Annotated in this window: 214 protein-coding genes, 3 tRNA genes and 1 other RNA gene (2 of these 218 cut by a window edge); 114 read left to right on the top strand and 104 right to left on the bottom strand. The window is 61.2% G+C overall.

What is annotated here, in order from left to right:
- A protein-coding gene (locus ACIX9_RS26990) for a M56 family metallopeptidase (RefSeq protein WP_013581311.1) crosses the window boundary here: on the bottom strand, positions 1-717 show its 5' portion. 639 nt of this gene lie to the left of the window's left edge; 717 of the gene's 1,356 nt are visible here — the first part of the coding sequence; it begins with the start codon at positions 715-717; its stop codon lies off the left edge, out of view.
- Positions 714-1,121 (bottom strand): BlaI/MecI/CopY family transcriptional regulator, encoded by a 408-nt coding sequence (locus tag ACIX9_RS14835; protein ID WP_013581310.1) that lies wholly within the window; start codon positions 1,119-1,121, stop codon positions 714-716. The genes ACIX9_RS26990 and ACIX9_RS14835 overlap by 4 nt, the downstream gene beginning before the upstream one ends.
- Before the next feature lie 580 nt (positions 1,122-1,701).
- Here ACIX9_RS14835 and ACIX9_RS14830 point away from each other — a divergent pair.
- The 3 genes from ACIX9_RS14830 (at position 1,702) to ACIX9_RS14820 (ending at position 4,643) form a co-directional block, all read left to right on the top strand.
- Positions 1,702-2,739: a PhoH family protein gene (locus tag ACIX9_RS14830; RefSeq protein ID WP_013581309.1), complete on the top strand. Its 1,038-nt coding sequence runs from the start codon at positions 1,702-1,704 to the stop codon at positions 2,737-2,739.
- A gap of 87 nt (positions 2,740-2,826) precedes the next feature.
- Positions 2,827-3,294, top strand: a complete 468-nt coding sequence (gene ybeY, locus ACIX9_RS14825) for an rRNA maturation RNase YbeY (protein ID WP_013581308.1) — start codon at positions 2,827-2,829, stop codon at positions 3,292-3,294.
- Positions 3,291-4,643 carry a hemolysin family protein gene (locus tag ACIX9_RS14820; protein ID WP_013581307.1) on the top strand — a complete coding sequence of 451 codons (1,353 nt, stop codon included), beginning with the start codon at positions 3,291-3,293 and terminating at the stop codon, positions 4,641-4,643. Before ybeY ends, ACIX9_RS14820 begins: the two co-directional genes overlap by 4 nt.
- Here the strand turns inward: ACIX9_RS14820 and ACIX9_RS14815 are convergent.
- Positions 4,640-5,365 (bottom strand): TIGR03435 family protein, encoded by a 726-nt coding sequence (locus ACIX9_RS14815; protein ID WP_013581306.1) that lies wholly within the window; start codon positions 5,363-5,365, stop codon positions 4,640-4,642. The genes ACIX9_RS14820 and ACIX9_RS14815 overlap by 4 nt on opposite strands.
- A gap of 128 nt (positions 5,366-5,493) precedes the next feature.
- On the opposite strand from ACIX9_RS14815, the gene era reads away from it, so the two are divergent.
- The gene (gene era, locus ACIX9_RS14810) at positions 5,494-6,552 is read left to right on the top strand and encodes a GTPase Era (RefSeq protein WP_013581305.1); all 1,059 of its coding nucleotides are present in this window, start codon (positions 5,494-5,496) and stop codon (positions 6,550-6,552) included.
- Positions 6,553-6,571: 19 nt separating this feature from the next.
- Here the strand turns inward: era and ACIX9_RS14805 are convergent, their stop codons facing one another.
- Both ACIX9_RS14805 and ACIX9_RS14800 read right to left on the bottom strand, forming a co-directional pair.
- Positions 6,572-7,108, bottom strand: a complete 537-nt coding sequence (locus ACIX9_RS14805; RefSeq protein WP_013581304.1) for a hypothetical protein — start codon at positions 7,106-7,108, stop codon at positions 6,572-6,574.
- 66 nt (positions 7,109-7,174) lie between these two features.
- Positions 7,175-7,957 (bottom strand): enoyl-CoA hydratase-related protein, encoded by a 783-nt coding sequence (locus tag ACIX9_RS14800; RefSeq protein ID WP_013581303.1) that lies wholly within the window; start codon positions 7,955-7,957, stop codon positions 7,175-7,177.
- A gap of 140 nt (positions 7,958-8,097) precedes the next feature.
- On the opposite strand from ACIX9_RS14800, the gene ribH reads away from it, so the two are divergent.
- Positions 8,098-8,943 carry a 6,7-dimethyl-8-ribityllumazine synthase gene (gene ribH / locus ACIX9_RS24860; RefSeq protein ID WP_157477591.1) on the top strand — a complete coding sequence of 282 codons (846 nt, stop codon included), beginning with the start codon at positions 8,098-8,100 and terminating at the stop codon, positions 8,941-8,943.
- A complete protein-coding gene (gene nusB, locus ACIX9_RS14790; RefSeq protein ID WP_013581301.1) occupies positions 8,943-9,365 on the top strand; it encodes a transcription antitermination factor NusB in 423 nt (140 codons plus the stop codon). The genes ribH and nusB overlap by 1 nt, the downstream gene beginning before the upstream one ends.
- A gap of 153 nt (positions 9,366-9,518) precedes the next feature.
- Here nusB and ACIX9_RS14785 read toward each other — a convergent pair whose 3' ends face one another.
- Both ACIX9_RS14785 and ACIX9_RS14780 read right to left on the bottom strand, forming a co-directional pair.
- The gene (locus tag ACIX9_RS14785) at positions 9,519-11,870 is read right to left on the bottom strand and encodes a hypothetical protein (protein WP_013581300.1); all 2,352 of its coding nucleotides are present in this window, start codon (positions 11,868-11,870) and stop codon (positions 9,519-9,521) included.
- Between the two features lie 203 nt (positions 11,871-12,073).
- Complete coding sequence (locus ACIX9_RS14780) at positions 12,074-14,116, bottom strand: S9 family peptidase (RefSeq protein ID WP_013581299.1); 2,043 nt, start codon at positions 14,114-14,116, stop codon at positions 12,074-12,076.
- 250 nt (positions 14,117-14,366) lie between these two features.
- On the opposite strand from ACIX9_RS14780, the gene ACIX9_RS14775 reads away from it, so the two are divergent.
- The 37 genes from ACIX9_RS14775 to rplQ all read left to right on the top strand — a co-directional run bounded on the left by ACIX9_RS14775 (position 14,367) and on the right by rplQ (position 37,678).
- Entirely contained in the window at positions 14,367-14,534 is a 168-nt protein-coding gene (locus tag ACIX9_RS14775; RefSeq protein WP_157477589.1) for a hypothetical protein, read from the top strand.
- 131 nt (positions 14,535-14,665) lie between these two features.
- On the top strand, positions 14,666-15,052 hold the full coding sequence (gene rpsL, locus ACIX9_RS14770; RefSeq protein WP_013581297.1) for a 30S ribosomal protein S12: 387 nt from the start codon (positions 14,666-14,668) through the stop codon (positions 15,050-15,052).
- Between the two features lie 123 nt (positions 15,053-15,175).
- Positions 15,176-15,646, top strand: coding sequence for a 30S ribosomal protein S7 (gene rpsG / locus ACIX9_RS14765; protein WP_013581296.1), 471 nt, complete (start codon positions 15,176-15,178; stop codon positions 15,644-15,646).
- A 106-nt stretch (positions 15,647-15,752) separates the two neighbouring features.
- Complete coding sequence (gene fusA / locus ACIX9_RS14760; RefSeq protein ID WP_013581295.1) at positions 15,753-17,846, top strand: elongation factor G; 2,094 nt, start codon at positions 15,753-15,755, stop codon at positions 17,844-17,846.
- 37 nt (positions 17,847-17,883) lie between these two features.
- Positions 17,884-19,071, top strand: a complete 1,188-nt coding sequence (tuf, locus tag ACIX9_RS14755; RefSeq protein ID WP_013579308.1) for an elongation factor Tu — start codon at positions 17,884-17,886, stop codon at positions 19,069-19,071.
- 101 nt (positions 19,072-19,172) lie between these two features.
- Positions 19,173-19,490, top strand: a complete 318-nt coding sequence (gene rpsJ / locus ACIX9_RS14750) for a 30S ribosomal protein S10 (protein WP_013581294.1) — start codon at positions 19,173-19,175, stop codon at positions 19,488-19,490.
- Between the two features lie 66 nt (positions 19,491-19,556).
- A complete protein-coding gene (gene rplC, locus ACIX9_RS14745; protein ID WP_013581293.1) occupies positions 19,557-20,285 on the top strand; it encodes a 50S ribosomal protein L3 in 729 nt (242 codons plus the stop codon).
- Positions 20,286-20,373: 88 nt separating this feature from the next.
- Positions 20,374-21,054 carry a 50S ribosomal protein L4 gene (rplD, locus tag ACIX9_RS14740; RefSeq protein WP_013581292.1) on the top strand — a complete coding sequence of 227 codons (681 nt, stop codon included), beginning with the start codon at positions 20,374-20,376 and terminating at the stop codon, positions 21,052-21,054.
- Complete coding sequence (locus ACIX9_RS14735) at positions 21,054-21,347, top strand: 50S ribosomal protein L23 (protein WP_013581291.1); 294 nt, start codon at positions 21,054-21,056, stop codon at positions 21,345-21,347. The genes rplD and ACIX9_RS14735 overlap by 1 nt, the downstream gene beginning before the upstream one ends.
- Before the next feature lie 126 nt (positions 21,348-21,473).
- Positions 21,474-22,298, top strand: a complete 825-nt coding sequence (gene rplB, locus ACIX9_RS14730) for a 50S ribosomal protein L2 (RefSeq protein ID WP_013581290.1) — start codon at positions 21,474-21,476, stop codon at positions 22,296-22,298.
- A 120-nt stretch (positions 22,299-22,418) separates the two neighbouring features.
- Positions 22,419-22,703, top strand: coding sequence for a 30S ribosomal protein S19 (gene rpsS, locus ACIX9_RS14725; RefSeq protein ID WP_013581289.1), 285 nt, complete (start codon positions 22,419-22,421; stop codon positions 22,701-22,703).
- 77 nt (positions 22,704-22,780) lie between these two features.
- Positions 22,781-23,287: a 50S ribosomal protein L22 gene (rplV, locus tag ACIX9_RS14720; RefSeq protein WP_013581288.1), complete on the top strand. Its 507-nt coding sequence runs from the start codon at positions 22,781-22,783 to the stop codon at positions 23,285-23,287.
- Positions 23,288-23,394: 107 nt separating this feature from the next.
- Positions 23,395-24,081, top strand: coding sequence for a 30S ribosomal protein S3 (rpsC, locus tag ACIX9_RS14715; protein ID WP_013581287.1), 687 nt, complete (start codon positions 23,395-23,397; stop codon positions 24,079-24,081).
- A 45-nt stretch (positions 24,082-24,126) separates the two neighbouring features.
- Positions 24,127-24,561, top strand: coding sequence for a 50S ribosomal protein L16 (rplP, locus tag ACIX9_RS14710; RefSeq protein ID WP_013581286.1), 435 nt, complete (start codon positions 24,127-24,129; stop codon positions 24,559-24,561).
- Positions 24,562-24,599: 38 nt separating this feature from the next.
- Positions 24,600-24,872, top strand: coding sequence for a 50S ribosomal protein L29 (rpmC, locus tag ACIX9_RS14705; protein ID WP_013581285.1), 273 nt, complete (start codon positions 24,600-24,602; stop codon positions 24,870-24,872).
- 2 nt (positions 24,873-24,874) lie between these two features.
- Positions 24,875-25,228 (top strand): 30S ribosomal protein S17, encoded by a 354-nt coding sequence (gene rpsQ, locus ACIX9_RS14700; protein WP_013581284.1) that lies wholly within the window; start codon positions 24,875-24,877, stop codon positions 25,226-25,228.
- 61 nt (positions 25,229-25,289) lie between these two features.
- Positions 25,290-25,661, top strand: coding sequence for a 50S ribosomal protein L14 (gene rplN / locus ACIX9_RS14695; RefSeq protein ID WP_013581283.1), 372 nt, complete (start codon positions 25,290-25,292; stop codon positions 25,659-25,661).
- A gap of 53 nt (positions 25,662-25,714) precedes the next feature.
- On the top strand, positions 25,715-26,074 hold the full coding sequence (rplX, locus tag ACIX9_RS14690; RefSeq protein WP_013581282.1) for a 50S ribosomal protein L24: 360 nt from the start codon (positions 25,715-25,717) through the stop codon (positions 26,072-26,074).
- A gap of 183 nt (positions 26,075-26,257) precedes the next feature.
- A complete protein-coding gene (gene rplE, locus ACIX9_RS14685) occupies positions 26,258-26,806 on the top strand; it encodes a 50S ribosomal protein L5 (RefSeq protein ID WP_041597136.1) in 549 nt (182 codons plus the stop codon).
- A 103-nt stretch (positions 26,807-26,909) separates the two neighbouring features.
- Positions 26,910-27,095 carry a type Z 30S ribosomal protein S14 gene (locus tag ACIX9_RS14680; protein ID WP_013581280.1) on the top strand — a complete coding sequence of 62 codons (186 nt, stop codon included), beginning with the start codon at positions 26,910-26,912 and terminating at the stop codon, positions 27,093-27,095.
- 92 nt (positions 27,096-27,187) lie between these two features.
- Complete coding sequence (gene rpsH / locus ACIX9_RS14675) at positions 27,188-27,586, top strand: 30S ribosomal protein S8 (protein ID WP_013581279.1); 399 nt, start codon at positions 27,188-27,190, stop codon at positions 27,584-27,586.
- A 123-nt stretch (positions 27,587-27,709) separates the two neighbouring features.
- A complete protein-coding gene (gene rplF, locus ACIX9_RS14670) occupies positions 27,710-28,249 on the top strand; it encodes a 50S ribosomal protein L6 (protein ID WP_013581278.1) in 540 nt (179 codons plus the stop codon).
- Positions 28,250-28,347: 98 nt separating this feature from the next.
- On the top strand, positions 28,348-28,713 hold the full coding sequence (rplR, locus tag ACIX9_RS14665) for a 50S ribosomal protein L18 (RefSeq protein WP_013581277.1): 366 nt from the start codon (positions 28,348-28,350) through the stop codon (positions 28,711-28,713).
- A gap of 87 nt (positions 28,714-28,800) precedes the next feature.
- Positions 28,801-29,307, top strand: coding sequence for a 30S ribosomal protein S5 (gene rpsE, locus ACIX9_RS14660; protein WP_013581276.1), 507 nt, complete (start codon positions 28,801-28,803; stop codon positions 29,305-29,307).
- A gap of 33 nt (positions 29,308-29,340) precedes the next feature.
- Positions 29,341-29,523: a 50S ribosomal protein L30 gene (rpmD, locus tag ACIX9_RS14655; RefSeq protein ID WP_013581275.1), complete on the top strand. Its 183-nt coding sequence runs from the start codon at positions 29,341-29,343 to the stop codon at positions 29,521-29,523.
- Positions 29,524-29,596: 73 nt separating this feature from the next.
- The gene (gene rplO / locus ACIX9_RS14650) at positions 29,597-30,082 is read left to right on the top strand and encodes a 50S ribosomal protein L15 (RefSeq protein WP_013581274.1); all 486 of its coding nucleotides are present in this window, start codon (positions 29,597-29,599) and stop codon (positions 30,080-30,082) included.
- A gap of 121 nt (positions 30,083-30,203) precedes the next feature.
- Positions 30,204-31,616: a preprotein translocase subunit SecY gene (secY, locus tag ACIX9_RS14645; protein ID WP_013581273.1), complete on the top strand. Its 1,413-nt coding sequence runs from the start codon at positions 30,204-30,206 to the stop codon at positions 31,614-31,616.
- Positions 31,617-32,369, top strand: coding sequence for an adenylate kinase (locus ACIX9_RS14640; RefSeq protein WP_013581272.1), 753 nt, complete (start codon positions 31,617-31,619; stop codon positions 32,367-32,369).
- A 5-nt stretch (positions 32,370-32,374) separates the two neighbouring features.
- A complete protein-coding gene (gene map / locus ACIX9_RS14635; RefSeq protein ID WP_013581271.1) occupies positions 32,375-33,124 on the top strand; it encodes a type I methionyl aminopeptidase in 750 nt (249 codons plus the stop codon).
- A gap of 110 nt (positions 33,125-33,234) precedes the next feature.
- The gene (gene infA, locus ACIX9_RS14630; RefSeq protein WP_013581270.1) at positions 33,235-33,453 is read left to right on the top strand and encodes a translation initiation factor IF-1; all 219 of its coding nucleotides are present in this window, start codon (positions 33,235-33,237) and stop codon (positions 33,451-33,453) included.
- A 134-nt stretch (positions 33,454-33,587) separates the two neighbouring features.
- Entirely contained in the window at positions 33,588-33,701 is a 114-nt protein-coding gene (gene rpmJ, locus ACIX9_RS14625) for a 50S ribosomal protein L36 (protein WP_013581269.1), read from the top strand.
- Between the two features lie 134 nt (positions 33,702-33,835).
- Positions 33,836-34,216 carry a 30S ribosomal protein S13 gene (gene rpsM / locus ACIX9_RS14620; protein WP_013581268.1) on the top strand — a complete coding sequence of 127 codons (381 nt, stop codon included), beginning with the start codon at positions 33,836-33,838 and terminating at the stop codon, positions 34,214-34,216.
- The gene (gene rpsK, locus ACIX9_RS14615; RefSeq protein ID WP_013581267.1) at positions 34,217-34,645 is read left to right on the top strand and encodes a 30S ribosomal protein S11; all 429 of its coding nucleotides are present in this window, start codon (positions 34,217-34,219) and stop codon (positions 34,643-34,645) included.
- A 158-nt stretch (positions 34,646-34,803) separates the two neighbouring features.
- Positions 34,804-35,436 carry a 30S ribosomal protein S4 gene (gene rpsD / locus ACIX9_RS14610; RefSeq protein WP_013581266.1) on the top strand — a complete coding sequence of 211 codons (633 nt, stop codon included), beginning with the start codon at positions 34,804-34,806 and terminating at the stop codon, positions 35,434-35,436.
- A 148-nt stretch (positions 35,437-35,584) separates the two neighbouring features.
- Positions 35,585-36,688 (top strand): DNA-directed RNA polymerase subunit alpha, encoded by a 1,104-nt coding sequence (locus ACIX9_RS14605; RefSeq protein ID WP_013581265.1) that lies wholly within the window; start codon positions 35,585-35,587, stop codon positions 36,686-36,688.
- 66 nt (positions 36,689-36,754) lie between these two features.
- Positions 36,755-37,123 (top strand): four helix bundle protein, encoded by a 369-nt coding sequence (locus tag ACIX9_RS24855; RefSeq protein WP_013581264.1) that lies wholly within the window; start codon positions 36,755-36,757, stop codon positions 37,121-37,123.
- Between the two features lie 75 nt (positions 37,124-37,198).
- Positions 37,199-37,678: a 50S ribosomal protein L17 gene (gene rplQ, locus ACIX9_RS14600; protein WP_013581263.1), complete on the top strand. Its 480-nt coding sequence runs from the start codon at positions 37,199-37,201 to the stop codon at positions 37,676-37,678.
- A gap of 321 nt (positions 37,679-37,999) precedes the next feature.
- On the opposite strand, the gene ACIX9_RS26485 is transcribed toward rplQ, so the two are convergent.
- Genes ACIX9_RS26485 through ACIX9_RS14590 form a run of 3 tightly spaced genes read right to left on the bottom strand, consistent with a single transcriptional unit; the run spans position 38,000 to position 39,810 of the window.
- Positions 38,000-38,173, bottom strand: coding sequence for a hypothetical protein (locus tag ACIX9_RS26485; RefSeq protein ID WP_013581262.1), 174 nt, complete (start codon positions 38,171-38,173; stop codon positions 38,000-38,002).
- Positions 38,174-38,175: 2 nt separating this feature from the next.
- Positions 38,176-38,601 (bottom strand): DUF6677 family protein, encoded by a 426-nt coding sequence (locus tag ACIX9_RS14595; protein ID WP_013581261.1) that lies wholly within the window; start codon positions 38,599-38,601, stop codon positions 38,176-38,178.
- A gap of 33 nt (positions 38,602-38,634) precedes the next feature.
- On the bottom strand, positions 38,635-39,810 hold the full coding sequence (locus ACIX9_RS14590) for a M24 family metallopeptidase (protein ID WP_013581260.1): 1,176 nt from the start codon (positions 39,808-39,810) through the stop codon (positions 38,635-38,637).
- 422 nt (positions 39,811-40,232) lie between these two features.
- Between ACIX9_RS14590 and ACIX9_RS14585 the strand changes: the two genes are divergently transcribed.
- Positions 40,233-40,487, top strand: a complete 255-nt coding sequence (locus tag ACIX9_RS14585) for a hypothetical protein (protein WP_013581259.1) — start codon at positions 40,233-40,235, stop codon at positions 40,485-40,487.
- 93 nt (positions 40,488-40,580) lie between these two features.
- Here the strand turns inward: ACIX9_RS14585 and ACIX9_RS26985 are convergent, their stop codons facing one another.
- Positions 40,581-40,793: a cold shock domain-containing protein gene (locus tag ACIX9_RS26985; RefSeq protein ID WP_013581258.1), complete on the bottom strand. Its 213-nt coding sequence runs from the start codon at positions 40,791-40,793 to the stop codon at positions 40,581-40,583.
- 252 nt (positions 40,794-41,045) lie between these two features.
- Between ACIX9_RS26985 and ACIX9_RS26980 the strand changes: the two genes are divergently transcribed.
- A complete protein-coding gene (locus ACIX9_RS26980; protein WP_013581257.1) occupies positions 41,046-41,237 on the top strand; it encodes a hypothetical protein in 192 nt (63 codons plus the stop codon).
- Between the two features lie 191 nt (positions 41,238-41,428).
- On the opposite strand, the gene infB is transcribed toward ACIX9_RS26980, so the two are convergent.
- The 3 genes from infB to ACIX9_RS14560 all read right to left on the bottom strand — a co-directional run bounded on the left by infB (position 41,429) and on the right by ACIX9_RS14560 (position 47,122).
- A complete protein-coding gene (gene infB / locus ACIX9_RS14570) occupies positions 41,429-44,677 on the bottom strand; it encodes a translation initiation factor IF-2 (RefSeq protein ID WP_013581256.1) in 3,249 nt (1,082 codons plus the stop codon).
- A 138-nt stretch (positions 44,678-44,815) separates the two neighbouring features.
- On the bottom strand, positions 44,816-46,420 hold the full coding sequence (gene nusA, locus ACIX9_RS14565; RefSeq protein ID WP_013581255.1) for a transcription termination factor NusA: 1,605 nt from the start codon (positions 46,418-46,420) through the stop codon (positions 44,816-44,818).
- A gap of 78 nt (positions 46,421-46,498) precedes the next feature.
- Positions 46,499-47,122 (bottom strand): ribosome maturation factor RimP, encoded by a 624-nt coding sequence (locus ACIX9_RS14560; protein ID WP_013581254.1) that lies wholly within the window; start codon positions 47,120-47,122, stop codon positions 46,499-46,501.
- A gap of 204 nt (positions 47,123-47,326) precedes the next feature.
- Here ACIX9_RS14560 and ACIX9_RS14555 point away from each other — a divergent pair, with 204 nt between their 5' ends.
- Positions 47,327-48,502 carry an acyltransferase family protein gene (locus ACIX9_RS14555; RefSeq protein WP_013581253.1) on the top strand — a complete coding sequence of 392 codons (1,176 nt, stop codon included), beginning with the start codon at positions 47,327-47,329 and terminating at the stop codon, positions 48,500-48,502.
- 58 nt (positions 48,503-48,560) lie between these two features.
- On the opposite strand, the gene ACIX9_RS14550 is transcribed toward ACIX9_RS14555, so the two are convergent.
- On the bottom strand, positions 48,561-49,013 hold the full coding sequence (locus ACIX9_RS14550; RefSeq protein WP_013581252.1) for an ester cyclase: 453 nt from the start codon (positions 49,011-49,013) through the stop codon (positions 48,561-48,563).
- A gap of 64 nt (positions 49,014-49,077) precedes the next feature.
- Positions 49,078-49,929, bottom strand: coding sequence for an SDR family oxidoreductase (locus ACIX9_RS14545; RefSeq protein ID WP_013581251.1), 852 nt, complete (start codon positions 49,927-49,929; stop codon positions 49,078-49,080).
- Between the two features lie 99 nt (positions 49,930-50,028).
- On the opposite strand from ACIX9_RS14545, the gene ACIX9_RS14540 reads away from it, so the two are divergent.
- Complete coding sequence (locus ACIX9_RS14540; protein WP_013581250.1) at positions 50,029-50,430, top strand: winged helix-turn-helix transcriptional regulator; 402 nt, start codon at positions 50,029-50,031, stop codon at positions 50,428-50,430.
- An 11-nt stretch (positions 50,431-50,441) separates the two neighbouring features.
- On the opposite strand, the gene ACIX9_RS14535 is transcribed toward ACIX9_RS14540, so the two are convergent.
- Positions 50,442-51,074: a hypothetical protein gene (locus ACIX9_RS14535; protein ID WP_013581249.1), complete on the bottom strand. Its 633-nt coding sequence runs from the start codon at positions 51,072-51,074 to the stop codon at positions 50,442-50,444.
- Between the two features lie 267 nt (positions 51,075-51,341).
- On the opposite strand from ACIX9_RS14535, the gene ACIX9_RS14530 reads away from it, so the two are divergent.
- From ACIX9_RS14530 to ACIX9_RS24850, 3 genes are all read left to right on the top strand, one after another.
- A complete protein-coding gene (locus ACIX9_RS14530; RefSeq protein ID WP_013581248.1) occupies positions 51,342-54,440 on the top strand; it encodes a TonB-dependent receptor in 3,099 nt (1,032 codons plus the stop codon).
- A gap of 136 nt (positions 54,441-54,576) precedes the next feature.
- Positions 54,577-56,103 (top strand): IMP dehydrogenase, encoded by a 1,527-nt coding sequence (gene guaB, locus ACIX9_RS14525; RefSeq protein WP_013581247.1) that lies wholly within the window; start codon positions 54,577-54,579, stop codon positions 56,101-56,103.
- A gap of 120 nt (positions 56,104-56,223) precedes the next feature.
- Positions 56,224-56,760, top strand: coding sequence for a VanZ family protein (locus ACIX9_RS24850; protein WP_232298725.1), 537 nt, complete (start codon positions 56,224-56,226; stop codon positions 56,758-56,760).
- On the opposite strand, the gene ACIX9_RS14520 is transcribed toward ACIX9_RS24850, so the two are convergent.
- The 5 genes from ACIX9_RS14520 to ACIX9_RS27415 all read right to left on the bottom strand — a co-directional run bounded on the left by ACIX9_RS14520 (position 56,696) and on the right by ACIX9_RS27415 (position 64,209).
- Positions 56,696-57,793, bottom strand: coding sequence for a GNAT family N-acetyltransferase (locus ACIX9_RS14520; protein WP_013581245.1), 1,098 nt, complete (start codon positions 57,791-57,793; stop codon positions 56,696-56,698). The two genes, ACIX9_RS24850 and ACIX9_RS14520, sit on opposite strands and share 65 nt — an antisense overlap.
- A 104-nt stretch (positions 57,794-57,897) precedes the next feature.
- Positions 57,898-59,850 (bottom strand): ArnT family glycosyltransferase, encoded by a 1,953-nt coding sequence (locus ACIX9_RS14515; protein ID WP_013581244.1) that lies wholly within the window; start codon positions 59,848-59,850, stop codon positions 57,898-57,900.
- A 100-nt stretch (positions 59,851-59,950) separates the two neighbouring features.
- Positions 59,951-60,379 (bottom strand): 30S ribosome-binding factor RbfA, encoded by a 429-nt coding sequence (rbfA, locus tag ACIX9_RS14510; RefSeq protein WP_013581243.1) that lies wholly within the window; start codon positions 60,377-60,379, stop codon positions 59,951-59,953.
- A 22-nt stretch (positions 60,380-60,401) separates the two neighbouring features.
- Positions 60,402-60,701 (bottom strand): DUF503 domain-containing protein, encoded by a 300-nt coding sequence (locus ACIX9_RS14505; RefSeq protein WP_013581242.1) that lies wholly within the window; start codon positions 60,699-60,701, stop codon positions 60,402-60,404.
- Positions 60,702-60,777: 76 nt separating this feature from the next.
- Positions 60,778-64,209: an Ig-like domain-containing protein gene (locus tag ACIX9_RS27415; RefSeq protein ID WP_013581241.1), complete on the bottom strand. Its 3,432-nt coding sequence runs from the start codon at positions 64,207-64,209 to the stop codon at positions 60,778-60,780.
- Between the two features lie 486 nt (positions 64,210-64,695).
- On the opposite strand from ACIX9_RS27415, the gene ACIX9_RS14490 reads away from it, so the two are divergent.
- Positions 64,696-66,324 (top strand): flavin monoamine oxidase family protein, encoded by a 1,629-nt coding sequence (locus tag ACIX9_RS14490; RefSeq protein ID WP_013581240.1) that lies wholly within the window; start codon positions 64,696-64,698, stop codon positions 66,322-66,324.
- A 19-nt stretch (positions 66,325-66,343) separates the two neighbouring features.
- A complete protein-coding gene (locus ACIX9_RS14485) occupies positions 66,344-66,844 on the top strand; it encodes a RidA family protein (protein ID WP_232298724.1) in 501 nt (166 codons plus the stop codon).
- A gap of 70 nt (positions 66,845-66,914) precedes the next feature.
- Here ACIX9_RS14485 and ACIX9_RS14480 read toward each other — a convergent pair whose 3' ends face one another.
- The 9 genes from ACIX9_RS14480 to ACIX9_RS23915 form a co-directional block, all read right to left on the bottom strand.
- The gene (locus ACIX9_RS14480; protein ID WP_013581238.1) at positions 66,915-68,138 is read right to left on the bottom strand and encodes a pyridoxal phosphate-dependent aminotransferase; all 1,224 of its coding nucleotides are present in this window, start codon (positions 68,136-68,138) and stop codon (positions 66,915-66,917) included.
- Positions 68,139-68,331: 193 nt separating this feature from the next.
- Complete coding sequence (locus ACIX9_RS14475) at positions 68,332-71,793, bottom strand: outer membrane beta-barrel protein (protein WP_013581237.1); 3,462 nt, start codon at positions 71,791-71,793, stop codon at positions 68,332-68,334.
- 534 nt (positions 71,794-72,327) lie between these two features.
- Positions 72,328-73,689: a GGDEF domain-containing protein gene (locus tag ACIX9_RS23925; RefSeq protein ID WP_013581236.1), complete on the bottom strand. Its 1,362-nt coding sequence runs from the start codon at positions 73,687-73,689 to the stop codon at positions 72,328-72,330.
- Between the two features lie 123 nt (positions 73,690-73,812).
- Complete coding sequence (locus ACIX9_RS23920; RefSeq protein ID WP_013581235.1) at positions 73,813-75,729, bottom strand: S8 family peptidase; 1,917 nt, start codon at positions 75,727-75,729, stop codon at positions 73,813-73,815.
- Positions 75,730-75,942: 213 nt separating this feature from the next.
- Entirely contained in the window at positions 75,943-76,923 is a 981-nt protein-coding gene (locus tag ACIX9_RS14455) for an ATP-binding cassette domain-containing protein (protein WP_013581234.1), read from the bottom strand.
- The gene (locus tag ACIX9_RS14450) at positions 76,920-78,542 is read right to left on the bottom strand and encodes an ABC transporter substrate-binding protein (protein WP_157477583.1); all 1,623 of its coding nucleotides are present in this window, start codon (positions 78,540-78,542) and stop codon (positions 76,920-76,922) included. Before ACIX9_RS14450 ends, ACIX9_RS14455 begins: the two co-directional genes overlap by 4 nt.
- A 26-nt stretch (positions 78,543-78,568) precedes the next feature.
- Complete coding sequence (locus ACIX9_RS14445) at positions 78,569-79,357, bottom strand: ABC transporter permease subunit (protein ID WP_013581232.1); 789 nt, start codon at positions 79,355-79,357, stop codon at positions 78,569-78,571.
- The gene (locus tag ACIX9_RS14440; RefSeq protein WP_157477581.1) at positions 79,348-80,169 is read right to left on the bottom strand and encodes an ABC transporter permease subunit; all 822 of its coding nucleotides are present in this window, start codon (positions 80,167-80,169) and stop codon (positions 79,348-79,350) included. The genes ACIX9_RS14445 and ACIX9_RS14440 overlap by 10 nt, the downstream gene beginning before the upstream one ends.
- A 50-nt stretch (positions 80,170-80,219) precedes the next feature.
- The gene (locus ACIX9_RS23915; RefSeq protein WP_198152104.1) at positions 80,220-82,652 is read right to left on the bottom strand and encodes an HD domain-containing phosphohydrolase; all 2,433 of its coding nucleotides are present in this window, start codon (positions 82,650-82,652) and stop codon (positions 80,220-80,222) included.
- Between the two features lie 289 nt (positions 82,653-82,941).
- Here ACIX9_RS23915 and ACIX9_RS14430 point away from each other — a divergent pair, with 289 nt between their 5' ends.
- Positions 82,942-83,280, top strand: a complete 339-nt coding sequence (locus ACIX9_RS14430) for a PilZ domain-containing protein (protein ID WP_013581229.1) — start codon at positions 82,942-82,944, stop codon at positions 83,278-83,280.
- 86 nt (positions 83,281-83,366) lie between these two features.
- Here the strand turns inward: ACIX9_RS14430 and ACIX9_RS14425 are convergent.
- Positions 83,367-83,443: transfer RNA gene (locus ACIX9_RS14425), tRNA-Pro, on the bottom strand.
- Between the two features lie 198 nt (positions 83,444-83,641).
- On the opposite strand from ACIX9_RS14425, the gene ACIX9_RS14420 reads away from it, so the two are divergent.
- Together ACIX9_RS14420 and ACIX9_RS14415 are read left to right on the top strand one after the other, a co-directional pair.
- Entirely contained in the window at positions 83,642-84,742 is a 1,101-nt protein-coding gene (locus ACIX9_RS14420; RefSeq protein ID WP_013581228.1) for an XdhC family protein, read from the top strand.
- Positions 84,739-85,320, top strand: a complete 582-nt coding sequence (locus ACIX9_RS14415) for a nucleotidyltransferase family protein (protein WP_013581227.1) — start codon at positions 84,739-84,741, stop codon at positions 85,318-85,320. The genes ACIX9_RS14420 and ACIX9_RS14415 overlap by 4 nt, the downstream gene beginning before the upstream one ends.
- On the opposite strand, the gene ACIX9_RS25890 is transcribed toward ACIX9_RS14415, so the two are convergent.
- The 6 genes from ACIX9_RS25890 to ACIX9_RS14390 form a co-directional block, all read right to left on the bottom strand.
- The gene (locus ACIX9_RS25890; RefSeq protein WP_013581226.1) at positions 85,317-85,460 is read right to left on the bottom strand and encodes a hypothetical protein; all 144 of its coding nucleotides are present in this window, start codon (positions 85,458-85,460) and stop codon (positions 85,317-85,319) included. The genes ACIX9_RS14415 and ACIX9_RS25890 overlap by 4 nt on opposite strands.
- A 162-nt stretch (positions 85,461-85,622) precedes the next feature.
- On the bottom strand, positions 85,623-85,877 hold the full coding sequence (locus ACIX9_RS14410; protein ID WP_013581225.1) for an acyl carrier protein: 255 nt from the start codon (positions 85,875-85,877) through the stop codon (positions 85,623-85,625).
- 56 nt (positions 85,878-85,933) lie between these two features.
- Positions 85,934-86,746, bottom strand: coding sequence for a hypothetical protein (locus ACIX9_RS14405; RefSeq protein ID WP_013581224.1), 813 nt, complete (start codon positions 86,744-86,746; stop codon positions 85,934-85,936).
- A 75-nt stretch (positions 86,747-86,821) separates the two neighbouring features.
- A complete protein-coding gene (locus tag ACIX9_RS14400) occupies positions 86,822-88,030 on the bottom strand; it encodes a hypothetical protein (RefSeq protein ID WP_013581223.1) in 1,209 nt (402 codons plus the stop codon).
- 26 nt (positions 88,031-88,056) lie between these two features.
- Positions 88,057-91,689, bottom strand: coding sequence for a maltose alpha-D-glucosyltransferase (gene treS / locus ACIX9_RS26960; protein WP_013581222.1), 3,633 nt, complete (start codon positions 91,687-91,689; stop codon positions 88,057-88,059).
- Complete coding sequence (locus tag ACIX9_RS14390; protein ID WP_013581221.1) at positions 91,686-93,728, bottom strand: alpha-1,4-glucan--maltose-1-phosphate maltosyltransferase; 2,043 nt, start codon at positions 93,726-93,728, stop codon at positions 91,686-91,688. The genes treS and ACIX9_RS14390 overlap by 4 nt, the downstream gene beginning before the upstream one ends.
- Positions 93,729-93,911: 183 nt before the next feature.
- Between ACIX9_RS14390 and ACIX9_RS14385 the strand changes: the two genes are divergently transcribed.
- The 6 genes from ACIX9_RS14385 (at position 93,912) to ACIX9_RS14360 (ending at position 108,408) form a co-directional block, all read left to right on the top strand.
- A complete protein-coding gene (locus ACIX9_RS14385; protein WP_013581220.1) occupies positions 93,912-95,762 on the top strand; it encodes a glycoside hydrolase family 15 protein in 1,851 nt (616 codons plus the stop codon).
- 114 nt (positions 95,763-95,876) lie between these two features.
- Positions 95,877-98,558: a malto-oligosyltrehalose synthase gene (gene treY, locus ACIX9_RS14380; RefSeq protein WP_013581219.1), complete on the top strand. Its 2,682-nt coding sequence runs from the start codon at positions 95,877-95,879 to the stop codon at positions 98,556-98,558.
- Between the two features lie 124 nt (positions 98,559-98,682).
- On the top strand, positions 98,683-100,431 hold the full coding sequence (gene treZ / locus ACIX9_RS14375) for a malto-oligosyltrehalose trehalohydrolase (RefSeq protein WP_013581218.1): 1,749 nt from the start codon (positions 98,683-98,685) through the stop codon (positions 100,429-100,431).
- 148 nt (positions 100,432-100,579) lie between these two features.
- Positions 100,580-103,843, top strand: coding sequence for a S41 family peptidase (locus tag ACIX9_RS14370; RefSeq protein ID WP_013581217.1), 3,264 nt, complete (start codon positions 100,580-100,582; stop codon positions 103,841-103,843).
- A gap of 263 nt (positions 103,844-104,106) precedes the next feature.
- Positions 104,107-105,219 (top strand): DUF5666 domain-containing protein, encoded by a 1,113-nt coding sequence (locus tag ACIX9_RS14365; RefSeq protein ID WP_013581216.1) that lies wholly within the window; start codon positions 104,107-104,109, stop codon positions 105,217-105,219.
- Positions 105,220-105,345: 126 nt separating this feature from the next.
- Positions 105,346-108,408 (top strand): TonB-dependent receptor, encoded by a 3,063-nt coding sequence (locus ACIX9_RS14360; RefSeq protein ID WP_232298723.1) that lies wholly within the window; start codon positions 105,346-105,348, stop codon positions 108,406-108,408.
- A gap of 67 nt (positions 108,409-108,475) precedes the next feature.
- Here ACIX9_RS14360 and ACIX9_RS14355 read toward each other — a convergent pair whose 3' ends face one another.
- From ACIX9_RS14355 to allB, 8 genes are read right to left on the bottom strand one after another with little or no spacing between them, the layout of a single operon-like run.
- Complete coding sequence (locus ACIX9_RS14355) at positions 108,476-110,143, bottom strand: NAD-dependent succinate-semialdehyde dehydrogenase (RefSeq protein WP_013581214.1); 1,668 nt, start codon at positions 110,141-110,143, stop codon at positions 108,476-108,478.
- 17 nt (positions 110,144-110,160) lie between these two features.
- A complete protein-coding gene (locus tag ACIX9_RS14350; RefSeq protein WP_013581213.1) occupies positions 110,161-111,432 on the bottom strand; it encodes a M20 family metallo-hydrolase in 1,272 nt (423 codons plus the stop codon).
- Positions 111,429-112,175, bottom strand: a complete 747-nt coding sequence (allE, locus tag ACIX9_RS14345) for a (S)-ureidoglycine aminohydrolase (RefSeq protein ID WP_013581212.1) — start codon at positions 112,173-112,175, stop codon at positions 111,429-111,431. Before allE ends, ACIX9_RS14350 begins: the two co-directional genes overlap by 4 nt.
- The gene (locus ACIX9_RS14340) at positions 112,168-113,394 is read right to left on the bottom strand and encodes an allantoate amidohydrolase (protein WP_013581211.1); all 1,227 of its coding nucleotides are present in this window, start codon (positions 113,392-113,394) and stop codon (positions 112,168-112,170) included. Before ACIX9_RS14340 ends, allE begins: the two co-directional genes overlap by 8 nt.
- A complete protein-coding gene (gene pucL / locus ACIX9_RS14335) occupies positions 113,391-114,254 on the bottom strand; it encodes a factor-independent urate hydroxylase (protein WP_013581210.1) in 864 nt (287 codons plus the stop codon). The genes ACIX9_RS14340 and pucL overlap by 4 nt, the downstream gene beginning before the upstream one ends.
- Positions 114,254-114,592 carry a hydroxyisourate hydrolase gene (gene uraH, locus ACIX9_RS14330; RefSeq protein ID WP_013581209.1) on the bottom strand — a complete coding sequence of 113 codons (339 nt, stop codon included), beginning with the start codon at positions 114,590-114,592 and terminating at the stop codon, positions 114,254-114,256. The genes pucL and uraH overlap by 1 nt, the downstream gene beginning before the upstream one ends.
- Positions 114,592-115,119: a 2-oxo-4-hydroxy-4-carboxy-5-ureidoimidazoline decarboxylase gene (gene uraD, locus ACIX9_RS14325; protein ID WP_013581208.1), complete on the bottom strand. Its 528-nt coding sequence runs from the start codon at positions 115,117-115,119 to the stop codon at positions 114,592-114,594. The genes uraH and uraD overlap by 1 nt, the downstream gene beginning before the upstream one ends.
- Positions 115,113-116,465, bottom strand: a complete 1,353-nt coding sequence (gene allB, locus ACIX9_RS14320) for an allantoinase AllB (protein WP_013581207.1) — start codon at positions 116,463-116,465, stop codon at positions 115,113-115,115. The genes uraD and allB overlap by 7 nt, the downstream gene beginning before the upstream one ends.
- A gap of 12 nt (positions 116,466-116,477) precedes the next feature.
- Between allB and ACIX9_RS14315 the strand changes: the two genes are divergently transcribed.
- Entirely contained in the window at positions 116,478-116,960 is a 483-nt protein-coding gene (locus ACIX9_RS14315; RefSeq protein ID WP_013581206.1) for a nucleoside deaminase, read from the top strand.
- A complete protein-coding gene (locus tag ACIX9_RS14310) occupies positions 116,960-118,255 on the top strand; it encodes a homoserine dehydrogenase (RefSeq protein ID WP_013581205.1) in 1,296 nt (431 codons plus the stop codon). Before ACIX9_RS14315 ends, ACIX9_RS14310 begins: the two co-directional genes overlap by 1 nt.
- Before the next feature lie 13 nt (positions 118,256-118,268).
- Here ACIX9_RS14310 and ACIX9_RS14305 read toward each other — a convergent pair whose 3' ends face one another.
- From ACIX9_RS14305 to ACIX9_RS14285, 5 genes are all read right to left on the bottom strand, one after another.
- Positions 118,269-118,760 (bottom strand): hypothetical protein, encoded by a 492-nt coding sequence (locus tag ACIX9_RS14305; RefSeq protein ID WP_157477577.1) that lies wholly within the window; start codon positions 118,758-118,760, stop codon positions 118,269-118,271.
- A 121-nt stretch (positions 118,761-118,881) separates the two neighbouring features.
- On the bottom strand, positions 118,882-120,099 hold the full coding sequence (gene moeB / locus ACIX9_RS14300; protein WP_013581203.1) for a molybdopterin-synthase adenylyltransferase MoeB: 1,218 nt from the start codon (positions 120,097-120,099) through the stop codon (positions 118,882-118,884).
- A 118-nt stretch (positions 120,100-120,217) separates the two neighbouring features.
- Positions 120,218-120,511 (bottom strand): MoaD/ThiS family protein, encoded by a 294-nt coding sequence (locus tag ACIX9_RS14295; protein WP_013581202.1) that lies wholly within the window; start codon positions 120,509-120,511, stop codon positions 120,218-120,220.
- 37 nt (positions 120,512-120,548) lie between these two features.
- A complete protein-coding gene (locus ACIX9_RS14290) occupies positions 120,549-120,998 on the bottom strand; it encodes a Mov34/MPN/PAD-1 family protein (protein ID WP_013581201.1) in 450 nt (149 codons plus the stop codon).
- Between the two features lies 1 nt (position 120,999).
- On the bottom strand, positions 121,000-121,956 hold the full coding sequence (locus tag ACIX9_RS14285) for a PLP-dependent cysteine synthase family protein (RefSeq protein ID WP_013581200.1): 957 nt from the start codon (positions 121,954-121,956) through the stop codon (positions 121,000-121,002).
- 80 nt (positions 121,957-122,036) lie between these two features.
- On the opposite strand from ACIX9_RS14285, the gene ACIX9_RS14280 reads away from it, so the two are divergent.
- Entirely contained in the window at positions 122,037-122,522 is a 486-nt protein-coding gene (locus tag ACIX9_RS14280) for a hypothetical protein (RefSeq protein ID WP_013581199.1), read from the top strand.
- 126 nt (positions 122,523-122,648) lie between these two features.
- Here the strand turns inward: ACIX9_RS14280 and ACIX9_RS14275 are convergent, their stop codons facing one another.
- Positions 122,649-123,680 (bottom strand): M23 family metallopeptidase, encoded by a 1,032-nt coding sequence (locus tag ACIX9_RS14275; RefSeq protein WP_013581198.1) that lies wholly within the window; start codon positions 123,678-123,680, stop codon positions 122,649-122,651.
- A gap of 256 nt (positions 123,681-123,936) precedes the next feature.
- Here ACIX9_RS14275 and thiL point away from each other — a divergent pair, with 256 nt between their 5' ends.
- A complete protein-coding gene (gene thiL / locus ACIX9_RS14270) occupies positions 123,937-124,833 on the top strand; it encodes a thiamine-phosphate kinase (RefSeq protein WP_013581197.1) in 897 nt (298 codons plus the stop codon).
- Between the two features lie 21 nt (positions 124,834-124,854).
- Here the strand turns inward: thiL and ACIX9_RS14265 are convergent, their stop codons facing one another.
- Entirely contained in the window at positions 124,855-126,090 is a 1,236-nt protein-coding gene (locus ACIX9_RS14265; RefSeq protein ID WP_013581196.1) for a BamA/TamA family outer membrane protein, read from the bottom strand.
- 87 nt (positions 126,091-126,177) lie between these two features.
- On the opposite strand from ACIX9_RS14265, the gene ACIX9_RS14260 reads away from it, so the two are divergent.
- On the top strand, positions 126,178-127,290 hold the full coding sequence (locus ACIX9_RS14260) for a cystathionine gamma-lyase (protein ID WP_013581195.1): 1,113 nt from the start codon (positions 126,178-126,180) through the stop codon (positions 127,288-127,290).
- The gene (locus tag ACIX9_RS14255) at positions 127,287-127,877 is read left to right on the top strand and encodes a hypothetical protein (protein ID WP_013581194.1); all 591 of its coding nucleotides are present in this window, start codon (positions 127,287-127,289) and stop codon (positions 127,875-127,877) included. Before ACIX9_RS14260 ends, ACIX9_RS14255 begins: the two co-directional genes overlap by 4 nt.
- Here ACIX9_RS14255 and rsmD read toward each other — a convergent pair.
- Positions 127,820-128,431 (bottom strand): 16S rRNA (guanine(966)-N(2))-methyltransferase RsmD, encoded by a 612-nt coding sequence (rsmD, locus tag ACIX9_RS14250; RefSeq protein WP_013581193.1) that lies wholly within the window; start codon positions 128,429-128,431, stop codon positions 127,820-127,822. The two genes, ACIX9_RS14255 and rsmD, sit on opposite strands and share 58 nt — an antisense overlap.
- Positions 128,432-128,465: 34 nt before the next feature.
- Here rsmD and ACIX9_RS14245 point away from each other — a divergent pair, with 34 nt between their 5' ends.
- From ACIX9_RS14245 to ACIX9_RS14230, 4 genes are all read left to right on the top strand, one after another.
- Entirely contained in the window at positions 128,466-129,641 is a 1,176-nt protein-coding gene (locus tag ACIX9_RS14245; protein ID WP_013581192.1) for a CBS domain-containing protein, read from the top strand.
- 11 nt (positions 129,642-129,652) lie between these two features.
- Positions 129,653-130,531 carry a 16S rRNA (cytidine(1402)-2'-O)-methyltransferase gene (rsmI, locus tag ACIX9_RS14240; protein WP_013581191.1) on the top strand — a complete coding sequence of 293 codons (879 nt, stop codon included), beginning with the start codon at positions 129,653-129,655 and terminating at the stop codon, positions 130,529-130,531.
- A gap of 112 nt (positions 130,532-130,643) precedes the next feature.
- On the top strand, positions 130,644-133,022 hold the full coding sequence (locus ACIX9_RS24845; RefSeq protein ID WP_232298722.1) for a PAS domain-containing sensor histidine kinase: 2,379 nt from the start codon (positions 130,644-130,646) through the stop codon (positions 133,020-133,022).
- Between the two features lie 147 nt (positions 133,023-133,169).
- On the top strand, positions 133,170-133,433 hold the full coding sequence (locus ACIX9_RS14230; RefSeq protein ID WP_013581189.1) for a hypothetical protein: 264 nt from the start codon (positions 133,170-133,172) through the stop codon (positions 133,431-133,433).
- Positions 133,434-133,437: 4 nt separating this feature from the next.
- On the opposite strand, the gene fabG is transcribed toward ACIX9_RS14230, so the two are convergent.
- The 3 genes from fabG to ACIX9_RS14215 form a co-directional block, all read right to left on the bottom strand.
- The gene (gene fabG, locus ACIX9_RS14225) at positions 133,438-134,184 is read right to left on the bottom strand and encodes a 3-oxoacyl-[acyl-carrier-protein] reductase (protein ID WP_013581188.1); all 747 of its coding nucleotides are present in this window, start codon (positions 134,182-134,184) and stop codon (positions 133,438-133,440) included.
- Positions 134,185-134,326: 142 nt separating this feature from the next.
- On the bottom strand, positions 134,327-134,854 hold the full coding sequence (locus ACIX9_RS14220) for a DUF4142 domain-containing protein (protein ID WP_013581187.1): 528 nt from the start codon (positions 134,852-134,854) through the stop codon (positions 134,327-134,329).
- Positions 134,855-134,963: 109 nt separating this feature from the next.
- Positions 134,964-135,746, bottom strand: a complete 783-nt coding sequence (locus ACIX9_RS14215) for a YqjF family protein (protein WP_049789304.1) — start codon at positions 135,744-135,746, stop codon at positions 134,964-134,966.
- 37 nt (positions 135,747-135,783) lie between these two features.
- Here ACIX9_RS14215 and ACIX9_RS14210 point away from each other — a divergent pair, with 37 nt between their 5' ends.
- A complete protein-coding gene (locus ACIX9_RS14210; RefSeq protein ID WP_013581185.1) occupies positions 135,784-137,259 on the top strand; it encodes an FAD-dependent thymidylate synthase in 1,476 nt (491 codons plus the stop codon).
- 114 nt (positions 137,260-137,373) lie between these two features.
- Positions 137,374-138,447, top strand: a complete 1,074-nt coding sequence (gene recA, locus ACIX9_RS14205; protein WP_013581184.1) for a recombinase RecA — start codon at positions 137,374-137,376, stop codon at positions 138,445-138,447.
- 132 nt (positions 138,448-138,579) lie between these two features.
- On the opposite strand, the gene ACIX9_RS14200 is transcribed toward recA, so the two are convergent.
- From ACIX9_RS14200 to ACIX9_RS14190, 3 genes are read right to left on the bottom strand one after another with little or no spacing between them, the layout of a single operon-like run.
- The gene (locus ACIX9_RS14200; RefSeq protein WP_013581183.1) at positions 138,580-139,473 is read right to left on the bottom strand and encodes a periplasmic heavy metal sensor; all 894 of its coding nucleotides are present in this window, start codon (positions 139,471-139,473) and stop codon (positions 138,580-138,582) included.
- A 2-nt stretch (positions 139,474-139,475) separates the two neighbouring features.
- Entirely contained in the window at positions 139,476-139,979 is a 504-nt protein-coding gene (locus tag ACIX9_RS14195) for an anti-sigma factor (protein WP_013581182.1), read from the bottom strand.
- Positions 139,976-140,572 (bottom strand): RNA polymerase sigma factor, encoded by a 597-nt coding sequence (locus tag ACIX9_RS14190; protein ID WP_013581181.1) that lies wholly within the window; start codon positions 140,570-140,572, stop codon positions 139,976-139,978. Before ACIX9_RS14190 ends, ACIX9_RS14195 begins: the two co-directional genes overlap by 4 nt.
- A 110-nt stretch (positions 140,573-140,682) precedes the next feature.
- Between ACIX9_RS14190 and coaD the strand changes: the two genes are divergently transcribed.
- Positions 140,683-141,177, top strand: coding sequence for a pantetheine-phosphate adenylyltransferase (gene coaD / locus ACIX9_RS14185; protein WP_041597813.1), 495 nt, complete (start codon positions 140,683-140,685; stop codon positions 141,175-141,177).
- Positions 141,178-141,367: 190 nt separating this feature from the next.
- Here the strand turns inward: coaD and ACIX9_RS23910 are convergent, their stop codons facing one another.
- Positions 141,368-142,429, bottom strand: coding sequence for a G1 family glutamic endopeptidase (locus tag ACIX9_RS23910; protein WP_013581179.1), 1,062 nt, complete (start codon positions 142,427-142,429; stop codon positions 141,368-141,370).
- Between the two features lie 168 nt (positions 142,430-142,597).
- Here ACIX9_RS23910 and ACIX9_RS14175 point away from each other — a divergent pair, with 168 nt between their 5' ends.
- Positions 142,598-143,200 carry a class I SAM-dependent methyltransferase gene (locus ACIX9_RS14175; protein WP_013581178.1) on the top strand — a complete coding sequence of 201 codons (603 nt, stop codon included), beginning with the start codon at positions 142,598-142,600 and terminating at the stop codon, positions 143,198-143,200.
- A 167-nt stretch (positions 143,201-143,367) separates the two neighbouring features.
- Here the strand turns inward: ACIX9_RS14175 and ACIX9_RS14170 are convergent, their stop codons facing one another.
- Entirely contained in the window at positions 143,368-143,682 is a 315-nt protein-coding gene (locus ACIX9_RS14170) for a hypothetical protein (RefSeq protein ID WP_013581177.1), read from the bottom strand.
- 100 nt (positions 143,683-143,782) lie between these two features.
- Here ACIX9_RS14170 and ACIX9_RS14165 point away from each other — a divergent pair, with 100 nt between their 5' ends.
- Positions 143,783-143,971, top strand: a complete 189-nt coding sequence (locus tag ACIX9_RS14165; protein ID WP_157477574.1) for a hypothetical protein — start codon at positions 143,783-143,785, stop codon at positions 143,969-143,971.
- Between the two features lie 82 nt (positions 143,972-144,053).
- Here the strand turns inward: ACIX9_RS14165 and ACIX9_RS23905 are convergent, their stop codons facing one another.
- From ACIX9_RS23905 to ACIX9_RS25875, 3 genes are read right to left on the bottom strand one after another with little or no spacing between them, the layout of a single operon-like run.
- Complete coding sequence (locus ACIX9_RS23905) at positions 144,054-145,280, bottom strand: PP2C family protein-serine/threonine phosphatase (RefSeq protein ID WP_013581176.1); 1,227 nt, start codon at positions 145,278-145,280, stop codon at positions 144,054-144,056.
- Positions 145,281-145,320: 40 nt separating this feature from the next.
- The gene (locus ACIX9_RS14155; protein WP_013581175.1) at positions 145,321-145,779 is read right to left on the bottom strand and encodes a protein-disulfide reductase DsbD domain-containing protein; all 459 of its coding nucleotides are present in this window, start codon (positions 145,777-145,779) and stop codon (positions 145,321-145,323) included.
- 3 nt (positions 145,780-145,782) lie between these two features.
- Positions 145,783-147,642, bottom strand: a complete 1,860-nt coding sequence (locus tag ACIX9_RS25875; RefSeq protein WP_013581174.1) for a thioredoxin domain-containing protein — start codon at positions 147,640-147,642, stop codon at positions 145,783-145,785.
- Between the two features lie 138 nt (positions 147,643-147,780).
- Here ACIX9_RS25875 and ACIX9_RS14145 point away from each other — a divergent pair, with 138 nt between their 5' ends.
- The 4 genes from ACIX9_RS14145 to ACIX9_RS14130 all read left to right on the top strand — a co-directional run bounded on the left by ACIX9_RS14145 (position 147,781) and on the right by ACIX9_RS14130 (position 152,324).
- Positions 147,781-148,977, top strand: a complete 1,197-nt coding sequence (locus ACIX9_RS14145; RefSeq protein WP_013581173.1) for a pyridoxal phosphate-dependent aminotransferase — start codon at positions 147,781-147,783, stop codon at positions 148,975-148,977.
- An 82-nt stretch (positions 148,978-149,059) separates the two neighbouring features.
- Positions 149,060-150,202, top strand: coding sequence for a mannose-1-phosphate guanylyltransferase (locus ACIX9_RS14140; protein ID WP_013581172.1), 1,143 nt, complete (start codon positions 149,060-149,062; stop codon positions 150,200-150,202).
- Positions 150,203-150,215: 13 nt separating this feature from the next.
- Entirely contained in the window at positions 150,216-151,649 is a 1,434-nt protein-coding gene (locus ACIX9_RS14135) for a phosphoglucomutase/phosphomannomutase family protein (RefSeq protein WP_013581171.1), read from the top strand.
- On the top strand, positions 151,650-152,324 hold the full coding sequence (locus tag ACIX9_RS14130; protein WP_013581170.1) for an HAD-IA family hydrolase: 675 nt from the start codon (positions 151,650-151,652) through the stop codon (positions 152,322-152,324).
- Here the strand turns inward: ACIX9_RS14130 and kdsB are convergent.
- Positions 152,321-153,043: a 3-deoxy-manno-octulosonate cytidylyltransferase gene (gene kdsB / locus ACIX9_RS14125; protein ID WP_013581169.1), complete on the bottom strand. Its 723-nt coding sequence runs from the start codon at positions 153,041-153,043 to the stop codon at positions 152,321-152,323. The two genes, ACIX9_RS14130 and kdsB, sit on opposite strands and share 4 nt — an antisense overlap.
- A gap of 107 nt (positions 153,044-153,150) precedes the next feature.
- Here kdsB and ACIX9_RS14120 point away from each other — a divergent pair.
- From ACIX9_RS14120 to ACIX9_RS14110, 3 genes are all read left to right on the top strand, one after another.
- Positions 153,151-153,227, top strand: a tRNA-Met gene (locus ACIX9_RS14120).
- A 29-nt stretch (positions 153,228-153,256) separates the two neighbouring features.
- Positions 153,257-153,835: an HD domain-containing protein gene (locus ACIX9_RS14115; protein WP_013581168.1), complete on the top strand. Its 579-nt coding sequence runs from the start codon at positions 153,257-153,259 to the stop codon at positions 153,833-153,835.
- A gap of 78 nt (positions 153,836-153,913) precedes the next feature.
- The gene (locus ACIX9_RS14110; protein ID WP_013581167.1) at positions 153,914-155,173 is read left to right on the top strand and encodes a S41 family peptidase; all 1,260 of its coding nucleotides are present in this window, start codon (positions 153,914-153,916) and stop codon (positions 155,171-155,173) included.
- 30 nt (positions 155,174-155,203) lie between these two features.
- Here ACIX9_RS14110 and ribF read toward each other — a convergent pair whose 3' ends face one another.
- Both ribF and ACIX9_RS14100 read right to left on the bottom strand, forming a co-directional pair.
- The gene (gene ribF / locus ACIX9_RS14105; RefSeq protein ID WP_013581166.1) at positions 155,204-156,178 is read right to left on the bottom strand and encodes a riboflavin biosynthesis protein RibF; all 975 of its coding nucleotides are present in this window, start codon (positions 156,176-156,178) and stop codon (positions 155,204-155,206) included.
- On the bottom strand, positions 156,175-156,975 hold the full coding sequence (locus ACIX9_RS14100; RefSeq protein ID WP_013581165.1) for an MBL fold metallo-hydrolase: 801 nt from the start codon (positions 156,973-156,975) through the stop codon (positions 156,175-156,177). The genes ribF and ACIX9_RS14100 overlap by 4 nt, the downstream gene beginning before the upstream one ends.
- A gap of 729 nt (positions 156,976-157,704) precedes the next feature.
- On the opposite strand from ACIX9_RS14100, the gene ACIX9_RS14095 reads away from it, so the two are divergent.
- A complete protein-coding gene (locus tag ACIX9_RS14095; RefSeq protein WP_013581164.1) occupies positions 157,705-161,040 on the top strand; it encodes a TonB-dependent receptor in 3,336 nt (1,111 codons plus the stop codon).
- A 328-nt stretch (positions 161,041-161,368) separates the two neighbouring features.
- On the opposite strand, the gene ACIX9_RS14090 is transcribed toward ACIX9_RS14095, so the two are convergent.
- Both ACIX9_RS14090 and ygfZ read right to left on the bottom strand, forming a co-directional pair.
- Complete coding sequence (locus ACIX9_RS14090) at positions 161,369-162,037, bottom strand: DUF1844 domain-containing protein (RefSeq protein WP_013581163.1); 669 nt, start codon at positions 162,035-162,037, stop codon at positions 161,369-161,371.
- Positions 162,038-162,093: 56 nt separating this feature from the next.
- Positions 162,094-163,068 carry a CAF17-like 4Fe-4S cluster assembly/insertion protein YgfZ gene (ygfZ, locus tag ACIX9_RS14085; RefSeq protein ID WP_013581162.1) on the bottom strand — a complete coding sequence of 325 codons (975 nt, stop codon included), beginning with the start codon at positions 163,066-163,068 and terminating at the stop codon, positions 162,094-162,096.
- 133 nt (positions 163,069-163,201) lie between these two features.
- Between ygfZ and ACIX9_RS14080 the strand changes: the two genes are divergently transcribed.
- The 9 genes from ACIX9_RS14080 (at position 163,202) to ACIX9_RS14040 (ending at position 173,174) form a co-directional block, all read left to right on the top strand.
- Positions 163,202-164,836, top strand: a complete 1,635-nt coding sequence (locus ACIX9_RS14080) for a hypothetical protein (protein ID WP_157477572.1) — start codon at positions 163,202-163,204, stop codon at positions 164,834-164,836.
- Between the two features lie 78 nt (positions 164,837-164,914).
- Positions 164,915-165,775: an S-methyl-5'-thioadenosine phosphorylase gene (gene mtnP / locus ACIX9_RS14075; protein ID WP_013581160.1), complete on the top strand. Its 861-nt coding sequence runs from the start codon at positions 164,915-164,917 to the stop codon at positions 165,773-165,775.
- A 128-nt stretch (positions 165,776-165,903) separates the two neighbouring features.
- Positions 165,904-166,848, top strand: a complete 945-nt coding sequence (locus tag ACIX9_RS14070; RefSeq protein WP_013581159.1) for a PfkB family carbohydrate kinase — start codon at positions 165,904-165,906, stop codon at positions 166,846-166,848.
- Positions 166,829-168,493 carry an ArnT family glycosyltransferase gene (locus ACIX9_RS14065; RefSeq protein ID WP_013581158.1) on the top strand — a complete coding sequence of 555 codons (1,665 nt, stop codon included), beginning with the start codon at positions 166,829-166,831 and terminating at the stop codon, positions 168,491-168,493. The genes ACIX9_RS14070 and ACIX9_RS14065 overlap by 20 nt, the downstream gene beginning before the upstream one ends.
- Positions 168,494-168,527: 34 nt before the next feature.
- The gene (locus tag ACIX9_RS23900; RefSeq protein ID WP_049789301.1) at positions 168,528-169,232 is read left to right on the top strand and encodes an MgtC/SapB family protein; all 705 of its coding nucleotides are present in this window, start codon (positions 168,528-168,530) and stop codon (positions 169,230-169,232) included.
- A 30-nt stretch (positions 169,233-169,262) separates the two neighbouring features.
- On the top strand, positions 169,263-170,063 hold the full coding sequence (dapF, locus tag ACIX9_RS14055) for a diaminopimelate epimerase (RefSeq protein WP_013581156.1): 801 nt from the start codon (positions 169,263-169,265) through the stop codon (positions 170,061-170,063).
- On the top strand, positions 170,060-170,974 hold the full coding sequence (locus tag ACIX9_RS14050; RefSeq protein ID WP_013581155.1) for a S66 peptidase family protein: 915 nt from the start codon (positions 170,060-170,062) through the stop codon (positions 170,972-170,974). The genes dapF and ACIX9_RS14050 overlap by 4 nt, the downstream gene beginning before the upstream one ends.
- A gap of 30 nt (positions 170,975-171,004) precedes the next feature.
- A complete protein-coding gene (gene mpl / locus ACIX9_RS14045; RefSeq protein WP_041597807.1) occupies positions 171,005-172,432 on the top strand; it encodes a UDP-N-acetylmuramate:L-alanyl-gamma-D-glutamyl-meso-diaminopimelate ligase in 1,428 nt (475 codons plus the stop codon).
- A 43-nt stretch (positions 172,433-172,475) separates the two neighbouring features.
- Positions 172,476-173,174, top strand: a complete 699-nt coding sequence (locus ACIX9_RS14040; RefSeq protein ID WP_232298721.1) for a lysophospholipid acyltransferase family protein — start codon at positions 172,476-172,478, stop codon at positions 173,172-173,174.
- Between the two features lie 55 nt (positions 173,175-173,229).
- Here ACIX9_RS14040 and ACIX9_RS14035 read toward each other — a convergent pair whose 3' ends face one another.
- The 10 genes from ACIX9_RS14035 to ACIX9_RS13990 all read right to left on the bottom strand — a co-directional run bounded on the left by ACIX9_RS14035 (position 173,230) and on the right by ACIX9_RS13990 (position 181,642).
- A complete protein-coding gene (locus tag ACIX9_RS14035; RefSeq protein ID WP_013581152.1) occupies positions 173,230-173,976 on the bottom strand; it encodes an SPOR domain-containing protein in 747 nt (248 codons plus the stop codon).
- 63 nt (positions 173,977-174,039) lie between these two features.
- Positions 174,040-174,837 (bottom strand): slipin family protein, encoded by a 798-nt coding sequence (locus tag ACIX9_RS14030; RefSeq protein ID WP_013581151.1) that lies wholly within the window; start codon positions 174,835-174,837, stop codon positions 174,040-174,042.
- Positions 174,838-174,986: 149 nt separating this feature from the next.
- Positions 174,987-175,688, bottom strand: a complete 702-nt coding sequence (locus ACIX9_RS14025) for a porin family protein (RefSeq protein WP_013581150.1) — start codon at positions 175,686-175,688, stop codon at positions 174,987-174,989.
- Between the two features lie 42 nt (positions 175,689-175,730).
- Positions 175,731-177,050 carry an NfeD family protein gene (locus ACIX9_RS14020; RefSeq protein WP_013581149.1) on the bottom strand — a complete coding sequence of 440 codons (1,320 nt, stop codon included), beginning with the start codon at positions 177,048-177,050 and terminating at the stop codon, positions 175,731-175,733.
- Positions 177,047-178,696: a tetratricopeptide repeat protein gene (locus ACIX9_RS14015; RefSeq protein WP_013581148.1), complete on the bottom strand. Its 1,650-nt coding sequence runs from the start codon at positions 178,694-178,696 to the stop codon at positions 177,047-177,049. The genes ACIX9_RS14020 and ACIX9_RS14015 overlap by 4 nt, the downstream gene beginning before the upstream one ends.
- A 23-nt stretch (positions 178,697-178,719) precedes the next feature.
- A complete protein-coding gene (locus ACIX9_RS14010; RefSeq protein WP_013581147.1) occupies positions 178,720-180,366 on the bottom strand; it encodes an ArnT family glycosyltransferase in 1,647 nt (548 codons plus the stop codon).
- A gap of 8 nt (positions 180,367-180,374) precedes the next feature.
- The gene (locus tag ACIX9_RS14005; protein WP_013581146.1) at positions 180,375-180,737 is read right to left on the bottom strand and encodes a DUF3467 domain-containing protein; all 363 of its coding nucleotides are present in this window, start codon (positions 180,735-180,737) and stop codon (positions 180,375-180,377) included.
- A gap of 118 nt (positions 180,738-180,855) precedes the next feature.
- Positions 180,856-181,137: a hypothetical protein gene (locus ACIX9_RS14000; RefSeq protein WP_013581145.1), complete on the bottom strand. Its 282-nt coding sequence runs from the start codon at positions 181,135-181,137 to the stop codon at positions 180,856-180,858.
- 31 nt (positions 181,138-181,168) lie between these two features.
- Entirely contained in the window at positions 181,169-181,399 is a 231-nt protein-coding gene (locus tag ACIX9_RS13995; protein WP_013581144.1) for a hypothetical protein, read from the bottom strand.
- A gap of 158 nt (positions 181,400-181,557) precedes the next feature.
- Positions 181,558-181,642: transfer RNA gene (locus ACIX9_RS13990), tRNA-Leu, on the bottom strand.
- A gap of 175 nt (positions 181,643-181,817) precedes the next feature.
- Here ACIX9_RS13990 and ACIX9_RS25870 point away from each other — a divergent pair.
- Positions 181,818-181,967, top strand: a complete 150-nt coding sequence (locus ACIX9_RS25870) for a hypothetical protein (RefSeq protein ID WP_157477570.1) — start codon at positions 181,818-181,820, stop codon at positions 181,965-181,967.
- 160 nt (positions 181,968-182,127) lie between these two features.
- Here the strand turns inward: ACIX9_RS25870 and ACIX9_RS13985 are convergent, their stop codons facing one another.
- The gene (locus ACIX9_RS13985; protein WP_013581143.1) at positions 182,128-182,751 is read right to left on the bottom strand and encodes a hypothetical protein; all 624 of its coding nucleotides are present in this window, start codon (positions 182,749-182,751) and stop codon (positions 182,128-182,130) included.
- A 123-nt stretch (positions 182,752-182,874) separates the two neighbouring features.
- Positions 182,875-183,450 (bottom strand): peptide-methionine (R)-S-oxide reductase MsrB, encoded by a 576-nt coding sequence (gene msrB / locus ACIX9_RS13980; RefSeq protein ID WP_041597805.1) that lies wholly within the window; start codon positions 183,448-183,450, stop codon positions 182,875-182,877.
- Positions 183,451-183,646: 196 nt separating this feature from the next.
- Between msrB and ACIX9_RS23895 the strand changes: the two genes are divergently transcribed.
- The gene (locus tag ACIX9_RS23895) at positions 183,647-184,084 is read left to right on the top strand and encodes a TadE/TadG family type IV pilus assembly protein (RefSeq protein ID WP_013581141.1); all 438 of its coding nucleotides are present in this window, start codon (positions 183,647-183,649) and stop codon (positions 184,082-184,084) included.
- A gap of 56 nt (positions 184,085-184,140) precedes the next feature.
- Positions 184,141-184,692, top strand: coding sequence for a TadE/TadG family type IV pilus assembly protein (locus ACIX9_RS13970; RefSeq protein WP_013581140.1), 552 nt, complete (start codon positions 184,141-184,143; stop codon positions 184,690-184,692).
- A gap of 490 nt (positions 184,693-185,182) precedes the next feature.
- Here ACIX9_RS13970 and ACIX9_RS13965 read toward each other — a convergent pair whose 3' ends face one another.
- Positions 185,183-185,851, bottom strand: a complete 669-nt coding sequence (locus ACIX9_RS13965) for a Crp/Fnr family transcriptional regulator (RefSeq protein WP_013581137.1) — start codon at positions 185,849-185,851, stop codon at positions 185,183-185,185.
- 179 nt (positions 185,852-186,030) lie between these two features.
- On the opposite strand from ACIX9_RS13965, the gene ACIX9_RS13960 reads away from it, so the two are divergent.
- Positions 186,031-186,432, top strand: coding sequence for a DUF6979 family protein (locus ACIX9_RS13960; RefSeq protein ID WP_041597122.1), 402 nt, complete (start codon positions 186,031-186,033; stop codon positions 186,430-186,432).
- Between the two features lie 101 nt (positions 186,433-186,533).
- On the opposite strand, the gene ACIX9_RS13955 is transcribed toward ACIX9_RS13960, so the two are convergent.
- Positions 186,534-187,100, bottom strand: coding sequence for a DUF4136 domain-containing protein (locus ACIX9_RS13955; protein WP_013581135.1), 567 nt, complete (start codon positions 187,098-187,100; stop codon positions 186,534-186,536).
- A 92-nt stretch (positions 187,101-187,192) separates the two neighbouring features.
- A complete protein-coding gene (locus tag ACIX9_RS13950) occupies positions 187,193-188,137 on the bottom strand; it encodes an alpha/beta hydrolase (RefSeq protein ID WP_013581134.1) in 945 nt (314 codons plus the stop codon).
- Positions 188,138-188,198: 61 nt separating this feature from the next.
- Here ACIX9_RS13950 and ACIX9_RS13945 point away from each other — a divergent pair, with 61 nt between their 5' ends.
- From ACIX9_RS13945 to pyk, 4 genes are all read left to right on the top strand, one after another.
- Entirely contained in the window at positions 188,199-189,353 is a 1,155-nt protein-coding gene (locus ACIX9_RS13945; protein WP_013581133.1) for a VWA domain-containing protein, read from the top strand.
- Between the two features lie 88 nt (positions 189,354-189,441).
- A complete protein-coding gene (locus tag ACIX9_RS13940) occupies positions 189,442-189,927 on the top strand; it encodes a thioredoxin family protein (RefSeq protein WP_013581132.1) in 486 nt (161 codons plus the stop codon).
- Positions 189,928-189,947: 20 nt separating this feature from the next.
- Positions 189,948-190,865, top strand: a complete 918-nt coding sequence (locus ACIX9_RS13935; RefSeq protein ID WP_013581131.1) for a YihY/virulence factor BrkB family protein — start codon at positions 189,948-189,950, stop codon at positions 190,863-190,865.
- A 187-nt stretch (positions 190,866-191,052) separates the two neighbouring features.
- Entirely contained in the window at positions 191,053-192,501 is a 1,449-nt protein-coding gene (pyk, locus tag ACIX9_RS13930) for a pyruvate kinase (RefSeq protein ID WP_013581130.1), read from the top strand.
- 87 nt (positions 192,502-192,588) lie between these two features.
- Here pyk and ACIX9_RS13925 read toward each other — a convergent pair whose 3' ends face one another.
- Positions 192,589-193,083, bottom strand: a complete 495-nt coding sequence (locus ACIX9_RS13925) for a Uma2 family endonuclease (protein WP_013581129.1) — start codon at positions 193,081-193,083, stop codon at positions 192,589-192,591.
- Positions 193,084-193,197: 114 nt separating this feature from the next.
- Here ACIX9_RS13925 and mutL point away from each other — a divergent pair, with 114 nt between their 5' ends.
- The 4 genes from mutL (at position 193,198) to ACIX9_RS13905 (ending at position 199,017) form a co-directional block, all read left to right on the top strand.
- Positions 193,198-195,177 carry a DNA mismatch repair endonuclease MutL gene (mutL, locus tag ACIX9_RS13920; RefSeq protein WP_013581128.1) on the top strand — a complete coding sequence of 660 codons (1,980 nt, stop codon included), beginning with the start codon at positions 193,198-193,200 and terminating at the stop codon, positions 195,175-195,177.
- Between the two features lie 453 nt (positions 195,178-195,630).
- A complete protein-coding gene (locus tag ACIX9_RS23890; protein WP_013581127.1) occupies positions 195,631-197,910 on the top strand; it encodes a hypothetical protein in 2,280 nt (759 codons plus the stop codon).
- A 4-nt stretch (positions 197,911-197,914) separates the two neighbouring features.
- Complete coding sequence (cmk, locus tag ACIX9_RS13910; RefSeq protein ID WP_013581126.1) at positions 197,915-198,640, top strand: (d)CMP kinase; 726 nt, start codon at positions 197,915-197,917, stop codon at positions 198,638-198,640.
- A 176-nt stretch (positions 198,641-198,816) separates the two neighbouring features.
- On the top strand, positions 198,817-199,017 hold the full coding sequence (locus ACIX9_RS13905; protein ID WP_013581125.1) for a cold-shock protein: 201 nt from the start codon (positions 198,817-198,819) through the stop codon (positions 199,015-199,017).
- Between the two features lie 100 nt (positions 199,018-199,117).
- On the opposite strand, the gene ACIX9_RS13900 is transcribed toward ACIX9_RS13905, so the two are convergent.
- On the bottom strand, positions 199,118-200,026 hold the full coding sequence (locus ACIX9_RS13900; protein WP_013581124.1) for a hypothetical protein: 909 nt from the start codon (positions 200,024-200,026) through the stop codon (positions 199,118-199,120).
- 160 nt (positions 200,027-200,186) lie between these two features.
- Between ACIX9_RS13900 and ACIX9_RS13895 the strand changes: the two genes are divergently transcribed.
- From ACIX9_RS13895 to ACIX9_RS13880, 4 genes are all read left to right on the top strand, one after another.
- Positions 200,187-202,709, top strand: a complete 2,523-nt coding sequence (locus tag ACIX9_RS13895; protein ID WP_013581123.1) for a 2-oxoglutarate dehydrogenase E1 component — start codon at positions 200,187-200,189, stop codon at positions 202,707-202,709.
- Positions 202,710-203,347: 638 nt separating this feature from the next.
- Positions 203,348-204,970: a bifunctional ADP-dependent NAD(P)H-hydrate dehydratase/NAD(P)H-hydrate epimerase gene (locus ACIX9_RS13890; protein WP_013581122.1), complete on the top strand. Its 1,623-nt coding sequence runs from the start codon at positions 203,348-203,350 to the stop codon at positions 204,968-204,970.
- Positions 204,963-205,412, top strand: coding sequence for a tRNA (adenosine(37)-N6)-threonylcarbamoyltransferase complex ATPase subunit type 1 TsaE (gene tsaE / locus ACIX9_RS13885; RefSeq protein ID WP_013581121.1), 450 nt, complete (start codon positions 204,963-204,965; stop codon positions 205,410-205,412). Before ACIX9_RS13890 ends, tsaE begins: the two co-directional genes overlap by 8 nt.
- A 137-nt stretch (positions 205,413-205,549) precedes the next feature.
- A complete protein-coding gene (locus ACIX9_RS13880) occupies positions 205,550-205,951 on the top strand; it encodes a hypothetical protein (RefSeq protein ID WP_013581120.1) in 402 nt (133 codons plus the stop codon).
- 21 nt (positions 205,952-205,972) lie between these two features.
- Here ACIX9_RS13880 and ACIX9_RS13875 read toward each other — a convergent pair whose 3' ends face one another.
- From ACIX9_RS13875 to ACIX9_RS13850, 6 genes are all read right to left on the bottom strand, one after another.
- Positions 205,973-206,170, bottom strand: coding sequence for a Thivi_2564 family membrane protein (locus tag ACIX9_RS13875; protein WP_013581119.1), 198 nt, complete (start codon positions 206,168-206,170; stop codon positions 205,973-205,975).
- An 83-nt stretch (positions 206,171-206,253) separates the two neighbouring features.
- Positions 206,254-206,628 carry a DUF779 domain-containing protein gene (locus tag ACIX9_RS13870; protein ID WP_013581118.1) on the bottom strand — a complete coding sequence of 125 codons (375 nt, stop codon included), beginning with the start codon at positions 206,626-206,628 and terminating at the stop codon, positions 206,254-206,256.
- A 15-nt stretch (positions 206,629-206,643) separates the two neighbouring features.
- Positions 206,644-208,176 carry an acetaldehyde dehydrogenase ExaC gene (gene exaC, locus ACIX9_RS13865; RefSeq protein ID WP_013581117.1) on the bottom strand — a complete coding sequence of 511 codons (1,533 nt, stop codon included), beginning with the start codon at positions 208,174-208,176 and terminating at the stop codon, positions 206,644-206,646.
- Positions 208,177-208,263: 87 nt separating this feature from the next.
- On the bottom strand, positions 208,264-209,016 hold the full coding sequence (locus ACIX9_RS13860; RefSeq protein WP_013581116.1) for a class I SAM-dependent methyltransferase: 753 nt from the start codon (positions 209,014-209,016) through the stop codon (positions 208,264-208,266).
- Positions 209,013-209,399: a metal-sulfur cluster assembly factor gene (locus ACIX9_RS13855; protein WP_013581115.1), complete on the bottom strand. Its 387-nt coding sequence runs from the start codon at positions 209,397-209,399 to the stop codon at positions 209,013-209,015. The genes ACIX9_RS13860 and ACIX9_RS13855 overlap by 4 nt, the downstream gene beginning before the upstream one ends.
- A gap of 45 nt (positions 209,400-209,444) precedes the next feature.
- Positions 209,445-211,268: a MutS-related protein gene (locus tag ACIX9_RS13850; RefSeq protein ID WP_013581114.1), complete on the bottom strand. Its 1,824-nt coding sequence runs from the start codon at positions 211,266-211,268 to the stop codon at positions 209,445-209,447.
- A gap of 25 nt (positions 211,269-211,293) precedes the next feature.
- Here ACIX9_RS13850 and ffs point away from each other — a divergent pair.
- Together ffs and ACIX9_RS13840 are read left to right on the top strand one after the other, a co-directional pair.
- Positions 211,294-211,391: signal recognition particle sRNA small type (gene ffs, locus ACIX9_RS24835), an RNA gene on the top strand.
- A gap of 195 nt (positions 211,392-211,586) precedes the next feature.
- Positions 211,587-212,603, top strand: a complete 1,017-nt coding sequence (locus ACIX9_RS13840; protein WP_013581113.1) for a beta-ketoacyl-ACP synthase III — start codon at positions 211,587-211,589, stop codon at positions 212,601-212,603.
- 537 nt (positions 212,604-213,140) lie between these two features.
- Here the strand turns inward: ACIX9_RS13840 and ACIX9_RS13835 are convergent.
- Both ACIX9_RS13835 and ACIX9_RS13830 read right to left on the bottom strand, forming a co-directional pair.
- Complete coding sequence (locus ACIX9_RS13835; protein WP_232298719.1) at positions 213,141-213,854, bottom strand: YqaA family protein; 714 nt, start codon at positions 213,852-213,854, stop codon at positions 213,141-213,143.
- Between the two features lie 124 nt (positions 213,855-213,978).
- On the bottom strand, positions 213,979-214,818 hold the full coding sequence (locus ACIX9_RS13830; RefSeq protein ID WP_013581111.1) for a menaquinone biosynthesis protein: 840 nt from the start codon (positions 214,816-214,818) through the stop codon (positions 213,979-213,981).
- Positions 214,819-215,086: 268 nt separating this feature from the next.
- On the opposite strand from ACIX9_RS13830, the gene dprA reads away from it, so the two are divergent.
- The 3 genes from dprA to ACIX9_RS13815 all read left to right on the top strand — a co-directional run bounded on the left by dprA (position 215,087) and on the right by ACIX9_RS13815 (position 219,740).
- Positions 215,087-216,301 carry a DNA-processing protein DprA gene (dprA, locus tag ACIX9_RS13825; protein ID WP_013581110.1) on the top strand — a complete coding sequence of 405 codons (1,215 nt, stop codon included), beginning with the start codon at positions 215,087-215,089 and terminating at the stop codon, positions 216,299-216,301.
- Between the two features lie 222 nt (positions 216,302-216,523).
- Entirely contained in the window at positions 216,524-219,325 is a 2,802-nt protein-coding gene (gene topA, locus ACIX9_RS13820; protein ID WP_013581109.1) for a type I DNA topoisomerase, read from the top strand.
- A gap of 130 nt (positions 219,326-219,455) precedes the next feature.
- Positions 219,456-219,740, top strand: coding sequence for a DUF427 domain-containing protein (locus ACIX9_RS13815; protein ID WP_013581108.1), 285 nt, complete (start codon positions 219,456-219,458; stop codon positions 219,738-219,740).
- A gap of 77 nt (positions 219,741-219,817) precedes the next feature.
- Here ACIX9_RS13815 and ACIX9_RS13810 read toward each other — a convergent pair whose 3' ends face one another.
- From ACIX9_RS13810 to ACIX9_RS13770, 9 genes are all read right to left on the bottom strand, one after another.
- A complete protein-coding gene (locus tag ACIX9_RS13810) occupies positions 219,818-221,290 on the bottom strand; it encodes an ATP-binding protein (RefSeq protein ID WP_013581107.1) in 1,473 nt (490 codons plus the stop codon).
- 77 nt (positions 221,291-221,367) lie between these two features.
- Positions 221,368-222,393 carry a ketol-acid reductoisomerase gene (ilvC, locus tag ACIX9_RS13805; protein ID WP_013581106.1) on the bottom strand — a complete coding sequence of 342 codons (1,026 nt, stop codon included), beginning with the start codon at positions 222,391-222,393 and terminating at the stop codon, positions 221,368-221,370.
- Between the two features lie 107 nt (positions 222,394-222,500).
- Positions 222,501-223,142 (bottom strand): acetolactate synthase small subunit, encoded by a 642-nt coding sequence (gene ilvN, locus ACIX9_RS13800; RefSeq protein ID WP_013581105.1) that lies wholly within the window; start codon positions 223,140-223,142, stop codon positions 222,501-222,503.
- Positions 223,143-223,159: 17 nt separating this feature from the next.
- Positions 223,160-223,666 (bottom strand): hypothetical protein, encoded by a 507-nt coding sequence (locus ACIX9_RS13795; RefSeq protein WP_013581104.1) that lies wholly within the window; start codon positions 223,664-223,666, stop codon positions 223,160-223,162.
- Positions 223,657-224,244 carry a GNAT family N-acetyltransferase gene (locus tag ACIX9_RS13790; protein WP_013581103.1) on the bottom strand — a complete coding sequence of 196 codons (588 nt, stop codon included), beginning with the start codon at positions 224,242-224,244 and terminating at the stop codon, positions 223,657-223,659. The genes ACIX9_RS13795 and ACIX9_RS13790 overlap by 10 nt, the downstream gene beginning before the upstream one ends.
- Positions 224,237-226,036, bottom strand: a complete 1,800-nt coding sequence (ilvB, locus tag ACIX9_RS13785) for a biosynthetic-type acetolactate synthase large subunit (RefSeq protein ID WP_013581102.1) — start codon at positions 226,034-226,036, stop codon at positions 224,237-224,239. Before ilvB ends, ACIX9_RS13790 begins: the two co-directional genes overlap by 8 nt.
- Entirely contained in the window at positions 226,033-226,494 is a 462-nt protein-coding gene (locus ACIX9_RS23885; protein WP_049789300.1) for a hypothetical protein, read from the bottom strand. Before ACIX9_RS23885 ends, ilvB begins: the two co-directional genes overlap by 4 nt.
- On the bottom strand, positions 226,494-228,188 hold the full coding sequence (gene ilvD, locus ACIX9_RS13775) for a dihydroxy-acid dehydratase (RefSeq protein ID WP_013581101.1): 1,695 nt from the start codon (positions 228,186-228,188) through the stop codon (positions 226,494-226,496). Before ilvD ends, ACIX9_RS23885 begins: the two co-directional genes overlap by 1 nt.
- A 25-nt stretch (positions 228,189-228,213) precedes the next feature.
- Positions 228,214-228,543 carry the 3' portion of a hypothetical protein gene (locus ACIX9_RS13770; RefSeq protein WP_198152103.1) on the bottom strand. It continues 87 nt past the right edge of the window, so the window shows 330 of its 417 coding nt (coding positions 88-417); its start codon lies off the right edge, out of view; the stop codon is at positions 228,214-228,216.

Here is a 228,543-nt window from a genome sequence, read left to right as displayed (position 1 = left end):
GCGGGTGAGCCAGAGGATGGGGTGAAAGCTGATGAGGAGGGACGCGGCCTCGTACAGGAGGTTGAGGGCGAAGTCCTTGCGGTAGAGGTGGGCGCACTCGTGGGCCATCACGGCTTCAAGCTGCGGAAGGGGCAGGCTGGGGATCATGCCGGAGGGAAAGAGTACGACGGGACGGCGGAGGCCAAAGGTTACGGGGCCGAGGACGGTCAGGGATAGGGCAACGGTTGGGGCATTGGGTGTGATGAGGTTGAAATGACGGCAGCACTGCTGCCAGACTGCCTCCGCCTCCGGGGTGAGCAGGGTGGGGACGGCGGTACGGCGGAGATGGAGGACGGTGCCGGCTCTGCGGATGAGACGGATGAGGAAGAAGGCGATGGCGAGGGTGTAGAGGACGGCGATGCCGGTCAGGAGGCTGGTTGAGAGTGTGACGTTGCCGGCGGCGAGGCCCGGGCCAACGGTGACCGAGACCTGACCGGGGGCTGTGGGCCCGGCTTGGCTGAACCATGGGGCCAGGCTGGTGAGCCACTGAAACGATGCGAGGGAGAGCGCGGGCAGGAGGCTTTGGAGCAGGAGAGCGATGGCCCAGACGCGATGCTCGACCGTGGGGCCAAAGGGGCGGAGCGCAAGGGCTGCGAGCCAGGCGGCGGCGAAGAGGAACGGGAGCTGCCAGAGGGAGTTGAGGAGATAGCCGAGGAGGAAAGATTCGAAGGAGTTCATGGCTTGGCCTTCTTTGCAATGGTGGGATCGGGGTCGGCTTTGGCGTTGAAACGTTCGGTGATCTCGGTGAGGCGGTCCGCGTCAATCTGGCGATTCTTGAGGAGGCTCATGACGAGCTCTTCACTGGAGCCGTCGAACATGCGGTCGATGAGATCGCGGAGGCCCTGGCCGGAGGCTCGGGCCTGGGTGACGACGGGGTTGTAGAGGAAGGCGCGGCCTTCGCGGCGGCGTTCCAGCTTGCCTTTACGCTCCAGGATGTTGAGCATGGTCTGGACGGTGGTGTAGGCGAGGGGTGGGTCGAGCGCCTGCTGGACGGAGGCGACGTTGCTTTCGCCAAGGGTCCAGAGGGCCTGCATGATGCGGAGTTCGAGGCGGGTTAGGTTGGTTTGTGGGTCGTCCGGCATGTGAATCTCCTAAGTGATTAGGAGGTTAGGACGGGGGTGGGATATTTGTCAACCTAAAAATTTAGGAGTTGGGGTGGACGATGTTTGGGCGGGCGGGCAGCGGCTTTGAACGAGGGTGGGGTAGGTGGGGAGCTGCCCGGGGCTAAAGCCCGGATCATTTTGTGGCCTTTGACGGTGGGCTGAAGCCCACCTCTAATCCGAACGGCAACTGCAGATTCCCTTCGGGAATGACAAAGAAGGGGGCCGTGGCGACGTTCAGAGCAGTGTCGCTGGGGGGAATCAAATGGGGAAGTGTGTACGAAGGTTGAATTTCGACCTAGATATCCACTCTTGACGTGTGGGTGGCGAAGTTCTAGTCTCCAACCATTATCGGCACCCGATTGGTAACTCTCACCATCCCGGTCTCAGCCAAGGCGCACCGTTTCTGGTGTCGCCGTTTCAGCCTCTCCGTTTCATCCTCCCCACGCAATGCAAACCTCCAGGTAACAAGTCTGTCCAAGTCTCAGGGCTTTGCTGTCCTGCGGCATAAGGCAACCCAGCTTTCAACCCAGCGCCACCCTGACGGAGGTCAGAGAAACACTTGATCAAAAAAGCATTGGACATCACTCCCGGAATCGAGCCCCTTTATGGCACCCGCGATGAGAACTTGCGGTTGCTGGAGGACAGTCTTCACGTCTCGATCGATCTGCGTTCGGATGCGATCCACGTCAGCGGCGAAGAGGCGCAGGTGGGCCGCGTGGCGCAGATTTTTGCTGATTTCGACGCGCTGCGACGAGGCGGCGTGACGCTCCAGAACGGGGAGCTTCATGCGCTGCTGAAGCTGGTGGTGGCCGATCCGGCCTCGACTTTGCGTGGGCTTGTGGACTCCGGTAAGCAACGCAGCGCGGGGGTGAAGCGGATGGTGCAGCCGCGGTCGCCCAATCAGAAGAAGTATGTGGAGGCGATCGAGACCTCCGACATGACGTTTGGACTGGGGCCTGCGGGAACCGGTAAGACTTACCTGGCTGTGGCGATGGCGGTGAGTGCGCTGATGGCGAAGAAGGTTTCGCGTATTATTCTGGTCCGGCCGGCGGTTGAAGCTGGGGAGCGGCTCGGGTTTTTGCCGGGTTCGCTGCAGGAGAAGGTCGATCCGTATCTGCGGCCGCTTTATGACGCTTTGTACGACCTGCTTGATCAGGAGAAGGTGGACAAGCTGTTGGAGCGGAACGTCATTGAAGTGGCTCCGCTGGCGTTCATGCGCGGCCGTACGTTGAGCGATGCGTTCATCATCATGGACGAGGCGCAGAATACGACGCAGGAGCAGATGAAGATGTTCGTAACGCGGCTTGGGAACAACTCCAAGGCGGTGATTACGGGCGATCTGACGCAGACCGATCTGCCCAATCCGAAGAAGAGTGGACTACTGGAAGCGCTGAAGGTGCTGGACGGCGTGGAGGGCATCAAGTTCTGTCACTTTGAGGATGTGGACGTGGTTCGGCATCACCTGGTGCAGCGGATTGTGCGGGCTTACGACACGTATGGACGCGCGCAACTGCCGTTGCCGATTGGCGACGCGGGTGTGGCGGACGTGTCTGCGCTGGGCGTTGTGACTCCGTCGACCATGGCGAAGCCGCAGTAGATTGATAACGATGCGGTACGATGATGCACAGGGGCTCGAGATGGCCCCTGTGCTTTTTGTTCCAGAGTTTTGTTTTACCCCTGACCGATGATCAACATCGACCCTCCAAGTAGTTCCCTCGACGTCAGCTCTCTGAGTAAGTCCGGTCTGGCGCGTTTTTTGAACCGGGCGCGCGAAGCCGTCGGTCTGGACGGCGAGGTTGAGGTGTTGCTGACCTCCGACGTGGAGATCAAGCGGCTGAACAAGGCGTTTCGGGGCAAGAACAAGGCGACCGATGTGCTGAGCTTTCCGGCTCCTGAGGAGTTTGAAGGTGTGGCGGGGGATCTTGCTGTTTCGCTCGACACAGCGGCGAAGCAGGCGGCGGAGCATGGGCATGGGCTGCGGGATGAGGTGAGGATTCTGCTGCTGCATGGGTTGCTGCACCTGGCGGGTGAGGATCATGAGACCGACTCCGGCGAGATGGCGGCTCGAGAGGCTGAGCTGAGAAAAGAGCTTGGGCTGCCGGTGGGGTTGATTGAGCGAGTGACAGCCAAAGGCGGGAGGACTAAGCGATGAGCTTTGTTCTGCTTGCGGCGCTGCTGCTTGTTTTGGCGATGGCGGCCTATATTGACCGGGTGTATGGGGAGATGGGGAAGTTCCTGGCGCGGAACTATCAGGACAATATCGACTCGTGGGAGGAGCGGGTTGAGCCGAAGCTGAAGCTGGGGCGGGAGAGTGTGGCGCAGTCTGCGAGCGTGCTGCGGCAGCTCTCGCTGGCTGGGGTTTCGGTGATCTTCGGGATGCAGCTTCTGGCGACGTTGCTTGCTATCCCGGGGGCTGGGTGGAAACAGGTCGCCGTTACGTTGTTCGAGTTGGTGCTGGTGATCCTGATCTTCGACCGGCTGGTGCCGCAGGTTTTGTTTGCGCGGACGCGTGGGATCTGGGTGGTGAAGATCCGGTACGTGCTGCAGGCGCTGTTCTACCTGATCCTGCCGATTACGCTGCTGCTGGGACTGCTGCTTTCGATTGCGGCGCTGGCAGAGCCGGAGGATACGGAGGAGGAGGATCATCCGTCGGAGGCGATGGATGCGCTGCTCGAAGCGGGCGAGGAAGAGGGGATTCTGGAGGAGAGCGACCGCGAACTGGTGCGGTCGGTGGTGGAGTTTGGGGATAAGGTGGTGCGCGAGGTGATGACGCCTCGGCCAGAGATCTTTGCGGTGCCGGCTACGTTGACGCTGAAGGAGTTTACGGAGCTGCTGGAGCAGCATGTCTTCTCGCGTGTGCCGGTGTATCGGGAGTCTCTGGATCATGTGACGGGGATTGCGTTTGCGCACGATCTGCTGCAGATTACGGATGCGGATGCGGTGACGCGGACGATTGCGCAGATGCAGAGGCCGGCGGCGTTTGTGCCGGAGACGAAGATGGTGGCGGAGCTGCTGCGGGAGATGCAGAGCGAGAAGCAGCATATGCGGATCGTGATTGACGAGTATGGCGCGGTGGCGGGAATTGTGACGATCGAAGATCTGCTGGAGGCGATTGTGGGGAACATCGCTGACGAGCATGACGAGACCGAAGAGGACGACGCTCCGGTGCGTGAGGCGGATGGGGCGTACGCGGTTTCGGGTGGATTTGAGCTATCGCGGCTGCGGGATTTGTTTGCGGATCAGTTTACGGAGCGGGCTGAGGGGGCGGCTGCGCCGGACGATGAGGATGGGGAGGATGATCGTGACGAGCCGACGGCGGTGCGGCTGCCGGAGCATTATGAATCGACCACGATTGGCGGGCTGGTGAGCGAGATTGCGGGGCATATTCCGCTGCCGGGTGAGGTGGTGGAGGGCGACGGGCTGCGGTTGGAGGTGCTGGCGAGTACGGATCGGCGAATCGACCGGGTACGGGTTTCGTTGAGTGCGGTGGAAGCGCCTTAGTTGGGGGAAGGGGGCTGGACGTGGTCGAGAACCATGACGTCTACGGTGACTTTTTGAGGCTCGATTTTCAGGCCTAGCTCGCCTTGCAGGGTGGCGTTGATGACGGCGGCTGCGTCGGGTCGTTCACCGTTTTCTTCGGTGGGTACGTAGTGGGTGAAGTCGATCTTGAAGTCATATTTGCCGGGCAGGCCGGATTGATCGACAGTGGGTTTTTCGAGGACGCCTGCGATGAAATCGGTGAAGTCATGCATTGTGAGGGACCTTGCCGTCATGCCGTTGACGGAGTTCTGGCGGAAGGATTCTTCTTCGACGGCTACGGGGTGGAGCTTGGTGCCGTTTTTCGCGGGCAGCAGGGCGAAGCCGCGGAGCTCCTTTTTTTCCTGGTGGAAGGTGAGCTTGAAGCGGTCGGCGAGGAGGGCGCGCATCATGAGTCTGGTCTGGGCTTCGGTGGCTGGGGCGTCGGAGCGGGCCTCGATGTCGAAGTGATCGGACTCGATCCATGGGGGGCCTGAGACCTGGCTGCGCTGGACACCGTAGGCCCACTTGATGCAGGTGCTGACGGTGACGTCGCGCATGTGGAGTGCGCCGGGCGTGAGTTTGGTGGAGCCATCGCGCTCAAACTCTACGGGGATGGTGGTGGGGCGGATGGAGGCTACGGCGAAGGTCTGGGCTCGGGCTGCGAGGGGGGCGAGCAGGACGAGGGTAAGGATGATGTTGCGCATGGGGGCTTGTACGGGGATTTGCGGGATCTGGTTCCGTAAGGGCAACGGCAAGTGCGCCCTGGCGCCGGGCGGGCGGTGCTTCGCACGGTTTTGGACGCTTCGCGTGTTTTACAGCGCATAATTGTAGGATGGCTTTTCGTTCGGGATTTGTATCGATTATTGGCCGGCCCAACGCCGGTAAGTCCACCTTGCTCAACGCGCTGCTGGGGCAGAAGCTCGCGATTGTGACGCATAAACCCCAGACCACGCGGACACGCATTCATGGCGTGCTGGAAGTTCCAGCGAAGAAGAAGACGAAGGTGGGGGCGATCGAGACGGCCGGGCATCCGGCGGCGCAGATCGTGCTGGTGGATACGCCGGGGATTCATAAGCCGGATACGCAACTGGATAAACGCATGATGCAGGAGGTGCATGACGCGCTGGAGTCGCGGAATGCGGTGCTGTTTATCGTGGACGTGACGCACCGGCTGCCGGTGGCGGAGGTCCCGGGGGAGAAGCCGAAGATTACGGGGCGCATGACGCTGAGCGCGGCGGAGGATGACTTTTCACTGCAACTGGTGAAGAAGCTGGACTGCCCGGTGATCCTGCTGCTGAACAAGATCGACCAGATCTCGCCCGCGGAGATTATGCCGCTGATTGCGCATTGGTCCGGGCTGTACAAGTTTGCGGAGATCATCCCGGTTTCTGCACGGAAGAAGATCAACCTGGATCTGCTGCTGGATAAGGTGGTGGCGCATCTGCCGGAGGGGCAGAGGTACTTCCCGAAGGAGCAGTTGACGGATCAGCCGGAGCGGTTCCTGGTGGCGGAGCTGATTCGGGAGAAGATTCTGCTGCTGACGGGCGAGGAGGTTCCTTACTCGACCGCGGTGGTGATCGAGCGGTTTGAGGAGCCGAAGTCCTTGAAGAAGCTGGCGGATGGGCGGCTGCCGGTGACGAAGATTGCAGCGGCTATCTTCTGCGAGCGGACGGGGCAGAAGGCGATCCTGATCGGCAAGCAGGGGGCGATGCTGAAGGAGATTGGGTCAGCGGCGCGGAAGGATATTGAAGGGCTGCTGGGAACCCGGGTGTTTCTGGAGCTGTTTGTGAAGGTGCAGGAGGAGTGGCGGTCCAAGCCCGGGTTCATCGAGGACCTGGACTGGCGGCGGCAGATGGAAGAGCTGGCGAAGAAGCAGGCCGGCGAGGAGTAGGCCGCTTCAGGCGCGGGGGTTAGCGGAGGCTGGCTCCGCCCTCCTGCCACTCGTAGAGGACGATGCCGAGGTCGTTGATGGTCTTCATGGCGACCTCCATGTTGCGGCGGACCTCAGGTTTGGCTGCGGCGGGGATGTCGTGGGCCTCCTCTACGGCGATGACACGGCCGTAGGGCCACGCGGTCGTGGGGACGGCGTTGAGGGCGGCGGCGAGGTCCGAGGTGCGGACGTTGAGGTCCTGGCGGCGGGCTCCCACGGGACGGAGTAGGCCGCCGTTGCCGAACTGGCTGGGGTTGGCGTCCGCGATGGTGACGTGGAGGGTGACCATCTGGCCCTGGATGGTGAGGTAGGGGTTCTCCCACGAGGTGAGGGTCTTGACGGCCATGTAGCGGGTCTTGCTGGGGGGCGGGATCTCGTCGAGCTGCTGGCGGATGTCGTTGAACTGCGCGCGCTGCTCGGCGGTGGCGTTGGGGGCCGAGGAGGCGTCGGGGATGGAGCGGCAGCCGGTGAGGAGGGGAAGCAGGGCCAGGGGGAGAAGAAACGATGTGGGGCGCACAGAATATAGGATAACGGGAAAAGGGACTGGGGGGTACGTAAAAGGGCCCAGGGATTAGAAAGTGCGTTAGCGGCCGGTCCAGGTGGGGGGGCGCTTGGCCAGGAAGGCGGCGGTGCCCTCTTTTTTGTCTTCTGTGGCGCTGAGTCGGCCGAAGAGGTGTGCTTCGAGGGCCAAGGCTTTGTTTAGGGGAAGATCCGCGCCTTGGTGGACGGCTTCGAGGCAGGCTTGTACGGCTAATGGGGCCTGGGCTGCGATCTTTTTAGCCAAGGCTAAGGCGGCTGGCAGGAGGTTAGCAGGGGGGTGAATATCGTCGACCAGGCCGAGACGTAGAGCTTCCGGGGCGGGAATCATGTCGCCGGTCAGAAGCAGTTTGAGGGCGGCGCTGGGGCCGATGAGGCGGGGAAGGCGCTGGCTGCCGCCGTAGCCGGGGAGGAGGCCTAGTTTGACCTCGGGCTGGCCGATGCGGGCGGTCTCTGAGGCTAGGCGGAGGGTACATGCAAGGGCGAGTTCGCAGCCGCCGCCCAGGGCGAAGCCGTTGATGGCGGCGATGACGGGCTTGCCGCAGGTTTCGATGTGGGTGAAGACGGCCTGGCCGCGAAGGGCGAGGGTCTCGCCGGTGGTGGCGTCGGTCTGGGCGAGTTCTGAGATGTCGGCTCCCGCTGCGAAGGCTTTTTCGCCCGCGCCGGTCAGGATGATGGCTCTTATCTCTGCATTGCTGGAGAGGGTGGTGATGGCCGCGTCGAGGTCGGTGAAGAGCTGGGCGTTGAGGGCGTTTAATACCTGCGGGCGGTTCAGGGTGATGGTGGCTATGGCTTCTTCGACTTCCAGGAGGAGGGTTTCGTAGGGCATGGGTGCTCCGTTATGAGTACGTGGAGATTCTACTTTCTTACCCTAACCGCGATGAGACTGCGGTCTGAGGATGGGGCACCCGGATTTGATCGATATCCCGGACTGCCGGATCGTGATGGTTGGGGCGATACAATCTAGGGATGATCAAGGGAATGACAGTGGTGCGGGCGGTTGGCGCGTCCGAGGAGTTTGTACGGCTTTCTGAGCTGTTCGCGGCGCTTGGGTTTGAGGCAGGTAAGGGGTGGGAGGATGACGGCGGCAAGGGAGCCGCGTTTCTCGCGCCGGTTGGCAATCTGGAGCTGGTGACGGGGCGTATGCCGGGCTCGCCGGAGATGCTGATCGAGGTTTCGGAGCTCGATCATGTTCACGCGGCTGTGACGAAGTGGATGGATGGGAAGGCGGGACTATCCGGTGTTGAGGCCACGCACTGGAACTCGCGGATGTTTACGGTGCACCTGGGCACGGGTCTGACGCTGGGGTTCTGGCAGTCGGAGAATCCGCTGCATGGCGTTGTGCCGGCGGTTGAGGGGGACCTCTCTGCCGTGGGGATGAAGTTTGCGATCGTGACGACGCGGTGGAATACCGTGATCACGAATCGGCTGCTGCAGGGGTCGCTTGATTGCTTGTACCGGAGTGGTGCCAAACGCGAGGATGTCACCGTGGTGCGGGTGCCGGGGGCGTGGGAGATTCCGAATGCGGCTCGGACGCTGGCTGAATCCGGCAAGCATGATGCGATTGTGACGCTGGGCTGTCTGCTGCGCGGCGAGACGGCGCACTATGAGGCGATCTACAACGAGGTGGCTCGGGGGATTGGGCAGTCGCAGCAGGAGACCGGCGTGCCGCACGCGTTTGGCGTGCTGACGTGCGAGACGCTGGAGCAGGCGCTGGACCGGGCTGGGTTGAAGGCGGGAAATAAGGGATTCGAGGCTGCTTCGGCGGCGATTGAGATGGTCAGTATTCAGAGGAAGTTGAAGGGTGGAGCGTAGTGGGTACAAGGCGTAAGAGCAGGGAGTTGACGATGCAGATGCTGTTTCAGGGGGACCTGGGCAAGCAGACGCCGGAGCAGGTGACGAAGCTGTTCTGGAGCTCGGTGACGGATGTGGATGAGGAGACGCGTGGGTTTGCGGAGGATCTTTACCGGATTGCGACGAGCCGGGGGACGGAGATCGACGCGCTGATCGAGGAGCATAGCCAGAACTGGCGGCTGGAGCGGATGCCGGTGGTTGATCGGAACCTGCTCCGGTCTGCGATTGCGGAGATGCTGGGCTTTCCGAAGACTCCTCATGCGATTGTGATCAATGAGAGTTTGGAGGTGGCGAGGCGGTATGCGGCTCCAGAGTCGATCCACTTTTTGAATGGGGTTCTGGATGCGGTTGCCAGGGATTTGTTGAAGGCTCGGTTGGGGTGAGGGTAGTGATTAGTTCTCAGTGATCCGTTTTCAGTAAAGGCAACTGCAGGTTCCTCCGCTGCGCTGCGGAATGACATATAAAGATGCGAATGACCAGCAACAGAAAGGCCCTCCATGCGGAGGGCCTTTCTGTTGCTGATGGAGCTGTTCTGGTTAGCTGGTCGCCTTGCGTGGGCGCTGGACCAGGAGGTTGGGGGTGGCGATGCCGGATCCGGTGATGGCAGGCAGGGCGGGGTTGAGCGGGGCTACCGTGTCAGAGAAGCCGGTGGTGTTGCGGGTCAACTGGTGGACCAGATTGTCGCCCGTGGTGCCGATGTAAGCGGTCTGGTTGTCCGTGCTGATGACGCCGGCGACGGGTGCGATGGGAGCGACAGCGGTGGTCTTCTGCAGGGCGATGTTGGTGAGGGTGGAGGTTCCGGGGACGTACTGCGGAACGACCGCTCCTGTGCCGGTGTAGGTGAAGAGCGCGTAGGTGGAGTCCGTGGTGGGGATGACGCCGGTGATGGCGGTTGGGACGGCGGTGGTGAAGGCCAAGGACTTGGTGCTGTGGGTGAAGACCTGGGCTGAAGCGCCGGGTTGTGGGCAGGCAGCGGGTACGACCTGGCCGGCGGTTGTGGTCGTACTGGGGAGGGTGATGGTGAAGTCGGTCAGGCGCGGGGTTGCGGCTGAGGTTGCGCCGATCATGTGCTTGCCGTCGGTGGTGGCGGTGAGGAGATCGGTGGTGGCTGCGTCGGCGTCAGACTGGGGGTAGTAGGTGTTGGTGACGATCTGGGAGCCGACGGCTCCGGAGACGGTGCCGACGGGGCAGGCGCTGACAGCCTCTGTGGTGGCTCCGGCGAGGTACGCGCCCTGCTGGGGGATGGTGATGGCGACGTCCGAGGCGACGGGCGAGATGTTCTTTGCGGTCCAGCCGTTGAAGGTGGAGTAGACGAGGAGACGGCTGTCGTTGGTGGTGATGTAGACGGTCTGGCTGTCAGGGGTCCACTGGGCACGGGTGGCCACGCCACCGTACTCGGTGGAGATGGCTCCGGCGGAGGTGTAGAGGTAGACGAGCTTGCGGACGGGGTCCGTGATGACGGCGGTGCCGCTATCGGGCGAGACGGAGATAACCGTGCCGGAGATGGTGGTGTCTTCCTTGAGGAGCTGGTTGGTTGCGGTGCTGAAGGTCATGATCTCGTTGGGCGTGCCCATGTAGATGGTGGAGAGATCGGTGCTCAGGACCAATGAGTTAGGCGCGTAAGGGAGGCGCACAGGCGCGTTCTGGAGGGCGGCGGTGAAGTCGTACGCCTGAATGAACTGGGAGTTGGTGCTGGCGACGTAAAGGACGGTGCTGTTGCCGGTGCCGGTGGCGTTAATGCGGACAGGGTTGGAGGTAACGGCACTGCCGTTACCGAAGAGGCCAATCTGCTGGATGGGCGAGCTGTTGCAGGTGGGAGGTTGGCAGACGGCGGTGACGGAGGCTGCGCCGTTGTAAGTGGGGGTCACGATACCGCCGGCGACGGGGACGGTGATGGGCGTGGTGGATTCATACTCCAGGGCGACGTTATTGATCTTCACGCCGTTCGTGTCGGTAACGGTTGCGACGAGGTCCTGCTGGATGTTCTGGGCGACGGTGATGGGAGCGGTCGGCACCGTGGTGGAGCCGGCTGGTGTAAGGACGATGGATGCCGGGGGGCAGGTGGCGAAGAAGCCTGCGGTGGAGGAGGAGTTGGAGATGTTGGCGTTGATGATGGTGGATCCGGGGGCCTGAGCGGTGGCGAGGCCGTTGGGATCTATGGTGACGACCGCGGTGTTCTGGGCGGAGAAGGTGAGCGGGCCGACCTGGCAACTGATGTTGTTGGCCGGGTTGGTGATGTCCGTACCCTGATAGGTGCGGGCAGTGAGCTGGCCGGCGGAGCCCTGCGAGAAGCAGGCGTTGCCGGTGTAAGCGGCGACGGCGGTGGGCACGCCGGTGATGCAGGTGGCCGCGACATTGGTGTTGATGCAGTTGCTGGCGGGGTCCGTCGTGCAGTTCACGGAGGGAGCGCCGAGGACGATGCTGGTGACGACGGGGTGGACGAAGACGGGGATGGAGTTCGAGACCGCGCCCTGGGCGCTGGCGGTAATCGTGGCGATGCCGCTTCCGCCGTTGCCGGTGCAGGTGGTGAAGTCCGGGACGCCGCCGCCAGTGTTGCGGTTCCAGACGCCGGCGCAGAGACGGCCGTTGGTGGGCTCAATGTCTACGAGGTTGAGGTTGGAGGAGCCGTAGGTAAAGGCTGTGACCGAGACGGAGCTGCTCTTGCAGTCCTTGGCGGTGGCGCCGCTGACGGAGCCGATCTGGCTCTCGTTGAGCGAGATGCCGGTGAGGCGGGGCTCAAGGTCAATGGTGGTTACCTGACCGATGACCGGGCCGGAGTCATTGCCGTCACAATACGTGACGACGGTTTTCTTTGAGCAGCCGGAGACTGAGACACCGAACGGGATAGCAAAGAGAAGAAGGACGGCCAACGAAACCAAACGACGCATGAAACCTCCCCGAATCCGCCGCGGGCGCAGGATGGGCGCGTGCCGGGCGAAGACGGTCGAACAAATTGCAGGGAATTTCCCAACCCTGAGTCTAAAAGCTCGCCCGAGCATAAGCAAATGCGACCGGACGCAGAACAGGCCGTCGTATGCAGGAAGCGGTCCTGTATAGACGGCCCATGGGGCAAAACGGTGTTTACGAAGCGTTATTTAGCAGGCATATTTTCTGCAAACCAGGCTACCTCGCGAGCTTCGAGGTCGCGAATGTGGGCCGGGTCGCGGAAGCCGTGGCCTTCGTTGGGGAAGACGACAAGCTGGGTTTTGACGCCTTCGGCGCGGAGAGCGTGCCAGAACTCGAAGGACTGGGGGGCGGGGCATTCGCCGTCACGATCTCCGACGACGACGAGGGTGGGGGTGGTGACCTGCTTGATGTACTCGATGGCAGAGGATTTGGCGTAGACGGCGGGATCATCGTATACGGTGTGGCCGAAGAAGGGGACCATCCACTGGTCGATGGAGTTTTCTCCATAGTAAGACTTCCAGTCTGAGATTCCCGCGCCGGCGACCGCAGCCTTGAAGCGATGGGTCTGGGTGACACCGAACATGGTCATGAAGCCGCCGTAGCTCCAACCCATGAGGCCTTCGCGGGATTTATCGATGGAGACCTTCTTTTCAATAGCATCCATGCCGGAGGTGATGTCGCGGAGGTCTCCATAGCCGAAGTCCTTGATGTTGGCGGCGGTGAACTTCTCACCCTGGCCGAAGGAGCCGCGGGGATTAGGCGAGAAGACGAAGTATCCGAGTTGTGCCCAGACGGAGCCTCCAAACGATGCTCCGGACGAGGCGGAGGGGCCGCCGTGGACGGTGACGATGAGCGGATACTTCTTGCTGGCGTCGTAGCTGGCGGGGTAGGTGAGCCAGCCCTGGACGCGGAAGCCTTCGTTCTCCCACTCGACGGACTCAGTGTGGGCTCCGGGCTTGGCTCCATCGTTGAGGTGGGTGATTTGCTTTTCGGCGTTGAAGGGACCGGCCCAGATCTCTGGGGCCAGGTCATGACCGGCCTTGGTGAAGGCCAGGGTGCCGTTGGTGGAGACGCTGATGGCATTCTTGATGGAGCCGCCGCCGATGGAGGTCTCGCCGAGATCCTGGGTGGCGTCCTGCTTGCGGGTGGAGACGGTGTAGTCGGTGAGCAGGGTATGGCCGCTGCGGTCTTCCACGAAGCCGATGCTGTCGTTACCGGTCCAGGAGAGGAAGGTGGGGGTGCCGTCGATGTTGGGGGTGATGTCGGTGGCTTCGCCGCCCTTGGCGTCGACGACCCAGACATCTCCGCCGGTGGAGCCTTGGTCGCTCATGAGGCCGCCGATGAAGGCGATGTGCTTGCCGTCAGGGGACCAGCGGGGGACGGCGATCTGGAGGCCGTGGAGGGCGGATTTGCTGGTGTTGGGGTCGAATACGCCGCGGGGTTGGGCGGGGACGTCGTTCTGGCCCATCTTGATGGGGGCGGCATAAAGCTGGGCGACCCACCAGTTGTTCTCGCCGGGTGCGTCTGCGGCGATGTAGGTGATTTCCTTGGAGGAAGGGGAGTAGCCGAACTCATAGACGTGCAAAGTGAGCGGGGACTGGAAGGAGCCTTTGCCGGTGGCGACGTCTACGGCGTAGATGCGCTGGACTTCCACGCCGTCCTCTCCAATGACGCCGGCCCAGGGCTTCATCGCGGCGAGTGCGCCGGCGGAGCGGGAGGCGTCCTGGACGAAGAGGAAGGCGAGGGATTTGCCGTCCGGCGCCCAGGCGACCTCCTGGAAGAGGCCGTTGAGGTGGGTGAGCTGCTTGGATTCGCCGGTGGCGCGGGAGTAGAGGAAGATCTGGTCCTGGCCGGGTTTGTCCTGGCTGGTCGTGCAGGAGGAGGTGTAGGCGAGCCACTGGCTATCGGGGGACCAGACGGGGGAGTAGTTGCCGCAGGTGGTAGAGGAACCGGGGGAGACCAGCTTTTCCTTGGCGGGGTCAGGGTTGACGGCGGAGGTCAGGTGGATGGGGCTGCCTTCGCTGCGGAGGGTGTAGGCGAGGGTGGAGGCGTCGGGCGAGATGGCGACCTGTCCGGGGGCCTTGGCGCGGCCCATCTGCGAGTGGATGGTGGCGAGGCGGGGATCAGGATGCGCGAGCGGGGTCATGAGGGCGGGGGTGCCGGACTGGGCGAAGGCGGAGAGGGCCAGGGCAGGGAGTGCGCCTGCGAGGAAGCGGTAAAAAGTCATGGAATAGAAGCTACCACGGGGTGGGCCGGGAGGCTGTGGGATTTCGTATATCAGCCTTCGTGGATTTTGAAGGCGGAAAAGCTGATTTGGTCCGCGGAATTGTTGACTTTGTGCGGGGTGCTTGTTACCTTTGAAAGGTTGCAATCGCAAGCGGAAGTTTCGTCCGCGTCGGCATCGACTGATGACGGGGATTGCGATAGAGTTGTACAAGAGCTTTACCGCAGGCCTCGGCAGGATGGAGGCGGTTTGTATGCGGCCCTTCGCAATCGTGCCTGCGCCACCCTCCGCCCCAGAGTTCTGGGACCCAATGCGGATGGGCTATGCGGGCCGGAACAGCGAAACGGAGCTGGCTGCGACTCCTTACCTCTGGGTTGAAGTTGCAAGCTCGGTCACCGTCGACTGTATTTCGTCTGAATAGATGTACAGACGTACACAGCAGGGACAATCTTCGCGCGAGGCGCTTCAGCGTCCTCATTTTTTCGCGTGTGGTGCGTTTTCTGCCGCGTGCGCATAAGTTTGGATTCACCGTGTACTTCAAGGAGCTTTACCGTGCCTACGTTTCATCAGCTCGTCAAGCAGGGCCGTACCCCGACCCGCTATAAGACTGCAAGCCCCGCACTCCAGGGCTCACCACAGCGCCGCGGCGTCTGCACTCGCGTTTACACTCAGACCCCCAAGAAGCCGAACTCCGCGCTGCGTAAAGTAGCCCGTGTTCGTTTGACCAACGGCATTGAAGTCACCACGTACATCCCGGGCATCGGCCACAACCTGCAGGAGCACTCGATTGTGCTCATCCGCGGCGGTCGTGTGAAGGATCTGCCGGGTGTTCGCTACCACGTTGTGCGTGGGACGCTGGACTCGGTTGGCGTGGCCAAGCGTATGCAGAGCCGCTCCAAGTATGGCGCGAAGCGTCCGAAGGCTGCCGCCGGCAAGTAACTCAGGTTTGCGGTGCGCGGAGGAGAAACAGGTTCCTCCGCTTCGCTGCGGAATGACAAGAAGAGTTTCACTAAGTTCAGCGGCTTGAGAAATCAACGGCCCTGAAGGAAGAAGAGAAGAGCAATGCCGAGAAAAGGCTATATCGCCAAGCGTGAAGTTGCACCGGACCCGATCTACGGTTCCACGCTCGTTACCAAGTTTGTGAACTCGATGATGTGGGGCGGCAAGAAGTCGACCGCGCAGGGCATCTTCTACACCGCCATGACCAACCTGGAGCAGAAGGGTGGAGATGAGGCGCTGAAGCTGTTCAAGAAGGCGATCGAGAACTGCAAGCCGTTGCTCGAAGTCAAGAGCCGGCGTGTGGGTGGTGCGAACTACCAGGTGCCGATCGAAGTTCTTCCCGAGCGCCGCACGTCGCTCGCGATCCGTTGGCTGGTCACGTATGGCCGCGCCCGCGGTGAGAAGGGCATGGTCGACAAGTTGACCGCTGAGTTGCTCGATGCGGCCAACGGCCGTGGCGCTGCGATGAAGAAGAAGGAAGACGTTCACCGCATGGCTGAGGCGAACAAGGCTTTCGCTCACTATCGCTGGTAGTTGCAAGGAGTAGGGAGCAGGCAGTCGGGGTCAACCCCGCTGCCTGATTTCCAGGTTCAGGCTTGAAGGTTTACCGCAGCGGAAGCTGCAGAGAAGAGATACGACCGTGGCACGCACTATACCTCTGAATCGTTGCCGGAATATCGGAATCATGGCGCACATTGACGCCGGTAAAACAACGACGACCGAGCGCATTCTTTTCTATACGGGCATCACGCACCGTATCGGCGAAGTGCACGAGGGGACTGCGACGATGGACTGGATGGAGCAGGAGCAGGAGCGCGGCATTACGATCACGTCCGCCGCAACAACCTGCACCTGGAAGAACCAGCGCATCAACATCATCGACACGCCTGGCCACGTAGACTTCACGGCCGAGGTGGAGCGTTCGCTCCGCGTGCTCGACGGTGCGGTTGCCTGCTTCGACGCGGTTGCCGGTGTGCAGCCTCAGTCTGAGACCGTATGGCGTCAGGCCGACAAGTACAAGGTTCCCCGGATCTGCTTCATCAACAAGATGGACAAGGCCGGCGCGGATGCCGTGTATGCGACGTCGACGATCGTCGACCGTCTGGGTGCGCGTGCGATTCCGATCAACATTCAGATTGGCGCCGAGGCGAAGTTCCTGGGCGTGATCGACCTGGTCACGATGAAGGCGATCCTGTGGCACGACGAGACGATGGGCGCGGAGTACTCGGTTGAAGAGATTCCGGCTGCCTTGCTTGAGACCGCACAGAAGGCTCGCGCTGTCCTGATCGAGGCTGTTGCCGACTCCGACGACGAGATCATGAACCTGTATCTCGAAGGTGAAGAGCCGACCGAGGCCCAGCTCAAGACGGGTATCCGCAAGGCGACCATCGCGATGAACATCTTCCCGGTGCTCTGCGGTTCTTCATTCAAGAACAAGGGCGTGCAGACGCTGCTCGATGCGGTTGTCGACTACCTGCCGAGCCCGCTGGACATTCCTCCGATGATCGGGCACAACCCCGACAACATGGAGCAGGAGATCATCCGCAAGGCTGACGATTCCGAGCCGCTTTCGGCTCTCGGCTTCAAGATCATGACCGACCCGTTCGTCGGCCAGTTGATCTTCATCCGTATCTACTCGGGTGTGTTGAAGACCGGCGATACGACGCTGAATCCGCGTACGGGCAAGACCGAGCGTATCGGCCGCCTGCTCAAGATGCACGCGAACAAGCGCGAAGAGATCACGGAGATCATGGCCGGCGATATCTGCGCTGCAGTCGGACTCAAGAACCTGATCACCGGCGATACGATCTGTTCTGAGAAGAACCCGGTTGTGCTCGAATCGATCGACTTCCCGAAGCCGGTTATCGAGGTTGCGGTAGAGCCGAAGACCAAGGCCGATCAGGAAAAGATGGGCGTTGCCCTCGCCAAGCTGGCGCAGGAAGACCCTACCTTCAACGTTCGTACGGACGTGGATTCGGGTCAGACGATCATCGCCGGAATGGGCGAGCTTCACCTTGAGATCATCGTGGATCGCATGATGCGCGAGTACAAGGTCGAGGCCAACGTCGGCAAGCCGCAGGTGAACTACCGCGAGACGATCCGCGGCAACGCCGATGCGGAAGGCAAGTACATCCGGCAGACGGGTGGTTCGGGTAACTACGGCCACGCCAAGATCCGCCTCTCGCCGAACGAGCCGGGCAAGGGTTACGAGTTCTCGAACGACACCAAGGGCGGCACGATTCCCAAGGAGTACATCAAGCCGATCGACCAGGGTATCCAGGAAGCCATGCAGGGCGGCGTCCTGGCCGGGTACGAGATGGTGGACATCAAGGTTTCGCTCTACGACGGCAGCTACCACGACGTCGACTCGAACGAAATGGCGTTCAAGATCGCCGGTTCGATGGCCTTCAAGGAAGCCGCACGCAAGGCCAAGCCGGTTCTGCTGGAGCCTGTGATGGCAGTCGAAGTGACCGTGCCCGAAGATTACATGGGTACGATCATCGGCGACCTGAACAGCCGCCGCGGGCGTATCGAGGGCATGGAGATGGTCGGCAACACCCAGGCGATTCGCGCCAGTGTGCCGCTTTCGACGATGTTCGGTTATGCCACGCACATGCGCGGCGCAACCCAGGGACGTGCGAACTACTCGATGCAGTTCAAGCAGTACGAAGAAGCGCCACGGTCCGTCAGCGAAGAGATTATTGCCAAGGTCCAGGGTAAGGACTCGAAGTAAGCGCAACAACAAAAGATTTTGTTAAGGAGATTCTGTTATGGGCAAGGAAAAGTTTGACCGGTCTAAACCTCACGTCAACATCGGCACTGTGGGTCACATCGACCATGGCAAGACCACGCTGACGGCTGCGATCACGAAGGTTCTGTCCAAGCACAACCCGAACAACACGTTCCGTTCGTTCGACACGATCGACAACGCACCGGAAGAGCGTGAGCGCGGTATCACGATCGCGACCTCGCACGTCGAGTACGAGACGGCGAACCGTCACTACGCGCACGTCGACTGCCCGGGCCACGCCGACTACATCAAGAACATGATCACCGGAGCCGCGCAGATGGACGGCGCGATCCTGGTGGTTGCCGCGACCGACGGCCCGATGCCCCAGACCAAGGAGCACGTTCTGCTCGCGCGTCAGGTTGGCGTTCCGTACATCGTCGTGTTCCTGAACAAGTGCGATGCCGTTGAAGACGAAGAGCTCATCGAGCTGGTTGAGATGGAAGTTCGCGAGCTTCTGTCGAAGTACGACTACCCCGGCGACGACACCCCGATCATCCGTGGTTCGGCTCTGGGCGCGCTCAACGGCGAGCCTCAGTGGGAGGCGAAGATCGACGAGCTCATGGCTGCTGTCGACCAGTACATCCCCCAGCCCGAGCGTGCGATCAACCTGCCGTTCCTGATGCCTATCGAGGATATCTTCTCGATCTCGGGTCGTGGAACTGTGGTCACGGGTCGTATCGAGCGCGGTAAGGTCAAGGTTGGCGAAGCATGCGAGATCGTCGGCTTTGGCGACACGCAGGCTACGGTCTGCACCGGCGTCGAGATGTTCAAGAAGCAGCTGGACGAAGGTCTGGCCGGCGACAACGCGGGTCTCCTGCTCCGCGGCGTTGCCAAGGAAGCGGTTCAGCGCGGCATGGTTCTGGCCAAGCCGGGTTCGATCAAGCCGCACACCGAGTTCAAGGGCGAGGTTTACGTTCTGAGCAAGGAAGAAGGCGGACGTCACACTCCGTTCTTCAACGGCTACCGCCCCCAGTTCTACTTCCGTACCACGGACGTAACGGGTTCGGCCAAGCTGCCGGAGGGCACCGAGATGTGCATGCCTGGAGATAACATCCAGCTTGAGATCACGCTGCACACGCCGGTCGCCATGGAGAAGGGTCTGCGCTTCGCCATCCGTGAGGGTGGAAGGACCGTAGGCGCTGGAACGATCTCGGAGATCATCAAGTAGTTGAAGGCAGTTCAAGAATAACGAGGGCCGCCGGTTGGTCGAGAAGTTGATCTCCGGCGGACTACTCCAAACGATCTTTGTAGCGAGAAAAGAGAAACACCATGGCAGGACAGAGAATCAGAATTCGCCTGAAGGCTTATGACTACCGCGTACTTGATACGTCCACCGGTGAGATCGTCGAGACGGCAAAGCGTACCGGAGCCCAGGTTGCGGGTCCCATTCCGCTCCCCACGATGAAGAACAAGTACTGCGTTTTGCGTTCGCCCCACGTCGACAAGAAGTCGCGCGAGGCCTTCGAGATCCGCACGCACAAGCGTCTGATCGACATCCTCGAGCCCACGCAGCAGACGGTCGATGCGTTGATGAAGCTTGACCTGCCCGCAGGCGTCGACGTCGAGATCAAGACGGTTCAGAAGTAAACTAAGTTTTGTAACAAAGTTGGTCCGGCAGTGCCCAGAGGGCATGATGAGGAAAGGAAAAGCAATATGTCAGTCGTTGGAATTCTCGGTAAGAAAATCGGTATGACGCAGATCTTCGATGAGCGCGGTGATGTTCACCCGGTCACGGTTCTGAAGGCGGGTCCCTGCGTAATCACGCAGCTCAAGACCATGGCGAAGGATGGCTACGACGCGGCACAGATCGGCTATGTCGATTTCGTGAAGGCTTCGAAGGTCACCAAGGCGATGAACGGTCACTTCGCGAAGGCGAATGTTCCCCCGGTCCGCATGATCAAGGAAGTCGCGATCCAGAAGGCGTCTGCAGAGGATGCAGAGGTTAAGGCCGGCGATCGTATCCTGGTCGACATCTTTGAGAACGAGCGCTTTGTCGATGTCATCGGCACCTCGAAGGGACGCGGCTTTGCCGGCGTCATTCGTCGCCACGGCTTCGGCGGCGGACCCAAGTCACACGGTCACATGTTCCAGGTGCAGGGCTCGATCGGTGCGTCTTCGTTCCCGTCGCGTGTATTTCCTGGTCAGCGTATGCCGGGTCACATGGGCGATGCACAGATCACGGTTCGCAACCTCCGCATTCGCGCCATCGACGTTGAGGATAACCTTATCCTCGTCGAGGGTGCGGTCCCCGGAGCGCGTGATGGTTATGTGCTGATCTCGAAGGCGAAGGCTCCGCCGCGTGAGCGTCGTGGATTCGCCGGTGCGGCCACGAAGGACGCGCTGAAGGCTTCCAAGAAGGCTGCTCCTTCCAAAAAGAAGTAGTTCGTAAAGATCAACAATGGCTTGCAGCTTGAGCCGTAAACAACGTTAGGGCCCGGGGCATCGACCCCGGGCAAGAAGAGAGATCAAGATGGCAAACATCAATGTAGTGAATCTCGGTGGCGAGAAGGTCGGGGAGTTCGATCTCCTGGACGAAGTCTTCAACGCCGAGATCAACGACGCGCTGCTCTGGGAGGCTGTGAAGCACTACCGCGCAGCCATGCGCCAGGGAACGGCCGCCACCAAGGTTCGCAAGAACGTCTCCGGTTCGGGTAAGAAGCTGTGGAAGCAGAAGGGCACAGGCCGCGCCCGCGTCGGTTCTATCCGTACACCCATCTGGCGCGGCGGCGGTACGGTCCACGGACCTCAGCCCCGCTCCTACGACTACCAGTTCCCCAAGAAGAAGCTGATGGGCGCGCTGCGTTCGGCTATCTCGGCCAAGATCCAGGACGGCAAGTTCACCATCGTCGACTCGTTCGAGGTTCCCGAGGCGAAGACCAAGCTGTACCGCCAGGCGCTGACTAAGCTCGAGACGGGCAAGACGACGCTTCTGGTTGAGTCCAGCCGCAAGCTCGAGGAGAAGCTTTACCTCGGCAGCCGCAATCTGCAGGGCGTTGAGCTGGTTCTCTCGTCCGAGGTCCACCCCTACGACCTCCTTCGCTACGAGCACGCCGTGTTCTCGAAGGATGCGATCGAAGCGATCCAGGAGACCTTGAAGAAGGCTATCTCCAAGCGCCAGCACGCAGCCAATGCTGAGAAGGAGGTTGCATAATGCCTACCCTCTATACTGTTATTCGTCGGCCTCTCATCACTGAGAAGGGCATGACCGTCAAAGAGACGCAGAACACCCTGGTGTTCGAGGTTGCGCTCAAGGCTACCAAGACCGAAGTCAAGCAGGCTGTTGAGAGCTTGTTCAAGGTCAAGGTCAACGGTGTTCGCACCGCTACGGTTGAAGGCAAGGAACGCCGCCGCGGCAAGTTCGCCGGCTACCGCCCCGACTGGAAGAAGGCTTATGTCCGTCTGCAAGAGGGCGAGAAGATGCCTGAGTACCTCAACAGCATTTAGTGCAGTGACGCTGCAGTTGTTATGCAGTGGAACAGCAGTGAAGATTCAGTAAGTACGAGTTACCTAACTGGCGGGTTCCGGCTTGAGAAATAGCCGGAACCGACGAGCCAGGAGAATGGAATTACGATGCCGATTAAATCATTTCGCCCCATCACACCGACGCTGCGCTTCCAGACGAAGCTCGTCAATGATGATCTGACGACGGACAAGCCGCATAAGCCTTTGCTTGCCGTCAAGCCTCGCACCGGTGGACGTAACAACACCGGTGGGATGAAGATCCGCCACCAGGGCGGCGGTCACAAACAGAAGCTTCGCTTGATCGACTTCAAGCGTGAGAAGTTCGGTATCCCGGGCACTGTCGCGACGATCGAGTACGATCCGAACCGCAGCTCGCGCATCGCGCTGATCCACTACGCAGACGGTGAGAAGCGTTACATCATTCAGCCAGTCGGCCTCAAGGTTGGACAGAAGATCATGAGCGGTCCAGACGCCGATATTCTCGTCGGCAACGCCCTGCCCCTGCGCCTGATCCCCACCGGTACGATCGTTCACAACATCGAGCTTCGTCCTGGTAAGGGCGCGCAGATGGCCCGCTCGGCTGGCGCTCAGGTCAACCTGATCGCAAAGGAAGGCGACTACGCCCTCCTGAAGCTGCCGTCTTCTGAGACGCGCCGCGTGCTCGTCGATTGCATGGCAACCATCGGCCAGGTAGGCAATACGGATCATGAGAATGTCACGATCGGTAAGGCCGGCCGTAACCGCTGGAAGGGCATCCGTCCTGCCAACCGTGGAGTCTCGATGAACCCTGTCGATCACCCGCACGGTGGTGGTGAAGGTAAGACTTCAGGCGGACGTCACCCCGTTACCCCCTGGGGCCAGCCGACGCGTGGATACAAGACCCGCAATAACAAGCGGACGGATGTATTCATCGTCAATCGTCGCCAGAAGTAATTGGATTTTTGTTGTTAGGGAAGTAAAGCTACACCAAGTCCAACGGGCGTACTTGCGGAAGACGGCAAAAGGCGCCCAGCGGATTCGTCGTATTCAGCCTGTAACAGATGGAGTTTCAGCATGTCACGTTCTACGAAAAAGGGTCCGTTTATTGACGCGCACCTGATGAACAAGATCACGGTGATGAACCAGACGAATGACAAGAAAGTCATTCGCACCTGGAGCCGCCGTTCCACTATCTTTCCTGACTTCGTTGGCCACACGGTAGCGGTCCACAACGGCCGCAAGTTCATTCCGGTGTATGTGACCGAGAACATGGTCGGACACAAGCTGGGCGAGTTCTCCGCGACGCGTACCTTCAAGGGTCACTCCGCGAAGACCGAAAGCTCCGCCAAGCCGCGCTAACTGCGGGCTTCGAGCAGAGAATCCAGCACGTCCGCTGCACAAGTAACAGCCGTATACGAGTTTGAAGGAAGATCATCATGGCGAAGTCAGAAGTAAAGATTCAAGAGTTCCGCGCTGAGGCAAAGTTCCAGCGCACCAGTCCGCAGAAGGCGAAGCTGGTCCTTGACATGATCAAGGGTCTGCGCGTCGAGCAGGCGATCAACACCATTCACTTCAGCACCAAGCGCATGGCGCCGGTGGTCGAGAAGGTACTGCGTTCCGCGATTCAGAACGCCAGCTACGTCTCCGACGAGAAGGGTCTGGATGTCGACGTCGATAACCTTTACGTCCGTACCGCGATTGCGAATGAAGGTCCTCGCATGAAGCGCATCCGCCCTGCTCCAATGGGCCGTGCGTTCCGCTACCAGCGTCGTCTTTGTCACATCATCGTGACCGTGGCTGAGAAGGGCAAGACGATCGAGGCGAAGGCCCCGGTGGTTCCCGAGACCAAGGCTGCGGGCAAGCCGAAGAAGGCTGCGACGAAGACCGCTGCCAAGAAGGCTCCGGCCAAGAAGGCTGCTGCCAAGAAGACCGCCAAAGCGTAGTTGCGAGCCCTGTTCGATTGGACAGAACCGCATTTGACGATAAACTAGAGTGTCGCAACATTATGCCGCCGGCTCAACCGGCCGGCTGGGAAGAGTAAAGGGAAGCTATGGGACAGAAAGTCCATCCGTATGGGTTTCGCCTCGGCATCAACAAGCCGTGGAAGTCGCGTTGGTTTGTAGAGCGTGGCTATGACAAGTTGCTGGTCGAGGACGTGAAGCTTAAGGCTGAACTCCGCGAGAAGCTCAAGGCTGCCGGCGTCAGCTCGGTTGAAGTCGAGCGTCCAGGCAACAAGCTGCGTCTGATCATCCGCACCGCGCGTCCGGGCATCATCATCGGCCGTAAGGGCGCAGAGATCGATAAGCTCAAGGCCGATATTCAGAAGCGCACCTCGCGCGAGGTCTTCATCGACATCCTCGAGGTCAACAAGCCTGAGCTCGATGCTCAGCTCGTCAGCGAGAACATCGCACTGCAGCTCGAGAAGCGCGTCAGCTTCCGCCGCGCCATGCGCAAGTCGGTTGATTCGGCTCTGCGTTTCGGTTGCAAGGGCATCAAGGTCCGCGTATCGGGCCGCTTGAACGGTAACGAGATTGCCCGTTCTGAGTGGTATCTCCAGGGCCGCCTGCCGCTGCACACGCTTCGCGCCGATATCGACTACGGCTTCTCTGAAGCGCACACCACCTACGGGATCATCGGCGTGAAGACCTGGGTCTACCGCGGCGATATCTACGAGCAGCGCAAGCGCCGCGATCAGGGTGCTTCGACGACCGCAACCGCCGGGGCATTCCAGGCTTAAGCAAAGTAAAAGACAAGGGCCAAGGCCTTTGTTCAGAGGATTTATATGCTCAGTCCCAAGAAGGTTAAATACCGCAAGCAACAGCGCGGACGCATGAAGGGCAAGGCCTGGCGCGGTTCGGATATCTCGTTCGGCGACTTCGGTCTCAAGGTAATGGAGTGCGGTTACATTACGGATCGCCAGATTGAGGCGAGCCGTATTGCAATGACGCGTTTCATCAAGCGTGGCGGCAAGGTCTGGCTGCGCATCTTCCCCGATAAGCCGATCACGAAGAAGCCAGCCGAAACCCGTATGGGTAAGGGTAAGGGCGCTCCGGATCATTGGGTTTGCGTCGTCCGTCCCGGCCGTATTCTCTTCGAGATGGAAGGCGTCACGCCTGAACTCGCGAAAGAGGCCATGCGTCTCGCTGCCCACAAACTTCCCCTCAAAACCAGCTTCGTCATGCGTCACGACGTGAAGGCAACCGTAGCTGCCAAGTAGTCCCTGCAATGCCGTTCAGGCAAGAAAGTAGATTCGTCATGGAACTTGAAAAGATCCGTACTCAGAGTGAAGAAGAGCTGAAGGCGACGCAGACCACCGCGGCCGAGCAGCTCTTCCGCCTGCGTTTCCAGAAGAGCCTCGGAAACCAGGAAGGCATCAAGAAGCTCCGCGTGCTGAAGCTCGATATCGCCCGCGCCAAAACCGTTCTTCGCGAGCGTGAGATCGAAGCCGAGAAGAAGGCCAACCCGGTCGTCAAGAACGAAGCCCCGGCGAAGAGCACGCGTACAGAGCGTAAGAAAGCGAAGGCATAACCATGGCAGATATCCAGAACACCCCCGCGACCACTGCACCGGCAACGACGGAGCAGGCTGCAACGCGCCGCAACGAGAAGGTCGGCATCGTGGTTTCGACCAAGATGCAGAAGACCATCGTGGTTGAGATCGAGATGCGCAAGGCGCACCCGAAGTACAAGCGCGTCATGAAGTCCAACAAGAAGTTCTACGCGCATGATGAGCAGAACTCAGCCCGCGTGGGCGATGTGGTTCGCATCCGCGAGGCACGTCCGCTCTCCAAGCTGAAGCGCTGGTCTCTCGAAGAGATCGTTCGCCGTTCCTCCCTGTCGGAGCCGGCTGCAGCCAAGACCGACACCGCCGTGGCCGCCAAGTAAGCATTAGCCAGGTAACAGCAAGATTCGGCCGAGGATTCGGCGAACATTCAGGAGATTCATCATGTCCGTACAAATGCGTACCATGCTCGAAGTTGCCGATAACTCCGGCGCCCGTAAGCTGCAGGTCATCCTGCCGCTGGGCGGCGGACTCGGCAAGAAGGCGGGCCTGGGCGACGTCGTCACCGCAGCCGTCAAGGAAGCATCCCCAGACGGCACCGTCAAGAAGGGTAAGGTCGTCAAGGCCGTCATCGTTCGCACCCGCAAGGAGTATCGCCGCCGCGATGGCACGTACATCCGCTTCGATTCGAATGCGGCTGTTGTCGTCAACGACGGTATGGAGCCCGTGGGAACCCGCGTCTTCGGACCGGTCGCACGCGAGCTTCGCGAGAAGAAGTTCCTTAAGATCGTCTCGCTTGCCCCTGAAGTTATCTAGTCTCAACTAACGCGGATTCCGGCTCCGACAGATGGCCGAGGAAGGGAAATACCATGCCAGTTCGTATTCACGAGAAGCCGAAGTTCAAGATCAAGATCAAGCGTAACGACCAGGTTGTTGTCATTGCCGGTAAGGACAAGGGCAAAAAGGGCCGCGTTCTGCGCGTGCTTGCGGATAAGAACCGCATCCTGGTTGAGGGCGTAATGATGATGAAGAAGCACGTCAAGCCTGATCCGCAGAAGAACATCAAGGGCGGCATTGCAGAGAAGGAGGCGACGATTCACCTCTCGAACGTGATGCTCGCCGACTCCGAAGGCAAGCCCACCCGCGTTGGAACGCGCATGGAAGGCGATAAGAAGGTCCGTTTTGCCAAGACCAACGACGCCGTTCTGCCGGTCAAGAACAAGAAGTAAACGGGGAGGTTGCCGGGCTTCTCTGAGGCTCAGGCAACCTTTCGCGTGACATTTGGGTGAATAACCCGATATACTAAACGACGGTTCACCCCACGAAACGGTACACGCCGAATCGCGTCATCTGGGCAGAGTCCAGGCGGCCAGATGGCACCCCGAAACCGTGGAGAAAGAGAAGTAAACATCATGGCATCACGTTTCCGTACCAAGTATGAGACCGAGATCAAGGATTCTTTGAAGAAGGAACTCGCGATCGAGAATCCGATGGCGATTCCGAAGCTCGAGAAGATCGTCATCAACATGGGTCTCGGCGAAGCCACCCAGAACGTCAAGATCATGGACCCGCTGGTTGCTGATCTGGCTGCGATTGCCGGACAGAAGCCCGTCACCACCCGCGCCAAGAAGTCCATCGCCCAGTTCAAGCTGCGCGAAGGCATGCCGATCGGCGCAATGGTCACCCTGCGCGGCGACAAGATGTACGAGTTCCTCGATCGTCTGATCACGATCGCTCTGCCCCGCGTCCGTGACTTCCGCGGCGTCTCGTCGAAGAGCTTCGATGGCCGTGGTAACTACACGCTCGGCCTGCGCGATCAGCTCATCTTCCCTGAGATCGACTACGCGAAGGTTGACAAGATGAAGGGTATGAACGTGACCATCGTTACGACGTCGCTGGACGATAACGGTGCCCGCACCCTGCTGAAGGCTTTCGGCATGCCGTTCCGCGTAGGCGCGTAAGGTTTTCAGAGCTCAAGAGACCGCCGGCACTCCAATGCCGGCATGGCTTCTGACCTCGTTCAGAATGCCCCCAAGGCAGCAAAGAAGATAGGAATCGTAGATCATGGCAACGACCGCGAAACGCGTCAAAGATGCAAAGACACCGAAGTTCAAGTCCCGTCAGCACAATCGCTGCCAGCTCTGCGGCCGCCCCCGGGCGTTCCTCCGCAAGTTCGGCTGCTGCCGTCTGTGCTTCCGTTCGCTTGCGCTCAAGGGCGAGATCCCGGGTGTCGTAAAGTCCAGCTGGTAGTTCCGGCTGCACCAGTTTTGTAGTACCGCAGCAAACATTCCCGCTGGTTCCCGGAGAGACACTCCGGGCGAACGGGGAATGAAGGAGAATGAATGAACCTCACTGATCCAGTAGCCGACTTCCTGACCCGCATCCGTAACTCCATGCGCGCCCGTCACCAGAAGCTCGACGTCCCCGCATCCAAGCTCAAGGCCGAGATTGCCCGCATCCTCAAAGAGGAAGGCTATATCGCCAACTACAAGCCGACCGAAGAGAACGGCATGAAGGTCATCCGCGTTTACCTGAAGTACGGCGTAAACAACGAGTCTGCCATCCGCGACCTTCAGCGTATTTCGCGCCCCGGCTGCCGCGTGTATCTCGGTAAGAATGAGATCCGCCGCGTACAGGGTGGCCTTGGCATCTCGATCATGACCACCCCCAAGGGTGTCATGACCGGCCGCCAGGCGCGTCGCGAGAACGTCGGCGGCGAGATCCTCTGCGAAGTCTGGTAGTTGTGACGGGGCTGCACACGTAGCCCCGCACTTTTCTGTTTTCTGCTTATTGTTTTCTGGCTGCAGTGGAATGGCTCGGGCCTTGGCTCGGACAGGACTCGCAAGCCCCTATAAGGATTTCGCATGTCACGTATTGGTAAGAAGCCGATTGCTCTACCCGCAGGCGTGAAGTACACCGTCGACGGCAACACTGTTTTGGTCGAAGGACCCAAGGGCAAGGTCACCGCCCTGGTTCCGACCGGCATCACGCTGGTCAAGAAGGATAACGAGCTGCTCGTCGAGCGCGAGAACGATTCCCTGGCAGGTTTTCACGGACTTGCCCGCGCCCTGGTCTTCAACGCCGTCACCGGCGTGACGACGGGCTGGACGAAGGAACTGGACATCGTCGGCATCGGCTACCGTGCTGAGCTGAAGGGCAAGGATATGGTCGTGTTCACGCTCGGCTACTCCCACCCCATCGAGTTCCCGCTCCCCACCGGCATTGAAGTCACGATCGACGCCAAGCAGCTTCACCTGACCGTTTCCGGTATCGACCGGCAGAAGGTCGGCCAGATTGCCGCCGATATGCGCTCGCTCCGCAAGCCCGATCCGTACAAAAACAAGGGCGTTCGCTATACCGGCGAGAAGCTCAAGAAGAAGGTCGGAAAGACCGGCGCCAAGTAACCTTTTCGCTGCTGGCTTTCATTGGCTTGATCGCTGGCAGCCCAGATTTTTACCGAACGTCCCCAGCATTCTGCGGACGCTACTAGGAAGGAAACAAAATGATCTCACCCCGTCAGCGTAATGTAATTCGTCAGCGCGTTCACACCCGTATCCGCGCCAAGATGGCCGGCACTGCTGAGCGTCCGCGCCTCAATGTGTACCGCTCACTCAACCACATCTACACCCAGCTGATCGATGACGCGAACGGCGTCACGCTCGCCTCTGCTTCCTCCAAGGGGAAGAAGGGCGAGGAGGCCAAGTCCGGCGGCAACGTCGAGGCGGCTCGCCTGGTCGGCAAGCTCATCGCGGAGCGCGGCGTGGAGAAGGGCATCAAGAAAGTCGTATTCGATCGCGGTGGATACCTCTACCACGGCCGCATCAAGGCCCTTGCGGATGCTGCACGTGAAGCCGGTCTGGACTTCTAATCAGACCGTGTTCCGGCGTCGAGGGCAAGCTCTCGTTGCGCCGGTAAAAAGTAGTTGACTGTAACCCAGTCGAAGAGAGAGAACATCATGGCAATGCGCAAGAAGATTGACGCCAACCGTCTCAACCTCAAGGATGAGGTTGTCTCCATCAACCGTGTGACCAAGGTCGTCAAGGGCGGTAAGAACATGTCCTTCGCCGCACTGGTTGTCATCGGCGATCCCGCTGAGGGTGTGGTTGGCTACGGTTCCGGCAAGGCGAAGGAAGTTCCGCAGGCGATCCGCAAAGGCATCGAAGCTGCCAAGAAGAACCTGTTCAAGATCAACATGACGGAGACGTCCATTCCTCACCAGGTACTCGGTCACTTCGGCGCAGGTTCGGTCATGCTGAAGCCGGCTCCTGAAGGAACCGGAATCATCGCCGGCAAGACGGTTCGCGCTGTCATGACCTCGTGCGGCGTGCAGAACGTCCTCACGAAGTCGCTCGGCACCAAGAACCCGCATAACGTGGTCAAGGCGACGTTCGACGCGCTGATCCAGCTGCGCGATCGTGCTGAAGTTGCTGCGCTGCGCGGCAAGCTTGTCGAAGAGCTCTAAGTTTTAGCTGTCCAGATTTATCGGAGAAGAATTATGGCAAACGCAACCATCAAGCTCCAGTACTTCCGTTCCATGATCTGCGCACCGACCAAGCAGAAGCTCACCATCAAGGGCCTCGGCTTCACGCGGTTGAACCAGATTGTCGTTCGCGAAGATACTCCCTCGATCCACGGCATGGTGAAGAAGGTTCCTCACCTCGTCCGTATCGTCGACTAACTAATCACCAGCTTCATCCACATGCGAGTCGGTCCGTGATTGAACGGGCCGGCGTTTAGCGAGGAAATAGATCATGGCAATTCGTAATCTCTCCAATCTCCGCGCCCCCAAGAAGGCGAATGAAAACAAGAAGCGCGTCGGCCGCGGTATGGGTTCCGGCATGGGTAAGACCTCGACCCGCGGACACAAGGGTCAGGGTTCGCGTTCGGGTTCGTCCCTGATGCGCGGTTTTGAAGGCGGTCAGATGCCCCTTCACCGCCGTCTCCCCAAGCGCGGTTTCACGAACATCTTCCGCGTGGAGTACACCGTCGTTGGACTCGATCGTCTGGCTGAGCTCAACGCCGCCAACAACGAGACCGAGTTCACCCTGGACAAGATCGTTGAGTTGGGTCTGCGTCGCCGCAAGAACTCCCTCATCAAGGTCCTGAACAACGGCGAAATCTCCGCTGCAATCACCGTGCATGCGCACAAGTTCTCGAAGACCGCGAAGGAAGCGATCGAGAAGGCGGGCGGCAAGGCAGTTGTGATCGGCGAAGGCGCTGACGAAGCTGCCGCTTAGTCATTGAAGTCCAGCCGTAGACGGGCTTCGGTCCGGCTGCGGCTGTTTCTCTTTAGGTTGTAGCTGGAACGGTTTAGAATAGCTCCATCCCACGGTCTCATCAGCTAGTTCAAGGACTCCGATGTTCGAGAAAATCGCAAACATCTTCCGTATTGAAGATCTTCGTAAGCGTGTGTTGTTTACGCTCGGCCTGCTCGCGATCTACCGCCTGGGCGCACATATCCCGACCCCAGGCATCGACGCCAAGCAGCTTGCGCAGTTCTTCAATAACAACTCCGGCTCAGCGCTCGGGTTGGTCGACCTGTTCTCCGGTGGAAACCTCCGCCGGCTGACGATCTTTGCGCTCGGCATCATGCCGTACATCACGGCTTCGATCATCTTCCAATTGCTCACAGTCATCTATGAGCCGCTCGCCAAGCTCCAGAAGGAAGGCGAGATGGGCCGGCGGAAGATCACGCAGTGGACCCGATACGTCACCGTCATGCTCGGTATCGTGCAGTCCACCGCCATCGCGTTGACCCTGACCAACACCCAGACCGGTCAGTCCATGGTCACGATCTCCAAGTGGGCCTTCATCCCCATGTGCGTTCTCACCCTGACCGCCGGCACAGCCTTCATCATGTGGCTGGGTGAGCAGATCACAGAACGCGGTATCGGCAACGGGATGAGCCTGCTGATCTTCACCGGTATCGTGGTTGGTCTGCCACGCGGCATTGAGGAGCTCTACACCAAGGCCACCACCAATGCATGGGGCGCCTTCACCCCTATTGCGCTGCTGATCCTCGTAGCCCTGATGGTCGCGGTCGTCGCCTTCATCATCTACGTCGAGCGCTCAGAGCGCCGCATCCCCGTCCAGTACGCCAAGCGCATTGTCGGCCGCCGCATGACCCAGGGTGGCGCGACCCACCTGCCGCTGAAGGTCAACTCCGGCGGCGTGATGCCGGTCATCTTCGCTAGCTCAATCCTCTCTGCCCCGCTCCTCTTCGCAGGCATGAGCTTCTTCGGCTCCGCCAAGCTGCAGGACACGACGTTTTTCGGACCCATCCTCCGCGCCATCGCGCCGGGCGAGCCACTCTACGAATTGCTCTACATCGTCGCTATCATCTTTTTCGCATACTTCTATATCTCCATCGTCTTCCGCCCGGATGACATTGCAGACAATATGCGCAAGTACGGCGGCTTCATTCCTGGCATTCGCCCAGGCCGCCGCACCTCTGACTTTATCAACGACGTCCTGACGCGCATCACGCTCGTTGGTGCGGTCTACCTCATCATTATCTCGATCATCCCGACGCTGCTCATCAGTGGTATCCACTTCAACCACATCCCCCTCATCGGCGCTGCGTTCGAGCATCTTCCGGTCTGGGTAACGCATGGTCTTGGCGTGAACTTCTACTTCGGTGGAACCTCACTCCTCATCGTGGTCGGCGTGGCCATGGACACCGTTCAGCAGATTGAGTCGCAGTTGATCATGCGTCATTACGATGGCTTCTCGCCGAAGTCGGGCCGCATCCGTGGCCGCCGGAGCTGGTAAGTGGCATCTGTGAGTGAGACCGTGGATTTAGACAGCACATCGAAGGCTCAGGTTGAGGATGGTTTTCAACCTGGGCCGGTTCTTCTGCTGGGCGCACCCGGCGTTGGCAAGGGAACCCAGGCCAAGATCCTCATGGGGAAGTTCGGCATCCCTCAGATCTCCACCGGAGACATCCTTCGCGATCATCGCGCACGCCATACGCAGCTTGGCTTGGCGGCTGATGAGTTGATGAGCAAAGGACAGCTTGTCCCGGACGACCTTGTTAACCAGATGGTCGAGGTTCGCCTCGCCGGCACAGATTGCGCCACAGGCTACATTCTCGACGGCTACCCGCGAACTCTGGCCCAGGCCAACGCACTGGACTCGTTTCTCCAGTCTGACGCGGGCGAGCCTGAGAACGCCACACCCGTCGTCGCCATCAGCATCATGGTCGATCAGGAGGGCCTGCTCAAGCGAATCACTGGCCGCCGTCTCTGCGCCCAGTGCAAGCACATCTACAACATCTATTCGAATCCTCCTAAGGTTGCCGGTATCTGCGATACCGACGGGTCTGTGCTGGAGCAGCGCAAGGACGATACGGAAGAGATCTTCGAGGAGCGCATGCGGGAGTTCCACACTCTGACCGCGCCGGTGATTCCTCACTACCGCGCACAGGGCCGGTTCCTGGAGATCAATGGAGACCGATCCGTTGGAGAAGTCACGGAATCGATTGAAGAAGCGCTGCGGATGCTGCGCGCGAGAGTGACAGGCTAAAGATTATGGCAATCATGTTGAAGACTCCGCAGGAGATTGAGAAGATGCGCCGTTCCGGGCGCGTGCTGCGGCAGGTGCACGACGCAATTAAGCCCCTGGTAGTCGCGGGCGCAACGACGATGGATCTGGAGATAGCAGCCAACGCAAAGATCGACTCCTTTGGCGCCAAGGCTGCCTTCAAGGGCTATCACGGCTTTCCGGCTGCACTCTGTACGTCGCTCAACCATCAGGTGGTTCATGGCATGCCCAACAAGGATACCGTGCTGAAGGATGGAGACATCCTCTCCATCGATTGCGGCGTGATTGTTGATGGATATTACTCCGATGCTGCGGTGACTTACGCGATCGGCACGCCCAGCGCGAAGACGAAGAAGCTGCTCGAAGTCACCGAGGCCTCGTTGGAGGCGGCGATTTTGGAAGCTGTGGTCGGTGGCCGGTTGGGAGACATTTCTGCCGCCGTTCAGGAGATGTGCGAGGCGCAGGGGTTCGGTGTGGTTCGGGAGTTCGTCGGCCACGGCATCGGTAAGGCCATGCATGAAGATCCTCAGGTCCCCAACTACGGTTCCCGCGGCAAAGGCCCGCGGCTGAAGGCAGGCATGGTCCTCGCCATTGAGCCGATGATCAATGCCGGTGCTGCAGAGGTGAAGGTGTTGAAGGATGGCTGGACGGCCGTCACCGTGGACGGAAGCTACAGCGCCCACTTTGAGCACACCGTAGCGATCACCAAGGACGGCCCCCAGGTTCTAACCCGGTAAGTCCCTCGGCACTGGGATTGCGTTTGGCACAACCCGGCCATCTGGGATAGTATTGAAGATGGTGCGAAAGCGGCACCAGTTTGTCTGTTTCAGCATTTCAGGAGATTCGTTTGTCGAAGGAAGATGCAATTGAAGTAATGGCGGTTGTCGTCGAGACACTTCCCAACGCGATGTTCAAGGTGGAGCTTGAGAATAAGCACCAGGCTCTCGCTCACGTCTCTGGGCGTATGCGTAAGAACTTCATTCGTATCCTCCCCGGCGACCGCGTCGCGATTGAGCTCAGCCCTTATGACCTCAACCGTGGCCGCATTGTGTATCGCTATAAATAACTAGCGTTCGCAGCAAGGCTCAACTCCAGCCAGCCCAGACTTTTACCCGGTCATGCGGTTATCCGCGTGACATCTGTAGCGATGTAAGCTTCATGGGTTCTACCCGGAAGTTTGCGAATAAGGAAGGAAATACTATGAAGGTTCGTGCTTCCGTCAAGAAGATCTGTGACAAATGCAAGGTCATCCACCGCCGCGGTGTGGTTCGCGTTATCTGTGAGAACGCAAAGCATAAGCAGCGCCAGGGCTAAGCAGTCACTCGTATACGGGCCCGTCCGGGCTAGTTAGCTTGCATCAAGGCTTGCGTTGAACCTGGACGACTTACCCCTCAACTTATCAACTGTTCTCCGGCGAAGCTGGGAGCCGAACTTGAAAAGGAAATTCTATGGCGCGTATTGCCGGCGTTGACGTACCCAACAATAAACAGGTGCGAATTGGTCTGACCTATATCTATGGAATTGGCGATTCTCGCGCTGCGAAGATTCTTACCGCAGCCGACATCGATCCCATTGCCAAGGTTGGAACGCTTGACGAAGATCAGCTCAACGCGATCCGTCAAGTCATTGAAAAGCAGGGCATGATCGAAGGCGACCTCCGCAAGGAGATCTCGCTCAACATCAAGCGCCTGATCGAGATTCAGTCCTACCGTGGCCTTCGCCACCGCCGTTCGCTGCCGGTTCGCGGCCAGCGCACCCACACCAACGCTCGCACGCGCAAGGGCCCCCGTAAGGGCACCGTTGCCGGCAAGAAGAAAGCGACGAAATAAATGGCGAAGACACAGAATCAGCAGAAGTCCGGCAAGGCAGCTTCCGGCAAGGGTAAGAAGTTCAAGAAGCGCGAACGGAAGAACGTTCCGTACGGCCTCGTGTTCATTCAGGCGTCGTTCAACAACACGATCGTCACCATCACCGACCAGACTGGCAACACGATCAGCTGGAAGAGCTCCGGCTCGCTCGGCTTCCGCGGCTCCCGCAAGGGCACCCCGTTTGCCGCGCAGCAGGCTGCTGTGGGCGCTGCCAATGCGGCTCGCGACCACGGTCTCCGCTCGGTCGATGTGCGCGTCTCCGGTCCCGGTTCGGGCCGTGAGTCGGCCATCCGTGCGCTGGCAACGGCGGGGATCGACGTTCGTTCGATCCGCGACGTTACGCCGATGCCGCACAATGGTTGCCGTCCTCCCAAGCGCCGCCGCGTTTGATCTTCAACAGCTTCTAGCCGCTAGCTCTTAGCCTTTAGCTAACAGCCAGCGGCTAAGAGCTAAATAGCTGTATCACGGATCGCGATGAAGGGCCTGCCGGCCTGTAAAGCGATCGACAACCGAAATCTGGTTCACTCCGGATCAATCAGGAGATTCAAATGGCACGTTACACAGGACCCGTCTGCCGCATGTGCCGCCGCGACGGCGTCAAGCTCTTCCTCAAAGGTTCCAAGTGCTTTACCGAGAAATGCCCCGTTGAGAAGCGTAACTTTCCCCCGGGCCAGCACGGCCAGTCCCGCAAGGTAAAGAAGGTTGTGGGCTACGGTCTGCAGCTCCGTGAGAAGCAGAAGGCCAAGCGCATCTACTTCACGCTCGAGACCCAGTTCCGCGCCTACTATCAGAAGGCTGCGAACAAGACCGGCGTCACCGGCGACCTGCTTCTGCAGCAGCTCGAGACGCGTCTGGATAACGTCTGCTACCGTCTCGGTCTCGCGACCAGCCGCCGCCAGGCTCGCCAGGTTGTCCGTCACGGACACATCCAGGTCAACGGCCGCAAGGTCAATATCCCCTCCTTCCAATGCAAGGTTGGCGATGAGATCGCAGTCCGCGAAGGTTCGAAGACGCTCAGCTTCTTCGAGACCGCGAAGGATTTTGCCGGTGGTCTGCAGTCTGTGACCTGGCTCGACATCAACCGCGATACGCTCTCCGGCAAGGTTGTCATGCTGCCGAAGCGCGAGGATGTCCAGCTGCCGGTGAACGAGCAGCTGATCGTCGAACTTTACTCCAAGTAAGCTTTGGAGTTGCAGTTTCGGGGAGACCCGCGTCCTTTGTGGACGTGGGTCTAAACCCGTTTGGTAGTACCGACAATGTGTTGGCAACCGTAACACTCCGCCCACCGCAAAATGCATCGCGATGTGTGCCGGAAAAGGAGAAACACCCATGCTTTGGAGAGGTTTTCAGAAGCCCAAGCGTCTCGCTGTCGATAACGAAACAATCACCCCGAAGTACGGCAAGTTCAGCGCGCAGCCGTTCGAGCGCGGGTTCGGTACGACCATTGGTAATGCGCTTCGGCGTACGTTGCTCTCGTCCATCGAAGGCGCGGCTGTCACGGCCGTCCGCATCGAGGGCGTGCTGCACGAGTTCCAGTCGATCACCGGCGTCGTCGAGGATGCGACCGACATCATCCTCAACCTGAAGCAGATTCCGTTCAAGCTGGCCGGCGACGGCCCCAAGGCGCTTTATCTGCGTTCTGACGCTGCTGGCGTCATCACCTCCGGCATGATTGAGGCTGATGCCGATGTTGAGATCCTCGATCCCAACGTCTACATCTGCACCATCTCCGAAGGTGGCAAGATCGACATGGAGATGCGGTTGAAGCGCGGCCGTGGCTACATCTCTGCCGACAAGAACTTCGATGGCGATCTCGGACTTGGCTTCATCCCTGTCGACAGCGTTCACTCGCCTGTCCGCAAGGTGAACTACGTTGTCGAGGCTGCACGTCTGGGTCAGATCACCGACTATGACAAGCTCTCGATCGAGATCTGGACGAACGGTACCGTTCTTCCGGCCGATGCACTCGGTCTCTCCGCAAAGCTGCTGAAGGATCACATGACGATCTTCATCAACTTCGAGGAGGAGATGGAGGCCGGTCATGATAACGGTCACGACGGTCCTGCAATGCGTAACGAGAACCTGAACCGTTCGGTTGAGGAGCTCGAGCTTTCCGTGCGCAGCTACAACTGCCTGAAGAATGCAAACATCGCGACCATCGGCGAGCTGATCCAGAAGACCGAAGCCGAGATGTTGAAGACGAAGAACTTCGGCCGTAAGAGCCTGAATGAGATCAAGGAAATCCTTGCTCAGATGGGCCTCTCGCTTGGCATGAAGATCGACGAGAATGGCAATCCTGTCCCCGGACCGACGTCTGTTCTTCCCGCCGCCACCCTCGCCGCCAGCTATGGCAGCTTCGATGACGACGATGAAGATGAGGATGAGGACGAGGAAGATGATCTCGACTTGGTCAACGAGCCTGAGAATTTCTAAGAGCAGGGAATAGGGCTCAGGGATCAGGGAACAGCTGACCTTGAGCCCCAGACGATCGAGGTAGATGTGGCTGGTTCCTACAAAGACCTTATCGTTTGGCAGAGAGCAATACAGATGACCCTAGCGGTCTATAAGCTTTCAGCTGCTTTTCCTAAAGATGAGACCTATGGCTTAACGAGTCAAATCCGTCGAGCTTCCGTCTCAGTAGCAAGTAATATCGCAGAAGGTTATGGTCGTGGGTCTCGTGGAGAATATAGACAGTTTCTCGGCATTGCCCGCGGCTCAAATTGTGAAGTACAAACTCAACTCTTCATCGCGAGGGAGTTGGGGTATGGAACTCCAGGGCTTCAAAAAGATGCGGACGATTTATCGGATCAGGTAGGCAAGATGCTTCATGCGCTACTCGACAAGCTAAACCGACCGTCAACCAATTGAACTGATCCCTGATCCCTAATCCCTGATCCCTCCTGTAGTCCGAGATGCCAGAAGGCACTCTCGAAGGAGATCATCATGCGTCATCGTAATGGCGGCTTTAAACTCGGCCGCAATACCTCTCATCGTCGCGCCATGCTGCGCAATCTTGTTACCTCCATCATCCTGAACGACCGCGTCGAGACGACCATTACGAAGTGCAAAGCTTCGCGTCCGATCGTCGAGAAGATGATTACGCTGGGCAAAAAGGGCGATGTTCACTCGCGCCGTCAGGCTCTGGCTTACCTGATGACGGACGAGTCTGTGACCCGTCTGTTCAACGTCGTTTCGCCTCGCTATGCGACGCGTCCGGGTGGTTATCTCCGGATTGTCCGTACTTATGCTCGCAAGGGCGATGCTGCCGAGATGGCTGTGATCGAACTGCTGGGCGCTGAGACGGAACTGAACGAGAAGGCTCAGAAGCGCGAGGAAGCTCGTGCGAAGAAGCGCGAAGAGCTGCAGAAGCAGATGGAAGAGTCGGCTCCTGGTGAGCAGGGCGATCCTAACGCTGAGGTGTAAGAACAGTTTTCAGGGATCAGTTTTCAGGGATCAGTAAAGGCGAAGAGCTCCACATCTTTCGGATGTGGAGCTTTTTCTTTAAGTGTGTGGTTTGGCCGATGAGCGAAAGTGGTCAGACCAAATACCGTCTACTTTGGGGTTTGTGGGGATTTGTGGTGAGTTTTACCTTTTGTTTCGGTGTTTGTGCTTGTTTCTTCGGGTCTGGTGGGCAAGATTGCTCAGATTTGCGCGTAAAACGTCACTGAAATCACCACACACTGACCACACTTCACCACGCACTGACCACGCTGAGAGCCATGTGGGATTTGTCTCGACAAAGAGCTAGCTCTTGATGAGGTACATGACCCAGCTGGCGGCTATGGTGCCTCCGACGAAGAGCAGCATGCAGAAGGCTCCGAAGCGGAGCATCATGCGGGGCTGGGCGCGCTGGGTGATGCCGAAGACGACGGAGGTGAAGAGCGAGAAGAGCAGAACGGAGCTGAAGTGGGAGAGCATGCTTAGGAGGCCTTTCTGCCGTTGGCCAGGGAGTGGGCGTCTACGGCGGAGATGACGTTGAGCAGGCCGGCGCAGACGATGAACTTGGTGCCGTAGTCGGCGAGGGCGATCTGGACGCTGGGGTGTCCCCAGTCCAGCATTCTGGCGAGGGCGTAGAGGATGCCGTTGCCGAGCTGGCCGACGAAGCCGAGGATGTCGAGCAGGTCGCCGGTGTTGGGGCTGTAGATCTTGCCCTGGAGCGCGATGCCGAGGGCGAACATGCTCACGATGGAGACGAAGAGGAGCAGGCCGCGGATGGGCTTCTTCAGCAAGACGTGGCCGAGGCCGGGGATTAGCCAGCCGGCGATGAGGACGACGACCGTCATGGCCGAGGAGGTGGTTTCGGGGCGTGCGAGGCGGACCGGCGTTTGTATGTTCGTGGTGGTCATTCAGCCTTTGATGATAGCAGTTTCAGTGCGTTCTCAGATTCTGAGGAGTTCGGTCTGGATGCGGCCGGTGACGACGGCGCTGCCTGGGCGGGTGATCATGTTGACCTCGGAGCGGATGCCGAACTCGCCGGGGAAGTAGAGGCCGGGTTCGACGGAGAAGCAGGTGTTGGGGAGGAGGAGGCGCTCGTCGTGGGTTTCGAGGTTGTCGAGGTGGGCGCCCGAGCCGTGGATTTCTATGGCGATGTTGTGGCCGGTGCGGTGGGTGAAGAAGTCGCCGAAGCCAGCGTCCGTGATGACCTTGCGGGCGGCTGCATCGGCCTGCCAGCCGGGGATGGGGGTGCCGGCGGCGTAGGCGGCCTGGACGGCGTGGATGGCGGCGTCGCGGGCGTCGCGGACGGTGGTGAAGACGAGTTGCTCGCGCTCGGTGGGCTCGCGGTCTACGACGCCGGTCCAGGTGATGTCGTAGTAGATGGAGTCGGCCTGGTCGAGGCGGCCCCAGATGTCGATGAGGACGAAGTCGCCGCGGCGGATGGGGCGGGAGGTGGCGGGGGTGGGGTCGTAGTGGGAGTCGGCGGCGTTGGGGCCGCAGGAGCAGTTGGGGCCGAACTGCCAGGTGAGGCCGTTGTCGCGGAGGGCCTGCTGGAGGTACTCGACCATCTCGTACTCACTGGTGCCGGTGGACCGGACGCGGCGGCCCATCTCGAGCCAGGCCTCGGCGAGGAGGGCGTCGATGCGCTGCTGGGCGGCGTAGTGGGTCTCGATCTGGGCCTCGGTGAGGACGGCCTCGAAGACACTGACGAGGTCGGCGGAGGAGACGATGGTCTTGCCCATCTCGCGGAGGAGCTCGATGGTGCCGGCGTCGACCATGGAGACGTACATGATGGCGTTGCGGGGGGAGTACTGCATGGCGAGCGTGGTGGTGCCGGAGAGCATGGCGGCGAGGCGGGCTTCGAGCTCCTGCCAGGAGGAGTATTCGTTTTTCTCGCCGGGGAGGGTGTCGAGGCGGCCGGTCTCGATGCGGTGGACGAGCTTGATGGGGGTGCCGGTGGCGGGGATGAGATAGAACCAGCGGCGGGTGACGTGGCCGTCGGGGGGTAGGCCGAGGATGCGGAGGGCGAGAGGGTCGCGGTTGTGGTGGTCGTAGAAGAGCCAGCCGTCTAGTTTTGCGTCGCGTAGGGCGGACTGGATGGCTTCGAGGTCAAAGGGCATGTGTGGCTGGCTCTCTTTCGGTATGGCGTCGGCTCACCCATCATATAAGTCTGGAATGTGATTTTCCTAGAAGCGGGGTGCGTGGGCTAAGGTCGGGCGGGAGTCGGACGATGAAGAGGGTATGGATAAGATCATTCCCGTGGTTCTATTTTCTGCGCTTGCCGCTTTTGTTGTGCTCTCTGGCATGTCCCTTCTGGGCTTTTGATATGAGAGGAGGCCCGACTGGTTAGTGCGGAGGTGGTTCGGGTTTCTTCCAGCTGTCAGCTCCCAGCCGTCAGCTCTCAGCTTTGTCTTGCGGAACTCCAGCTCTTATCCCTTGTTCGTGAAGTTTTTTTTGGGGTTTGAGTTGACTGGGAATAGGCTCGTACAATCAAAGCTATGGATCGGCGGATTGCCTGTCTTGCCTGTCCAGGAGCGATTGAGTGAAGAAGGTTGAAAATCAGCGAATCGACGGCGAGACCGTGGCGCTTGACGGCAAGGCTTTCGTGAACTGCGTTCTGATCGACTGTGTTGTGGAGTACAGCGGGAGCCCCTTCATGCTGGTGGATACGGAGTTGAAGGGGTGTCGGTATGTGTTCTTTGGGGCGGCGAAGGGGACGGTTCACCTGCTGCAAAGCGTGGGGATGATGCCGTTTGAGCCAGCGGACTGGGGAGAGTTTCCTGCGGTTGTGCAGTAACGCATCTTATGGGGGTGAGACTTCTGTCTTTGAACCACAAAAAAGGGTGAGGCTGAGGCCTCACCCTTACCTTAATCTGGGAGCATCCCGTCCCTAGCGCAAGCAGATTACCTTGTCGGCCTGGGGTTTTCCGGAGTCGCCGTCGATGATGTCAAACTCAACTTCGTCGCCTTCTTTGAGGCTTTTATAGCCGTCGGTCTGTACGGCGCTGTAGTGACAGAAGACATCCGAGCCCCCGTCTCTTCCCAGGAAGCCGTAGCCTTTCGCGTTGTTGAACCACTTCACTTGTCCTTTGTACTGGGCCACGTTCTTTCTCCTCTGAATAGTACTGATGAGGAAGATATGAAAAAAGGATGTTTCAGTTCTGTACCCTGGGCGACATAGTAGGCCGAGAATTTGTATGTTTCCTGTGGGATGGAAAGAATTTGTGGCTAAAGGGGTGTTTTTGGGTGGGCGGTGGGGAAGAGGCATGTGGCGGGCTTTCAGCGTGGGCAGAGATGGTCGGTTGGGTGTCGGCGGCAGGTAAGAGGGGCCCGGGGCTAAAGCCCCCTTCAAGTGATGCCCCTTGACGGGGGCCTAAAGGCCCCCTCTAATCCGAAGGGCAAGGGCAAGGGCAAGGGCAAGGGCAAGGGCAAGGGCAAGGGCAAGGGCAAGGGCAAGGGCAAGGGCAAGGGCAAGGGCAAGGGCAAGGGCAAGGGCAAGGGCAAGGGCAAGGACGAGGGCGAGGGCGAGGGCAAGAGCAACCGCTAAGGCCGATTCGGGGGTCCCTCCACTGCGGCGGCAAGTGCGCCGCCTTCGGTCGGGATGACCTGCTTTTTTACCGCAAACGTACGAAGGCCGGGATTTCTCCCGGCCTTCGTTTGAGTGATTGCTGCTTCGAGCGAACTACGGAGATTCTCCACCTTCGCCTCGCTCGGCGCAGAATGACACCGTTCGAGGGTCTAGACGCTGGCTTCTGCGGCTTCGACTTCCTTCTCGGTGGCCTTGGCTGCGGCGAGCTCTGCGAGCTGCTTGCGTTTGGACTCGGCGGTGTTGGCTCCGAGCTCATCGGCGAGCTTCTCCGTGGTGTAGGTTTCGATGACGTCGCCTGCACGCATGTCCTTCCAGCCGGCGAGATCGATACCGCACTCGACGCCTTCACGGACTTCAGAGACATCTTCCTTGATGCGCTTGAGGGAGCTGATCTTGCCCTTCCAGACCTCCACGCCTTCGCGCATGAGACGAGCCTGCGCGTTGCGCTTGATGGTGCCGTCTGTGACACGGCAACCGGCGATCTGGCCGACCTTGGTGATCTTGAAGACCTGCAGAATCTCTGCACGGCCTGCATAATTCTCCTTGAAGACGGGATCGAGGAGGCCGTACATGGCCTTTTCGATCTCGGTGCGGAGCTCGTAGATGATGGAGTGGAGACGAATCTCGACGTTCTCACGCTCGGCAACTTCCGAGGACTTGCGATCCGGACGGACGTTGAAGCCGATGATGATGGCGTTGGATGCGGATGCGAGGAGCACGTCGGACTCGGTGATGGCACCGACTCCGGAGTGCAGGACGCGTACGCGAACCTTCTCGGTGGACATGTGGGCGAGGTCTTCTGCGATGACTTCGACCGAACCCTGCACGTCGCCCTTGACGATGATGTTGAGGTCCTTGACTCCGGCCTGCTTGATCTGCTCTGCGAGGCCTTCGAGCGAGACGCGGCTGGACTTGGCCAACTGCGCTTCGCGCTCCTTCATCTTGCGATACTGCGCGATGCCCTTGGCCTTGTCGCGATCCGCCATGACGAGGAAGGTATCGCCGGCGTCCGGCATGCCTTCCAGCCCGAGGATCTCGACTGGTGTGGAGGGGCCGGCTTCTTCGATGGCCCTGCCGCGATCGTCGAACATAGCGCGGATCTTGCCGAAGGTGTTGCCGACGATGAAGCTGTCTCCCAGGCGCAGGGTTCCGTTCTGTACGAGGATGGAGGCGACGGCACCGCGGCCGCGATCGAGCTTGGCTTCAATGACCGTACCGACTGCGGGACGATCAGGCTGGGCCTTCTGCTCGTTGGTATCGGCGACGAGGCAGATCATCTCTTCGAGGGCGTCGAGGTTGAGACGCTTCTTGGCGGAGACTTCTACGAACTCGGTATCGCCACCCTGATTGGCCGGCTGGACGCCGCGAGCGGCGAGCTGCTGGATGACCTTGGTTGCGTTGGCCTCGGGCTTATCGATCTTGTTGACGGCGACGATGATCGGCACCTTGGCGGCGCGGGCGTGATCGATGGCCTCAAGGGTCTGGGGCATGACGCCGTCGTCTGCTGCAACGACGATGACGACGATGTCCGTAACCTTCGCTCCGCGAGCACGCATGCGGGTGAAGGCCTCGTGACCCGGGGTATCGAGGAAGACGATCTCACGGCCGAAGGCGGGAGAATCGGGCTTGGTGATTTTGACCTTGTACGCGCCGATGTGCTGGGTGATGCCGCCGGCTTCGCCGCCTGCGACGTCCGTGGAACGAATGGCGTCGAGGAGGGAGGTCTTACCGTGATCGACGTGACCCATGACGGTGACGACGGGCGAGCGTGTGACCTCCACCATGCCGGTGGTGTCTTCGAGGAAGCCTTCGATGGCCTCGTTCTCAAGCTGCTCTTCGACGGAGATGACGATGGCGTCTGCGCCGAACTGGCGTGCTACGTCCTTGACCAGCTCGCCCTCAAGCGACTGGTTGACGGTGACGAAGACACCCTTCATGAGCAGGCTGGCGATGAGGTCCTTGCCGCGAACGTCAAGCTTCTCTGCGAGATCCTTGACGGAGATGCCTTCCGTGACCGTGATGGTCTTGGTGATGGGGAGGGGCTCTCGCGACATGGGCTGGCCGCCGTAACGCGGTGGCGGCTGGAAGCCCTTCATCGGGCCTTCCTTGACCTTCTCGTAACGCTGACCGCCGCGGCGCTGGCCGGGACGTGCGGGACGGAGGCCGGTGGGGGTCTCGCCAGGTCCGGGAGCTACGCCGGGCGCACCGCCGGGCCGCGGCGGGAAGCCGGGACGGGCAGGGAAGCCAGGACGTGCGCCGGGGGTGAAGCCGGGACGCGGAGGACCACCGGGGCCGCCGGCAAAGCCGGGGCGGGTGGGGTGCATGGGACGGCGTGCGCCGGGAGCGCCCATGCCACCGCCCATGGGAGGACGGGAGCCTGCGCCGCCGGGACCTGCAAAGCCTGTTCCGGGGCCGGAGCCTGGGCCGGTACGGGGACGCTCAAAGATGGGACGGCGAGCGGCTGCGCCGGGAACCGGTGGGGGCGCGGTGTAGATGGGACGCGGACCGGTCTGCGGCATGATGATGCGGCGTGCCGGGGGACCGGGAGGCGGCGGCGGAGCGACCGGCGCTTCAGGAGCCTGAGCTTCCGGAGCGGGGGTGGCTGCTTCAACGACGGGTGCGGGAGCCTCTGCGACCGGTGCCGGAGCGGCGGGCGCGGGGGTTGCTGCAACCGGAACGGCTGACTTGGGCGGTGCAGCTACGGCGGCCACGGCTACCGGCGGCTTGCCCAGAACTGCGGGAGCTACGGGAGTGCCGGAGATGGGCGGACGGGCTGCGACGACGGGGCCTGCGGGCGGGCGGCTCGCAATGGCGGGGGCTGCGACGACCGGAGGAGCGATGATGCGGGCTCCCTGGCTGGGCAGAGGCACGATGCGGCGCGGCGCGGGGGCTGCCTGCGCGACGGGCATGACCGGGGCTGCAGCGACGGGCGCTGGGGCTACGGGTGCCGGGGTCGCCACCGGTGCAGCGGCGGCTGGAGTCACGGCGACGGGCGGTGCTGCTGCAACGACCGGACGGACCGGAGGTGCGACGGCGACTGCCGGACGGACGGGCGGCGCTACGGCCACAGCGGGCGGAGCGACGGTGACGGGGCGCGGTGGCGGGGCGTTGCGGGCTGCGTCCTGAGCCTGCTTGCGCTCCAGGATGGCGCGCATGGCGTCACCGGGCTTGGAGACGCCGGAGAGGTCAAACTTGGGAGCCTGCGGCTGGGCAGGGCGGGAGGGGCTGCTGGAGCGGCCACCGTTTTTGAAGTAGGCGCGGACCTTTTCTGCCTGGTCCTCCTCAATGGAGGACGAGTGGGTCTTTCCGCTGACGCCAATGGCTTCGAGGGCGTCCAGAATAGGCCGGCTCTTTACTTCGAGTTCACGTGCAAGATCGTTGATTCTTACTTTGCTCATCCGTCCCTTTTTCGTTTCCCGCCCCAAGCGCCTTAGCTGGTCATACAAGCCTCTTTGGAGTTGGGATAGCGTGTACTGGTTATTATCTCTGAATTCTGTGAAAAAGCAGCAATTTCGTTGAAGGTACGGCCGTGGGGGTTAGCCACGGTCGTGCCCGTCCGTATCGATGCCTTCGTCTGAAACCTCCTGGCTTTCATCAACCAGGGTGTCTATGGTGTCGTTGTCGAGCTCGATGCCCTCTTCGCGGGCGTCGTTATCGGAGAAGGCATCGCTTTCGGACTCTTCGTCCTCTGCGGCTGCGATGTCTTCGGTGGAGATGTCGTCTAGCTCTACGGGAACCTCTGCGTTGGGGTCGGTTCCACGCTCGGCGGCGAGGATTTCTTCAGGGGTTTTGGACATGGAAGTGGTCTCCTCGGTGTCGGTTGGAGTTTCAATCACAGCCATCGGGACGGGACGTTCTTCGCCTTCTTCGTACTGGCCAAAGTAGTGGCGGACGGCGACGGAGATCTTTTCAATCGTCTTTTCGCCGATGCCGGGGATCTGTTCGAGCTCTTCCGCCGTCATGTCGGCGACAGCTTCCACCGTGGTGATGCCGGCTGCGATGAGCTTCTCGAGGATCTGCTCGCCGAGCTCGGTGACCTGCTCGATGGGGGTCGTGGGGCCGCCAGACATGGCCTGCATCTGCTGCTCGACCTCCTGGCGCTTCTCCTCTTCAGATTTGATGTCGATCTTCCACTGAAGAAGCTTGGCGGCGAGACGGACGTTCTGGCCCTTCTTGCCGATGGCCAAGGAGAGCTGGGTGTCGTCGACGATGACCTCGATCTGCTTCTCGGCGAGGTCGGTGATGGAGACGCGGGAGACCTTGGCGGGCTGCAGAGCCTTCTCGGCGAAGGTGGTGATCTCCTCCGAGTACTCGATGATGTCGATCTTTTCGCCGCGCAGCTCGCGGATGATGGACTGGACGCGCATGCCCTTCATGCCGACGCATGCGCCGACGGGATCGACGTCCTTATCACGGGACATGACGGCGATCTTGGTGCGCTCACCGGCCTCGCGGGCGATGGCGCGGATGCTGACGGTGCCGTCGTAGATCTCCGGAACTTCAGACTGGAAGAGGTTCTGGACGAGAGCAGGGGCGGCGCGGGAGACGATGACCTGTGGGCCCTTGGCGGCGCGGTCAACGCGGAGAAGGACGACACGGACGCGCTCGCCGACGGCAAACTGCTCCAGGCGGGACTGCTCGCGCTTGGGCATGCGGGCTTCTGCTTTGCCGAGGTCGAAGATGACGTCCATGGGCTCGAGGCGCTTGACGGTGGCGTTGAGAACCTCGCCGGCGCGGTGGTTGTACTCGTTGAAGACGGTGTCGCGCTCGGCTTCACGGACCTTCTGGAAGATGACCTGCTTGGCCATCTGGGCGGCGATGCGGCCGAGGGGCGTGGTGTCCTTATAGAAGCGGAGCTCGCCGCCGACTTCGACCTCAGGTGCGAGGGCGCGGGCGGGCTCGAGGGCGAGCTGGTTGATCTCGTCTACGATCTCTTCGGGGGTTTCTACGACGGTCTTGAAGACGTAGGCGCGAATCTCGCCGGTGTCCTTGTCCATCTCCGCGCGCATATTTTCCTGGGTTTTGTAGTACTTGCGCGTGGCGAGGGCGATGGCGTCCTCGATGGCGGAGACGACCACTGCGGGTTCGATGCCCTTTTCACGGCTCAATGCTTCGATCGACTGGTAAAGAACACTTGCCATTGCTCACTCGTCCTTTTACTGGGAACTGTTTACTGGTGCTGGGTGCGGGCGGGACGATCCGGAGATTAGATGTCTGGTCTAAATCTCGGGGATCAGGTTTGCCTTTTCGACGTTCTGGAAGGCGATTTCTACAGGCTGAGGCGCAGCCGCGGATTTCTTCGACTTGCCCTTCTGTTTGACGGCGGAAGGGTCCAGGGCGATGGTCTGGGCTTCAGGATTGAAGCCGGTGAGCCTTCCCTGGAAGTGCCGGTTGCCGTCTACAGCGGTGAAGGTCTGGAGCTTGATGAGGAAGCCGGAGAAACGGGCGAAGTCAGCCGGTTTGGCGAGCTTGCGCTCGAGGCCGGGGGAGGAGACTTCGAGGGTGTACTCGGCTCCGGGGATGGTGTCTTCCACGTCGAGTACGGTGCCGAAGTCACGGGCGAAGTCCGCGCAATCCTCATGGGTGACGCCGGAGAGGCTTTCGACCGGGACGCCGGAGGGGAGGACGGGAAGTTCGAAGCCGACTTCTACGGAATCCGAGGCTTCCTGCGCGGCTGTGAGCTGGGCTGCCAGTTTGGCGCGCGATTCTGCGTCCTTCTCAATGAAGACGCGGAGGGAGCGAAACTTTGCCCCGCCAGAGAATTCCACGTCCACGACCTCTAAGTGGTGCGAGGCGGCGACGCGTTCTGCGGTGGCCCGGATTGTGTCGATTTGGAGTGGCATGATGGTTATGCAGCTTGCAGGGCGAAAAGTGTTTAGAGCAAATAAAAAGTGGGCTTTGGCCCACTCGTCTCTTCCGCCACATCGCCGGTTCGTTCACGGCAGGTACTGCGGCAGAACGGATTCGTCTGCAGTAGCGAGTCTACTCCGTAAGTGTGCTGAGTTCAAGTAATGGCGCGGGGATGCCGTTATACTTGTCCTAATCGCATGATTATTGACCGGTTCCGGCGCAAGACAAGAGATGGTCGATGGGTGCCGGAGATCGATGGTCTGCGGTTCATTGCCATCTTTTCGGTGTTCGTCTTCCATATCATGGGCGAACTGCTGAACCGGTCCGGTCGCATTATTCCGATCGAGCCGCGCTTTGACACTCTGAGCCGGATCCTTGCGAACGGGGACCGCGGCGTGGTCATCTTCTTTGTGATCAGCGGGACGATCCTGGCGCTGCCGTATGCGCGGCAGTTTCTGCTGGGTGGGAAGCCGGTCTCGCTGCGGAAGTACTATATGCGGCGGCTGACGCGGCTGGAGCCACCCTACATCCTGGCGATGCTGCTGATCTTTGCGATGGAGACGGTGTATCAGCATGGCTCCTCGGTTCCGATGGGCGGGCACCTGCTGGCGAGCCTGCTGTACCAGCACAGCCTGATCTTTGGGCAGATGAGCCCGATCAACATGGTGACGTGGTCGCTGGAGGTGGAGATCCAGTTCTATGTGTTTGCACCGTTGCTGATGCAGCTGTTCCGGATCAAACATACGTTGAGCAGGCGGCTGGTGCTGCTGGGGGTGGTTCTCGCCATTGGACTGTGCCAGGGGCCCTTCAGCACGATCCCTCGGTTTGCGATGAGCATCCTTTACTATCTGCAATATTTTCTGGCGGGGCTGCTGGTGGCGGATATCTTTACGCTGGACCTGGAGACGATGCGGGCGTGGTGGGTGTGGGACGTGGTGGGGATCGGCGCGCTGGGGATTTTGTTCTGGGCCGGGCACGATGAGGCCAGGCCGCATGTGGTGCTGCCGGTGGTGATTGGAGCTCTTTGCGTGGCGGCGATGCGGAGCGTAGTCTTGCGGCGTTTTCTGGGCAATCACTGGATCGCGGTGCTGGGCGGGATGTGCTACTCGATCTATCTGCTGCATGACGCTTTCATCGCCGTACTGTTCAAGGTGACGCGGATGGCGATTCTTCCGGCGGCGAGCTTCCCGGTGAATCTGGCGATTCAGATGCTGGTGACCGGCGTGCCAGCGGTGGCGCTTTGCGTTGTGTTCTTTGTGCTGGTGGAGAGGCCGTGCATGGACCCGGACTGGCCCTCGAAGCTGTGGACGAAGATGACTGGACGGCCGGGTCGTGAGGCCAAGGCGCTGGATACGGCGGGGATTGCGGAATAGGAGGGCTGGCGGCACTCCTGAGGAGTAGTACTCCCAGGAGTGCCGGCATGGCCCATTTTTAGCCTCGCGACGGCGGCCAGGTTCCCAGGCGCTGAAACATTCCGAACCAGTCTTCCAGATGCCAGGTGTGGGTGATTCGTCCTTCTCGAACATGATGGAACTCGTGGAGACGGACTTCGATGGGCTGCTGCGAGGCGGCCACGCCGAAGAACTCTCCCTGATGCGTTCCTACGATGCGTGCACGTACTCCGGCCTTGCCGGATTCGCCGATGATCTCGTCGATTTCGATCCTGAGGTCCGGAAATGCCGCGAAGAAATAAGGCATCAGCTTCTTGAGCCCGTCCGGGCCCGGTTCCTGCCCCGGCGCGAGCGGGATGTCTTGCCAATCGGGCCAACATGCTTCGTCCAATAGATCCGGGTTGCGGTCATTGAACGCGCGGTAGAGCTTCTCGATTGCTTGCATTTCCACTGCAGTGAGTCCCGATGTGACGGCTGGCTGGTTTACTGACATGACGTTCTCCCTTTTGAGAGTGGCAGGGCCGGAAGCGACTGCTTTCGGCCCTGCTCCTGCTGAGTTACTTGAGGGCTTCGGCGACTGCCTGGGCGAGGGTGGTGGTGGGGCGGCCGATTAGGGTGCGGAGGTCGGTGGAGGTGGTGGCGAGCTCACCTTTGGCTGCGCCGAGGTCTGAATCGACGAGCATGGCGGCGACTGGGGCGGGGAGGCCGAAGCTGAGGTAGAGCTTTTCAAGGTCGGGGCCGGGGAGGTTGTTGTAGACGACGGGCTTGCCGGACTGCTTTGCGACCTCTGCGGCCAGTTCGGGGAGGGTATAGGGGGTGTCGCCGGCTAGCTCGTAGGTCTTGTTTTCGTGGCCTGGGGTGGTGAGGACGGCTGCTGCTGCTGCGGCGTAGTCGGCGCGTGACGCTGCTGAGAATTTGCCTTCACCGGCTGCGCCGAGGATGGCTCCGTGGGCGAGTGCGGGGGCTAGCTGCTCGGTGTGGTTTTCCAGGTACCAGCCGTTGCGGAGAAAGACGTAGGGGATGCCGGAGGCCTGGAGATACTGCTCTGTGGCGAGGTGCTCCGAGGCGAGGGTGAGGGTGGAGGTGCCGGCGCGGAGGAGGCTGGTGTAGGCGAGGAGCTTGATGCCTGCGGACCTGGCGGCGTCGATGACGGCTTTGTGCTGGGGGATGCGCTGGCCGAGCTCGTTGCCGGAGATGAGGAGGAGATTGTCTGCTCCGGCGAAGGCTGTGAGGAGGGTTGCGGGCTGGCTGTAGTCGGCCTGGCGGAGGGTGATGCCGAGAGCGGCGAGGTCCGAGGCCTTCTCCGGCGAGCGGACGGCGGCTACGATCTCCGCGGCGGGGGTGGTTTTGAGGAGGCTTTCGATTACGTGGCGGCCTAGTTTGCCGGTGGCACCTGTGACGACGATCATGTTGTATTCCTCTCGTTTGCTGCCCTCAATCAGGGCTGAGACAAGAGTAGGACACTCGCTAACTTTTTGTAAGTACGTACCTTGAGGTAAGCTACTTTCATGAATGTTCTGGATGCGATCAAACGGCCTTCCCGTGCCCAGAAGGGTTACAAGGGCGATCTGAGCAGTGCGGACTGTCCTTCACGGGGTGTGCTGGATCATGTGACTTCGCGGTGGGGGTCGCTGGTGCTGATGGTGCTGCTGGATGGGGCGCATCGGTTCAGTGAGTTGCGGCGGCGGATTGGCGGCGTGAGCGAGAAGATGCTGGCGCAATCGCTGCGAGCGCTGGAGGGCGATGGGTTCGTGCTGCGGACGGTGTACGCGACGGTGCCGCCGCAGGTGGAGTACAGCCTGACGCCGCTGGGGCTGGAGGTGGCGACGCATATCAGTGGGTTGACGTGCTGGATTGAGGACAATCTGCCGAAGGTGATGTCGGTGCGGGCGAAGCTCGAACTGCGGTGAGGCTTTAGTGATTACCGCGAAGGTGAGACTTCGATGGTCTGGCTTGTGGGCGTGGGGTTCTGGGCGGCTTTGAGACGGGCGGGACCGAGGACGGCGATGAAGACGGTTCCGGCCACGGTGAGAAGGATATAGATCACTGCGATGCAGAAGAAGGGGATCTTCGCTTTGGGCCAGACTCGGGCGGGCATCTGGTCTACGAGCTTGTCTGAAAATGTGGTGTTGAAGCGCTGGGGCATGAGGTCGGGATCGGGGTGCGCGGCCCATTTCGCGGCGATCCAGGTGCCTCGGATGTTGGCGAGCAGGAGCAGGGTGGCGAAGAGTTGGAGGATGCCTGGGGGTATGCCGGAGAAGGCGCTGGCGACGCCGTTCAGGATGTAGGCGACGGCGACGAGGATGGCGGATGGCTGGTCATGCTCCCGGACGCCGATGCCGCCGAGCGCGTAGAAGGCGAAGGTGAGCAGTGCGAGAAACCAATGCCCCTGCATGAGCATGACGAGCAGTGAGACAACGGCGACGCCGAGGCAGATCCAGAAGCCCTGCTTGCCGAGCTGGTCGGCTTCACCGCCGTGGTCGCTGGGCCAGAAGAGGCGCTGAAAGAGGTTGTCGTCTTTGATCGTGGTTTCGTCGAGGCCTAGATATCCCATGCGACGTTTTAGCACCTGGAGTGATCCATGCCTACAGAAAAATAATTCATGGGTTCTGAACTTGTGAAATTCGGCGACGGAGTTCGTGGCCCAGTTTTGGGAGGCTTTTCCTCTGGAAAATTTACACGCCTTTTTCTCAGGGGCGTGATACTGTCGTCACAAAGCAGACCTAACCCCTTTCTTTTATGACTCCTTTCGCAGTCATCGGCCCCCCTGTTTTTGTTTCCCTTTTTGTTTTTATCGAGCACTCGAATTCAGGAGCTGAATATGCTTTTGTCCGCACGGAAGTTTGCCTTTGGCGTGGTCCTGCTGTCCTGGATCGGTTTGGGATATGGGCCGCGCAGCATGATGGCCCAGGTGCAGATTACGAACGGCAGCATCCAGGGTGCGGTGACGGATGCGGCGGGGGCGATCATCCAGGGGGCGGCGGTTGAGGCCGATGAGGTGGATACGGATACCAAGCATGAGGCGGTGACGGATGGGTCGGGGCAGTTCTCGTTTCCATCGTTGAAGCCGGGGCCTTATGTGGTGAAGATCACGAAGGCGGGCTTTGCGACGGTGATCCAGGAAAACCTGGTGCTGACGGTGGGGCGGACGGTGAGCCTGAAGCTGATGCTGCCGGTGGCGAGTGGGAATGAATCGGTGACGGTGACCTCTGCGCCGCTGATCGACGTGACGACGGATTCGTCTACGACGACGCTGAACGAGGCGACGATTGCGACGACTCCGGTGCTGGGGCGGAAGTTCGAGGATCTGCTGACGCTGACGCCGGGGGTGAGCATCTCGCAGGGGCCGGATGGGGATGAGATCAATATCAATGGGCAGAGGGGGATTTTTAATAACATCTCGCTGGACGGCGGGGACTATAACAATGGGTTCTTCGGGGAGCAGTCCGGTGGGCAGCGGGCGGCGGTGGATATTACGCTGGAGGCGGTGAAGGAGTTCCAGGTAGTGGCGAGCGGCGCGAACGCTGAGTTTGGGCGTACGGGCGGCGGCGTGGTGAACGTGATTACGAAGTCGGGCACGAACAGGCTGCATGGGAGCGTGTTCGAGTATCAGAGGCTGGAGGCGCTGACCGCGGCTGCCTCCGATGGGACTCCGCTGACGAACTTCCATCGCGAGCAGGCGGGTGGGAGCATCGGCGGGGACATCATCAAGGACAAGCTGTTTTACTTTGGGGCGGTGGAGGGGATCGACGAGAATCTGCTAAGGGCGAACCTGAGTTCTTATAACGCGAGTGCGTTGGGGTCGGGGGCTTGCCCTATTACGAATCCGGTGTTTGGCTCGAATATCTCCGATGCGCAGATTGAGGCGAACGGCGACTGCCAACGGCAGGTGCTGATCAACTACTACAAGACGAACTTCAAGGAAGATGAAGGACAAGGGGTCGATCACGTCGTCCACAACGTTGCTGCGTTCGGGCGTGTGGACTACAACATCAATGCGAAGAACCTGCTGTATGGGTCTTACAACTTTGATTTTTCGAATAATCCCAACCAGACGTTCGATGTGTCGACGTATGGGACTTCTGCGAATGGGACGGAAGGGCCATCGCATGTGCAGACGTCGAACTTCAATTTGATTTCGACGTTGAGCGATCACATCTTGAATGAGGCGCATGCGACGTATGGGCATGAGACGAGGCCGAGGTCGCCGATCAATCCGAGTGCGGTGCCGGATACGGGGATTGGGTTCTTTCCTTCGTTCCGGTTTGGGCAGCCTTTCTTCCTGGGACCGGGAGCGAGTGAGACGTTCTATCACTACGACCTGAAGGACAACGTGTCGGTGGTGAAGGGCAAGCATACGGTCAAGATGGGTGGGGAGTTCCTTTATAGCCACAACGTGCAGGTGTTCGATGGGTTTGCGCTGGGGCGGTATATCTTTGGCGATGCGGTTGGGTTTCTGCACTATGCTTCGCCGGCTACGCTGGGTGTGGCGTACGGGCCCAATGTGCAGTCGTGCGGTGGCGTGGTTTATTCGACGGCGTGTACGGGTGGCAGTCCGTTGCTGCTTTACCTGCAGGATGCGGGTGTTCGTCCGGGTGTGACGGTGCAGCAGGCGGGCTATTCCAACATCAGCAACAAGGAGCCTGCGGTTTACGTGCAGGACACCTGGAAGGTGCTGCCTCGGCTGACGCTGAACTACGGGCTGCGGTGGGAGGCACAGTTCTTCCCGAAGCCGGTGATCGCTCCGAGCGCGACGGCGTATGGGCCGAACCTGACCGATCCGAAGTTTCCTTCTACTGGCTATCTGCCGAATCAGACGAAGCAGTTTCAACCTCGGTTTGGATTTGTGTATGACCTGGCGGGGAATGGGAGGACGGTGTTCAGGGGGAGCGCTGGGATCTTCAACGCTCGGCAGAATGGGCTAACACAGGTTGGGGCGATTACGACGAACGGGGTGCAGCAGCAGTCGGTGAGCGAGTTCAGCGGATATGGGAATCCGACGTATGCTGGGATTCTGCCGATCGCTCCACTGGCGAGCGGTTTTCCGTTTCAGCCGGGCGTGACGGTGTTCGACAAGAACTATCACAACCCTCGGATTGTGACGTTCAACCTGGGGTTCGAGCAGCAGGTGAAGGAAGACTATGTGGCGTTCGCGGACTTTACGGACTCCAAGGGTGTTTACCTGACGCGGTTTCTGAATCCGAATGTCGGGCCGGTCACTGTACCTGGGAATAACTCCGACACAGTGACGTATGGGGCTACGGGGCCTTTTCCGAACCTGGGTGCGATCACCGATACGGCGAGCAATGCGAAGTCTCTTTATCGTGGGCTGACGGTTGGGTTGCGGAAACGGATGAGCCACCACTACCAGTTTGAGGCGCAGTATACGTACTCGGTGGACCGGGACGACGACTCGAACGAGCGCGATCCGTTTACGTTCCGGTATGCGAATCTTTATAACCTGGGTGCGGAGTACTCGCTGGCGGACCGGGATGAGCGGCACAAGTTCAATGCGTTCGGGCTGGGGGAGCTGCCGTTCGGGTTCAAGGCGAATGTGAGGGTGCAGCAGCACTCGGCTGAGCCGGAGACGGATAATCCGAACCCGGTGACGGGGGCGAGTGGGCCGGCTTGCAGCATCAACAATTCAGCCACGCGGTTTGTGGGGACGGTGGACTGCGGTCGGAATCACCTGCGGAAGGACAATGCGTTCTTCGTGTTCGACTTTGGGGTGGCTCGGCCGATCCACTTCCACGACAGCAAGTTCGAGCTGATTCCGCGGGTTGAGGTGTTCAATACGTTCAACAATACCAACAACTTGAACCCGTTGAGCTCGCCGGCGCTGTTCGACTTCAGCGGGTTTCTGCGGGTGGGTGTGGGTGATCCCCGGCAGGCGCAGTTGTCGCTGCGATTTGCGTTCTAGAACGGCTTTTGTGGCTGAAATGGGCCGGGTTTGCGAGGGTCGGGATTTGCTCTGAAGCTGGGGGGTCTCTACAATCGAGCGAACCCGGCTGCCTTGCGGTCCCCCTGGACCCCGCGCCCTGAAAGACCTAAAAACTATGATTCTTGAATCGATTCCCGAAGCCCTTACCTTTGATGATGTTCTTCTTGTGCCTGCTTACTCGGACGTAGTTCCTACGCAGGTGAATACGCAGACGCGGCTGACCTCGCGGATCATGCTGAATACGCCGCTGATGTCGGCTGCGATGGATACGGTGACGGAGTCGCGGCTGGCGATTGCGATGGCGCAGCAGGGTGGATTGGGGATTATTCACCGTAATTTATCCATCGTGCAGCAGGCGGGCGAGGTGGATAAGGTGAAGCGGTCGGAGAGCGGGATGATCGTTGATCCGGTGACGATTTCGCCGGATGAATCGATTGCGGCGGCGCTGGACGTGATGCGGCGGTACAAGATCTCCGGCGTTCCGGTGACGAAGAACAAGAAGCTGGTGGGGATTCTGACGAATCGCGACCTGCGGTTTGTTTCTGTGACGGATGCGCCCATCGACACGGTCATGACCAAGACGAACCTGATCACGGTTCCGGTGGGCACGACGCTGGAAGAGGCGGAGCATATTCTGCATCAGCATCGGGTGGAGAAGCTGCTGGTGGTGAATGACGACTACGAGTTGAAGGGCCTGATCACGGTCAAGGACATCCAGAAGAAGCTGAAGTATCCGAACGCCTGCAAGGATGAGCAGGGGCGGCTGCGGGTTGGGGCTGCGATTGGGGCTACGGGCGACTACCTGGAGCGGGCTGCGGCGCTGGTGGAGAACCGGTGCGATGCTCTGGCGATCGACTCCGCGCATGGTCACTCTTCGCGGGTGCTGGAGAGCGTTCGCGAGGTGAAGAAGCACTTCCCGAACGTGAGTTTGCTGGCCGGGAATGTGGCGACTTACGAAGGCGCGATGGCGTTGATTGATGCCGGCGCGGATGCGATCAAGGTTGGGATTGGGCCGGGCTCGATCTGCACGACGCGCATGGTGACGGGGGCTGGAATGCCGCAGATTACGGCTATTTCAGAGGCGTTCCGGGCGGCTGGGCCGCGGGGGATTCCGATTATTGCGGACGGCGGAATCAAGTACTCGGGCGACGTGACGAAGGCGATTGCGGCGGGTGCGAGTGTGGTGATGATGGGGTCGCTGTTTGCGGGCGTGGATGAGTCGCCTGGGGAGACGATTCTGTATCAGGGGCGCAGCTTCAAGGCTTATCGCGGGATGGGGTCGCTGAGTGCGATGGCGCAGGGCTCGGGTGAGCGGTACTTCCAGGGTAAGGAAGATATGAACGAGATCTCGGTGGGCGAACGGCCGAATTTGACCGCTCGCGAGGGCTCGACGCAGAACCGGCTGGCGAAGTTTGTGCCGGAGGGGATCGAAGGGCGTGTGCCGCATCGTGGACCGCTGGAGGCGATGGTGTATCAGCTTGTGGGCGGGCTGCGGTCTGGCATGGGATATCTGGGGTGCGGGTCGATCGAGGAGCTGCAGCAGAAGGCTCGGTTTGTGAGGATCTCGAACGCCGGGCTGAAGGAGAGCCATGTGCATGATGTGGTGATTACGCGTGAGGCTCCGAATTATCACGTGGAGTAGGGAAGGGATCAGGGATTAGGGAACAGGGATCAGGGACTAGAGCCTAGGGCCTAGTGCCTAGCGGGCAGGCCATTGGACCAGGGAGCGGAGGTGAGGGCCCTGCGCTGGTAGGCTGAGCGTATGCGATCTATTTTTTTGGAGAAGCCTGATCCGCTGGAGTTGCGGATGCGGAACTCGTCTGTTTGGGGGCGGGTTTCGGTTTGGCTGCCTGTGGTGGTGGCTTGCCTGGTGATTGTGGCGGAGTCTACGGATACGTTTTCAGCGGATCATACGGGTGGGTGGCTGCGGCCGGTGCTGGAGCGGGTGTTCGGGCCGCTGCGGGATGAGACGGCTGGGGAGATCAATCACTATCTGCGGAAGACAGGTCATTTCTGCGGGTATGGGACGGTTTGCCTGACGTTTCTGCGGGCCTGGCTGCTGACGTTTGGGGCGTTGACGGACCTGGGGCGGAGGGCCTGGCGGTGGCGGGCGGTGATCGCTGCGGTGGCTTGCACGGCCTTTGTGGCGAGCATGGATGAGTGGCACCAGAGCTACATTCCGAGCAGGACGGGAACGGTGCATGACGCGCTTCTGGATACGACCGGGGCTGCGGTCAGTTGCGGGCTGGTGTGGCTTTTTTTCTGGAGAAAGCAGCGAAGAGGCCGGAGCCTTCGGTAGCGGGTTCGGCCTGGGTGGGGATTTTGAAGCGCTCGGGGTGAACGGTTTTATCGAGCACGAGGGCCTCAAAGCGCAGGCGCTGGTGGAAGCCGGCCGAGGTGTAGAGGCGCAGGGCTGGCTCGTTGGCTTCACTGACCGTGAGGGTGAGGGCGCGGTAGTGGCCTGAGGGCAGGCGGGACATGGTGTGCTGCAGGAGGAACTTGCCGAGGCCGTAGCCGCGGTAGGGGCCGGCGATGCAGAGCTGCGTGACGTGGGCGACGTCGGGCGCGACGCGCGAGCAAAGGATGACGGCGGCGAGGGCGTTGGTGGCGCGGTCACGGAGGAGCCAGGAGGCTTCGGGATCGAAGATGCCGCAGCCGGGGAAGCGGACGATGTTATGGAGGAAGCGCAGGGAGCCGTGGAGGCTGCGGTACTGGTCGTTGATGTCAGAGTCGAGGTGGCCGATGTAGGAGGCGTGGATGAGTTCGGCGGAGGCCTGGTAGAGGTTGGGGGACCAGGGGATGAGGTCAAGGTTGGCGGTGGCTAGGATGTCGTGCGACGGGGTGGGGATGGGGGTCGCGGGGAGGTCGCATTCCAGGAAGAGGCGTGGGTAGATGGTGAAGCCGGAGCTGGTGAAGGCGGGGGAGATCTGGCCTTCTTCAAAGAGGAGGAGCTGGGATTCGATTCGGTCGATTTCGGGGGAGGCTTCGAGGACCTCGAGGAGATGGCGGATGAGGGTGTGGGTGACGGCTAGGCGGGATGGGGCTTCGGCGAGGACGTAGATATCGCCGATGACGGCTTTGTTGCCTTCGTAGACACAGAAGCAGTAACCCAGGATGCGGCCGCGCAGGAGGGCGACGAAGCCGGGGAGGATCTGCTGGTCGAGGTACTTGAGGAGGAGCTCGGTGGAGGCTTCGTAGTTCCAGCGGAGGCGCTTCTTCCAGACCTGGGCTTGCTCTTCCAGCAGGGGGCGGAGCTGGCGGGCGTTGAAGTGCCGGAGGTCGAGGATTTCGATCTTGGTTTCGAGCTGCGGCGATGGGGTGGGGGAGGTCATAAGAGCAGGGCCTAGGGCCTAGGGAATAGCGAACGCAGGGCTCAGGGTTCAGGGAACAGGGCTTAGGGTTCAGGGCTTAGGGACTAGCGGGCGCAGGGTACAGCTTAGTCTAGTTTGCTGGGTTCGGGATCGTCTGAGGTGTCGGGGGGTGGTGTCGAGTCGGAGTCGGATGGGGTGGTGTCCGGGAGGGTGAGGGTTGGGATGGGTGCCGGGGGTGGGGTGGTGCGGGCGTAGACCTTGTAGACTTCGAGGCCCTGGGATTCGTAGAGGAAGAGCGGCTTATAGATGCGGCCGGTGAGGTAACGGTCCAGGTCTGCCTGGTCGTTGCTGCGGACGACGAGGATGTGCTCCTGGGCGGGGACGCCGTCCTGGCCGTAGTGGATGGGCTGCTGGTTGCGATAGAAGGCGAGGCCGTAGTCCATGTCTCGCTTGACTGCGAGGACGGCGAGGGTGGTGCCGGCGGGGGCATACTGGGCGATCTGCTGGGCGAGGGGTCGGGCGGAGTAGTTGAGGTCCAGCTCGTGGCCTTCAAAGCCGAGGAGGAAGATCAGGGAGCCGATGACCGGGACCAGCGTGACGTTGCGGACCTGCGCGATGCCGAAGCGGCGGATGGCCCAGGAGACGAGCATCGCGATGAGGACGGCAGAGAGGCCTGCGGCGATGAGCCACGGAGCCGAGGGGACCAGGGTCTCGTACTTCATGTGCTGGGGCGCGAGGGCGAGGATGAAGACGAGGATGGCGCAGAGCACGGCGTGGGACCAGCGGAGCCAGGGCGGGAGGCCGGTGCGGCGGATGCGGTAGAGGTAGTCGCCGGTGAGGATGGTGAGCGGCGGGATGGAGGGGAGGATGTATCCGGGGAGCTTGGAGCCGGAGAAGGAGAAGAAGACGATGGGGAAGATGGCCCAGAGGACGAGGAACTCAGGGAAGGCGTCGCCGGCACGGGAGTGGCCGAGGTAACGGACGCGTTTGCGGCGGACTCGCCATTCTGCGATGGAGATCTGGATGGCGTCGATGAGGGCGCGGATGCCGAGGATGGTCCAGGGCATGAGGCCGATGAGCAGGACGACGGCGTAGTACCAGACGGGCTGGTGGTGCTGGTAGCGGTTGGTGGCGAAGCGCTCCAGATTGTGTTCCAGGATGAACTGGCGGACGAAGGTGGGGTTTCGGCGCTGGACGGCGATGTACCAGGGCAGCACCATGACCAGGTAGAGGATGACGCCGGGGAGCCAGATGGTGCGGCGGAGGAGTGTCCACTCGCGGCGGAGGGCGACGAAGAGGAAGATGATGACGAGCGCGAGGAACGGCGCTACGGGGCCCTTGGCGAGGGTGGCTGCTGCTCCGAAGAAGTAGAGGTCGAAGAGCCAGAACTTCTTGCCGGTCTCATACCAGGCGTACCAGCCGAGCATACCGATGCAGAAGGGGGCGGCGAGCTGCATGTCGGTGGATGCGCCGCGAGAGAAGGAGATGATGGCGACGCAGGAGCAGGTGATGAGGGCCGCGTCGAGATGGCCGCCGGGTCGGAAGCGGCGCATGTGCAGGAAGATGAGCAGGACGAGGAAGCCTGCGCCGGAGAAGGAGGGCAGCCGGGCGGACCAGTCTGAGACACCGAACTCGCGGAAGAAGCTCATGGCTCGCCAGTAGTAAAGGGCGGGCTTTTCGAGCCAGGGCTGGCCGTAGAGGATCGGCGTCACGGTGCCGGAGGTCAGGCAGTGGTAGGAGTTTTCAAGATCCTGCAGGCGGAGGCTGCGCGGGAACATGGTGGCGTGGACGGCGCCGCAGGCCTGATCGTGCGCGGTGAGCATCTCCCGTGCGACCTGGGCGTAGCGTGGTTCGTCTGCGCCGACGAGGCCAATCTGGTCGCCGCCGAAGTGGGGGATGAGACCGAAGAGGAGGAGGAAGAGGCCTACGCCGAAGAGGACGATGATCTCGCCGGGAGCTTTGACGAAGGGGTGATCGAGGATGTGACGCAGCCATGCTGCGCGGGCTTGGTGCTGCGGCTCACCGGTTCCGGCTGGGTTCGGGTCTGGTGACTCTGCGGGTTGGGGGATTTCGTTCAATGCTTAGTTTTAGCTTGGACGCGAGTTTGTCCTGAGCGAGACAAGGCTAACAGACTCGCGTTCCGACAGATATATGACGAGTGGGTGAGATCGGCCGGACTCAGGCAGGGTCCGGGGTGGTTGGAGGGGTGGGTGGCTGCTCTGGCTGGGCGGTTGCGGCGCGTTTTTTCTCGCGCTTGCGGTTGCGGTCCAGCAGTTCTTCCATGCGGCCGGTCATCTTTTCCGAGCGGTCGATGGCGAAGGAGAGCTCGGGGACGTGGCGAACGCCCATGCGCTCACGGATCTGGGAGCGGATGAAGGCGCGGGCGGTGGTGAGGGCGGCGAGGGTGGAGGCTTCCTCTTCTTCACCGCCGGTGACGGCGACGAAGACGCGGGCGGACTTGCCGCCGGGGGCAAGGACGACCTCGGTGACGACGGAGGGGAAGATGCGAGGGTCGGAGAGCTCGCCTTCCAGCATGGCGCCGATCTCCTCCGAGAAGGACTGGGCGACGCGGTTGCGGTGGTAGGTTCTGGCGCGATGTTCGGGCATGGTGTTCTTCTTCCGTAAAACGTTAGTCTGACAGGATCTCCGCGTAGGAGTCCGCGATCTCAGCACTGAGGGTGGACGCGATGCGGGAGGCTGCCTTGTCGATGGACTCCAGGTGCTGCGCGACGGACTGGGTGGAGCTCGAGATGACGGCGACGCAGAGGGTGGCCTGGTTCCAGAGGGTGCCGCCTTCGTTCATCTCGGCGACCGAGGCGTTGAAGGCGTGGCGAAGCTTGTCCTTGAGCGATCGAACGACCTGCCGGCGGTCCTTGAGCGACTGGGCGTGCGGGATGGAGAGTTCGATCGTCAGCTTTCCGATAGGCATTGTTGCGGGCGAGGCTCTTTGGAACAGCGCGGGCTTGGCGGCCGGCGCGAGTTCGCCTGCACCTATTGTAGCGGGTTTACTTGGTGATGTTGACGGTGAGGGTGGTGGAGATGGATGCGGTGGGGGTTCGGACGGTGAGGAGGATGGCGTTGGAGCCGAGGGGGATATCGAAGAAGGTGCCGGGGGCGCAGGCGGTGATCGACAGGGAGAGGAAGGTCAGGGCGAGGAGGCAGAGGTGTTTTTTTCGGCGGAAGAAGATGGGGGCCAGGAGGGCCAGGGTGATGGTGAAGGGTGTTTTGAGGGTGAGGCTTGCGGTTTTGGGTGGGAGGATGTTGGCGGCGACGGCGAGATGGATGACGGCGATGGATGGGGTGGAGTTGGCGAGGGGGGCGGGGGCGTCGATGGTGCAGGTGAAGTAGGGCTGGGGGACGGCGCAGGTTGTGGTGATGGGGCCGGAGTAGCCGGAGAGTGGCGTGATGATGAGGGTGGAGGTGGCGGAGGATGGGGCTGTCTGGGTGAGGGTGGTGGGGGTCAGGGCGAGCGAGAACGGTGGGGTGACGGTGAGGAACTGGGGGGTGGCGGTGGCGGCGGCGAAGAGGCCGGTGGGGGTGTAGGTGGCGGTGAAGAGCTCGGTGCCGAGGGCTTGGGGGGTGAGGGTGGTGGAGGCGGTGGCGTTGGTTGTGGGGATGGTGGCGATGGCCAGGCCGTCTTTATAGAAGGTGATGGTGCCTGTAGGGGGCTGAGCCGGGGAGGTCAGGGCGGCGGTGAGGGTGATGGGGGTGCCGATGGGGATCTGGTTGGACGAGAGGGTCAGGGTGGCGGCGACGGGGGTGGGGATGATCTGGAAGGTGGTGGGGGTGGAGGTTGAGGGGGAGTCGTCCGGGTCTCCGGCGTAGGAGGCGGTGACGGCGGTGAAGGTACCGAGGCCGAGGGGGGTGGAATCGATCGAGACCGTGGCGTAGGCGTGGGCGGCGGAGGCATTGGTGAGGGTGGTCGTGGCGAAGGTGATGGGGCCGGTGGGGGCGATGCCTCGGATGACGATCTGGCCCGAGGGGTTTGCTGCGGGGACGGAGGTGACCTGGATGTTGAAGGTTACGGGGACTCCGGCGGGGATGTTGCTCTGGGCTAGGGACAGGGTGGTGGTGCTGGCGGCGGGGAGGACGGTGAGGGTGATTGGGGGGGCGGTGGAGGGCGAGTCGGCGGGGTCGCCGGAGTAGGTGGCGGTGAGGATGTGTCTGCCGGGTTGCAGGATGGGGAGGCGAGTGGTGGCTGTTCCGTTTGCCAGGAGGGCGGGGGGGATTGGGCCGGTGGTTGAATCGGTGAAGGTGATGAGGCCGGTTGCGGTGGTGGGGGTCACGGTTGCGGTGATGGTGGGGGTGTCGCCGAAGGTGATGGTTGTGGGGGCGGCGAGGGCGAGGATGGTGGGGTTAAGAGGGACCTGGGTGGTGAGCGACGGACTGGTTGAGGTTGTGTCGTCTGTGTCCCCGCTGTAGATGGCGGTGATGGTGTGGGGGCCGGGGTTGAGGGGTGGGAGGGGCAGGGTGGCGCTGCCGTTGGTGAGGGTGGACTGGCCCAGGAGGCCGGAGTTTGCGTCGAGGAAGGAGACGATGCCGGTTGCGGAGGTGGGGGCGATGGTTGCGGTGAGGATCGGCTGAGCGCCTTGGGGGATGGTGGCGGGGAGGCCGGTGAGGAGGGTGGAGGTGGGGATGCGGTTGACCTGGATGGCGATTGAGGGGCTGGAGGATGGGGCGTGGGTTGCGTCGCCGGAGTATGCGGCGGTGAAGACGTGGGTGCCGGGGGGGAGCGATGTGGGGGTGTAGGTGGCAGTGCCGCTGTTGAGGGGGAGTTGGATGGTGGTGCCGGTGAGGGAGTCTGTGAGGGTGATGGTGCCTGTGGAGGCTGCGGGGGTGATGGAGGCTGCGAGGGTGACGGGGGTGCCGTAGGTGGTGGTGGTTGGGGTGGCGGACAGGGATGATGTGGTGGCGATGCCGGTGACGATGGTGGTGACGGGCGCGCTGATGGAGGGGAGGTCTTCGGTGTCGCCGGGGTAGCTGGCGGTGATGGTGTGGGTACCTACGGAGAGGTTGGTGATGTTGGTGAGGGTGGCTTTGCCTTGCGAGACGGGGGCCTGACCTAGTTGGGTCTGGGTGGTGGTGTCGCGGAAGGTGATGAGGCCGGGTGCGTCGGCGGGCAGGATGTTGGCGGTGAGGGTGAGGGGTGTGCCGTAGGGCTGGCCGGTGGTGAGGGGCGTGAGGGCGGTGATGGTGGGGTTGGGGTCGATCTGGATGGGGAGGTCCGGGCTCTGGGCGGGGGTGTCTGAGGTGTCGCCGGGGTACGTTGCGTTGATGGTGTGGGGACCGACCGTGAGGGCGCTGGTGGTGGTGGTGGCGACGCCTTGCGAGAGGGGGGATTGGGCTAGTGGGGTGGCGGTGTCGGTGAAGGTGATGCTGCCTGTGGCGGTGGGTTGATCGAGCGTTGCGGTGAAGGTGATGGGGGCGCGGGCGTAGACGGTGGTGCCGGTGGCTTCGAGGGTCATCTGTGGGACGACGATGGTGACGGAGCCGAAGGAGAGGTTGGCGTCGGGGTAGAAGGCGGTGAGGTGGTGGGTGCCGATTGCGGGGGGAGGGATGGTGAGTTGGGCGAGGGTGTCGCTGATGGAGGCTGTGCCGAGCTGGATGGGGCCATCGTAGAAGACGACCTGCGAGCCGGGTGCTGCGATGGGGAAGGTGGGATCGGGTGGGATGAGGACTGCGCTGAGGGTGATGGGACTCTTGGTGGTGAGGGCTTCGGCGGGGCTGGTGGTGGGATCGGTGGCGTAGAGTTCGCCGGTCATGGTGGGGAGGTTTGCTGCGGTTGAGATGGTGGAGTGGAGGATTTCGACTTTGGCTGCGTCCGGGGCGAGAACGATGGCTTGCGTTCCGGCGATTTTTGCCCCTTCAATGTGGAGGCCGGAGATGGAGGCGTAACGCACGGTGATGCCGGGTGCGTTGCGGAGGGTGAGCTTAAAGATGGTGAGTGCGCCTTGCGCGTCGATGAGGGTGGGGGAGGCTCCGCGTGCGTCGAGGATGCCGAAGCCCATCAGGCCGGCGGGGATGGGGGATGGGGCGATTGTGATGATTGGGCGGGCTTCGTCTGGTTTGGGAGCGGCGTAGACGGTGACGCCTGCGTCGATGAGCAGCGTTACGCCGGGCGGCAGGGTGAGTGGGCCGGTGAGGAAGGTGTTCTGCCGCCCGCCCGCGTTCGGACCGGGTGCGGGGGTGAGCTCGACGGACTGACCTGCGGGACACGCATCGAGTGCGGACTGGATCAGGGCCGTCTCTTCATAGGGCTGGGCTGTGAAGACTCCGTCGACGGAGCGCTGGGTTGCCTGGAGCGGGACGCAGGTCTTTGGGAAGAGAGGGTGGGAGGTTTGTGCCTGGCAGACGAGTGCGCCGCACGCTACCGGCAGGAGCAGGAGGCGAGTTCGAAGGGTTCTGCGGAGGACAAGGATCGGGCACAGGCGAAACACGGGAGGCGCTCCTTGCGAAAGGTCGCAGCGAGAGGTCGTAGAGACTTTAGTCGATGCAGTTGAAGGACCAGAGTGGAGCCGGGATTGCCTAGCGTTTTCTTATCAAAGAGATGGAGCCGGCAGCGTGCGTTGGTGTGAGGCTCTTCGTTCTTATCGGCGCATGCGCGCAGGAGATGAGAGCGGCGCGTGCGGCGTTGGTATGTGAAATATGCGTGACATTGAGGGCGTATTACGATAAAGTTCCTGACAACGGCTCCACAATTTGCCTTGGTTTTTTGATGTTCGAAGCGAACCCGCTTTGAACGGTGAGCCACAGGTGTATCCCGCGTACGCCGCTTCATCAACTGCTTCAGCACTGGTTATTGGCTACAGGTTCCAGCTCCCGGACGCGACGCTTTTGCGCGTGTGCGCGGAGACGTGTGTTCGATCGAGACTCAGACGATCGGCATAGTGATGTCTTCAACAGGTTGCAGGAGGATAGACGGAATGGGAATCACGAGACGAGGGTTTCTGACGCGGGTTGGTCAGGCGGGTGGATACAGCGCAACGATGATCGCGATGCAGTCGTTGGGACTGATGCCGGCCAAGGCGTTGGAGGCACCGAACTTTGCCGCGGCTCCGGGCACCGGGAATGGCGTGAAGGTGGTCATTCTGGGCGGCGGAATCGCCGGGCTGGTGGCTGCGTATGAGATGAAGGCGCTGGGGTACGAGTGTACGGTGCTGGAGGCGCGGGAGCGTCCGGGTGGACGCAACTGGAGCGTGCGTGGAGGCGACAAGATCACCTTCACCGATGGCACGACGCAGACGTGCGAGTTCGATGCGGGACACTACCAGAACGTCGGGCCGGCTCGTCTGCCGTCCGTGCATAAGACGATTCTGGGCTATTGCAAGAAGCTGGGAGTTGAGCTTCAGGTTGAGGTGAATACCTCCCGGTCAAGCTTCCTGCAGAACGATGCGGCTAACGGCGGCAAGCCGGTGATTCAGCGGCAGGCGATCAACGATACGCGCGGCCATGTGAGCGAACTGCTGATGAAGTGCATGAAGCAGGGTGCGCTGGATCAGGAGATGGACAAGACGGACCGCGACAAGATGTTGAGCTTCCTGCGGACGTATGGGTCGCTGGACGACGCGGGTAAGTACAAGGGCGGCGACCGTGCGGGCTACAAGGTTCTGCCGGGCGCCGGCGATCAGGTGGGTGAGCCCAGCGATCCGATCGATATGCATACGCTGCTGGATGAATCGTTCTGGAACGGCATGCTGTTTGAAGAGACGTTCGATATGCAGGCGACGATGTTCCAGCCTGTGGGCGGCATGGATCGTATTCCGTATGCGTTTGCGAAGGCGCTGGGCGATACGGTGCAGTACAGCAGCCCGGTGACCGAGATCCGCAAGAGCGGCAAAGGCGTGAAGATCGGCTATAAGCAGACGGGTGTGGCCAAGTTCATCGAAGCCGACTACTGCATCTGCGCGATGCCGTTGACGATCCTGAAGAAGACGCCGAATGACTTTGCGGCACCGTACAAGAAGGTCATCGAGGAGTGTACTTACGCGAGCGCGTACAAGGTGGCTTGGGAGAGCCGGCGGTTCTGGGAGCAGGACTACAACATCTATGGCGGCCTGGAGTTTGTGAATACCGGTTGCAGCCCGATCTGGTTCCCGAGCGCGAATATGTTCTCTGAGCGTGGCGTTGTGGTGAGCGGTTATACGGATGAATCGAACTCGCCGTTTGGCAAGCTGGCGATGCCGGAGAAACTGGTCGAAAGCCGCAAGAGCATCGAGCGGCTGCACCCGGGACATGGCAAGGAGCTCGAGAAGCCGATCTATGTTGGCTGGGGCAAGATCCCGTACAACGAAGGCTCGTGGATTCGCGCGTATGGCCCTGGCCAGGGACGTGGACCGGCCGCGACGATTACTCGCACCGGTACACCGACTGAGACGAAGCGGGCTGCGACTGCAACCAACGAAGGCTATGAGACGCTGATCCAGCCGGATGGGCCGATCTACTTCGCGGGCTGCCATGTGAGCCACATCGTGGCGTGGCAGGAAGGCGCTGCTCTCAGCAGCCTGCGGGCTGTGGGTCTGATCAACGATAAGGTAAAGGCTGCTCGCGCTTAGGCGACGAAAGAGAGAGGGTATGACGATGAAGATTGGAATGAGTTTTGCTGCGGCGCTGCTGGCTGGCGCTGCGTGTGTTGGAGCAGGAGCGCAGGTTACGGTGAAGCATCTGCAGCCAAACGAGAAGTCTGCGATTGCCGATGGTGTCTGGGCTGGTGACACGCTTTACCTGAGCGGACAGCTTGCGAGCCCGGTGACCCCGGCGGACGCTGCGACGGGCAAGGCTGCTGTCTATGGCGATACCAAGACGCAGGCGCTCAGCGCGTTGAACAAGATTCAGGCGCTGCTGAAGGCACAGGGGCTCGATATGAAGGATGTGGTGAAGATGAGCGTGTTCCTGGGGGGCGATCCGGAGAAGGGCGGCAAGCTCGACTTTGCAGGACTTCAGGCGAGCTATCTGCAGTTCTTCGGGACCAAAGATCAGCCCAACAAGCCTGCACGCAGCGCGTTCCAGGTGGCTGCGCTTGCGGCACCGTGGGCGCTGGTTGAGATTGAAGTGATTGCCGTCAAAGGTAAGTAACTACGGACGATACAAATAGAAAAGCCCCACTCAATGAGTGGGGCTTCTCTATTTTGCTGCTTGCTCTCGATTAAGAGAGGTAGCGGGTGTTGAGATCGTTGGCGTGATCGTGCATGACGTTCGCTGCGGTTGCGGGTGCGTCCATGACCTTCTTGAAGGCGACCTTGAACTTTGCCATCTCGGCGGGTGTGCCGACGGAGACGCGAACCGTGTTGGGCCAGACGGGCCAGGTGCGGCCGATCCATACCTTCTCCTGCTGCATGGCGGTGATGACGCTCTTGCCGTTGCGGCCGGTGTTGATCATGAAGCAGTTGGACTGCGAGGGGATGAAGTCGTACTTGTTGGCGGTGAGCCAGGCGAAGGTATCGTTGCGCGTGGAGGCGATGATCTTCTTGCGTGTGGGGACGAGGTCCGTGTCCAGCAGGCTGACGTTGGCCGCGGCTGAGCCGGTGATGGGCATGGCGTTCTGGCCATAGGGCTGCATCTTGGCGAGCAGGTCAGGACGGCCCAGCGCAAGCCCGCAGCGGATGCCGGCCATGCCGTAGATCTTCGAGAAGGTGCGGAGGATGATGACGTCCTTGCCGGCCGCGACGTGCTCCATGGCGGACTGTCCATCCGAGAGATGGATGTAGGCTTCGTCGATCAAGAGGATCGAGCCGGCGGGCTTGTTGGCGAGGATGTAGTCGATGTCTTCACGCGAGGTGATGGTGCCGGTGGGGTTGTTGGGGTTGCAGATGTAGATGACGCCGGCGTTGGGATCGGCCGTGGCCATGTCGCGGGAGTGTGCGTAGGTCTTGGTCAGGGGCACCTTGACGACCTTGGCCTTGGTGACCATGGCGGCGCGCATGCCGGCCTCATAGGACGGGTCTGCGGTGACGAAGCTCTTGGATGGCGAGGTGAAGGCGAGGACAGAGAAGTGAAGGGGCTCAGACGATCCGGCGTAGACCATGATGTGGTCTTCCGGGATGTTGTTCTGCTCGGCGAAGGTCTTGGTGAGCTTGCCGGTCTCGCCGTCGATGTCATAGCGTCCGCCCTTGGGAGCGATGGCGGCGATGATGTCGCATGCGGCCTTACAGGGGCCGAGGGGGTTCTCGTTGGCGTTGATGAGCACCGCATCAGCAGGCATGGCGGCGCGTGGGTGATGGACCGTGGTGACGGTCTGGTTGGCTGCCTGCTGCAGCATAGCGGCACGCGCGAAATGAGCTTCGGTGAAGACCGGGACGGCTGCGGCGATCGAGGCCATGCGCATGAAGGAACGGCGGGAAACTCCGGGGAGGCTGAGGGGCGAGGACATGAGGAACTCCTGTTGAATTTGGATCGCGGTTAGGATGCAGTGCTGGTCTTGGGATGGGACGGCTCGGTCTAGATCAGGATTCCATTGAAGGAGAGCAGGGCGATTACAAATTTTGCAGAGTCTGTGAAATCAGGAGAACACAAGTATTACTGGAAAATAAACTTATTTCTCCTGATTTCGCCTCTGCGGGAAGTTAGAAGGTCAGGCGGCCTCCAAGCTGGATGAGGCGGGGGAAGCCGAGCGTGCCGGTGATCTGGCCTGCGCTGCTGCTGTCTACGGCAACGTTGGGTGCGTTGAACTCTGGTGTGTTGAATGCGTTGAGCGCTTCAGCACGGAACTCTGCGTGGATGCGTTCGGTCAGCTTGAAGTCCTTGTTGAGGGAGAGGTCCGAGTTGAGATAGCCAGGACCGTAGCAGTTGCTGGTACGCGGCTGATTGCCGTAAGCGTAGGCGGGGGTTGTTGTGAATCCTTTGGGGTTGAAGTAGGGCCTGTTGACCGAGCTGCTGATGCGGCTCTCCGGCGAGCCCGTGTAGCAGGCAGAGATAATGCCTGGATTGATTGTGGGCCGCTGCGTCAGATTTCCCAGCGAGGAGTTGAAGTTGGTGGATTGGGTCAGAGGGAGAGGAGACCCGTTCTGAACGATGGTGATGTCATTGAAGCGCCATCCGCCTACGACCGCATCGACAAGCCGGTTAGCGCCGGAGAGGAACTGTTTGCCTTTGCCGAACGGAAGCTCGTAGGTGAGGGCGACTGTAAAGCGCTGGGGGATGTCATTGATGGAACGGGAGTATTCGTTGGAGATGTTGTAGACGTCCTGTGGGCCGTTGTTGCCGGGGTTGAGCGTGCTGCTGCTGGAGCCGCCCCAGATGTTGTCCCAGTTGGAGGACCAGGTATAGGCAGCGAGGATGGTGACACCCTTGCTGAAGTTCTTCTGAATCTTGACGTCGAGTGAGTTGTAGTCGGAGCGGGCGTTGCTGATCGAGTCTGTGATCGACTGGAACTGGGGAAATGGCAGAAGGGTCTGATAGGTATTGACCAGACCGGTCCCGAAGCTGCCGAGGCCTGCATATTTGTTGGTGACCTTGGTGGAAAGCGCGGTGCCAAGTGCGTATTGGCTATCGGGGAGCTGGTTGATGTTCTCGCCGTTATAGAAGTTCCGCGCGTGACCGCCAACGTACGCGATCTTCAAAGCGATACCACCGGCAAACTGCTGCTCGAGAGCCAGGGAATAGGACTCATAGAGCGGAGCCCTGCGGCTTTGGTCGATTACGTTGAGCGTGCTTCCGATGCCTGTGCTCAGCCCGTTCGAGTTGCCGGTTGCCTTGGTCTGAAGGTTGGGAAACGGATTGCTGAGGCTGATGGTTGGAACGCCTGTCTGCGAGGCGATGGAGTTCGTCACGACGTAACCAGGTGCCAAAGCCGGGGTGCTGCTATAGACGATCGGCGCGTAGAAGACGCCGGCACCGCCTTTGATGACGGTCATGGGGGTGAGACCATAAGCGAAGCCGGCGCGAGGCGACCACTTGCTGCCCATGTTGCCGGTGCTGGTTGGGTAGCCGTTCTGTCCGGCAAATTCAACGCCCCCCTTGGCTGTGACGCCGGAGTTGAAGGCGTTATAGGTTGCGTTGCGGTCAAATCCAACCGAGTAGTGGTTGCTGCGCTCGTGGACGCCGGGCTCGTACTCATAACGAATGCCGAGATTGAGCGTCAGCTTGGGAGTGACACGATAGTCGTCCTGAAGGTAGGTTGCCTGATAGGCGGTCGTGATGGCGAGTGGAGCCGGGATGACGAGAGAGCCGCTTGTGGGGTAGCCAAGGAGCATGTCAGCGGCGGTTGCACCGGAGAGCGTCTTATCGAAGGCGAAGACACCGTTTCCATTGGCGATATTGGTGAAGCTCAAGCTGATGGCACGGTAGACATAGCCGGTCTTCAGGCTGTGCTTGCCAAGGCTCTTGGAGAGGCCAACGACGAAGTTACGGGAGAAGTAGACGGCAGGGCCGGAGTTTGCAGTGCCTTCCTGGGAGAGTCCGGAGTCGGTCGTGATCTCAGGGAATGCAGGCTTGGAGATGGCCGCTGCGTAGTTGGCCGGAAAGCCAAGCGTGGACTGGTTGAATCCGTTGCTGATATCCAAAGTGTTGTTGGGGAAGCGATTGAAACCAAAGCCTACCGTGAGCAGCGTCGTTGGCGTAATCGTGATCGTGTTCTGGATGCCGATGGCGTCGACTTTGCGGTAGAGGAGATAGGAACTGGAGCTTCCTGCAGCAGTCGTCAGTGCATTGCCGCCTGGCTCCTTGCTGCCATAGTGGAGGTAATAAAACTCTGCAAGCCAGCGTGTGCTGAACTCGTGAGATACCTTGCCGTCGAACTCATCGGCGCGATCGCCAAGGGTGTCCTGGCCGTTGAAGTTAGGTGTTCCATAGGCTGTTATGGAAGTGTTGGGCTGAGGATAGGCATTGACGAGTGCCTGCCCAACTGGATTGATGCGGCTTGCAGTGATTGTGTTGTTGGTGAAGTACTGACCGGTGAGTGGATCCTTGATGCAGATGCCAGAGGCGCAGACGGCCGCGGCCCCAGAGCCGGTCACCGTTCCGATCTCAGAGAAGTTTCCACTGCGCTGAAGAACGGTCGGGACGATGAAGGCGTTTGAAGCCGTCAACGGAGAACGCTGGCGGTAACCCTCTTCTGCGATCCAGAAGAAGGTTTTATTGTTGCCGCCCAGGATGTGCGGGAGCGGGATCGGACCGCCGATGGCGCCTACGTAGCTGTAGAACTCTGCCGCGCCGCGTGGGGTCTGCGGTAGAAGGACACCGTTGACCGTCGTGGGCGTGCGGTTGTTGAAGAAGAGGTTAGCACCCCAGTTGGTCTGGCGGGTCTCGCCCTGGAGAACGCCGTGCAGTGTGCTGGAGCCGGCGCGGAGGGAAGTGTTGAACATACCGCCGCTGGTGCGGCCGATCTCGGCGTCGTAGGTGTTGGCCTGGACCTTGACCTCTTCCACCGCTTCGATGGATGGGATGATGACGGCGCGATTGCTGAAGTCGGTGATGGGCACGCCGTCGATCGAGTAGTTGTTCGAGCTTAGCGGTGCGCCGGCGATGGAGATGGTCGAAGAGCCGCTCTGGTCTTGGAAGCGGACGAAGCGGGGGTCACCCACGGCGGTTACGTTGTTATCAAGCTTTGAGAAGAGGAACGGGTTGCGGCCGGGGTTGGGTAGATTCTGGAGCTTCTGCGCATCGATCAACTGACCGTTGTAGGACGTGCCGTTGTCTACGATCGGCGTTGCGCCTGAGACCTCGATGCTGTCGTTCGCGGAACCGATGCGCAGCTTAAGGTCCAGTGCGATCGTATTGCCGGAGTCAACAACCACGCCTGTCTCATCCGTCTTCATGAAGCCGGAGCCACTGACGGAGACTGTGTATTTACCTGGGTCGACGGCGTTGAAGACATACTCGCCGGAGCCGTTTGCAGTCGTTGTGCGGGTGAGCTTGGTCGCTTCAGAGGTGATCGTGACCTCTGCCTTGCTCACGATGGAGCCGGAGACGTCGGTGACGATTCCGCGCACCGCGCCGTAGTTGGACTGGGCCATCATGCTGGATACTGCGATGATCGGGGTCGATGCGAGGAAGAGAAGTCGTGAGCGGCGGTCGTTCAGAATCATTAAGCCTCCAGCGTGGGTGAGGATCAATCGGTTTTGAAGCGAGATGGGCTGAAGCACCCCATCTCAGGGTTCCGCGACGACAGCTTTCAGAAAGCAGGTGATGAGAAAATTTCCGACTACGGGTGCACTGCGACAGATCGAAGCAAAGCTCGTATCTGACTGCTGACAAGTTCCAGGTAAAGGCCGTTCCGCTTCTCTACAACCGTTTGAGGTTAGGTAGGACTACACATCCGCAACACCGCTGGGAGCGCGGTTCGGAACGAGTGGCAATAGCTTTTTCGGCAATGTCTGAACACTAGTGCGAGGAAAACTTCATGTCAATAGTTTTTCTTCTTGTCCGCATGCCGTTCCCAAAGCATGGATTGCCGTCAGATCTCTTGGAGAGATCTATGTAAATCTACGGAATTGCTGGAGATTTATTGATTTATCGCTTGGCCGGGCAGCGTAAATTTAAATGTACTTATAGCCAAGGTCTATGCTCCGCATAGACTGTGGCAGGGCACATCAGCGCCTGCGACACATCGACGGCAGGCTTCAAGCGCCTTGACTGGAACGAAGATCTGCCGTGGAGGCGCGGCCGCGCTTCATGCGATACATGGCGATGTCAGCCTGGACGAGTAGGGCTTCAGGCGTAGCTCCGTCGCCCGGGTAGTTTGCAACGCCGATGCTGGCGCTTATGTTCAGCGCCTGATCTTCCCAGGGGATAGGCGGGAGGAGGCTGACGAAGATCTTGCGGGTGAAGTCGACGATGGGGCCCTTCGTCGCGAGATCGCCGAGGACGATGACGAACTCATCGCCGCCGAGGCGGAAGACGGAGTCGGTGGCTCGCACTGCGCTGCGAAGGCGGGCGGCGACGGTCTTCAGGACCTCGTCGCCGGCAGCGTGGCCGTAGGTATCGTTGATGGACTTGAAGGTGTCGAGATCGAGCAGCAGGACCGCTGCGTTCTGGCGATAGCGGATGGCACGTTCGATGGCCTGCTGGATACGATCGTCGAGCAGCGTGCGGTTAGGCAGGCCGGTGAGCGGGTCATGCTGGGCCATGTGGCGGATCTTATTCTCCGCCTCCTTCTGGCTTGTGAGGTCGGATGCGGCAACGGCTATTCCGTCCGCCAGCTTGACGATCGAGTAGCGAAGCCAGGTGGCGTTAATCTGCGCATCCTTGATGGAGAACTCGGATGTGCTTGGCTTGCCGGTGAGGACGACCTGCTTGTACTGATCGAAGAAGCCTTCGCTGCGGTAGCTGGGCAGAAGCTCGCAGAGCTTCGCTCCTACGACGACATCGTTGTTCGGGATATTGAACAGTTGCTGCGCGCGCTGATTGAGATAGGTAAAGCGAAAGTCTTCAATTTCGCCAGCCGGATCGCGGACTGCGTCGAGCAGGAAGACGGCGTCCATGCTGCTTTCGGCGGTGGCGAGGAAGCGAGCCTCGTTCTGCTGACTGTGGCCGGCGGAGCGGAAGAGCTCGATGAAATCGCGAACCATGCGGGGCAGAAGCAGGATGATGCAAAGCGCCAGCGCAGTTGTGAGAATCTCGATGGTGCCGATCATCCAGGAGAGCGGATGCAGCACGATCAGAAGCTGCATTGCCTGACTCAAGGCGCAGGCCAGGACAAACAGGCCGAAGGTCCCGACAACCCAGGGGTGCGGGAGATTCTTGCCGGAGCGCTTCCAGAGGACCAGCATGATGACGGAGAGTGCCAGGAAGCTGACAGAGATCAGAGCGTTGGAGGCAAGATTTATCTGCAGCAGTCCAGCGGCCAAGGTTGACGTCTTCGGCTGGGGAGGGGCTTGGGCGCTCATGGTGCGGATCGCTGAAACGAGATAGAGCGCGCCTGAAGCGCACAGGGTGCGCCACTTGCCGGGGGGGCGGGATGTGAAGACAGGAGAGGAAATCATTCGGGGCACCCAGTTTAAGTCAACTGGCTGCCCCGAATGTATCAGATTAGAGTTACGTCTCCGGAGCCGAGTCGGCTGGATCATCTGCCTTGTCAACAGGAAGCCGTATCAGGTGAAGGTGCGTTAGTTTTCGTACGGTGCGGTTGCACCCCAGAGAGCGGTGGATCCGTTGACGGTCGAAGCGCCCCAGAGAGCGGTCGAGCCGTTGCTCTCATCGGTGGTTGCGCCCCAGAGAGCGGTCTGTGCGGCAGGTGACGAAGCGCCCCAGAGAGCCGTCGCGCCCCAGAGAGCGGTGAAGGCTGCCGGATCGTTCGCGCCCCAGAGAGCGGTTGCGCCCCAGAGAGCCGTCTGGCCGCCTACGGGAGCGGCAAATGCACTGGCTCCGTAGACATTGGAAGCGCCCCAGAGAGCGGTTGCGCCCCAGAGGGCCGTCTGATCCGTCACCAGGGTGACCGTGTTGGTGTCAGGGTTGTAGGTGGCCACGGGCGACATTGCGTTGCCCGTGGGGATGCGCTTGAGGTTGGCCTTGACGTCCGCCAGGGTGGCCTGGATATCGAGGTAACCTGCGCCGATAGTGAGCGCGTCGTTATGTGCGGTGTAGGTGGTGCCGGTGGTGGGATCCGTGACCTTGCTGGTCACGGGCATGTAGGTGCGGTTGGCGTTCCGCATCATGAACGCCTTGACCTGATCCGGTGTCATGTTCGGCTGTGCGTCAAGCAGGAGAGCGACTGCTCCGCTGGTGACGCCCGTCGCCATGCTGGTACCGCTGAGGGGGAAGTAGTCCTTGGAGGACTTGCTGTTGCCGTTGGTGATGTAGGAGGAGTTCAGCGTGACGAAGGTGGGGTTGTTGACGGCCAGGGGATCGTTGCTGAACTTGAGGCTGCTGACCAGGTTGCCCGGAGCGATGAGGTCAGGCTTGCTGAAGTGGTCGATGAACGTGGGGCCCTTGGAGCTGTAGCTGGCCATGACGTCGTCCTGGATGCTGGCCGAGCCGTTGGTGTTGACGGCGCCGACGGTGAGCACGTAGGGATCGTTGCCTGGGGCTTCGATCGTGCCGTAGCCTTCGCTGTTCAGAGCAAGATCACGTCCGTCGTTGCCTGCGGCTACGACGACGGTGATGCCGGCGCGGTAGGCCTGCTCGACGGCCTGGCAGAGAGGATCGAGCTTGTAGCTCTCATAGATGGGACGGCCGAGCGAGAGGTTGATGACCTTGATGTTGAGCAGGTTCTTGAGCTTGATGGCAGTCTGGATGGCGTTGATCACGGACGTGTCTGAGCCCTGGCCGTTCTCGTCGAGCACGCGCAGGTTGATCAGGTAAGAGTTGGGCGCGACGCCGGAGAAGGTGCGGTAGTACTTCTTGCCGGTGGAGTCGCTGCCGTTGCCTGCGATGAGGCCGGCGACGTGCGTGCCGTGACCGTAGTAGTCGTTGGCGTCATACGGAGCGGTGGGAACGAAGCTCTGGCTCCAGACCACGCGGGAGAAGAGGTTGAGAATGAAGCCGTTGCCGGCGAGATCGTCGACCTGCGAATTGATGCCGCTATCGATGACTGCAACGCCGATACCTGTGCCGTTGTAACCCTGCGCCCAGACTGCGTTCGCGTTGATGGGCTCCGTCGTGTACTGGGCCACGGAGGTGCCGGACTGACGTGCGCCCAGCGGACGGTTGGGGGTGATGTAGGTCACGTTGGCCTGGCTGGTCAGCGTGGTGAGCGAGGAAAGCGGTAGCGTCGCCGCAAGCGCATTGATCGACGTCAACTGGGTGACATCGGTGCCGAGCAGCGTGCTGATGAGCGCGGTATCCGTTGCCGTGGGGCTGGCCTTGTACTGAATGATCAACGGCATGCTGGAAGGCTTGGCGCTGACTGCCGCAGCGGCAGGGACAGCCAGCCTGGAGACGGCAGCCGAGGGAGTAGGTGCGGGAGCCAGGAGAGCCTGCAGGTCAGAAGACAGCTTTGGGTTTTGGGCAAGGGCGAGAGCCGGCACGGAAAAGAGGCCGGCGAGAGGAATCAAAGAAGTAAAAAATTTAGGCAGACGTGTCATGACGAAAGTGCTCCAGAAATTCCAGATAAGAGATCTATGTTTAGCAACCGGCGCCCTTACCGCTCGGGTGGCTGCACGGAAGCAGAAGGATTCTTGGCACGGGGCGAGTGGCCCGGATCTTGAAGGCTTTGTCTCGCTGACTCATCGGGGCTTGATCGTGATCAAGTGCACTGCCCCTGACCCTCTGAGCGTAGTGGTAACCACCAAAGGTCACTAGTACGCGGAAGTTGTACTACGACGCACGGATTGGGGAGAGAAAGGAATTATTTCGCTGGGCTGTCCTGAAGGATTGGTGCCGCCGGAAGGCTTATCAGGCGAAACCGAAGCCTGTGTGGCAGCACCTTGAGGAGCTTGAAACTGGAGCAATCCCTGACTTGTGGACGGACTGGCAACCCTGCGCTCCGCATACTTCCGAAGGACGCTGGGTGGGACCGGCAGAGTACGCAAGAGGGCCAGCGTCGCGGGATGGCGGGCCAGTTCCTCGATGCGGTCGACCGGCAGACACTCCACGATTCGCCCCTCCTGCAGGACCGCCATGCGGTCGCACAGTTGGAGGACCGAGAGCAGGTCATGAGAGATGTAGAGCACGGTTGTGCCGTCTTCGCGATTGCTCTGCCGCAGCAGCTCAAGGATCTCGACCTGGGTGGAAGGATCGAGCGCACTGGTGGGCTCGTCGGCAATCAGGACGGAGGGCCGGTGCAACAGAGCCAGAGCCAGCACCACGCGCTGTGCCTGGCCGACACTGATCTCGCCCGGCTTGCGGCTGAGGAAGTGTCCTTCGGCGGGAAGGCGGACCTTCTGCAGCAGCTCCTTGATGCGTGCTCTGAAACGATTGCCACCGCCCTCTTCATGAGCGCGCCAGGCCTCCTCAAAATGCGCCTGGAGACTCAATGCGCTGTTCAGGGCGCTGAGCGGACTTTGCGGCACGAGCGCGATGCGTTTGCCCCGGACCTGGCGGGCCTGACGCTCATTGAGCGCCAACAGGTTGACGCCTTCCAGCACGACCTCGCCTTTGATCCAGCCGCGCCGCCAGGGCAGCAGGCCCATCAGGGCGAGGACCAGCGTGCTCTTGCCCGCGCCACTGGTTCCGACCAGGCCTAGCCGCTCGCCCTGCTGCAGGTCAAACTGTACGTCTTCCAGAATGGGCTCGGTGCCATAACCGGCCTTGATCCGGACGTTGAGTATGTCGTTCAATGCTTGCCCCTTGCGTTGTCCGTTACGTTGCTGTCTTTCCAGCGGATCTGGTCGATGTTGGAGACGACTCCGGGTTGCAGTACCGAGAACTCAACTCCGGACAGCGAGGACGAGACTGCGTAGAGCGCGTTGGGATAGACGAGATAGATAAAGGGCAGTTGGTCGTACACGATCTGCTGCACACGATCGACCGCCAGCTTGCGCGCCTTTTGATTGGGTGCCTCAGCTTGCAGCTTCATCTGCTGATCGAGCTCCGCCTCCCAGTCCGTCGCAGGCTTCTTCTCGGACGGGTTCCATTGGTGGTTAGGGGATGAGCTGAGCCACACGTTCATCATGGAGCTGGGATCGGGCTCCACGTTGGAGAGACCGAGGAGGGCAGCCTCGTAGCTCTGCGTGTGCATCAGGCGCTCGATCAGGGCAGGGAAGTCCAGCGTGACGACGTTCACTGTCATCCCGAGCGAGGATAGATCCTGCTGGATCAACTGCGCCATCTTCTCGCGGGAACGATTGCCGGTGTTGGTGAGGATGGAGAACTTCACGGGGTGGCCGGTGCGGTCGACGAGCTGGCCTGCTGTCTTGTGGAAGCCTTCGCTTGCCAGCATCTGAAGGGCTGCATTGGTGTCTTCGTGGATGGGCTTCAGTTGGTTGTTGTGCCACATCGTGTTTGCGGGCGAGACGAAGCCATTGGCCGGCGTTGCATGGCCGTCATACGCGATGCGAGCCATGTCCGCGCGATGAATGGACAACGAGACCGCCGTCCGGAAGCTGCGGCTCTGGAACCACGCCTTCTCGTAATCAGGGATCGGTGCGGATGCCGCCTGATTGAACCACATCTGCTCCGTGTTCAGCGAAGGGCCCAGGTCATGCATGTTGGCGGCATTGCCCTGGGAGAGGAGCTTGAAGTTCTCCGCGGCCAGGCCGTCGATCAATTGATATTGACCGCGCACAAAGCGCATCTGGTCCTGTTCTCGGTTGGCAAGGATGTCCAGGTGAAGAGTGGAGAGGTAGGGGAGCTGGGCTCCTGCTGCATCGCGCTTGTAGTAGTAGGGGTTCCGCTGTAGCCGGAGTGACTCGCCGCGTTTGTATTCCGCGAGTGTGTAAGGTCCGGCTGTGATGCGGCTGGCGGATGGATGATTGGCTGGCTCGATGGCGATCTCGTCGAAGATCTTGCCGAGCGCTACGATGCGCGTTGGAAGATGGATACGGATCGTCAATGGATCGACCGCCTCCACTGTGACCTGCGCGGGTGTCAGAAACTCTTCAGCGACCGGCGCGGCGGTTGCGGGATCGAGAACGCGCTTCAATGTGGAGACGACGTCAGCAGACGTCAGTGCGGAGCCATCGGAGAAGCGTAGTCCTGCACGGAGGTGGAAGGTTGCGGTGCGGCCGTCTGGCGAGACGCTCCAGCTTGCAGCGAGCGCGGGTTGAATCTCCTGGGTCTGGCGGTTCATGCGCAGGAGCACGCCGCCGGTGAGAAAGCGCAGCGTCTCTGAGGCTTGATCGTCTACCTTCGCGGGATCGAGTGTTTTGGGATCGTACTTCAGAGACCATGCCAGCTCAGCGTGATTGGGAGGCTGGCCATAAGAAGGCTGGAGGCCGGCGAGCAAGACTAAGGGCAAAGACCATATCGTTTTGAGAGGACGTTTCATGAGACCTCGAAGACCAGCAGTTCAAGCAACAGCAGCACAATGACCAGTAGTACGATCGGAAGGTAGACCCAGTGCGAGCTTGCAAGTACGGCGGAGTTTTGCAGTGAGAGAAGCATCGAGCCCCAGGAAGGCAAAGGCTCGCTGATGCCCAATCCGAGCGTGCCCAGATTGGCCTCCGCTACGAGGCAGGCGGGGATGCAGACGAGAAACTGTGACAGCAGAAGAGGCCGCAGATGCGGAAGCAGATGCCGCGTTGCAAGCTGGCTCGTTCGCAGCCCGGACGCTCGGCCCTGCAGCATCCACTCCGCGTTGCGAACGTTTCGCGCACCCGCGTAACTCACGCGCACATAAGCCGGCCAACCCAGTAGCGCCAGCAGCAGAAACGTCACGCCCGCCGATTGCAGCGGAGGCATCGTGAGCGGCAGGGAGGAGCGCACCATCATCAGCAGAAACAGCCAGGGGAGCGTAAGGAAAAGATCGCTTGCGTACATCAACAGGCTGGCGATACCTTCCGGCGCAAAGGCTGCGGTTACGCCAACCCCAACCGCAATGGTTGTCGCCAGCGCCGATGCCAGCAGCGCCCCGGCGAGCCCCAGCAAGAGCGCTGCGGCAACCCGAACGGTGCGATCGCGTCCGAGATCATCCGTGCCCGTCCAGTGCATTGCGGAGGTGCCGGTGGAGATAGAGTCACGATCCTGTATGGCGTACCCGCCATGCGCGTGGAGAACGACGCCTGCCGAAAGCAGGGCAAGCCCGCATAGCAATCCAAGGACGATCATGCGCATGGTATCGCCTCGGCTCTTTGGATTGGCTCGGCCAACATCGTTGCCACGCCGATGCACGCGGCCATCAGCAACGTCACTGCCAACAGCACCGGCATATCGCGGTTCATTGCAGCCGACCATGCGAGCTGGCCGAGCCCCGGAACGTCGAAGATGACCTCAACCGGGACGATTGCGCTGAGCGCGAGAACGAACGACATGGTCGCAAGCGCAACGAGTTCGTTGGTCAGCCTGGGTAGGAGGTGAACCCGCATGATCCGCGGCGTAGAGACTCCCAACGCGCGGGCGTATAGAAAGTGTGGTGATCTCCAGGTTTGCCGGAGCAGACGGTAGATGAGCTTGAAGTCGCGCACTGCGATCAATGTGCTCAGGACGAGCACGGGTCCGCCGAAGTCAGCGAGCAGGCATCCCGTGGCCAGCGCGCCGACCGGCATGGCCAGCAAGAGCGCGGTCGGCGCGGCGATCGCTCCTTCTCCTGAAGCCGTGCGGCGCGCACTCAGGGGCAACGCCAACGTCAAAGCCAGCAGCCAACCGCCTGCGACACCGCAGAACAGCAGCTTGCCCGTCACGCGAAGCCGCGGAGTCATTAGCTCGGTCACCGGCACATCGAAGTGACGTGAGCGTCCGAGATCTCTATGCATCCATCCGCCCAGCAGCTCGCGGGTCAACTGCGCGAACGTTCCGTGTTGCGCCTGCTCAAGCTGCAATTCTGTTCTGGCGCTGCCGGCGTACTGTGCGTCCATCTCGCGAGCATCCGTGAAGTAACCCGGCGCGTAGCGCATCAACGCAATCGTGCCCAGCGCTGCTAGAACCATCAGCGAGACTAGTCGACCCACGCGGCTCACAAGACGTCTTACTAATGGGTTCATGCGGCGAAGGCCTTACCGCGATGTTCTGAGGTAGTTCCTTCAAGGGTCTTGTAGTGGGCCTGCTTGTCCAGGTACATCCGCCGGTCCGCAAGCGCCAGCAACTCTTCGGCGGATTCGCCGTCAGCAGGGTAGAAGGCCGCGCCAAGGCTGGCCGAGACGCGCGTGTCGAAGCCCAGCGTGTGGGCTACCTGTGTGACGGTCTCGGCGATCTCGCGCAGACGTGCTTCAGAGCCTTCGGCGCTCATGGTCGGCAGCAGAAAGACGAACTCGTCTCCGCCCATGCGCGCCACGGTGTCCACATTGGTGCAACCCCTGCGGAAGCCGTCGGCGATGGAGCTCAGCAGCATGTTTCCAGCCAGATGACCGCGGCGGTCGTTCACTTCCTTGAACGCGTTAAGGTCGCAGACGATGACCGCAAGGTCTTGTCCGACTGTGCGGCAGCGTTCCAACTCACTCTCAAGCTGCAGGAAGAGACGCCGCGCATTGGGCAGGTTGGTGAGGAAGTCGGTCTCGGCATCCTTCTCCGCGCGCTTGAACTGGATGGCGTTCTGGAGCGAGAGAGAGAGCTTGGACTCCATCGCTTGCAGAATGCGGAGGTGGTCTCTTGAAAACGATTCAGCTTCAATGGCATACAAGGTCAGCACGCCCAGCAGTTGCCGTTGCAGGTTATAGAGAGGGATAGAGAGTGCCGAACGCAGTTCGCCCGGCTCGCCGGCTTTGCCGCGATAGGTGGGCTCCACCGTCGCATTGCCGTTGAGGATCGCCTTGCCACTCTGCGCGACCCACCCGGAGATTCCCTCGCCCATCGGGATTGGCTCCGCTGCGAAGGACTTCGCGCATTCTCCATCGATATGCTGCGCCACCAGGGTTTCACCCGCCGGCAGATAGAGCGCACAGCAGTCAAATGGAATCAATCGCCGCATGCGTGAAGCCATCACGGAGATCGTCTCTTTCAGGCTCAGCGAACCACCCAGGCCCTGGCTCATCTCGTACAGGGTCTGTGCTTCCTGGCTCGCAGCGGCGATCAGGTTGAGTGACGCAAACGCCGCGGTCTGGTCGAGCTCCGCGGTATCGGAATTATCTGAAAGTGAAAGCGTCTGGAGGTCGTCGTCGGATCGCTCAAAGCCTGCACCCGGAGCCTCTCCACGCCAGACCTCGATATCCGTATTCAGCGGAATGAAGTTCCTCTCGTGCTCGGTATCGGCCTGCTGCTTCAGGAGCGTATATCGCTGCTCCAGCACCGCGACCACGCCTGGATCGAACTGGATGCCAGCCATCTTCTTAACGATCGCCATCGCCTCATCGGGCGGGAGGCTCTTGCGATACGGACGGTCCGATGCCAACGCGTCGAAGCAGTCCACAACAGTCAGGATGCGTGCGCCGATCGGGATATCTTCACCCTTGAGTCCGTCCGGATAGCCGGTCCCGTTCCACCACTCGTGGTGTGATCGCACGATCGGTACAACCGGGTAAGGGAAGCGTACACGCTCCAGGATCTCCGCACCCACCACCGGATGAATCTTGACCTTCTCAAACTCCTCAGGAGTCAGCTTGCCGGGTTTGTTGAGGATGTGCTCGGGAACAGCCAGCTTGCCGATGTCGTGCAGGAAAGCAGCCGTCTGCAGCGCCTTCATCTCCAGCTTGCTTAGTTGCAGAGCCACACCAATCTCATTGACGTAGCTGCGCACGCGGAAGAGATGGTCGTGCGTGTTCTGGTCCTTGGCCTCGATGGCCATGGCCAGTCCTTCAATGGTGCGCAGGTGCAACGCCTCGGTCTGCTCGTAGTGCTGCTCGCGTTCCTTGATTCGGTTCATCTGGCCCTGGTAGGAGCGATAGACCGTGTAGACCATCGGGATCAGCAGAAGTGAGGTGGCCCAGCCGAAGTTTGCCGTAACGTGCTGCGCGATCGCCGCCAGCGCAGCGCCCACGATGTAAAACGGCAGATACCAGGGGAACTCGGCGCGCCAGAAGGGAATTGCCCGCTCTGCCTTGCACCATGCGATGACCATGGCGACGGTCGCGGTGCTGCAGAAGAAGTAGACCAGCGCGGCAATCGCCAATGCAGGCGCAGGCGGTCCATGATGCCGAATCTGAAACGCGTATGTTGCGGAGGCCGCCGCTGTGGCGCACATGGAGTTAGCGACGTTGAACGTCGTCTGCACCAGCGTGAAGAACTTCTTGACCTTGATCCGGCCCAGGACCACCACGGACAAGGCTGCCAGGATGATGGCCTGCAGCGGGGAAAGCTGCATGATTGCCAGAAGAATGAAGGGGAAGTTCAGCGACATGCTTCCGTCGCCCTTGGGCAATTGGACCTTGAGGCCAGAACTCAACAGCACTGCGACCAGCAGCAGTCCGAACTGTGGCCAGGAGTGACTGGGTTGACGCGCTGCCAGCACCGTCGCCGCAACGGCGGACAGGATAGTCAACGTGATCAGGAGTCTGACTCGGAGTGGCATAGTTGAATTCAAGACCCGCTGCGGCCGAGCCCAAACACAAGGCTGAAGCCGCACATTCAGGTGAATTCAACGTTAGAAGTTCCATCCGTGCGGAGCCATAGTTCCAAAGTTGTAACAAAGAAATGACGCATTCGCTGAACTGTCAATCACTTACGGGGCACGCGCCACATTGGAGTTGTGAGAATGGGGTGAAGCCCCGGGAAGTGACGGACAGCCTGGCAATGCGTGTGCTAGGGTCTAGCTCGGAGACTCAACCAGATTGTTTTCTCAGGCCCCTCGTCCCGCCCGCTTCGATCTCAACCTCGCCCTCACCTTCGCCGGGGACGAAGGTGTCTTGGAAGGGCACTGCGTCAACGTGAGTGCCTCGGGAATGCTTGCGGCATTCGCCAGGCCTGTTGAACTCTTTACGAACGGCGAACTCTCTTTGCTGGTGGGAGAGTTCTACGTGAACGTCAAAGCCAGGGTTGCCCGCACCCAGGGTTTCGATGCCGGGCTTGCCTTTATCATCGAAACCGAGAATGACCGGCACGCGGTCAGATTGTTAGTTGAATTTGCCACTGCCCAGCATCAACCCGAACGTCAACCCGATGCAGCTTGAGGCTGCGCCTTTTTTGGGCTGAGCCTGCCCCCTGCCATAGCATTCAGGCCAAGGTGGGAAACCCCGTAAGTCATTGATTTTGGAAATGGTCGGAATGGAGAGATTCGAACTCTCGACCCCCTGCTCCCGAAGCAGGTGCGCTACCAGGCTGCGCTACATTCCGAAATTGACCAGGCGATACGTCGATTGGAAGGTGCTTACCCTGCTGCCTGGGCTGATGGGAATAGCCCGCTGGTTCGCAATCTCGACTTTTTGAGTCTAGCAGAGTTGGGGGCGAAACCGCTAGACCTCCGCCCTGGCGATTCCCGGGCGGCAGAAGATTGTCCGGACTGCATCTACTGGTGAGAGGATTGGAAATATAGTGATTGAGCGTCGACAGATCGTGGCGTTGTGGCAGGCGGGCCGCGCGGATGTGCTCATCACCCTCGTTCGCGTTGAAGGCTCGTCCTACCGTAAGGCCGGAGCTCGACTTCTGACGGATGGTTCCGGCGGCTACGCAGGCACCGTCAGCGGAGGATGCCTGGAGACGGATCTCGTACGCAAGGCGGCCTGGATGGTTCGCAATGGACCCATCGTGGAACGCTATGCCATGACCTTTGACGACACCGCCGAGATCCCGTTCGGGCTGGGTTGTGGCGGGACCGTCGACCTCCTGCTGGAGCCGCTGGACACGCCGGAGGCGCAAGCCCTGGGCCACGCCATGGCCGCATCCTTGATAGGAGTTGAGAGCACCGTCGTCAGTTTTCTTCCTGGGAATGGCCGTGGCCTCCGGAGGCTGATCCTCGCGGCTGATGGCTCCATTATTTTTGCAAGCCCAGGCCTCAGCCCGGAGAAGATCGCATGCGCCAGCAGACTGAGTCCCGGCGAGCCATACGACGGCCGCTTCGTCGAGCGCCTGGCCGCTCCGCAGCGCCTCTTCGTTCTGGGGGCGGGGGACGATGCAAAGTCCGTCGTTCGTCTCGCCTCGCTGCTTGGCTGGAGTGTCATCGTAGCGGACGGTCGTTCTCAACTCGCTCGCCAAGAGCGCTTCCCGGAGGCGGAACGGGTGCTGACAGCCTCATCGGCCGGCTCGCTTGGGATTCGGCCGGAGGACGCGGTCGTTCTCATGACTCACAGCTACGAGCAGGATCGTGCGCTCCTTACGTCCACGTTGCCGTTTCGCCCGCGTTACCTCGGTCTTCTGGGTGCGAGACACCGCAGCAGCCTGTTGATCAGTGAGGCTGCGCTGGAGCTCGGACGTTCGGTGGAGTCGTGCTGCGCTGACGTCTTTGCACCTGTCGGTATGGATCTGGGGGGCGATGGACCAGAGGCGATTGCGCTCTCGATCGTTAGTGAGATCCAGGCCCTCTGCCATGGCAGGCGCGGGCCATCGCGTCGATTGACCTCGCTTGAAGTTGCGGAACACATTCAGAGGGGTGGGGCTTCCAGGTACCTGCAGGTTGAGTGCAGCCTGGGCGCATGAACGGCGTCGTGGCCATCATCCTGGCGGCGGGGGCGTCTACCCGTATGGGCTCGCCAAAGCAGATCGCTTTGCTCAACGGGGAACCGCTGCTCTCCCGCGCCGTGCGTACCGCGCTTGAGGCTGAGTGCACCCCGCTGGTGGTTTTGGGTGCGAATGCGGAGGAAGTAGCGGCGGTCTGTGATCTCGCGTCTGCTCAGACCGTCTTCAATCCGCAGTGGGAGTCTGGAATGGCCGCTTCAATTGCTGTCGGGATACGGAAGGCTTCGGAGACGTATTATGCGGCGATCATCATGACCTGTGACCAGCCGTCCGTTACGCCTGCCCATCTGCGGCAGTTGATCCATAAGGGCGAACGTCTGGGCAGGCCGATTGCGTCCGCGTATGCGGGAAGAAAGGGCGTGCCTGCATTCTTTCCGGCAGATCACTTTGCGCTGCTAGCGTGTCTGAGCGGCGATCTTGGTGCCCGTGACCTGCTTGCCGAGGCTCAAGCTATCGATCTGCCGCTCGGCGAGCTCGACATCGATACACCGGAAAAATTAATTCAAGCTCAAAGAGTATTTGTTACTGCCAGAACCTAAATCTCTTCAATCAGGCTTTCATCCAGAACGCTGGGTTTCATTGTGAGGAGACAGGGAAAAAGCACCATAAGCAGAAAAGCGGCGGCCACAACAAGGAAGTGCATGGTTGGAAGCTCTCTTTCATAGGTCGGCGGGCTCATGCCCTCCTGACAAGTATGAGAATCTCCTAATACAAGTGGTACGACCACCACCCATAAGCGGGTTAACCACGAACGCAGGTTGCAGCCGCTAATCCCTCGATAGTTGCAGATCCGAACCCATCCAGGTTCATCGGAGAGGTGAGGCAGCCTCGTGACGAGAGGCTACCGGCCCTGCGCTGCGACCTTCTGCGAGATGATATTCACCAGGTGGCCTACAGAGTTCATGGACTCGAGTTCCGCCGTCTGGAACTTGATCTTGAATCGGGATTCCACCGCCACGATCAGGTTGATGTGGTTGAACGAATCCCACTCCGGCACCTCGGCCGCAGTCAATTCGGGGGTCAGAACCAGGCTGTCATCATCGAAGAGATCGTGAAAGATGGACGTGAGTTGGGTGTAGATCTCCTGCTGCTGCATGGGTGCTTATAGTTTCCTTCGTCCGCGAAATCTCGTGGTTGGCCTGATTATAGCGTTCAGAAATGACGCAGACTTTCGCTCGCGGCTGCGGGGTCGGCCGTGGGGGACGGAACCTTATCCACGCGATCCTGGTTGCGCTCCAGTGAGCGCGTCACCAGGTCTCGTGAGCCGAGCCCCACAGCTAATGCGAGCGTCAGCACAATCCCGCCGAAGAGGATTCCAAACGCAAGCTCCACGATTCCGCTGCCAATCTGTAGATGGTCGAGGACCATCGCAGCCGTCAGCACCAGCACCAGCCACTTCACGCCCATGGAGAGGAATCGCGCGTACTGAAGCTGATTATTGACTGCGCCGATCAGCACAGTGCGCGCCAGGTAGCGGGCGATCAGGTTGCCGGCAAACAGGATCAGGATCGCGCCCACACTGTGAGTGACGTAAGGCAGAAGCGAGATCGACACTGCGGCTGAACCGGTCGCGTAAGACGCATCGAATGCCTGAATCCCGATGATTAGACCCAGCAGTACACAACCCCAGAAGACTATGCGTCCGACCAAGGCAGTCGGACTGTGCGAGGGAGACCAGTCGGCGATACCGCTCGCCTGCCGCCGGGCTGCTCTCTCGTCGAACTTCAGCGCGGTCAGGATGCGCCGGAAGGCCCAGCTCAGGAACACCCCGAGCGCGGTCAGCAGCACAAAGGCCAGGATGAAAGCGAGCAGACCTGGCAGGATGCTGATCAGAAGGGAGAGAACTCGATCCACAGACGATCTCAGGGCATCGGACATGTGATCGAAGATGGAAGGGTTCTGAACGTAAACGGGCTGCGTGGTGGGATAGCTCTGGTACTGGTCGGGCTGGAGTGCGGTTTGCATCGACAAACTCCTTCAAACGATTGCGTTGCTGCGTAACTTTGAGATTTCTGACCTTGGGTTGCGTATGTTTCTGGACTAGGGATTAAACCGGTCCGGCCAGCGCCAGCGAGAGACGAGGTAGGGCTTGTCGGCCTCAAACGCCGCTGCCACCGCCTCGATATGCCGTTCCGGATCTGTGCCAGCCTCCGTCATCAAAATGTGTGAAGCCGCCCATGCGAGGTACAGCGGCGTCAGCGCACCCAGCAGGTGTCCGCGGTTGATGGTGCGCAGCCGATACGCAAGCAGAAAGTCATACACAATCCGTGCCCAGAGCGAATCGCTCATGCGAAACTCTGCCGGCTGCATCACCGACAGCCGCTTCAAGCCAAGCAGGGACTGCGGCGGCAAGACCAGCGACCAGATCTCGTGCAGATTCGTATAGGCCAGCCGGAACGTATCCAGCATCCCTTGAACCTCGTCGCTGCCGGTGGGCGTCGCAGCCGGGATCACGGGAATCCGCTCCGTCTGTACCGGCCGGGCTCGCTGCCAGAACGAAGCCTTGGCATCCACATCCGAGAATAAAGACCCGGCGACCTGCGCGAGCACACTGTTCAGATCGACTCCCTGCGGTGCGGGCAGAGTACGGGTCCCAACCTCCACCTGCGCGATCGAAAATCCTGCCACGGCAGCTTCAGAGATCGGCCATACCATCGCATCCGTCTGCCCCGCCGCTGTAAACCGCTGGGCTGCCGTCGCCAGCCGCTCCGCCATCCGCGCTGAGAGCGCCATGTCGATCGCCAATGGAAAGCGTGGACGCGCCGCGAACAGGGCTCGTGTGACCGGATAAAGAATTGCGGAATTGACCAGTCCAGCCCGCGGGGGCAGGGTGTACCGAGCCATGGCAAGGTCGCAGCCGTTGCTTACGACGGAGTCAGCAAGCCCACGCAATGCGCTCGGCGCCAGCGATTGCGCCTCCGTTCCGAGGACCAGCACCGCGGGAGCCTGATACCTGGCAGCCAGTTCGTGGGCGTTCAGAAAGTCCGCCGCAGTCAGCGTCCAGGAACCGGGGGAAGGGGCGGAAGGCGTATAACCAACCACCCTCAGCCCCCCGTGATTGGCTTCGGCATCTCCGCCCACCGCGTTATCCGGCGTCGCAACGACGACCGCCTCGCCGGGAAACGCGGCACCAAGGTTTGTGAGCAAATGCTCAAAGGCATCGTGCGAGAGCGAAGCAAGACTTACCAGCAGGCTGGGTGCGCCTGCTGCGCTTGTCGCGGGTTCATTGATCGTTTGAGTCGTGGCCATCTATTCTCTCGCGTGGCGCTGTCGGTTCAGGCAACAGGTTTAGGCAGTGCAAGGATGCCCGCAAGCGGAATACGCACCCAGGTTGGCCGATTGTTCAGTTCATACAAAAGCTCGTAAAGCGCCTTCTCCAGAAGGTACGCGCTCAGCAGCGAATCCGCTTGCGCCGCATCCGGCAGCAGCGTCGCGTCCGTCTCCATCGTCTGCCGGTAAGCACGCAGGAACTCGGTGGCAACCGAGTTCTCCCACAGCCTCGCCCAGGGCTCAAACGATCGTGCCTGGTCCGGGTGACGTAGCGCATACTGGTCCAGCCCGGACCAGGCCGCATAGGAGAAGCTCCGCATCATGCCCGCCACATCCTTCAGCGGCGACTGCTTGCGCCTGCGTTCCTCAAGCGTGCGTGCAGGCTCACCCTCAAAGTCCAGGATGACGAAGTCGTTCTTCGCCCGCAGGATCTGACCCAGGTGGTAGTCGCCATGAATCCGGATACGCTTGCCGGCCGGCGTGCCTGCAGCAATTGCATGAGCGCGTGAGAACAGCTCGATCCGCCGACTCAGGATCGTAGCCGCATCATCCGCGGTCAGATCCTTCAGAGCCTGCATCCCGTGCTTCAAAGCCTCCAGCGTCTGGCTGATCTGCGTATCGATCCGCTTCGCATCCAGAGCCAGATCCTCGCTTGTAAACGCCTCGGCCGCAAACGCTGCGTTGTCCGTTGCGGTCGCGAGAGCCAGATGCATCTCCGCCGTTCTGCGTCCCAGCAGTGCAGCCGCTTCAAGGTACAGCCCAAGATGCTGTTTCGCATCCTCCGGCGTCACGCCCTCATTGCCGTAGCGGGGCAGCTTGCCTTGATTTGCGGGAATCGGACATGCGGACACCGATTCATAAAACCGGGCCAGTTCCTCCAGCGTCCACTGCCAGCCATCTCCTTCGTTGCTGACCATTCCCTGCAGCATGGCCAGCGTGGTCGTCTCGCCCTGGCTGTCGACCATCGTCAACTCACCCAGGAACGGTGCGATGCGCGGGAAGTGGGCCACCTCCGTCAGGAAACGGCCAATCTCCACATCCGGATTCAGCCCCGGCTGGAGGCGGCGAAACAGCTTCATCAGCAGCGTCTGGTCGTAAAGGAAGTTCGTGTTCGATTGCTCCGCGGAACCCGTCCGCGAAGGCAGCGCAGCAGTCCCTCGAGCGGCATCGAACGCGCTCGACTTATAAGCCTTCAACTGCCCAGCCGCGCCGTTCGCAGCAGAGGCAGACTCAGCGCCGCCAAACACCTGCGTCATGGAGGGATTCTCCGCGCCTGGCATGGCCCCGATAAACTCCGGAGCCACATCCGCAACCTCGATGCTGTGCTCCTGTGCGATCTTGCCCGCGATCTCCTGAACCTCGGTATCCTTCGCGCCAATCTCATGCGCAGGCCGGCCCGTATGCGCCGCGATCAACGTCGTCGCAATCTCGCGGCCAGCGGAAGCAGCGTTGCCCAGCGCCAGCGTAGCTTCATCACCGATCATCGTCAGCAATGCCTGCCGCAGATCCTCACGCGTGGAAGCATCATGCAGCATGGCGCTACCGGTCGGCGTACTCAACGTTGCAATCACGCTCAATGGCGCGGCAGCGCGAAGCTCCTCAGCCGCATGGCCCGTTGTGTAGGAGATCGGTAGCTGATACGTATCCTTCGAGCTGTCCGCATAAACGATGTCGAGGAACAGCAGCGCATCCCCCAGCGTGTTCGCAGCGGGCAGCTTGGACGTTGGCAAAATTTCTCCAGCGCCAGCAGGAATCTGCACCCACTCCGCAATCCTCACCGTCTGAATCGTCCGCGTCTTCGCACCGAACCAACGTTGCCGGCTCAACCATCCCGGCAGCGCCGTCTCGAGCAGCGTGGCACCTGGCCCGGACACCAGCCCAGCCCAACCCTTCGTCAACAGATCCAGCGCCACCTGCTCGCCCTCTTCGCGAGCGCCTGGCGTCACATCCATCGGCTCTTCGATCTCAACGGGTGCAGGCTGCAGCTCAAACCACAGGAACGAGTACGGAGCTACGGTCAACGCATACGGAGTCTTCCCAATCTGCGGGAACGATACGTAGCCCAGCATCTCCACCGGCATCATGCCCGCGTAGGTTGTCAGGTCCAGCGCCACAGGCTGCGCAAAGCGTGAGAGATTCGCAACGCACAGGACTGTCTCATGCGTGCCATCGTCGCGCTTCAGATCACGCAGGTAGGCCAGTACCTTTCTGTTCTCCGGGTGCAGGAACTCCAGCGTCCCGCGCCCGAATACCTGGAATAACTTGCGCAGCGCGATCATGTTCCGCGTCCAGTGCAGCAGCGACGATTGATCGCTCAACTGCGCCTCGACGTTCACCACCTGGTACCCATAGATCGGGTCCATCACGACAGGAAAGTACAGCCGCGCTGGATCGCATTTGGAGAAGCCCGCATTGCGGTCGGAGTTCCACTGCATCGGCGTACGTACACCGTTGCGGTCGCCCAGGTAGATGTTGTCGCCCATGCCGATCTCATCGCCGTAGTACATGATCGGCGTCCCCGGGAACGAGAGCAGCAGGGAGTTCAGCAACTCGATACGCCGACGGTTGTTATCGACTAGTGGAGCCAGACGACGCCTGATGCCGACGTTGATCCGCATGCGCGGGTCGGCCGAGTAAGCCAGGTACATGTAGTCCCGCTCATCGTCCGTCACCATCTCCAGCGTCAACTCGTCGTGGTTGCGCAGGAACAGGCCCCACTGGCAGCTCTCGGGAATATCCGGCGTCTGCGCCATGATGTCCGTGATGGGCAGACGATCCTCCTGCCGGAGCGCCATGTAGATGCGCGGCATCAGCGGAAAGTGGAACGCCATGTGGCACTCGTCGCCATCGCCGAAGTAAGGCCGCACATCGGCTGGCCACATGTTCGCCTCGGCGAGGATCAAGCGGTTGCCATACTCGACATCGAGCGCAGCGCGGATCTCCTTGATCTTGACGTGTGTCTCCGGCACGTTCTCGCAGTTAGTGCCGTCGCGTTCGATGAGATAGGGAATCGCGTCCAGCCGCAGCGCGTCGACTCCCAGATCCAGCCAGAAGCGCATCGCCTTCAGCACCTCTTCCATGACGCGTGGGTTATCGAAGTTCAGGTCGGGCTGGTGGGAGAAGAAGCGATGCCAATAGAAGGCCTTGGCCTGGTCGTCCCACGTCCAATTCGACTTCTCCGTATCCGTGAAGATGATGCGAACGCCCTGATAAAGCAGGTCCGTCTCGGACCAGACATACATCTCGCGCTCAGGCGAGCCCGGCGGCGCAAGCCGGGCAGCCTTGAACCACGGATGCTGATCGCTGGTGTGGTTGATGACCAGCTCGATCATCACCTGCATCCCGCGTTTATGGGCCGCGTCGATGAACAGCTTGAAGTCGTTCAACGTCCCGTATGAGGGGTTCACATCGACATAGTTCGCAATGTCGTATCCATCATCCCGCAGCGGAGAAGGGAAGAACGGCAGCAGCCAAAGGCATGTCACTCCAAGGTCCTGGAGATAGTCCAGCTTGGACATCAACCCCGGAAAGTCACCGATGCCGTCGTTATTGGAATCCGCAAAGGCGCGGACGTGAATCTCATAGATGATCGCGTCTTTATACCAGAGCGGATCGCTTGCGCTTCCGAGCTTCTTCACTTGGCCTGCCTCGTAATCCGGAAGATGTGCGCCGGCTGAACCTCAGGCCTCAACGCGACATAGTTGCTGCGGTCGTGCCACTGGTAATGCACGCCCGTCAGTAGATCTTCAATATCGAAGTTCTCGTTATGTGGAATATTCAACCGCTTCAGATCGAGATCGATCCAGCCTGCCTGCTCCTGCGTGACATCCAGGTTGATCGCTACAAGAATTGTGTTCTCGCCGCCCGTGCCATCAGGAGCCGACTTCGAATAGCACATCAGGTTAGGGTTATCGACCTTGTGAAAGCACAGGGAGTTATTCGACTGCAGCGCTGGATTGGCCCGGCGAATATGGTTCAGCCTCGTGATCAAAGGCACCAACGTTCCCGGCGCATTTCGGTCGCGTTGCCTGATCTCATACTTCTCGCTGTCCAGGTACTCTTCGGTCTCCGTCTTGCCCGGACCGGGCTTCATGGGCGCATTCTCGGAGAGCTCATAGGCCGGTCCGTAGATTCCATAGTTAGCAGTCAGCGTGGCAGCCAGGATGACCCTCTGCATGTGAGCCGCGCGGCCTCCAACCTGCAGACTGCGATGCAGAATATCCGGCGTATTCGGCCAGAAGTTCGGCTGAAAGAAGTCGCTCACCGGGGGCTGCGTGATCTCTTCAAGATACGTCTCGATCTCCGCCTTCGCCGTCCTCCAGGTGAAGTAGGTATAGGACTGCGTAAACCCGCCCTTGGCCAGTGAGTACATGACGTGCGGACGCGTGAACGCCTCAGCCAGGAAGATCACATCCGGATGCTTCTCGCGGACTGTCCCAATGCACCACTCCCAGAAATGAAGCGATTTGGTATGCGGATTGTCCACGCGGAAGATCTTCACGCCGCGCTTGATCCAGAACTCGAACACTGAGCACAACTCATCCCAGAGATCGCGCCAGTCAGGCGATTCGAAGTTTAGAGGATAGATGTCCTGATACTTCTTCGGGGGATTCTCAGCGTATTGGATCGTGCCATCCGGGCGGATCGTGAACCACGTCGGATGCTGCTTCACCCACGGATGATCGGGCGAGCATTGGAACGCAATATCCAGTGCAAGTTCCATGTCATGTGCCTTGGCGGCATGCACCAGTTCATCGAAGTCCTTGAAGTTCCCAAGCAGGGGATGGATCGCCTTGTGGCCGCCGTCATTGTCCTTCGTAGGTGCCGCGCCAATCGCCCATGGGCTTCCGTAGTCGCCCGGCTCAGCGGTCGTGGAGTTGTTCTTGCCCTTCCGGAACGCCGTGCCGATCGGATGAATCGGCGGCATGTACAGAACGTTGAACCCCATTGCCGAAACCTCCGGCAACTGTCCGATCACATCCTGCAACGTTCCATGTGCCCCCGGGGTCTTCGCCATCGAGCGAGGGAACAACTCGTACCATGAAGAAAATCTTGCTCGATCCCGATTCACCCAGATCTCGGCTTCCTTCTCCAGCTTGGTCGCCAGCGTCAGATCCGGATAACGCGCCGCCAGCGCTTCAAACTCCGGAGTCAACGGATATTCATACAAGGCAGCATCCTGCTCCGCCATCCAGCGCAGGGATGTCACCATCTCCGTCAGCGCACGCGCGTCCGCACCCTTCGCCCGGCCAATCATCGCTTCAACCAGGAGCGCTCCGGTTCTCAGGGCTAGCGGAATATCCTGCGGCACTCCAATCTGCGTTGGCTGCTGCGGATCGGGCTGCGCGGCCAGCCTCTTCTTCAGATCGCTCGTCCACGTATCAAAGTGATCCACCCAGGCCTGGATCGTAAAACTCCAGCTTCCAAGCTTGTCCACCTCAAACGATGCGCTCCAAAGATCGTTCCCCAACTCCCTCATCGCAGCCGACCGCCAGCGTTTTTCGCCCTTCTGCCGGTAAAGCAGCCGGGCCGACAGATGATCATGCCCATCGCCGAAGATCGCAGCAGAAACATCGACCGTATCGCCCACGATCCGGCACACCGGATACCGGCCGCCATCCACCTGCGGCTTTACCTCTTCAATCACAACACGGGCCCGGCCTTCGACAGGTTTCATCCAATCCAGCTTTCCAGGTAAATATTCACTTGCTCAACATCTTAAGACCATCGCCACCACTCAGTTGCATCTCATCAGGAGTTGGCTTCGGCATAGTCGGTCCTGTGTAGAGAGATGCAGAGATAGGCACTTAGGCTTTCTCGCCCAACTCTTTTGCCCGGAGTCACGAAAGGTAAGCAAGCTTTGTCCGATATTCAGAAGAAATCCAAGCTCCCGCTCCACGCCGCAAAGATTGAAGACTATGCCCTGATCGGCGACTGCGAAACCGCAGCCCTCGTGTCAAAGTCAGGCTCCATCGATTGGCTCTGCTGGCCCTCGTTTTCCTCAGCCGCCTGCTTCTCCGCGCTCCTGGGCACGGCAGACCACGGCTTCTGGCGCATCGCCCCCACTCGCGAGCCCAAGTCCATCACCCGCCGCTATCTCCCCGGCACCCTCATCGTCGAAACCACCTTCACCACCCCGGACGGCGTGGTCGCCCTCATCGATTTCATGCCTCCCCGCGGCAACAACTCCGACGTCGTCCGTATCCTCCGGGGCGTCTCGGGCAAGGTCAAGATGCACATGGACCTCGCCGTCCGCTTCGACTTCGGCCGCACCATCCCGTGGGTCACCCACACCGACTTCGGCCTACGCGCCATCGCCGGAATGGATCTCGTCGTCCTCCGCACCAAGGTCTCGCTCAAAGGCGAAGAGATGAAGACCGTCTCCGACTTCACCATCAAAGCCGGCGACGAGATCCCCTTCACCCTCACCTACGGCTCCGCCATGGGCAAAGACGGCAACTCCCCCACCGAAGATCCCAGATCCTTCTCCGCCTTCACTGCCTTCGATCAGACGGTCGAGTTCTGGAAGGAGTGGACGGCCCGCAACACCTTTCAGGGCGAGTACGCCGAAGCCGTCGAGCGCTCCTTGATCACTCTCAAAGCACTGACCTATAAACCCTCCGGAGGCATCGTAGCCGCACCCACTGCCTCGCTGCCGGAGAAGATAGGCGGCCAGCGCAACTGGGACTACCGCTTCTGCTGGCTGCGCGATACCTCCTTCACCCTGCTCGTCCTCCTCCAGGCCGGATATGCCGAGGAGGCCGCCGCCTGGCGTCGCTGGCTCATCCGCGCCATCGCCGGCGCACCCGCCCAGATTCAGACCATCTACGGCATCTGCGGCGAGCGCCAACTCACCGAGTACAAAGCCGACTGGCTGCCCGGCTACGAGAACTCCTCCCCGGTCAACATCGGCAACGCGGCCTCCACCCAGTTCCAGCTTGACGTCTTCGGTGAGGTCGCAGCCGCCCTCACCCGCACTCCAGCCGCCGAAGACGATATCAAGGTCTCCGCCTCTGCGGTCCAGGCCCAGCTTATCGACCACCTCTGCAAGATCTGGGAGGAGCCGGACGACGGCATCTGGGAGACTCGCGGCGGTCGCAAGCACTTCACCCACTCCAAGGTCATGGCCTGGGTCGCGTTGGACCGCTCCATCAAGCACTACGAGCAGTTCAACGGTAAAGGCGACATCAAGCGCTGGAAGAAGAACCGCGACCTCATCCATAAGCAGGTCTGCGAGAAAGGCTTCAACAAAAAGCTCAACGCCTTCACCCAGTCCTACGGCTCAAAGGAGCTCGACGCCTCCTGCCTCCGCATCGGCCTCGTCGGCTTCCTCCCCATGGACGATCCACGCATCATCGGCACCGTCGACGCCATCCAGAAGCGCCTGATGAAGAACGGCCTGGTCGAGCGCTACGACACCAAGACCTCCCCGGACGGCCTGCCCCCGGGCGAAGGCACCTTCCTCGCCTGTAGCTTCTGGCTCGTTACTAACCTCTGGCTCATCGGCCGTCATGACGAAGCCCGCGCCCTCTACGACCGGCTTCTCGCCCTCCGCAATGACGTCGGCCTCCTCAGCGAGGAGTACGACACCATCGGCAATCGCATGGTCGGCAACTTTCCCCAGGCTCTCTCGCACATCGCCCTGACCCACGCCGCCTTCGCCATCTCCGGAGCCTGGCACCCGGACCTGCCCTTGGGCTCAAAGATCTAGCCGTTTACCCTCAGTCACTTAGCGCGGAGCCTTCGCCAACGAACAACCCCACCCCCACTGCCCGCACCTAACCAGTCAATAAGCCAAGACAGATTAGCAAGGACAGCGCAGAAGATGACGAAGGTTCCAGCCTCCACGTATAGGCTCCAGCTTCACAAAGGTTTCAAGTTCGACGACGCTGCGGCGATCGCCCAGTATCTCTACGATCTGGGCGTCACACACGTCTATAGCTCCCCGTACCTGCAGGCCGCGCCGGACAGCATGCACGGCTACGACGTCGTCGATCATCAGCGCGTCAATGAAGAGCTCGGCGGAGCGGAGGCCCATAAGCGCTTCTCCAAGACCCTCGGTGAAAACGGTCTCGGCCAGGTTCTCGATATCGTCCCCAACCATATGGCCATCGGGCGCGAAAACCGCTTCTGGTGGGATGTCCTGGAAAACGGTGCCTCCAGCCGTTACGCCTCCTTCTTTGACATCGATTGGCAGCCCCAGGAAGAGCGCCTCCGCGATAAGGTCCTCGTCCCCATCCTGGCTGATCAGTATGGCCGCGTCCTTGAAGCCGGCGATATCAAGGTCATCCGCAACGGCCCACTCTTCCTCGTGGAGGCAGCTGGGCAGACCTTCCCCGTTGCCCCTACGTCTCTCCCGGCCATCCTTGCTCGCGCCGCCGACTACTCCAACTCAGACACCCTCCGTTTCATCGCCGCCTCCTTTGGCCGCCTGCCGCAGCCGTCGTTTGAGGATCGCCGCACCGTCCTCGCGCGTCATCGCGATAAAGCCGTCCTCAACACCCTGCTGGAGCGGCTCTGCGCGGAGGATCACCCCGCCTGCACCGCCATCGATCGCGCCATCGACGACCTCAACGCCCGCCACGACGCACTGGACGACTTCCTCAACCAGCAGAACTACCGCCTCGCTTATTGGAAGACCGCGGACCAGCAACTGGGCTATCGCCGCTTCTTTGACGTCAACAGCCTCATCGGCCTGCGCATGGAGCGCGCCCACGTCTTTGAGGAGACCCACGCGCTCATCCTGGAGTGGCTCCGCCAAGGCGTCCTGGATGGCGTTCGCGTCGATCACCCCGACGGCCTCCGCGATCCGCTCGAGTACTTCCAGCGTCTCCGCGCCGCAGCACCCGACGCCTGGATCATCGGGGAAAAGATCCTGGAACCGGGCGAGTTCCTCCGCGAGAACTGGCCCATCGAAGGCACCAGCGGCTATGACTTCCTCAATGTAGCCCTGGGCGTTCTCGTCTCCCCGGACGGTCTTGAAAAACTCACCCAGGTGTACGCAGACTTCACCGCACAGCCCGTCGATTTCCACGTCATCGCGCACGACAAGAAGATCGCCGTCTCCCAGGAAGCGCTCGGCTCTGACGTCAATCGCATCACGTCTCTCCTGATCGAGATCTGCGAGAACAATCGCAACTACCGCGATACCACCCGCGCTGAAGCTCGCCGCGCCCTCCGCGAACTCGCCGGCTGCTTCGCCATCTATCGCACCTACGTCGTGCCCTCGCGCAACGAGATCAACGACGAAGACCGCAGCTATATCCATCGTGCCATCGAGTGTGCCAAGTCCAACCGCGCCGACTTGCCTCCGACCCTCTTCGACTTCCTCGAAGACATCCTCACCCTCAAGGTCACTGGCCGCCTTGAAACCGAGTTCACCCTACGCTTCCAGCAGTTCACCTCACCCGTCATGGCCAAGGGCGTGGAGGACACGGCGTTCTATTGCTTCAACCGCCTCACCGGCATGTGTGAGGTCGGCGGTGACCCCGGCCGCAACGGCCTCACCATCGACCAGTTTCACGAATACCAATCGAAGATGCAGCAGACTCATCCCTCCACGATGACGACGCTCTCCACCCATGACACCAAGCGCGCCGACGACGTACGCGCCCGCCTCTCCGTCCTCTCGGAGCTTCCGGAGGAGTTCGCCTCCGCCATTCAAAGCTGGACCGCCGCCAACGAGCAGTTCAAGGCCAACACCTTCCCGGACCCCAACACCGAGTACTTCCTCTACCAGACCCTCATCGGTGCTTGGCCCATCGACGCAGAACGCACCAAGACCTACATGCTCAAGGCCATGCGGGAGGCCAAGCAGCAGACCTCCTGGGTCGCCAACAACAAGCCCTTTGAAGACGCGCTCTTCGCCTTTATCGACGCCATCCTCACCCACGCGCCCTTCGTCGACTCACTCTCGGAGTTCGTCGCAAAGCTCTTGGTTCCAGGCCGCGTCAACTCCCTCACCCAGTCGCTCCTGAAGTACACCGCTCCCGGTGTTCCTGATCTTTACCAGGGTGGCGAGCTCTGGGATCACTCGCTCGTCGATCCCGACAATCGCCGCCCCGTCGACTACGACCTCCGCCGCAAGCTTCTTGCCCAGATCGCCGTCCTGCCCATCGACAAGATCTCCGCCAGCATCAACGACCCGGAGGACAAAGGTGTGGCGAAGCTCTTCTTAGTCCACCGCGCCTTGCAACTCCGCCGCCAGCAGCCTACGTGGTTCGGCCCGGAGGCCGCCTACACTCCCGTAAAGCTCACTGGCCCCGCCGCGTCTCACGCCTTGGCGTACTTACGTGGCGATCACGTCCTCACCATCGTCCCGCTCCACACCGCTGCTCTCACTGACGGTTGGGATGACACCGCCGTCCAACTTCCGGAAGGCCGCTGGTCCAATCAACTGGCAGAAGAACCTCACCGCTCCGGCAAAGTCCTTCTCGCCGATCTGTTCACATCCTTCGCGGTTGCCCTTCTCACTCGCGATGATAACGACGCTCCCACGGCGGCGTAGACCTGCACTGTAGACCGTCGGGATACCTTCGGTTATCACCCTTTTCCCTGTTTGGTTGTCATTCCGCAGCGCAGCGGAGGAACCTGCAGCTCAGATCTGCAACACCGCAAAGGAGTAGCAACACATGCATGAATTCAAACTATGGGCGCCCACACCCCAAAAAGTAGCCGTCAAGATCGCAGACAAGACCTACCCCATGGCTGGCCCCAGCGACAAGGGCATCTGGAAGACCACGGTAGAGGACGCCGCTCCCGGCACCGAATACGCCTTCCTCCTCGACGACGACACTACCCCGTATCCTGACCCGCGCAGCCTCTCCCAGCCCCACGGCGTGCATGGCCCGTCTGTTATTTACGACCAGAAGGCGTTCAACTGGGACGACCACACCTGGCAGGGTCCGCCGCTCACCGGCGCCATTCTCTACGAGCTTCACATCGGCACCTTCACCGGGTCCGGCTGTTTTGACTCCGCCATTGAGCGCCTTGGGTACCTTCAGGACCTCGGCATCACCCACGTTGAGATCATGCCCGTAGCCGAGTGGGCCGGCGATCGCGGCTGGGGATACGACGGTGTAGACCTCTATGCCACAACCGAGCACTACGGCGGTCCGGAAGCCTTCAAGCGCTTCGTCAACGCCTGCCACGGCCACGGCATCGCCGTCATCCTTGACGTCGTCTATAACCACTTCGGCCCTGTCGGCAACTACACCGGAAAGTTCGGACCCTACATCACGGATCGCCACCGCACCCCCTGGGGCGACGCCATGAACATGGAGCAGGAGGGTTCGGACCAGGTCCGCCGCTTCTTCATCGATAACGCCATCATGTGGATGCGCGACTTCCACGTTGACGGCCTCCGCCTGGACGCCATCCACGAGATCATCGACCGCTCCGCCATCCACTTCCTGGAGCAGCTCTCCGCCGAGGTCGATAACCTCTCCGCAGCCGTAGGCCGCCGCCTCGTTCTCATCGCGGAGTCTGATCTCAACGACCCCAAGATCGTCAAACCCATTGAAGCCGGCGGCTACGGCATGGACGCCCAGTGGTCGGATGACTTCCACCACTCGCTCGCCACCCTCCTCTTCACGGAGCCCGGCCACAAGGGTTACTACGACGATTTCGGCGCATTTGAGTGCCTCGCCAAGAGCCTCAAGAGCGTCTTCGTCTTCGACGGCCAGTACAGCACCTATCGCGGCCGCAGCCACGGCCGTCCCGTCGACGCCCTCTCTGCCCATCACTTCGTCGGCTTCATTCAGAACCACGACCAGATTGGCAATCGCGCCCTCGGCGACCGCATCGACCAGACCATCGGCCTGGCCAAAACCAAGGTCGCCCTCGGCATTGTCCTCACCGCGCCCTTCATCCCGCTCCTCTTCATGGGGGAAGAGTTCGCCGCCTCCACACCATTCCTCTACTTCGCCGACCATGATGACGAGGAGATGGCCCGGCTCGTCTCCGCCGGACGCAAGAAGGAGTTCGCCGCCTTCGGTTTTGACCAGGCTGAGATCCCCAACCCGGAAGACCCTGCCACCTTCACCAACTCCAAACTCAACTGGTCTGAGATCGGCTCCGGTAGACACGCGGAGATGCACCAGTGGGTCCGCAGCCTGATCCACCTTCGCCGTGAATCCGTCTGCCTCAACGACGGCGACCGCGGCCACCTCAACGTCACTTTCAACGAAGACAAGCGCTGGCTCCGCATGGACCGCCGCCTCGTCACCGTCCTCTGCAACCTCGGCCCTGATCCCGCCCAGTTCAACGTCACCTCGGACCACCGCCTCATCCTGTCCTCTGAACCCACCACCGTACTCTCCAACTGCTGCGTCGTCGTCCAGCCCAACACCTTGGCGATCCTCTCCGCGGAGGCTGAATAAAAGTGTGGGCCATGATCGGCCCGGAGCGGGAAGTTAAGACCTAAGTCGCATGGTTTGAAGACTTTGGGTACTTTTACCGGGGCAGGGGTCAAGGGGTCGATTTCCCTCCGATGTAGAATCCACTCATCCCCTGCACGAAAGGCCGTCCATGCCCTTCCGCCCCACCCGAGCCCTCATCCTGGCTCTCCTCTGCACGCCCCTCTACGCCCAGCGCCCCTCCCTCTCTGACCCCACCATCTCCCCCGATGGCCACGAGATAGCCTTCGTCTCCGGCGGCGACATCTGGTCCGTCCCCGCAGCAGGCGGGGAGGCCCACCTCCTGGTCACCCACCCCGCCACGGAGTCCCGCCCCCTCTACTCCCCCGACGGCAAGAAGCTCGCCTTCATCTCCACCCGCACCGGTAACGGCAACATCTACATCCTGACTCTGGCCAGCGGCCAGCTCCAGCGCCTTACCTACTCGGACGTCCCCGACCGCCTGGACGCCTGGTCCAAGGACGGCCAGTGGATCTACTTCACCTCCGCCATCGACGACGTAGCCGGCCAGGGGGACATCTTCCGCGTCCGCACCACCGGTGGCACCCCGCTCGAGGTCACCCACGAGCGCTACATGAATGAATTTGAGTCCTCCCCTTCGCCAGACGGCAGCCAGATCGCCTTCATGGCCAAGGGAATCTCCGCCTCGCAGTGGTGGCGCAACGGCCACGCCCACATCGACGAGACCGAGCTCTGGCTCAAGCCCGTAGGCGACTCCGCACCCTACAAGAAGCTCCTCCCCGCCGACTCCAAGCACGCGTGGCCCATGTGGTCCGCCGACGGCAAATCCCTCTTCTATATGTCCGATGCATCGGGAGCCGAGAACATCTGGGAGACCCCCGCAGGCTCTGCCTCGCCCAAGGCTCTGACCCATTTCAAGGAAGGCCGCGTCCTCTGGCCATCCATCGGCGACTCCGGCCACACCATCGTCTTCGAGCGTAACTTCGCCATCTGGCGCATGGACACGGCCTCCGGCAAGGCCGAGCCCGTCAGGATCGAGCTCCGCGGCTCCGCCGGCACACCCGGCATCACCCGCGTCACCGAGACCTCCTTCCGCACGCTCGCCCTCTCACCCGACGGCAAGAAGGTGGTCGTCCTCGCCCATGGCCAGCTCTTCGCCGCCTCCGCCAAGGACGGGGGCGACGGCCAGCGCGTCAAGTCCGAGGCCGTCTCCATGTCGGACCCCCAGTGGTCCCCCGACTCCACCTCCGTCGCTTACATCGCGGAGCGCATGGACGGCTCGCACCAGCTTGAGCTCTTCAGCTTCGACACCCTCAAAGCACGCCCCCTCACCATCATTCCCGGCGAATCTCAGGCCCCCAGCTGGTCCCCCAACGGCAAGCTGCTGGCCTACGTCCACGACAACAAGGACCTGCACGTCATCACCATGCCGGACCCCAAGGCAAAGGCCCCGTCCACCGTCCCCCTGCCTGACAAGATCATCACCTCCGGAGCTCTCGCCCAGCCCTCACTTGCATGGTCGCCCGATAACCAATGGGTCGCCTTCACCTCTGTCGATGCCCGCAGCTTCCGCAACCTCAACGTCATCCAGGCCGCCGGCGGCGAGCCCCATCCCATCACCTTCCTCGGCAACGGCGAGACCGCCTACTCCCGCATCGCCTGGTCGCCTGACGGCAAGTACATCCTCTTCGAGACCGCCCAGCGCTCCGAGAACATCCAGATCGCGCGCGTCGACCTGCTCCCCCACGTCCCACGCTTCCGTGAGGATGAGTTCCGCGACCTCTTCCGCACCACTCGTCCCCCAGGCACCCCGGCAACCCCAGCCACCCCTACGACGCCCGCCGAAACGCCGGCCTCTGAGCCCAAGGCTGATGCCACCGACACCCCAGACAAGCCCAAGCCTGCCGCCCCTGAGAAGAAGCAGCCGGAACCCGTCAAGATCGTCTTCGAAGGCATCCGTCGCCGCCTGACCATCCTTCCCCTTGGTCTCTCGGCCGAGCGCCCCGTTATCAGCCCGGACGGCAAGGTCCTGCTCTTCTCCGCTGAGACCGCACGCCAGGAGAGCCTCTACACTTACTCGCTCGATGAACTCGCACGCGAGCCCGCCGTGGCTCGCCAGCTCACCTCCACCCCCGGCTCAAAGGGCGCGTATGCCTTCTCGCCGGACTCCAAGGAGGTCTTCTTCCTGGAGAACGGCACCGTCAAGACCATCGCGCTCGAGTCCCGCACGCCCAAGACCGTAGCCATCTCCGGCCGCCTCCAGATCGACTTCGACCAGGAAAAGAAGGTCGTCTTTGAAGAGGCGTGGGGAACCCTCAACCGCCGCTTCTATGACGGCAAGTTCAACGGTCAGGACTGGCGCAAACTGCATGACGAGTGGCAGCCCTACATCGACGGCGCTCAGACCGGAGACGAACTTCGCCGCGACATCAATCTCCTCATCGGCGAGCTCAACAGCTCCCACTCCGGCATCAACCGCCCCATGCCCGGTCCCGGTGGAGCAGAACCCCGCACCACCCAGGTCGGGAATCTTGGTCTCCGCTTCGATCGTGAAAAGTATGAAGCCGGCCAAGGCCTCATTGTCCGCGAGGTCATCCAACTCGGCCCCGCCTTCATCGAAGGCTCCATCAAGCCTGGCGACAAGCTCATCTCCATCAACGGAGACGCCATCGAAGGCTATGACCTTGACCAGCTCCTCGAAGACACCGTCAATCACCGCACGGTGCTTTCAGTTGAGACAGCTGGCAAGAGCAGGGAAGTCATCGTTCGTCCTATCCCTTCCGCCGCAGCAGTAGGCCTCGTCTATCGCCAGTGGGTTGAGGAGCGCCGCGCCTACGTCGATCGCATCTCCGGCGGCAAGATCGGCTACGTGCATCTCGCCGCGATGGGCGATGGTGACCTCCAGCAGCTCTATCTCGATATCGACGCCCAGAACGAGTCAAAGCAGGGCGTTATCGTCGATGTCCGCAACAACAACGGCGGTTACATCAACGGCTATGCGCTCGACGTCTTCACCCGCAAGAACTACCTCGAAATGACTCCGCGCAATATGGGCACTGTCCCCAGCCGCCAGGATCTCGGCCAGCGAGCCCTTGGCCTGCCCACGATTCTCGTCACCAACGAGTCCACCCTCTCTGACGGCGAGGACTTCACCGAAGGCTACCGCAGCCTGCAACTCGGCAAGGTCGTCGGCGAACCCACCGCCGGATGGATCATCTTCACCGGAGCACAGCAGCTCATCGATGGCTCCTCCGTACGCCTCCCCTTCACCCGCGTGCAGGATCTGCGTGGACAGACCATGGAGATGCATCCCCGCCCGGTGGATATCGAGGTCGATCGCGAAGAGGGAGAAACCTCAGCCGGCACCGACGGCCAACTCGACCGTGCGGTGAAGGAGCTCCTCACCGCGCGGTAATTGATCCCACAAAAAACACAATCTTTTGTATGCGAAAGCTGAGTCTCAGCTTCACTCTTGGCCGTCATACTGGTGCCCGGATCACATCCTCTGGCGTGTACCGAAAATTATCGGTTCCACGTTCTATTTCATAGCTTTACAGAAACTTTTCCCCTCTTGAAGCCGTATTGCCTGAAGAGTTGCCCGCCACTTGTCAGAAAGTTGTCTTTTTCGCAGTCGCGACGTCTCGCTATCAGCCGCCCTCAACCCGTTCAGAGGTCTCTATGTTCACCCGCTCCATCGCCACCCGCCTGATGTTCCTCTGCACCGTCGCCGCCGCGCCTGTTCTCTTCGCGCCCGCAGCCCTCTACGCCCAGGCCCCGGCCAACACCTCGCAGCGCGGTACCGTAAAGGCCATCTCTGGCACATCCATTACCGTGACCACGGAGGCCAACTCGGAGATCACCGTCACCCCAGCTGACAACGCGAAGATTCTTCAACTCGCTCCCGGTTCCACGGACCTCAAGTCCGCCGCACCCATCACCCTCACGGATATCGCACCTGGCGACCGCATTCTCATCAGCGGTCATGCTGGCGATGCACCCACCAGCATCGTCGCCGTCCGCGTCATCCTCATGAAGTCCACGGACATCGCCAGCCTCCACGCCTCGCAGTCCGCCGACTGGCAGCGCCGTGGCACCGGCGGTCTGGTCCGCGCAATCGACGCCTCAACGATCACCGTAGCCGCCGGGGCCAAGACCCTCAACGTCAACGTCACCCCCAACACTACCTATCGCCGCTATGCGGGCGACTCCGTGAAGTTTGAAGACGCCAAACCCGGCACTCTCTCTGACATCCACACTGGGGATCAGCTCCGAGTGCGGGGCGCAAAGTCAGAGGACGGTTCCTCCATTACTGCGGAAGAGATCGTATCCGGCAGCTTTGAGAACCTCGCCGGAGCCATCTCCGCCGTCGATCAGAAGATGGGCACGGTGACGCTTAAGGATCTCGCGACCAAGAAGACGGTCGTCGTCACCGTCACGCCGAACTCCGTCGTCAAGCATCTCCCGGAGCAGGCCGCCGCAGCCTATGCGCGCAGCCACGCTCCCGGCGCAGCCGTTCCCGCTGGTACGACGCCCTCGCCTGAAGGCGGAGGCCGCCGTGCCGGAATGGACCTTTCTCAAATGGTCGGCCGTCTGCCGGCTCAGTCTCTCACTGAGATCAAGGCAGGCGATGCTGTTCTGATCGTAGCCTCGCGGACGGGATCGTCAGCCACCGCCATCACCATGCTTTCCGGAGTCGAACAGCTTCTCTCCGCGCCCGGCGCCGCTGCTCCGACCCTCTCCCCCTGGAGTCTCGGTGGCGGCGGAGCGGAAGCCGGCGGCGGACCACAGTAGTCAGCCGCTCAATCCAAGTTTGCTTCACCTTTGCATCGTCTTTGAAAGATTCGAGGAGTCACTATGCCTTCACCAGCCCCATTGCAATCTGAAAATCTCGGACGCAGTCGACATTCAAGCCGCATTTTGAACGCCGCTTTGATCGTCCTGTCCTCCCTCTCCCTGGTCTGCCCAGCCGCTGTTCTGGCCCAGGCTCCCGCAGCCAGCACCCAGACGGCTCCGGCCGCGGGTGGGGTCACTGTGCGTGGAACGATCGCAGACCCTGACGCAGCCGTCATCCCCGGTGCCACTGTCACCTTGACGCCGGCCGCCGGAAAAGCCTTCACCACGACCACTGGCTCCGACGGCTCCTATGCCTTGCGCGGCGTGCCCTCCGGCAGCTATTCGCTGACCGTTACCATGCCCGGCTTCGCCACCTATGTCCGCCAGGGCGTGCGTGTCTCCTCCGGTCAGGCTCTTGCGCTCGATGCCAAGCTCGCCATTCAGAATCAGCAGACGGAGGTCACCGTCACCGCCAACCCCAATGCCGTCTCGGTCGATCCCGACTCCAATGCCAGTTCCACGATCATCAAGGGCGCTGACCTCGACGCCCTCTCGGACGACCCCGACGATCTATCGGCAGAACTCACCGCCCTCGCCGGTCCCGCAGCCGGCCCCAACGGCGGACAGATTTACATCGACGGCTTCACCGGCGGCCAGCTTCCGCCGAAGTCCTCCATCCGTGAAATCCGCATCAACCAGAATCCCTTCTCAGCTCAGTATGACAAGGTCGGCTACGGCCGGATCGAGGTCTTCACCAAGCCGGGAACCGACAAGTTCCACGGCAACCTCTCCGTTCAGGGAAATGACTCTGTCCTCAATACCTCCAGCCCTTTCCTCGGCACCGCCAACAAGCAGCCCAACTACTACACCCTCTTCACCGTCGGCTCGCTGACCGGTCCCATCAACAAGTACTCGTCCTTCACCCTCTCTGGATCGCACCGCAGCATCCAGACCAACACCCTCATCAACCCCACGGGCTTCTTCGCCAACTCGGCCACGTCGACGACACTCTGCGCTCCGCTTGACATCACCTGCACCAACCAGGGCAGCTACCCGCAGTCTTCTCGTGCCGTCCCCGCTCCCCAGTCGCGTTCTGATATCAGCCCGCGCGTGGATATCGCTCTCGGTGAAAAGAACACCCTGACCGCTCGCTATCAGTATGAGACCAATACCCTCAACAATCAGGGCCTCAACAGCGGACTCGCTTTGCCGTCCACTGCCTACAGCTCCGGCAACACTGAAAACACCATCCAGATCTCCGACACCCAGCTCCTGAGTGCGAAGATCGTCAACGAAACTCGCTTCGAGTATCAGCGCACCACGGCTACCGAAAACCCGCTCTCCACCCTCCCCACGCTCACCGTGCAGGGCACCTTCACCGGCGGCGGCAGTGCAGCCGGCATCTCGAACAGCACAAGCACGCACATTGAGATTCAGAACTACACCTCGGTCGCCCTGGCCAAGAACTTTATCCGCTTCGGCGGGCGCCTTCGCACCACCAGTGAAGTCCTGACCTCCACCGCCGGGACCAACGGCATCTTCACCTACAACTACCTCCTTGACCCATGCGTCTACGGCGACTCCACTGGAGCCAAGCCGAGCGGCTGCGTCGCCACCACGACGCCTTGTCTGCCAGCCAACAATACGGTCAACAATGGCGGCTATTACTCCTCCTACCAGTGCGGACTGGCCAGCCAGTACAACATCACCAAGATCAACAATCTCAACGTCGGCACCCGCACCACGGACGTCGGCCTTTACGTTGAAGACGACTGGAAGCCGCGCCCCAACCTCACCGTCAGTTACGGTATGCGATTGGAAGCCCAAAACAACATCGCCAGCGGCCATGACTTCGCTCCGCGCTTCGCCGTCTCCTACGGACTGCCGCATAAGGGTGGTGGCACGCCGACCGTCCTGCGCGGCGGCTATGGAATTTTCTACGACCGCTTCGCACTCGCCGATACCCTCACGAACATCCGTCTCAACGGTCTCAACCAGACCCAGCTCACCTATAACTCTCCGGGCGCAGCCTGCCAGCCAAGCACAACGACCGGCACCGGCGCGACACTGGGTTGCACAACCGGAGCGACCACGGCCGGTCTAACCACCGTCTATACCGCCAACCCGACCCTCCGCAGCTCGTATAACCTTCAGACCGGTATCGGCGTCGATCAGCAGCTTGGCCGCATCGGCACCGTCTCGGTCAACTACATCAACACCCGCGGCGTACATCAGTTCCTCTCGCGTGCCTACGTCCAGCCCACCGCGTATGACTACCAGTACGATTCGGGCGGTATCTATAAACAGAATCAGCTTGCTTTCAACGCCCGCATCAATACAAAGCGCGTCTCTCTTTTTGGCTACTACGTCCTCGGCTTCGCCAACGGCAACACCAACGGCGCGGATACGTTCCTGACCAACGTGAACGCCACCACAACCGACTACGGTCGCTCCTCCTTCAACCACCGGAATCAGGCCTTCGTCGGCGGCAGCGTCACTGCGCCCTTCAAGATCGCTCTCTCGCCGTTTATCACCGCGCAGAGCGGGCAGCCGTACAACATCACCACCGGAACCGACGTCAACAAAGACTCCAACTTCAACGACCGTCCTGCCTTCCTACCCGGTGCGGACTCGGCCAGCTGCTCCAACGCCAACTCCTTCTCTACGCCATCGCAGGGAAGCGTCTATACCCCCATCCCGATCAACTACTGCACCGGCCCCGCGCAGTTCACCTTCAACCTCCGCATCGGACGCACCTTCGGCTTCGGTCCTCTGACGGATAAAGCTGCAGCCGCTAAGGCAGCTGCACAAAACAATGGTGGTCCGGGTGGACCAGGAGGTCCTGGTGGCCCTGGCGGCGGACGTCCCGGCGGCGGCGGTGGTCGTGGCGGTGGAGGCGGCGGTCGCGGAGGCCCCGGTGGTGGTGGCCCAGGCGGCGGCTTCGGCGGTGCCTCAAACACCGGCCACAAGTACAACCTCAGCCTCGGTGCTCAGGCCTTCAACCTCTTCAACGTCATTCCATATGGCAACCCGGTCGGCACCTTGACCTCGTCACGCTTCGGCCAGTTCAATACCCTCGCGGGTGGCCAAAGCTCGGCAGGAACCGCAGTGCGCCGCTTCTTCCTACAGGCCAACCTCACCTTCTAACCGAACTACAGCAAAAGGTCCGAGGCTCATGCGAGCCTCGGACCTTTTTTTTGTTCTCCAGCAAGACTCAGGTCAGCAGCAGAAGTGCACACAACATCAGCACCAGCACACCCTGCTGCGTCTTATTCTCCAATGCCTTCTCCAGCATCTGCTTGAAGTCATGCTCAGTCGGTTCAGGCGTAAACGAGCGGAACAGAGCCTTCTCTTCGACCTTCTCCTGCACCATCACTGGGACGGCACGAAAGCTCACCGAGTCCTCAATCTCCGGCTCTTCGATCTCCGGCTGCTCAAGCTTTTCTTCGCTGATCTTCTCTTCGGCAATCTTCTCCACCGCAATCGGCTCGTACACCCGGCGCACAGGCTCAACTGCCTCCGCGATCACCACCGTCTTGGCATTCATGAACTCCCGCATCCCCGCCACGGAAAGTTCACGCCCATACCCTGACCGCTTCGTGCCGCCAAACGGAAGCCGCGCGTCGCTGACTACCGGCGTATTCACAAACACGCCGCCGCACTGCAGCTCCGCGACAAACCGTCCGCGCTCGTCTGCATCCTTGGTCCAGACGGAAGCCCCCAGCCCAAACGGTGTGTCGTTCGCAATCTCAATCGCCTCATCCAGGGACTTCGCCCGGAACAGCATCGCCACCGGCCCAAAGATCTCGTCGCGATACACCGCTGCAGCCCGTGGCAGATCCGCAATCACCGTGGGCTCAAAGAAATTGCCCGCACCCAACATGCGTTCGCCGCCTGTCGTGATGCGGCCTCCGGCCTTCACTGCCGCCGCAACCTGTGCTTCGATATCCAGCAGCCCCTGCTCGGTTGCCAGCGGCCCAACCTCGGTATCTTCCTTCATCGGATCGCCGACGCGCAGCGTCTCCATGGCGGCGGAGAACAGCATCTCGAATTCCTCGTACACCGCTTCATGAATCACAAAACGCTTGGCAGCAATGCACGACTGCCCATTGTTCATCGTCCGAGCCTTCACACCCGCGTTGATCGCCGCCTCCATGTTTGCGGACGGCATCACGATGAACGGGTCAGACCCGCCCAGCTCCAGCACAGACTTCTTGACCAGCCAACCTGCCTGCGCCGCAATCGCGCGACCTGCAGCCTCGGACCCGGTGACGGTCACAGCAGCCACGCGAGCATCGCCCAGCACCGCCTCAACCTGACCGGACTCGATCAGCAACGCCTGAAACGTGCCCCGCGGAAACCCCGCGCGCCGCACCAACGACTCGATCGCCAGCGCGCACTGCGGCACGTTTGAAGCATGTTTCAGTAACCCAACATTCCCGGCCATCAGAGCCGGTGCCAGAAACCGGAAGACCTGCCAGAACGGGAAGTTCCACGGCATCACCGCCAGTACGACGCCCATTGGCTCCCAGCGGACATAACTCTCGTTCCCGCCCGTCTCAATCGTCTCGGGTGCCAGCATTCGTTCCGCGTTCTCGGCATAGTAGCGGCAGCACGCCGCGCACTTGAGAATCTCCTGCCGCGCGGACACGATGGTCTTGCCCATCTCTGTCGTCAGCAGCGTCGCAAGCTCTTCTGTCTCGTGCTCCAGAATCCCTGCGAGCTTCCGCATCCACAGCGCACGGTAGTCCAGCGGAACTCCGCGATCCTCACGCAGCGCAAGTTGCGCCAGCGCCAGCTTGCCGGAGATGGCAGCCTGCGTCAGCGGCTCGAAGCTGCGGAGCACCATGCCGTTCGTCGGGTTGGTCGTCTGGATAGGCATCGGCTGATGCCATGAGTTTACTCCGAAGACAACACCGTAAGTACCTCAGTAAGTAACTGTGTACCGTGCGAGATACCCTCTACCGTCGCAAACTCGTCCGGTCGATGACTCACCCCACCCCGGCACGGAATGAAGATCATGCCCACCGGACAGATCTGCGCCATGAACAGCGTGTCGTGATAAGCCCGGCTTACCATCATGCGGCTTGACATCCCAGCCGCGACCGCTGCCCCTGAAATCGCCCCCACGATCCGCTCTCCGCAAGCCGCCGGCACATCCTCATTCACCAGCGTCTCCGTGATCCTAACTCCGCGCTTAGTCTCAATCGCCGCGATCTCGCTTCGAATCGCATCCATCACGCGCCCCCGCCGCCTTGGGTCGGTATCGCGCAGATCCAGTTCCAGTGCCACCTTGCTCGGCACCGAGTTCACCGCACCCGGATACACCCCACACGTCCCCACTGTAGCCACGGTATCGATCGTCCCCAGGGTGAGCGCACTCCGCTCCACAGCCAGGATCACCTCGGAGGCCGCACACAGTGCGTCCCGCCGATCCGGCATCAGCAGCGCACCCGCATGACCGCCAAACCCCTCGATCACAAACCGGTAGCTCGCAGGCGCGGCAATCGAAGTCACAATCCCAACATCCTGCCCATCCCGCTCCAGCAGTGGCCCCTGCTCGATATGCAACTCTACAAACTCGGCATAGTGACCGGGTAAAAGCCGCGTAGAAGTAAGAGCTCCGGTGAACCCCGCAGCCGTCCTCACCTCATCCAGCGTCTTCGCAGCCTCACCTTTGGCCGCCGTCAAATCGATCAGCCCACCCGCCTTGACGTCACTCAACGTCCCCGCCATCAGCCGAGACCCAAGGCACCCGATCCCAAATCGCGTAGGCTCCTCAGACGTAAAGAGGATCAATTCGACTGCCCGCTTCGGCTGCACGCCGGAAGTCTTGATCGCCCGCAGCGCCTCCAGACCCCCGATCACTCCGACTGTCCCGTCGTACATTCCTGCATGGGGAATCGCGTCGATATGCGATCCCGTCGCGACCGCAGCCAGCGAGGGATCAGCCCCCTCAAGCCTGATGAACGTGTTTCCAACCGCATCCACCCGAACCGCAAACCCCTCAGCCTCAGCCAGCCCAATCAGCCAAGTCCGAGCCGCAAGGTCATCGTCCGTAAACACTACCCGAGTCACCGCTGTGCCTTCGCTTGAAGGCTCTACGTGCGTGAACCGAGCCAGCTCCTCCAACTCCCGCTGCACCCTCGCCCCATCCACATGCGCGCTCACCGCGCACCTCCAGCCAGAGGATGCCGATTCCAATCCTTATAGATCAGATACTTCGCCGGCACCTTTCCCAGCGCCCCAAACCACTGCGGACAGTACGGAGCCATCCAGATAAAATCACCGGCTGTCACTGGATACCAGTCATCTCCCAGCCGGTAGATCCCGCCACCCTCCAGCATCAGCAGCCCGTGCTCCATCACATGAATCTCCACCATGGAGAGAGCCGCACCCGGCTGATAGGTCATCGTGTTCACCGCAAAGTCATGCCACGGCGCATCAGGGATCATCACCCGCACTCGTAGATCCTCATCCCCACCCAGAGCCATAGCGGTCAACTCAGACTCATGCCCCACAAAGGCCTTCGGGCTCTCGACTCCTTCCAGAGGCACGTAGGTCTTCTCGATCACCGCAAGCCGCGCAGCCTCACTCGCCGTAACGTCATGGGCCTGTCCCTGCGGCAGATAAGCGAAGCTCCCAGCGCGCAAAGAGTATGTAACCGAATCGATCACAATCTCCGCGGCCCCGGTAAGCACATAAAAAAAGCGCTGCGCCGTGATATTTCCGAGCTGCCCACCAGCCTCCAGCTCCGCCGTGTACTGCGCAAACCCCGCACCTGCAGCGGGAGCGATATGCACGATCCCCACCCCACCCTGCATCCCCGGCAGCGCCGCCCGAACAAACGTATCCGGCGTCTGCAAAAGATGGTCCTGCCTCAGCTTGCTGCGTGTCTCGCCCAGCTTATGCATTGTTCCTCTCGATCGTCTCCGGCTTCAGTCTACGCAGGAACTCCACTGTAGTCTTCAGTGCCGCATCCACATCCTCAACGGACACACTTTCGCTTGGATGATGACTCACCCCACCCGGCGTCCGCACAAACAGCATCGTCGCCGGCACATGCGGAGCCACGATCATTGCATCATGACCCGCGCCGCTCACCAGCGCACCACCGCCATACCCACAAGCCTCTGCCGCATCGCGCACCAACCCTGTCAGCCGAGTATCCATCCCCACTGCCGCCTGATCCAGCAGCAGCACCTGGCTCATCGCAACACCGCGCCGAGCTGCCACGTCATCAGCCGCGCCAAGCAACTGAGCTACCGCCGTCACTCTCACTGAATCCACCGCATGACGCACATCCAACGAAGCCGTCACCACTCCCGGCACCACATTCCCCAGCCCAGGCTCCGCGATGATCGCCCCCACCGTAGCCACCAAACCCTCCACCTTCAAGCCCTCAGCCTCCACCAGCCCGATCCATTCAGCCGCCGTCGCCAGCGCATCCTTCCGCAGCCTCATGGGCGTAGTCCCCGCATGATTCGCCTGCCCCTCAAACCGCACTCGCAGCCGAGTCTGCCCCGCAATTGCCGTCACCGCAGCCACCGCACGTCCCTCGGCCTCGAGCACCGGTCCCTGCTCGATATGTACCTCAAAGTAAGCGAACGCCTCCTTCGCCAGCCGAGCCTCACTCAATCGCTCTACCTCCAGCCCGTAACCACGAATCGCCTGAGCCACACTCACGCCGCCAGCGTCCGTAAGCCCCAGCGCGGCCTCATCCAGCGTCTCCACAACCGCCCTCGACCCCAAAAAAGGCGTACTGAATCGAACCCCTTCTTCCTCCGAAAAAGCAATCACTTCCACGGCAAAAGAAAGCGCCACAGCTCGCAACTCTTCCACGGCTGCCACAGCGACCATCACCCCCAGCGGCCCATCGAATGCTCCCGCGTTCACCACCGTATCCAGGTGCGAGGCCATCACCACCCGCGGCCCGCTCCCCATCACCCCACGCAGATTCCCCACAGCGTCCATCGACACCGCAAGCCCAGCCTCCCGCATCCACTTCGCAACCAGATCGTTTGCAGCATGCATCGCCGGAGAAAGAAACGTCCGCGTCGTCTCGCCAGGCACATCGCTGATCAGCGCCAGCTCCCGGCACCGAGCCACCACTCGCTCAGCCGCCGCACTCACTTGCGCCGTACCCGGGCTTCGATGTACCCATGCGGCTCATCGGTCGGCACAAAGATCTGGTTCGGATTGTCCTGCCCAAACTTCGATAGATCCACCAGCAGGCAATGCTTGTTCGGCATCGCCAGCTCGATCTCCGTGATCTCCGCCACAGCCTCCAGCGCCGCATCCGCCATCGCATACAGCGTATGCTGCACGCTCTCGCTCATATGGTCCGCAAACACCTTCAGCATCACCTCACGCGCTGCCTTGCGCATTGCAGCAAACTCCACCGGACCGCTGTAGGTCCACTTCGCATCCACCGCCGTCCCAAACACCCGGTCCCGCGTCTCCGGCAGCGTCGTCAACTCATCCCGCTGAAAGCCGCTGAACGCCGAGTTCGCCGTCTTCAGCAACTGCAGATTCGCAAAGCCCGCAATGAACTTCTTTTCCCCAGCCCGAGCCTGTTCCACCGTTGCTGTCTGCACCTCGTTGCTGCCGCGCATGAACGTATCCGGATGTTCTTTCCCATCCACTGTCAGCCGCTTCCACAGCGCAGCCTCAATATGCACCCGCACTGAACTCACCTGCTCATTGCGCCGCAGCAGATGCTCAATCAGCTCCTCCGCAAACTCCTCCATCGTCGTCGCAGAGGACCACCGCGCCAGCGAGTACACCGTGTTCTTCATCGTGTCCGTCGTCACGATCTTCGAGTTATCTCCAACCGTATGCGCCGTCTCAAAGTCCCCGCGCAGCAGCACCTGCACCGTCCACTCATGAACGTCGCTGCGCCCCTCTGCACGTGTCACCTTCAGCAGCCGAACCTTCGACTTCCCATACCGGTTCGCCACAATTTCAAACTTCGCATCCGTCAACTCAGCCATCAGGAACCTCGATAAGTCGTATAGCCGTTCGCAGTCAGCAGCAGTGGAATATGGAAGTGCTGCCCCGCATCCCGTACCTCAAAAGCAATCTCAACGAAAGGGTAGAGCCCGCTCAACCCCTGTGCCTCATAATAAGTCGCCGTCGCGAACCGCAGACGATACACCCCCACCGTCAGCGCCTCACCCTCCGCCAGCATCGCTTTGCACCGCCCGTCCGCGTCCGTCGTCTCGGTCCGCAGTGTGCGCCATTCTTCACCCTCAAGGAGCGACAAGCCCACCGCCACTCCACTCGCAGGCCGTCCCACGGCCGTATCCAGAATATGCGTCGAGATCCCCATCACTCTCCCCTCAGCCAGCGCTGCAGCCGCAGCCGCGTAATCTGCTTCTGCTGCTCCGCCGCCTCATTCATCTCTTCCTCTTCCGTCGAACTCATCCGCGCCTTCAGCATTTCAAGAATCTCGCGCTTCGACCGCCCACTCGCACAGATCAAAAACGTTCGCCCGAACTTGGCCTCGTACTCGCGGTTACCCTCAGCCAGTAACTCAGCCTCATACGCCTCGCCCGCCATCGCCTCACGCTGCTCAGAGCTTGACCATGCAAGAGCCTTCGCTGAGGCCGCCGCATGCTTCTCCCCAATCCGGGGATGCGTCGCAAACGCTGCGAGCCAATCATCCTGCGTCAACCCCAGCCAGACCTTTTCTGAAGCCGCATACACCGCAGTCTCGTCCGCATAAGGCCGCCCATGCGCCAGCCCCTGGGCCCACGCCGTAGACCCATTGCACGGCAGCACCTCGGCCTCAGCCGAGACCTCATCCATCTCGTTCCATCTCGCCAGAATCTCATTCATCGCAGGTCCGTTCAGCATAGCCGCAACTCCCGTCCTGTGCGACCCTCCGCAAAGCCCGCACCATACTCAAACACCCTCTGCCCCCGCACCCACGTCTCCATCACGCGCCCCTTCACCCGTTCGCCAAGATAAGGCGAAACCTTGTGCCGAAAATAAAGATCGTTCACGCCGATCAACCACTCGGCCTCCATGTCGAACACCACGAACGTCGCCTCACGCCCTGCACCCAGCGACCCCACCCGATCCTCCAGCCCCGCCAGCTTCGCCGGAGCCGTACCCATCCAACGCATCACGTCGCCCAGCCCAAAGCCTCGCCGCACAGCCTCCGTAAACATCACCGGCAGCGCCACGCTCAGGCTTGCAATCCCACCCCACGCCAGATCGAACCGCCCCACATCCATCCGCTTCATCTCCGCCGGACAAGGCGAGTGATCCGTTGCCACCAAGTCGATCACCCCATCCCGCAACCCCTGCCAAAGTAACTCCCTGTTCCGCTCACTCCGGATCGGCGGCGCACACTTGTGCACCGTGCTCCCGTAAGGCACTCGCTCCGCAGAAAAATACAGATAGTGCGGACAGGTCTCGACCGTCACCGGCAGTCCTTCCGCCTTGGCCTCCCGCAGCATCTCCAGCGCCAGCCCAGTAGCCAGATGCACGATATGCAGCCTGAACCCATACTTCCTGCAGAGCCCAATCAACATCCGCACCGCCGCCACCTCCGCCTCATCCGGCCGGCTCGCCAGGTAAGTCGAGTAGCTCCGCCAGTCTTTATCCTTCAACCCCTCCGCGGCCTCATCGATCGGCCCCTGCAGCTCCGCATGCACCAGCAGCGGCAACCCCGTCCTCGCAATCGCCGGCAACGCGGCCTCCAGTTGCGCCTGATCCACCATCGTGAACCCCTCGCATCCGGGATAAACCAGAAAGCATTTGAACCCGCAGACCCCAGCGGCTGCCAGCCCCTCAAGCTCCCCCTGGTTATCCGCAACACATCCACCCCACGCCGCCCAATCCACCACACAGTGACCCTCAGCCGCAGCTCTCTTCGCCTCCAGCGCCGGAACGTTCGTCGTCTCCGGCAGCCCATTCAGAGGCATATCGACCAGCGTCGTATACCCACCCGCCGCCGCCGCCTGCGTAGCCGTCTCAAACCCTTCCCAATCCCCACGCCCCGGCTCATTGATATGCACATGCGAGTCCACCAGCCCTGGCAGCAGCGCCATCTTGCCATGCTCCACCCGCATGACATCTCCCGGAATCTCATCGATCCCGCATCCGCCCACAATCCGTCCATCCTCAACCAGCAGAGCCCCCGCCTTGATTCCACCCGCCGTCACAATCGCTTCCGACACATGAGCCTGTACCATAATCGAAAGTCTATGACACTGCCCCCCGATCACGACAAGTTCATGCAGCAGGCCATCGATCTCGCCACCCAGAACGTCCTCTCCGGACGCGGCGGACCCTTCGGCGCAGTCATCGTCCGCGCCGGCGAGGTCATCGCCACCGGAATCAATCTCGTCACCGCCACCAACGACCCCACCGCCCACGCTGAAGTCACCGCCATTCGCAACGCCTGCGCCCATCTCTCCACCTTCGAGCTCCGCGGCGCAACCCTCTACTCCAGCTGCGAGCCCTGCCCCATGTGCCTCACCGCCATCCTTTGGTCCCGCATTGACACCCTCTACTTTGGCAGCACCGCCACAGACGCCGCCGAAGCCGGCTTCGACGACTCCTTCTTCTACCAGCAGGTCCGCCTCCCCACCTTCGACCGCGACCTCCCCACCACCAACATCCTCCGCACGGAAGCCCTGGCCCCCTTCAACGCGTGGCGCACCTTTACCGCCAGAATCGACTACTGATGACCACACAGAACATCACCAAAATCGCACTCGTAGGCTTCGGCACCGTAGGCAGCAGCGTAGCCAAGCTCCTCCACACCCTGAACCTCCCCAACCTCCGGCTCACCCACATCTATAACCGCGGCATAGCCGGTAAGCGGGGAAGCGCGGAGGCCGCCTTCGTCCCTGCCGACGCTATCTGGACCGAAGACATAGAAGACCTCCTCACGTCCGATGCAGACGTCATCGTCGAACTCATGGGCGGCCTCGACCCTGCGGGCCCCTGGATCGAACGCGCCCTTGCCTCCGGCAAATCTGTCGTTACCGCCAACAAACAGCTCATCGCGTACCAAGGCCCCGCGCTCCTGGCGAAGGCCGCCGCCACCAACGTCCATCTCCTCCACGGAGCGGCCGTAGCCGGCGGAGTCCCCGTCATCCCCGGCATCACCCAGGGCCTCGGCGGCGACCAGATCACCCGCATCTCCGGCATCCTCAACGGCACCTGCAACTTCATCCTCTCCAAGATGGAAGCCGGCGCACGCTACTCGGAGGTCCTCGCCGAAGCCCAGTCCCTTGGCTACGCAGAGTCCGACCCCACCGCGGACGTAGGCGGCTTCGACGCCCGCGCCAAGCTCTGCATCCTCGCCCGCATCGGCATGCACGTCGAGCTCGACCCCGAGCAGGTCGCCACCCAGACCATCGCCCTCGTCGACGCGGTAGACTTCGCATACGCCAAAGAACTCGGCTGCACCATCCGCCAGGTCTCCCGCGTCCAGCTCTCCAGCACCAGCCCGGACTCCATGTACGCCCGCGTAGCCCCCATGCTCGTGCCGCGCGAGTCCCCCATCGCCTGGTCCCACGGCACGCAGAACATGGTCGTCACCACCGGCCGCTTCGGCGGAGACGTCGTCTTCTCCGGCCACGGCGCAGGCGGCGAAGCCACCGCGGTCGCCGTCCTCTCGGACCTCCTGGCCGTCTCGCAGAACTCCCGCCCCGTAGCCTTCCCGGTCACCCCACGTCCCGTCACCGGAGACTCGGTAGCCCCGCACTACCTGCGCTTCATCGTGGACGACAAACCCGGCATCGTCTCCGCCATCGCCGGAGCCCTGTCCAAGGTCGGAGCCAACATAGACTCCATCATCCAACGCCCCGGCTACCCTAAAAACCGCCTCGCCTTCGTCGTCACCACCGAGCCTTGTCTCACCAGCACCATCGCCGAAGCCGTCGAGTCCATGGGCAAAATGGACTGCATGTTGGAGCCCCCGCTAAGCCTCCAAATCCTGGTCATAGACGATAAGGACGAACCCACCGCCTGAGCACCTGGACTGGTTACTTGCTCCTGTTTCCCTCAGCCCGCATATCCCGCAGCACTTCGATAAACTTCCCCGCCACCGCCTCATGCAGGGCGAACGATTCATCCAGATCGTTCGCCTTGATCAGCTCAATCACATCCGCCAGATCACGCAGCCGCGACACCGGCGAACCCAGGTAACTGGAGAGCTTGATCTCAATCAACGTCCGCAGAGTCGCAATCGTAGGCTCCTCAGACACTACCGCAGGCAAGGGAAGCATCAGCGGCCCGGGACCGACCGCTCCATCCCCTGGAAGCAGATCAATCTCAACCTTGCTCACCCGGTCCGTCAACGTCATACTCGACCCCGGATTTACGCGGAAACCTGAGATCGAGAGTCTCTCCATCGCAGCGGCAACGTCAGGCACCACGATATCTACGTCGGAAGTAAACCGCGCATAGCCATGTTCCTGCACCGCGTAGCCCCCCACCACGAGCGAGGGAATCCCATGCTCTGCAAGCACTCGCACAGCTTTCCTCATCGTTCGGCTTAACGCAGTTGAGCCCGACACCTTCCTCAGGAGCCGGGCTCGAACACCGTGCGACGCGATCTTTGCGGCAACCTGCCTCATTGCCGCATTCTACAGTTCATCAGTACTTCGCCATCGTCGTATCCACCTTGTCCGCCCAATCCAGAATCCCACCAGCCAGATTCTGAACATTGATGAACCCGGCATTCTTCAGCACGATAGCCGCCTTCTGGCTCCGAGCACCAGACCGGCAATGCACCACGATCTCCGCATCCTTAGCCACAGGAATCTCAGAGATCCGCGCCTCCAGCGACCCCACCGGAATTAGCGGAGCCCCCAAATTAGCAATCGGGTACTCATGCGGCTCACGCACATCGAGCAGGAAGAAATCCTCCCCCGCATCGCGCTTCGCCTTCAGATCCAGCACGGAGATCTGCGGAATCCCATCGACCACAGCGCCGGAAACATCCTTGTTCTGAGCCACCTCAAGCGGTCCCACGGACGTAGGCTTTTCGATCCCGCAGAACTGGTCATAGTCGATCAGTTCCTTGATCTCATGCGTCCCGCAGGCGGGGCAATCAGGATTCTTCCGCAGCTTCAACGTGCGAAAGTTCATCCCCAGCGCGTCTACAAGCAGCAACCGGCCAGCCAGAGTCTCGCCAATTCCAAGGATCAGCTTGATGACTTCAGTCGCCTGAATGATGCCGACCAGCCCCGGCAGAATCCCCAGTACACCACCTTCGGCGCAGGAGGGAACCAGCCCCGGCGGTGGCGGCTCAGGATAGAGGCAGCGGTAGCAAGGCCCCGTCTCCGTCGCAAACACGCTCGCCTGACCTTCAAACCGGAAGATCGACCCATACGCATTCGGCTTGCCCGTCAGCACGCACGCATCGTTCACCAGGTACCGTGTCTGAAAGTTATCCGTTCCGTCTGCAATGACGTCGTAGTCCTTGAAGATCTCGAGCGCATTCTCGCTCGTCAGCATGGTGTTGTACTTGACCACGTTCAGGTTCGGGTTCAGGCCCTTCAGCATGATCTCCGCTGAATCCACCTTCAACATCCCCACCGTCTTGGTGGAGTGGATCACCTGCCGCTGCAGGTTGCTCGCATCCACGGTATCGAAGTCCACCAGCCCCAGCGTCCCAACACCAGCCGCAGCCAGGTAGAGCGCCAGCGGAGCACCCAGCCCGCCGGTCCCGACGCAAAGCACCTTCGCAGCCTTCAGCTTCTGCTGCCCTTCATACCCCACCTCCGGCAGAATCAAATGCCGCGAGTAGCGTGCCACTTCCTCATTCGTCAACTTCGGTAAAGCCTGTACTTGCTCTTCCACTAAAACCATCTCAAAACTCCTCACCCCGACACGGCCGTCATTCTGAGCTTTCGCTCAGAACCTCCGTATTGGCTTTTGCTTTTGTATTTGCTTGTTCTTGGAACTCACACAAGAAGGGGAGAAAGGTCTAGAGACAACAACAGCAACAACAACCACCTGCGATCGAGGGGATGATCGTCAGTTCATCGGCGTCCGTGACAGCCGTCTGGTCCTTCTGCGGCAGGTACCGCAGGTCTTCATCATTGAGGTAAACATTCACAAACGAGCGCAGATTGCCGTCCGCCGCAAACAGGTTGGTCTTCAACCCCGGATGCGCCTCGACCAGCGCGTGCAAAGCCCCCGCGACGTTCGTCGCATTGACCTCCACACTCTCCTTCTGGTCCGTATAAGCGCGCAACGGCGTGGGTACATGAATCTTCATTTCAAAACTTCCTTTCGGCACCTCTGTATAAAAAGTATCAGGCCGTAGCTTCAGCCATCAAAATCTCAATCGCCTCATCGGCAAAACTCTTGTCGTCCTCACCCGTCCCCTGCAGCAGAAACGAGTTCGTGATTTCGGCATTCCCACCCGCTACGCGGGTAATGACATACGAGCAGCCAATCCAATGGGCCTCTGCGATATCCGTCGCAGACCACATCGCCGGATGGTCCGGGTGCGAGTGATAGAACCCCACAATATCCAGCCCGGCATTCCGGGCCTGCCGCTGAATCTTGATCAGCTCGCCCGGTGCGATGTTGTATCGATTATGCGCTGAATCCGTCCGCGTATTGCCAGCTCGCACAACCTCCCGCACCTCGTTTGCGCCGTCCGCAGCCTTGCCCAGCAGAACCCCGCAGCACTCATGCGGATAGGTCTCCTGCCCATGCGCTCGCAGCGCCTCGTACTCCTTGAAATTGATCTTCAGCACGTTACCCTTCCTGCCAGAACCGCTCGGACATGTACTTCTCAGCCGAGTCGCACAAAATCGTCACCACCACAGCCTCACGCCCGGCCTTGTACTCGCGCTCCGCAATCTCCAGCGCCGCAGCCACAGCACCGCCGGCCGAGACTCCAACCAGCAGTCCGCTCTTCCGCGCCAGCCGCAGGCACATCTTGTAAGCCCGCTCCGTCTCCAGGTCGATGTTCGCATCCGCCAGCGCTGGGTCATAGATCTTCGGCACGATGGCGGTCGCCATATGCTTCAGACCCTCAAGCCCGTTGAACGCAGAGTCCGGCTGCATGGAGATGCACTCGATCTCAGGATTCAGCTCCTTCAGCCGCCGGGTCGTTCCCATGAACGTACCGCTCGTCCCAAGTCCTGCTACGAAGTGCGTAATCTGTCCTTCCGTCTGCTTCCAGATCTCGTTCGCGGTGGTATGGTAGTGGCTCTTCCAGTTGTTCTCGTTGGAATACTGGTCCGCGTAAAAATACCGCTCAGGCTCAGCCGCCACCATCTCCCTGGCCTTCCGGATCGCGCCATCCGACCCGTCCGCCGGGTTCGTCCAGACAATCTCCGCTCCGTAAGCCGCAAGGTACTTCTTCCGCTCCTGGCTCACGTTGGAAGGCATGCAGAGCGTCACCGGAAACCCCAGCGCCGCGCCCAGCATGGCATACGCAATCCCTGTATTGCCGCTCGTAGCATCGAGCAGCCCCTGCACTGAGCCATCAGCCCTGCGCCCCAGGACGCCACGCCGCATCGCATCGCCCACAATCGCGGATGCCGCCCGATCCTTTACGCTACCGCCGGGATTGGCCCACTCCGCCTTGCCCAGGATCTGGACCCCCGGCATATCGAGCGTCAGCTCATCCAGCCGCACCAGCGGCGTATTCCCGATGCGCTCCAGCAGCCCGGTCCCCAATGTCGTTGTTGCGGTCATCGTCGGCATCAAAATCCTTGTGTCCACTCCATCCGCGTCTCGTTGAGCTTCCTCGGCGGATGTGCGACAGTTATCTCAGAGTCTAACTTATGGCAAAAAAATCGCAGTCCAGAACCTTCAACGACGTCCTCGCCCTGCTCGGCAGCCAGAAATTTGATGTTGCAGCCGCCCACGAAGGTGCACGCAGAACCGCAGGTGCCGTTCGTATCTCCAAATACGGCTGCGCCGCAGAGATCGCCGCAGCAACCATCGCCCCCGCGGCCTTCGACGGAGCCGCCTCCATGAGCGCTTCGTCCAAGCCCAGCGGCTCGTCCGCCATGATGCTCGCTCGACCGGGCTGGCTCCTCAACGGCGAAATTACCCGCCTCGTCGACAAGGGCTACCAGAAGTTTCTCAAATCCACCAAGCTTGAGATCCCGGCCACCGCCGACCATCTCCGCGCCCTCCACGACTTCACCACGGAGCTCAACGCCGCCACCGGCGAGATGAACCTCTTCAACGAAAGCCTCGGCACCACCAGCGACAAGTACGAGTACGACCGTGTCCTGGGCCGCCCCGACCAGCCCGTCCACTAGTCGCGCACCCTCCAAAATAAGTGACCGCTCGTTGCAACTCGGTAAACAGGTCTGGACCAAGTCCAGACCTAAGCCCTTTCAATTGAAGACTTTAGATACTTGGCCCGGTAGGGTCCAATCCTCGAGCTACAATCCCGCCGGAGTTCCCGATCCAAACTCAGCCAGCGTCATCCGCAGATACTTGTGCGGATTCACCGCCGTCCCGTTGATCCGGACCTCGTAGTGCACATGGTTGCCCGTCGTCCGGCCCGTGTGTCCGATGTAGCCAATCACATCTCCACGCGACACGGTCTGCCCCGCAGTCACGGCAAACCCGCTCATATGCCCGTACCGCGTTCTAACCCCATGTCCATGGTCGACCTCCACTAGCCGCCCATACCCATTCACCCAGTCCACCGACGTCACCACCCCGTCCGCCGTCACATGGATCGGAGTCCCCAGCGGCCCGGAGATATCCAGACCGGGGTGGAACTCGCCATCCCCATTGCCCAGGATCGGATCTTCCCGTTCCCCGAAGCTGCTTGTGATGGGTCCCGTCACCGGCCAAAGCGTAGGAGCAAACGCCGCTGCGGTCAGGGCATTGCCCTCAAACAGATCATGCCCCGGCATCAGTGGGTTGCGAATCCGCCCGACGTCGCTCGGTCCCGTCAGAAACCGGGCCGTATCCCCGCTCATTGCATTCGTCCTCAGCGCATAGAACGAGTCCAGCGACTTGTAGTAAGCGTCATACGTCATCGCTGCCGGTGCATCCTTCAGCGGAGCAGTCCCCGGTGCCGGAGCCTTGGCCGCCACATCCTTGATCTTGCCCCCGCCACCCCGAACCGCCGTCAGCTTGTTCGCCGTCATCCCGTACAAAGAAGAGATCTCTGTCGCCAGCGCACCCAGCGACGCAGCCTGCACATCCTTCTGCTTCGCCTGGATCTCCAGGCTCGCATAGTCCTTCCGCAGCGTGTCCTGATCGTGCCGGAGCTGGTTGAAACGGGCCGTCTTGATCAGCATCCGCGAGTACGACCCGGCCATCCCCGTGATCGTAAACATACCGATCGCCGCCGCCGCCACAAACACGTACGCGTACCTCAGCGGGACGGGAACCTTCTGGATCGTCCCATCTTCATCGCGACTGACAAACAGGATGTAGAAGCGCTTCTTTGAACTCAAAACCAAACCTTGTGCCCTGATTTAGCCACGCAACCGCCTGGGCTGACGCAACATAAGCAGAGACGATGTCGGCGGCCAGGACGTTTCACTCAATCCCGCTATTCAAATGACATTCGCAAAATGCCATTCCCGATTCTCGCAACTGCATGGGCTTACTACACCAAGGTAACAACATCCGTAACCGACAGCAACCAACTTCCGTCCCAGGGCATCCCCTTTCCGCGCCATCCCCTGTGAGTAAATGGGAACAGACTCCATGCCACCTCCCTCAGAACTCAACATCATCGACCGCATCCGCCGTCTAGCCGGCCCCACCACCTCTCGCACCCTGCGTCTCGGCATCGGCGACGACTGCGCCATCCTCACCCCGCCCCCCGGTCACGAGATCCTCGTCACCACGGATTTTTCGCTTGAAAATCGCCACTTCCGCCGCGACTGGCACACCCCCCAATCCGCCGGCCACCGGACCCTCGCCCGCGGCCTGTCCGACCTCGCGGCCATGGGTGCCACTCCCCTGGCTGCGTTCCTCTCCATAGCCCTCCCCGTGGACTACGACCCCAAGTGGCTCGATGGCTATCTCAAAGGCCTCCTTGCCCTCGCCAAAGCCCACAAAGTCCCCCTCGCCGGCGGCGACACCGCCCAGGCTCCCGGCCCTCACATCCTCGCCGACATCGTCCTTCTGGGCCACGCCCCCCGGGGCCGCTCCCTGCGCCGCAGCACCGCCCGCCCCGGCGACAAGATCTACGTCACCGGCCCCCTGGGTGGCTCCGCAGCCCAGCTAGCCAATCTTGACTTTTCATCAGGTCCCCAAACCTTCCCTCAACCCCGCCTCAATCTCGGCCAGACCCTACTCCGCCGCAAGCTAGCCACCGCCTGCATCGACCTATCCGACGGCCTCTCCACCGATCTCACCCATCTCTGCAAAGCCTCCGGCGTCGGCGCAGCCATTCACTCCGAACTTATCCCCATCCACCCCACAGCCACCCTCACCCAAGCCCTCCACGGCGGCGAGGACTACGAACTCCTGTTCACCTCTGCCCAAAAAATCCCCCAAAGCCTAGCCACTCAAATTGGCGAAATCACTGACAGAAAAATCCTCCTCGACAACAAAACCCTAAAACCCCAGGGCTGGCAGCACTTCACGAACAACTAAACTGCAGATGCTGAACTGCTTTTACCGTTTCCCCGGACAGGTAAACATCACATCTACCTCATGCGTCTTTTGATCTTTCTGCAATCCCATCCGCAGCGGTGAGCCATTACATATGGTCCGCATCGCAGTCGTGCCCAACGCGCCAATGGCACTCCTGTCGTAAAGCGACCCCGGAACCAGCGTAAAGCTCTTCCGCACCTCTGCATCCTGTTGCTCCGTCAGCCCCGGAGTCTTAAGCGCGTGGAACCGGTATGACTCACCGGCCACAGTGCGGAAGACATAGCTCACCGTGTGCGCCGCATCGTTCTTCGTCGCGTCCACGGATGTCTTCTCATCCAGATATCCGTGTCCCTCAAACACCTGTCCCAGCCTGGCCACCGTGCTCATCACCTCAATCCGTGACGCTGGTGCTCCCGCCTTCAATTGATTTGCCTTTTTCAGATCCCCTCGGTCGACCCGGGGCTCAGCCGCCGGAGCCGTCACCTGCCCAACGATATACAGCGCTCCAACCTGCGCCTCCCCCGTTAGATCGACAGAAATCCTTTCGGCCGACACCACAGGCGCGCCATGACCGATTGTGCCCATCGAGAAATTCACATAGCCCAGGTCCTGATACGTATCCATCAGGTTCGTCCGGAGTGCCTCCCCTGACTGTCCTTCCGTATACGGCGACCCCAGAATCCGATCGCGGACGGTCGCCAACTTCGCATCCTTCCCCAGATCGACTCCTGCCACCGCAATCTTCCCCACTACGACCTCCGGACTCGCAATGCTGTACTTCAAATCGCCTTCAGCCCCTCCGATTGAGGTGACCGTCGCATGAATCCCACGCTCCTGCAAAATCCCCTCAAGCGCACGCGCCACTTGCTGCTCCATCTCCCCCGTATTCGGCACTGTGCCGTTGAAGGCCGGCAGCCGCTGATGAACCTTCGTGTTCAAATCTTCCGGCGTGTCGATGACGAAGTTCGTATACGTCACCTTCCTCGCCTGCGAGCCCGCAATCGCCTCCAACGTAATGTGCAGGACCTGTCCATCTGTCTTGTAATTGATCTTAGAAAAGAAGCCTGTATCGTCCAGCTTATGCAGCGCCGTCTGCAGGTCGCCGTTTGTAACTGCTTTACTTGTACTTAACCCGCTCATTGCCAGCAACTCCGCCTGGCTATACTGCGAGGCTCCTTCAAACATGATGGTCTTGAACGTGTAAGTCTGCGCCATCAGAGGCGCGCACCAAAGCAGGAGAACCAGCAAAAATTTCATGCGGGCAGGATAACAGTTACGGATACGAAAACTAGTAACCCTTGAGTGCCGAGCCTCCTCAACCGCTCCAAGTTATCCTGAACATCCATGCACCCCGAAACAAAACTCCTCCACGCCGCCCTAACCCCCGCAACCGCCGGCGAGCCCCTCCACGCCGGCCCCGTGTTCGCCACCGCCTTCCACACCCCCGGCGACCCGGCCCAGGCCCCCTATACCTACGCCCGTTCCCACAATCCCACCTGGACCCATCTGGAATCCGCCATCAGCGGTCTTGAGCACCCAGAAGCCCAGACTCGCATCTTCGCCTCCGGTCTGGCAGCCGTCCACGCCGCGTTCGCCTCCACGCTCCGCCCGGGCGACACCATCGTCTTCCCCGACAACTGCTACTTCACCGCCCGCCAGCTCCTCCAGGAGCACTTCGCTCCCATTGGCGTATACCTTCGGCCAGTCCCGACCGCCCTCCTCACAGATCCCGCCACCCTCTCAGGAGCCCGCCTCCTTTGGCTTGAAACCCCTTCCAACCCCAACCTTGAGATCACCGACATACGAGCCGCTGTAGCCGTGGCTCATGCCGCCGGAGTTCTGGTCGCTGTCGATAACACCACCGCCACGCCCTACGCCCAGCAACCCCTGGCCCTCGGCGCAGACCTCTCTGTCTCCTCCGACTCCAAATCCCTTACCGGCCACTCCGATCTCCTCCTCGGCCACGTTTCTACGAGGGATTCGGCGCTAGCCGAGCGCATTGACCGCCACCGCACCCTCACCGGAGCCATCGCCGGCCCCATGGAGGCGTGGCTCGCGCTCCGCTCCCTTGCCACCCTCCCCCTGCGCCTCGACCGCACCTGCGCCAACGCCCAGGCGATAGCAGAGTTCCTGCAGACCCGCTTCGAGGTAACCGAGGTTCTTTACCCTGGCCTACCCACCCATCCCGGCCACTCCATAGCCGCCGCCCAGATGACCCACTTTGGCACGGTAGTCTGCTTCACTCTGCCGTCCGAACAGGCCGCCAACCAGTTCCTGACGAACTCAGCTCTCATCACGCAAGCCACCAGCTTTGGCGGCCAGGTCACCACCGCCGAACGCCGAGCCCGCTGGGGCCACGACCGCATCGCCCCCGGCTTCATCCGCCTCTCCGCCGGAGCCGAGCACCTAGCAGATCTCGTCGCCGACCTGTCACGGGCGTTGGATTCCATCAAATGACCTCTCCATCCACCTGGACCGCCCAAATTCTCACCACCCCACCCCTCATCGCTCCCGCCCGCCACTTCATCTACCCGCAGCAGATCCCCGGCGAAGAAGACGCCTTGGCACGAGGAGCTCTCAACCTCCTGATCCAGCCCGTCCAGGGCGGAACTTACCTCATCACCTGCGCTCTCGGATTCAAGGACCCGTCGCTCCCCACGGCCATCCACCCCTGTCCCAATCCAGACGAGATCTGCGCCATCGCCGGTGGCTATGCCTACCTCTCGAACACTCTGCACCCTGAAACCTGCACCCTGCTCCCCCTCAAGCCGGTTGTGGAGTTCCACCAAACCCCCGAAGCCCTGATCTTCATCGGCTTTCACACCATCATCGCCTGGGGAAGGGAAGGCCTACTTTGGCAGACGTTTCGCCTGAGCTACGAAGGCCTCAAGGTAACCGCCGTCACAGAAACCCTTATCGAAGGGCTTGGCTGGGACCTCATGACCGACAAAGAAATCCCCTTCGCGGTTGACCTAGCCACGGGCCATCACTCCGGAGGAGCATTTCCTCCATCAGCCACATCATCCACAGCAGGAAAGCCGTAAAACGCCAGCGAAGTCTCCCCCTGCTTATAAACCCTCGTCTGCACCAGCGCTCCATACCGCTCCGCCAGCTTGAACTTGCCTTTCGTCGCAAACTCGACGATCACCAGCCCGCCCGCAGCCAGCAAATTTCCGCGCCCAAGCGCTCCCAGCGTCTGCGAGTACTCCCCCTCCGCTTCATACGGTGGATCGATAAAAACCAGATCCATCGCCAACCCCAGCTTCTGAAAACGCCCCAGCAACCCCCCAGCGCCCTTCTCTTCGACCGTAAATTCCGTCCCCGAGACGCCTAGCTTGGCAAGGTTTCCCCGGAGCGACTTCAACGCCGGCGCAGCCTTCTCCCCGAACCAGCAATGCGTGGCACCCCGGCTGATCGCCTCGATCCCAACCGCACCCGTCCCTGCATACAGATCCGCAAACCGGCAGCCCCGCAGCTCCATCCGAGCCGCCAGAATGTTGAACATCGTCTCCCGCAGCCTGTCGCTCGTAGGCCTAATCTCCAGCCCCTCGGGAGCCGTCAAAGCTCTCGACCGATACTTTCCCGCAATAACCCTCATCCCCCCATCCTACCCAAACGCATACAATCGCAAGATGCTCGCGTGGTCCATCTCAATCGGCAGGGTCTTCGGCGTGCACATCCGCCTTCACGCCTTCTTCCTCCTCCTGCTCTTCCTTTGCCTGACCTGGTCCAGCTACATCGAGGCTAATATCCTTCGTGGCTTCGCCCTCTGGCTCCTTCTCATCCTCGCCGTCGTCCTCCGGGAGATCGCCCGCGCCCTGGCGGCTGCCTGGTTCTCGCTCGATCTCCGCGGTGTCCTGCTTCTCCCCACGGGCGGTATCCTCTCCTTCGCCGGTGCCGGTCCATCCCCCCGCATCCAGCGCCGCATGGCCCTCGTCGGCCCCATCACCAACGCCGTGGCCGGTCTCCTTTTCGCTGCCATCATCCTCACTATCTCCCCTCATCTCCAACTCATTGAGCCCCGCTGGGTCACCCCGCAGCACCTCCTCCGCACCCTCGTCTGGCTTAACATCCTGCTCGCCGCCGTCAATCTCCTGCCCGCCTGGCCGCTCGACGCAGGGCGCGCTCTCCGCACCCGCACCCCCCGTCCGGAATCGAGCCAAAACCTCGACCCCTCCTCCCCAAAGCCGCAGCCCACACGCCTCGCCCGCATTCGCCCTTCGGCCTTTCTGCCCCAGAATGCTTCCACCCGTCTCTTTGCCAGCCTCGGCTCCAGCATCGCCATCTTCCTGCTTCTCATGGGTGCCTTCAACCGCAATCCATGGCTCATCATGGCCGGCGTCGCAATCTTCATCGGCGCGCAGATCGAGCGTCAAGGCGTCCTCCTCCAGACTGGTCTCGACCAGGTCCTCGTCAAGGACGTCATGCTGACGGACTTCTCCGTCCTATCCGCCTCGGCCACACTCGAAGACGCACTTGAGCACGCCCGCCACTCCCTTCAGGACGTCTTTCCCGTGGTCCGCGGCGTTACCTTCGTCGGTGCCATCTCCCGCCAGACCATCCTTGACGCCCTCGACTCCGGTCCCAACTCCTACATCCAGGGGCTCATGTCCCGCACCTTCCAGATCGCCGCACCCACTGAGCCGCTGCCCGCCGCCATCAGCCGCATCTCCGGTCAGAACGCACAACTGGTACCGATCCTCGAAGGCGACCGCATCGTGGGCATTCTGACACCCCAGAACCTGAGCCGGGCCATGTCCATCCTCCCTCGTAAGCCGCTAACCTCCGCCCGCCAGTCCGAAAGCTAGTCCTGATCCCTATGGCCCTAGTCCCAGACGCCCCCATTGCCCCCGGCCTGTACCTCGTAGCCACCCCCATCGGCAACCTGGAGGACATCACCCTCAGAGCCCTTCGAGTCCTGCGCCAAGCCGATCGCATCGCCTGTGAAGACACGCGCACCACCTCCAAGCTTCTCCACCACTACGCCATCGAAACCCCCACCATCAGCTATCACCTCTTCAACGAGCAGTCGCGCACCGCAGAGCTTATCGCCGACCTCCAAGCCGGAGCCAAAATCGCGATCGTCTCCGACGCCGGAACCCCTGGCATAGCAGACCCAGGTGCACCCCTCGTCGTTGCCGCCGTCGCCGCCGGAATCGACGTCTTTCCCATCCCCGGCCCTAACGCCGCCCTCTCGGCTCTCATCGCCTCCGGCCTGCCCGCCGAATCCTTCACCTTCCACGGTTTCCTCCCGTCAAAATCCGGCCAACGCCGCAGCCAGCTTGAGAGCCTTCCCCGCGGTCCCATTACTCACATTTTTTACGAGTCCCCCCACCGCATTCTGGAAACCCTCGCCGATATCTCCAGCATCTTCACCCCATCTCAACCCGTAGTCCTCGCTCGCGAACTCACCAAGCTCCACGAAGAGTTCCTGCGCCTCCCCGTTTCGGAAGCCCTGGCTAGTCTGGCCGCCCGCCCTCAGGTCCGTGGAGAGTTCGTCCTCCTCCTGCATCTCCCCATCGCCGTCGGAACGGCAGAAGTTCGCCCCCAGACCATCGCCCAGGCCGTCAAAGCCCTTATGAAGTTGGAATCCATTCCCGAAATGGACGCCCTCAAGCGCGTCGCCCGCGACCGCGGCATAGGAAAATCCGAAGCCTATCGAGAATTTCAGCGAGAAACCTCCCGCCCCCGCAAATAAAGTGCCGATAAGTTCCAGTATGAGGAACGGACAAGACAATTCCATCCTGAGCCACTCCCCCAAAAGTCTCACGTCCGATATCCTCACATTTGCATCCAAGTTTTCTAACCAGATGACAGGCCCCGACCACAATCATGCACACCAGCACCTAAACGGCATGGTGACTCCCGCCGCCCGCATCATGGGCACCGGGGAGATGGCCGCACTCATCCGTGACTTTAACTGGGCCGCCACTCCCCTTGGCCCCATCGAGAGCTGGTCCCCCACCCTCCTCTCCACCGTCAACCTCATGCTCTCCACCCGGGTCCCCATGCAACTCCTCTGGGGCCCGGACATGGTCCTCCTCTACAACGATGAGTTCAAGGGCTTCTACGCAGACCGCCATCCTGCCGCTCTCGGCCAGATCGGCCGCGTCTTCTGGAAAGAGGTCTGGTTCAGCGTCGCCGATGAGCTCCTTGATGTCATGCAGAACGGAACCGCCCACGTCCACGATCAGACTCTCCTCCCCATCCTCCGCAACGGCCGAATGGAGGATGTCTACTGGAGCTACAGCTACAATCCCATCTTCCTCCCCGACGGCTCCGTAGGCGGCGTCCTCAACGTCAGCCAGGACATCACCCAGCAAGTCCTCGTAGAGCGTCACCTCCGCGACTCCGAGGCTCGAGCTCTCCGCATCCTCCAGAGCATCGGGGACGCCGTGGTCGTCACCGATGCCAACGGCTGCGTCCAGCGCATGAACCCAGTCGCGGAAGACCTCACGGGCTGGCCCATCCATGAAGCCATCGGCATGCCACTCGCCCAGGTCTTTTACATCGTCAGTCAGTCCACTCGCAAGAAAGTCGAATCCCCCATCGACAAGGTCAAGCGTCTCGGCACCGTGGTTGGCCTTGCCAACCACACCATCCTCATCCGCCGCGATGGCTCCGAGATACATATCGACGACTCCGGTGCACCGATACGCGATGAATCCGGCACCCTCACCGGCATGGTCCTCGTCTTCCGCAACATTGATGAGCGTTACGCAGCCGAGCAGGAGCGCGAAGCCCTCTCCGCCCGCCTCACTCAGGTCCTTGAAGCCACCACTGATGGCGTCGTAACTATCGACCGCAACTGGATCGTCACCTACATCAACGCCCAGGGGGCCCGCAGCGTTGCCAACAAAGGCAACGTCATCGGCACCAATCACTGGAAGACGTTCCCCGAAGCCGTCTATGAAGGTTCCCCGTACGTCTATCACTACCATCGTGCTATGGAGCAGGGAATTCCTGCCGAGTTTGAGGCCTACTATCCAGACCCGCTCGACATCTTCGCCCACGTCACGGTTCGCCCCAGCCCTGACGGCATCGTCCTCTTCTTTCGGGACGTCACCGCAGAAAGACGTGCCGAGCGCTCTCTCAAGGAAAGCCAACTCTCCCTCGCCCGCAGCGAATCCGAACTCCGCCTCATCACCGATACCGTCCCAGCTTTCATTGCTTACGTTGGCCTGGACGGACGTTATCTCCGCGTTAACCGAACCTTTGAAGACTCCTTCGGCCATCCCGCCGCCTACTTCGTCGGTAAGACCCTTGCAGAGATCATCGGCCCGGATGCACCGGAGATCCTCCGCTCCCGCGGCCAGGCCGCCCTTGCCGGCCATCCCCAGCACTTTGAGACTGTCATCCCGACCCTCAACGGTCCGCGCACCGTCTCTATCAACCAGATTCCTGACTTTGACGAGCAGGGAAGTGTCCGCGGTGTTGTCGTCCAGGCTATGGACATCACGGACCGCAAACGCTCGGATGAAGCCCTTATCCAGAGTGAAAAACTAGCCGCTGTCGGCCGTCTGGCTGCCTCCATCGCGCACGAGATCAACAACCCTCTCGAGTCCGTCACGAACCTCATCTATCTCGCACGCACTACCGACGATCACGACACCGCCAACGAGTTTCTCGAAACCGCCGACCGCGAACTCCGCCGCGCCGCCGCCATCACCAACCAGACTCTGCGTTTCCATCGCCAGTCCACCAGCCCCGCCGAGGCCACCTGTCTGGAGCTCTTTGAGAGTGTTCTCTCCATTCAGCAGGGCCGCATCGTCAACTCGAATATCACCCTTGAAAAACGCAAGCGCGCCCACACTCCTGTCCGCTGCTTCGTCGGAGAGATTCGCCAGGTCCTCAACAATCTCGTCGGCAACGCCATCGACGCTATGCACCCTGAAGGCGGCCGTCTCCTCCTTCGCAGCCGCGAAGCGATCCATCATCCCACTGGCCGTCGCGGCCTGGTCCTGACTGTAGCCGACAGCGGCCCCGGCATGTCCTCTCACACCTTCGCTCGCGCCTTCGAGCCTTTCTACACCACCAAGGACATAGGAGGCACCGGCCTCGGCCTCTGGATTAGCAAGGAGATCATTGCCCGTCATAGCGGCATCATCTCGCTCCGCACCAGCCAGCGCCTGGGCCACTCCGGCACCGTCTTCACCGTCTTCCTCCCCTTTGAAGCCGCATCTCGCTAGGCCCTCGCAGAGTTTTCTACGCTGGACGCACCCAGGTTGAATGCACTAGCTCCCCAGACTTCGTCCGAGCTGCAACGAAGATAATGCTGTGATCAACGGACATGCGATTGGCGAGATTGCATCTTATCTGATCAGGGGTGCACGTTCATGAGCTTGTTTCGGTTGCAGATCACTTTGTCTGGGGACGATGCGGGCAAGTTGGAGCGGCTGAGGACAGTGCTCGAAGGGTGCAGGGCGGTGGGAAGTACCATGACCAGCGAAAGCCCTGTCGATTCCCTCGTGTTCTATACCGAAGCGGCGGACTCCGAGACCAATGTGAGCCAGTTTTATACGGATCTGATCCATACGGCGGTGGATGAAGACGCCACGGTCGAGATACTTGAAATGGGTCTAGAGCAGGGCGCGGCTTGACTGCCTAGCCCATGTACATGCCACCGTTGACGTCGAGGGTGTGGCCGGTAATGTAGGAGGCTCCTTCGGAGGCAAGGAAGGCTACGGCGTGAGCGATGTCTGCGTCCGTGCCCGCGCGTGCGAGGGGAATGTGCTGGGTCATGGCGGCGCGCTGAGCGTCGGTGAGGACGGCGGTCATGGCGGTTTCGATGTAACCGGGGGCTACTGCGTTCACGGTGATCGTGCGGCTGGCTAACTCTCTGGCCAAAGATTTTGTGAGGCCGATGAGGCCGGCTTTGGAGGCGGCGTAGTTGGCCTGGCCTGCGGCTCCGACCTCTCCGACGACCGAGGTGATGTTGATGACGCGGCCCCAGCGCTGCTTCAGCATGGACTGCATGCAGGCCTGGGTGAGGAGGAAGGCTCCGGTAAGGTTGGTTCCGAGGACTTCGTCCCAGTCTGAGCGCTTCATGCGGAGGGTGAGCATGTCGCGGGTGATTCCGGCGTTATTGACGAGGATTTCTACGCGGCCGAAGTGCTCCTGGACGGCTTTGGCGCAGGACTTGATGGAGGTCTCGTCGGAGACGTCCAGGGCGAAGGCGTGCGCGGTGCCGCCGAGTGCGGTGATTTCGGCTGCCACTTCTTCAAGCTTTGAGAGGGTTCGGGCGGCGAGGGCGACGTGTGCGCCCTGGGCGGCGAGTGCGAGGGCGCAGGCTCGGCCTATGCCTTGCGAGGCTCCGGTGACGAGGGCGATGCGGGGGGAGAGGTCAGACAACGGTGAGGCTCCTTGCGCGCTTTATGAATGTGCTTGTTGCGGCTAGGAGAAATTATACGGAGGGTTTACGTGGTGAGGTGAAAGTTTGGTGGAACCCACGTCTCAGAGTCGAGACGTGGGGCACCCATCCTTATGGTGGTCCTTACATGCCGGGTTTGGCTGGGACGGGTATGTTCATCTTCTGGGCGATGCCGTCGATCATGACGGTGTGCTGGAGGATGACCTCGCGGCCCTTGGCGACGGTGGCCTTGAGGTCGGGGTTGGCGGTGGTGTCGCGTTCTTTGGTGAAGTCTGCGAGATCCTTGTGGTGGTCGTCGACCATGGTCGTGATGTAGTCCTTATCGAAGGATTGGCCCTTCTTGCCGGAGAGGCGGTCGTACTCGTCCTTTTCGGCGCGGTCGAGCTTGGACGGCGGGGGGACGCCCATCTTGTCTGCGAAGGGCTTCATGGTCTGGATGAGCATGGAGTGGTCGTCAATCATCTTCTGGGCGAAGTGGCGGACCTCTGGGTTCTGGGAGTTCTGGAGGGCGAGTTTGCCCATCTGGACCTCGGCGAGGGAACCTGCGCCGGAGTCTTCTACGAACTTTTTGTCCTGGTGGGATGTATCGGCGGCGTGGGCGGCGAGGGGGAGGATTGTGGCCAGGGCGAGGGATGCGATGGTGAGTTTCATGTGGGGCTCCTTGTGAGTTTCAGGGCTCCGGGTCTGGTCGTGCGAGGCCTGCGGGGCTTTCGTGGTGTATGGAGTGGTGGATGGGGGGATTTAGTTGTATTTGGGGAGGTTATAGATCGGGTTGGAGGGACCAGATGTAGACGTCGAGGGAGCTGGAGAAGTGGAGGATAGGTGGGGTGTCGTGGGGGAGCGTCAGGTTATGGGCTTGGGGGAGTTCATCGGTGCGGATGTCGGCTTCGGCGGATTGGAGGGGCCAGGGGAGGTGGTGGATGTCGCCGCGTAGGACGCAGTTGCGGAAGGTGGTGAAGAGGCAGTACCGCTCGGTGAGAAAGGCAGCCAAGGAGCCGGGGGTGCTGAGGGTGACGGGGCCGGTGGGTCTGAAGGTGGCTTCAAAGCGGGGGTTGCTGGAGGTGAGTTGGCGGCGGCTGACGTAGTGGGTTTGATCGGGGATGGTGATGCTGGGGGTGCGGTTGATATCGGCGAAATAGTAAGGGAGGTGGAAGAGGGTACGGGCGCCGATGACGGCGAGGGGGCTGGAGCAATCGAGTGAGAAGAAGTAGATGCCGCAGAGGCCGGTGCGGGGAGAGCGGACGTAGGTGCGGAGATTGAGCTCTGAGAAGATGCGGGTGGTGGGGATGGAGAGGGTGCTGTCGCCGATGGTGCGGTTTTCTACCTGGTCCATCCAGAAGGGGACTACTCCGAGCCAGGCTTGACCGTCGAAGGTGTCAAGTTCGAGGCCGGTGGGGATGAGGGGGGCCATCTGGGACGGCGGGATGGGGTAGTGGGCGAAGAGGAGATCGTTCCAGCGCTGCTTCATGCGCCAGGGGCGGGTGGGCAGGGGATACGGGCGGTGTGCCATGTGGTCGAGCGAGTTTTCGGGCGAGTCTTCCACTTAAGGGTCTGATGCCGAGTTATATGCTGGTGGGACGATGAGTGCGACGAAGAATGAGACAGATGTTTATGCGATACACGGGGCTGACCCTGAGGTTCTGGCGTATGCCATGGCGAAGTACTCGCGGTCCGGGCTGACGATGAAGGAGTCGCTGGCGGAGATCAGCGCGCAGCGGGCGGAACAGTTTCTGAACACGTTTTATTTTCAGTACGGGCATCGGTCGATTGCAGACCTGGCGCATATTCCGATGGCGATCGAACGGTTGAGTCTGCTGGCAGCGATTGCGCTGGTGGACGAGCAGCGGTGGGATGGGCAGGAACGATCGACTCGGTATCAGGACTTCAGGAAGAGCGGTTGGTATACGCCTGCGGTGGGGGACCAGACGGCAAGCTATACGGCTGCGATTGAGGCTTTGTTTGGGGCGTATGAGCGGATTGGAGCGGGGATGCTCGAAGCGCTGCAAGGGGCGATTGCGCGGCCGGCGGAGATGAAGGAAGAGGCCTATGTGCGTACGCTGAAGGCCAGGGCGTTCGATGTGGCGCGGTATTTGTTGCCGTTGGCTACGAATACCTCTTTAGGGCAGATTGTGAATGCGCGGACGCTGGAGACGCAGGTTTCTCGGCTGCTGACGAGTGAGTTTGGAGAGATACGGGGGCTGGGCGAGAGGCTGAGGGCGGCGGCAAGCGAGGCGGCCTGGAATCCGAACGAGGGGGCTCGTGAGGTCAAGGTTGCGCCTACGCTGGTGAAGTATGCGGTGCCGAATGCATACCAGGCGGAGACCGCGGGGCTGCTGCGGGCGGCGGTGGCGGAGTTAATGGGTGGGGCTGCGATTGCCAAGGCGCCGGTGGTGGATCTGGTGGAGGAAGGCAAGAGTCTGGAGGTGGAGCTGGCGACCTCGCTGCTTTATCCGCATTGCCACTATAGCTATCGGCAGGTGAGGGATCGGGTGGCGGGGCTGAGCGGTTCCGGGGTGATGGAGGTGATCGAGATGGGGACGCGGCTCAGGGGGCGGCATGATGAGCTGCTGCGGGCTTATAGCTCGGGGGGCGGGCTGCGGTTCGATATCTTGATGGATGTGGGTGGGTTCAGGGATATGCATCGGCACCGGCGTTGTGTGCAGCTTTTGCAGGGGTTCACGGACGTGCATGGATATGAAGATCCTGGGTGCCCGGGGCAGCCGACGCTTGAGGAAGCCGGGCTGGCGGGAGTCTATAAGGGGGCGATGGATGCGGCGTTTGGGGCTTATGAGGATCTGAAGGTGAGCGGGTGCGAGGAGGCTGGGGAGTCGGCTCAGTATCTGCTGCCGCTGGGGACTCGGTGCAGGGCTATGTTCAAGATGGACTTTGCGGAGGCGCTGTATATCTCGGAGTTGAGGAGTGGGGTGGCGGGGCATTTCAGCTATCGGCGAGTGGCTTGGGAGATGTACCTTGCGGTGAAGAAGGCGCATCCGGGGCTTGCGGGCTTGTTTCGGATTGAGGATGTGTGGGAGCCGGTGGATCTTTTGCGGCGGTAGTTAGGGCTGGTTTGCGGGCTGCGGTTCCAGTTTGGGAATCTTTCGCTTTTTCTTTGCTTTGGGGGTTGCCCCGATGCTAGACTTCGGATTGACTGAACGATAGAGGAGATTGACTTGGCAGACGAGCGTGGGAAGGCGATAGAAGCTGCGATGTCGCAGCTGGAGAAGCAGTTTGGCAAGGGCTCGATCATGCGGCTGGGATCGAAGGAAGCGATCGTGCCGATTGCGGTGATCTCGACGGGATCGATTTCGTTTGACGCGGCGCTGGGCGTGGGCGGCGTGCCGCGTGGACGCGTGGTGGAGATCTTTGGGCCTGAGAGCTCGGGCAAGACGACGATTACGCTGCAGATCATTGCGGAGGCCCAGAAAGCGGGCGGGCTGGCGGCTTTTGTGGACGCGGAACACGCGCTGGACCCGGGGTATGCCAAAAAGCTGGGCGTGGATATCGATAACCTGCTGGTGAGCCAGCCGGATTATGGCGAGCAGGCGCTGGAGATTGTTGAGGCGCTGGTGAAGTCGGGCGCGATCGATGTGCTGGTCGTCGACTCGGTGGCTGCTCTGGTGCCGAAGGCGGAGCTCGACGGTGAGATGGGCGACTCGCACATGGGACTACAGGCACGGCTGATGAGCCAGGCGCTGCGGAAGCTGACCGGGACGGTTTCAAAGTCGCGTACGTGCCTGATCTTCATCAACCAGATTCGCGACAAGATCGGTGTGATGTTTGGCAATCCGGAGACGACGACGGGCGGTAAGGCGCTGAAGTTCTACTCGTCCATGCGTATCGATATCCGGCGCATTGGCGCGGTGAAGGAAGGCGATGTTGTTGTGGGGTCGCGGACGAAGGTGAAGATCGTCAAGAACAAGGTGGCTGCGCCGTTCCGGGATGCGGAGTTCGACATTCTGTATGGTGAGGGCATCTCGCGTGAGGGCGATACGCTGGATCTGGCGGTGCTGCACAACATCGTGGATAAGAGCGGCGCGTGGTATAGCTTCCAGGGTGAGCGGATTGGGCAGGGCCGTGAGAACGTGCGGAACTTCCTGAAGACGAACCGGGATGTATTCGGGCGGATCGACGGGGAGCTAAGAAAGAAGCTGGGGATTGGAGCTTCGAGTGTGCCGATTCCGATTCCGGAGATGGATGAGGATGGTGTGGAGCAGGCTGTTGCGGTGGTGAAGGGCAAGAAGTAAGTTCTTCTTCACTGTTTAGGAACGCAAAGAGGAGGTCCTTTCGGACCTCCTCTTTGCGTTGGGGGAACAAGCAGCAACAAGTGCCAATACTGGGGTTCTGGCTTCGCCAGAATGACGGCACTTATGGCTGATCTAGGCTCCGGTGGGTGGGGTGGGGGGCTGCTGGGGGCGGCCCTCCGGGCGCTCGGGCCGTTCCGGGCGTTCGGGCCGCTCTGGGCGATCGTGATTGAACTGCATGCGGTGATGCTGCTCGGCCTGGAGCTGCGTCCATTGCTGGGCGGTGAGGACGCCGCGGATGCTGAGGAGCATCTTGGCGTTGGCCTTCTCGAGGTTGGCGCGGGTGTCTGCGATGTGGTCGATCTGGGCCATGGCCTTGGTGGTGTCGGGCGGGTTGGCGTTGAGGAGCGGCTCAAGGCGAAGCTCCTGCTCTTCAAGGCTGGCCTTCATCTGGACGAGCTGGATGCGGCTTTCGAGGATGATCGAGTCCATGTGCTTCTGCTGATCGGCGGTGATGTTGAGCTTCTGGGCGAGCTCGGGGTTTTTCCACCACATGCCGGGGGGTACGATGCGGCCTTCATGGCCGTCGTGGCGTCCGCCGAAGCCTTCGGGGCCGCCGTGGCCCATGTCCTGGCCGCCGGGGCCGCCCATCTGGCCTCCGAACATGGGGCCATCGAGCGGACCTTCCATCTGGAGGGCCAGGATAGCGGGGTTGGAGCGGAGGTTTGCAGTTGTCCTCTCAACGAGTGCCTGAAGAGCCGCCTGATTGATGAGCTTGCTGCCATCGATCTGCGGGATCTTCACGTCGCGAAGCTGAGACTGAAGCTGGGCGAGGGCCTTCTGGTCGACGAGCTTGGTGGTGTCGATCTGGGGGATCTTCATATCGCGGAGCTCGGTTTTGAACTGATCGAGGGCATGCTGGTTGATGATCTGGTCGGGCATGGGGCCGGAGGGCTGGGTAGAGGTCTGAGCGGCTGCGCAGGCGAACGGGAGCAGGGTGGCGGCGGCAAGATAGAGGGGAAGGCGCATGGCTAGTTGGTCCTTTCGGGTTGAACTTTTTGAACTGAAGAGGTGGGCTGGCTCTGGGTTGAGGGCTCGGCCAGGATGCTGAGAGAGGTGGGGACGGGCTGGTCGATCGCGTCAGAGACGGATTGGAGCAGGGCTTCGTCGGAGGTGTTGGGCTCTGCCACGGCCATGGCTACAGGGGTGTTTACGGCAACGGGTGCGGCGGGGTGGTGGAGGTTGGCCAGACCGACGGCACCTGCGGCGAGGAGGACTGCGGCCGAGGCCCAGCCGGCGAGGGCGGGGCGGAGGTTGAAGAGCGGCTGGTGCCGGGTGGCGACCGCCGACGGCATCGCGCGTGGGGCGTTGCTGGCGGCGTAGTGCGTGGTGGTCTCACGGAGGAGGGTGAAGGTGGCGCGGAGACTATCGAGTTCAGCGCGGCAGTGACTGCAGGCGGCCAGATGGCTGTTGGCCGGGGCTCCTGCTTCGGGGTCGAGTAGGGTGTAGAGCTCGGGTTCGGTGAGGTGGGTCATTTTGCTTCCTTCGTGTTCAGGGGGTGGGCCTTGCGGATGACTGCGAGGGCCCGGTAGAGGTGGGTCTTGACGGTGGGTAAAGGCATGGCGGTGATCTCGGCGATGTGGGCGAGCTCAAACTCCTCGACGAAGCGGAGGAGGAAGACGGTACGCTGGCGCTCGGAGAGAGTGGATACGGTGGCCCAGATGAGGGTGAGCTGCTGGGAGGCGATGAGGCGGGACTCGTTGGTGGAGTCCGGGTGGGCGAGGGCGTGGGAGAGGTCTGAGGCCTCGATTGCCGTGGCGGAGACGCTGCGCCAGAAGCGGAAGCGGTTGGTGCGGGTGTGGTCGCGGACGAGATTGAGGGCGATGCGGGTGAGCCAGGTTGCCTCTGAGGACTCGCCGCGGAACTGCGCGTCCGAGTTCATGGAGGACCAGGCGCGGAGGAAGGTGTCCTGGGTGAGGGTCTGGGCGAGATCGCGATCATGCACGGAGGCGAGGATGAAACGGAAGATGCGCGGGCTGTACTGCGCGTGTAAGGCGTCGATCGAGATAGGGGCTGGGGTATCCAAAGTAGCTGCTGCGGCTTCGGGTTGGAGGGTGGCGGAGATCATTCTAAGTGGGTGATTGCTTGCTTGTTATCGGGATGGACGCGGTTGCGGTTGGGAGGACTACAGAGAGTTTCGGATTTTCGTGGGGCGGAGCAGGTATGCTCTTGTTTGTCATGCATACCGTTAAAGCGATCTATCCGGGGACGTTCGATCCCCTTACCAATGGGCATCTGGACCTGATTGCGCGGGGCGCGAAGATCGTGGATGAGCTGGTGGTGGCGATTCTGCGGAACTCGGAGAAGGGGACACCCCTGTTTACTGTGCCGGAGCGGCTGGAGATGATCGCCGAGGCGGTGAGCGGGATGCCGAATGTGTCGGTGACGACGTTCGATGGGCTGCTGGTGGACTTTGCGCGGCAGCAGGGCGCCCGGGCGGTGCTGCGGGGGATTCGGGCGATCTCCGACTATGAGTATGAGTTTCAGATGGCGATGATGAACCGGAAGCTCGATCCGGAGCTGGAGACGCTGTTCATGATGCCGGCGGAGAAGTACACGTATGTGAGTTCGCGGCTAATCAAGGGCGTATTCCGGCTGGGCGGGGATGTGACGTCTTTGGTGCCTCCCCTAGTGGTGGAAAGGCTGAAGGCCAAGGGGCCCTTGGGGGAGTAGCGGGGTACCCCCCTTACCCCCGGATGTTTAAGTCTAAAGTCTTCATTCCATGTGTTTTAGGTCTGGACTTCTCCTGTCCGAAGTCCGGACAGGGGGCGTAAAGTCTTCATTCTGCTGGAGTTGTTCCCACCATGGGACGGGGTCGAAACTGGGTGCCCCATGTCTCAGAATCGAGACATGGGGCACCCAGTTAGCCGATGAAGCTGATGGTGCAGGTGTCGGAGCCGGTGGTGACCTTGGTGAGGACCTTGCCGCTGGAGGTGGTGATGTTGAGGGTGTCGCCTGTGGCTGGGTTGGTCGAGGTATTGTTTGGGCCGCAGGCGAGGGCGGTGGTGAAGACGACCGGAGTGAATTTGGGCAGGGAGGATTTAGGCTCTCCGCCGTCCGGGGCTTCCATGATCCATTCGCAGGAGCCTCCGCTGTTGGTTGCTCCGGGTGGCGGAGCAAGGGTGATGGTGAAGTGCTGGCCGGTGGTCTGATTGCTGAAGGAGATCGACCCGGCGTGATTGGCGACGTACTGGACGGAGCAGGAGACGGTCTGGCCAGGGCTGACGGGGAAGTTGGTGATGTTGGTCTGGTAGACGTAGCTGGGGGAGCCAGCCTGGATGGGGGCGTACCACTCGTACCAGGCGACGTAGTTGGCTACGCCGGCGGCGTTGACGTGCTGCTGAATGCCGGCCTGGAGGACATCGTTGGTGTAAAAGAAGCCGTCAAGTCCGACCCATGAGGAGGAGTTCCAGCCGCCTTCTGTACCCTGAGCTTCCGACGGTTTGGAGACGGTGGGGATGACCCAGGTGCCGATGCAGGTGGTCCAGGTTCCTGTCTTGGTGCCAGCGCCGGACCAGACGGTGCCGTTATAGCTGGTGTTGGAGACCTGGGTGGGCGGTGTTTTGAGATTGTGGGTGACGCCGACCTGGGGTGCCATCTCTGGGATGATGCGCTTGGCGGGATCGAAGTGCTGGGAGGTGAAGGCCTTCCAGGCGGCCTGGACTCCGGGAGGGTCCTGCGCGGTGGGTTGGCGGAACATGATGCCGGCCTTGATGAGATCGGACTGGCTGGCGGTGGCGAGGATGAGGGTTGAGGGTGGGGCGGGTACGGTGAAGACGCCGGGCAGCGGTGTGGGGTGGGCCTGGAAGGGAAGCTTCTGGAGGAAGGCACCCTGATCAAGGATGAACTTGCCAGGCTGAGGCGTGATCGGCACGGGCGTGGCGACGGGGGTTTGAGGGATGTTGACTTTCACGGTGTCGGACATGGGTGTTACCTCTCTTGGCTGAAAGGAAGAGAGAACAGGTGGCCCCTAAAGAATTTCCCTCTTCAGGATCAGTGCGTTTTGGAATGCGGGGATGTTAGCACGCTCATGGATGCAAAGCTATGGGAATGAATGTGTTAGAACGTGGATGATCGGTGAAGTGAGGGAAGCGTGACGATTCAGGAGCAGTTTGGGCAGATTGATATCTATGTTTTTGATCAGATCTTGCGTGGAAATATTGGGCGTGGGATGCGGGTGCTAGATGCGGGGTGCGGATATGGGCGGAATTTGGTCTACCTGCTGCGTGAGGGCTGCGAGGTGTTTGGGGTGGACGCGAATCCGGAGGGCGTGGAGCATGTGAGGGCGCTCGCCAGCCAGTTGGCTCCGGGGTTACCGCCGGAGAACTTTCAGGTGGCGGCGATCGAGACGATGCCGTTTCCGGATGGGTTTGCGGATGTGGTGATCTGTAATTCGGTGCTGCATTTTGCACAGGATGACGGGCACTTTGTGGGGATGGTGAAGGAGATGTGGCGGGTGTTGCGGCCGGGTGGGTTGCTGTTTGTGCGGGTGGGATCTCGGATTGGGATGAGCTTCCCGAGGGTCAGGGGAAATGTATATGAGATTGGGGATGGGTCGGAGTGGTTCTTGGTGGATGAAGGGATGTTGATGAAGCTGACGGAGGATCTGGGTGGAGTGATGGTCGATCCGCTGAAGACTACGGTGGTGCAGGATTACCGGTGTATGACGACGTGGGTTTTGCGGAAGAAGCGGTAGAGCAAGGCGTAACGAAGATAAGAAGGGATCAAGGCGGGATAAGAAGAGACAAGGGCAAGAACGATCTAACTTTCAAGAGACGAAATGGCGAGCAAAAGGGGCGAATAGGGTTATTCCCTTATTCGCCCCTTTTGCTTCTTTTCATCCGTTCCAGTAGGTCCGGTCGGTCAGGCGGCGGAGAGGGCCTGGCCTAGTTCCTTGATGTGGGTGGCGGTGGCGGTTTCTTCATCGCCGGCTACGGCTACTGTGTCTTTGCCTAGTTTGTGGATGAGGGTTTTGATGGCTTCGCCGTCGAGTTCCGGGGCGTGGAGGAGCTTTTTGAGCTTGCCGAGGTCCTGGACTACCTTCTTGACGCCTTCATGGTCGTGCTTGGAGAGGTACTCTTCCCAGCCTTCGATGTTGGCGGTGGCCTTTTCTACGGTGAAGGACTTTGCACCCTCCTTGAGGGCATTGAGGGTGGTGGTGAAACGGGTGGTCGACATATTTGCTGCTCCCTGTGGGTCGTTTGCGTGCTTCGTACGGGGCTTGGGATGCGGGATGTGTGGCGGGGTTTGGGTGCGGTGAGATGAGGAGTTTGATGAAGTGAAAATGCGTGCGGGTGGTTGGAAGGGAGGTAAGGGCAAGGGCGAGAGCGTGAAGCAAACAACGATAAAGGCAAAAGCAACTACGGAGATTCCCCGCTTCGCGCAGAATGACGGCCAGAACGAACAACGGCAACTGCAACTACGGGGATTCTTCGCTTCGCTCAGAATGACTGTTGAGGTGGGGTGATGACTGAGGAGTGGTGACGGCTGCGGTGGGCGACGGTTGCGGTGGGGTGATGGCTACGGTGGGGGGAGGGGTTGAGGTGGGGTCAGGGTTGGAGGTGGACGATGAGGAGGGAGGCGTCGTCGTGGAAGTTGCCTGCGGCGAAGGTGGTGACGGCGGTCATGATGTTGGTGCGGATGGCGTGGGCGGTTTGTTGGCCGGATTGGGCGGCGGCTATGACGCGTGACTCGCCAAACTCTTCTTCTCCCCCTTCGTCGTTCGTCGGGTTGAAGGCTTCGGTGATGCCGTCTGTCGTGAGGAGGAGACGGTCGCCGGGTTGTAAATGGATGGTGTGGTCCTCGAAGGTGGCGTTGGGGAGGATGCCGAGGACGGGGCCGGTGCCTTCGAGGGTGATGACTTCCTTTCCTCGGAGGAGGATGGGGGAGTTGTGGCCGGCCAACTCGTAGGTGAGGGTCATGTGGCGGCGGTCGAGGATGCCGTAGGCCATGGTGACGAAACGGCCAGTGGGGAGTGAGGCGCAAAGGGCCTGGTTTAGGCGGCGGCAGAGGTTGGCGGGGCTGGGTTCTTCGGGTGCGAAGGCGCGAAGGGTGGCCTGGAGGTTGGCGGTGATGAGGGCGGCTGAGATGCCTTTGCCGGAGACGTCGGCGAGGCAGATGGCGATGCGGGTTTCTGAGAGGGGGAGGACGTCATAGTAGTCGCCGGAGACGGTGCGTGCGGGCTGCCAGGCGCAGGAGATCTCGACGCCGGCAATCTGGGGGATGGTGCGGGGGAGGAGGTTGGACTGGATCTCGAAGGCGGCTTTGAGCTCGGAGGCTTGGGCTTCGAGCTCGCGGCGGCCGTGGTGGACCTCCTGCGAGAGCTGGGAGTTGGCGGCCTCCAGGTTGGAACGGGTGCTGGCGTAGGCGTGGATGCTAAGGCCGATGACGATGGAGACGAGGGTGCCGAAGGGGATGTCGCCGTTGCGGAGGTTGGTGAGCGATGCAAGGGGCATTCCGAGGACGAGGCGGTCAATGACGCCACCGGCGGTGCTGGCTAGGACGGCTACGGGGAGCAGGAGGGCTGTGTAGACGATCCAGTCGCGGGGGAAGGGCTGGTCATAGAGCGGGCCGGCGAGGGCGAGGACGATGGTGATGACGTTCCCGGCGACGAAGGTGTAGATGATGGTGCTGAGAAGGCTGGCATGATCGGCGAGGAACCACTGGATGGCCGAGATGGCGAGGGCCACGACGAAGAGCAGGTACTGGGTGTTGAGGAGGCTGCCGCCGGAGTAATGCTTGTAGGTGGCGAGCTTTTGCTGGAGCCATGGGGACAAGCGGGAGCCTCTTGGGTGGAGTGAGGCAAGAGTATCAGGACTAGTTGGTGGTGAGGGGGACGTCTACGGTGTCGGTGTGCGGCGGGAGGCAGACGCGGTCGTTGCAGGACTGGTAGCGGATGAGGATCTGGATGGGGTGGGCGGAGGCGGATTTGTCGAGCTGGAGGTGGAGGGTGAAGTTGGCGGACTGCTCGAAGAAGCCGGTGGGGAGCTGGTAGATGGGGTCCGGGACGATCTTGGGTTTTTGCTCTTCGACGCGGATGAGATCGGCGGGGGAGCCTTCGGCGAGGTTGATCTCGGTGGCGATGGGGCCGCCCTGGGGCTCTTCGAGCGCGTAGAGGTGCCAGCCGGGGTCGATCTGGCCGGTGAGGGTGAGGTTGAGCTTTGTGCCGCGTTTGAGGGCTTTGGCGGGCGGGTTGGTGACCTGCCAGTGGACGACGGGTTTGGGGGCTGCGAAGGCGGGGGCGGCGAGGAGAAACAGGGCCAGGGATTTGCGCATGAGCTAGGGCTTTCCGGTGGTGGCGGTGAGGTTGGATGCAGTGAGGGGGATGTAGGCGGACTGGAGGACGCGGTGGGTGGTGGCGTCCTGGACCCAGGCGACGATGGCGAGGTGGGTGGGCTGGATCTTGGTGTCGGTGCTGAGGAATTCGACGTGCTCGAAGCGGTCGTTGTGCTTGGCGTAGGCGGTGAGGTAGTCACTGTTGGTGTGGGCGATCTGCTGGAGGTCGAAGGTGGCGTCGAGGGTGGCGGTGGCGGAGGGGTCGATGGGGAAGGCTGCGTCCGAGGGCTTGGCGAGGGAGCGGACGACCATGCGGTGGAAGCGGACGCCGTTCTCGCCGGGGTAGCGGATGTCGTCTTCGACGAGGGCGAAGTTGAGGGTGAGTTTGGGGTCGGCGGGGACTACGGGAGCGGCGACGGGTGTGGGCGGCGGTGGTGGTGGTGCGGCTGCATTCTTTTCAGGCTTCTTTTTGCTGTCGGGGGCCTTCGCGGCGGCGGCGGTTGCGGTCGTTTCGGCTGGTTTCTTGGGTGGGGCTGGGGCGGGATCGATGGCGATCTGCTCGGCCAAGGCCTTCAGGTCCGGGAGGGTGACGGTGGCATGGGCTTCGATCTGGCCTGCCGCAGTGCGGTCCGCGGTGAGCTTCAGGGCGATGGGGCTGGGTGCGGCGGTGAGGGGATCGAGCTTGGTGACGAACGTTTTGTAGAACTTCTCGCTGGTCGAGCGGGGGCCGCCGGAGGGTTCGAGGGGCTTGCCGTCGAGGACGACGGTGGGGGTGCTGGCGATGCCGTAAAGACTGGCGCGGGCGATGGAGTCGGGGTTCGATAGGGGGTCGGGGTCGGGGATGTGCTGGTCGAAGGCCAGGGCGATGAACTCGTCGCGCGGGTAGGTTTCGAGGAGGCCTTCTACGGCGAGGTCCATGCCGACGCAGGGGCCGCAGGCGGAGCCGGTGAAGAGCTCAAGGAGGACGGTGTGACCACCGGGGGTGGGTTTGTGGGCTGTGGGCTCGAAGGGCGCCGGGAAAAGCTGCTTGTAGCGGGTGTCCTGAGCGGTGAGGAAGGTGGCATCCGAGCCGTTGTTGGCCTGGCGGTAGAGGGTCATCATCTGCTGCTGGAGGGAGGGTTTGAGGCCGCCGAAGAGCTGGGCGCGCTCAAAGTCGTCGAGGGCCTCCGCGTCCTTGTGCTGGGCGAAGGCGATTTGGCCCATGAGGGAGTTGACGGCGTCGTCCTTGGGATTGAGGGCGTAGGCCTCGGCGAGGGTTTTGTTGGCTTCAGGGAGCTTGCCTTCGTGGAAGTAGACGTCGGCAAGGGTCTGGAGGGAGCCGGCGTGCTGGTGGGCGAAGTAGTCGTGGATCTCTGCGGGTTTGGGGACGGGGACCTTATACTTGACGTAATCGGCGGTGAGGCTGGCGATGAAGAGGGGTTCGGTCTGGTGCTTGACGGAGTCTTTGGCCCACTTTTCCGCGAGGGGGAGATCGATGCCGTTGGGTTCGGCTTCGGCGAGGTCGAAGGCGACTTCATTCTCCTTGGACCACCTGGAGTCGCCTTTGCCGGCGTGCTTGACCTGGGATTTGGCTTCAGCTTTGATTTCGGGTTCGTGCTGGGGGCCGCTGAGGAGGAGGAGGGTGAAGATGGTGCTGTTGGCGCGGGCGACGCGATTGCTCTTGGGGTAGTCGTGGGTGAACTGGCGGAGCGCGGCGAGCTTTTGGGTGGGGTCGGTGAGGGCGCGGGCGGCTTTGTAGGCGCGCTGGTCGGCGGGAGCCTGGGCTTTGGGGACGGGGGCATCTTGCGCGAAGGCGGGGATGGCGAGGAAGCAGGTGAGAGCGAGTGCGGGAAGGGAGTTGAGTGCGGTGCGCTTTGGTGCCATTTGCAAGGGCCTCCGGGGGGCTTCTCGGGTTCTGAGGTCAGGATACATACGGATGGATGGTATGACGTTGGAGATTGATTTGGGTTACGAGGGGTTTGATGGTTTTCAATGCGACTGGTTTCTGAAAGACTAAAGGGTATGAGCACAGCGACGGCAGTGAAGGTTCTTTCAGACAGGATTGGGCGGATTGAGGTTTCAGCGACGATGGCCATTACGGCCGAGGCGCTGCGGCTGAAGGCAACAGGGATCAACCTGAGCGACTTTGGTGCGGGCGAGCCGCACTTTGAGACGCCGCGGCACATCAAGGATGCGGCGATCGAGGCGATCAACAAGGGCTTTACGCGCTATACGGCTGTGGCCGGTGTGCCTGAGGTTCGGAAGGCGATCGTGGATCGCCACAAGGCCGACTTTGGGACCGACTACGCGGTGGACGAGTGCGTGTTCACGACGGGCGGCAAGCTGGCGCTGTTCAACGCGCTGCAGGTTCTGGTGGACCACGGCGACGAGGTGATTCTGCCGGTGCCGTATTGGGTCAGCTTCAAGGACATCATCCAGTATGCGGGCGGCGTGCCGGTGTTCGTGGAGTCCAAGGAGAGCGAGAACTTCCGGGTGACGGCGAGCATGATCGAAGCCGCGATCACCGAGAAGACGAAGTGCATCATCCTGAATACGCCGAGCAATCCTTCGGGCGCGGTGGTTTCCAAGGCGGATCTCGAAGGCATTGTGCGGCTGGCGCATGAGCGCGGGATCTACGTGCTGCTGGATGAGTGCTATGTGTACCTGAGCTTCGATGGCGAGCTGTTCAGCGGGGCTTCGTTTACGGATTGCAAGGAGCATGTGGTCGTGCTGGGCTCGCTATCCAAGACGTATGCGATGACGGGCTGGCGTGCGGGATTTGCGCTGGGGCCGAAGCAGATCATCGGTGCGATGAGCAAGCTGCAGTCGCAGTCGACCAGCAATGCGGCGAGCATGGTGCAGAAGGCCTCGATCGCTGCGCTGATGGGAAGCCAGGAGTGCGTGAGCGAGATGCGGGCGGACTACATCAAGCTGCGCGACCGGATTCTTGAAGGCTTCAAGAGCATTCCGGGGCTGACGTGTACGGTGCCGCAGGGTGCGTTTTATGTGTACCCGAATATTTCGGCGTTCATTGGTAAGGGCGGCATCAAGAGCGCGTCCGACCTGGCGGCGAAGCTGCTGAGCGAGGCCCATGTGGTCGTGGTTCCGGGCGAGGCGTTTGGAACGGACGAGCATATTCGGCTGTCGTATGCGGTTTCGGCGGATGTGATCGACGAAGGCGTGAAGCGCATCCGCGAGTTCCTGGCGGGGCTGAAGTAACCAGATTGCGATGTGACTTGCGGGTGAGGGCTGTGCCTATTGTGTCAGGGGCACAGCCTTTGCTTTGAGCTAGGATAAGTCTATGAGTATTGAGGGTTTGGCAGGGGTGCGGTTTGCGCCGGTGATTCTGGCGGGTGGTAGCGGGACTCGGTTCTGGCCGCGGAGCAGGCGGGCAAGGGCGAAGCAGGTGTTGGCGCTGGATGGCGAGAGCACGATGATTCAGCAGACGCTGGAGCGGTTGCTGCCGGTGGCCGCCGAGAGCGATGTATGGGTGATCACGAACAAGTGGCTGCATGACGTGATCTCAGCACAACTGCCGGGGATCAAGGCAGGGCATATTGTGAGTGAGCCGATTGCGCGGAATACGGCTCCGGCGTGTGCGCTGACAGCGTTCCTGCTGGAGAAGCAGGGCGAGGCGGATACGGTGATCGGGATCTTTCCGAGCGATCACGTGGTGGCGGATGTGCCGCGCTTTTCAGAGGTGATCAAGGCGGGCGTTAGGCTGGCTGCGGCGGGTGAGAACATCGTCGTGCTGGGTGTGCCGCCGACGAGGCCTGAGACGGGATATGGGTATATCGAGCAGGGACAGGGTGTGGCGCTGGGTGAGGGTTCTACCGTCAGTGCGCGGCGCGTGAAGCGCTTCCGCGAGAAGCCGGACAAGCATACGGCCGAGCGGTTTCTGACGGCGGGGAACTTTGCATGGAACGGCGGAATCTTTCTCTGGAGCGCGAAGACGCTGGCTGCGCTGGTCAGAGAGCATGTGCCGGATATGGCGCCAATCCTGGAGACGATTGCGGCGGCGTTTGGCACGGCGGATTTTGAGCGGGTGTTCGCGGAGGAGTATCCGAAGTGCGAGAACATCTCAATCGACTATGCGGTGCTGGAGCCGCGGTCGAGCAAGGGTGAGGCTCGGTCGAACATCTACTGCCTGCCGGCTGACTTTGGCTGGAACGACTTGGGGTCATGGGCTTCATTGCATGAGCATCTGGGTGAGAGCGATAGCTCGAATGTGCTGGATGGACCTACGAATGGATTAGTGGCAATCGAGAGCGAAGGGAACTACGTGTATGCGCCGGGGCGGATGGTTGCGCTGCTGGGTGTGGATGGATTGGTTGTCGTCGAGACCGAAGATGCGCTGCTGATTACTACACGGGAACGCAGCCAGGATGTGAGTAAGGTTGTGCGACAGGTGCATGAGGGGCTTGGCCGGGAAGATCTGATTTAGCGAGGGCGTAACGATGGGTGTGGTTAAGTTTGGGACGGATGGCTGGCGCGGGATTATCGCGGACGATTTCACGTATGAGAATGTGCGGGTTGCGGCTCGGGCGATTGCTCACTATGTGATCGAGCAGGAGGATGCGAGCAAGGGTGTTTGCATCGGGTGGGATACGCGCTTTGCTTCGCAGGCGTTTGCGCGCGTGGTGGCAGAGGTGCTGACGGCGGCGGGGATTCCGGTGGCGTTGGCTTCCATCGTCACGCCTACTCCGGCGTTGAGCTATGCGGTGCGGGAGCGTGGGGCTGCGGGTGGCATCATGATTACGTCCAGCCATAATCCTGCGCAGTGGAATGGTGTGAAGTACAAGGCCAGCTATGGTGGGTCGGGTAAGCCTTCGATCATCTCTGCGATTGAGACGTATTTGGAGAAGCCACTGGCTGCGGCTGCGGAGCCGGCGAAGCTTGAGGAGGTCAACTTCAATCCGCCTTATGTGGAGGCGATTGCGAAGTTTGTGGATCTTCCGGCGATCAAGGCTTCCGGTAAGAGGTTTCTGATCGACTGCATGTATGGTGCGGGGCGGGGGATCATCTCCGGGATCTTTGCCGAGGCAGGGGTGCCGTATGTGGAGATGCGGGCGGAGATCAATCCTGATTTTCCGGGGATCAATCCGGAGCCGATTCTGCCGCATATCGCGGAGACGCAGAAGCGCGTTGTCGCCGATGCGTGCGATGCGGGTCTGGTGACGGATGGCGATGCGGACCGTATCGGCGCTGTGGATGAGCACGGCAACGTGGTGGATGCGCACAAGATCTTTGCGATCCTGTTGCAATGGCTGCTGGAGCGCAAGGGCTGGCCGGGCGATGTGACGCGGGCGTTCAACACGACGAAGATGCTGGACCGCATTGCGGCCAAGCACGGGCGCAAGCTGCATGAGCATGGGATCGGCTTCAAGTATGTATGCGACCTGATGCTGACGGAAAATATTCTGATTGGCGGCGAGGAGTCAGGCGGGATCGGCATCAGTAAACATCTGCCGGAGCGCGATGGGCTGCTGAACAGCCTGCTGCTGTGCCAGGTGATGGCGGATGAGGGCAAGACGCTGGGTGAGCTTGTGGCCGCGCTGCAGGCAGAGTACGGCGAGCATCAGTACAACCGGATCGACATGCATATCAACGATGAGTTGAAGCAGAGTGCGATCAAGCGTGCGAGTGCGATCAAGGCGGGCGATGACTTTGCGGGGATGAAGGTCAATCGGGTGGAGACGCTGGATGGGATCAAGTTCTACCTCGAGAATTCACATTGCACGGATAAGGTGAATGCAGCTGAAACCTGGCTGCTGCTGCGAGCATCAGGTACAGAACCACTGCTGAGGGTTTACTGCGAGAGTTGCTCGGTTGAGAGCGTGAACGCGGTGCTGAAGGTTGCGGAAAAATTTGTGCTTGAAGGACGTGCTTGAGTGAGTGAAGTTGCGATCGAGATCAAGGGTCTGCTGTTCGACATGGATGGGGTGCTGATCAGCTCGATTGCGAGCGTGAACCGTTGCTGGAAGCTGTGGGCTGCGCACTATGGCGTGGCCGATGCGCAGAACGTGCAGATTGCGCACGGGGTTCGTGCGGTGGATCTGATCAAGGGTTATAAGCCCGGTTTTACTGAGGCAGAGGTCACGGAGGGGCTGCGGTATATCGAGGATCTGGAGATTGCGGATACTGAGGGCCTGAAGGTGCTTGCAGGGGTTCGGGAGTTGCTGGCTTCATTGCCTCCGGAGCGCTGGACGATTGTGACTTCGGCGACGCGCCGGCTGCTGCTGGGGCGGTTGAAGGCTGCGGGGCTGCCGTATCCGGATCGTCTGATCGCTGCGGATGACGTGGTGAATGGAAAGCCGCATCCGGAGCCTTATATGAAGGGGGCGGAGATACTCGGGTTCTCAACGAAGGGGTGCGTGGTTGTTGAGGATGCTCCGTCTGGCGTGGGGGCGGGTGTGGCTGCGGGTGCGCGGGTGCTAGGGGTGCTGGGGACGCATACTGCGGAGGAGATCTATGCTGCTGGGGCGACGTGGGTGGCGCGGTCGCTTGAGAGCGTGAAGGTGACTGTGGTGGAGGGTGGGCTGCGTGTGGAGTTTGAGGCTGTTTAGCGACTGCTGAGAAGATGCTCCACGGCTGCCAGATCTTCTTCTGTGTCTACGCCGATTGTGTCGTGCTCTGTGAGGGCTACGTGGACGGGGATTCCGTTTTCGAGGAAACGTAGTTGCTCAAGGCGCTCGGCTTGCTCTAGGGGGCTCGGGGCGAGGGCGTGGAAGCGGTTGAGGGCGGCGGCTCGGTACCCGTAGAGGCCTATGTGCTTGTAGATGGGTGGATGGGCCTGGTCGCGGTCGTAGGGGATGGTGGCTCGGGAGAAGTAGAGGGCGCGGTGGTCGAGTGCGGTCACTACTTTTACTGCGTTGGGGTTGGTGAGGTTTTCTGGTGTGCAGAGGACTTTGAGGGTGGTGACCTCGACGCTCGGGTCTGCGAATGGGGTGAGTAGGGCGGTGATGTGGCTGGGGTGGAGGAGGGGTTCGTCTGCCTGGATGTTGACGTAGATATCTGCTGTATGGACCTGGGCTGCGGCGTGGACGCGGTCTGAGCCGCTGGGGAGCTCGGGCGAGGTCATGAGGACTGGCCAGGAGTGCTTGTGGCAGAGGGCGGCGACCTCTTCGGAGTCAGTGGCGATGAGGACTTCATCGAGCTGCGGGCAGGCACGGGCGGCGTCGTAGACCCACGCGAGCATGGGTCGGCCGGCGATCTCGCGGAGAACCTTGCGGGGAAGACGGGTGGAGGCGAGGCGGGCGGGAATGACGGCGAGGGTGCGTGACATGCGGGGGTGGTTTGACCTCGGTTGCAATGGCTCGTATCATCATATCTGGCGGCACCGGCGCGTAAGCGCGATCCGGGTGGAGGGTGCGGCCAACCCAGACACACCTTGGCGGTGTAGCTCAGATGGTTAGAGCGACGGACTCATAACCCGTAGGTCGGCAGTTCGATTCTGCCCACCGCCACCAAGTACTCTTGGACAAGTGAGGTGTGTGCTGTGCAGCAGATTATCGATTTCATCCTGGAACTGGACAAGCTGAAGGCTGTGACGCGGAAGGTGAAGCCCCTGGGGCTGGACCGGTATGAGAACTCCGCGGAGCATAGCTGGCAGATCACGCTGCTGGCGGTTTGTCTGGCTCCATACGCTGAGGCCGGGGTGGACCTGAATCATGTGGTGCGGATGCTGCTGGTACACGATATTGGGGAGATCGATACAGGGGACACGATGGTGTTCGTCGAAGGCGGCTGGGCGGAACGGAAGGCGGACGAACTGGAGGCGGTGAAGCGGATCTTTGCGCTGCTGCCGGAGGCAACCGGGGCGGAGTTTCTGAAGCTTTGGATAGAGTTTGAGGCGGGGGAGACGGCGGAGGCCAGGTTTGCGCATGTGGCGGACCGGGCGATGCCGGTGCTGCTGAACCTATCCAACAGAGGGCAGAGCTGGCGGGAGAACGGGATCAGCTATGAGCGGGTGGTGAAGCGGGTGAGGCCTGAGGTCGAGGCGGGATGTCCGGAGCTTTGGCAGTACTTGGAAGGCCGGTTGGAAGAGGCCAGGGCGAAGGGTTTGTTTGGGACCTGAGATGGTTGGGAGTATCATTTCGCTACTGGTGTCGTCTAACTAGTTGCATCGTAACTTGCCTGGAGACTGTTTCCGACTATGCCGAAGAGTTCAAAGATCCTGCTGCTTGCTGTCTCCGTCGTGTTTGTGCTGACGGTCTTCTTTGGTGTGCATGCGAGCGGCGTGAGTGCTGCCTCTGAGCCGCAGGAGGGGGCGTACCGGCAGATCAACGTGTACAGCGAGGTACTGCGGCATATCCAGTCCGACTACGTCTCCGAGCCGAACATTCCGCAGGTGACGAATGGCGCGTTGCGCGGGCTGCTGGAGTCGCTGGATGCGGATTCGAGCTATCTTGCTCCGGCGGACTATGCGGCTTACAAGAAGGCGATTGCCGTCGACAAGGGTGCGCGGGCGCAGGTTGGGATGGTGATCTCGAAGCGGTTTGGGTATGCGACCGTGGTTTCTGTTGTGCCGGGCAGCCCGGCGGATAAGGCTAACTTCAACGATGGCGACATCATCGAGGCGATCAGCGGCGTGGATACACGGGATCTTTCACTGGCGATGCTTGGGACGATGCTCGAAGGCAAGCCTGGGTCTGAGCTTACGGTGTCCGTCGTGAGGCCGCGCAAGACGGTGCCGGATAAGGTGACGATGACGCGGACGATCACGATCGAGCCGCCGGTTGCCGAGACGATGTATGAGAACTCGACCATTGTGTATCTGAAGCCGGTGATCCTGGACCACGACCATGTGGCGGCGCTCGAAGGCAAGCTGAAGGCGAGCCAGAAGAACGGCGGCAAGAAGGTTTTGCTCGACCTGCGGGATGTGTCTGCGGGCGATATGGCTGACGCCACGCTGCTGGCGAACTTCTTCCTGAAGAGCGGGACGATTGCGACTCTCGAAGGACAGAAGGTTGCGAAGGTTACGTTTACGGCGGATGGGGCTAAGGCTATCGATCCGACCGGAGCGGTGGTGGTGCTGGTGAATCGTGGGACTGCGGGGCCGGGCGAGCTTGTTGCGGGTGCGCTGCTTGATAACAAGCGGGCGGAGCTGGTGGGAGAGAAGACGTTTGGTGAAGGCGCTCAGCAGAAGACGTTCGAGCTGCCGGATGGCGCTGCTTTGATCCTTTCGGTTGCGAAGTATGAGACGCCCTCCGGCAAGAAGCTACAGGATGATGCGGTGACTCCGGGTGTACTCGTGGCGGGGAACACGCCGAACGATGATGGCGAGTCGGACGACGATACGGTGGCTGTCGAAGGTGCGGCTTCCGCTGCTACCGTGCCGGTGGTCAAGCCTACCGTGACCGTGGACGATCAGTTGACCAAGGCGCTCGATCTGCTGAAAGCTAAGGCGGCGTAACGCAAACGGTTGTGAGACGGCCTCAGCGGCTTATGTCGCTGGGGCCTTTTCTTTTGTCAGAGTGGTGCAGAGAGCGAAGTAGCGTTGTGCTTTCTTCACGTCGAGGCCGATCTGGGTGCGGAGGGCTTCGGGGTTGGGCCAGCGGATCTCCGGGCGGAGGCGTTGGAGGAAGGTCAGTTCCAGCGGTGTCTGCTCGTTGAGATCGACAGCGTGGAAGTTGAGGAGGTGGGACTCGACCGCGAAGGAGTCGGCTCCGAAGGTGGGGCGGTCGCCTATGTTGGTGACGGCGTTGAAGGTTTCGGCATGGGGGCCTGTGCCTACCTTCAGGGTGGTGACGTAGACGCCCTTGGCGGGGAGGAGCTCCGGGTAGGGGGCCAGGTTGATGGTGGGGACGGTGTAGCGGGTGCCGTAGCCGCGGCCGGAGGCGGGGGTGCTCTGGATGGCGAAGGGGCGGCCAGTGAGGGCTCGGGCGTGGTGGAGAGCGCCGGCGGCGATGAGGTTCCGGATGCGCGACGAGGAGACGGGGGCGGCGCGGAGGATGTGCGGGGAGTAGGTCTGGGCGGTGAAGCCGAGTTCGTGGCCTAGCTGCTCGAGGCCTTCCATGCCGGCTTCTGCCTTGTGGCCGAAGCGGAAGTTCTCGCCCTCGTGGACCTCACGGACGTGGATGTCATTGGCTAGGATCTCGGCGAACTGGCGGGCGGTGAGGCGGGAGAGCTCTGGGGTGAAGGGGAGGATGAGTGCTGCGTCGATGCCGGTCTCGCCGAGGAGGGCTAGTTTTTGCTCGAGGGGGGTGATGAGGGAGTGGGGGGCGTCGGGGCGGAGGACGCGGACGGGATGGGGGTCGAAGGTGATCAGGAGAGACGGGAGGCAGAGGGTGCGGGCGCGGGCATTGACCTGGTCGATGACCCAGCGGTGGCCGCGGTGGACTCCGTCGAAGTTACCGATGGTGGCTACTACGGGGCCGAGGTCTGCGGGGAGTTCTGAGAGGCTGCGGTAGATCTTCATGAGGCGGTTTCTTCTGGGGCTATGTCGAAGGTGAGTTGGAGGCCGTCGTAGGCCAGGTGGATTCCCTGGGGGAGGGTGGCTTCGGTGGCGTTGTGGTCCAGTTCGTGGCCCATGTGGGTAAAGTAGGCTCGTTTGGGCTTGAGCTGCTCTACGAAGGCGATGGACTTGGCTACGTGGGAGTGGCTGGGGTGGGGGGCGGGGCGGAGGGCGTCAAGGATGAGGATGTCTAGTCCCTGGAGCAGGGCCAGGCTTTCAGGAGGGATGTCGCTCATGTCGGTAAGGTAGGCGGCGGAGCCGAAGCGGTAGCCGGTGATGCGCTCCCGGCCGTGGATGACGGGGATGCGCTGGAAGTTTGCGCCGAAGATCCGGGTGGTGCTGCCGGGGGTGGGGTCGAGACGGTGGATTTGGACGCGGGCGCTGGTGGGGTAGCGGTTTTCGGTGCGGAAGGTGTAGCCGAAGACGCGCTCGAGGGCGTCGGCGGTGGGGTCGTCGGCGTAGAGGGGCAGGGGGGTGGTGTTGCGGAAGCTGAGGGGGCGGAGGTCGTCCATGCCGAGGATGTGGTCGGCGTGGTGGTGGGTGTAGAAGACGGCGTCTACGCGGGAGATGTTCTCGCGGATGGCCTGGGCGTGGAAGTCGGGGCCGGTGTCGATCAAAACGGTGTGACCTTCCCATTCCAGGCGGAGGGATGGGCGGGTGCGGCGGTTGCGGGAGCCGGGGATGCGGGCGTCGGCGCAGACGGCGCAGGGGCATCCGAGCGTGGGGACGCCCATGGAGGTGCCGCTGCCGAGGAAGGTCATGGTGGCCTGGATTTGGGTCTTTCCTTTCCGGTGCAGGGTACCCCTCCACCCCCGGCTATTTGTGCAAAGTCTTCAGAACATTAGAGTTAGGTTCGGACATGGGCTTCGGACCCGATCTAAAGTCTTTGTTTTGTTCACCCAAGGCTGTAAAGTCTTCCATCCATTGGGTTTAGCTCAAAAAGTACGGCACCGGCGGGTTTTCCGTCGGTGCCGAGGTTTTACTTCTCCTTCAATTGTATCTGGTTAGCCGGGGTAAATACGCCATCTATTTTTCGCTTCTAAGTTGTTTAGATTGAGCAGGTTGAACGAATTTTTGAGCTCGTGGGGGCTTGACAAGAAAGTTTGGGGTTGTTTTTGAAGAAAATAGTTGTAAGTAGCTCATTCCATGAGTGTTGAAAGCAATGCCGAGCGGTGAGCAAATGTTCCTGGGACAAATGCCCTATAGCTCAAACGCGACTCTGAGAGATTATGGATCAACATCCATTCAGCAGACTACGTTGAGGAGGATCAGTAAACGGGAGGATTCCTTTCAATCCCCTGTATCGCTGGTTCTTAGGATTTTTAGAAGTCCTTTCATCTTTGTGCCCAATTGACGATTCGATGGGCTGGTACGTCTTTCTCAACTGCCTTAGCTCAACTTATTTCACACAGACATTGCCTGAACGACCAAAGGCGGGCTGTAATCCATTCACCCGAATCTGTTTTCACGAGAGCCAGGAGACCAAGCGTATGAGGAAGCACACCTATAGGAATTTTGGAGCGGCAGTCGTTTGTATGAGCGTGGCGGCATCCGTTGCAGCCCATGCGCAGACCATCACGGGTTCGGTCAACGGCGTCGTCACCGATTCGACGGGCGCGATCGTGCGGGATGCACAGGTCGTCGTACACAATGTGGATACCGGAGTGGATACCGCCGCAACGACGAATGGTGCTGGCCAGTACAGCCTGCGCTTCCTGCAGATTGGTCACTACACTCTGACGATCACCGGGGCAGGGTTCAAGACGTTCAAGTCCAACACGTTCACGCTGGAGGTTGACCAGACCGCGAAGATCGACGGCACGCTCCAGACCGGCGCGGCAAGCGACACGGTGACCGTGACGAGCGAACTGGCTCCGATTCTCGATACCGACAACTCAACTATTGCGTCAACCTTCAGTGCGAATACGGTGGAGAATCTTCCGCTGAACGGCCGTAACTTTTCAGCCGTGACGCAGTTCATTCCGGGCGCTGTGACGACTGAGCCAAGCTCGATGAGCAACCAGAATGCGATTGAGCGCGATACGAACCAGGGCGGCCAGGTTTCGATTAACGGAAACCGGAACCAGACGAACAACTACATGCTGGACGGCGTGGAGATGAACGAGACGATCAACAACGTGATCGGGTACAACCCTGCTCCGGAGGCGATCGAGAATCTTACGACCATTACTTCCAACGCCACGGCTGAGTACGGAAATGTGAATGGCGGCGACGTCATCACGGTCATGAAGAGCGGTACCAACAGCCTGCATGGCGGAGCCTATTTCTATCTGCAAGATGCGAATATGAACGCCAATAGCTGGAGCAATAACTTCTCAGGAACGGCCAGACAGCCCTTTACGCAGAGCATCTTTGGCGGGACCATTGGTGGCCCGATCAAGAAGGATAAGCTGTTCTTCTTTGCCGATTACGAGGCAGCCCGCTGGCACACCGGCGGCACTCAGGTCGACAGCGTGATTCCTACCGCATGGCGCACCGGTGACTTCTCCGCTATTCCGACGCAGCTATACCACTTTGTCAACGGTGTGCGGACTCCGTATGTGAACAACCAGGTTCCGATTACGAACCCTGTGGCCACGTACCTCTTTGCTCATCCACAGTACTATCCGCAGCCGAACAGGACGGGTACCGGTCTGCTGGGTTCGCAGAACAACTACACGGGCACTTACAAGAAGTATGAACGGAACGACCAGGGCGACGTAAAGATCGACTACACGCTCAGCCGCAAGGACAGCATCATGGCTCGCTACTCACAGGGTGAGGCGTCCGACGCTCAGCCGCAGGCGGCGCTGGCGATCACCTTTCCCACCGGGAACAGCTATCCCTTCAAAGGCATAGCGATCAATGAGGTCCACACGTTCAACTCAGCGATTGTGAACGAGTTCCGTGCTGGCTGGTCTCGTGTGCGCTGGGTGCAGGGCATTCTCAACGACACGACGGGCGCCTTCGCAAGCGGCAACTCCGTGGTCGGGATCAATGCTCCGCAGGCTATTGCGGGCTTCGCTTCCCAGGACTTCTCCGGGGGAGGCCAGGGAACAACAAATACCACTTACTTCACGACAGTAGGAAATTCTCCGGCCAGTCAAAACCTGATCGACAACACGTTTACTTATGGCGACGATCTCACATGGCAGCTTTCTAAGCACACGCTGAAGCTGGGTGTCGAAATCCTGCGCTATCAGCAGCAGAATGCGTATGCCGGCAATGACGGCTTGCTGGGCCACGAGCAGTACACGGGGGCGTTTACGGGGTCGACCGTTCCCGACTTCGTCACCGGTCAGGTCTACTACGCCGGCATCGGAGCGAACAGCGGCCGGTCCGGCCAGCGCCAGTATCGTGATGCAGCCTTTGTTCAGGACGACTGGAAGCCCACCGCCAAGCTGACCGTGAATATCGGGTTGCGCTATGAGTACGACCAGCCGATCTACGAGGTCAACAACAAGCAGGCCAATCTGGACCTGACCACAGGTCTGTACTGGCTAGCCGGTACCGCAGGAGCGGCCAATGCGTTTGGCGATGCTCGTGCGCTCTACCATCCGACCTACACTAACTTCATGCCGCGGTTTGGTTTTGCCTACAATCCGAAGGCGCGCATGGTGATTCGTGGCGGTTACGGCATTACGAACTACCTGGAAGGCACGGGTGCGAACCTTCGCCTGAACTTCAACCCACCGTTCCAGTCTGCCTATCAGTACCAGGCGGTTGCGGCGACGGCGACGAGCCCTGGTACTCCTCTGCCGACCGCAACGGCGCTGCCATCTAGCTTCGCTGCGGCGACGTCCAGCAATACGATTCGTGCGTGGGACAAGAACATTAAGCCCGCGTTCATTCAGGAGTACTCGCTCTCCGGTGAGTACCAGGTGAACAACACGACATCCGTGGTGGCGAGCTATTTGGGGCAGACGGGTCAGCACCTGATCGACGCCCGCGCCGGTAATCAGTTGACTGCTCCGGGCGCCGTGGCTCCGTATGTCGCTACCGTCGGTCAGACGGGTGCGGTGGTCGTGACGGAGACGGAATCGATGATGAACTACAACGCACTGCAGTTGCAGCTTCGTCGCCGGCAGCATAACGGGCTGGAGTACACCATTAACTACACGCTTTCCAAGGCAATGACGAATAACCCGGGCTTCTTTGGGACGGCGAGCGTCAGCGGCGCGAGTGCGTACTGGCAGAACGGATACAACGGGCATGCAGACTACGGCCCAAGCGGTTTTGACTCCCGTCATAACCTTTCGGGGACCATGGTCTATGCCCTGCCATTTGGCCGTGGCAAGCAGTACGGTGGCGGCATGAACCATTATCTGGATCTAGCAGCCGGCGGCTGGAAGATTTCCGGAACGGTGATGGCTTTCTCCGGGCTGCCGGTCACGATCAACGCACCCGATACGACAAGCGTCAACAATCGTGCGTCGCGCGCTAACCATTACCGTCACCTGAAGATCACAGGCCGCACGCTGAACAACTGGTTTGGCACCGATCTCTCAGCTCAACCCTGCATTGCGGCAAACGGCCAGAACAACGGTAATTGCGCGTACGGCACGCCGAATACGAATCAGTTTGGAACCGCCAGTCCTGGGAGCGAACGCGCGCCTGGCTATGAGGACGTCGACCTCACGGCTGGTAAATCATTCACTCTCTATCACGAGAATGCGCTGGAGTTCCGGGCCGACGCGTTCAACATCGCCAACATTGCGAGCTACCTGAACCCAGATAACGGGATCTCGGATAGCAACTTTGGCCAGATCAACAACACTCGTTCGATTCCGCGTACGCTGCAACTGTCACTGCATTACAAGTTCTAGCTGCCTGTTTGGGATTAGAGCTGCCGGAGAGATCAGTGATGATCTCTCCGGTTTTTTATGTCTCGGACTAGGCGATTGATCTTCCGGGAGAAGATTGCCAATGTATCCCGAACGGTAGTTTGCCGCGGGAGATGAGTGGTGACGGTTGAGACTCGGTATACGTTTGGGGCGGCGGTTTTTATGGTTTCGACTTCAGCTGTCTACCGGGTGTTTTGGGGGCAGTGAGTTGTCGCCTGATGATGGCTTTGTTTGACGGCTTAGGCGAAAAACCCCATGTCTCAGGTTCGAGACATGGGGCACCCGCATTTGTGGGGATATGAGCTTTGGGTTAGCGGATGAGGCTGGGGCCGGGGCGGCCTCCGGGGGTAGGTGCGCCTCCGGGGGGTGGGCCCTGGGTGGCTCTGGCCTGGGCGCTGCGGGCGAGGGCCTGGGTGATTTCGAGGAAGGCGAGGCGGAGCTCGAAGAGGGCGCTGTCGATGAGGTGCTGCTCGGACTCTGCGAGGTTGCCGGCGGTTTTGGCGGAGAGGACGGCGAGCATGTCGATGCTTTGCTTGGCTCCGAGGATGTCGACCTGGGGCTGCTGGCCCTCCTGCGCGCCGCCGCCGAGCTGCATGATGGACTGCATATAGACGGACTGGACGATCTGCTCGAAGGACATGGCGGGGGGGTGATCCATGCCGGGATTGGCGGAGCGGATGGCGATTTCCAGGCGCTCGGCGGTGGCCTCAAAGGCGAGGCGGGCCTGCTCCATCTGCTCGGCGGTGGGGGGCGGGGGGAGGTTGGGGTCTTCTGCTTCTTCTGCGGTTACTTCTGTGGTTTCTTCCGAGGTCTCGGTGACGAGGTGCGGGGCGGGGTGCTGCTCGGGTTCCGAGATGGGTGTGGGGGCTTTGGGGGTGGGTTCGGGATCAGGTGCGCGCTCGGATTCGGGGCGGAGTTCGCCTTCGGAGTTGAACTTGCGGCGGTCGTTGATGACGAACGGGAGGGGCTTGTCGGACATGGTCACACTCGATTCAGGACTTGGATCTCAAGGATATCCGATGCAGGGGGGATGCGTCAGGCTGGCTGGGTGCGGGCGGCTTCCGTGGGGAGCTTGACCGCGATGGCGGTGCCGCCGGGGTAGGTGATGGTGGCGGCGCGGTCGAGGGCTTCGCGGCGGATGTAGCCGAGGGCCAGCTGGATGTCGCCGGTGGGGAGGGGGATGCGGGCGGCGCTGGTGATCTCGCCTACGGGTTTTTCGTCGGCGGTGAGGGGGGTGCCTGCGGGCGGGAGGTCGCCGGTGAGGAGGAAGCCGGCGAAGGTGCGGTGGACTGCGCCGCGGGAGTTGATGCGCTCTACGATTTCCTGGCCGAGGTAACAGCCTTTGGAGAAGTGGAGGGCTCGGAGCTGGGCGGTCTCCTGCGGGAGTTCCTTGTCGCGGATGTCGGTGCCGTAGAGGGGGGTGCCTTCGAGGAGGCGGAGGTGTTCCAGGTCATCTTCAGCGGCCTGGGGGATGTTTGCTGCTTCGAGGGCTGCGGTGAGGAGGGCTATGGTTTTGGGGTCTGACCAGAGTTCGAAGCGCGGGATCAGGGGGCTGTGGGCGTGGATGAAGGTGACTTCTGCACCGTTCCAGGTGATCTGGGAGGTTTCGAGGGGGAGGAGGGCCAACGGGGTTAGGCCCAGGTCGAGCAGGGGGCGAAGGGCGGCGGGGCCGATGAGAGTTAGGCCTGCTCGGGTGGGGGAGATGTCTTCGAGTTCGACGTCGTCCATGATGATGAAGCGGTCAAACAAGGCCGTTAGCGCGGGAATTCTGGTCAGGTCGGTTTCGAGGAGGATGGCGTCTTCCGTGGGGAAGGCGGTGAGGTCTGCCTGGATGCGGCCCTGGTTGGAGAGGACGAAGTTGTAACAGCCCTGGCCGGGCGTGAGGGCGGTGATGTTGTTGGTGACCATGCCGTTGAGCCAGCGGGTTCGGTCGGAGCCGGTGACCTTGATCCAGCCTAGATTGGTGATGGGGGCGAAGGACGCGGATTGTAGTAGGGCGGTAAGGGACATAGATGGCCGTGCGTACACTTAGAGTATAGAGATGCGGCGGAGGTAGGGATTGATTCTGGGGATGAGCGGTGGGAAGACAACTGCAAGTGCAAGGGCAACTACGGGGATTCTCCGCTTCGCGCAGAATGACTGCTTGAAACAGACAACTGCAACCGCCAATACTGAGGTTCTGAGCTTCGCTCAGAATGACGACCTAGAACAAGCAACCGCAACAGCCGCTACTGAGGTTCTTCGCTTCGCTCAGAATGACCCGTCGAGTGGTACGAGCGGTTTGGGTTGGGGTAGCCGGGTTTTCCTGCTTGGGTTGATGGTGGGGTGTGCGGTTGGTGCGGGGGCGCAGGCGGCAGCTCCGGATAAGTTGATGACGAAGGAGCAGACGCGAGAGCTGTTCGATTCTGTGGATTCTGTGATGGGGTTTGTGAGTAAGGACTCCGGACTGGCGCCGGTGGAGCATGTGAAGCGGCGGTTGCTGGCGCGGGCGGAGGTGACCCGGTATCTCGAGAAGAACTTTGATGAGGATGAGAGCTCCAAGCGGCTGCAGCGGTCTGAGATCGTGTTGAAGAAGTTTGGGCTGCTGAGCCGGGACTTCAGCTTGCGGCCGTTCCTGTTGAGTCTGCTGACGGAGCAGGTGGCGGGCTTCTACGACTCGCGCACGAAGGTGGTGAACCTGCTGAACTGGGTGGACCCGGAGGACCAGAAGCCGGTGCTGGCGCATGAGCTGACGCACGCCTGCCAGGACCAGAAGGTGGGGCTGGAGAAGTGGTCGAGCAATGGTTTGAAGGGGATCTCCAAGACTGCGAGCGAGGATAATTCACGCGTGCAGGTGGATGAACTGGAGACGGCGCGGCAGGCAGTGACCGAGGGGCAGGCGATGGTGGTGTTCGTCGACTACAGCCTCAAGGACACGGGGCGGACGCTGAAGGATGCGCCGGATGTGGGGCAGAAGATCCGGGAGAGTGCGAGCGATGCGAGCAGCTCGCCGATGCTGGCGCGGGCTCCTTTGCTTCTGCAGCGGTCGCTGCTGTTTCCTTATGGGGATGGGCTGGGGTTTGAGCAGGCGGTGCTGGTGAAGAAGGGTAAGGACGCGGCGTTTGCAGGGGTGCTGGCTGACCCGCCCAGCTCTACGTTCCAGATCATGAATCCGGATGCGTATATGGCGCATGTGCCGGTGCCGGTGTTGCGGATGCCGGATGTTCATGCGGTGCTGGATGCGGAGTATGAGCCGTATGACGTTGGGGTGATGGGTGAGCTCGACGTGGAGATGCTGGTGACGCTGTTTGGCGGGCGCGAGTTGGGGACAGCGTTGGCGGCGGAGTGGGATGGCGGGGTCTACTATGCGGGGCAGCGGAAGAGTGCATCCGTTGCGGACAAGGCGAGTACGGGCTCTGTGGGGTTGGTTTACTTTTCGCGTTGGAAGAGCGAGGAGGCGGCGCAGACGTTTCTGCGCGTGTACGGCGAGCAGCTTCCACGTAAGTACAGCGGGTTGAAGGAACGGAACGCCGACGAGCAGGTGGATGAGCAGGTGTTCTCGACGAGCGAAGGGGATGTGGTGCTTTCGGTTTCGGGGGAGACGGTGTTTGTGTCTGAGGGGATTGGGCTGGCGGCGGCGCGGAAGCTGCACTCCGGGTTTCTGGAGGTGCAGGGGCGTGGGCCTATGAAGATGGCTATGCAGCCAACGCGGGAGCTGACGTATGGGTTGGTGAAGGGGATGGCGGGCTTTGGCGTGATGAAGGCTGGGCTGATGGAACGATATACTGGTGGGCGGTAGTTGTTGAAATGCAAGTGCCAATACGGAGGTTCTGAGCTTCGCTCAGAATGACGACCGTGGATAGATTAGGAGATTGGTTTGGATAAGGTTGAGATTGGGATTATCGGGGGCAGCGGGCTGTATGCGATGCCGGGATTGAGCGGGCTGCAGGAAGTGGCGATCGAGACTCCGTTTGGTGCGCCCTCTGATGCTTATATGGTCGGCGAACTGGATGGGCGCAAGGTTGCGTTTTTGGCGCGACATGGGCGTGGACATCGGATTACGCCGACGGAGCTGAACTTCCGCGCGAATATCTGGGGGATGAAGAAGCTGGGGGTAGAGTACATTCTTTCCGTGTCCGCGGTGGGTAGCCTGAAGGAAGAACATAAGCCTACGGACTTCGTGATTCCGGATCAGTTTATCGATCGTACGTTTGCGCGTATCGGGACGTTCTTTGGCGATGGCGTGGTGGCGCATGTGGGGTTTGGGGACCCGATCTGCTCGGTTGTGGCGAAGGCTTTTGAGACGGCTTGTAAAGAGGTTGGCGTCGTCGGCAAGCTGGGCGGGTCTTATGTGTGCATTGAAGGGCCGCAGTTCTCTACGCGGGCTGAATCGAATCTGTATCGGAGCTGGGGTGCGGATGTGATTGGGATGACCAATCTGCAGGAGGCGAAGCTGGCTCGCGAGGCGGAGATGAGCTACGCGACGATGGCGATGGTGACGGACTATGACTGCTGGCGCGAAGGGCATGACGATGTGACCGTCGAGCAGGTGGTCGCGGTGATGCACCAGAACTCCGGGAATGCGGCTAAGGTTGTGCGGGCTGCTGTGGCTGCTCTGCCTAAGGGCGAGAAGAGCCCTTTTGCTGAGGCTATGAAGTTCGCGATTATGACGGATAAGACGATGATTCCGGATGCTACTAAGAAGAAGCTGGATTTGTTGATTGGGAAATATTTGTAAGAGCAGGGACTAGAGCCTAGGGACTAGCGAGCAAGCAACAACAACAAAAGCAACAGCAAAAGCAAAGACCAATACGGGGGTTCTTCGCTTCGCTCAGAATGACGGGAATTTTTAGTTAGGGAGAGTTGATGTCGATATTGGTTGTGGGTTCTGTGGCGTTCGATACTTTGGAGACGCCGTCTGGTAAGGCGAATAAGATTCTGGGTGGTGCGGCGACTTACTTTTCGCTGGCTGCGAGTTACTTTACCGACGTGCGTGTGATTGGCGTCGTCGGCGAGGACTTTACGGCGGAGCATGAGGCGGTGCTGACGAAGCGCGGCATCGATACTCGGGGCATTGAGCATGCGGATGGGTTGAGCTTTCACTGGACGGGATCGTACTCGGGGAGTTTGAACGAGGCGAAGACGCTGGGGACGGATCTGAATGTGTTCGCTACGTTCTCACCCAAGATCCCCGATGCTTACAAGGACAGCGAGTATCTCTTTCTGGCGAACATCGATCCGGTGCTGCAGGCGGAGGTTCGCAAGCAGATGCCGGAGGTGAAGATGGTTTGCGGCGATACGATGAACTACTGGATCGCAGACCATAACGAAAACCTGAAGAAGGTGCTGAAGGAACTGGATGTGCTGCTGATCAACGACGGCGAGGCTCGTATGCTGGCCGGTGAGCAGAACATGGTGAAGGCGGCCGAGGCCGTGATGGCGATGGGGCCGAAGGCGCTGGTGATCAAGCATGGCGAGTATGGTGCTTCGGCTTTCTTCTGTGACAGGTCGTTCGCAGGAACCGATGGAATTGCGAAGCCTTTCCGTGCGCCTGCGCTGCCTTTGAGTGAGGTCGTCGATCCTACGGGGGCGGGTGACTCGTTTGCGGGTGGGTTCTATGGGTACATCGCTTCGCAGCCGAAGCTGACGCCCGGTGTGTTTCGTCGCGCACTGTTTTATGGCAGCGTAATGGGTTCGTTTGCGGTGGAGAAGTTTGGGACCGAGCGGATGCAGGAGTTGAGCCGCGAGGAGATTGAGAAGCGCTTCGGACTGTTCATGGAGATCTCGCACCTTGAGCACGCGCGGGCGTAGGGGGAGGCGCGGTGGGCCGCTGGTACAAGGGCCGCCGCGTGATCCGGATGCGGTGACGCCGGCGCTGCGGGAGGATATGCTTCCCATCTCCATGGGCGCGGTGGTGCTGGGGTTTATTGCGATTGCGATCTCCGCGATGCGCGGCACGATGATGCTGTATGGCGATGCGGTGGCGCATCTTGGGATCGCAAGACGGATTGTGGATACGAAGTATCCGGGGCTGGCGCAGCTTGGCGGCGTGTGGCTTCCGCTGCCGCATCTGCTGATGACTCCGTTTATCTGGAAGATGGAGTGGTGGCAGGATGGGATGGCGGGAGCGTGGCCTTCGCTGATCTGCTATGTGGTTGGGGTGCTGGGGTTCTACAGGCTGGCGCGGCGGGTGCTGGTGCCGCGTTGGGCGCTGGTGGCCACGGCATTTCTGGCGATGAATGCCAACCTGCTTTATCTGACTTCGACTGCGATGACGGAGCCGTTGTTCCTGGCGTTGATGATCTGGATCACGCTGGTGACGTTGGAGTGTGTGGAGGCGATTGAGGCTGCTCGTCCGCTGGGTGCAGGGCGCAGAATGTTGGGGCTGGGCGTACTGATCTTTTGTGCGGTGATGACGCGGTATGACGGGTGGGTGTTGGGTGCTGCTGTCTGGTGCGTGATCGCATGGACGCTTTGGAAAGAGCCTGCGATGCGGGCTAAGCTTGCGGGCGTGTTTGTTGGGTTCACTCTGATTACGGTTGCGGGGCCGCTGAGCTGGTTCGCTTACAACCATGTGTATGGGCATGACTGGCTGGACTTTATGCGCGGGCCTTACTCGGCGAAGGAGATTGATAGGAAGACGTCGCCGCCGGGGTCCCATCATTACTTTGGCTGGCATGATCCGGCTTGGTCGCTGATGCTTTATGCGCGGACGGCGCAGGTGGATGCTGCGGCGTGGGAGACGGGGTGGCTGGTTGCGGCTGCATCCTTGGCGGGGCTTTGGTTGACGATCAAAAGCAAGGTGCGGTGGAGTGCGCTGCTGCTTTGGATGCCGTTGCCGTTTTATGTTTACTCGATCTCCTATGGGTCTGTGCCGATCTTTATTCCGCAGCTCTATCCGCACTCGTACTACAACTCGCGGTATGGGATGGAGATGCTGCCTTGCTTCGCGTTGTTTGGGGCGGTGGGGCTGAGTGCGCTGGCTGTTTGGCTGAAGCCGCGGCAGCCGCTGGTGGTGCGGTTTATGCAGCCGGTGATGCTGATGCTGATTGTGCTGAACACGATCTGGATGCTGCATAAGACGCCGCTGGTGTTGAAGGAGGCGCAGGTGAACTCGATGGGGCGTATATCGCTCGAGACCGCGCTGGCGAACCAGTTGGTGACGTTTGCGCCGGGTGCGCCGATCATGATGGAGACAGGAAGCTTTGTTGGCGCACTGCAGAAGGCGGGGATTCCGCTGAAGCAGACGTTGACGCCGAGCGACTACTACAAGGGCCTGACGACGCCGGCGGAGAAGGCTGCGTATGTGATCTCGTTTGCCGGCGACGATGTGGCGAAGGCGGTGACGGCGCATCCGGAGGGGCTGACGGAGATGACGATTCTCTGCTCGACCGGGCAGCCTTGTGCAAGGGTGTATCGGTCAGACAGGTTCCTGGGTGCTGGAAACCGGCCTTGAGCATGGGTGCGGTGCTAACATCGCGTGCAGAGCCATGATGATTCCTTCGTCCTTTCATTTCTCTCAGCTCGATCAGTTGCGGCTTTCAAGCGGCACGGCGACGCGTCTGCTGACGTCGATTCTGTTGGGTGGCGCGATTGGATTGGAGCGGGAATGGAGGCATAAAGCCTCCGGGCTGCGGACGAATATGCTGCTGTGCCTGGGGTGCGCTTTCTTCACGCTGCTCTCCGCGAACCTGGCGGGCGAGGGCAATCCAAACAAGGGGCAGGTGGCTTCGAATATCGTTCAGGGCGTGGGGTTCCTGGGCGCGGGGCTGATCCTGCATACACGGTCCAGGGTGCTGGGGTTGACGAGCGCGGCGACGGTGTTTGTGGTGGCTTCGATCGGGATGGCGTGCGGGGCGGGGCTGTATATCGAGGCGGTGATGGCGACCGTGATGGTGCTGGTGGCGCTGCAGTTGATCGGTGTGATGGAGTACAGGATGCCGTGGAAGCAATCCGTGCTGTTGTACGAGGTGCGCGGTCTGCATGAGAGTGTGATGTATCCGGCGATCCTGGACGTGATGGACAAGGCGGGGCTGCGGATGAATGTGGTGGACCGCGACTCGTTTGGGAGCTTGGAACGGGTGACGTTTATGGTGACCGCAACGCGGCATCGTCATGCGGTGCTGCTGAAGGATCTGCGGGACAGCGACGCGACCGACCATGTGACGGCGTATCCGGATGCGGAGCAGGATTAGTAGCAATGATGGTTACAAATTAGGAGAACGATGATTTCTTTTGTGAAGGCTCATGCTTGCGGGAATGATTTCTTGATTATCGAAGAGGCTGTTGCAGGACGCCGTCATGCGGAGTTGGCTCAGAAGCTTTGCTCGAGGAATACGAGTGTTGGTGCGGATGGGATTGAGTTCCTGGAACGTCGGGCGGATGGGTCTTTCTTTCTGCGGCTGTTCAATGCGGATGGCAGTGAGGCGGAGTTATCTGGGAATGGGACCAGGTGTGTGGCGGCGTGGCTCGCGCAGAGTGAGGGGTTGAACGAGGTTGCTCTGGGGACGCATGGCGGGGTGCGGACGTGCCGCGTGATCTCGAGCGATGGGCCGGTGTTTCAGATTGAGAGTGGGATGGGTGTGCCGCGGGTGATGCGACGTGCGATCGAGTTGGAGGGTGTGGGGGTGGTTGAGGGGGCGATGGTGAATGTGGGGAATCCGCATTATGTGCTCTTCGTTGATACAGATGATTTTGGCTCGCATGGCATGACGTGGCAGGAGTTGGGTGGAAAGATTGCAGTGAGCCCGCTGTTTCCGCATGGGACGAATGTGGAGTTTGTGAAGGTGAAGAGCGCGGACGAGATCGAGTTTCGGATCTTCGAGCGCGGGTGTGGGCCTACGACTTCTTCGGGGACGGGGACGTGTGCTTCTTCGAGCGCGGCGATTGCGCTGCGGGATTGCGCGCGGAGTCTGACGGCGGTGGCTGAGGGTGGGGCGCAGAGTGTGGTTTGGCCGTCGAATGGCGAAGCGATGATGTTGACGGGGCCGGCGGAGTTTGTTTGTGTCGGTGAGGTGTTTGCTTGATCAAACCCAAAGCTCTGAAGAAGGGATCGCTGTTGGCCGTGGTTTCTCCGGCTAGTACTCCCAAGGCTGAGTTGGTGGCGGCGGGCGTGGCTCGGCTTGAGGGGTTGGGGTATCGGGTGCGGGTTTCGGCTCATGCGCTGGATAAGGGGCCGCTTTACTATGCGGGGACGGTGGAGGATCGGCTGGCGGATCTTCATGCGGCGTTCGCCGATCCGGAGGTGGATGGGATCGTGTGTGCTCGCGGGGGATGGGGTTCTGCGGAGTTGCTGCCGGGGCTCGATAAGGAGCTGATCCGGACGAATCCGAAGGTGTTTGTTGGGTATAGCGATCTGACTTCGTTCCAGACCTGGCTTTGGAATGAGATTGGATTGGTGAGCTTTTATGCGCCGATGGTGGCGGCGGATTTCTCTCGCTTGGATGCCGCGGAGATGGGATCGTGGGAGTCGGCTTTGGGTGGAGCGGAGGAGTGGAGTGTAGGGGCTGCTGAAGGGCTGCGGGTGCTGAGGCCGGGGAAGGCTGAGGGGGTGCTGACGGGTGGGTGTTTGTCGATCTATGCGGAGGCTTTGGGAACGCCCTATGCCGCTAAGGCTGAGGGCGGCATTTTGTTTCTGGAGGATATCGGGACGAAGCCTTATCAGTGGGATCGGATGCTGGTGCATCTGCGCTATGCGGGGATGCTGAAGGACGTGACGGGAATTGTGTTTGGGGATATGGAGCAGAATGGAGCGGATGCGGAGATTGAGGCTTCGATCCTTCATGCGCTGCGGGAGTTTGAGGGGCCAATCGGGTTCGGGCTGCGGAGTGGGCATGTGTCGGTGGCGAATGTGACGCTGCCGCTGGGGGTGAAGGTGCGGCTTGATCTGACGGGTGAGCCGGAGTTGCGATTTGTTGAGGCTGCGGTGACACGGTAGGCTACAGGTTTGGGAGTTTCGATGACGTTGATGACGGGCAAGAAGCACATACATTTGATTGGGATTTGTGGGACGGCGATGGCGTCGCTGGCAGGGATGCTGCAGGCGCAGGGTCACACGGTGACGGGGTCCGATGCGGCGGCTTATCCGCCGATGAGCGATCAACTGGCGGCGATGGGGATTGCGGTGATGCAGCCTTATGCGGAGCGCAACCTGGATGTGACGCCGGACCTGGTGGTGGTGGGGAATGCGATCTCGCGTGGCAATGTGGAGCTGGAGCGGGTGCTGGATGAGCGGATTCCGTTCAGCTCCATGGCGGCGCTGCTGCATGATGAGTTCCTGGTGGGGCGTGAGTCGCTGGTGGTGGCGGGGACGCACGGCAAGACGACGACCACGTCCATGCTGGCGTGGATCTATGAGACTGCAGCGAAGTATGACGCGAAGTTTGCGCCTTCGTTCCTGATTGGGGGCGTAGCGGAGAACTTTGGCGCGAGCTTTATGGTTCGTGCGACTCGTCCGTTTTTGCTTGAGGGGGATGAGTACGATACGGCGTTCTTCGATAAAGGGCCGAAGTTTCTGCACTACTTTCCGGACGCTGCCATCCTCACTCACGTTGAGTTCGACCATGCAGATATCTACGACGATCTGAATGCGGTGAAGACGGCGTTCAAGCGATTTGTGAACCTGATTCCGCGGCGGGGCCGGCTGGTCGCATACGACGGCAATGTGAATGTGACGGAGTGCGTGGCGAAGGCGTTCTGCGCGGTGGAGCGGTACGGGCTGGCACCGGGATCTTACTGGCGGGTGACGGGGTTGACGGCGGATGAGGGTGGGACGCGGTGGACGTTGGAGCGGGATGGCGAGTTTTTCGCGGAGCTCAAGCTGCCCATGCCGGGCGAGCATAATGCGCTGAATGCTACGGCTGCAGCGGGGCTGGCTGCGGGACAAGGTGTGGCGGTCGAGGCGATCAAGGAGGCTCTGGCGACCTTCCGCAGCGTGAAGCGGCGGCTGGAGGTTCGGGCGGAGGTCAATGGGATTACCGTGATCGAGGACTTTGCGCATCATCCTACGGCGATCCGGGAGACGCTGCGTGCGCTGAAGGCGAGCTATGCTGGGCGGAGGCTGGTGGCGATTCTGGAGCCTCGGTCGAACACGCTGCGGCGCAATGTGTTTGAGGAGGCGCTGGTGGATAGCCTGCTGATTGCGGACCAGGTGGTAATTGCGGGGGTGTTCAAGTCTGAGAGCATTCCAGAGCATGAGCGGCTGGAGCCGGAGGCTGTGGCTGCGGGGCTTCGGGTGCGCGGAACACCGGCTCAGGTGCTCGCGGATGCGGGTGCGATCGTGAAGGTGCTGGCACCGGAGTTGAAGAGCGGGGATGTAGTGGCGATCCTGTCAAACGGCGGGTTTGGGGATATCTATACGCTGCTGCCGGCGGAGCTCGAAAGGCTCGCGGGGTAGACGGTGCGTTAGTCTGGTAAGCGGTATGTTTGCTACGTTCAAGATGCTTTTCGTGTTCTCGTTCTTTGGGTCGATTGCCGGGGTGATCGGGATTCCGATCTCGTTTGTGCTGGGCAACGTTCGGCGGCTGTACAAGATTTCGATGTGGATTGTGCGGACCGGGGTGAGGGCCGCGGGGATCAGGGTGGAGGTCTCGGGCACGGAGCATGTGCCGGCGGGGCAGAGCTGCATCTTCATGTGCAATCACGTCTCAAACCTGGATCCGCCGGTGGTGCTGCCAGCGATTCCGGGGCAGAGTTCCGTGCTGCTGAAGCAGGAGTTGATGAAGATTCCCATCCTGGGGACGGCGATGCGCATGGCGAAGTTTGTGCCGGTGGAGCGTGGGGCGAAGCGGGATGCTGCGGCGGCGAGCGTCACTGCGGCTGGGGAGGCGCTGCGGTCAGGGCTGCATATTCTGGTGTTTCCGGAGGGGACTCGGGCGGTAGATGGGCGGCTGAGCAAGTTCAAGAAAGGCCCGTTCTTTCTGGCGCAGCAGACCGGGGCTCCGGTGATTCCAGTGGCTGTCTCGGGGACTCAGACGATGATGCGGAAGGGCAGTGCGGCGATTACGCCGGGGGTGGCGAAGGTGGAGATGCTGACGCCGATTTTTCCGGGGGAGTATGGGAGCCGCGAGGAGATGTTGCGGGCGGTGTATGAGGCGATTGCAGAGGCTTTGCCGGTGGGGATGAAGCCGGTGGAGTAGAGGTGGTCCAGACCCACGTCCCAGAAGCGGGACATGGGGCACCCGGATTGTGCAGCTATTTGACGATGGCGTTGAAGCCGTCTGCTAGGAGGCGCTGGCGCATGGCGTCGGCGTCCTTCTTGTTCGTGAAGGGGCCTACCTGGACGTGGAGGAGCTTGTCCTGGGGCTCCTGGTGGACGGCTACGCCGTAGCTGCGGCGTTTGAGCGTGGTGACGAGTAGGTCTGCGTCCTCCTGGTGGGAGACGGCGGCGACCTGAACCATGAACTGGCCAACTGCGGCGGGGGAAGCGGTGACCGGGACGGGGGTGGAGACGGCGAGGACACGGGCGGCCTTCGGCTGTTCTACGGGCGCGGGTGCAGGGGCTTCCGTCGTCTCAACGACGCGCTGGACGGCTGCGGGGCGCGTGGGCGGGGCGGAGGATGCCTCGGCGTCCTGGTCGGCAGGCTGCGTGTTGTAGGAGGGTACGGGGCCGGTCTTAATGGGCTGCTGCTGGATGTTCTGGGGCGGGTTGTTGATGGGGCCGAACATGCTGCCGGCACCAGGCTTGAGGATGCCATTGGAGTTAGCGTTGGCCGCGCCGGCGGGGCCTGCGGCGGTCAGGGCGGAGTGGCGGCCGGTGGAGTAGCCGAAGCCGAAGAAGGCCGCGCACAGGACGGCGAGCGCGAAGAAGATGCCGAGAACCATGGTGGTTCCGAGGGTGATTTCGCGGTCACGCTGGCGGTCTTGGACGCGGTCTGGCCGGCTCTGGCGGTGCTGGAGTTCGTCGATGTCTTCGTCGCGGTCGTTGAGCAAGGTGTTCACAGTAATGATGCTCTCGGATTTCCCAGCGAAAGGGAAGTATCTGAGTCGATTCCGTTTTTTGATTTAAGGGTTTGCGATTTCGGAATTGGCATTCGCGACTGGCTTTGCGGGCTCGGTGAAGGTGCGGTTGAGCAGGTTCATGAGCTCCATGGGGAGCGGGAAGACAATGGTGGTGTTCTTTTCGACGCCGATCTCGGTGAGGGTCTGGAGGTAGCGGAGCTGGAGGGTCATGGGCTGGGTGGCCATGAGGGCGGCCGCTTCGACGAGCTTGGCGGCGGCGTTGAATTCTCCCTCTGCGTGGATGATCTTGGCGCGGCGCTCGCGTTCGGCTTCAGCCTGCTTGGCCATGGCGCGGAGCATGTTTTCGGGCATGTCGACCTGCTTGACCTCAACCGAGACGACCTTGAGGCCGAAGGGCGCGGTGTGGCCGTCGATGATGGTCTGGATGCGCTGGTTGAGGCGGTCGCGGTGGGCGAGAAGCTCGTCGAGATCGACCTCGCCGAGGACGGAACGGAGCGTCGTCTGCGCGAACTGGGAGGTCTGGTAGATGTAGTTGGAGACGTTGATGACCGCGTCGATGGGATTGACGACGCGGAGGGTGATGACGGCGTTGACCTTCAGGGTGACGTTGTCACGCGTGATGATGTCCTGCGGCGGAACCTCCATGGCCTCCTGGCGCAGGCTGACGCGGACGATGGTCTGGATGGGCGCAAAGACGAAGATGAGGCCGGGGCCGGCGGCCTCTTTGCCGACGCGTCCGAGCTGGAAGACGACGGCGCGCTCATACTCCTTGAGGATCTTGATGGAGTTGAGGAGGTACAGAATGATGATGACCGGGACAATGAGGAGGGGAAGCGACATGGGATGGGCTTTCTTGAGGGCAGGCGTGCGTCAGCGATGCCTTATGGGGGAAGTGTAGATCAAACGGGGAGAGTGAAGGCGGGAAGTTTTGATGAGAAAAGAAAAGGGCGGGACTGAGCGTCCCGCCCTTCACAGCCAAATCCGGCTGGCTAGAAGCGGATGAAGAATCCGGCGTAGGGCTGGATGGTATAGGAGTGGTTTGAATTGCGGAGGAAGTTCTGGAAGAAGTCAGGCTGCAGGTAGAAGGTCTGACGAATGCCGCCGCGAAGGCCGAAGTGAGTCGTGACGAGCTCTTCTCCGCCTACGGTGTAGTAGAAGGAGCGGACGCCCTCATGCGGGAGGCCCTGTCCACCGCCGGGGGTGGGGCGGAAGTCCATTGCGCCGAGACCGGCCGAGGCATACGGCTGGATGCCGTAGAAGGTGTGGGCTGGGCGGATGAGGTAACCGGCGCTGAGCTCGATGACGTTGGTCTGAATGGCGATGTTCTGGCTGTTCTGGTTGGCGGGCGTGGTCGCGGTGTTGGCGAGGGTGAAGTTATCCGTATAACGGATGTTCTGGAAGTTGAACTCGCCGCCGACCCAGGGTGATTTGCTGTAGCCGACGGTGCCCATGTAGCCGAGCGTGTTGCTGGGCTTGAGGGTCACGGTCTGGTTGAGGTAGTTGGGGCCGTTGGTGGTCTTGGAGAACTCGCCGACGCCGGTGATACCGAGGTCGAGGCGGGCGAGCTGCTTATCGAGAAAGGTGGGGGGCTCGGTGTCCTGAGCGTGTGCGGCGGATGTGAAGGAGGCGGCGCAGGCGGCTCCGAAGAGCAGGGCGGCGATCATGCCTGGGCGGCGAATTGCAATGGTCATGCGAAAGAGACTCCCTTGGGTCGTAAAGGTTGCTTGTTTAGTCTATCCTGCCGGGGTGTTTGGGGTGTTTTTTGAGGCCTCGACGAGGAGCTGAAGGCCGTGGGCTTCGCGGATGAGGACACTCTCGCCCAGGGCGACGAAGGCGGCCGGATCGCGCAGGATGGCCTGCCAGATCTCGCCGCGAACCTCGACCTGGCCGGCCGGTTGAAGGTTCGTGAGCGCGATGGCCAGTCTGCCGATCATGGCGTCCGGGCCCAGGAGAACCTTGTTGCGGCGGGCGCGGAGGGCGATCCACGCCAGCCACAACGTGATGGCCCCCAGGGCGAAGCCCGCGGAGACGGCGGTGGAGGTGTGGACCCGGAGCTCCTGGATGGGGGCGTCGACAAGCGTGGCCAGACCGGCGACAAGGGCAGCCACGCCGGTGAAGGCGAGGATGCCGTGGCTGGCTATCTTGAACTCCAGCAGCATCAGGGCGAGGCCGGCGAGGACCAGCGCGGCGGAGGTATGGCGGACGGGCAGCAGGTTGAGGCCGAAGAGTGCGAGCAGCACCATGAAGGTGCCGAGCGCGCCAGGGATGACCGTGCCGGGGACGTTGAACTCGAGATAGATAAGCAGGACACCGGCGAAGAGCAGGAGGATTGCGAGGTCGGGGTTAGTGAGGGTGGTGAGGAAGCGCTCGCGGGGGGATGGGGGGATGGTCTGGATGGTGGCGGCGGTGAGGTTGAGGGTGATGGGAGTGCCGTCAAAGCGATGGATCGTTTGGCCGTTGAGGGCGGTGAGGAGGGCTGCGTCGTCGGGGGCGACGAGGTCGATGAGATGGAGGTTGAGGGCTTCGGTGTCGCTGAAGGATTTTGAGTCGCGGACGGCTGATTCTGCGGCTTCTACATTGCGGTTGCGGCGGGTGGTGAAGGAGCGGAGAAAGGCGGAGGCGTCGTTTTCCAGCTTCTGCTTCAGGATGGGGTCCAGAGTACGGCCTTCGATGATCGGGTGGGAGGCTCCGGCGTTGGTGCCGGGGGCCATGGCGGCGATGTCGGCGGATTCGAGCAGGAAGAAGCCTGCCGAGCCTGCGCGTGCGCCGGTGGGCGAGATGAAGACGGCGACGGGGATGGGGGAGCGCTCGATGTCATCGACCATGGTGCGGGTGGAGTCGAGCAGGCCGCCGGGAGTGTCGAGGGATAAAAGAACAAGCGATGCATGTAAAGCCGCGGCTTCAGCGAGGCCGCGATGAAGATACTGGGCGGAAACGGGCTGGATGGTGTCGTGGAGGGTGAGCTTTACGACAAGCGGCTGCGGCTGGGCGCGGGCTGCCGGTGCGAGGAGCAGCACCAGCAGGGCGGGCCAGAGGCGCAGGAGGCTGCTCACGGGTGGGCCTGGGGCGTCGCGGCGGGTGCCTGGGATTTGGCCTGAATGGCCTGCTGGAGCTGCAGGACGGCGGCGTTGCGGGGCTCGAGCTTCAGGGCGTTCTGGACGTCCGTGGAGGCGGCGGCGAGCTCGTTCTTCTGGAGGTCAACCTTGGCGAGAACGATGTAAGCGTTGACGCTGGGGGCGAGGCGAATGGAGGCCATGGCCTCCTTGCGTGCGTCGTCCGGGCTGTCACTGAGCTGGCGGACCTGCGCGAGGCCGGTGTGGGCGGTGGCGTTGGAGGGATCGGCTTGGATGGCGGAGAGGAACTGCTCTTCTGCCTCCGGGACCAGGCCCTGGGCCATGTAGTCCTGACCGAGCTGCGTGTACTCCGCGCCCTGCTGTTTGGGCGGCAGGGTGGCGAGCCGCATGGAGCGCATCTGGTCGAGCTGGAAGGCGGCCTGGCGGAAGCTGGCCTCGGAGTAGGTGCGGCGGAGGCGGGTGGTGGGGTCGAAGCCGTCGCCCACGGGTTTGGTGGCGCGGCCGGCGGAGATGAGGGTCTGGAGCTGCTTGAACTCGTTGTCGTTGGGACGGAGCTTGAGGGCGGCCTGGATCTCACGGGAGGCGGTGGCGAAGTCGCCGCGTTTGTAGGTGGCGACGGCGAGGTTGAAGTGGTAGTCCGGGTCGCCGGGGTCCGCGGTGACGGCGCGCTGGAAGAGCGCGGAGGCATCCTTGTTTTGGCGGCTCTGAGCTACGCCCTGATCGTTCACGACCTCAGGCAGCGGCAACCGGGAGGCGACGAATGCGAAGGCAGTCTCGGCCTCGGCGTACTTGGCTGCGTTGAAGCGCGATAGGCCTAGGTAAAAACCGGCCTCAAGCGACAGGCGGTCCGAGGAGGGGACGTGCGCGAGCGTGGCGGCGGCCTTGTCGTAGCTGCGGTCTGCGTAGTACTGCTTGCCCAGGGCGAGCTGCGCGGCGGCGTACGTCGGAGCGTCGAGCGTGGCGACTTCCAGGCGCTTGGTGCGCTCGTCTGAGGCAGTGGCGGAGGTGCCGCGGATGTAGTTCTCAAACGCGCTGAGGCGGATGCCTGCCGAGGCGGAGAGAAAGGTCTGCTCGGCGACCGTGAAGCCGGGCTCGATCTGGCGTGCGACCTTCCAGGCGATGGCGTTTTCGATGTCGAAGAGGCGGGGGAGCTCAGACGAGTCCTGGAGCGGCTGGGAGAGGTGAAGCTTGTTGACCTCAAGCACCTGGGCCTGCACGAGGATGCGGATATTGGTGCCGGTGCCCTGGGTGTTGAAGCTGCCGACGATGACGTAGTCGGCGTCAAGCGTCTGGGCGATGCGGATGGTGGTAGCGCGGGTGGGGCGGAAGTCGACGGGCAGACCGAGATGGTCGAGGGCGAACTGGCGGTCGTCGCGGCTGATGGTGAGGAAGCCGGCCGAGCCCAGGCGCTGATTGAGGGTGTCGGGGAAGGAGTCGCCGATCCAGTTGAGGTTGGGGTTGCCGGAGCGGTTGTCGAACGGCAGGACGAGGACGACGTGGCCGCCGGGCTGCTTTTCGTCGGCTGCGCTGGGCGAGGCCTGGGCCTGGCTCCGAAGCGGGGCCGCCAGGGCGGTGATGAGGAGCGCGGAGGAGGCAAGCAGGCGGGAGAAGGAAGGCTTCAGCACAGGGCGATTATAGTGCTTTGGGCTCAGCGCTGGGGTGGCGTGAGGGATGCTTCTACCACTCGAGGGAAGTGCAGGACGGCGGCCCACTCGCCGTTGCGGCTGGCCTGCCAGACGATCTCGCCATGCAGGATGATGGCGGCCTGGGCGGGGGTGACGTCGTTATGGAAGTCGAAGAAGCGCGTGTCCGAGCCCTGGCTGGAGCGGCTGAGGTTGAAGTGGCCAGGCGGCGGGGTCCACTTGGTGGAGAAGATCAGGGCAGTGTCGTAGGTGCCGGGATCGGTGGCAGCCTTCTCCATCTCGGCGGGGGAGAAGTTGTCGACCGGCGCGATCTTGAGGGGGTGATGGACGTAGCCGAGTTCGGGGTGCTCGAGCTCCGTGGTGGCGGGCCACGCGGTGAGGACCGTCGCGCCGGGGAAGCGGGTTTCGAGGATGTGGATGGCCTGCTGGTGCAGGACGATCATGTCGCGGTAAGTAAGGTTGTCCTCCGGCGCGAAGGCGTAGGGCGGGTTGATGTGCTGGGCGGCGAAGAACGCGACGCCAGTGAGGACGGCCAGCCAGACCCAGCGCTGCAGGCGTTCCTTCCAGATGCAGACGCAGACCAGCAGGATCAGAGGATAGACCGGGAGCAGGTAGCGGGTGAGGAGCGCCCCGCCGAGGATCGAGAAGGCGAAGGCGTTACCCAGGACGATGACCAGCAGCGTGGGCAGCAGAGGCTTGCGGATAGGGGGCAGGGTTTCGTCCGGCCGTCGTGGCATGAGCAGGACGGCCACCGTGCAGAGGACGGGGACGTACATGTTCATGTGCAGGGTCAGGTGTACGGCGCGGTGCCACAGGCTGAGGAGGACTCGCAACGGGGTGAAGTTAGCGGAGGCGTTGTAGCGGAGGAACTCGGGATTGCCGAAGATGAAGCCGGTCTGGTGGTAGTGGTAGGCATACCACAGGGCGAGTGGCAGGATCGGGGTAAGGAGTGCGGTGATCCATCGCCAGGACGGGGCGCCGGGAAATTCTTTGCTTGCTTTTCCTTCGGTCAGCAGACGGACGAACTCCCACAGCGCAAGCGCGCCGGGGGTGATGATCGCGGTCTCTTTGGAGAGCGCCGCGAGCGAGAAGAGGACCGCCACGGCAATGTAGTTGCGGCGCTCGCTGCTTCCGTATGGCTCAAGGTAGAAGGACAGAGCCCAAAGCGTGAAGGCAGCGGCGAAGATGTCGGCGTGCGCCAGTGTGCTTTGCGTAAACCAGATGGGATAGAGCGCGGTGAGAATCGTCACGGCGGCTGCCACGGCATTTCCCGCGACCGACCGAGCCAGCCGGAAGAGGCCCAGCAACGCAGCCGCGGAGACCATGCAGATGAAGGTGCGGGTGGTCCAGGGGGTAAAGCCTGAGATCCACCACCACGCCGCCAGCAGGATCGATGGCAGCGGCGGGTGGGCGTTCGTCAGGGTGGAGTGCGGGATCAGCGAGCCGGTGTGCAGGAAGTCCAGCGCCGCCGGAATATAGTATCCGGCCTCATCCCAGAAGTAGGGCAGGCGCAGCAGCGTCCCGTGCGGAAGGTAGATCCACATGAAGAAGAGCGGGTAGAGAATCCAGAGCGGAAGCGGGTGGCTGACGGGCGCGACGAACTCTGAGAACTTCGGAGCGGGCTTACCGGCGGCCTGAGGTTGGGATTTCAAGACGCGGCTTAGTTGACGGGTCCGCCCGGCTGCGGGATGGGGATGATCTGGATCTTGCCCGGGGGCTGGGGCTCGAGCGTCAGCTGACCGAAGGTGGCCTCGTACTGGGCAAGGTTGTTGCCGAGCACGTTCCAGAGAGCCTTGGCCTGCTGCGGGCTCAGATAGACGCCCTGGAAGTTCTGCAGGGTGACCGCATCAGCCGAATCCTGACGCATGGTGCCGAAGACAAGCTGAAAGTCCCACACGCTCATCCGCACCTGGACGCTGTTGGCGTAGCCATCGCGGTAGGCTTCGGTGTTCGAGATATGGATGGTGGTCTGCGCGTTCGCCTGGTCAGGCTGGTTCGGCTGGTCAGGATTGGACTGGCTCATGAGCTCCCTTGGGTATTGAGACTGGCGCGAGAGGGCTTTGGCCGTCGCTGGATACAGTTTACAGGCAAACGCCCGCAGCCCTGGGGAGACGCTGCAACGTGCCGAGGAACGTGGTCTGTTAGAGCCGTGCCGCAGCCTCGCGTGCTCGCCGCGAACCGAAGTTGCCAAAGACGAGGTTGCTAGGCATCGGAATCCAGTCCGTATGTCCGGGTTCGATGGACCACCAGAGAACGTCGCGGCTGAAGGGCCGGTTCTCGTTGGCGCGATAGTTATCCGTGATGTGGACCTTGATGCGGACGTCGCACTCCAGCAGATCGACCCAGTGGTTCTCGAACTTCAGGTAGCTGCCGCCGGTGCCGCCCAGAGCGTCCTGGTCTCGCTTCCAGGCGTAGCTGTTCATGCTGGCGTTCTGGAGACCGAGGTTACGCGCGTCACCGGGTGCGCCAAAACTGTGTGCCGATGAGGTGGCCCGCGTGCTCGCCTGTACCGGCTGACATGGCTCGCTGTGCAGCCAGATCTCTCTGGGTCAGGGCGATGCTGGGTTTGCGGAGCTCGCCGGTGGCGCTCTTGAAGTAAGGGCCGCTGTTGAACTCGAACTCAGGATAGGGCTGGTTCGTCAGGGGGTTGATGAGGGTCGGAAGGTTCGAGGTGCTCTGGCTCACGATGGGAGGCCTCCGGAGAAACAGGCCGATGATACCACTGGAGATAGCAGAGTTTTGTTTCAGGCAGGAGCCGGGATTCGGAGGCCGGGATTCTGAGGCCTAAGGCAGAGGACGGTCTGGCCGTCCCTGCCGGAGTGCGCTGAAACCCTTGAGGGATTTGGTGCGAAAGGGGGGACTTGAACCCCCACGGATTGCTCCGCCAGATCCTAAGTCTGGTGCGTCTGCCAATTTCGCCACTTTCGCAGTGGTTGAAACGATTGCCTTGAACCCGAAACCCTCGGGGAAGAGGGTGCGAGTACATCCTTATTGTACTTCGTCCGGTTGGCGATTCAACGGGCGGCATGCAGGTGACGAAAGGTTGCCTGGTAACCGGGTCTGTTGATACATCCGCCAAGGTCGATCAGGCGTCACATAGGACATGAGCGAGTCTATTTTGATTGCAGCCGCAGTCGCTGCCTATTGTGTCCTTGCCGCCTGCGACAAGTACCAGCAGCGCCGGCGTCCCAGGCAAGTCGTGTCCCGTATTCACATCAAGGACAGCAAGAACGATCCATCCCTCAAAGGTTGAACAGCCGGTGTGCTGAATGGAACAGCTCCGATGACCGATAAAGGTGTATCGGAGGCAATACCATGGACCCTATCTTCACCCTCAGCTGCTTTGCCGGAATGATCCTTATCCCCTGCCTGCTTGCCGTTCGTCCCTTCTCTGCCGAGTAGTCCAACCGCCGTCACTTTGCCGGCTCAACCGCGTAAAGCTTGAGCTGCTGCTTGATGGCAGCGATCGTGAACGTCTTGAGATCGTTCTCCAGGCGTTGCGAGATAGTCGCATTCCCCACATAGCGATTCGCGCCTGCATTCCAGTCCAGCACCATCGGTTCATTGACGGAGGCATTGGGGGATGCGGCATCCCACAACAGGACGATGCGCGGTGGCATCTTGCCGCCGCCATCCACAAATCCAACTCCCTTGATGCCCTCGCACTGCTCCACCTCCGTCCAGTCATAGCCGACTGTGCGGAGGAATACTGGCGACTGTTGCGCGGGCAGAAAGACCACGCCGCAGCGGTAGACCGTTCCACCCCAGTCCGTGCGGGAGTAGAAGCGCACCGGCAGCATGGTGAAGCTGATGAAGCCTGCGCCGCTTACCTCAAAGCCCTGCTTATCTTGAAAGAGCAATGGTCCGGTGATGCCGGCGACCAGCGAAGGCTTGATCCGTGCATGGGCAGTCAAGGCCTCCTGCCCCGTCAGCGGACGCGCGGAAATCTGGGCTGAGGCAATTCCGCCTCCCAGCAGCAACAGCGCAGCAAACCTGCATAACCGCTCCTCCGCAATAGTCCTGACCTGTAGCTTCATCCCCACCCCTTCGAGCGTCTTTGTGACAGCTGTTAGGATGCCATCTTCCGGCCGCCGGCCCAGGCAGCCCTTTTCTTCGCAGCCGGATTGCCTTTGGCAGAGATAGTTGCCGGGTAAAACGACCTAAACCTTCACAAACTTCAGAGCAGCCGAGTTCATGCAATATCTCAGCCCCGTAGGCTGAGGCCCGTCGTCGAACACATGTCCCAGGTGCCCCGCGCACCGCCGGCAGGAGATCGCCGTCCGCACCATCCCCAGCGTCGAGTCCCGTTTCTCCACTACATTCTCCTTCGCGATCGGCGCCCAGAAGCTGGGCCAACCCGTCCCCGACTCAAACTTGGTCTCTGACGAGAATGCCGCAGTTCCACAACAGACACACTGGAAGATCCCCTTCCCATGCTCATCCCAGCTCTCCCCGGAGTAAGGCCTTTCCGTTCCTTCCGTCCGAGCTACGTCGTAGGAAATAGAAGAAAGCTGCTGCTTCCACTCACCCTCCGTCTTCACCACACGCGCCACGGAGCGAGGCCCAATCCGCTTCCCATCCGCACCAAACTCCACGACCGTCACCATCGGCGGCAACTCCGCATCGCTCGCCGCCAGCGCAGGCTTGCTCCGCATCGACCATGCCACCGCACCACCCACCGCCAAAGCTGCAGTCGCCAGAAACGCACGCCGATCCCGAATCTCGCTCATCGCCATACCCTCACTGATAGGACGCTCCCCACTGCCATTCGGATACATTCCACTTCCGCCGCACAAACGTTGTAGACCCCTTGTTCTAAACCGAACATCCTCGGTTGTGACGCAGTGAAAAGATCAGAAAGTATTTGAAGCAGCTACGGCTCTATCGATAGCCAGCCAAACCCCAAACTCTTACGAGCAACGGAGGACAGACATGAAACGTATTCTCGAACAGGAACAAGGCTCCAGCCTTCTGGAAGCTGCCATCCTCATGCCGGTCCTTCTCTTCGCGCTCGCCGGTTCGGTTGACTTCGGTCACCTCTTCTATCTCCGCATGGCCTTGTCCTCTGCGGCCGCCGCCGGCGCAGCGTATGGCACGCAGCATCCGTCGGATACCGCCGGGATGATCTCCGCCGTGCAGCTTGACGGCTCGGACGTTCCAAACCTCACCGCCGCCGCAAGCTATGGCTGTGAGTGCGCGGACGGAACCCTGGCCAGCGCCGCCTGCACCACGGTCCCCACCTGCCCGGTCAACGTCATCAACTACGTGGATATCCAGGCCTCGTACAACTACAGCCCACTGATCGCCTTCGTCGGCATCCCTTCCACCTTTCCTCTCCAGGAGCGGGCCCGTATGAGGACCGCGCACTAAGCGGTCGTCACCCTTGCGTCCCTCACCAATCAGAGTTCTTCGGATGAGTGAACCCCATGCAGAGCAAAAATCCCGACAGCACCAGCCTTCAATCGAGCAAACAAGCACCCACGCCCAACCATGCGCCACACGTCGCCCGCCTGTCGGATGAAAGTGGAAGCGCCCTCGTCGATTTCTCGCTCAGCATCATCCTCTTCCTGCTCGTCGTCTTCGGCATCATGGATTGCTCCCGCGCCCTCTTCGTCGATCACTTCATCGCCGTATCCGCCCGCCAGGCCACCCGTTACGCCATGGTCCGCGGCTCCTCCTGGAACGGAATCGCCTGCTCCAGCAAGCCATATGCCTGCACCGCGACCAGCGCGGACATCGCCGCCTATGTCATGACGCTGGTCCCCATGGGTGTGGATCCCAGCCGCCTCGTCGTCAACGTCACCTGGCCCGGAACCATGTCATCGGGCACCCAGTGTACCGGCGGCGGGGCTGCCGTCAATCAGTCCGGCTGCATCGTCGTTGTCAACGTCTCGTATCCCTTCAGCTTTGTGCTTCCGTTCATGCCTCGCTCCGCCTGGGCCTTCGGAAGCCGGTCGTCCATGACCATCGCCTACTGAGGAGACATTATGGAAAGAACCTTCGCCATCGTGAGCAAGATCAGGCCCTTTCGACCCAAGCCCTCCAGGCCAAGGCGACGGGCCAATCGCATCCTCCGCATTGCATCCCTGCTCAATCGCACCCCACCCCGGTGCCCCATGTCCCGCCTCTGAGGCAGGGGCGACCGTGTACTCACCCCGGTCGCCGCCCCACACGCCGTCTTACCCTTCCCACCCCTTCGGATTCGCATCCTCCGGCAAGGTGTACAGTGCCAGGATGCAGGGTGCCAAAACCATCAACAGGAAACAAACGATAACAAACATGGTCCTCATAGACGTTACTCCCGGGGTCATTTACAGCTCGAAACTGACACAGCGGAATCAATAGCCGAGGCTACGATCTCAAGACTTGATGCTGCCTCGGTGAAGACGGCAGTGCAGCCAGGCGATGAAACTTCCAGGTATATTCCAGGTACAAACGATCAGAGACGCTTAGGGTGATCCGCAGCCTTTAAGGCTTGAGCAGCACGTCCAGCAATCCACGCTTCACCCGGATTCGAATATTGCTTTCATATTCGATATACCCGAGTCGTCGGAAGCTGTTCATGAAACCGTTGACCCGCGAACGCGTACACCCCACCATCGCAGCCAGAACATCCTGGCTGATCAGCGGCACCAGCCGTTCGCTGCCGTCCGTGTTCCCGTAGTTCGAGAGCAACAGCAACGTACGCGCCAGGCGTTTCTCGCTGGAGTTGGAAAGTTGATCGATCAGGTCCGCCTGGATTCGGTCCGCACGCGCCAGCAGATAGGCCACAAAGATCCGTGCCATCTCACTCTCGTCCTGCAACAGGCGAAACATCTCGGTGCGTGAGATCCTCAGAAGCGTTGCATCGGTCAGGGCGCTCGCGGTCGTCATGCGCGTCTGGCGCACGGAGGATAGGCATTCCTCGCCTACAAAATCCCCTCGCCCCAGCAGCGCAATCGTCGCCTGCTTGCCCACCGCGGTCACTGCGCTTAGTGTCAGGTCGCCGTCCTGCACATAATAAAGGCAGTCGGCTTGATCCCCCTGAACGTAGAGGTTTTCACCTCTGCGCAATGTTGTTAGACTTCGGCCCGTGTTCGTCTTCGATAAAAACTGTTCTGTGTTAAAACTGTGGTCGACCCGAGAAAACTGCTGCATCCTTGACCCACTTTCATATAAAACTCAAGTTGAAAGCGCTCAGTGTTTTGCCAATACGAACAAAACTACAGTCATTTATGAATACCAAAAACGTAGGAAGACTTATGTTCTCTATTACACACTTTTCTGAAATAGATGCAAAATCTTTTTGCCCTGATACCCTAATCTTTGGAGATTCAATGGCAAACCGGTACGGCGAAGCAGCATTAATGGCAGTCCGCATGGAAACCTACGGCAAAAACCCCAGCCCGCTGGAGCGTTGGGACGATGCCGTCAAAAAGCTCTACCCCACCACCCCCGCCGGTCAGAAGAAGGGTGGACCCCGCACCGCCTTCCTCGGTCTCTGTGAGGCCGGCCTCGTCAAGGGCATCCACGGCGACGCCTTCGCCTCGCAGCACAACCGAAACAAGACCTACGCCGTAGAGGCCGTTAAGCTTCTCCAGGCCGGAACACACAAATCCGTCACCCAGCTTTGGGCCGCCGTCACGGAAGGCGATGAAGTAGCCCATGCCGCCCAGATGGACGTAGTCCTCGCCCTCTGGAAGAACGGCCTCATCCTCCCCGTCCCACCGCCCGAATAAAAGCAGACACCCGATAGAACAGCGGCGAAGCAATAGCCTCGCCGCCAGTTCTGTCCGTTCTGATCTTGCTTTTATCTATCGTGTCCGCGCTGCGCCTTGTCCTACCCCTGCGTCTTGGGCGGAAACCCATTCAGCATGTGGTCGATATCCTTATCCAGCTTCTTCGTATTCTTGTCACCCTTATTCGATAGCTGCGAGTCAGCCTTCCCACGCCAGATCAACTGGTGCGTATGGGCGTCGTACATATCCATCATCAGCGTGCCAACTGTAATCTTCTCTACGCTCGTGGACGAGTACCCCGGCCCTCCCCAGCGTCCGCCACCCCAGCCACCCCACCCGCCCCAGCCAAAACCACCGCCGCCCAACCCGTCATAGAACGTGTTGTACTGCTTCTCATCCTTAGAGTTTTCTACCGCCGTGATCATCACATCGCCGCCTGAAGGCACCATCGTCCATCCCGCCTGTGCCAGGTCCTTGGTCACCTCAGCCTGAATGCGCGTGTCGAAGAACGGGTCCGAAGACTGAACCTTGTAAAACGAGAACGTCTTATAGCTCCGAAAGTTCGCATTGTGGTCATAGTCCGTACTCACATCGGCCGCAAACGCCGCAGCCGCACAACCCATCACGCAGCCCAAAGCCGCCATCCGTACTGTCTTGATCGAAAACATGGGGAAACCTCCTGTTGCAACCAGGTAAGACGGCATCTTCCCCGGAAAGGGTTCCAGCCGGATGCCACCTTCCCCAGTGCAACCTTCTCAGGTCATCTCCCGTCCGAAATCCAACCATTCTGCCGCATCCAGTTCTCCAGTAGCAACGGCCAGACTGCCAGTTCCTTCAACTCCGGCTTCAAAGTCTGCGCCATTCCCGTCCCATGCGGCCCAAGCTGAAAGATATGCAACTCCACCGGCACGCCAGCCCTCTTCAAAGCCTCATAAAACACTGAAGCATTCAACGGATCCACCGACATATCCCCACCCGTCGAGTAGATAAAGCTGGGCGAAGCATCCTTCGTCACATGCTTCCCCGGATCGATAGCATCGATAATCTCCTGCGTAGGCTTAGGCCCAATCAGGTCCTCCATAGACCCATTTCGAGGCACATCCGCGCTCATTGTCAGCCGCGCATAGCTCAAAATCGCAAAGTCCGGCCGAGAACTCACCCGCTCCACCGCTTCGCCAGCCGCAGCCTTGCCCGCATCGTGAATCGCCGCCAGATACCCCGCCATATGGCCACCAGCCGAGAACCCCCAAACCCCAATCGCATCCGCCTTCACGCCCAGCTTCGAAGCGTTCGCCCGCACATACCGAACCGCCCGGGCCCCATCCAGCAAAGGTGCGGGGTACAGATACTTAGGAAACAGTCGATACTCCAGAACGTAAGCAGAAACCCCACGTTCATTGAGCCACCGAGCCTCCACCGCTCCTTCCTTCTCCATCACCAGGTGGTTATACCCACCGCCCGGCATCACGATCACCGCCGCATGAGGACCCGCCCCCGGCGCAGGATAGCTGAACAGCTCCGGCACATCCCCTTCATCCGTCCCACGAGCCAGCGGAGCCCCACCCGGCCACAGCACGATCGCCTCCGCAAACCCCTTTGGCGGCTCCGTCGCCACAGCCTTCATCTCAGCCTGACCCGCGCTGAATCTCCACCCGCAAACCATCGTCAAACCAGCCAGAACGAGCGTACGAACCTGAATCTTCATAGGCCAGAATCTTACCGTTGCGCAGGTGAGTCTGTCCTCGCGAACGCTCGTCTAATCGCACATGAGCATCTCTCGCACCTCTGGCGCACTGGCCCTCTTCGCACTCTCCTGCGTCCTCTCCGCCCAGCAGCCAGACGCCAAAATCCCTGATAAATCAGACAAATCAGACAAATCGATAGAAAAGCCCACCACCCTGACCATGGGCACGAACCTCGTCAACCTCCCCGTCGTCGTCCGCGATAAGAAGGGAGCGCTCATCCAGACCCTCACCAAGGACGACTTCGTCCTCCAGGTTGACGGCAAGCCCCAGCAGATCCGCTACTTCGACCGCGACGCCGACCTTCCCCTCACCCTCGGCCTCCTCGTCGACACCAGCCAGAGCCAGCGCGCCGCCCTTGACGACGAACGCGCCGCCAGCACCACCTTCCTCGACCAGATGCTCAAAGGCAAGCAGGACAAAGCCTTCGTCATCCAATTCGCCCACGAGACCGAACTCCTCCAGGACCTCACCGACTCCCGCCCCAAGCTCCAGGCCGCCCTCAAGGATCTCGATTCCAGCCCCCAGCGCTCCTCAGACTCAAGCGACTCTGACGGACACCGTGATCGTGGCGGCACCGTCCTCTACGACGCCGCCTTCCTGGCCGCGGATGAGATCCTCAGCAAGCCCAAGGGCCGCAAAGCCATCATCCTCCTCACTGATGGCGACGACCGCGGCAGCAAGGAAACCATCACCAAGGCCATTGAAGCCGCCCAGCGCGCCGACACCACCGTCTACGCAATCTACTTCAAGGGCGAAGAGCACCACGACAACAACAACAACGGGGGCAACAATCGCGGTGGCCGAGGCGGCGGCTTTCCCGGCGGTGGTGGCGGCGGAATGGGCTGGCCCGGCGGTGGAGGAGGAGGTCGTGGCGGCGGCAACGGCGGCGGCCAGCAAGGCGGCGGACGCGGTGGAGAGCAGCACCAGGACGGCAAAAAGATCCTCGCCCGCATGACCTCAGAGACCGGAGGCCGCCTATTCGAGGTCTCCAAAAAAGACACCGTCGCCGACATCTACAAGCAGATCGGCGAGGAACTTCGCGCCCAGTACCGTCTCGGCTACACCCCGGACGCGGACCACTCCGCGGAGGGCTACCACCAGATCGACCTCACCCTCAAAGACCCCAAGGCTAAACTCACCATCCAGACCCGCGATGGCTACTACACCGGCAAGTAACCTTTCCGCCTCTGCTGAATCGAACTCCCAGCGCGCTCATCTAGAATGAATACGCCGCTTTTATTTCGTTTGGCAGAGGACGCCCTCCATGAAGCACCTGAGCACATTCGCATCCCTCGCACTCGCCCTGACCCTTACCGCGATCCCCACCTTCCGCGCGCAGGCCCAGGCACCCGGCCGCCGGCACATCTACTCTGAGACCGCAAACCCCGTCGCCGACGTCAACGCCGCCATCGCCAAGGCCAAAGCCGAGCACAAGCGCGTCCTCATCGACGCAGGTGGCGACTGGTGCGGCGACTGCCAGGTTCTCGACATCTACTTCCGCCAGCAGCCCAACGAGGCCCTGCTCGATAAGAACTTCGTCGTCGTCCACATCTACACGGACAGCGAGCTCGGCGTGAACAAGGCCGCCGCCGCCAAATACGGCATCCCCATCAACAAAGGAGTGCCCGCCCTCTCCGTCCTGGACGGCAACGGCAAGATCATCCACTCCCAGCAGACCGGCGAGTTCAACGATATGCGCCACATGGATTCGCCCTCCGTCACCGAGTTTCTGAACCATTGGAAGGGCTGACCCTGTAAGCTGGGCAGACCATGCACGATACGCTCTCCGGGGCCATCAACCGAGCTAAACCGGCAGTCCGCATCCCGGGAATGATCCAGCGCGCACTCTTTGACGCGCTGGCGCATGACTGTCTCAACCTCGGCCAGTCCGCCGCCTACTCGGCCATGGTCTCGCTCTTCCCGGCGATGATCGTCACCGCGGCCATCATCGCTCTGCTGCCGGACACCGCCCCGCTCCGCTCCCAGGTCGGCGATTTCTTCGACCAGGTCCTCCCCGCCGACGTCCTCCCCCTGCTCACCAGCTACTTCGTCGCCTCCCCAGGCGCGAGCCCCCACACCATCCGGGCCCTCATCCTGGCCGCCTTCGTCAGCTTCACCGGAGCCTCCAGCGTCATCGCCACGCTCATGGAAGGCATCGCCCGAGCCAACGGCCTTCCCCGAGATTGCTGGACCTTCGGGCAGCGCCGTATGCGCGCCTTCCTCCTCGTCCCCATCTCGCTGATTCCCCTCGTTCTGGCCACGATCCTCGTCGTCTTCGGCCAGTTCTTCAGCATCTGGCTCGCCCTGCATCTCGCACCCTTCATCCGGCCCACCTTCTACGCCATCGCACTCGCCGTCCGCTGGATCGTCTCGCTCGCCGGCGTCGTCGGCCTCACCGCCCTGATCTACCACCTGGGCACCCCGCTCAAGCAGCACTGGCGCAGAACCCTTCCCGGAGCCATCGCCGCCACCGCCATCTGGTTCGTCTCCACCCTCGCCTTCGGCTGGTACGTCACCCGCTTCGCCAACTACGGACAGGTCTACGGCTCCCTCGGCGCAGGCATCGCGCTCCTCTTCTGGCTTTACATCGTCTTCCTCAGCGTGCTCGTCGGGGCGGAGTTCAACTCGCACTTTTACCAGCACTTCCCACCGCCCGACGCACCCCTCCCCCCAGCACCATCCAGGTGACATACGCGTGATTCACATAGCGATGAAGGCAAACGTTCTTCCAGCCATTTAGAATGACCTTCGCGACTCATTTCAATTGGTAAAGCGGCCCCCGGCCTCATCGCCGGCACGGCCGTAGAAAGATCCTGGCATCCGACTCATGACGACATCGACTTCAAAGACCTCTCCGGAAGCATTCTTCTCCTCCATGGATCGCATTCGCCGCGCCAAGATCGTCGCCACCCTCGGACCTGCTTCCAGCACCCCAGAAACCTTCCGCGCCCTCGTCCGCGCCGGCCTCGACGTCGCCCGCCTCAACTTCTCCCACGGCTCCCACGCCCAGAAGTCTGAACTCATCAAGATGGTTCGCCAGGTCGCCCGCGAAGAAAACAAACCCATCTGCATCCTCGCCGACCTCCAGGGCCCCAAGATCCGCACCGGCAAGCTCGTCGATCACAAGCCCGTCCAACTCGTCGCCGGCGAGCGCCTCATCATCACCCCGCACGAGATGCAGGGCACCGCAGCCAAGGTCAGCACCACCTTCACCACCCTCGCTGAAAACCTCGAGCCCGGCTCCCGCATCCTCCTCTCGGACGGCCTCATCGAACTCCGCGTCGAACGCGTAGACGGTGTAGACGTCGTCTGCGAGATCGTCAACGGCGGCACCCTCGGTGAAAACAAGGGCATCAACCTCCCCGGAATCGCCGTCAACGTCCCCTCCCTGACTGAAAAGGACGAGGAAGACCTCATCTTCTGTATCGGAGAAAACGTCGACACCGTCGCCGTCTCCTTCGTGCGCACCGCAGACGACGTCCGCCACGTCAAATCCCGCCTCGTCGCCCTCAACTCCGACGCATGGATCATCGCCAAGCTGGAAAAGCCCCAGGCCATCGAGCACCTCGACTCCATCCTCGAAGTCGCCGACTGCATCATGGTCGCGCGCGGAGATCTCGGCGTCGAAGTCCCGCCCGAGAAGGTCCCCGCCATCCAGAAGCACATCATCAAGCGTGCAGCCGAGTACCGCAAGCCCGTCATCACCGCCACCCAGATGCTGGAGTCGATGATCGACAACCCCCGCCCCACCCGCGCCGAAGCCTCAGACGTCGCCAACGCCATCTACGACGGCTCTGACGCCGTCATGCTCTCAGCCGAGTCCGCCGCCGGCAAGTACCCCGTCGAATCCGTCGCCATGATGGCCAAGATCGTCATTGAGACCGAGCACCAGATCCGCATGGACCCACCTCCCCGCCAGCACGGCCGCCGCGCCGCCAAGCTCTCCGTCGCCGAAACCATCTGCGAGTCCATGGCCCACGCCGCCGAGGACCTCGACATCGCCGCCATCGCCATCTTCACCGAGTCCGGCCAGACCGCACGCCTGCTCTCCAAGTACCGCCCCGAGCCCCCCATCTTCGCCCTCTCGCCCTTTGAGAAGGTCATCAACCGCACCATGCTCCTCTGGGGCACCTACCCCATCCTCTGCGAGCGCTTCGAAGACTCCGACGCCCTCGTCACCATGGCTGAGCAGGTACTCGAAAAGCGCGGCTACGTTCAGTCCCGCAACATCCTCGGCGTAGTAGCCGGCACCCGCATCTCCTCCGGAGCCACCAACTTCATGCGCCTCCACACCGTAGGAGACACCGGAGCCGAAAAGCTTTAGACCACCCGGGTGCCCCCCATGATCACCGAACGGAGCGCAAGCGAAGGAAGGTTATCGTGGGGTTCGTCTCTACAATGCTTTTAGGGCCTAACCTTTGCTCTGATCCAGCCGAGCAAACAACTCCTTCAGCTCCACATAAATCGGCGTCCCCGCCACCTCAAGCCGCTCCGCACCGATCCACTCCTCACCCCGGCAAACCCGCCCACTCCGCGTCTTCGGGTCGACGATCCAGACCGTCTCCACACCCATCGCCTGGTAGTCCCGAGACCGCTCCTGCAGATCCCAATAGCTATCCCCGGGCGAAAGAATCTCAATCACCAGCAGCGGCGGCTCCGTGAGAATATCCGGTTGCACCCTTGGCCTAAGCACGACCAAATCCGGCACCCGAACCCTGCTTGAGGAAGTTTTCACTCGGAGCGAGATGCAGCCGATAACATTCCACTCGTTTTCATGGCCACCAATCCATGAAGCCATCAGTGCCAGCGACCTCGCATGCAGCCACTCTCCCACGTTCCGTCCTCGAAGCTCGCCATCCACATACTCACAATCGGGACGATAGCTTGTAGCCAGGTATTCGGACATTGAGACTTGTGCCGCACTTGCCATGCACAAGAGTGTACGCCTTATCCGCCCTGATCCATTCCGATCCCTCTTATCCTCGTTACGCCGTTTTCCTCCCCATCTACAATCGTCCTCATGGGCCGCATCCGCATCCTCTCAGACCAGGTCGCCAATCAGATCGCCGCTGGTGAGGTCGTCGAGCGTCCCGCATCCGTCGTAAAAGAACTCCTTGAAAACTCCCTGGACGCCGGAGCCACCCGCATCCGCATTGAGGTCGAAGCCGGCGGCCGCAAGCTCATCCGCATCGTCGATAACGGTCACGGCATGGGCAAGGACGACGCACTCCTCGCCTTCGAGCGGCACGCCACCTCCAAGCTCCGCACCTCGGACGACCTCCTCTCCATCGCCACCCTCGGCTTCCGCGGCGAAGCCCTGCCATCCATCGCCTCAGTCGCCCGCCTGAGCCTCGAAACCCGCGCAGCAGAAGACGACTCCGGCACCCACATAGAAATAGCCGGCGGCAACATCCTCACCGTCGAAGACGCGGGTCTCCCCATCGGCACCACCATCGCCATCCGCGATCTCTTCTTCAACACCCCCGCCCGCCGCAAATTCCTCAAGTCCGAGTCCACCGAGCTCTCCCACATCGCAGCCCTCGTCACCCACTACGCCTTGGCCCACTTCAACCGCCACTTTGAGCTCCACAGCACCACCCAAGCCTTACTGGTAGCCCCCGCCGTAGCCTCCGCCGGCGACCGTCTCTTCCAGATCTTCGGCCGCGACACCGCCGCCCTCATGATCCCCACCACCGCCGAGATGGACTTCACCCGCGCCGGCCTCCCCGAGCCCCCGCCCTGGAAGCGTGAACTCGACTACGAAGCCCCCGACCCCGGCTTCCTCCGCATCAGCGGCTTCGTCTCCAAACCGGAGCTCCAAAAGCTCAACCGCAACTCCGTCTACGTCTTCGTCAACCAGCGCCTCATCCGTGACCGCCTCGTCCTCCACGCCCTCACCGAGGCCTACCGCAACATCATCCCGCCATCCAGCTTCCCCGTCGTCCTCCTCTTCCTGGAGATGCCTCCGCATGAGGTCGACGTCAACGTCCACCCCGCCAAGACCGAGGTCCGCTTCCGCCAGCCCGCCTTCGTCCATGACTTCATCCGCGATACCGTCCGCACCACCCTCATGCAGGCCCGCCCCGCGGCGTCCTTTGCCTCAGCACTAAACGGCGCCCCCTATAACGACGCCCACTCCAGCCTCCTCATCGACGTAAGCCCACTCCCCGGCGCACCTTCAGACCCCGTCTTCGATCCCCGCCGCGCCCCCGAAGGCTTCCCCCAGTCCGACCACGACCCCAGCCACGAAGATTCCGCCCCATTCTTCCTCGCACCCATCCCCGTCCCTGAATCCCCCGGCCGCCTGGACTTCTCCGCCGCCGCAACCCTCGCCGTAGGCTACGAGCAGGAAGCCGCACATGCTCCTGAGCAAGTCGACTACGGCAAAGACCGAGTCATCGAAAACCCGTCCCTCTACTCCCTCTCCACTCTCAAGCCCCTCGGCCAGATCCGCGACTCCTTCATCCTCGCCGTCAACGACGAAGGCCTCTGGATCGTCGATCAGCACGTAGCCCACGAGCGCATTCTCTTTGAAAAGATCCTCCGCGAGCGCAACACAGAGCAGATCCAGCGCCAGCGCCTCCTCATGCCTCTCCTCATAGACCTCATGCCGGACCAGATGGTCGCCTTCGCCCGCATCGCGGAGGAGCTAGAACGCCAGGGCTTTGAAGCCGAGCCCTTCGGCCCCCGCACCCTCGCCGTCAAGTCCGCGCCCGTAGGCCTTGAAGGCCGAGAGCTCGAACAAATGATCGAAGACCTCCTCTCGGTAGAAGACCGCATCGGCCAGACAGAAAACGCCGACACCCGCGCCCGCCGAATCGCCGCCAGCATGGCCTGCCACGCCGCCGTCAAGATCAACATGCCGCTCGAGCGCTCCAAAATCGACTGGCTCCTCGCCGAACTAGGCAAAACCGAATACCCCACCAGCTGCCCCCACGGCCGCCCCATAGCCCTCCGTTACTCCCACAAAGAGATCGAAAAAGCCTTCCAGCGCACCTGATCTTTCCTCTTAGTTCGTCATTTCCTTCAAGTTTCCTCATTCCCTTTTAGTCTCGTCATTTCCTCATAGTTCGTCATTCTGAGCGAAGCTCAGAACCTCCGTATTGGTTCTTGCCTTTGCTGTTGCCGTTGTACGTTGTACGCCGTCATTCTGAGCGAAGTGAAGAACCCCTGTATTGGCTGTCGCTTTTGCCGTTGTTTGTTCTTGCCGTTGTTTGTTTCAAGTCGTCATTCTGAGCGAAGCTCAGAACCTCCGTATTGGCTTCTGTCGTTGCCGTGCCTTTTGTTTGTCATTCCCAAACAGAATCTCTCTTACCTTGCCAAGCCATCAGGTAAACTCATAACAGAACCAAAAAGACACTCTCCCAAAAGATGTCTCTCTTTGAAAATCTAACGTCCCACCCCAGACGCATCCAAGCTAAACAGCCGGATCGCTCTCCAGAAAGGCACCACCTTGAATCCCACCAACACCGCTCCCACGGCCGACCAACTCTCCGCCGCCCGCCTCACCCACTGGCACCAGGACGCCACCCCCCTCCTCACCATCGAAGGTCTCCGTGAGTGGATCACACGCTCCGGCCTCGTCCTCTACGCCTCCCGCGCCGCCCAGCTTCCATCGCCCGCGCCCTCATTGGTTGAAGCCACCCTCGGCATCCCCAGCACCGACCCCACCTTAGAAGCACAGACCTCAGCAAAATCCCTCCTCGCCCGCCTCATCGCGGAGGGCTCAGCCGTGCCCCTCAACCTCCTCGGAGCCACCGGCGGCGTCGGAACCGACACCCCGGACTTCGTCTGCTCGGCCGCAGTCTTCTCCTTCATCTTCACCCTCCGTGGCAACAAGGCCTGGAAGCAGTCGCCCGTCACCTCCGGCCCCGTCAAGGTCTCGCCCCTCGCCCTCGCGGCGTATGAGATCCTCGCCGCCAAAGTAACGCTCAACGTCTCGGAGCTCACCGCGCAGCTCGGCAAGGAAGTCACAGAATCCGCTGTCCTGCGGTCGCTCACGGAACTCTGGTCGCAACTCCGCGTTCTCCCCGTACCCCAGCAGGACGGCTCACCCACCCTCTGGGAGCTCGCCAGCGCACGCTTCACCAAGCAGATCAAAGCCGGCGCGAACGCAGGACAGCCAACCGCTCTCAGCGCCCTCATCAGCCTCTATCTCGGCCAGGCCGTCTGCGCCACGGAAGAAGAGGTTGAGACCTTCCTCTCGCCCCTCGCGCCCCGTTCGCGCCTCCGCGATGTCACCCACGCCCTGCTCGCCGCACGTCAGCTTGAGTCCCTCGTCATCGACGGCAAGACCCTCCTCCACGTCATGGGCGATTCACCCGCCTTCGTCGCAGTAGCCGTCCCCGAAGAATCGGAAGAGGCCACCGACTCCGAAGCCGCAGTCGAAGGCGATCCGGACGCACCCCGCATCCGCAAGTTCACCCCTAATCCCGCCAGCAAGATCGGCACCGGCCTGCGCTCACGCCCCAGCTTCGGCGACCGCAAGCCCGCCTTCGGCGCACGCTCCGGCAAACCCTCCTTCGGCAGCAAGCCCGCCTTCGGCTCCGGCGACCGCGAACGCCGCCCCTTCGTCAAACGCGATGACGACCGTGGCGCACGCCCCACCTTCAACAAGCCCTGGGACGAGGATCGTTCCGCACGCACCCCCCGCCCCGATTCCGGTTCAGCCGATCAGGGAACTGACGCCCCCCGCACCTTCACCCCCCGTCCCTCGCGCCCCTTCGGCGACCGCCCCAGCGCAGGCGCAGGCCGTCCCGGCGGCTTCCAGAAGCGCAGCTTCGGCGGAGATCGTGAAGGCGGCCCGCGCAAAACCTTCTCCAAGCCCGGCACCTTCGGCCGCAAGCGTGAAGGCGGCTTCGACAGCAAGCCCAGCTTCGGCGGCGACTCCCGCCCCCCGCGCCGCGACTTCGGCGACAGCCCCCGCCCCTCCTTCTCGGATCGCCCATCGTTCTCTGACCGTGGCGATCGTGGCGAGCGTCCTGCAGCAGGCGGCTTCAAACGCCCCGGCTCCTACTCCCCCCGCCCATCCTTCGGCGGCAAACCCAGCTTCGGCGGCCCCCGTGAGGATCGCGGCGAGCGTCCATCCGGCGGAGGCTTCGCTCCCCGCAAGCCCTTCACCCCACGCGAAGGCGGCGGCGGCAGCTTCGACCGCCCATCCCGCCCCAGCTTCGGTGACCGCCCCAGCTACGACCGCAAGCCGTCCTTCCCCCGCAACGAGCAGTCCGGCGGCGGCAGCGGCGAAGCCCCCCGCAAGGTCTTCCGCAAGTTCGATGCCCCCCGCACGCCCAAACCCTTCGGCTCCAAGCCCGCCTTCGGCGCACGCCCCAGCTTCGGCTCGAAGCCCGCATTCGGTGGCCCTCGCCCGGATCGTGGTGACCGCGGAGACCGTGGTGATCGCGGCGAACGCCCATCCTCAGGCGGCTTCGCTCGCAAGCCCTTCACCCCGCGCGAAGGTGGCAGCTCCGACCGCCCATACACCCCACGCCCCGCGGGCACCTTTGACCGTCCCCGCCCCAGCTTCGGCGACCGCAAACCCAGCTTCGGCGGCGGTGGCGGCAGACCGAGCGGCGGCAAGTCCTTCGGCGACCGCAAACCATCCTCCTTCGCAGGCAAAGGCGGCCCCTTCGCCAAGTTCGCTGACGGCAAGAAGCCCTTCCGCAAGCCCGGCCCCGGCAAACCGTCCTCCGGCGGTTTCAACCCCACCCGCCGCCAGCGCCCAGACAGCAACTAACTAAATGACTACCCCCCCACCCAACCCAACCCCCCGCCAGCAGCCCGTCATCGCAATCGACGGGCCTGCTGGCGCCGGCAAGTCCACCCTCGCCGCCCATCTCGCGCGCCGTTTCGGCTTCCTCAACCTGGAAACCGGAGCCATGTACCGCGCCCTGGCCTACAAAGCCATCGACTCCGACCTCGATCTCGACGACGAAGTCCAGCTCCTCGCCCTCACCCCCCACACCACCATCGCCCTCGAGCCCACCCGCGAAGGAAACCGCGTCCTCCTCGACGGCCGCGACGTCTCCCGCCGCATCCGTGACGCCGACGTCACCGCAGCCGCCTCCCGCCTCTCCGTCCACCCGCGCGTCCGCGTCTGGATGGTCGCCCAGCAGCGAGCCCTCGGCATCCAGGGCGGAGTCGTCATGGAAGGCCGCGACATCGGCACCGCCGTCTTCCCCGACGCAGAGGTCAAGATCTTCCTCGACGCCGACCCCAACGTCCGCGGCACCCGCCGCTTCCGCCAAGTCGCACCCGACCAGCACGAAGTCGCCCCCGTCACCGAGGCCGCCGTCCTTGCCGAGATGCGCGCCCGCGACGACCGCGACCGCAACCGCGCCGAGTCTCCCCTCAAGCCCGCGCCCGACGCCATTCTCCTCGACTCCACCAGCATGAGCCTCGACGAGGTCCTCGCACGCTCAGAAGAGATCGTCCGCGCCCACCTCCCCCCCACCGAAAACATCTAGCTGCACCACTTCCTGTGCAGTCAAAAGAAAACCCTCTTTTTCCACAAATCCACTTGATTTTCGTGCTAACCTTTGGTCATCCTTTGAAACAGATTGGTTTTTCTGAAGCTGTACGGTCGAACCCCAGTTTGTTTTAGCGGCAAATTCAACAAAGCACCAAAAGGGAAAGAACTAACATGGAACAGGGAACAGTGAAGTGGTTTAACGATGCCAAGGGGTTTGGCTTCATCAGCCGTCAGAACGGCGAGGATGTATTCGTACACTACTCGGCGATCAACTCGAACGGCTTCAAGAGCCTCCAAGAGGGTCAGGCTGTGCAGTTCAACGTGGTCAAGGGACCGAAGGGCTGGCAGGCGTCTGACGTTCAGCCTCTCTAATCGATAACCACCCGCTCCCGCCGCAACACCCAAGCGAGACGCACAAACAAGATCTAGGATGGGGACGGCTCAGGCTGTCCCCATTCCACGTTAGCCCCAGCTACTGCGGCGACGGCACCGCAGGAACCTCCGCAACCCCAGGCAATATCGTAGAAGTCGCCTTGAACTTCCGATACCCATCATCCTCCACCGCCAGCCGCCCCTTCAAACTGAACAGCAGCATCGCCCGAGCCTCGCCATCTCCGGTAATCCTCTTCGGCAGCCAGACCTCGTCGTTCACCTTCACGTTCGTCACGGAAAACTTCGTGTCCTTCTTGACGTTGAAAAGCAGCCCTCCACCCACCTTGAAGTTATTCACAAAATGCCCGTCAATCCTCACGATCGCGCGATCCGCCTCATCCACCCAGATCGTCCCCACCATCTCGTGAATCGCGTTCTCCCCCACGTTCCGCGTCTTCGCCTTCGGGTTCCCCACAAAGTCCACCATGATCGTATCCCGCCCGTTCACGCTCTCCCGCCGTTCATTGCCAAAGCTCCCCAGCTCCAGCATCCGTGACACCGTCACCTCCTCATTCCCATGCGAGTCGGTCTCTTTCCCACTTGCATCCCCCTTAGCCCGCCGCTCCTTCGCCTTCGCCACCTCCTTATCGATCCGTTCACTCTCCTTCTTCGCCTGGTCCCCCGTCAGCTCCTTCCCATCCTTGCTCACCACCCGCCGCACCCGAACCCCCTCCAGCCAGAAGATATCCGCAACCTCCGCCTGCGTCTTCTTCACCCCGCCATGCCCGTCCAGGTCGTCCATCCGTACACTCTGCCGATACAGATAGTCCTTCTCCCGCAGCTCCGCCGCCCTCTGCTGCACCTCCACCGCATGCATCAGCCCTGTAATCTCCGGTAGATCAGGCGTTGCCTTGGCCGCACCCACATCCTGCCCAAGCCCCACACCCACGGCCAACCCCGCCGCCAACCCCACCTCACCAACCCATCCCAGCCTGCCGATACTAACCATGCAGATGCACCCTTGTTACGCTTGTGCGGTTATCGTTCACGAAAGATGCAGACCGTCTATCAATGGGTCTAGCATACCAAGTGACGCGAACTTCACCTTCGCCCCGCACCATCCGGCATCGAGCGCCCGCCCCAGGCGCACATTCAGGACTGAGGATTCAATGGCCACCAAGCTGAAAAAAGCCCCCGAACCGACCCAACCCAACACCACTGCAAACCCAGAGCGCCGCGAGTACACCTTCGACATCTTCCGCCGCTGGGGTTATCTCCAGACCTCCCTCGACCCCCTCGGCCAGTACCTCCCCGGCGAGCCCTTCCCGGTCCCCGTCCCGGAAGACCCAGACTCCGTCCAGGCCGCCGCAGAGGCCCGCAAGTTCTATTGCGGCACCATCGCAGCCGAGTTCATGCACATCCCCAGCCCGGAAAAGCGCCAGTGGATTCAGGACCAGTTAGAGCGCGAAGCTCCGCCCGTAGACCAGAAGGGCATGCTCACAGACCTCATCAAGGCAGACTTGTTTGAGCAGGTCATCCAGTCCCGATACCTCGGCACCAAGCGCTTCTCGCTCGAAGGCCTCACCGTCCTCATCCCCTTCCTTAATCACACGTTCGAAATCTCCGCCAACCACGGCGTAACCCGCAGCGTCTTCGGCATGAGCCATCGCGGCCGCCTCAACGTCATGACCAACATCGTCGGACGCAACGCCACCGATATCTTCGCGCGCTTTGAAGACGTCGATCCCCGCTCCACCATGGGCGGCGGAGACGTCAAGTACCACCAGGGAGCCACCGGAGAGTTCATCTCGCCCAACGGCAAAAAGGTAGCCCTCCACCTCGTCTCAAACCCCAGCCACCTTGAGGCCGTCGATCCCGTAGCCCTCGGCCGCGCCCGCGCCCGTCAGGCCCGTCTCCTCGCGGAAGGCGCAGCCAACGCCAAAGAGCAGATTCTCCCCCTCATCATCCACGGCGACGCAGCCTTCGCCGGTCAGGGCATCCTTGCCGAGTCCCTCAACATGGCCGTCCTCCACGGTTACAACGTCGGTGGCACCATCCACGTCATCGTCAATAACCTCCTCGGCTTCACCGCCGTCCCGGAGGAATCCAACTCCTCCCGCTTCGCCACGGACATCGCCAAGCGCCTGCCCATCCCCATCTTCCACGTCAACGCGGAAGATCCTGACGCCGTCCTGCGCGTAGCCGCCATCGCAGCCGAGTACCGCCACAAATTCAAGTCGGACGTCGTCGTCGATCTCATCGGCTACCGCCGCCACGGCCACTCTGAAGTCGATGACCCCACCGTCACCTCGCCCAAGCGCTACGCCCTCATCAAGGATCTGCCGGAGCTCTACAAGACCTACGCCAAGCGCATTGGAGTCGATCCCACGGAAGAAGCCGCAAAGATCCAGCAGCACTTCCTGGAAGAGCAGAAGCTAGCCACCAAGGCTGAAAGCAAGACCGATCTCGCCGTCCTCCCCCACTACTGGGACAACTACAAGGGCGGCAGCCTCTCGGAAGCGGACGCCGCTCTCAAGACCGGGATCGACGCAGCCCAGGTGACCTCGCTCACCAAGGCTCTCTGCGCCTACCCGGAGACCTTCCACATCCATCCCAAGGTCAAAAAGCTCTATGAGCAGCGCCTTGAGATGGCAGAGGATAAGCGCCAGTTTGACTACGGCATGGCGGAGCTCCTCGCCTTCGCATCCCTCGTCTCCGCAGGTACGCCCGTAAGACTCACCGGCCAGGACTCCCAGCGCGGCACCTTCAACCAGCGCCACTCCGCCCTCACGGACACAGAGACGGAAACCAAGTACATCCCGCTGGAGCACATCACCCCCAACCAGGCTCGCTTTGAGGTCTATAACACCCTCCTCTCAGAAGCCGCGGTCCTCGGATACGAGTACGGCTACTCCCGCGACTACCCCGAAGCTCTCGTCCTCTGGGAGGCCCAGTTCGGCGACTTCGCCAACGGCGCCCAGATCATCGTCGACCAGTTCATCTCCGCCGGCGAAGCCAAATGGCATCTCCTCTCTGGCCTCGTCATGCTCCTCCCCCACGGCTATGAAGGTCAGGGCCCGGAGCACTCCAGCGCCCGTATCGAGCGTTACCTCCAGCTCTGCGCCCAGGACAACATGGTCATCGCCCAGCCCAGCACCGCCGCGCAGCACTTCCACCTGCTTCGCCGCCAGGCCCTGCGCTCATGGCGCAAGCCGTTGATCGTCTTCACGCCCAAGTCCATGCTCCGCCACCCGGACGCATCCTCCACGGTCGCGGACTTCGGCGGAACCTTCCAGAACGTCCTTCCGGACAATGGGGTCCAGAACCCCCGCCGCATCCTCCTCTGCTCCGGCAAGATCGGCCACAACCTCCGTGTAGAGCGTGAGAAGCGCCAAAAAGCAGGACACGACGCCAACGTAGCCATCGTATTCCTGGAGCAGCTCTACCCCTGGCCTGAGGCCGAAGTCCAGGCCGCCCTGGACCAGCATCGCAACGCCGAAGTCGTCTACGTCCAGGAGGAGCCCGCCAACATGGGAGCCCGTTCCTACGTCATGCCCCACCTCCGCCGCATGTCCCGCGACCGCGCCATCGTCAACGTAACCCGCTCCGCCGGAGCCAGCCCCGCCACCGGCAGCGCCAAAGCCCACGACCTCGAAGAGCGCGCCCTGATAGACATGGCCTTCGGCGTCTAGCAAACTCCACCCACCCCTCCCCTCTTCGGTAGAAGCACGACCGGGTGCCCCACGTCCCGCCTCTGGGACGTGGGTAGGACCACCTCGAACCCTCACGGGAGTTTCGTGTGCACCATCCTCATCGCGGCTTCATGCGATTAGGGTGGGCCTCGTTTGCGGAAGCAAACGACCGCCTTCTTCCAACCCACCAATCATCTTCAAAGGGCCAAAGGCCCGAAACATATCAGCCTGGGCCGAAGGCCCAGGTCAACGCTTTTCCCACTACCGGCAACCCCAATCCCAACAACCACTTACAACTACTTTTCTAAAAAGCACCAGCAAACTCACGTGTCAAGCCCCCTGCGCCCAAAAAATCCGCCTAACCCTAACCAGATCAACAACATACCCTCAAAAAATAAATGGCGTATTCACCCCCGCCACCTTGGTAAAATAGAACTAGAAGAAACATCCGGAACACTCCTCAACCCCAAAACCCACTAACCCCAATATTTTGAATACTTTGCGGACATCTTCCGCGAAATATGGGACTTTTCCGATCACCTCGAGCCCATGTCCAAACCTAACCTCAATCGAATGAAGACTTTGGACCGAATCGGGTGGGGTGGGGGAGGGAATTCCCGCAGCTGCATCCAATACCTATGAAGATCCTCACCGCAGCAGAAATGAAGCAGGCAGACGACTCCTCCGTCGCCGCCGGAATTCCCATCGCAGACCTCATGGAGGCCGCCGGTGAAGCCGTCGCTGCCTTCTGTCTCCGCCAGTACCCCCAGGCCGCCCACGTCATGGTCCTCTGCGGCAAAGGCAACAACGGTGGAGACGGCTTCGTAGCCGCCCGCCTCCTCGCCGGTGAGGGAGTAGGCGTAAGAGTCCTCCTCGCCGGCCGCCAGGACGACGTGAAGGGCGACGCGGCCGAGGCCCTCGCCCTCCTCAAAGAGGCCACCTCGGACGAGATCGTAGAAGAGTTCGTCGACGAGACCGACGAGCATCTCGAAGCCATCATCGAGCTCCTCTCCGAGGCCGACCTCATCCTCGATGCCGTCGTAGGCACCGGCTTCAAGCCGCCCCTCCGCGGCCCCGCCGCCATCCTCCGCGACGCGCTGGCAAAGTCGGCCATCCCGGTCGTCGCCGTAGACCTCCCCAGCGGCTGGGACGCAGACTCGCAGCAACAGACGGCAGAGGGAGCCTTCCGCGCAGACGCGGTCGTCACCTTCACCGCCCCCAAGCACGCCCACATCTTCGGCCACCTCACCGCCGCCACCTTCGGCCCGGTGGTCGTCGCGGACATCGGCTCGCCGGAAGACACCATCCAGTCCAGCCAGAACCTCAACTGGGCCGGCACCGCAAAATCCGTAACCGAGCGCCCCCGCGACATCAACTCCAACAAGGGCAAGTTCGGCCACATCCTCATCATCGGCGGAAGCTTCGGCACCGCCGGCGCACCCAGCATGGCCTCCCTCGCCGCCCTCAGAGCCGGAGCCGGCCTGGTCACCGCCGCAGTCCCCCGCGAGATCGTCAACCTCGTCGGCAGCGTCACCCCGGAACTGATGGTCCGCCCCCTGCTCCACGACGCAGAAGGCACCGCCACCGCGGCCAACCTCACCAACCTTGAAACCCTCACCAAGGGCATCAAGGTCATCGCCATAGGCCCCGGCCTCTCCACCCAGGGCGAAGCATCGGAGTTTGCTCGCGGCGTAGTCGCGCAGACCAAGCTGCCCATCGTCATAGACGCCGATGCCCTCAACGCCTTCGACGCCGATCACGTCCACCTCCTCGACGGAGCCAACCGCACCATGGTCCTCACCCCCCACCCCGGGGAGATGGCCCGCCTCCTCGGCAAAACAGTCAAAGAAGTAGAAGCCGACCGCATCAACCTGGCCCGCAAGTTCGCCACCGAGCACCACCTGACCCTCGTCCTCAAGGGCTGGCGAACCCTCATCGCCCACCCCGATGGCTCGATAGCCGTCAATACGACCGGCAACCCCGGCCTCGCCAAGGGCGGTAGTGGAGACATCCTCACCGGCATCGTAGCCGCCCTGCTCGGCCAGTACCCGGACAACGTGGCGGAGGCGGTGGAAGCCGCCGTCTACCTCCATGGCCTCGCCGCCGACCTGGTGGCACGCCACCTCGACGAAAAATCCATCCTCGCCACGGATGTTATCAGCCACCTGACGCAAGCCTTCCGGTACCGCAACGTGGACGCAGACGGCCTCACTTGGTTCTGCGGCATCCAGCCCAAGCCCAAGGAGCCCGCCGATGCCTGAGTTCAACCGCGAGAAGCGATTCAAGACCCGCTCTGAGCGCGGCACCCTCGCCATCGCCGAAACCATCGCCGAAATGCTTCCGGCTCCGCGGGTGATCATCCTCCGCGGTGACCTCGGAGCCGGCAAGACCACGTTGGTCAAAGGCTGGGTGCAGGCGTTGGGTGCAGGGTCGCCGGAGGACGTGACCAGCCCGACATTCACGCTGGTGCATGAGTATCAGGGGCGCAAGACCCACATCTATCACCTGGACCTGTACCGGCTGGAGACGGAGCGGGAACTGGCCACACTGGGCTTGGAAGAGATGGCGGCAGACCCGGCGGCCCTCGTCCTGATCGAGTGGGGAGAAAAGTTTGAAAGTGTCGTCGCACTGGCGAGGGCGGAGGTCGCAATGGCGCATCTTGAGGGAGATGAACGAAGTCTGGACATTCGTTGGCAAGAATAAAACCAAGATGATTGACGCCTGACCTTGTTCCCAACTGGGCTTGAGATCGGTTTAGCGTTGAATCAGAACAGGTTGAGCAGAGCACGATGACCTGAGAGGAGAAAGGCCGAGTCCCTTGCGCTCAGCCTCACACACCAATGAATGAATCCGCAAAAGTTTTGCTGATCGGGAACGACAAGGCTCACCTTGAGGCTCGCGCCGAGGTGTTGACTTACTTCTGGTCCGTGGCCACCGCCGCCCTCGACCAGTCAGAGGCTCCCGTCCTCGAGACAGATCTGGTTGTACTCTGTCATACGCTGCCGGAAGCCGAGCGTCAGGAGTGGGTTACCCGGATACGCCACGAGGTCCCGCACATGCTGATCGTCAAGATGAACGGCTATGACTCCGGACCTCACGCCGGAGCGGACGCTACAGTAGACGTCGAGAATGGACCGGGGGCACTGGTCTCAACGATCTATGAGCTTCTGACGGAACGCGGCCTCTCTAGCCGGGCATGGCCGGAGAATCAGCGCGAACGATTTCTTGTGGGAGTCCACTAGAATAGAGGTGAAGCGGCTGCGCTAACGTACGCGCATGCCGCCGATGGCACCGATGATGCCGAAAAGCTGCAAGAGCCAAAGCACGACAAAGATGACCACAATGCCGTTGATGATGGACTTGATGCTCGAGGCCATGGGTATGAAGCGGTTGATCAGCCCGAGCAAAACGCCCACAACGACGAGCACGATCACGATGTGGATCAGTTGATTGACGTCCATTGAGTTGTCCTTTGTAGATCTATTCAACTGTGACGCGTAGCCCGGAAGCATAGTTGGCTGAAACTCTGGTAACCAGGCAGAGACTAGATTAACCCCGCCATCTCCAACTCCAGCAGTTCATCTTCCGCAAAGACGCGTGAGCGAATCAGGAACCTGACGCCCTCTCCGTTCTCAAGCGAGAACATGCCACCTCGGCCCGGAACAACATCGAGGATGAGTTGGGTGTGCTTCCAGTACTCAAACTGCGATTTGCTCATGTAGAACGGAGTTTCGGCTATGGTCCCCAGAAAGTGATCGCTATCGCCCAGCATGAACTCGCCGAGCGCGAAGCACATAGGCGAGGAGCCGTCACAGCATCCGCCGGACTGATGGAACATGAGCTTGCCGTGCTTCTCCCGCAGCCGATGAATCAGCTCATCGGCTGCGGGCGTGGTGAGAACCTGCGCTGGAGCCATCATGGTGCCCCCTTGGGTCTAGAAGAAGCCCATCGCATTCGGGCTGTAGCTGATGAGTTGGTTCTTCGTCTGCTGATAGTGATCGAGCATCATCTTATGGTTCTCACGTCCGATGCCTGATTGCTTGTAACCACCGAACGCCGCATGCGCCGGATAGAGGTGATAGCAGTTCGTCCAGACACGCCCGGCCTGGATGCCGCGGCCGAACTTGTAGGCACGATTGATATCACGCGTCCATACGCCGGAGCCAAGGCCGTAGAGCGTATCGTTCGCGATCGCCATGGCGTCGTCTTCGTCCCTGAAGGTTGTAACCGAGACCACTGGCCCGAAGATCTCTTCCTGAAAGACGCGCATCTTGTTGTGGCCTTCAAAGATGGTGGGCTCGACGTAGAAGCCGCCCGCCGGACCGGCTTCGGACCGCTTGCCCCCAGTAAGGATCTTCGCGCCCTCCTGCTTGCCAATGTCGAAGTAGGAAAGGATCTTCTCCAACTGCTCACTCGAGGCCTGGGCTCCGATCATCGTGGCTGAATCGAGCGGATTGCCGCCCTTGATCGCCTTGACCCGGGCGGTCGCACGCTCCATGAAGCGCTCGTAAATGGACTCCTGCACCAGCGCACGGGAGGGGCAGGTGCAGACCTCACCCTGGTTCAACGCGAACATGGTGAAGCCTTCAAGGCATTTATCGAAGAAGGCGTCATCCTCGTTCATCACGTCGGCGAAAAAGATGTTGGGGCTCTTGCCGCCAAGCTCGAGCGTGACCGGAATGATGTTCTGTGAGGCGTACTGCATGATGAGTCGACCGGTGGTCGTCTCACCCGTGAAGGCCACCTTGTTGATACGCGGTGAGGATGCGAGCGGCTTGCCGGCTTCAAGACCGAAGCCGTTGACGACGTTGAGGACGCCCGGCGGCAGAAGGTCGCCGATCAACTCCATCAGCAGCAGGATGGACATGGGTGTTTGCTCGGCGGGCTTCAGGATGACGGCGTTGCCCGCGGCCAGAGCCGGTGCAAGCTTCCACGTCGCCATGAGCAGCGGGAAGTTCCACGGGATGATCATGCCGATGACGCCGAGCGGCTCATGGAAGTGGTAGGCGATGGTCTCGTGATCGATCTCCGAGATGCCGCCCTCCTGGGCGCGAATGCAGCCTGCGAAGTAGCGGAAGTGGTCGACGCAGAGCGGCAGGTCGGCGGCCATGGTCTCGCGGATGGGCTTGCCGTTGTCCCAGGTCTCTGCGGTAGCAAGGTATTCCAGGTTGTCTTCGATGCGCTGCGCGATCTGCTCCAGGATGCGTGCGCGAACGGTGGTGGAGGTGCGGCCCCAGGCGCCCTTGGCGGCGTGTGCTGCGTCGATGGCCTTGTTGACGTCCTCGGCCTTGGAGCGTGCGATCTGGCAGAGGGGCTCGCCGGTGACGGGCGTGACGTTCTCGAAATACTCGCCTGCCACCGGCGCGATCCACTGACCGTTGATGAAGTTGTCGTAGCGTGCCTTGAGCTGGAGCTTGCGCCCGTAGGTCTCGGGTGTGATCTGGTGAACCGGTGCTGCTGTAGCCATACTTCGCTCCCTGGAGCGCGGTCCGCGTGCGTCGCGCTCAACGGAAGCAAGATACACCCGCGCTACATGCTCTGGCCAGAGGCGCCGCTAAGTGGTTGGCCCGGTGAATCGGTAGATGCCGCAGATCTCGTCGCCGGTGGACCCATACTCTGTCTGTTCGGCGATCTCAGCGAGGTCCGCCAGGTGATCGACGGAACTCATGGGGACGAGGCCATGGAAGAGCCGCTTGAACCAGGTGTTCTGGTCGAGCACGGAAGCGTGCTCCGCGTTGACGTAGATCAGATCGAAGGGCAGATCAAGAACCGAGTAGTGTGCTTGAATTTTGCCTATCAGCTTGCGCAGGACCGGAGCTTCGAAGGGATGGAACATGAAGGCGAGTGTAGGGGTCAGCGGCAGGTTCGCGGCGAGGGCGTCGCCTTCGATGAGGCGGGTGGGCGCAAGCGGGTTTGCATAGTTGGGGAAGGTCTGCAGGTTAGTGCGGGCGATGCTTGCAAGCGTCGGATTCAGTTCAATTCCTACGGCTTCGAAGAAGGGGTGGAGGGAGGCGGTCATGACGGCGCGGCCCTTGCCTGCGCCGATGTCCACGAAGGTGTAGCGGTCGATGGGATACTTGGGGCGCGTCCCCTGCCAGAGGTCGATCACGGCGTCGAGGATGGAAGGGGCGATGCCGTAGTAAGCGGTGACGTGTGCGTCGTTGGCGTGGCCGGTGATGAGTTGTGTGCGCTCGATGAGGCCGCCGGTGTCGGTGTGATGAACTCTGTCGAACGGATGCGTGGGAGGGAGTTTGGGCGTGTGGATTGGGACGACTTTTCTTCTGGCTCGTTTGGTGGGTGCATTCACTGGGGACGCACCTTGTTGTTGAGGATAGGGAACTGCGGCTTGTCCAGGCCGAGGGTTCGTCTCCCGGCGGGGGTGATTCTTTCCGGTGTCCAGACGGGTTGATCTACGATGCTGACTTCGACGGACCAGAGCTCAAAGAAGGCAGCGAGACGATTGCTCACCTGGGCTTTGAGCTGAGCTTCCGGGGCGTCATCGCGCGTGGTCGGGATCAGAACGATCTTTGCCAGATAGCGGGCGGGGACGCCTTCAATTCCTGATCCGGGGGCGTCTGGGGCTTCGTGCAGCGAGATGTATTCGACGAGGCCGAGTTCCACGATGTTGAGTGGGATTTCGGGGTCGTAACAGTCGCGCAGGGCGTCTCGAATGTGGGCTTCAGTCAACATCGTTTCAACTCTATGATACGTTTCTTCTTCTCAACGGCAGCGGCCCTAGAGGCCCATCATGCGGATGATGGCGAGGGCGTTGGAGCTGGTGTTGACCCCGGGCTTCAACCTGTAGTCGAAGCCGAGTGGGTCTTCGGGATCAGGGCTGGCCATGTGAACGTTGAGGCCGCAGTTCTCCTCGTTCGCGAGTTCGGCCAGCGCGAGATCATGCGTTGACAAGGCCCCGATAGCTCCGTTTACGAGCAGGCTACGCAGGACCGCGCCGGCGGCGGCCTGGCGATCGACTGAGTTGGTGCCGCTGAAGATCTCATCGACCAGGAAGAGTACTGGCGACCCTGCGCTGGTTTGTACGATCTTCTGCAGGCGCTCGACCTCTGCGAGGAACTTGCTCTTGCCCTCAGCGAGCGAGTCCGTCAGGGCGAGCGATGCGCCGAGGGTGAGCGGCGTCAGTTGCATGGAGTGTGCTCTCACCGGTGCGCCGGCGTATGCGAGGACGGCGTTGATGCCGATGGATCGCATGAGGGTGGACTTGCCGGACATGTTCGAGCCGCTGATCAGGAAGAAGCGTGTCGCGTCTCCGAGTGATACATCGTTGCGGACGCACGCGGTGAGCAGCGGGTGTCCGAGTTCTATGGCCTCAAACGTAGGTTGCGCGGAGGCTGGCAGCAGCTCCGGCCATGCGTCTTCGGGATGCTCGAAGGCGTAGGCTGCGAGTGCGTTCAGGGCCTCGAACTCGGCCCAGGCGGCGAGCCAGCTTTTCATCGCGGCACCGTTTGCTCGCTTCCATGCGGCGATGGTGATGGCCGCCTGGGTGCCGGCTGCGAGCAGCAGGGAGAAGATGAAGAAGTACTCCTTGGTGCGCTGTTGCACGATCGTGATCTGGCTTTGCAGCTTGGCGAGCAGGGGAACGGCGTTGGCCGGTTGCCTTGCGGCCGCCTGGATGGCCTGAAGCTTTAGTGCTTGAAAGCTTTGTGTCTCAAGGATGGCCAGGCCGTCCGAGAACATCTGTACGTGATTCGAGAGCCTTGTTACGCGCTCCAGAAGAGGCAGCACGCGGGAGCGCAGGGACATCGAGATGCCGGCCTGAAGTACGGCCGCCAGGGCCAGATTCGGCAGCAGGACGGGCCATGCGACGGCGTGCGTCAAACCGAGCAGAAGCATCACCACCAGCGCCAGTGCTGTGACGACCAGAACGTAGCGAAAGGCCGGATGGAAGACGGGTGCTTCTTCGTCGAGCCATGTGTCGAAGAACCTTGCTTCGACCTGCTGGAACTTGCTGGTGCCGAGGAGGGCGATCTCTTCTCGTAACTCTGTTTTCGCTGCCAGCTCCTTAACGGCTTGCTGGCGTTCCAGGGTCTCGGCGTGGATGGCCGGGGCCTGGAGGTAGTCGGCTAGTCCGCGCTGGCCTATGCCGGTGCGTACGGTGTCGAGCAGGCCGAAGAGCGAGTCCTCACCGAGGAGGTTGAGGTCGCGCTCGTAGAGATGACCGGGCTGGTGGAGGGTCTCTCCGGTGTTGCCGGACTGCCAGGCTTCGGAGCGGACGCGTGCAAGGTTCCTGTCGTAGAGGCCCAGCAGGCGCTCTGTGCGGGAGATCCTGGTCTGCAGGCCGAGGTGGACCGGCACCAGGGAGGCCAGGACGGCGAAGGCTGCCAGCAGAGGCCAGGGTGAGGTCTGGTGATGGGCCTGCGTCGCCAGCGCGACGATGATGCCAAGGCAGACGATCAGGGCCCAGCCAATGCGGGTCTTGCGGGCGGCGAAGCCATCCTGTCGGGTCTGGTGCTGTTTGCGAAGCTCGATGTAGTGGGCCTCCACCTCACCTTGTGTCTGTGGGCGGTTGTTGGCGTGAGGGCTCAGGCTGGAGTTCTGCATCCCTCCAATGGTAGACTCGTTCTTGTGCCGGGTCCTACGCGACGTAATCCCGCCAACCCCGCCAGGTCCGGAAGGAAGCAACGGTAACGGGCTAGTATGGGCGCAGTAGGCCGCCCGGTGCACTGAAACGCCTCTGTCGGACGAGTTTCAGATTCCCGCGATGGCGCAGTAGGTCGCCCGGTGCATTAGGATTCCAGCCGCTTGCTGTCACGCGCTGGAGGCCGTCCGGGTATATCAAACTCCCCTCCGGCACCTGATTGATCATCATCCGCTCCAAAGTTTTGTATGCTTGGGAGCGCAAGCTGTTGAGGTGAGTCATTGAGTTTGTCCCTGAAGCCGCAAGTCTCCGTTCGAGCCAAAATCACATCCGTCGGTAGCTACGTTCCGCCCAAGCTTCTGACCAATCAAGACCTTGAAAAGATGGTCGCGACCAACGACCAGTGGATCACCGAGCGTACCGGTATCCGGGAGCGCCATATCGTCGAGCCGGGCGTGGCGACGAGTGACCTTGCCGTCGAGGCGGCCAAGGCGTGTCTGGCCAAGCGTGGTGTCTCCGCCGACGAGGTGGAGGTGATTATCGTGGCGACCGTCACTCCTGACATGATGTTTCCGGCTACGGCCTGCCTGGTGCAGGACAAACTGGGCGCGCATCATGCGTGGGGCTTCGATCTCTCGGCTGCATGCTCGGGGTTTCCGTATGCGCTGCAGGTTGGGGCTAAGCTGATCGAGTCCGGCGTTCACAAGAAGATCCTGGTGATCGGCGCGGATGTGATGAGCTCTGTGATCGATTACACCGACCGGACGACCTGCGTCATCTTCGGCGACGGGGCGGGGGCGGTGCTGCTGGAGCCTTGTGAGCCGGGTGAGGTCGGGCTGGTGGACTACTTCCACGAGATCGACGGGTCGGGTGGGGTTTCGTTGAACATGCCGGGTGGTGGGAGTCTGCATCCGGCGACCGCCGAGACGGTCGCGGCAAAGATGCATTACGTCCACCAGGACGGCGGTGCGGTGTACAAGTTTGCCGTGCGCAAGATGTCCGAGGCGGCGGAGACGGTGCTGACTCGAAACGGGATTACGGGCAAGGATCTGAAGTGCTTCATTCCGCACCAGGCGAACAAGCGGATTATCCTTTCTACCGCTGAGCGGTTGGGCATGGATGAGGAGTGCGTAGTGATCAACATCGACCGGTTTGGGAATACGACGGCGGCGACGATTCCGCTGGCGATGCAGACTGCGCTCGATGAAGGCCGGTTGCAGAAGGGCGATCTGGTTTTGCTGGCGAGTGTCGGGGCCGGGTTTACGGTTGGGGCTACCTTGTTGCAGTGGGAGTTTTAGGGGTACCCCCCTCCCCCCACTGAAGTACCTAAAGTCTTCAAAGGATTTGACTTAGGTCCGGACTTCGGACTTCGGGTGAGCTGCGTCTTGACTCGGTGGACTTTGCGATTTGGGTGAAGCGGCCTGCGACTTTGCACGCCTTTTTCTTCTATTTCTATTTTACCAAGGTGGAATGGGTAAATACGCCATTTATTTTTTGGGTGTAAGTGGTTTGTAGTGACTCAGTTGCTGGGTTTTTCTGAGTGCTGGGGGCTTGACACGCGATTTTGCTGGTGTTTCTAGAGAAAATAATTGTAAGTGGCTCTGCGGCTTTGGGTTACGGCGGGTGAATTTACGGATACTTGGCGAAAGTCAGGCGGGTATGGCGGTCTTGCCGCGATAACGACAACTACGGAGGTTCTGCGCTCCGCGCAGAATGACGGTTGCGGTGAGGGGACGGTTGTGGCGAGGGGACGGTTGTGGTGAGGGGACGGTTGTGGTGAGGGGACGGTTGTGGTGTGGGCCGGTGGTTGTGGTGTGGGCTGGCCGTTGTTTGCTCTAGGTGGTGGTGGCGTTTAGGGGTTTGGTTTGCTTCAGGCCCACTTCGTGGCTGGTCTTCCAGAGGCGCCAGAAGGCGAAGGCTACCGAGCCGAGGATGGCGACCCAGAGGATGATCAGGACGGGGGCGCCCCAGCGGCGGATGAATGCGTTCCAGAGGACCAGGACTGCTTTGCCGTAGTGGACGCCCAGCCAGGCGGCGAAGGCGTGGCGGATGAGGCGGCTGAGGGTGAAGGCCCACATAAACTTCTTGCGGGACATCTTGAGGGCTCCGGCGGCGAGGACGAAGGGGCTGAGAGGCATCGGCGGGGGGAGCAGGGCGGGGACGGCTACGGCAAGGATGGCGTGGGACTCCATCCAGCCGGTAACTCGTTTGAAGATGCGGGGCGGGGTGCGTTTTTCAATGAAGTCGAGGCCGCCGGACTGGCCGACCTGATAGGAGAAGAGGCCGCCGAGGGCGGAGCCGATGGTGGCGGCGGCGATGAGGAGGAAGAGGTTGGCGTGCTGGGCGGCGAAGAGGATCACCATGATGTCGGTGATGCCGGGGAGGGGGAGCGGGACGAAAGAGGAGTCGACGATGGAGACGAGGAAGAGGCCGAACAGGCCGAAGGAGAGGACGAGATGCAGGAGGTGGCTGCTGGAACCGGCGAGGGTGGCCAGGGACAGGAGTGCTAATGCGCGAGAGATTGGGATGCCTGCCAGCATGGAACCCATATTGTCATGAGACGCGGGATGTGGGGGATTCGACGCGGGGGATTTGTTGCGTGACTGGTGGAGGCTGTGGTTGGGATGTTTCGGTGGAACCCACGTCCGAGAATCCGGACGTGGGGCACCCTGTTTACTGCTGGAGGAAGTTGAGGGGGCCTAGTGGGGGGAGGGCATTTATTTCTGCGGCTAGGTGGCGGAAGAGCTCTATGGCTTCTATGCAGGCGGGGTCCAGGGTGTAGTGGATGTTTTGTGTGAGGTAGTGGCGGATGGTCTGGGCGGGGAGGTGGATGCGGGGTTGCCACTCTGTGACCAGGTCTTCTGTGTGGAGCTGGCCGTGGAGGCGGGACTGGTTGAGATCTTCTATGAGCTCGGTGCGGGCGGCGGCGGTGGGGAGGGCCTCCGGGCGGACGGCCCAGACGGCTGCGACCCAAGGGAGGTTGGTGCGGGTGTTCCACTCGGTGGCTACGTCGAACCACTGGCAGGGGCCTACGGCGGCTTCGATCTGGGTGCGGTGCTCGAGGGCGTGGAGGGCGGGGTCGCCGATGAGGAGGGCGGCGTCCGCGGATTGGAGCATGGGGATGGGGTCGGCTTTGGCAGGGAGGTAGGTGGGGTCTGTCTTGAGGAAGTGGCGGAAGAGGACCTGGGTGTAGGCGACGGAGCTGCGAGAGGCCGTGTCGGCTGCGATGGTGCGGACGGAGGCCAGGCCGGCGGTGCCTTTGACGACTAGTTGGATGGAGCGGACCTGGCGGAGGCTGGCTATGGTGCAGCCGGGGACGATGGCTAGCTCTGGCGTGAGGGCGGCGACGGGGATGAGGCCTAGGTCGGCGCGGCCGGCGAGGAGCTCACGGGCGCACTGGGAGGGCTCGGTGAGGTGGACGTCGTAACGCTGGGAGAGACGGGGGCCGTGGTCGAAGTCCCACATGAGGGGGGCTGGGTTGAGGAAGTCGATTGCTGCTACTCGTAGGGCCACATGGCTAGTTTAGCGGATTCGGCTGGGAAGGTGTTGTAACAGCTTAAGGGGATAAAAATTGATAAAAGCGATAAGGGCTGATTGTTCTGGGGCGGGTGTGGGGTTAGTTGCAGTGATGAAGGCCTAAGAACGGGCAACGGCAAATGATTTGAAGGGCAAGAGCCGCCGCAACAGCAGCTACGGAGATTCTTCGCTGCGCTCAGAATGACGGTTGTGGGGGATGGAGGCGTGCTAATCTCTAGCGCATTGCGTCTACATGGAGATTTATATGGCGTTGAGCGGGAATACTGCGGATTTTGGTGCTTCTGAGGGGCGGCTGGGGTGGCTGGCTATGGCGCTTACGCCGGGGTTGGGGCCTACCCGGATTGGGCGGGCGGTGGCGCTGATGGATGGGGATGCGGGGCGGATTTTTGATATGCCGCTGACTGAGTTGGAGGGGTTTAGATTGCCGGCTAAGTCAGCGCAGTTCATTGCGGATGGGCGAGCTCGGGCGGAGGCGGAGAAAGAGTGGAAGCGGGTGCAGGAGGCAGGGGCTACTTTGCTCACGCCCGATGATGAGGCTTATCCGGAGCGGCTGCGGGAGATCTACGATCCGCCGGCGGTGCTTTGGGTGCGGGGGGATGTGGGGCTGCTGGGGAGGGCGGGGATTGCGGTGGTGGGGACTCGGTCCCCGAGTCCGTATGGGGCGGGGATGGCGGAGATGCTTTCGCGGGATCTGGCGAATCGAGGTGTGGTGATTCTTTCCGGGATGGCGAGGGGGGTGGATACGGCGGCGCATAAGGGGGCGCTGGCGGCGAAGGGAAAGACGGTGGCGGTTTGGGGGACGGGGCTGGATGTGGTTTATCCGAAGGAGAATAAGCGGCTGGCGGAGGAGATTGTGACAGGCGGTGGGGCGATCGTGAGCGAGTATCCGCTGGGCACGTTTCCGGCTCCGCAGAACTTTCCGATCCGGAACCGGATTCTGAGCGGGATGAGCGTGGGGGTGCTGGTGATTGAGGCTGCTGAATATAGTGGGACTCGAATTACGGCCAGGTGTGCGATGGAGCAGAACCGGGATGTCTATGCGGTGCCGGGGAATGTGACGAATAAGAATGCGTGGGGTCCAAACACTCTGATCAAGCAGGGCGCGAAGCTGACGGCGACGTGGGAGGACGTTTGGGAGGATCTGCCGTCGCAGACACGGCTGGAGCTGGAGGATGCGATGGGGGCGGGGAGGGCGAATGAATCGAATGTGGGGCAGTCAGCATCTTTATTCACCGGGCCGAATGAGTCTGGAATTGGGCAGACGGGGCAGGCGATGGCCGAGCATGAGCGGCTGGTGTTTGCGAGGATTCGGCACGATGAGGCAATTCAACTGGATGAGTTGATGGAGCAGATGGAGGCCGAACTGGCCTCTGCCGAGATCTTCACGGCGCTGTTCGAGCTGGAACTGGCGGGCCGGGTGAAGGCGCTTCCGGGCAAAAATTACGTTCGTTGTTTTTAGATGTTTTTTTGTGGTCCTGCTGGAATTGGCAAACGTGCTGATTCTAAAGGGCGTTTGGTGCCGTGGATGAGGCGCGGTTTGGTTTCGATTTCCTCGGCTTTGGGATGGGCTGGATTGGCGCGATCCCGGCAAGTCGTGTTAGGTTCGCAATGAAACATGGCAGTTGAAGGGAATCCGGGAGCCAACCCCCCACGGATTCGGTGGAATGAAGGAAAGAGCGTTATGAGCAAGTCCCTGGTTATCGTTGAATCGCCTGCGAAGGCGAAGACTATTAATAAGTACCTCGGAGCGGATTACACGGTTGAGGCGAGCCTTGGCCACATTATGGATCTGCCGAAGTCGGATATTGGTGTGGAGCTGCTGAACCGGACGTTTGCGCCGACGCTGATCGTGTCTCCGGGCAAGGAAAAGATTGTGGACCGGCTGAAGAAGCTGGCGGCGAAGGCAGACCATATCTTCCTGGCGCCTGACCCTGACCGCGAAGGCGAGGCGATTGCCGCGCACCTGGCGATGCAGTTGCGGCCGGTGATCAAGGCGGGCGCGGATATACGGCGGGTGACGTTTAACGAGATCACGCAGAAGGCGGTGAAGGCTGCGTTTCTGAAGGCTCGGGATGTAAACGAGAACCTGGTGGACGCGCAGCAGACGCGGCGTGTGCTGGACCGGCTGGTGGGGTATCAGATCTCGCCGCTGCTGTGGGATAAGGTGCGGCGCGGGCTTTCGGCGGGGCGGGTGCAGACGGTTGCGCTGAGGCTGATCGTGGAACGCGAACGGGAGATCAATGCGTTTGTGCCGGTGGAGTACTGGACTGTCGATGCGGTGCTGCAGGCGGAGAAGACCTCGTTTACGGCTCGGCTGACCGGGATTGATGGGGCTCGGATTACGGTTCCGAACGGCTTCGACAAGGACGGTAAGGCGCAGGTGCTGGCGAATGCGCTGCCGGATCATGCGACGACGGATCAGGTTGTCGCGGACCTGGCGAACGCTACGTTTGCGGTGAAGACTGTCGAGAAGAAGGAACGGAAGCAGAATCCGAAGGCTCCGTTTACGACTTCGAAGCTGCAGCAGGAGGCGGCGGGGCGGCTTGGGTTCAATGTACGGCGGACGATGGGCGTGGCGCAGCGGCTGTATGAGGGGATCGAGATCGGCGGCGAGACCGTGGGTCTGATCACTTATATGAGAACCGACTCGACGCGTGTTTCTGACGATGCGGTGGCGGAGGCTCGGACTTATATTGGTGCGCTGGGCGAGCGGTATCTGCCGGCCAAGCCGAACGAGTACAAGAAGAAGAATGAGGCGCAGGACGCGCACGAAGCGATTCGTCCGACGAATGTGGCGTATCACCCGGATGAGATTCGGGCTTCGCTTTCCGATGAGCAGTACAAGCTTTATCGGCTGATATGGATGCGATTTGTCGCGAGCCAGATGATGCCGGCGATCTTCGATCAGACGACGGTGGAGATTGGGGCGAAGGCCGCCCGCAGCTATGACTTCCGGGTTTCTGGATCGGTGCTGAAGTTTGATGGATTTTTGAAGGTGTATGAGACTGCTCCGGCTGCTTCGACCGCTGAGGCTTCTGATGAGGACGGCGAGGAAGAAGATAAGCGGCTGCCGGCTTTGGCGGATGGGCAGGGGCTTGTGCGGCAGGCGATCGAGCATGAGCAGAAGTTTACGGACCCGCCGCCGCGGTTCAATGAAGCCTCGCTGGTGAAGACGCTCGAAGAGAAGGGGATTGGGCGGCCTTCGACCTATGCTTCGATCATCAATACGATTCAGGATCGGGACTACGTCAAGAAGATTGGGAACAAGTTTGTGCCGACGGAGATCGGCATGGTGGTGACAGAGCTGCTGGTTAAGAACTTCCCGTACATCTTCGAGACGGGATACACGGCGACGCTCGAAGGCGAGCTGGACGCGGTGGAGGCGGGGACGGAGAAGTGGACGGACCTGCTGGATGGGTTCTACAGCCACCTGGAGAAGGAGCTTGCGGTCGCCGAGACGACGATGGAGGACATCAAGCGCAAGGAAGAGGCGACGGATGAGGTCTGCGATAACTGCGGGTCGCCGCTGATCCTGAAGTGGGGTAAGTTTGGGAGCTTCTTTGCCTGCTCGGCTTTCTCCAAGGCCAAGGCTGTGACGATTGCTGCTGCGCCGTGGAAGAAGGACCCGAAGGCGGTGCTGAAGAAGATTCTGGGGTCGTTCCACTTCCCGATGATTGTGAAGGCGGTGACGTTCGACGAGACGAACTTCTCGAAGGAAGTGGCGGATGCGAAGGAGTTTGCGGAGGCGGTGAAGAGTGCTGCCGGGAAGGGCAAAAAGATTACGGCTGAGCCGGTCTCGTGCGACTTCACGAAGGAGAACTTTGCGGCCAAGCCGGACCTGAACGCCCCGGGCGCTGATGAGGCTCCGGAGGAGGAGTTCTGTGATAACTGCGGGCGGTTAATGGTGCTGAAGAATGGGCCCTGGGGGCCGTTCATGTCTTGCCCTGGGTATTCGGATGATCCTCCTTGCAAGACGATCCGTAAGCTGACGCAGAAGGTGCAGTCGAAGCCTCCGATCACGCTGGATGAGCCTTGCCCGAAGTGCGGGAAGCCGCTGTTGCAGCGGGATGGGGCTTATGGCGAGTTCATCGCGTGCTCCGGCTATCCGAAGTGCAAGTACGTCAAGCAGGAGTTGCTGGACGTGAAGTGTCCGAAGGATGGCGGCGACCTGGCGGTTCGGAAGACGAAGCGCGGGGACGTGTTCTACGGCTGCGTGAATTATCCGAAGTGCGACTTTGCCTCGAACCTGAAGCTGGTGAACGAGACGTGTCCGAAGTGCCACTCGGCCTACCTGCTGGAGTACGGGAACAAGGAAGGGACGTACCTGGTCTGCCCGAACAACCGGGAGTTTCTGCCGAAGCGGCGGCCCAAGAAGGGGCAGCCGGTGGAGGTTCCGACGACGCCGGAGTGTACGTATGAGCGGCTGATTGGGCCGCCGAAGACGGTAGAAGCGGAGCCTGAGATGGCGGTCAGCGCGGCCTGAGGGCTGCGTTACCGCTTCCCAACCGAGCTCAGGTCTGCTATGCTCCCGGAGGAACTGCAAAGGGCTCCAGAGCCCGCGGCTTGGACTTCAGGCCGTAACTTGTTCGAACAGATAAGCGAGTCTTCAGCAGATGGCGAAAGCGATGTGGAACGGTCAGGTCCTGGCAGAGAGCGAAACGACGCAGCTGGTTGAAGGCAATGTGTACTTTCCCGATGAATCGGTGAAGCGGGAGTTTTTTCGGCCAAGTTCCACAACTTCTTCATGCCCGTTCAAGGGGCAGGCCCGGTACTACAGCCTGATTGTGGATGGGCAGGAGAACCCGGATGCGGCCTGGTACTACCCTGATCCGAAGCCTGCGGCGCGGGCGATCAAGCACCATATCGCGTTCTGGCGTGGGGTTGAAGTAACGAAGTAACAGTGGAAGAGCAGTTTTTAAGCAGTGGTGAGGCAGTGATGGAGCAGCTCAAGCTGCTTTTCACTGCCTCTTTTGGTTTAGTAGGCTTGAGCCTGGTCCAGGGGGAGGCGGACCTGGAAGCAGGTTTCGCCGGGCTTGGAGACTACGGTGAGGAAGCCGGAGTGCTTGCTGACGACGCGCTGGGCCTGGTCGAGGCCGAGGCCCAGGCCGCTGCCGGGGGCCTTGGTGGTGAAGAAGGGCTCGAAGACGCGGGTTTGGAGGTCTGGTTCGATGCCGGCTCCTGAGTCCCAGACTTCGACTACTGCCATGAGGCCGGCGAGTTTAGTCTTGAGGTTGAGGCGGCCGCCGTTGGGCATGGCATCCAGTGCGTTTTCGATCAGGGCTGTCCAGACCTGGCTGAGCTCGCTGCCGTAGGCGCTGATGGGGGGCAGGGCGGGGTCGAAGTCGGTGAGGACGGTGATGCCCTGCAGGCGCGAGCGGAACATGCTGAGGGTGTTCTCCAGCGACTGGGCCAAGTCGACCTCCTGGATGGGGGCCTGGTCCATGTAGGAGTAGTCCTTGATGGCCGAGATGAGGTCGAAGATGCGGACCGTTGAGCCTACGATGGTCTCTGCCATGCGCTCCACGCGGAGGGAGCTGGCGAAGTTGTCCATGGCTGCGGCGAGGATCTCACCGTCAAACTCCTCGGCGAACTCCTCCAGAACGCGGAGAGGCAGGCCGGTCTCCGCGAGGGCCGGGGCGATGTTCCAGGCGTTGGGGATGTTGTGGGCGTCCAGCCATGTGGTGACCTCGGCTTCGCGGTCGGCCAAGGCCAGGGGGCCGTCTTCCGAGGGGCGGCGGTAGGCGGACATCTCAGCACGGGTGCGTTCTACCCACTGCTGCATCTTTTGGGACTGTTCTCTGTCGAGACAGAGGGTGCCCATGCGGTACTTGCGGTCGCCGTACTCGCGTAGCTCTGTGAAGAGGGAGGCTGCGCTGCGCTGGGCGGCGGAGGCCGGGTTGTTGAGCTCGTGGGCGAGGTTGGCGGCGAGTTTGCCGAGGGCGGCGAGCTTTTCCGACTGCTGCTCCATGCGCGTGACTTCACGGACTCGGTCCAGCAGAACGGTAACGCTGCGCTGGCCCATGGAAGGGATGGCCTCGAGCATCGCCGGGAACTGGCGGGAATGGATGTCCAGGACCCAAACGGGGCCGCTGGTGTAACCCTCTCCGCCGTAGGTCTTCATGCGCGAGAAGGGAAGCAGGCCGGTCATGGCGCCGGCGCGGCCGACGAAGAAGGCCATGGGGCCGGAGTGCCGGCGGCGGACGTGAATCTCACCTTTGAGGATGAAGTTCATGTTGCAGGCGGGTTCGCCTTCGCGGAAGACGATGGCGCCGCTTTCGCCGGTGCGCTCGGTTCCGTTATCGGCGAGCCAGGCGTACTCCTCGTCGGAGAGGCCTTCAAGGGGTGTGATGGTTTTGAGGGCCGCGATGATCTCGCAGCGCGGGGTTGGCTTCGCGGGTGCGAAGGCTTCCGTGTATAAAGCGGCTGGAGTTTCGATTTCGGTCACCATATCACCATCCTAAACCCGACTGGAGAGGTCCGCTATAGGGGGCGGACCCCTCATTCGAGTTATTACGGCTACTACGGTTACAGCTTGACTACAGTTCCGTCTTTGACGATGACCGGTTCCAGGAAGGGCATGCCGGCGCGAAGGGTCTTTCCGACGATCTCGATCTGATCGTCCGCTTCCGCCTTGCGGAACTTGGCGAACTCGTGACGGCCGGTCTCGTTCTCTTCGATGAACTTCTTGGCGAAGCTGCCGTCGGTGATGTCGGACAGGATGGCCTTCATGTTCTTCTTGATGTCTTCCGTGACGATGCGGTTCTGAGCGAGGTAACCGCCCCACTCCGCGGTGTCTGAGATGCTGTGGTTCATGTACTCGATGCCGCCGCGGTACATGAGGTCGACGATGAGTTTGAGCTCGTGGAGGCACTCGAAGTAGGCGAGTTCGGGCTGGTAACCTGCGTCGACGAGGGTGTGGAAGCCGGCTTTGACGAGGGCGACGGCTCCGCCGCAGAGAACGGCCTGCTCGCCGAAGAGGTCGGTTTCGGTCTCTTCGGTGAAGGTGGTCTCGAGAACTCCGGCGCGGGTGCAGCCGATGCCCTTGGCGTAGGAGAGTGCCAGGGCCATGGCGGTGCCGCTGGCATCCTGCTCGACTGCGACGAGGGCGGGCACGCCGCCGCCTTCCGTGAAGACCTCACGGACGCGGTGGCCGGGGGCCTTGGGTGCGGCCATGGAGACGTCCACGCCGGCGGGCGGAGTGATGGTGCGGAAGCGGATGTTGAAGCCGTGCGCGAACATGAGGGTGCAGTTGGGCTTCATGTTGGGGGCGATTTCGGCGTGGTAGACCTTGGCGGCGGTCTGGTCGGGCGTGAGGTTCATGATGACGTCAGCCCACTTGGAGACTTCGGCTACGGTGTCGACGACGAGGCCGGCATTCTTGGCGCGCTCGGCGTTCTTGGAGCCGGGGCGGAGGCCTACACGGACGTCGACGCCGGAGTCCTTGAGGTTGAGTGCGTGGGCGTGGCCCTGGGAGCCGTAGCCGATGATCGCGACCTTTTTGGCCTGGATGAGGGAGAGGTCTGCGTCTGCGTCGTGGTAGGTCTTTGCCATGGTGTTTGTTCGATCCTTTTCAGTAGTTTACTTGGTGTTTTCGTGGCGCCTGGAGGAGAACGGCGTAACGCGGATAAAAGTGATAGCGACGAATAAGAGCGGATGTACTACTGCTCTTCTTCGTGGACGTCTTCGAACTCGTTGGGGATGATCTCTGTGGCCGAGAGGTTCTGGTCGAAGTCTTCGTCGTGGTGGCCGGTGAAGTTGTCCTGGCTGGGGGTGCCGAGGGCTTTGAGGACTCGGCTGGTGTGGTGGCCGCGGCGCATGGCCATGCGGCCGGTGCGGGAGACCTCCAGGATGGTGTAGCCGGACTCCGTGATGACCTGGACCAGGCCTTCTATTTTGGACGAGCTGCCGGTCATCTCGAGCATGATGGACTCGGGGGCCAGGTCTACGACGCGGGCGCGGAAGACGGTGGCCAATTCAAAGATCTGGGAGCGGGAGGCCTGGCCTAACGGGCTGGTGGGACCGGCGGCTACCTTGATGAGGCAGAGCTCTCGAATGACGGCTTCCGAGCGGCCGACCTCGTCTACGTCTACTGTGATTTCAAGCTTATAGAGGGAGGCCTTGATGCGGTGGGCGGCGTGCTCGGGGGCCTCGCAGACGATGGTCATGCGGGAGGTGTCGGGGCGCTCGGATTCGCCTACCGTCAAGGAGACGATGTTGATGTTGAGGCGGCGGAAGAGGGAGGCTACGCGGGTGAGGACACCGGGTTTGTCCTGGACTAGGGCTACGAAGGTATGGAGCATTTGGGCCTTTCTGGCGGCTAAGGTTTGGGTGGTGCTTCGGGGTTCCAGAGGGCGGTTTCGGAGCCGTCGGCGTGGCGTAGGGCGGCTTCTTCGTAGTTGGGATTGTTGAGGCTGCCGAGGGTGTAGTCGCCTGCACCGTTGTACTTTGCTCCGCAGGGATATTTACCGTGCGTGAACTTTTCATTGGCGCACTTTGGGCCTCGGTAGATGTGGAACCAGATCTTGGGGTGGCGGGCGTCGATGAAGGTCTGGGGAAGATGCAGGGCGGCGAAGGTGTGGGCGCGGAAGGTGTCGTGAAGCTGCCAGAGGATGGCTGCGACCTGGTCGTCCGTGGCGTTGGGGATGGTGGTGAGGGTCAGGGTGTCTTCATCCTGATGGAAGAGCTTGATGGGAGGCGCGGGGACGGTGGGGCGTGGGGGGTAGTGGTAGGTCTCGGTGGCTTCCTGCGCGGGTGCGGGGGTGGGTGCGGGTTTAGTGCAGCCGGCCAGGAAGGCTAAGGGGATCAGGGCGAAGGTCAGGCGCATGGGGCCTCCTCGGCGTTTGGGTTTTGAAGGCTGTAGAGGACGTGTTGGTTGTGGGGGTGATCGGCCGGGACCATGGGGTGGTTGAAGGTGAGCTCCGGGCGGTGGGTCATGCCGAGCTTTTCCATGACGTGGCGTGAGGGCTGGTTGGAGGTGGCGGTGATGGCTACGAGCTCAGGGAGATGCAGGGTATTGAAGGCGTGGCCGACGAAGGCGCGGGCGGCCTCTGTGGCGTAGCCGTGACCGTGGGCGGCGCGGGTGAGACGCCAGCCGATCTCGACTGCGGGCTGCGGGAGGTTGGGGACGATGGTGGACATGACCTGCATGCCGACGATGCCGACGTATGCGCCGGTCTGGGCGTGCTCGGCGGTGAGGAAGGTGAAGCCGTCACGGAGGAGCTGGCGATGGTAACGGGCGATGCTCTCTTCTGACCGCTCCGGGGTGAAGGGGGCGGCGAAGAATTGCATGACCTCGGGATCAAGGTTCATGGCGATGAAGGGGGCGCGGTCCCGGTCCTCGAAGGGGCGGAGGATGAGGCGCGGGGTTACGAATTGGAAGGGCTGAGGCAACGGGTTACTCATCCTCCGCGGTTTCGAGGAGAGGGTCGTGGAGGGGGCGGCGGACCATCTCGTGGAGGGCTGCGCCGGGGGCGATCATGGGGTAGACGCCGTCTTCTTTTTCTACCTGGAAGTTGATCAGGAAGGGCTTGCCGGAGGTGCGGGCTTTTGTAACCGTGGGTGTTACATCCTTGCGCTGGAACACGTGGGCGCCGGAGATTCCGTGGGCGGCGGCCAGCATGACGAAGTCTGGCGAGAGGATGGGGGAGGCGGAGTAGTTCTTGTCGTAGAAGGTCTCCTGCCACTGGCGGACCATGCCGAGGAAGCCGTTGTTGATGACGGCGATGTTGATGGCGAGACCCTCCTGCATGATGGTGGAGAGCTCGGATGCGGTCATCTGGAAGCCTCCGTCGCCGGCGATGACCCATACATCTTTATCCGGGCAGGCGGACTTGGCTCCGATGGCTGCGGGGAGGGCGAAGCCCATGGTGCCGAGGCCGCCGCTGGTCACGAGGGAGCGGGGGGCTTCGTGCTTGAAGTACTGGGCCTCCCACATTTGGTGCTGGCCTACATCTGTAACGATGATGGTATCTTTTTCGCGGCCGGCGGCTACGGCCTCTCGCCAGATGTCGTTGATGACGTGGGCGGCGTAGAGGTGGCCGTTGTCTGGGAGAGATAAGATGTCGCGGACGGCGGCGGTGCCTTTGCTGGTGTTGATGTGTTGCAGCCAAGGGTTCTTGGGCGCTTCAGATGAAGACAGATACGGAGGTTCTGAGCTTCGCTCAGAATGACGACCTTCTAACAATGGGAGGAGAGTGTTGAGGACTTCCTTGAGGTCGCCTATGAGGGCTACGTCGGCTTTAACGTTTTTGCTGATTTCGCTGGGGTCGATCTCTATGTGAATCTTTTTGGCGTTGGGGGCGTAGCTGGCGAGGTTGCCGGTGACGCGGTCGTCGAACCGCATGCCGAAGGCAAGGAGGAGGTCGGACTCCTGGATGGCTTGGTTGACCCACGACTCGCCGTGCATGCCCATCATGCCGAGGGACAAGGGGTGGCCTGCGGGGATGGAGCCGAGGCCGAGCAGGGTGCTGGCGATGGGGATCTGGAGGCGCTCGGCGAAGGTGATGACTTCTGCTTCGGCTCCGGATTGGGTAATGCCGTGACCGCCGAGGATGACGGGGCGCTTGGCCGATGTGATGAGCGCGATGGCTTCACGGATGGCGTTGGACGTTGCGCGTAGCATGGGGTGCGGGCGATGGATGGGCGGGGCTGCGGAGTCGAAGTCGAAGGGGGCGGAGGCTTGCTGGGCGTCCTTGGTGATGTCGACGAGGACGGGGCCGGGGCGGCCTTGCTGGGCGATCTGGAAGGCCAGGCGCACGGTGGGTGCGATGTCTTCGGCTCGGGTGACGAGGAAGTTGTGCTTGGTGATGGGGAGGGTGATGCCGGTGATGTCGACTTCCTGGAAGGCGTCGGAGCCGAGGACCTTTGAGGAGACCTGTCCGGTGATGGCGACCATGGGGATGGAGTCGAGCATGGCGGTGGCGATGCCGGTGACGAGGTTGGTTGCGCCGGGGCCGGAGGTGGCCATGCAGACGCCGACGCGGCCGCTGGCACGGGCGTAGCCGTCGGCCATGTGCGAGGCCCCTTGTTCGTGCCGAACAAGGACATGATGAATGGTGGGGAACTTGCGGAGGGCGTCGTAGATGGGGAGGATGGCTCCGCCGGGGTAGCCGAAGACGGTGGTGGTGCCTTCGCCGGCGAGGGTGGCCCAGAGGATTTCAGAGCCGGTGAGTTGGGGGTGTTGATTGTTCGTCATTGCGGTTCCTCAGTTGATGCTTCTTGCGTTGCTGCAGAGTTGTTCTGTTGCGCGTTTCTCTTTTGGCTGCGCCATTGCACTACGGCCAATTCAACGAGTGCTAATCTCTTACGTTGATCTTCTGTGAGTGGCGCTTTACGTGCCTTGCGCAGGATGTCTTTGAACATGAATCCAGAGCGAAAAAAGAACGGTCTTAGTTCGAGAAAACAGATACTTGCTTCCATTGCCAGTGCATCGCCGTTCAAGAGCCGCTCCAAAGCGCCGTTGTAGCCGCCGGGAAATGCAAGCTCGTTATAGCGACCACAAAAGAGTCCGGCGGCCTCTTTCCAAGCGTCTACTGCTTCAGGCCCATCCGCACGAAGTTTATGTTTTTTGTGCAGATCAACATCGAGAAGTTTTAGCTCAATCGCATTCCTCGTGATCATGTCGCAAATGGTTTGAGTGTCCATACCGTTCACTAAGTGGTGATGGCTCCTTCGCTGGCGCTGCTTACTGAGGCGGCGTATTTGGCGAAGACTCCTCGTTTGTAGCGCGGTTGCGGGGCCTTCCATTTGGCCAGGCGGGTGGCGATCTCTTCTTCGGAGACGTTGAGGGTTAGTTGGCGGTTGGGGATGTCGAAGGTGATGGTGTCGCCTTCGTGGACGGCGGCAATGGGGCCTCCGAGGAAGGCTTCGGGGGCTACGTGGCCGCACATCAACCCACGCGTAGCACCAGAGAAACGCCCGTCGGTGATGAGGGCTACGGTTTCGGAGAGCTCGGGGATGCCCTTGATGGCGGCGGTGACGGCGAGCATCTCGCGCATTCCGGGGCCGCCCTTGGGGCCTTCGTAGCGGATGACGCAGACGTCGCCGGGGTTGATCTGGCCGGCTTGTACGGCGGCGAAGCAGAGGTCCTCGGAGTCGAAGACTCGGGCGGTGCCGGTGTGGTGGATGCGCTCGTGTCCGGCGACCTTGATGACCGAGCCTTCAGGCGAGAGGTTGCCCTTCATGATGACGAGGCCGCCGGTCTGCTTGAGGGGATCGGACCATTCGCGGATGACGGGCTGGCCAGGTGTTTCGATGGCCAGGGCGGCTTCCTCGAAGATGGTCTTGCCGGAGACTGTGGGGATGTCGTGAAGCTGGCCGCGCTGCTTGAGGCGTGCGGCGAGGACTCGGCTGCCGCCGGCGTCTTGATAGTCTTTCGCCACGTATTTGCCGCCGGGGCTGAGGTCGCAGATGAAGGGGGTCTGTTCGGAGATGCGGTCGAAGTCGGCCATGTCGAGGGGGATGTTCATCTCGCGTGCGATGGCGATGAGATGGAGGACGGCGTTGGTGCTGCCGCCTGAGGCGCAGACGGCGGCGATGGCGTTCTCAAGCGAGTTGCGGGTGAGGATGTGGCTGGGGCGGATGTCGTTGCGGCAGAGGTCCATGATCATGCGGCCTGCTGCGCGGCTGGCTTCGGCCTTCTCCAGCGACATGGCGGGAACGCCGGTGAGGTTGAAGGGGGAGATGCCGAGGAACTCGCCGGCCATGGCCATGGTGTTGGCGGTGAACTGGCCTCCGCAGGCTCCGGGGCCGGGGCATGCGGCGGCTTCTACGGCTTCGAGCTGGTCGTCTGTGATGCGGCCTGCGGCGTGACTGCCGATAGCTTCGAAGACGTTGAGGATGGTGATGTCTTTGTGGGTGCCGTCGGGCTGCGCGAGGCGGCCGGGGGCGATGGAGCCGCCGTAGAGCATGATGCCGGGGATGTCGAGGCGGGCGAGGGCCATGATGGTGCCGGGCATGTTTTTGTCGCAGCCGGCGATGCAGACGATGCCGTCGAAGAGGTTGCCGCGGGCTACTAGCTCGATGCTATCTGCGATGACCTCTCTGGAGATCAAAGACGCTTTCATGCCCTCGGTCCCCATGGTGATGCCGTCCGAGATGGTGACGGTGTTGAACTCCATGGGGGTTCCGCCGGCGTCGCGGATGCCTTGTTTTACGGCTGCGGCTACGTCGCGCAGATGGAAGTTGCAGGGGCCGATCTCGGTCCAGGTGTTGGCTACGCCGATGATGGGCTTGTGGAGGTCTTCTTTGCTGAAGCCTACGCCGCGGAGGTAGGAGCGGGCTGCGGCACGGGATGGGCCTTCGGTGAGGGGGATGGAGTATTTCTTCGGGTTGTGATCGTTGCTCAACGTGCTTACCTCGTATGCCGGTTACTTAGTTTGTTTGTTTGGGCGTGGTGATGATTTGAAGATAGTCAAAGATGTTATCGAGAACGTCGTGCTGATTCTTCTTGCCGTTCGAACCATAGATTGCTTTGGTCTGGCCTGAATCGCTGACGGACCAAAGGACGATGCGTGTTTTGCCGTCCAAAATTCTCAAGGTGACGAACTGATCGTTGTCGCCCGTTGTGATGAGACTGAATTCGAGAATGAGGTCGGCGGCTTCAGGGCTTGCGAGAACCGTGAAGCGATTGAGCTGCTTGACGCCAGCATAGATTTCGTCGAAGACCTTATCGCTGTTAGCCAACGGGGCGGCAGTGTTGTT

Source organism: Granulicella tundricola MP5ACTX9 (genome assembly GCF_000178975.2).
GTDB classification, from domain to species: domain Bacteria; phylum Acidobacteriota; class Terriglobia; order Terriglobales; family Acidobacteriaceae; genus Edaphobacter; species Edaphobacter tundricola.
This window is presented reverse-complemented; position numbering and strand designations above follow the sequence as displayed.

Bases quoted from the DNA above. Each gene is read 5' to 3' on its own strand.
- ybeY (WP_013581308.1), top strand. From the start codon at position 2,827: ATGATCAACATCGACCCTCCAAGTAGTTCCCTCGACGTCAGCTCTCTG.
- ACIX9_RS14245 (WP_013581192.1), top strand. From the start codon at position 128,466: ATGCTCGCGTGGTCCATCTCAATCGGCAGGGTCTTCGGCGTGCACATC.
- ACIX9_RS25870 (WP_157477570.1), top strand. From the start codon at position 181,818: ATGAGCGAGTCTATTTTGATTGCAGCCGCAGTCGCTGCCTATTGTGTC.
- ACIX9_RS13960 (WP_041597122.1), top strand. From the start codon at position 186,031: ATGGCAAACCGGTACGGCGAAGCAGCATTAATGGCAGTCCGCATGGAA.
- ACIX9_RS14780 (WP_013581299.1), bottom strand. From the start codon at position 14,116: ATGACTTTTTACCGCTTCCTCGCAGGCGCACTCCCTGCCCTGGCCCTC.
- allE (WP_013581212.1), bottom strand. From the start codon at position 112,175: ATGCATAAGCTGGGCGAGACACGCAGCAAGCTGAGGCAGGACCATCTT.
- ACIX9_RS14170 (WP_013581177.1), bottom strand. From the start codon at position 143,682: ATGTCGACCACCCGTTTCACCACCACCCTCAATGCCCTCAAGGAGGGT.
- ACIX9_RS13895 (WP_013581123.1), top strand. From the start codon at position 200,187: ATGGCCACCAAGCTGAAAAAAGCCCCCGAACCGACCCAACCCAACACC.
- ACIX9_RS13985 (WP_013581143.1), bottom strand. From the start codon at position 182,751: ATGAAGCTACAGGTCAGGACTATTGCGGAGGAGCGGTTATGCAGGTTT.
- ACIX9_RS13905 (WP_013581125.1), top strand. From the start codon at position 198,817: ATGGAACAGGGAACAGTGAAGTGGTTTAACGATGCCAAGGGGTTTGGC.
- ACIX9_RS14505 (WP_013581242.1), bottom strand. From the start codon at position 60,701: ATGCCTATCGGAAAGCTGACGATCGAACTCTCCATCCCGCACGCCCAG.
- coaD (WP_041597813.1), top strand. From the start codon at position 140,683: ATGCATACCGTTAAAGCGATCTATCCGGGGACGTTCGATCCCCTTACC.
- rplC (WP_013581293.1), top strand. From the start codon at position 19,557: ATGTCAGTCGTTGGAATTCTCGGTAAGAAAATCGGTATGACGCAGATC.
- rpsE (WP_013581276.1), top strand. From the start codon at position 28,801: ATGGCAATGCGCAAGAAGATTGACGCCAACCGTCTCAACCTCAAGGAT.
- ilvC (WP_013581106.1), bottom strand. From the start codon at position 222,393: ATGGCAAAGACCTACCACGACGCAGACGCAGACCTCTCCCTCATCCAG.
- pyk (WP_013581130.1), top strand. From the start codon at position 191,053: ATGGATCGCATTCGCCGCGCCAAGATCGTCGCCACCCTCGGACCTGCT.
- ACIX9_RS14365 (WP_013581216.1), top strand. From the start codon at position 104,107: ATGTTCACCCGCTCCATCGCCACCCGCCTGATGTTCCTCTGCACCGTC.
- ACIX9_RS14095 (WP_013581164.1), top strand. From the start codon at position 157,705: ATGAGGAAGCACACCTATAGGAATTTTGGAGCGGCAGTCGTTTGTATG.
- ACIX9_RS14220 (WP_013581187.1), bottom strand. From the start codon at position 134,854: ATGAAACTCACCATCGCATCCCTCGCCCTGGCCACAATCCTCCCCCTC.
- ACIX9_RS14145 (WP_013581173.1), top strand. From the start codon at position 147,781: ATGAGCACAGCGACGGCAGTGAAGGTTCTTTCAGACAGGATTGGGCGG.
- ACIX9_RS14230 (WP_013581189.1), top strand. From the start codon at position 133,170: ATGAGCTTGTTTCGGTTGCAGATCACTTTGTCTGGGGACGATGCGGGC.
- ACIX9_RS14310 (WP_013581205.1), top strand. From the start codon at position 116,960: ATGACCACACAGAACATCACCAAAATCGCACTCGTAGGCTTCGGCACC.
- ACIX9_RS14390 (WP_013581221.1), bottom strand. From the start codon at position 93,728: ATGAAACCTGTCGAAGGCCGGGCCCGTGTTGTGATTGAAGAGGTAAAG.
- secY (WP_013581273.1), top strand. From the start codon at position 30,204: ATGTTCGAGAAAATCGCAAACATCTTCCGTATTGAAGATCTTCGTAAG.
- msrB (WP_041597805.1), bottom strand. From the start codon at position 183,450: ATGGCGATGAGCGAGATTCGGGATCGGCGTGCGTTTCTGGCGACTGCA.
- rplN (WP_013581283.1), top strand. From the start codon at position 25,290: ATGTCCGTACAAATGCGTACCATGCTCGAAGTTGCCGATAACTCCGGC.
- guaB (WP_013581247.1), top strand. From the start codon at position 54,577: ATGATTCTTGAATCGATTCCCGAAGCCCTTACCTTTGATGATGTTCTT.
- dprA (WP_013581110.1), top strand. From the start codon at position 215,087: ATGGCGTTGAGCGGGAATACTGCGGATTTTGGTGCTTCTGAGGGGCGG.
- rplD (WP_013581292.1), top strand. From the start codon at position 20,374: ATGGCAAACATCAATGTAGTGAATCTCGGTGGCGAGAAGGTCGGGGAG.
- rplV (WP_013581288.1), top strand. From the start codon at position 22,781: ATGGCGAAGTCAGAAGTAAAGATTCAAGAGTTCCGCGCTGAGGCAAAG.
- ACIX9_RS14445 (WP_013581232.1), bottom strand. From the start codon at position 79,357: ATGCGCATGATCGTCCTTGGATTGCTATGCGGGCTTGCCCTGCTTTCG.
- ACIX9_RS14190 (WP_013581181.1), bottom strand. From the start codon at position 140,572: ATGATCTCCGCCACCCTCCAACCCGAAGCCGCAGCAGCTACTTTGGAT.
- rplX (WP_013581282.1), top strand. From the start codon at position 25,715: ATGCCAGTTCGTATTCACGAGAAGCCGAAGTTCAAGATCAAGATCAAG.
- ACIX9_RS14155 (WP_013581175.1), bottom strand. From the start codon at position 145,779: ATGCGCAAATCCCTGGCCCTGTTTCTCCTCGCCGCCCCCGCCTTCGCA.
- ACIX9_RS14315 (WP_013581206.1), top strand. From the start codon at position 116,478: ATGACACTGCCCCCCGATCACGACAAGTTCATGCAGCAGGCCATCGAT.
- rplR (WP_013581277.1), top strand. From the start codon at position 28,348: ATGATCTCACCCCGTCAGCGTAATGTAATTCGTCAGCGCGTTCACACC.
- ACIX9_RS13850 (WP_013581114.1), bottom strand. From the start codon at position 211,268: ATGCAGAACTCCAGCCTGAGCCCTCACGCCAACAACCGCCCACAGACA.
- treY (WP_013581219.1), top strand. From the start codon at position 95,877: ATGACGAAGGTTCCAGCCTCCACGTATAGGCTCCAGCTTCACAAAGGT.
- rplQ (WP_013581263.1), top strand. From the start codon at position 37,199: ATGCGTCATCGTAATGGCGGCTTTAAACTCGGCCGCAATACCTCTCAT.
- rpsJ (WP_013581294.1), top strand. From the start codon at position 19,173: ATGGCAGGACAGAGAATCAGAATTCGCCTGAAGGCTTATGACTACCGC.
- ACIX9_RS14255 (WP_013581194.1), top strand. From the start codon at position 127,287: ATGACCTCTCCATCCACCTGGACCGCCCAAATTCTCACCACCCCACCC.
- ribF (WP_013581166.1), bottom strand. From the start codon at position 156,178: ATGAAGATCTACCGCAGCCTCTCAGAACTCCCCGCAGACCTCGGCCCC.
- ACIX9_RS14590 (WP_013581260.1), bottom strand. From the start codon at position 39,810: ATGCCCTTTGACCTCGAAGCCATCCAGTCCGCCCTACGCGACGCAAAA.
- ACIX9_RS14440 (WP_157477581.1), bottom strand. From the start codon at position 80,169: ATGGTTCTAGCAGCGCTGGGCACGATTGCGTTGATGCGCTACGCGCCG.
- dapF (WP_013581156.1), top strand. From the start codon at position 169,263: ATGATTTCTTTTGTGAAGGCTCATGCTTGCGGGAATGATTTCTTGATT.
- mutL (WP_013581128.1), top strand. From the start codon at position 193,198: ATGGGCCGCATCCGCATCCTCTCAGACCAGGTCGCCAATCAGATCGCC.
- ACIX9_RS14680 (WP_013581280.1), top strand. From the start codon at position 26,910: ATGGCAACGACCGCGAAACGCGTCAAAGATGCAAAGACACCGAAGTTC.
- kdsB (WP_013581169.1), bottom strand. From the start codon at position 153,043: ATGTCACGCACCCTCGCCGTCATTCCCGCCCGCCTCGCCTCCACCCGT.
- ACIX9_RS13855 (WP_013581115.1), bottom strand. From the start codon at position 209,399: ATGTTGACTGAAGCCCACATTCGAGACGCCCTGCGCGACTGTTACGAC.
- ACIX9_RS14030 (WP_013581151.1), bottom strand. From the start codon at position 174,837: ATGTCGCTTCCCCTCCTCATTGTCCCGGTCATCATCATTCTGTACCTC.
- ACIX9_RS14210 (WP_013581185.1), top strand. From the start codon at position 135,784: ATGAGTGCGACGAAGAATGAGACAGATGTTTATGCGATACACGGGGCT.
- ACIX9_RS13935 (WP_013581131.1), top strand. From the start codon at position 189,948: ATGCACGATACGCTCTCCGGGGCCATCAACCGAGCTAAACCGGCAGTC.
- ygfZ (WP_013581162.1), bottom strand. From the start codon at position 163,068: ATGTCCCTTACCGCCCTACTACAATCCGCGTCCTTCGCCCCCATCACC.
- rsmD (WP_013581193.1), bottom strand. From the start codon at position 128,431: ATGAGGGTTATTGCGGGAAAGTATCGGTCGAGAGCTTTGACGGCTCCC.
- uraH (WP_013581209.1), bottom strand. From the start codon at position 114,592: ATGGGGATCTCGACGCATATTCTGGATACGGCCGTGGGACGGCCTGCG.
- rsmI (WP_013581191.1), top strand. From the start codon at position 129,653: ATGGCCCTAGTCCCAGACGCCCCCATTGCCCCCGGCCTGTACCTCGTA.
- ACIX9_RS25875 (WP_013581174.1), bottom strand. From the start codon at position 147,642: ATGGCACCAAAGCGCACCGCACTCAACTCCCTTCCCGCACTCGCTCTC.
- ACIX9_RS26485 (WP_013581262.1), bottom strand. From the start codon at position 38,173: ATGCTCTCCCACTTCAGCTCCGTTCTGCTCTTCTCGCTCTTCACCTCC.
- rpsC (WP_013581287.1), top strand. From the start codon at position 23,395: ATGGGACAGAAAGTCCATCCGTATGGGTTTCGCCTCGGCATCAACAAG.
- ACIX9_RS13875 (WP_013581119.1), bottom strand. From the start codon at position 206,170: ATGGACGTCAATCAACTGATCCACATCGTGATCGTGCTCGTCGTTGTG.
- ACIX9_RS13795 (WP_013581104.1), bottom strand. From the start codon at position 223,666: ATGCGCCTGACCTTCGCCCTGATCCCCTTAGCCTTCCTGGCCGGCTGC.
- ACIX9_RS14785 (WP_013581300.1), bottom strand. From the start codon at position 11,870: ATGCGTCGTTTGGTTTCGTTGGCCGTCCTTCTTCTCTTTGCTATCCCG.
- rpsK (WP_013581267.1), top strand. From the start codon at position 34,217: ATGGCGAAGACACAGAATCAGCAGAAGTCCGGCAAGGCAGCTTCCGGC.
- exaC (WP_013581117.1), bottom strand. From the start codon at position 208,176: ATGGCTACAGCAGCACCGGTTCACCAGATCACACCCGAGACCTACGGG.
- ACIX9_RS14005 (WP_013581146.1), bottom strand. From the start codon at position 180,737: ATGAGCCAGTCCAATCCTGACCAGCCGAACCAGCCTGACCAGGCGAAC.
- ACIX9_RS14370 (WP_013581217.1), top strand. From the start codon at position 100,580: ATGCCCTTCCGCCCCACCCGAGCCCTCATCCTGGCTCTCCTCTGCACG.
- ACIX9_RS14835 (WP_013581310.1), bottom strand. From the start codon at position 1,121: ATGCCGGACGACCCACAAACCAACCTAACCCGCCTCGAACTCCGCATC.
- nusA (WP_013581255.1), bottom strand. From the start codon at position 46,420: ATGGCAAGTGTTCTTTACCAGTCGATCGAAGCATTGAGCCGTGAAAAG.
- ACIX9_RS14540 (WP_013581250.1), top strand. From the start codon at position 50,029: ATGAATGTTCTGGATGCGATCAAACGGCCTTCCCGTGCCCAGAAGGGT.
- moeB (WP_013581203.1), bottom strand. From the start codon at position 120,099: ATGGTTTTAGTGGAAGAGCAAGTACAGGCTTTACCGAAGTTGACGAAT.
- ACIX9_RS14260 (WP_013581195.1), top strand. From the start codon at position 126,178: ATGCACCCCGAAACAAAACTCCTCCACGCCGCCCTAACCCCCGCAACC.
- ACIX9_RS25890 (WP_013581226.1), bottom strand. From the start codon at position 85,460: ATGAGCCCGCCGACCTATGAAAGAGAGCTTCCAACCATGCACTTCCTT.
- ACIX9_RS14815 (WP_013581306.1), bottom strand. From the start codon at position 5,365: ATGCGCAACATCATCCTTACCCTCGTCCTGCTCGCCCCCCTCGCAGCC.
- ACIX9_RS14820 (WP_013581307.1), top strand. From the start codon at position 3,291: ATGAGCTTTGTTCTGCTTGCGGCGCTGCTGCTTGTTTTGGCGATGGCG.
- rplP (WP_013581286.1), top strand. From the start codon at position 24,127: ATGCTCAGTCCCAAGAAGGTTAAATACCGCAAGCAACAGCGCGGACGC.
- ACIX9_RS26980 (WP_013581257.1), top strand. From the start codon at position 41,046: ATGCCCCTTGACGGGGGCCTAAAGGCCCCCTCTAATCCGAAGGGCAAG.
- ACIX9_RS14775 (WP_157477589.1), top strand. From the start codon at position 14,367: ATGCGGCCCTTCGCAATCGTGCCTGCGCCACCCTCCGCCCCAGAGTTC.
- ACIX9_RS13790 (WP_013581103.1), bottom strand. From the start codon at position 224,244: ATGAGTAACCCGTTGCCTCAGCCCTTCCAATTCGTAACCCCGCGCCTC.
- uraD (WP_013581208.1), bottom strand. From the start codon at position 115,119: ATGCTGAACGGACCTGCGATGAATGAGATTCTGGCGAGATGGAACGAG.
- map (WP_013581271.1), top strand. From the start codon at position 32,375: ATGGCAATCATGTTGAAGACTCCGCAGGAGATTGAGAAGATGCGCCGT.
- ribH (WP_157477591.1), top strand. From the start codon at position 8,098: ATGATCAAGGGAATGACAGTGGTGCGGGCGGTTGGCGCGTCCGAGGAG.
- ACIX9_RS14735 (WP_013581291.1), top strand. From the start codon at position 21,054: ATGCCTACCCTCTATACTGTTATTCGTCGGCCTCTCATCACTGAGAAG.
- ACIX9_RS13950 (WP_013581134.1), bottom strand. From the start codon at position 188,137: ATGAAGATTCAGGTTCGTACGCTCGTTCTGGCTGGTTTGACGATGGTT.
- ACIX9_RS14475 (WP_013581237.1), bottom strand. From the start codon at position 71,793: ATGATTCTGAACGACCGCCGCTCACGACTTCTCTTCCTCGCATCGACC.
- ACIX9_RS14400 (WP_013581223.1), bottom strand. From the start codon at position 88,030: ATGGCCACGACTCAAACGATCAATGAACCCGCGACAAGCGCAGCAGGC.
- ACIX9_RS14490 (WP_013581240.1), top strand. From the start codon at position 64,696: ATGGGAATCACGAGACGAGGGTTTCTGACGCGGGTTGGTCAGGCGGGT.
- ACIX9_RS14595 (WP_013581261.1), bottom strand. From the start codon at position 38,601: ATGACCACCACGAACATACAAACGCCGGTCCGCCTCGCACGCCCCGAA.
- ACIX9_RS14560 (WP_013581254.1), bottom strand. From the start codon at position 47,122: ATGCCACTCCAAATCGACACAATCCGGGCCACCGCAGAACGCGTCGCC.
- ACIX9_RS14090 (WP_013581163.1), bottom strand. From the start codon at position 162,037: ATGTCCGACAAGCCCCTCCCGTTCGTCATCAACGACCGCCGCAAGTTC.
- ACIX9_RS14555 (WP_013581253.1), top strand. From the start codon at position 47,327: ATGATTATTGACCGGTTCCGGCGCAAGACAAGAGATGGTCGATGGGTG.
- mpl (WP_041597807.1), top strand. From the start codon at position 171,005: ATGACGGGCAAGAAGCACATACATTTGATTGGGATTTGTGGGACGGCG.
- rplO (WP_013581274.1), top strand. From the start codon at position 29,597: ATGGCAATTCGTAATCTCTCCAATCTCCGCGCCCCCAAGAAGGCGAAT.
- ACIX9_RS13835 (WP_232298719.1), bottom strand. From the start codon at position 213,854: ATGGGTTCCATGCTGGCAGGCATCCCAATCTCTCGCGCATTAGCACTC.
- ACIX9_RS14485 (WP_232298724.1), top strand. From the start codon at position 66,344: ATGACGATGAAGATTGGAATGAGTTTTGCTGCGGCGCTGCTGGCTGGC.
- ACIX9_RS23920 (WP_013581235.1), bottom strand. From the start codon at position 75,729: ATGACACGTCTGCCTAAATTTTTTACTTCTTTGATTCCTCTCGCCGGC.
- ACIX9_RS13965 (WP_013581137.1), bottom strand. From the start codon at position 185,851: ATGCAGCAGTTTTCTCGGGTCGACCACAGTTTTAACACAGAACAGTTT.
- pucL (WP_013581210.1), bottom strand. From the start codon at position 114,254: ATGGCTGAGTTGACGGATGCGAAGTTTGAAATTGTGGCGAACCGGTAT.
- ACIX9_RS13880 (WP_013581120.1), top strand. From the start codon at position 205,550: ATGAATGAATCCGCAAAAGTTTTGCTGATCGGGAACGACAAGGCTCAC.
- ACIX9_RS23925 (WP_013581236.1), bottom strand. From the start codon at position 73,689: ATGATTTCCTCTCCTGTCTTCACATCCCGCCCCCCCGGCAAGTGGCGC.
- ACIX9_RS13900 (WP_013581124.1), bottom strand. From the start codon at position 200,026: ATGGTTAGTATCGGCAGGCTGGGATGGGTTGGTGAGGTGGGGTTGGCG.
- rpsD (WP_013581266.1), top strand. From the start codon at position 34,804: ATGGCACGTTACACAGGACCCGTCTGCCGCATGTGCCGCCGCGACGGC.
- tuf (WP_013579308.1), top strand. From the start codon at position 17,884: ATGGGCAAGGAAAAGTTTGACCGGTCTAAACCTCACGTCAACATCGGC.
- ACIX9_RS23900 (WP_049789301.1), top strand. From the start codon at position 168,528: ATGATGATTCCTTCGTCCTTTCATTTCTCTCAGCTCGATCAGTTGCGG.
- rpsH (WP_013581279.1), top strand. From the start codon at position 27,188: ATGAACCTCACTGATCCAGTAGCCGACTTCCTGACCCGCATCCGTAAC.
- ACIX9_RS14520 (WP_013581245.1), bottom strand. From the start codon at position 57,793: ATGACCTCCCCCACCCCATCGCCGCAGCTCGAAACCAAGATCGAAATC.
- rpsQ (WP_013581284.1), top strand. From the start codon at position 24,875: ATGGCAGATATCCAGAACACCCCCGCGACCACTGCACCGGCAACGACG.
- ACIX9_RS14415 (WP_013581227.1), top strand. From the start codon at position 84,739: ATGAACGGCGTCGTGGCCATCATCCTGGCGGCGGGGGCGTCTACCCGT.
- ACIX9_RS23895 (WP_013581141.1), top strand. From the start codon at position 183,647: ATGAAACGTATTCTCGAACAGGAACAAGGCTCCAGCCTTCTGGAAGCT.
- rplF (WP_013581278.1), top strand. From the start codon at position 27,710: ATGTCACGTATTGGTAAGAAGCCGATTGCTCTACCCGCAGGCGTGAAG.
- infB (WP_013581256.1), bottom strand. From the start codon at position 44,677: ATGAGCAAAGTAAGAATCAACGATCTTGCACGTGAACTCGAAGTAAAG.
- cmk (WP_013581126.1), top strand. From the start codon at position 197,915: ATGACTACCCCCCCACCCAACCCAACCCCCCGCCAGCAGCCCGTCATC.
- ACIX9_RS14550 (WP_013581252.1), bottom strand. From the start codon at position 49,013: ATGTCAGTAAACCAGCCAGCCGTCACATCGGGACTCACTGCAGTGGAA.
- ACIX9_RS14195 (WP_013581182.1), bottom strand. From the start codon at position 139,979: ATGACCCACCTCACCGAACCCGAGCTCTACACCCTACTCGACCCCGAA.
- ACIX9_RS14100 (WP_013581165.1), bottom strand. From the start codon at position 156,975: ATGACCTTCCTCGGCAGCGGCACCTCCATGGGCGTCCCCACGCTCGGA.
- ACIX9_RS13890 (WP_013581122.1), top strand. From the start codon at position 203,348: ATGAAGATCCTCACCGCAGCAGAAATGAAGCAGGCAGACGACTCCTCC.
- ACIX9_RS14070 (WP_013581159.1), top strand. From the start codon at position 165,904: ATGTCGATATTGGTTGTGGGTTCTGTGGCGTTCGATACTTTGGAGACG.
- ACIX9_RS14040 (WP_232298721.1), top strand. From the start codon at position 172,476: ATGCTTTTCGTGTTCTCGTTCTTTGGGTCGATTGCCGGGGTGATCGGG.
- ACIX9_RS14410 (WP_013581225.1), bottom strand. From the start codon at position 85,877: ATGCAGCAGCAGGAGATCTACACCCAACTCACGTCCATCTTTCACGAT.
- ACIX9_RS14480 (WP_013581238.1), bottom strand. From the start codon at position 68,138: ATGTCCTCGCCCCTCAGCCTCCCCGGAGTTTCCCGCCGTTCCTTCATG.
- rpmJ (WP_013581269.1), top strand. From the start codon at position 33,588: ATGAAGGTTCGTGCTTCCGTCAAGAAGATCTGTGACAAATGCAAGGTC.
- ACIX9_RS14200 (WP_013581183.1), bottom strand. From the start codon at position 139,473: ATGCGCCTTCCCCTCTATCTTGCCGCCGCCACCCTGCTCCCGTTCGCC.
- treZ (WP_013581218.1), top strand. From the start codon at position 98,683: ATGCATGAATTCAAACTATGGGCGCCCACACCCCAAAAAGTAGCCGTC.
- rplB (WP_013581290.1), top strand. From the start codon at position 21,474: ATGCCGATTAAATCATTTCGCCCCATCACACCGACGCTGCGCTTCCAG.
- ACIX9_RS13955 (WP_013581135.1), bottom strand. From the start codon at position 187,100: ATGTTTTCGATCAAGACAGTACGGATGGCGGCTTTGGGCTGCGTGATG.
- ACIX9_RS24845 (WP_232298722.1), top strand. From the start codon at position 130,644: ATGACAGGCCCCGACCACAATCATGCACACCAGCACCTAAACGGCATG.
- ACIX9_RS14530 (WP_013581248.1), top strand. From the start codon at position 51,342: ATGCTTTTGTCCGCACGGAAGTTTGCCTTTGGCGTGGTCCTGCTGTCC.
- ACIX9_RS13870 (WP_013581118.1), bottom strand. From the start codon at position 206,628: ATGATGGCTCCAGCGCAGGTTCTCACCACGCCCGCAGCCGATGAGCTG.
- ilvB (WP_013581102.1), bottom strand. From the start codon at position 226,036: ATGACGAACAATCAACACCCCCAACTCACCGGCTCTGAAATCCTCTGG.
- rpsS (WP_013581289.1), top strand. From the start codon at position 22,419: ATGTCACGTTCTACGAAAAAGGGTCCGTTTATTGACGCGCACCTGATG.
- thiL (WP_013581197.1), top strand. From the start codon at position 123,937: ATGCCACCTCCCTCAGAACTCAACATCATCGACCGCATCCGCCGTCTA.
- ACIX9_RS14025 (WP_013581150.1), bottom strand. From the start codon at position 175,688: ATGACCATTGCAATTCGCCGCCCAGGCATGATCGCCGCCCTGCTCTTC.
- ACIX9_RS13925 (WP_013581129.1), bottom strand. From the start codon at position 193,083: ATGTCCGAATACCTGGCTACAAGCTATCGTCCCGATTGTGAGTATGTG.
- rpmD (WP_013581275.1), top strand. From the start codon at position 29,341: ATGGCAAACGCAACCATCAAGCTCCAGTACTTCCGTTCCATGATCTGC.
- rpsM (WP_013581268.1), top strand. From the start codon at position 33,836: ATGGCGCGTATTGCCGGCGTTGACGTACCCAACAATAAACAGGTGCGA.
- ACIX9_RS13970 (WP_013581140.1), top strand. From the start codon at position 184,141: ATGCAGAGCAAAAATCCCGACAGCACCAGCCTTCAATCGAGCAAACAA.
- ACIX9_RS14800 (WP_013581303.1), bottom strand. From the start codon at position 7,957: ATGCCCTACGAAACCCTCCTCCTGGAAGTCGAAGAAGCCATAGCCACC.
- ACIX9_RS14285 (WP_013581200.1), bottom strand. From the start codon at position 121,956: ATGCCGACGATGACCGCAACAACGACATTGGGGACCGGGCTGCTGGAG.
- ACIX9_RS14135 (WP_013581171.1), top strand. From the start codon at position 150,216: ATGGGTGTGGTTAAGTTTGGGACGGATGGCTGGCGCGGGATTATCGCG.
- ACIX9_RS13940 (WP_013581132.1), top strand. From the start codon at position 189,442: ATGAAGCACCTGAGCACATTCGCATCCCTCGCACTCGCCCTGACCCTT.
- ACIX9_RS14265 (WP_013581196.1), bottom strand. From the start codon at position 126,090: ATGAAATTTTTGCTGGTTCTCCTGCTTTGGTGCGCGCCTCTGATGGCG.
- ACIX9_RS13815 (WP_013581108.1), top strand. From the start codon at position 219,456: ATGGCGAAAGCGATGTGGAACGGTCAGGTCCTGGCAGAGAGCGAAACG.
- ilvN (WP_013581105.1), bottom strand. From the start codon at position 223,142: ATGCTCCATACCTTCGTAGCCCTAGTCCAGGACAAACCCGGTGTCCTC.
- topA (WP_013581109.1), top strand. From the start codon at position 216,524: ATGAGCAAGTCCCTGGTTATCGTTGAATCGCCTGCGAAGGCGAAGACT.
- ACIX9_RS14605 (WP_013581265.1), top strand. From the start codon at position 35,585: ATGCTTTGGAGAGGTTTTCAGAAGCCCAAGCGTCTCGCTGTCGATAAC.
- allB (WP_013581207.1), bottom strand. From the start codon at position 116,465: ATGGTACAGGCTCATGTGTCGGAAGCGATTGTGACGGCGGGTGGAATC.
- ACIX9_RS14355 (WP_013581214.1), bottom strand. From the start codon at position 110,143: ATGCCTATCCAGACGACCAACCCGACGAACGGCATGGTGCTCCGCAGC.
- ACIX9_RS14545 (WP_013581251.1), bottom strand. From the start codon at position 49,929: ATGATCGTCGTCACAGGTGCCACCGGCAAACTAGGCCGCCACGTAATC.
- ACIX9_RS14110 (WP_013581167.1), top strand. From the start codon at position 153,914: ATGCCGAAGAGTTCAAAGATCCTGCTGCTTGCTGTCTCCGTCGTGTTT.
- ACIX9_RS13810 (WP_013581107.1), bottom strand. From the start codon at position 221,290: ATGGTGACCGAAATCGAAACTCCAGCCGCTTTATACACGGAAGCCTTC.
- ACIX9_RS14295 (WP_013581202.1), bottom strand. From the start codon at position 120,511: ATGAAGATTCATGTACCCACGCCGTTGCGCGCTTATACGGACCAGAAG.
- ACIX9_RS23910 (WP_013581179.1), bottom strand. From the start codon at position 142,429: ATGTCCGACACCGTGAAAGTCAACATCCCTCAAACCCCCGTCGCCACG.
- rplE (WP_041597136.1), top strand. From the start codon at position 26,258: ATGGCATCACGTTTCCGTACCAAGTATGAGACCGAGATCAAGGATTCT.
- era (WP_013581305.1), top strand. From the start codon at position 5,494: ATGGCTTTTCGTTCGGGATTTGTATCGATTATTGGCCGGCCCAACGCC.
- ACIX9_RS24850 (WP_232298725.1), top strand. From the start codon at position 56,224: ATGCGATCTATTTTTTTGGAGAAGCCTGATCCGCTGGAGTTGCGGATG.
- rpmC (WP_013581285.1), top strand. From the start codon at position 24,600: ATGGAACTTGAAAAGATCCGTACTCAGAGTGAAGAAGAGCTGAAGGCG.
- tsaE (WP_013581121.1), top strand. From the start codon at position 204,963: ATGCCTGAGTTCAACCGCGAGAAGCGATTCAAGACCCGCTCTGAGCGC.
- rpsG (WP_013581296.1), top strand. From the start codon at position 15,176: ATGCCGAGAAAAGGCTATATCGCCAAGCGTGAAGTTGCACCGGACCCG.
- ACIX9_RS13945 (WP_013581133.1), top strand. From the start codon at position 188,199: ATGAGCATCTCTCGCACCTCTGGCGCACTGGCCCTCTTCGCACTCTCC.
- rbfA (WP_013581243.1), bottom strand. From the start codon at position 60,379: ATGCCCGAACATCGCGCCAGAACCTACCACCGCAACCGCGTCGCCCAG.
- ACIX9_RS14280 (WP_013581199.1), top strand. From the start codon at position 122,037: ATGGCAAAAAAATCGCAGTCCAGAACCTTCAACGACGTCCTCGCCCTG.
- ACIX9_RS14000 (WP_013581145.1), bottom strand. From the start codon at position 181,137: ATGAACAGCTACGCCTGGAAGCGAGACCAGGACGCTCTGGGCGGCACC.
- ACIX9_RS14405 (WP_013581224.1), bottom strand. From the start codon at position 86,746: ATGCAAACCGCACTCCAGCCCGACCAGTACCAGAGCTATCCCACCACG.
- ACIX9_RS14140 (WP_013581172.1), top strand. From the start codon at position 149,060: ATGAGTATTGAGGGTTTGGCAGGGGTGCGGTTTGCGCCGGTGATTCTG.
- ACIX9_RS14535 (WP_013581249.1), bottom strand. From the start codon at position 51,074: ATGGGATATCTAGGCCTCGACGAAACCACGATCAAAGACGACAACCTC.